At 39.8% G+C, this 230,686-nt stretch carries 195 protein-coding genes, 2 tRNA genes, 15 pseudogenes and 1 other annotated feature (1 of these 213 only partly in view); of the genes and pseudogenes, 120 read left to right on the top strand and 92 right to left on the bottom strand.

Translation table 11 applies throughout. The features are described 5' to 3' along the window. Window positions 1-301: 301 nt before the first annotated feature. A complete protein-coding gene (locus LZP46_RS09910; RefSeq protein WP_079283084.1) occupies window positions 302-535 on the bottom strand; it encodes a helix-turn-helix transcriptional regulator in 234 nt (77 codons plus the stop codon). Between the two features lie 97 nt (window positions 536-632). Next, the gene (locus LZP46_RS09905; protein WP_236093743.1) at window positions 633-1,640 is read right to left on the bottom strand and encodes a hypothetical protein; all 1,008 of its coding nucleotides are present in this window, start codon (window positions 1,638-1,640) and stop codon (window positions 633-635) included. Window positions 1,641-1,843: 203 nt separating this feature from the next. On the opposite strand from LZP46_RS09905, the pseudogene LZP46_RS09900 reads away from it, so the two are divergent. The 4 genes and pseudogenes from LZP46_RS09900 to LZP46_RS09885 all read left to right on the top strand — a co-directional run. Next, window positions 1,844-2,392, top strand: a pseudogene (locus tag LZP46_RS09900) (beta-ketoacyl synthase N-terminal-like domain-containing protein); the annotation flags it as partial. Between the two features lie 42 nt (window positions 2,393-2,434). Continuing rightward, window positions 2,435-2,749, top strand: a complete 315-nt coding sequence (locus LZP46_RS09895; protein ID WP_236095201.1) for a hypothetical protein — start codon at window positions 2,435-2,437, stop codon at window positions 2,747-2,749. Between the two features lie 181 nt (window positions 2,750-2,930). Beyond that, complete coding sequence (locus tag LZP46_RS09890) at window positions 2,931-4,640, top strand: ShlB/FhaC/HecB family hemolysin secretion/activation protein (protein WP_236093742.1); 1,710 nt, start codon at window positions 2,931-2,933, stop codon at window positions 4,638-4,640. Window positions 4,641-4,652: 12 nt separating this feature from the next. Next, window positions 4,653-13,625 (top strand): two-partner secretion domain-containing protein, encoded by an 8,973-nt coding sequence (locus LZP46_RS09885; RefSeq protein ID WP_236093741.1) that lies wholly within the window; start codon window positions 4,653-4,655, stop codon window positions 13,623-13,625. 81 nt (window positions 13,626-13,706) lie between these two features. Here the strand turns inward: LZP46_RS09885 and LZP46_RS09880 are convergent. Further along, window positions 13,707-13,858, bottom strand: a pseudogene (locus LZP46_RS09880) (transcriptional regulator); the annotation flags it as partial. Window positions 13,859-14,073: 215 nt separating this feature from the next. After that, entirely contained in the window at window positions 14,074-15,345 is a 1,272-nt protein-coding gene (locus LZP46_RS09875) for a tyrosine-type recombinase/integrase (protein WP_236093740.1), read from the bottom strand. A gap of 330 nt (window positions 15,346-15,675) precedes the next feature. On the opposite strand from LZP46_RS09875, the gene LZP46_RS09870 reads away from it, so the two are divergent. Continuing rightward, window positions 15,676-16,887 carry a tyrosine-type recombinase/integrase gene (locus LZP46_RS09870; RefSeq protein WP_178319648.1) on the top strand — a complete coding sequence of 404 codons (1,212 nt, stop codon included), beginning with the start codon at window positions 15,676-15,678 and terminating at the stop codon, window positions 16,885-16,887. A 131-nt stretch (window positions 16,888-17,018) separates the two neighbouring features. On the opposite strand, the gene istB (LZP46_RS09865) is transcribed toward LZP46_RS09870, so the two are convergent. Both istB (LZP46_RS09865) and istA (LZP46_RS09860) read right to left on the bottom strand, forming a co-directional pair. After that, window positions 17,019-17,792, bottom strand: coding sequence for an IS21-like element ISAba8 family helper ATPase IstB (istB, locus tag LZP46_RS09865; protein ID WP_236093739.1), 774 nt, complete (start codon window positions 17,790-17,792; stop codon window positions 17,019-17,021). Next, window positions 17,792-18,809 (bottom strand): annotated as a pseudogene (istA, locus tag LZP46_RS09860) (IS21-like element ISAba8 family transposase). Before istA (LZP46_RS09860) ends, istB (LZP46_RS09865) begins: the two are co-directional and overlap by 1 nt. A gap of 51 nt (window positions 18,810-18,860) precedes the next feature. On the opposite strand from istA (LZP46_RS09860), the gene LZP46_RS09855 reads away from it, so the two are divergent. The 12 genes and pseudogenes from LZP46_RS09855 (at window position 18,861) to LZP46_RS09800 (ending at window position 30,512) form a co-directional block, all read left to right on the top strand. After that, window positions 18,861-19,730 (top strand): diadenylate cyclase, encoded by an 870-nt coding sequence (locus LZP46_RS09855; RefSeq protein WP_236093738.1) that lies wholly within the window; start codon window positions 18,861-18,863, stop codon window positions 19,728-19,730. A 23-nt stretch (window positions 19,731-19,753) separates the two neighbouring features. Beyond that, window positions 19,754-20,353, top strand: a complete 600-nt coding sequence (locus LZP46_RS09850; protein WP_178319665.1) for a Cap15 family CBASS effector — start codon at window positions 19,754-19,756, stop codon at window positions 20,351-20,353. A gap of 124 nt (window positions 20,354-20,477) precedes the next feature. Continuing rightward, a pseudogene (locus LZP46_RS09845) lies at window positions 20,478-21,220 on the top strand (IS3 family transposase); the annotation flags it as partial. Beyond that, window positions 20,753-20,869: a sequence feature (AL1L pseudoknot), on the top strand. (Overlaps the previous pseudogene by 117 nt.) 504 nt (window positions 21,221-21,724) lie before the next feature. After that, on the top strand, window positions 21,725-22,966 hold the full coding sequence (gene ltrA / locus LZP46_RS09840; RefSeq protein ID WP_004826931.1) for a group II intron reverse transcriptase/maturase: 1,242 nt from the start codon (window positions 21,725-21,727) through the stop codon (window positions 22,964-22,966). A gap of 79 nt (window positions 22,967-23,045) precedes the next feature. Continuing rightward, window positions 23,046-23,531 (top strand): annotated as a pseudogene (locus LZP46_RS09835) (IS3 family transposase); the annotation flags it as partial. A 293-nt stretch (window positions 23,532-23,824) separates the two neighbouring features. Further along, the gene (locus LZP46_RS09830) at window positions 23,825-24,928 is read left to right on the top strand and encodes an HNH/ENDO VII family nuclease (protein WP_236093737.1); all 1,104 of its coding nucleotides are present in this window, start codon (window positions 23,825-23,827) and stop codon (window positions 24,926-24,928) included. An 8-nt stretch (window positions 24,929-24,936) separates the two neighbouring features. After that, the gene (locus tag LZP46_RS09825) at window positions 24,937-25,356 is read left to right on the top strand and encodes an SMI1/KNR4 family protein (protein ID WP_178319040.1); all 420 of its coding nucleotides are present in this window, start codon (window positions 24,937-24,939) and stop codon (window positions 25,354-25,356) included. A gap of 102 nt (window positions 25,357-25,458) precedes the next feature. Further along, window positions 25,459-26,618 (top strand): IS3 family transposase gene (locus LZP46_RS09820; RefSeq protein WP_236093736.1). Its coding sequence is split into 2 segments (ribosomal slippage): window positions 25,459-25,693 and window positions 25,693-26,618, totalling 1,161 coding nucleotides; the frame shifts between segments, so codons are not numbered across the junction. A gap of 319 nt (window positions 26,619-26,937) precedes the next feature. Beyond that, the gene (locus tag LZP46_RS09815; RefSeq protein WP_236093735.1) at window positions 26,938-28,029 is read left to right on the top strand and encodes a VENN motif pre-toxin domain-containing protein; all 1,092 of its coding nucleotides are present in this window, start codon (window positions 26,938-26,940) and stop codon (window positions 28,027-28,029) included. A gap of 96 nt (window positions 28,030-28,125) precedes the next feature. Continuing rightward, entirely contained in the window at window positions 28,126-28,752 is a 627-nt protein-coding gene (locus tag LZP46_RS09810; RefSeq protein WP_236093734.1) for a hypothetical protein, read from the top strand. Between the two features lie 10 nt (window positions 28,753-28,762). Next, a complete protein-coding gene (locus LZP46_RS09805) occupies window positions 28,763-29,725 on the top strand; it encodes an Imm49 family immunity protein (protein WP_178319500.1) in 963 nt (320 codons plus the stop codon). 211 nt (window positions 29,726-29,936) lie between these two features. Then, entirely contained in the window at window positions 29,937-30,512 is a 576-nt protein-coding gene (locus LZP46_RS09800) for a hypothetical protein (RefSeq protein WP_178319501.1), read from the top strand. A 341-nt stretch (window positions 30,513-30,853) separates the two neighbouring features. Here LZP46_RS09800 and LZP46_RS09795 read toward each other — a convergent pair. Then, a pseudogene (locus tag LZP46_RS09795) lies at window positions 30,854-31,624 on the bottom strand (M15 family metallopeptidase); the annotation flags it as partial. On the opposite strand from LZP46_RS09795, the pseudogene LZP46_RS09790 reads away from it, so the two are divergent. After that, window positions 31,625-31,825, top strand: a pseudogene (locus tag LZP46_RS09790) (OmpA family protein); the annotation flags it as partial. It abuts the pseudogene before it with no gap. A 331-nt stretch (window positions 31,826-32,156) separates the two neighbouring features. Beyond that, window positions 32,157-35,993, top strand: coding sequence for a phosphoribosylformylglycinamidine synthase (gene purL, locus LZP46_RS09785; RefSeq protein ID WP_236093732.1), 3,837 nt, complete (start codon window positions 32,157-32,159; stop codon window positions 35,991-35,993). Between the two features lie 26 nt (window positions 35,994-36,019). Here purL and LZP46_RS16320 read toward each other — a convergent pair whose 3' ends face one another. Next, a complete protein-coding gene (locus tag LZP46_RS16320) occupies window positions 36,020-36,145 on the bottom strand; it encodes a hypothetical protein (RefSeq protein WP_004972740.1) in 126 nt (41 codons plus the stop codon). A 57-nt stretch (window positions 36,146-36,202) separates the two neighbouring features. On the opposite strand from LZP46_RS16320, the gene LZP46_RS09780 reads away from it, so the two are divergent. Together LZP46_RS09780 and epmA are read left to right on the top strand one after the other, a co-directional pair. Then, a complete protein-coding gene (locus tag LZP46_RS09780) occupies window positions 36,203-37,270 on the top strand; it encodes a 4-phosphoerythronate dehydrogenase (protein ID WP_236093731.1) in 1,068 nt (355 codons plus the stop codon). Beyond that, window positions 37,267-38,247: an EF-P lysine aminoacylase EpmA gene (epmA, locus tag LZP46_RS09775; RefSeq protein WP_236093730.1), complete on the top strand. Its 981-nt coding sequence runs from the start codon at window positions 37,267-37,269 to the stop codon at window positions 38,245-38,247. The genes LZP46_RS09780 and epmA overlap by 4 nt, the downstream gene beginning before the upstream one ends. 170 nt (window positions 38,248-38,417) lie before the next feature. Here the strand turns inward: epmA and LZP46_RS09770 are convergent, their stop codons facing one another. From LZP46_RS09770 to ahcY, 6 genes are all read right to left on the bottom strand, one after another. After that, window positions 38,418-39,653 carry a multifunctional CCA addition/repair protein gene (locus tag LZP46_RS09770; protein ID WP_236093729.1) on the bottom strand — a complete coding sequence of 412 codons (1,236 nt, stop codon included), beginning with the start codon at window positions 39,651-39,653 and terminating at the stop codon, window positions 38,418-38,420. Between the two features lie 90 nt (window positions 39,654-39,743). Beyond that, on the bottom strand, window positions 39,744-42,023 hold the full coding sequence (locus LZP46_RS09765) for an NADP-dependent malic enzyme (protein WP_236093728.1): 2,280 nt from the start codon (window positions 42,021-42,023) through the stop codon (window positions 39,744-39,746). A gap of 144 nt (window positions 42,024-42,167) precedes the next feature. Then, entirely contained in the window at window positions 42,168-45,038 is a 2,871-nt protein-coding gene (locus LZP46_RS09760; RefSeq protein ID WP_236093727.1) for a putative bifunctional diguanylate cyclase/phosphodiesterase, read from the bottom strand. A gap of 158 nt (window positions 45,039-45,196) precedes the next feature. Beyond that, window positions 45,197-45,940, bottom strand: coding sequence for a 16S rRNA (uracil(1498)-N(3))-methyltransferase (locus tag LZP46_RS09755; protein ID WP_236093726.1), 744 nt, complete (start codon window positions 45,938-45,940; stop codon window positions 45,197-45,199). A gap of 42 nt (window positions 45,941-45,982) precedes the next feature. After that, the gene (gene metF / locus LZP46_RS09750) at window positions 45,983-46,819 is read right to left on the bottom strand and encodes a methylenetetrahydrofolate reductase [NAD(P)H] (RefSeq protein WP_236093725.1); all 837 of its coding nucleotides are present in this window, start codon (window positions 46,817-46,819) and stop codon (window positions 45,983-45,985) included. A gap of 183 nt (window positions 46,820-47,002) precedes the next feature. Further along, window positions 47,003-48,385 carry an adenosylhomocysteinase gene (ahcY, locus tag LZP46_RS09745; RefSeq protein WP_004972762.1) on the bottom strand — a complete coding sequence of 461 codons (1,383 nt, stop codon included), beginning with the start codon at window positions 48,383-48,385 and terminating at the stop codon, window positions 47,003-47,005. Between the two features lie 220 nt (window positions 48,386-48,605). Here ahcY and LZP46_RS09740 point away from each other — a divergent pair, with 220 nt between their 5' ends. Then, entirely contained in the window at window positions 48,606-49,112 is a 507-nt protein-coding gene (locus LZP46_RS09740) for a cysteine peptidase family C39 domain-containing protein (protein ID WP_131261592.1), read from the top strand. Window positions 49,113-49,201: 89 nt separating this feature from the next. Here the strand turns inward: LZP46_RS09740 and LZP46_RS09735 are convergent, their stop codons facing one another. Next, on the bottom strand, window positions 49,202-49,714 hold the full coding sequence (locus LZP46_RS09735; protein ID WP_236093724.1) for a tetratricopeptide repeat protein: 513 nt from the start codon (window positions 49,712-49,714) through the stop codon (window positions 49,202-49,204). A gap of 206 nt (window positions 49,715-49,920) precedes the next feature. Here LZP46_RS09735 and LZP46_RS09730 point away from each other — a divergent pair, with 206 nt between their 5' ends. Continuing rightward, window positions 49,921-50,181, top strand: a complete 261-nt coding sequence (locus tag LZP46_RS09730; RefSeq protein WP_004972768.1) for a hypothetical protein — start codon at window positions 49,921-49,923, stop codon at window positions 50,179-50,181. A 77-nt stretch (window positions 50,182-50,258) separates the two neighbouring features. On the opposite strand, the pseudogene LZP46_RS09725 reads toward LZP46_RS09730, so the two are convergent. Both LZP46_RS09725 and lipA read right to left on the bottom strand, forming a co-directional pair. Beyond that, window positions 50,259-50,644, bottom strand: a pseudogene (locus LZP46_RS09725) (carboxymuconolactone decarboxylase family protein). A 211-nt stretch (window positions 50,645-50,855) separates the two neighbouring features. After that, window positions 50,856-51,869: a lipoyl synthase gene (gene lipA, locus LZP46_RS09720; RefSeq protein ID WP_236093723.1), complete on the bottom strand. Its 1,014-nt coding sequence runs from the start codon at window positions 51,867-51,869 to the stop codon at window positions 50,856-50,858. Between the two features lie 286 nt (window positions 51,870-52,155). On the opposite strand from lipA, the gene sthA reads away from it, so the two are divergent. Then, window positions 52,156-53,571 (top strand): Si-specific NAD(P)(+) transhydrogenase, encoded by a 1,416-nt coding sequence (gene sthA / locus LZP46_RS09715; protein WP_236093722.1) that lies wholly within the window; start codon window positions 52,156-52,158, stop codon window positions 53,569-53,571. A 69-nt stretch (window positions 53,572-53,640) separates the two neighbouring features. On the opposite strand, the gene LZP46_RS09710 is transcribed toward sthA, so the two are convergent. The 5 genes from LZP46_RS09710 to map all read right to left on the bottom strand — a co-directional run bounded on the left by LZP46_RS09710 (window position 53,641) and on the right by map (window position 57,951). Further along, a complete protein-coding gene (locus tag LZP46_RS09710; RefSeq protein ID WP_236093721.1) occupies window positions 53,641-54,129 on the bottom strand; it encodes a VOC family protein in 489 nt (162 codons plus the stop codon). A gap of 67 nt (window positions 54,130-54,196) precedes the next feature. Continuing rightward, window positions 54,197-54,331, bottom strand: coding sequence for a hypothetical protein (locus LZP46_RS16315; RefSeq protein WP_016659204.1), 135 nt, complete (start codon window positions 54,329-54,331; stop codon window positions 54,197-54,199). Further along, window positions 54,324-55,535: an MFS transporter gene (locus tag LZP46_RS09705; protein ID WP_236093720.1), complete on the bottom strand. Its 1,212-nt coding sequence runs from the start codon at window positions 55,533-55,535 to the stop codon at window positions 54,324-54,326. The genes LZP46_RS16315 and LZP46_RS09705 overlap by 8 nt, the downstream gene beginning before the upstream one ends. 194 nt (window positions 55,536-55,729) lie before the next feature. Then, window positions 55,730-56,782 (bottom strand): OmpW/AlkL family protein, encoded by a 1,053-nt coding sequence (locus LZP46_RS09700; protein WP_236093719.1) that lies wholly within the window; start codon window positions 56,780-56,782, stop codon window positions 55,730-55,732. A gap of 341 nt (window positions 56,783-57,123) precedes the next feature. Continuing rightward, entirely contained in the window at window positions 57,124-57,951 is an 828-nt protein-coding gene (gene map, locus LZP46_RS09695; RefSeq protein WP_236093718.1) for a type I methionyl aminopeptidase, read from the bottom strand. A 207-nt stretch (window positions 57,952-58,158) separates the two neighbouring features. Between map and rpsB the strand changes: the two genes are divergently transcribed. From rpsB to LZP46_RS09680, 3 genes are all read left to right on the top strand, one after another. Then, a complete protein-coding gene (rpsB, locus tag LZP46_RS09690) occupies window positions 58,159-58,905 on the top strand; it encodes a 30S ribosomal protein S2 (protein WP_019836567.1) in 747 nt (248 codons plus the stop codon). A gap of 142 nt (window positions 58,906-59,047) precedes the next feature. After that, window positions 59,048-59,923 carry a translation elongation factor Ts gene (tsf, locus tag LZP46_RS09685; RefSeq protein WP_168461185.1) on the top strand — a complete coding sequence of 292 codons (876 nt, stop codon included), beginning with the start codon at window positions 59,048-59,050 and terminating at the stop codon, window positions 59,921-59,923. A gap of 192 nt (window positions 59,924-60,115) precedes the next feature. Next, window positions 60,116-60,637 (top strand): DUF3465 domain-containing protein, encoded by a 522-nt coding sequence (locus tag LZP46_RS09680; protein ID WP_236093717.1) that lies wholly within the window; start codon window positions 60,116-60,118, stop codon window positions 60,635-60,637. A gap of 34 nt (window positions 60,638-60,671) precedes the next feature. Here the strand turns inward: LZP46_RS09680 and LZP46_RS09675 are convergent, their stop codons facing one another. From LZP46_RS09675 to LZP46_RS09645, 7 genes are all read right to left on the bottom strand, one after another. Further along, on the bottom strand, window positions 60,672-61,127 hold the full coding sequence (locus tag LZP46_RS09675; RefSeq protein ID WP_236093716.1) for an Mpo1 family 2-hydroxy fatty acid dioxygenase: 456 nt from the start codon (window positions 61,125-61,127) through the stop codon (window positions 60,672-60,674). Between the two features lie 231 nt (window positions 61,128-61,358). Beyond that, window positions 61,359-61,967, bottom strand: coding sequence for a septal ring lytic transglycosylase RlpA family protein (locus LZP46_RS09670; RefSeq protein ID WP_236093715.1), 609 nt, complete (start codon window positions 61,965-61,967; stop codon window positions 61,359-61,361). Window positions 61,968-62,262: 295 nt separating this feature from the next. Then, a complete protein-coding gene (gene mltB, locus LZP46_RS09665; protein WP_236093714.1) occupies window positions 62,263-63,264 on the bottom strand; it encodes a lytic murein transglycosylase B in 1,002 nt (333 codons plus the stop codon). A gap of 369 nt (window positions 63,265-63,633) precedes the next feature. After that, window positions 63,634-64,284, bottom strand: coding sequence for a hypothetical protein (locus LZP46_RS09660; protein WP_236093713.1), 651 nt, complete (start codon window positions 64,282-64,284; stop codon window positions 63,634-63,636). Between the two features lie 18 nt (window positions 64,285-64,302). Further along, window positions 64,303-65,118 (bottom strand): NADPH-dependent 7-cyano-7-deazaguanine reductase QueF, encoded by an 816-nt coding sequence (gene queF / locus LZP46_RS09655; protein WP_236093712.1) that lies wholly within the window; start codon window positions 65,116-65,118, stop codon window positions 64,303-64,305. After that, window positions 65,118-65,891 carry an ABC transporter permease gene (locus LZP46_RS09650; protein WP_096902393.1) on the bottom strand — a complete coding sequence of 258 codons (774 nt, stop codon included), beginning with the start codon at window positions 65,889-65,891 and terminating at the stop codon, window positions 65,118-65,120. The genes queF and LZP46_RS09650 overlap by 1 nt, the downstream gene beginning before the upstream one ends. Then, a complete protein-coding gene (locus LZP46_RS09645) occupies window positions 65,888-66,823 on the bottom strand; it encodes an ABC transporter ATP-binding protein (RefSeq protein WP_236093711.1) in 936 nt (311 codons plus the stop codon). The genes LZP46_RS09650 and LZP46_RS09645 overlap by 4 nt, the downstream gene beginning before the upstream one ends. A 179-nt stretch (window positions 66,824-67,002) precedes the next feature. Between LZP46_RS09645 and LZP46_RS09640 the strand changes: the two genes are divergently transcribed. From LZP46_RS09640 to LZP46_RS09630, 3 genes and pseudogenes are all read left to right on the top strand, one after another. Next, a tRNA-Arg gene (locus tag LZP46_RS09640) sits at window positions 67,003-67,078 on the top strand. Between the two features lie 162 nt (window positions 67,079-67,240). After that, window positions 67,241-68,458 carry a tyrosine-type recombinase/integrase gene (locus LZP46_RS09635; RefSeq protein WP_236093710.1) on the top strand — a complete coding sequence of 406 codons (1,218 nt, stop codon included), beginning with the start codon at window positions 67,241-67,243 and terminating at the stop codon, window positions 68,456-68,458. Between the two features lie 153 nt (window positions 68,459-68,611). Then, a pseudogene (locus tag LZP46_RS09630) lies at window positions 68,612-68,816 on the top strand (tyrosine-type recombinase/integrase); the annotation flags it as partial. 72 nt (window positions 68,817-68,888) lie between these two features. Here the strand turns inward: LZP46_RS09630 and istB (LZP46_RS09625) are convergent. Continuing rightward, on the bottom strand, window positions 68,889-69,662 hold the full coding sequence (gene istB / locus LZP46_RS09625) for an IS21-like element ISAba8 family helper ATPase IstB (RefSeq protein ID WP_096902795.1): 774 nt from the start codon (window positions 69,660-69,662) through the stop codon (window positions 68,889-68,891). Then, complete coding sequence (gene istA / locus LZP46_RS09620) at window positions 69,662-70,681, bottom strand: IS21-like element ISAba8 family transposase (protein ID WP_019383901.1); 1,020 nt, start codon at window positions 70,679-70,681, stop codon at window positions 69,662-69,664. Before istA (LZP46_RS09620) ends, istB (LZP46_RS09625) begins: the two co-directional genes overlap by 1 nt. A 589-nt stretch (window positions 70,682-71,270) precedes the next feature. Here istA (LZP46_RS09620) and LZP46_RS09615 point away from each other — a divergent pair. The 4 genes and pseudogenes from LZP46_RS09615 to LZP46_RS09600 all read left to right on the top strand — a co-directional run. Next, window positions 71,271-73,682, top strand: a complete 2,412-nt coding sequence (locus LZP46_RS09615; RefSeq protein WP_236093709.1) for a hypothetical protein — start codon at window positions 71,271-71,273, stop codon at window positions 73,680-73,682. Between the two features lie 349 nt (window positions 73,683-74,031). After that, window positions 74,032-74,886 (top strand): YagK/YfjJ domain-containing protein, encoded by an 855-nt coding sequence (locus LZP46_RS09610; protein WP_236093708.1) that lies wholly within the window; start codon window positions 74,032-74,034, stop codon window positions 74,884-74,886. A 123-nt stretch (window positions 74,887-75,009) separates the two neighbouring features. Further along, window positions 75,010-75,288: a hypothetical protein gene (locus LZP46_RS09605; protein WP_236093707.1), complete on the top strand. Its 279-nt coding sequence runs from the start codon at window positions 75,010-75,012 to the stop codon at window positions 75,286-75,288. Between the two features lie 22 nt (window positions 75,289-75,310). Then, window positions 75,311-75,832, top strand: a pseudogene (locus LZP46_RS09600) (DUF932 domain-containing protein); the annotation flags it as partial. 31 nt (window positions 75,833-75,863) lie between these two features. On the opposite strand, the gene tnpC (LZP46_RS09595) reads toward LZP46_RS09600, so the two are convergent. The 3 genes from tnpC (LZP46_RS09595) to LZP46_RS09585 all read right to left on the bottom strand — a co-directional run bounded on the left by tnpC (LZP46_RS09595) (window position 75,864) and on the right by LZP46_RS09585 (window position 78,279). Continuing rightward, window positions 75,864-77,489 (bottom strand): IS66 family transposase, encoded by a 1,626-nt coding sequence (gene tnpC / locus LZP46_RS09595; RefSeq protein WP_236093706.1) that lies wholly within the window; start codon window positions 77,487-77,489, stop codon window positions 75,864-75,866. A gap of 74 nt (window positions 77,490-77,563) precedes the next feature. Continuing rightward, window positions 77,564-77,899, bottom strand: coding sequence for an IS66 family insertion sequence element accessory protein TnpB (gene tnpB, locus LZP46_RS09590; RefSeq protein ID WP_165382150.1), 336 nt, complete (start codon window positions 77,897-77,899; stop codon window positions 77,564-77,566). Then, window positions 77,896-78,279, bottom strand: coding sequence for a transposase (locus LZP46_RS09585; RefSeq protein WP_230245512.1), 384 nt, complete (start codon window positions 78,277-78,279; stop codon window positions 77,896-77,898). The genes tnpB (LZP46_RS09590) and LZP46_RS09585 overlap by 4 nt, the downstream gene beginning before the upstream one ends. Before the next feature lie 102 nt (window positions 78,280-78,381). On the opposite strand from LZP46_RS09585, the pseudogene LZP46_RS09580 reads away from it, so the two are divergent. The 11 genes and pseudogenes from LZP46_RS09580 to LZP46_RS09530 form a co-directional block, all read left to right on the top strand. Then, window positions 78,382-78,885 (top strand): annotated as a pseudogene (locus LZP46_RS09580) (DUF932 domain-containing protein); the annotation flags it as partial. 208 nt (window positions 78,886-79,093) lie between these two features. Beyond that, the gene (tnpA, locus tag LZP46_RS09575; RefSeq protein ID WP_004691518.1) at window positions 79,094-79,477 is read left to right on the top strand and encodes an IS66-like element accessory protein TnpA; all 384 of its coding nucleotides are present in this window, start codon (window positions 79,094-79,096) and stop codon (window positions 79,475-79,477) included. Next, window positions 79,474-79,809, top strand: a complete 336-nt coding sequence (gene tnpB / locus LZP46_RS09570; RefSeq protein WP_000618087.1) for an IS66 family insertion sequence element accessory protein TnpB — start codon at window positions 79,474-79,476, stop codon at window positions 79,807-79,809. Before tnpA (LZP46_RS09575) ends, tnpB (LZP46_RS09570) begins: the two co-directional genes overlap by 4 nt. Before the next feature lie 74 nt (window positions 79,810-79,883). Further along, on the top strand, window positions 79,884-81,467 hold the full coding sequence (gene tnpC / locus LZP46_RS09565) for an IS66 family transposase (RefSeq protein ID WP_236093705.1): 1,584 nt from the start codon (window positions 79,884-79,886) through the stop codon (window positions 81,465-81,467). 49 nt (window positions 81,468-81,516) lie between these two features. Then, window positions 81,517-82,590: a YqaJ viral recombinase family nuclease gene (locus tag LZP46_RS09560; protein WP_236093704.1), complete on the top strand. Its 1,074-nt coding sequence runs from the start codon at window positions 81,517-81,519 to the stop codon at window positions 82,588-82,590. A gap of 206 nt (window positions 82,591-82,796) precedes the next feature. Continuing rightward, window positions 82,797-83,681, top strand: a complete 885-nt coding sequence (locus LZP46_RS09555; RefSeq protein WP_180160554.1) for a recombination directionality factor — start codon at window positions 82,797-82,799, stop codon at window positions 83,679-83,681. A 76-nt stretch (window positions 83,682-83,757) separates the two neighbouring features. Beyond that, on the top strand, window positions 83,758-83,988 hold the full coding sequence (locus LZP46_RS09550) for a helix-turn-helix transcriptional regulator (RefSeq protein ID WP_180026577.1): 231 nt from the start codon (window positions 83,758-83,760) through the stop codon (window positions 83,986-83,988). A 73-nt stretch (window positions 83,989-84,061) separates the two neighbouring features. Beyond that, the gene (locus LZP46_RS09545) at window positions 84,062-84,646 is read left to right on the top strand and encodes a class I SAM-dependent methyltransferase (protein WP_236093703.1); all 585 of its coding nucleotides are present in this window, start codon (window positions 84,062-84,064) and stop codon (window positions 84,644-84,646) included. Next, on the top strand, window positions 84,639-85,643 hold the full coding sequence (locus LZP46_RS09540; protein ID WP_236093702.1) for an HNH endonuclease domain-containing protein: 1,005 nt from the start codon (window positions 84,639-84,641) through the stop codon (window positions 85,641-85,643). The genes LZP46_RS09545 and LZP46_RS09540 overlap by 8 nt, the downstream gene beginning before the upstream one ends. Before the next feature lie 117 nt (window positions 85,644-85,760). Next, the gene (locus tag LZP46_RS09535) at window positions 85,761-86,660 is read left to right on the top strand and encodes a phosphatidylinositol 4-kinase (RefSeq protein ID WP_236093701.1); all 900 of its coding nucleotides are present in this window, start codon (window positions 85,761-85,763) and stop codon (window positions 86,658-86,660) included. Then, complete coding sequence (locus LZP46_RS09530) at window positions 86,657-87,505, top strand: DUF3037 domain-containing protein (RefSeq protein WP_236093700.1); 849 nt, start codon at window positions 86,657-86,659, stop codon at window positions 87,503-87,505. The genes LZP46_RS09535 and LZP46_RS09530 overlap by 4 nt, the downstream gene beginning before the upstream one ends. A gap of 33 nt (window positions 87,506-87,538) precedes the next feature. On the opposite strand, the gene LZP46_RS09525 is transcribed toward LZP46_RS09530, so the two are convergent. The 4 genes from LZP46_RS09525 to LZP46_RS09510 are packed head-to-tail and all read right to left on the bottom strand — an operon-like array spanning window position 87,539 to window position 95,245. Continuing rightward, window positions 87,539-89,023: a type I restriction-modification system subunit M gene (locus LZP46_RS09525; RefSeq protein ID WP_236093699.1), complete on the bottom strand. Its 1,485-nt coding sequence runs from the start codon at window positions 89,021-89,023 to the stop codon at window positions 87,539-87,541. Further along, window positions 89,020-90,903, bottom strand: coding sequence for a GmrSD restriction endonuclease domain-containing protein (locus LZP46_RS09520; RefSeq protein ID WP_236093698.1), 1,884 nt, complete (start codon window positions 90,901-90,903; stop codon window positions 89,020-89,022). The genes LZP46_RS09525 and LZP46_RS09520 overlap by 4 nt, the downstream gene beginning before the upstream one ends. After that, entirely contained in the window at window positions 90,900-92,474 is a 1,575-nt protein-coding gene (locus LZP46_RS09515; RefSeq protein WP_236095200.1) for a restriction endonuclease subunit S, read from the bottom strand. The genes LZP46_RS09520 and LZP46_RS09515 overlap by 4 nt, the downstream gene beginning before the upstream one ends. After that, entirely contained in the window at window positions 92,474-95,245 is a 2,772-nt protein-coding gene (locus tag LZP46_RS09510) for a type I restriction endonuclease subunit R (RefSeq protein ID WP_236093697.1), read from the bottom strand. Before LZP46_RS09510 ends, LZP46_RS09515 begins: the two co-directional genes overlap by 1 nt. 687 nt (window positions 95,246-95,932) lie before the next feature. On the opposite strand from LZP46_RS09510, the gene LZP46_RS09505 reads away from it, so the two are divergent. The 4 genes from LZP46_RS09505 to LZP46_RS09490 all read left to right on the top strand — a co-directional run bounded on the left by LZP46_RS09505 (window position 95,933) and on the right by LZP46_RS09490 (window position 99,929). After that, entirely contained in the window at window positions 95,933-96,853 is a 921-nt protein-coding gene (locus LZP46_RS09505; RefSeq protein WP_236093696.1) for a helix-turn-helix transcriptional regulator, read from the top strand. A gap of 115 nt (window positions 96,854-96,968) precedes the next feature. Then, window positions 96,969-97,580, top strand: a complete 612-nt coding sequence (locus LZP46_RS09500; RefSeq protein ID WP_180160563.1) for a hypothetical protein — start codon at window positions 96,969-96,971, stop codon at window positions 97,578-97,580. A gap of 14 nt (window positions 97,581-97,594) precedes the next feature. Then, window positions 97,595-99,592: a GYF domain-containing protein gene (locus LZP46_RS09495; protein WP_180160564.1), complete on the top strand. Its 1,998-nt coding sequence runs from the start codon at window positions 97,595-97,597 to the stop codon at window positions 99,590-99,592. Next, the gene (locus LZP46_RS09490; RefSeq protein WP_236093695.1) at window positions 99,579-99,929 is read left to right on the top strand and encodes a hypothetical protein; all 351 of its coding nucleotides are present in this window, start codon (window positions 99,579-99,581) and stop codon (window positions 99,927-99,929) included. The genes LZP46_RS09495 and LZP46_RS09490 overlap by 14 nt, the downstream gene beginning before the upstream one ends. Here the strand turns inward: LZP46_RS09490 and LZP46_RS09485 are convergent. Further along, window positions 99,891-100,981 (bottom strand): IS4-like element ISAba1 family transposase gene (locus tag LZP46_RS09485; protein ID WP_085947913.1). Its coding sequence is split into 2 segments (ribosomal slippage): window positions 99,891-100,441 and window positions 100,441-100,981, totalling 1,092 coding nucleotides; the frame shifts between segments, so codons are not numbered across the junction. The genes LZP46_RS09490 and LZP46_RS09485 overlap by 39 nt on opposite strands. Before the next feature lie 41 nt (window positions 100,982-101,022). On the opposite strand from LZP46_RS09485, the gene LZP46_RS09480 reads away from it, so the two are divergent. The 8 genes and pseudogenes from LZP46_RS09480 to LZP46_RS09445 all read left to right on the top strand — a co-directional run. After that, window positions 101,023-102,513, top strand: coding sequence for a LeoA/HP0731 family dynamin-like GTPase (locus LZP46_RS09480; RefSeq protein ID WP_236093694.1), 1,491 nt, complete (start codon window positions 101,023-101,025; stop codon window positions 102,511-102,513). 9 nt (window positions 102,514-102,522) lie between these two features. After that, window positions 102,523-102,816: pseudogene (locus LZP46_RS09475) on the top strand (DUF805 domain-containing protein); the annotation flags it as partial. Window positions 102,817-102,987: 171 nt separating this feature from the next. Further along, on the top strand, window positions 102,988-103,671 hold the full coding sequence (locus LZP46_RS16420) for an FKBP-type peptidyl-prolyl cis-trans isomerase (RefSeq protein ID WP_425267155.1): 684 nt from the start codon (window positions 102,988-102,990) through the stop codon (window positions 103,669-103,671). Between the two features lie 152 nt (window positions 103,672-103,823). Continuing rightward, window positions 103,824-104,138 carry a hypothetical protein gene (locus LZP46_RS09465; protein ID WP_106986408.1) on the top strand — a complete coding sequence of 105 codons (315 nt, stop codon included), beginning with the start codon at window positions 103,824-103,826 and terminating at the stop codon, window positions 104,136-104,138. Between the two features lie 27 nt (window positions 104,139-104,165). Next, on the top strand, window positions 104,166-106,166 hold the full coding sequence (locus LZP46_RS09460) for a hypothetical protein (RefSeq protein ID WP_106986407.1): 2,001 nt from the start codon (window positions 104,166-104,168) through the stop codon (window positions 106,164-106,166). Window positions 106,167-106,182: 16 nt separating this feature from the next. Further along, the gene (locus LZP46_RS09455) at window positions 106,183-106,851 is read left to right on the top strand and encodes an OmpA/MotB family protein (RefSeq protein ID WP_106986406.1); all 669 of its coding nucleotides are present in this window, start codon (window positions 106,183-106,185) and stop codon (window positions 106,849-106,851) included. Window positions 106,852-106,859: 8 nt separating this feature from the next. Further along, a complete protein-coding gene (locus LZP46_RS09450) occupies window positions 106,860-108,374 on the top strand; it encodes a hypothetical protein (RefSeq protein ID WP_106986405.1) in 1,515 nt (504 codons plus the stop codon). 220 nt (window positions 108,375-108,594) lie between these two features. Next, window positions 108,595-108,993, top strand: a pseudogene (locus tag LZP46_RS09445) (IS66 family transposase); the annotation flags it as partial. 64 nt (window positions 108,994-109,057) lie between these two features. On the opposite strand, the gene LZP46_RS09440 reads toward LZP46_RS09445, so the two are convergent. Both LZP46_RS09440 and LZP46_RS09435 read right to left on the bottom strand, forming a co-directional pair. Then, window positions 109,058-109,444: a hypothetical protein gene (locus LZP46_RS09440; protein WP_179994498.1), complete on the bottom strand. Its 387-nt coding sequence runs from the start codon at window positions 109,442-109,444 to the stop codon at window positions 109,058-109,060. 92 nt (window positions 109,445-109,536) lie between these two features. Next, window positions 109,537-110,268 (bottom strand): Fic family protein, encoded by a 732-nt coding sequence (locus tag LZP46_RS09435; protein ID WP_236093693.1) that lies wholly within the window; start codon window positions 110,266-110,268, stop codon window positions 109,537-109,539. A gap of 493 nt (window positions 110,269-110,761) precedes the next feature. Here LZP46_RS09435 and LZP46_RS09430 point away from each other — a divergent pair, with 493 nt between their 5' ends. Next, window positions 110,762-110,959, top strand: coding sequence for a hypothetical protein (locus LZP46_RS09430; protein ID WP_236093692.1), 198 nt, complete (start codon window positions 110,762-110,764; stop codon window positions 110,957-110,959). Between the two features lie 532 nt (window positions 110,960-111,491). Further along, the gene (locus LZP46_RS09425) at window positions 111,492-111,710 is read left to right on the top strand and encodes a hypothetical protein (protein WP_236093691.1); all 219 of its coding nucleotides are present in this window, start codon (window positions 111,492-111,494) and stop codon (window positions 111,708-111,710) included. 114 nt (window positions 111,711-111,824) lie between these two features. On the opposite strand, the pseudogene LZP46_RS09420 reads toward LZP46_RS09425, so the two are convergent. From LZP46_RS09420 to LZP46_RS09410, 3 genes and pseudogenes are all read right to left on the bottom strand, one after another. Then, window positions 111,825-112,145, bottom strand: a pseudogene (locus LZP46_RS09420) (hypothetical protein). A 276-nt stretch (window positions 112,146-112,421) separates the two neighbouring features. After that, the gene (locus LZP46_RS09415) at window positions 112,422-113,138 is read right to left on the bottom strand and encodes a hypothetical protein (RefSeq protein WP_236093690.1); all 717 of its coding nucleotides are present in this window, start codon (window positions 113,136-113,138) and stop codon (window positions 112,422-112,424) included. Window positions 113,139-113,247: 109 nt separating this feature from the next. Beyond that, window positions 113,248-113,946 (bottom strand): exonuclease domain-containing protein, encoded by a 699-nt coding sequence (locus LZP46_RS09410; RefSeq protein WP_179994499.1) that lies wholly within the window; start codon window positions 113,944-113,946, stop codon window positions 113,248-113,250. 251 nt (window positions 113,947-114,197) lie between these two features. On the opposite strand from LZP46_RS09410, the gene LZP46_RS09405 reads away from it, so the two are divergent. The 7 genes from LZP46_RS09405 to ahpF all read left to right on the top strand — a co-directional run bounded on the left by LZP46_RS09405 (window position 114,198) and on the right by ahpF (window position 122,386). Continuing rightward, window positions 114,198-115,460: an alpha/beta hydrolase gene (locus LZP46_RS09405; RefSeq protein ID WP_236093689.1), complete on the top strand. Its 1,263-nt coding sequence runs from the start codon at window positions 114,198-114,200 to the stop codon at window positions 115,458-115,460. Between the two features lie 177 nt (window positions 115,461-115,637). Further along, entirely contained in the window at window positions 115,638-116,891 is a 1,254-nt protein-coding gene (gene glyA, locus LZP46_RS09400; RefSeq protein ID WP_236093688.1) for a serine hydroxymethyltransferase, read from the top strand. Between the two features lie 164 nt (window positions 116,892-117,055). After that, window positions 117,056-117,460, top strand: a complete 405-nt coding sequence (gene rnk, locus LZP46_RS09395; RefSeq protein ID WP_236093687.1) for a nucleoside diphosphate kinase regulator — start codon at window positions 117,056-117,058, stop codon at window positions 117,458-117,460. A 219-nt stretch (window positions 117,461-117,679) separates the two neighbouring features. After that, window positions 117,680-118,471: a tellurium resistance protein gene (locus LZP46_RS09390; RefSeq protein WP_236093686.1), complete on the top strand. Its 792-nt coding sequence runs from the start codon at window positions 117,680-117,682 to the stop codon at window positions 118,469-118,471. A 30-nt stretch (window positions 118,472-118,501) separates the two neighbouring features. Next, a complete protein-coding gene (locus LZP46_RS09385; RefSeq protein ID WP_236093685.1) occupies window positions 118,502-119,629 on the top strand; it encodes a toxic anion resistance protein in 1,128 nt (375 codons plus the stop codon). Window positions 119,630-119,685: 56 nt separating this feature from the next. Beyond that, the gene (locus LZP46_RS09380) at window positions 119,686-120,603 is read left to right on the top strand and encodes a hypothetical protein (protein WP_236093684.1); all 918 of its coding nucleotides are present in this window, start codon (window positions 119,686-119,688) and stop codon (window positions 120,601-120,603) included. Window positions 120,604-120,820: 217 nt separating this feature from the next. Continuing rightward, window positions 120,821-122,386: an alkyl hydroperoxide reductase subunit F gene (ahpF, locus tag LZP46_RS09375; protein WP_236093683.1), complete on the top strand. Its 1,566-nt coding sequence runs from the start codon at window positions 120,821-120,823 to the stop codon at window positions 122,384-122,386. 237 nt (window positions 122,387-122,623) lie between these two features. Here the strand turns inward: ahpF and LZP46_RS09370 are convergent, their stop codons facing one another. The 3 genes from LZP46_RS09370 to arsC all read right to left on the bottom strand — a co-directional run bounded on the left by LZP46_RS09370 (window position 122,624) and on the right by arsC (window position 124,957). Beyond that, a complete protein-coding gene (locus LZP46_RS09370; protein WP_236093682.1) occupies window positions 122,624-122,893 on the bottom strand; it encodes a YfhL family 4Fe-4S dicluster ferredoxin in 270 nt (89 codons plus the stop codon). A 27-nt stretch (window positions 122,894-122,920) separates the two neighbouring features. After that, window positions 122,921-124,303 carry a prephenate-dependent tRNA uridine(34) hydroxylase TrhP gene (gene trhP, locus LZP46_RS09365; RefSeq protein WP_236093681.1) on the bottom strand — a complete coding sequence of 461 codons (1,383 nt, stop codon included), beginning with the start codon at window positions 124,301-124,303 and terminating at the stop codon, window positions 122,921-122,923. Window positions 124,304-124,528: 225 nt separating this feature from the next. Further along, on the bottom strand, window positions 124,529-124,957 hold the full coding sequence (arsC, locus tag LZP46_RS09360; protein WP_236093680.1) for an arsenate reductase (glutaredoxin): 429 nt from the start codon (window positions 124,955-124,957) through the stop codon (window positions 124,529-124,531). Between the two features lie 97 nt (window positions 124,958-125,054). On the opposite strand from arsC, the gene LZP46_RS09355 reads away from it, so the two are divergent. The 3 genes from LZP46_RS09355 to arsH all read left to right on the top strand — a co-directional run bounded on the left by LZP46_RS09355 (window position 125,055) and on the right by arsH (window position 127,212). After that, complete coding sequence (locus LZP46_RS09355) at window positions 125,055-125,372, top strand: metalloregulator ArsR/SmtB family transcription factor (RefSeq protein WP_236093679.1); 318 nt, start codon at window positions 125,055-125,057, stop codon at window positions 125,370-125,372. A 4-nt stretch (window positions 125,373-125,376) separates the two neighbouring features. Then, window positions 125,377-126,435 carry an ACR3 family arsenite efflux transporter gene (arsB, locus tag LZP46_RS09350; protein WP_004972938.1) on the top strand — a complete coding sequence of 353 codons (1,059 nt, stop codon included), beginning with the start codon at window positions 125,377-125,379 and terminating at the stop codon, window positions 126,433-126,435. Window positions 126,436-126,507: 72 nt separating this feature from the next. Then, window positions 126,508-127,212 (top strand): arsenical resistance protein ArsH, encoded by a 705-nt coding sequence (gene arsH, locus LZP46_RS09345; protein WP_236093678.1) that lies wholly within the window; start codon window positions 126,508-126,510, stop codon window positions 127,210-127,212. A gap of 49 nt (window positions 127,213-127,261) precedes the next feature. On the opposite strand, the gene cadR is transcribed toward arsH, so the two are convergent. Next, the gene (gene cadR, locus LZP46_RS09340; RefSeq protein WP_236093677.1) at window positions 127,262-127,663 is read right to left on the bottom strand and encodes a Cd(II)/Pb(II)-responsive transcriptional regulator; all 402 of its coding nucleotides are present in this window, start codon (window positions 127,661-127,663) and stop codon (window positions 127,262-127,264) included. A gap of 75 nt (window positions 127,664-127,738) precedes the next feature. Here cadR and LZP46_RS09335 point away from each other — a divergent pair, with 75 nt between their 5' ends. The 3 genes from LZP46_RS09335 to LZP46_RS09325 all read left to right on the top strand — a co-directional run bounded on the left by LZP46_RS09335 (window position 127,739) and on the right by LZP46_RS09325 (window position 129,047). Further along, a complete protein-coding gene (locus tag LZP46_RS09335) occupies window positions 127,739-128,359 on the top strand; it encodes a cation transporter (protein ID WP_236093676.1) in 621 nt (206 codons plus the stop codon). A 227-nt stretch (window positions 128,360-128,586) separates the two neighbouring features. After that, window positions 128,587-128,841 carry a hypothetical protein gene (locus LZP46_RS09330; protein WP_019836661.1) on the top strand — a complete coding sequence of 85 codons (255 nt, stop codon included), beginning with the start codon at window positions 128,587-128,589 and terminating at the stop codon, window positions 128,839-128,841. Window positions 128,842-128,861: 20 nt separating this feature from the next. Further along, entirely contained in the window at window positions 128,862-129,047 is a 186-nt protein-coding gene (locus LZP46_RS09325; protein WP_004972947.1) for a hypothetical protein, read from the top strand. A 59-nt stretch (window positions 129,048-129,106) separates the two neighbouring features. On the opposite strand, the gene LZP46_RS09320 is transcribed toward LZP46_RS09325, so the two are convergent. Continuing rightward, on the bottom strand, window positions 129,107-129,886 hold the full coding sequence (locus tag LZP46_RS09320; RefSeq protein WP_236093675.1) for a ferredoxin--NADP reductase: 780 nt from the start codon (window positions 129,884-129,886) through the stop codon (window positions 129,107-129,109). A 102-nt stretch (window positions 129,887-129,988) separates the two neighbouring features. Here LZP46_RS09320 and tsaA point away from each other — a divergent pair, with 102 nt between their 5' ends. Further along, a complete protein-coding gene (gene tsaA, locus LZP46_RS09315; protein WP_236093674.1) occupies window positions 129,989-130,744 on the top strand; it encodes a tRNA (N6-threonylcarbamoyladenosine(37)-N6)-methyltransferase TrmO in 756 nt (251 codons plus the stop codon). Here tsaA and LZP46_RS09310 read toward each other — a convergent pair. Continuing rightward, complete coding sequence (locus LZP46_RS09310; protein ID WP_236093673.1) at window positions 130,741-132,000, bottom strand: MgtC/SapB family protein; 1,260 nt, start codon at window positions 131,998-132,000, stop codon at window positions 130,741-130,743. The genes tsaA and LZP46_RS09310 overlap by 4 nt on opposite strands. A 116-nt stretch (window positions 132,001-132,116) precedes the next feature. Continuing rightward, window positions 132,117-133,097: a hypothetical protein gene (locus LZP46_RS09305; RefSeq protein ID WP_236093672.1), complete on the bottom strand. Its 981-nt coding sequence runs from the start codon at window positions 133,095-133,097 to the stop codon at window positions 132,117-132,119. Between the two features lie 201 nt (window positions 133,098-133,298). Here LZP46_RS09305 and LZP46_RS09300 point away from each other — a divergent pair, with 201 nt between their 5' ends. From LZP46_RS09300 to LZP46_RS09285, 4 genes are all read left to right on the top strand, one after another. Further along, window positions 133,299-135,056 carry a GspE/PulE family protein gene (locus LZP46_RS09300; protein ID WP_236093671.1) on the top strand — a complete coding sequence of 586 codons (1,758 nt, stop codon included), beginning with the start codon at window positions 133,299-133,301 and terminating at the stop codon, window positions 135,054-135,056. Window positions 135,057-135,169: 113 nt separating this feature from the next. Then, complete coding sequence (locus LZP46_RS09295) at window positions 135,170-135,526, top strand: NirD/YgiW/YdeI family stress tolerance protein (protein ID WP_236093670.1); 357 nt, start codon at window positions 135,170-135,172, stop codon at window positions 135,524-135,526. A 143-nt stretch (window positions 135,527-135,669) separates the two neighbouring features. Continuing rightward, window positions 135,670-136,332, top strand: a complete 663-nt coding sequence (locus tag LZP46_RS09290) for a response regulator transcription factor (protein ID WP_236093669.1) — start codon at window positions 135,670-135,672, stop codon at window positions 136,330-136,332. Between the two features lie 19 nt (window positions 136,333-136,351). After that, window positions 136,352-137,701, top strand: a complete 1,350-nt coding sequence (locus tag LZP46_RS09285) for a sensor histidine kinase (protein WP_236093668.1) — start codon at window positions 136,352-136,354, stop codon at window positions 137,699-137,701. Window positions 137,702-137,812: 111 nt separating this feature from the next. Here LZP46_RS09285 and hemP read toward each other — a convergent pair whose 3' ends face one another. Beyond that, window positions 137,813-137,983 carry a hemin uptake protein HemP gene (gene hemP, locus LZP46_RS09280; RefSeq protein WP_004972965.1) on the bottom strand — a complete coding sequence of 57 codons (171 nt, stop codon included), beginning with the start codon at window positions 137,981-137,983 and terminating at the stop codon, window positions 137,813-137,815. A gap of 137 nt (window positions 137,984-138,120) precedes the next feature. Between hemP and LZP46_RS09275 the strand changes: the two genes are divergently transcribed. Beyond that, window positions 138,121-139,020, top strand: a complete 900-nt coding sequence (locus LZP46_RS09275; protein WP_236093667.1) for an NUDIX domain-containing protein — start codon at window positions 138,121-138,123, stop codon at window positions 139,018-139,020. 74 nt (window positions 139,021-139,094) lie between these two features. Here LZP46_RS09275 and LZP46_RS09270 read toward each other — a convergent pair whose 3' ends face one another. The 3 genes from LZP46_RS09270 to LZP46_RS09260 all read right to left on the bottom strand — a co-directional run bounded on the left by LZP46_RS09270 (window position 139,095) and on the right by LZP46_RS09260 (window position 142,713). Beyond that, window positions 139,095-139,613: a tetratricopeptide repeat protein gene (locus tag LZP46_RS09270; RefSeq protein ID WP_442863546.1), complete on the bottom strand. Its 519-nt coding sequence runs from the start codon at window positions 139,611-139,613 to the stop codon at window positions 139,095-139,097. A gap of 72 nt (window positions 139,614-139,685) precedes the next feature. Then, entirely contained in the window at window positions 139,686-142,079 is a 2,394-nt protein-coding gene (gene mrcB / locus LZP46_RS09265; RefSeq protein ID WP_236093665.1) for a penicillin-binding protein 1B, read from the bottom strand. Between the two features lie 103 nt (window positions 142,080-142,182). Beyond that, window positions 142,183-142,713: a hypothetical protein gene (locus LZP46_RS09260; protein ID WP_167846107.1), complete on the bottom strand. Its 531-nt coding sequence runs from the start codon at window positions 142,711-142,713 to the stop codon at window positions 142,183-142,185. Window positions 142,714-143,011: 298 nt separating this feature from the next. Here LZP46_RS09260 and LZP46_RS09255 point away from each other — a divergent pair, with 298 nt between their 5' ends. Together LZP46_RS09255 and LZP46_RS09250 are read left to right on the top strand one after the other, a co-directional pair. Continuing rightward, entirely contained in the window at window positions 143,012-143,920 is a 909-nt protein-coding gene (locus tag LZP46_RS09255) for an NAD(+) kinase (RefSeq protein WP_104852192.1), read from the top strand. Continuing rightward, the gene (locus LZP46_RS09250; protein ID WP_026438048.1) at window positions 143,920-144,189 is read left to right on the top strand and encodes a YeaC family protein; all 270 of its coding nucleotides are present in this window, start codon (window positions 143,920-143,922) and stop codon (window positions 144,187-144,189) included. The genes LZP46_RS09255 and LZP46_RS09250 overlap by 1 nt, the downstream gene beginning before the upstream one ends. An 87-nt stretch (window positions 144,190-144,276) precedes the next feature. Here the strand turns inward: LZP46_RS09250 and LZP46_RS09245 are convergent, their stop codons facing one another. Then, entirely contained in the window at window positions 144,277-145,287 is a 1,011-nt protein-coding gene (locus tag LZP46_RS09245; RefSeq protein ID WP_236093664.1) for a glycosyl transferase family protein, read from the bottom strand. Between the two features lie 240 nt (window positions 145,288-145,527). Between LZP46_RS09245 and LZP46_RS09240 the strand changes: the two genes are divergently transcribed. The 5 genes from LZP46_RS09240 (at window position 145,528) to LZP46_RS09220 (ending at window position 152,065) form a co-directional block, all read left to right on the top strand. Beyond that, window positions 145,528-146,670, top strand: coding sequence for an acyl-CoA dehydrogenase family protein (locus LZP46_RS09240; RefSeq protein WP_236093663.1), 1,143 nt, complete (start codon window positions 145,528-145,530; stop codon window positions 146,668-146,670). Between the two features lie 369 nt (window positions 146,671-147,039). After that, on the top strand, window positions 147,040-148,149 hold the full coding sequence (pheA, locus tag LZP46_RS09235; protein WP_019836678.1) for a prephenate dehydratase: 1,110 nt from the start codon (window positions 147,040-147,042) through the stop codon (window positions 148,147-148,149). A 73-nt stretch (window positions 148,150-148,222) separates the two neighbouring features. Continuing rightward, the gene (hisC, locus tag LZP46_RS09230; protein WP_236093662.1) at window positions 148,223-149,314 is read left to right on the top strand and encodes a histidinol-phosphate transaminase; all 1,092 of its coding nucleotides are present in this window, start codon (window positions 148,223-148,225) and stop codon (window positions 149,312-149,314) included. A 3-nt stretch (window positions 149,315-149,317) separates the two neighbouring features. Next, window positions 149,318-151,564 (top strand): bifunctional prephenate dehydrogenase/3-phosphoshikimate 1-carboxyvinyltransferase, encoded by a 2,247-nt coding sequence (locus LZP46_RS09225; RefSeq protein ID WP_236093661.1) that lies wholly within the window; start codon window positions 149,318-149,320, stop codon window positions 151,562-151,564. A 135-nt stretch (window positions 151,565-151,699) separates the two neighbouring features. Further along, entirely contained in the window at window positions 151,700-152,065 is a 366-nt protein-coding gene (locus LZP46_RS09220; RefSeq protein WP_004972981.1) for a hypothetical protein, read from the top strand. A 74-nt stretch (window positions 152,066-152,139) separates the two neighbouring features. Here the strand turns inward: LZP46_RS09220 and LZP46_RS09215 are convergent. Beyond that, window positions 152,140-152,885 (bottom strand): annotated as a pseudogene (locus tag LZP46_RS09215) (IS5 family transposase). A gap of 449 nt (window positions 152,886-153,334) precedes the next feature. Between LZP46_RS09215 and yaaA the strand changes: the two are divergent. Further along, on the top strand, window positions 153,335-154,114 hold the full coding sequence (gene yaaA, locus LZP46_RS09210; protein WP_236093660.1) for a peroxide stress protein YaaA: 780 nt from the start codon (window positions 153,335-153,337) through the stop codon (window positions 154,112-154,114). An 82-nt stretch (window positions 154,115-154,196) separates the two neighbouring features. Here the strand turns inward: yaaA and LZP46_RS09205 are convergent, their stop codons facing one another. From LZP46_RS09205 to LZP46_RS09195, 3 genes are all read right to left on the bottom strand, one after another. Continuing rightward, the gene (locus LZP46_RS09205; RefSeq protein ID WP_236093659.1) at window positions 154,197-155,639 is read right to left on the bottom strand and encodes a cryptochrome/photolyase family protein; all 1,443 of its coding nucleotides are present in this window, start codon (window positions 155,637-155,639) and stop codon (window positions 154,197-154,199) included. Between the two features lie 253 nt (window positions 155,640-155,892). Beyond that, a complete protein-coding gene (slyD, locus tag LZP46_RS09200) occupies window positions 155,893-156,375 on the bottom strand; it encodes a peptidylprolyl isomerase (protein WP_004972992.1) in 483 nt (160 codons plus the stop codon). A 283-nt stretch (window positions 156,376-156,658) separates the two neighbouring features. Beyond that, the gene (locus LZP46_RS09195) at window positions 156,659-157,969 is read right to left on the bottom strand and encodes a D-alanyl-D-alanine carboxypeptidase family protein (protein WP_236093658.1); all 1,311 of its coding nucleotides are present in this window, start codon (window positions 157,967-157,969) and stop codon (window positions 156,659-156,661) included. A 204-nt stretch (window positions 157,970-158,173) separates the two neighbouring features. On the opposite strand from LZP46_RS09195, the gene LZP46_RS09190 reads away from it, so the two are divergent. Together LZP46_RS09190 and LZP46_RS09185 are read left to right on the top strand one after the other, a co-directional pair. Then, window positions 158,174-159,877 carry a M61 family metallopeptidase gene (locus tag LZP46_RS09190; RefSeq protein WP_236093657.1) on the top strand — a complete coding sequence of 568 codons (1,704 nt, stop codon included), beginning with the start codon at window positions 158,174-158,176 and terminating at the stop codon, window positions 159,875-159,877. Between the two features lie 113 nt (window positions 159,878-159,990). Continuing rightward, a complete protein-coding gene (locus LZP46_RS09185) occupies window positions 159,991-161,217 on the top strand; it encodes a PDDEXK-like family protein (RefSeq protein WP_236093656.1) in 1,227 nt (408 codons plus the stop codon). Between the two features lie 47 nt (window positions 161,218-161,264). Here LZP46_RS09185 and LZP46_RS09180 read toward each other — a convergent pair whose 3' ends face one another. The 3 genes from LZP46_RS09180 to LZP46_RS09170 form a co-directional block, all read right to left on the bottom strand. Further along, a complete protein-coding gene (locus LZP46_RS09180) occupies window positions 161,265-162,050 on the bottom strand; it encodes an rRNA large subunit pseudouridine synthase E (protein ID WP_180043807.1) in 786 nt (261 codons plus the stop codon). Window positions 162,051-162,308: 258 nt separating this feature from the next. After that, complete coding sequence (locus LZP46_RS09175) at window positions 162,309-162,575, bottom strand: type II toxin-antitoxin system RelE family toxin (RefSeq protein WP_178318942.1); 267 nt, start codon at window positions 162,573-162,575, stop codon at window positions 162,309-162,311. Further along, the gene (locus LZP46_RS09170) at window positions 162,529-162,813 is read right to left on the bottom strand and encodes a type II toxin-antitoxin system Phd/YefM family antitoxin (RefSeq protein ID WP_154320647.1); all 285 of its coding nucleotides are present in this window, start codon (window positions 162,811-162,813) and stop codon (window positions 162,529-162,531) included. Before LZP46_RS09170 ends, LZP46_RS09175 begins: the two co-directional genes overlap by 47 nt. A gap of 380 nt (window positions 162,814-163,193) precedes the next feature. Here LZP46_RS09170 and LZP46_RS09165 point away from each other — a divergent pair, with 380 nt between their 5' ends. Both LZP46_RS09165 and LZP46_RS09160 read left to right on the top strand, forming a co-directional pair. Then, a complete protein-coding gene (locus LZP46_RS09165) occupies window positions 163,194-164,015 on the top strand; it encodes a PhzF family phenazine biosynthesis protein (RefSeq protein ID WP_236093655.1) in 822 nt (273 codons plus the stop codon). Between the two features lie 207 nt (window positions 164,016-164,222). After that, window positions 164,223-167,015, top strand: coding sequence for a M16 family metallopeptidase (locus tag LZP46_RS09160; protein WP_236093654.1), 2,793 nt, complete (start codon window positions 164,223-164,225; stop codon window positions 167,013-167,015). A gap of 96 nt (window positions 167,016-167,111) precedes the next feature. Here LZP46_RS09160 and LZP46_RS09155 read toward each other — a convergent pair whose 3' ends face one another. Together LZP46_RS09155 and LZP46_RS09150 are read right to left on the bottom strand one after the other, a co-directional pair. Beyond that, complete coding sequence (locus LZP46_RS09155; protein WP_236093653.1) at window positions 167,112-168,176, bottom strand: amidohydrolase family protein; 1,065 nt, start codon at window positions 168,174-168,176, stop codon at window positions 167,112-167,114. A gap of 141 nt (window positions 168,177-168,317) precedes the next feature. Further along, entirely contained in the window at window positions 168,318-168,719 is a 402-nt protein-coding gene (locus LZP46_RS09150; RefSeq protein ID WP_004973007.1) for a DUF3144 domain-containing protein, read from the bottom strand. A 108-nt stretch (window positions 168,720-168,827) separates the two neighbouring features. Here LZP46_RS09150 and LZP46_RS09145 point away from each other — a divergent pair, with 108 nt between their 5' ends. Next, entirely contained in the window at window positions 168,828-169,460 is a 633-nt protein-coding gene (locus tag LZP46_RS09145; RefSeq protein ID WP_178318945.1) for a hypothetical protein, read from the top strand. 121 nt (window positions 169,461-169,581) lie between these two features. Here LZP46_RS09145 and LZP46_RS09140 read toward each other — a convergent pair whose 3' ends face one another. Beyond that, entirely contained in the window at window positions 169,582-171,048 is a 1,467-nt protein-coding gene (locus LZP46_RS09140) for a CYTH and CHAD domain-containing protein (RefSeq protein ID WP_236093652.1), read from the bottom strand. Window positions 171,049-171,252: 204 nt separating this feature from the next. Beyond that, window positions 171,253-172,719 carry a CYTH domain-containing protein gene (locus LZP46_RS09135; protein WP_236093651.1) on the bottom strand — a complete coding sequence of 489 codons (1,467 nt, stop codon included), beginning with the start codon at window positions 172,717-172,719 and terminating at the stop codon, window positions 171,253-171,255. Between the two features lie 241 nt (window positions 172,720-172,960). On the opposite strand from LZP46_RS09135, the gene LZP46_RS09130 reads away from it, so the two are divergent. The 6 genes from LZP46_RS09130 (at window position 172,961) to LZP46_RS09105 (ending at window position 181,294) form a co-directional block, all read left to right on the top strand. Further along, a complete protein-coding gene (locus tag LZP46_RS09130) occupies window positions 172,961-173,344 on the top strand; it encodes a DUF962 domain-containing protein (protein ID WP_236093650.1) in 384 nt (127 codons plus the stop codon). 643 nt (window positions 173,345-173,987) lie between these two features. Then, window positions 173,988-174,608: a thiamine phosphate synthase gene (thiE, locus tag LZP46_RS09125; RefSeq protein WP_236093649.1), complete on the top strand. Its 621-nt coding sequence runs from the start codon at window positions 173,988-173,990 to the stop codon at window positions 174,606-174,608. Between the two features lie 44 nt (window positions 174,609-174,652). Further along, a complete protein-coding gene (gene hemL, locus LZP46_RS09120) occupies window positions 174,653-175,954 on the top strand; it encodes a glutamate-1-semialdehyde 2,1-aminomutase (RefSeq protein ID WP_236093648.1) in 1,302 nt (433 codons plus the stop codon). Between the two features lie 489 nt (window positions 175,955-176,443). Next, complete coding sequence (locus LZP46_RS09115; RefSeq protein ID WP_442863498.1) at window positions 176,444-177,088, top strand: RluA family pseudouridine synthase; 645 nt, start codon at window positions 176,444-176,446, stop codon at window positions 177,086-177,088. Window positions 177,089-177,234: 146 nt separating this feature from the next. Further along, on the top strand, window positions 177,235-180,072 hold the full coding sequence (gene rapA, locus LZP46_RS09110; protein ID WP_236093647.1) for an RNA polymerase-associated protein RapA: 2,838 nt from the start codon (window positions 177,235-177,237) through the stop codon (window positions 180,070-180,072). A 412-nt stretch (window positions 180,073-180,484) separates the two neighbouring features. After that, window positions 180,485-181,294, top strand: coding sequence for an alpha/beta fold hydrolase (locus LZP46_RS09105; protein WP_236093646.1), 810 nt, complete (start codon window positions 180,485-180,487; stop codon window positions 181,292-181,294). A gap of 77 nt (window positions 181,295-181,371) precedes the next feature. Here LZP46_RS09105 and fabR read toward each other — a convergent pair whose 3' ends face one another. Next, window positions 181,372-182,052 (bottom strand): HTH-type transcriptional repressor FabR, encoded by a 681-nt coding sequence (fabR, locus tag LZP46_RS09100; RefSeq protein WP_236093645.1) that lies wholly within the window; start codon window positions 182,050-182,052, stop codon window positions 181,372-181,374. Between the two features lie 154 nt (window positions 182,053-182,206). Between fabR and LZP46_RS09095 the strand changes: the two genes are divergently transcribed. Together LZP46_RS09095 and LZP46_RS09090 are read left to right on the top strand one after the other, a co-directional pair. Next, window positions 182,207-183,277: a ferredoxin reductase gene (locus tag LZP46_RS09095; protein ID WP_236093644.1), complete on the top strand. Its 1,071-nt coding sequence runs from the start codon at window positions 182,207-182,209 to the stop codon at window positions 183,275-183,277. Between the two features lie 13 nt (window positions 183,278-183,290). Then, entirely contained in the window at window positions 183,291-184,385 is a 1,095-nt protein-coding gene (locus LZP46_RS09090; RefSeq protein ID WP_236093643.1) for a fatty acid desaturase family protein, read from the top strand. A gap of 292 nt (window positions 184,386-184,677) precedes the next feature. On the opposite strand, the gene LZP46_RS09085 is transcribed toward LZP46_RS09090, so the two are convergent. Beyond that, complete coding sequence (locus LZP46_RS09085; RefSeq protein WP_236093642.1) at window positions 184,678-185,325, bottom strand: HAD-IB family phosphatase; 648 nt, start codon at window positions 185,323-185,325, stop codon at window positions 184,678-184,680. Then, on the bottom strand, window positions 185,292-186,497 hold the full coding sequence (locus LZP46_RS09080; RefSeq protein ID WP_236093641.1) for a DUF1615 family protein: 1,206 nt from the start codon (window positions 186,495-186,497) through the stop codon (window positions 185,292-185,294). The genes LZP46_RS09085 and LZP46_RS09080 overlap by 34 nt, the downstream gene beginning before the upstream one ends. Window positions 186,498-186,580: 83 nt before the next feature. Between LZP46_RS09080 and dusB the strand changes: the two genes are divergently transcribed. Next, window positions 186,581-187,606, top strand: a complete 1,026-nt coding sequence (gene dusB, locus LZP46_RS09075; RefSeq protein WP_236093640.1) for a tRNA dihydrouridine synthase DusB — start codon at window positions 186,581-186,583, stop codon at window positions 187,604-187,606. Between the two features lie 84 nt (window positions 187,607-187,690). Here the strand turns inward: dusB and LZP46_RS09070 are convergent, their stop codons facing one another. Further along, window positions 187,691-188,737, bottom strand: a complete 1,047-nt coding sequence (locus LZP46_RS09070) for an NAD(P)H-dependent flavin oxidoreductase (protein ID WP_236093639.1) — start codon at window positions 188,735-188,737, stop codon at window positions 187,691-187,693. Window positions 188,738-188,896: 159 nt separating this feature from the next. Here LZP46_RS09070 and LZP46_RS09065 point away from each other — a divergent pair, with 159 nt between their 5' ends. Further along, window positions 188,897-189,412 carry a hypothetical protein gene (locus tag LZP46_RS09065; protein WP_236093638.1) on the top strand — a complete coding sequence of 172 codons (516 nt, stop codon included), beginning with the start codon at window positions 188,897-188,899 and terminating at the stop codon, window positions 189,410-189,412. 88 nt (window positions 189,413-189,500) lie between these two features. Here the strand turns inward: LZP46_RS09065 and LZP46_RS09060 are convergent, their stop codons facing one another. Continuing rightward, on the bottom strand, window positions 189,501-189,845 hold the full coding sequence (locus LZP46_RS09060; RefSeq protein ID WP_236093637.1) for a hypothetical protein: 345 nt from the start codon (window positions 189,843-189,845) through the stop codon (window positions 189,501-189,503). 251 nt (window positions 189,846-190,096) lie between these two features. On the opposite strand from LZP46_RS09060, the gene LZP46_RS09055 reads away from it, so the two are divergent. Beyond that, the gene (locus LZP46_RS09055) at window positions 190,097-190,315 is read left to right on the top strand and encodes a DUF1653 domain-containing protein (RefSeq protein WP_180064588.1); all 219 of its coding nucleotides are present in this window, start codon (window positions 190,097-190,099) and stop codon (window positions 190,313-190,315) included. An 89-nt stretch (window positions 190,316-190,404) separates the two neighbouring features. On the opposite strand, the gene LZP46_RS09050 is transcribed toward LZP46_RS09055, so the two are convergent. The 3 genes from LZP46_RS09050 to ahpC all read right to left on the bottom strand — a co-directional run bounded on the left by LZP46_RS09050 (window position 190,405) and on the right by ahpC (window position 192,087). Beyond that, window positions 190,405-190,611, bottom strand: a complete 207-nt coding sequence (locus LZP46_RS09050) for a hypothetical protein (RefSeq protein ID WP_004973053.1) — start codon at window positions 190,609-190,611, stop codon at window positions 190,405-190,407. 249 nt (window positions 190,612-190,860) lie between these two features. Beyond that, entirely contained in the window at window positions 190,861-191,337 is a 477-nt protein-coding gene (locus LZP46_RS09045; protein WP_004973055.1) for a hypothetical protein, read from the bottom strand. A 186-nt stretch (window positions 191,338-191,523) separates the two neighbouring features. After that, window positions 191,524-192,087: an alkyl hydroperoxide reductase subunit C gene (gene ahpC / locus LZP46_RS09040; RefSeq protein ID WP_070152104.1), complete on the bottom strand. Its 564-nt coding sequence runs from the start codon at window positions 192,085-192,087 to the stop codon at window positions 191,524-191,526. A 375-nt stretch (window positions 192,088-192,462) separates the two neighbouring features. Here ahpC and LZP46_RS09035 point away from each other — a divergent pair, with 375 nt between their 5' ends. From LZP46_RS09035 to LZP46_RS08980, 12 genes are all read left to right on the top strand, one after another. Then, entirely contained in the window at window positions 192,463-196,422 is a 3,960-nt protein-coding gene (locus LZP46_RS09035) for a DUF3418 domain-containing protein (protein WP_236093636.1), read from the top strand. Window positions 196,423-196,452: 30 nt separating this feature from the next. Then, window positions 196,453-197,565 (top strand): beta-ketoacyl-ACP synthase III, encoded by a 1,113-nt coding sequence (locus LZP46_RS09030; RefSeq protein ID WP_236093635.1) that lies wholly within the window; start codon window positions 196,453-196,455, stop codon window positions 197,563-197,565. Window positions 197,566-197,764: 199 nt separating this feature from the next. Continuing rightward, complete coding sequence (gene cysS / locus LZP46_RS09025) at window positions 197,765-199,186, top strand: cysteine--tRNA ligase (protein WP_236093634.1); 1,422 nt, start codon at window positions 197,765-197,767, stop codon at window positions 199,184-199,186. Between the two features lie 65 nt (window positions 199,187-199,251). Then, window positions 199,252-199,327 (top strand) — tRNA-Gly (locus tag LZP46_RS09020). Between the two features lie 403 nt (window positions 199,328-199,730). After that, on the top strand, window positions 199,731-200,708 hold the full coding sequence (locus LZP46_RS09015) for a KpsF/GutQ family sugar-phosphate isomerase (RefSeq protein WP_004973067.1): 978 nt from the start codon (window positions 199,731-199,733) through the stop codon (window positions 200,706-200,708). A 3-nt stretch (window positions 200,709-200,711) separates the two neighbouring features. After that, the gene (locus LZP46_RS09010; RefSeq protein ID WP_236093633.1) at window positions 200,712-201,251 is read left to right on the top strand and encodes a KdsC family phosphatase; all 540 of its coding nucleotides are present in this window, start codon (window positions 200,712-200,714) and stop codon (window positions 201,249-201,251) included. Between the two features lie 40 nt (window positions 201,252-201,291). Next, window positions 201,292-201,834 carry an LPS export ABC transporter periplasmic protein LptC gene (gene lptC, locus LZP46_RS09005; protein ID WP_236093632.1) on the top strand — a complete coding sequence of 181 codons (543 nt, stop codon included), beginning with the start codon at window positions 201,292-201,294 and terminating at the stop codon, window positions 201,832-201,834. Then, complete coding sequence (gene lptA / locus LZP46_RS09000) at window positions 201,824-202,390, top strand: lipopolysaccharide transport periplasmic protein LptA (protein WP_236093631.1); 567 nt, start codon at window positions 201,824-201,826, stop codon at window positions 202,388-202,390. The genes lptC and lptA overlap by 11 nt, the downstream gene beginning before the upstream one ends. 8 nt (window positions 202,391-202,398) lie before the next feature. Continuing rightward, a complete protein-coding gene (gene lptB / locus LZP46_RS08995; RefSeq protein ID WP_236095198.1) occupies window positions 202,399-203,157 on the top strand; it encodes an LPS export ABC transporter ATP-binding protein in 759 nt (252 codons plus the stop codon). A gap of 222 nt (window positions 203,158-203,379) precedes the next feature. Beyond that, the gene (locus LZP46_RS08990) at window positions 203,380-203,979 is read left to right on the top strand and encodes an IMPACT family protein (protein ID WP_236093630.1); all 600 of its coding nucleotides are present in this window, start codon (window positions 203,380-203,382) and stop codon (window positions 203,977-203,979) included. After that, on the top strand, window positions 203,972-204,598 hold the full coding sequence (locus LZP46_RS08985; protein ID WP_236093629.1) for an acyltransferase: 627 nt from the start codon (window positions 203,972-203,974) through the stop codon (window positions 204,596-204,598). Before LZP46_RS08990 ends, LZP46_RS08985 begins: the two co-directional genes overlap by 8 nt. A gap of 126 nt (window positions 204,599-204,724) precedes the next feature. Beyond that, complete coding sequence (locus LZP46_RS08980) at window positions 204,725-205,567, top strand: universal stress protein (protein WP_236093628.1); 843 nt, start codon at window positions 204,725-204,727, stop codon at window positions 205,565-205,567. 180 nt (window positions 205,568-205,747) lie between these two features. On the opposite strand, the gene LZP46_RS08975 is transcribed toward LZP46_RS08980, so the two are convergent. The 8 genes from LZP46_RS08975 to LZP46_RS08940 form a co-directional block, all read right to left on the bottom strand. After that, window positions 205,748-206,413, bottom strand: coding sequence for an O-methyltransferase (locus tag LZP46_RS08975; protein WP_236093627.1), 666 nt, complete (start codon window positions 206,411-206,413; stop codon window positions 205,748-205,750). Window positions 206,414-206,564: 151 nt separating this feature from the next. Beyond that, window positions 206,565-207,284 (bottom strand): D-Ala-D-Ala carboxypeptidase family metallohydrolase, encoded by a 720-nt coding sequence (locus LZP46_RS08970; RefSeq protein ID WP_236093626.1) that lies wholly within the window; start codon window positions 207,282-207,284, stop codon window positions 206,565-206,567. A 142-nt stretch (window positions 207,285-207,426) separates the two neighbouring features. Continuing rightward, window positions 207,427-207,750: a ferredoxin FdxA gene (fdxA, locus tag LZP46_RS08965; RefSeq protein ID WP_070152070.1), complete on the bottom strand. Its 324-nt coding sequence runs from the start codon at window positions 207,748-207,750 to the stop codon at window positions 207,427-207,429. Window positions 207,751-207,964: 214 nt separating this feature from the next. Next, window positions 207,965-210,604 carry a DNA mismatch repair protein MutS gene (mutS, locus tag LZP46_RS08960; RefSeq protein WP_236093625.1) on the bottom strand — a complete coding sequence of 880 codons (2,640 nt, stop codon included), beginning with the start codon at window positions 210,602-210,604 and terminating at the stop codon, window positions 207,965-207,967. Between the two features lie 550 nt (window positions 210,605-211,154). After that, complete coding sequence (locus LZP46_RS08955) at window positions 211,155-212,414, bottom strand: OmpP1/FadL family transporter (RefSeq protein WP_178319162.1); 1,260 nt, start codon at window positions 212,412-212,414, stop codon at window positions 211,155-211,157. A 235-nt stretch (window positions 212,415-212,649) separates the two neighbouring features. Further along, window positions 212,650-212,907 carry a helix-turn-helix domain-containing protein gene (locus LZP46_RS08950; RefSeq protein ID WP_004973099.1) on the bottom strand — a complete coding sequence of 86 codons (258 nt, stop codon included), beginning with the start codon at window positions 212,905-212,907 and terminating at the stop codon, window positions 212,650-212,652. Between the two features lie 145 nt (window positions 212,908-213,052). Next, the gene (locus tag LZP46_RS08945) at window positions 213,053-213,487 is read right to left on the bottom strand and encodes a DUF2946 family protein (protein WP_096900944.1); all 435 of its coding nucleotides are present in this window, start codon (window positions 213,485-213,487) and stop codon (window positions 213,053-213,055) included. Between the two features lie 149 nt (window positions 213,488-213,636). Further along, window positions 213,637-214,044, bottom strand: coding sequence for a rhodanese-like domain-containing protein (locus LZP46_RS08940; protein ID WP_096900921.1), 408 nt, complete (start codon window positions 214,042-214,044; stop codon window positions 213,637-213,639). Between the two features lie 243 nt (window positions 214,045-214,287). Here LZP46_RS08940 and LZP46_RS08935 point away from each other — a divergent pair, with 243 nt between their 5' ends. The 6 genes from LZP46_RS08935 (at window position 214,288) to LZP46_RS08910 (ending at window position 218,320) form a co-directional block, all read left to right on the top strand. Continuing rightward, window positions 214,288-214,467 (top strand): hypothetical protein, encoded by a 180-nt coding sequence (locus LZP46_RS08935; protein WP_019838006.1) that lies wholly within the window; start codon window positions 214,288-214,290, stop codon window positions 214,465-214,467. A gap of 235 nt (window positions 214,468-214,702) precedes the next feature. Continuing rightward, window positions 214,703-215,548: a maleylacetate reductase gene (locus tag LZP46_RS08930; RefSeq protein ID WP_236093623.1), complete on the top strand. Its 846-nt coding sequence runs from the start codon at window positions 214,703-214,705 to the stop codon at window positions 215,546-215,548. 71 nt (window positions 215,549-215,619) lie between these two features. Continuing rightward, complete coding sequence (gene tnpA / locus LZP46_RS08925; RefSeq protein ID WP_005083376.1) at window positions 215,620-216,003, top strand: IS66-like element accessory protein TnpA; 384 nt, start codon at window positions 215,620-215,622, stop codon at window positions 216,001-216,003. Beyond that, entirely contained in the window at window positions 216,000-216,344 is a 345-nt protein-coding gene (gene tnpB, locus LZP46_RS08920) for an IS66 family insertion sequence element accessory protein TnpB (RefSeq protein WP_005080771.1), read from the top strand. The genes tnpA (LZP46_RS08925) and tnpB (LZP46_RS08920) overlap by 4 nt, the downstream gene beginning before the upstream one ends. 74 nt (window positions 216,345-216,418) lie before the next feature. Next, entirely contained in the window at window positions 216,419-218,044 is a 1,626-nt protein-coding gene (gene tnpC, locus LZP46_RS08915) for an IS66 family transposase (protein ID WP_005088614.1), read from the top strand. A gap of 33 nt (window positions 218,045-218,077) precedes the next feature. Further along, window positions 218,078-218,320, top strand: coding sequence for a hypothetical protein (locus LZP46_RS08910; RefSeq protein WP_236093622.1), 243 nt, complete (start codon window positions 218,078-218,080; stop codon window positions 218,318-218,320). A gap of 74 nt (window positions 218,321-218,394) precedes the next feature. Here the strand turns inward: LZP46_RS08910 and LZP46_RS08905 are convergent, their stop codons facing one another. The 9 genes from LZP46_RS08905 to purD form a co-directional block, all read right to left on the bottom strand. Then, window positions 218,395-220,389, bottom strand: coding sequence for an esterase/lipase family protein (locus tag LZP46_RS08905; protein ID WP_236093621.1), 1,995 nt, complete (start codon window positions 220,387-220,389; stop codon window positions 218,395-218,397). A gap of 128 nt (window positions 220,390-220,517) precedes the next feature. Further along, window positions 220,518-221,420 (bottom strand): ABUW_2363 family tetratricopeptide repeat lipoprotein, encoded by a 903-nt coding sequence (locus tag LZP46_RS08900; RefSeq protein WP_236093620.1) that lies wholly within the window; start codon window positions 221,418-221,420, stop codon window positions 220,518-220,520. A 174-nt stretch (window positions 221,421-221,594) separates the two neighbouring features. Beyond that, window positions 221,595-222,392 (bottom strand): serine O-acetyltransferase, encoded by a 798-nt coding sequence (gene cysE / locus LZP46_RS08895; protein WP_236093619.1) that lies wholly within the window; start codon window positions 222,390-222,392, stop codon window positions 221,595-221,597. After that, window positions 222,385-223,233 carry an RNA methyltransferase gene (locus LZP46_RS08890; RefSeq protein WP_019838000.1) on the bottom strand — a complete coding sequence of 283 codons (849 nt, stop codon included), beginning with the start codon at window positions 223,231-223,233 and terminating at the stop codon, window positions 222,385-222,387. Before LZP46_RS08890 ends, cysE begins: the two co-directional genes overlap by 8 nt. A 28-nt stretch (window positions 223,234-223,261) precedes the next feature. After that, window positions 223,262-226,825, bottom strand: a complete 3,564-nt coding sequence (gene dnaE, locus LZP46_RS08885; RefSeq protein WP_236093618.1) for a DNA polymerase III subunit alpha — start codon at window positions 226,823-226,825, stop codon at window positions 223,262-223,264. Between the two features lie 244 nt (window positions 226,826-227,069). Next, window positions 227,070-227,765: a methionine ABC transporter permease gene (locus LZP46_RS08880; protein ID WP_236093617.1), complete on the bottom strand. Its 696-nt coding sequence runs from the start codon at window positions 227,763-227,765 to the stop codon at window positions 227,070-227,072. Then, a complete protein-coding gene (locus tag LZP46_RS08875) occupies window positions 227,762-228,787 on the bottom strand; it encodes a methionine ABC transporter ATP-binding protein (RefSeq protein ID WP_236093616.1) in 1,026 nt (341 codons plus the stop codon). The genes LZP46_RS08880 and LZP46_RS08875 overlap by 4 nt, the downstream gene beginning before the upstream one ends. Window positions 228,788-228,861: 74 nt before the next feature. After that, a complete protein-coding gene (locus tag LZP46_RS08870) occupies window positions 228,862-229,734 on the bottom strand; it encodes a MetQ/NlpA family ABC transporter substrate-binding protein (RefSeq protein WP_236093615.1) in 873 nt (290 codons plus the stop codon). Window positions 229,735-230,518: 784 nt separating this feature from the next. Then, window positions 230,519-230,686, bottom strand: the 3' portion of a protein-coding gene (purD, locus tag LZP46_RS08865) for a phosphoribosylamine--glycine ligase (protein ID WP_236093614.1). It continues 1,116 nt past the right edge of the window; only the last 168 of its 1,284 coding nucleotides appear in the window; its start codon lies off the right edge, out of view — the gene reads right to left on this strand; the stop codon is at window positions 230,519-230,521.

Below are 230,686 nucleotides of genomic sequence, written 5' to 3'. Positions count from 1 at the left end.
CTCAGCCTTGAATTAAATGGAATTGACTTAAAAACACAACGATTAAGTAAAGCTTTCCCTTGGACACTGTGCTAAGGCAGTGTCCATGCGGGAATATCATTCGGTTAAGTGATAGATGTTTTCAGTACTTGTATTTATATGAACATTGATCCAATCATTCAAATTGTATTAAATACATTTAAATAATTGAATAGTATATAAATGATATAAATACCGTAATCCAAACCTATAGCGAATCCGAAGAGCTAAACTCAAAAGTTGCGCGAATCGTGCATGTTTTTGAGAAACTGCTTGTACAGAATTAGCTCACCGAAGCAGCTCGATTTCGGCTGGACATTTTGTTTCTAATCCATTCCTCAACTTCGCTGAGTAACCAACGTGAAGCTCTATTTAGCTTAATTGGTTTTGGAAAATCAGGGTCGTAACGTTTCGAGCGCGGGTTTAGCCGGTCATAAATGGATGACCGAGATAAACCAATCAGTTTGATAAGCTCATGAAGTCTAAGCATTTGGATAGTAGCGATTGATGTGTTCATTTTTACTCCTTGTAGATTAGTTTTGGACTAATCAAGGAAAAAATAAAACATTAGAGATCACTAAAAGTTCGTCAACGGGGGAAATGATAAAGATATGCTAGGATTTTTTATTAACTATGCATTTTTCCTTGAGTTTTTCTTTCAGGTCGGGCCTTTCATTTAGGTAAGCCTTGCTTCTTTCAAAAGGGGCATCTGGATTATTAAAAGTTTCTAGTTCATGTTTTAAAGTTTTAATTCTACTTTCAATATTCTCTTTCCTCTCATTAAATGATTCAAACTGTGCTTGAAAATCAGTAAGATTCTGCGATGAATAGAATGACGTAGATGAAATAGGTTTGCCTTGCTTAAGTAACGATATTTGTTCAGCAACAGATAAAGGTATAATAGCTTTGCGAGGATCAAAGATTAAACATGACTCATGCCTGTCTATCATAAATTTTAGAAAATTTTCTAGCCAGTTAATTTCATTTTGAATTGATTGAAGAATTACCTTTGGCACTCTTCGATCTAAGTCTTTGTATACTTGCTTTAAATTACTAAATTTTCGACCTCTATAATTCTGAATATAGTTTTCCACAAAGTTGTAAAAGGGTTGTTTGCGTATGCGCTGAAAATTATAGGTGTTGAAGGACTTGGAAATCCCTTGTTCTAAAAAGTGCCTTAAAATTTGGGGGAGGTTTTTCTGATTCATGCAATCTGCATGTGATGAATAAGCAGTTCGAATGGCTTTGAGTTCAGTTTGAATATTTTCTAAAGCATTAGCTTTAAGTGAGAATCTAAATTGACGAATAGCTTGAAGTACTTCGTGATAATGTTTGGGGCGATATTCGAAATCAAGCTTTGCAACTTGATCATTCCCATCTTGATCTGGAAAAAATACCTTAACAGGTTTGTTACAAAGTCTTTTTATTTTATCTTCTTCCGACTCTTTGAAATGACCTTCGTCAATTAAGGTATATATTGCCTTCCTTAAATCTTCTTCATTAGATGCCATGAGGATAGATTTATGGAAACTCAAAAATGGAGACGAGCGGATTTTGTCAAAAATAAATTTTTCTAGTGCATTCACTATCAGTATTTGTTCTTGTAGTTGAGAACTTGGCATAAATACTCCTTAAATAACCCCTTAACTTCTGTACAGACTTAGCCATTTTTATGTACAGACTTAATAATTAATATATTTCTTATCAGCATCTTACAAGATGATTCATGAAATATTAGATTTGTGCAAAATGAATTTAATTAGATGAATTCGATGAACTTGGGACATTCATCTTTAGAATCACGGGGTTTAACAGCACACGAACGTTGGCCACACGGCTCAACTACCACCTACTGCCGTATCAAGTACCAGCCACTACAGTCAACCGTTTATGTGGTTCATCATTGGATGCAGTCGCTATGGCGGCACGTGCTATTAAGGCAGATGAAGCTGATTTGATCATCGCTGGCGGTGTAGAAGGCATGTCGCGTGCACCTTATGTGATGGGTAAAACAGACACAGCTTTTGGACGTAGCCAAAAAATTGAAGATACTACTATGGGTTGGCGCTTTATCAATCCTAAACTCAAAGCACTGTGTGTTGTAGAAAGCATGCCACAGACAGCAGAAAATGTGGCGGAACAATTCAATATTAACCATGCCGATCAGGATAACTTTGCTTTAGAAAGTCAAAAAAGAACAGTATCTGCACAAATCAAAGGCTTTTTTTTCGCATGAAATCGTGCCTGTATTAATTCCACAGCGCAAAGGCGATGATGTCTTGATTGAGAATGATGAACATCCGCGTTCATCCACTACCTTAGAGGGGAGGGGCTGAGCAAACTAAAGCCAGTTGTCAAAGCGAACGGCACTGTTACTGGGGGGAATGCTTCCGGCATTAATGATGGGGCTGCTGCAGTGCTTATTGCTTCTGATCAGGCGGTAGAGAAATATGGATTAACACCACGAGCAAAAATTATCGGTGCAGCTGTTGTAGGTCTTGAACCGCGTATTATGGGTTTTGGTCCTGCTCCAGCTATTCAAAAGCTTTTAAAGCAAACAGGTCTAACTTTAGATCAAATGGACGTGATCGAGTTAAATGAAGCTTTTGCGGCGCAGGCTCTGGCTTGTACTCGGGATTTGGGGCTAAAAGATCTCGATCCAAGGGTGAATCCTAATGGTGGGGCGATTGCTTTGGGGCATCCGCTGGCGCATCAGGTGCCCGATTGGTGACTACGGCTTTGAATCAATTAGAGAATATGCCTACCCTTTTGTTAGCTAATCGGGTTTTCTTGAAATATACCCATTTGCAGTGATATAAAGATAAAGCATTTACAGTTAATGTCTTCTCCATAATTTGATGGAAAAATTCAGATCATGAATGAAGCCATCATTGTTTAAATTGGGGACAGCAATGAATTTTTATTCACAACCATTACTTCTTAGTGCCCTTATTCTTGGGATTATGCAAGGGGCTTACGCAGCCACACCTGAAATAGAGCTTGCTAATAAAGAAAATGAACGGATCCAACAGAATCAGCAAGACCGCTTGCGTTATGAGCAGGAACAGCTGCTTCAATCTGCCAAACCGCCTTCACGTATTGAAATTGCACCGCCCGAGTCTAAAAACATAGAAAAAGGGCCATGTTTAAATATTACCGCAATTCATGTAGAGGGAGCTGCCGTAATTGCGCAGCGTGAAATCCGCAAAGTCACACAGCCCTATGAAAATAGCTGCATAGATGCCCAACGCATTGAAGAAATTATGGGGAAATTGACCGCGCTATATTTAAGCAAAGGTTATGCAGCTGCACGTTTTTATCTGCCTGAACAGGACCTGAAAACAGGGACACTTAAGCTGCGTGTTGAGGAAGGAAAATTAAGCCAGTTACAGCTGACTGAACGCGCTAAAGGTACCATGTCATTAAAAACAGCCATTATTGGGGCTGAAGGCAAGCCGCTAAATTTAAGAGATTTAGAACAGGCACTGGATCAAATTAACAAGCTTCAATCCAACAATGCCACCATGAATATTTATCCGGGTGAGAAAACCGGTGAAAGTATTGTGGTATTTGACAATGAACCTTCAAAACGCTGGAACGGCTATTTTAGTTATGACAACAAAGGGCAGGATTCAACCGGACGCAATCAGGCGGCTTTGGGCTTAGGCATAGACAATATTTTTGGCTTGAATGATTTACTGAATCTTTCTTATAACCGTTCTTTGCCATTTAATAACAATCGTCAGGATTCATTTTCCAGCAGTGTTTTTTATGCCGTGCCATTAGGTTATCAAACCTTAAGTCTGAATGCATCGCGTTCGGAATATGACTCAACATTACAGACTCAGTTTAACCAGCTGCATTCAAGCGGTGAGACCAATACCTATACAGTACGTTTAGATAGTTTGCTTTATAGGGGATTCAACAACCAGCTGCGAGCAAATATTGGTCTGACCCATAAAGATACGGCTGCATTTTTAGAAGACATTAAGTTGGATGTCAGTAGCCGAAAACTGTCGGTACTGGATATCGGTTTAAGTTACAGCGACATGCTTTTGACTGGTGTAGTCAATGCCAATGCCGGCTACAGCCGCGGTTTAAAACTGTTTAATGCACTAGAAGATGCAGCAGATTTTCCTGCTGAAATGCCAAAAGCGCAATTTGAAAAATTGACTTACGGTTTGAGTTATTTCAAGCCATTTCAGGCTTTAGGGCAAAATTTCAGTTTTTCTTCTAATTTTTCCGGCCAATATGCATTGGATACGCTATATGGCTCAGAGCAATATTCCATTGGCAGCCTGTACAGTGTCCGCGGCTTTAACCAAAGCTCACTCAGCGGTGACAGCGGCTACTCATTTAAAAACGATCTGAATTTGAACAAGGTCTATAGCTTAAGCAATGGTCCGCTGATTGCGCGCCATTATGTCGGTTTCGATTACGGAAAAGTGGAAAACAAAGAAAATTCCAGCCAAGTTGGGGAACTGGCGGGTGTAAGTGCAGGTACTGCGTTTAATTTCAAAAATGTTGCGCTTGAGCTGATTGTTACGCAGCCAGTCTTGAAGCCAAACTTTATGAAAAAACCAGATACGGACTTCTTCTTTTCAACCACATTCACATTTTAAGGAGATGTGGAAATGAACCATATTTATAAAACAATTTGGAATAAAACAAAAAATGCGTTTGATGTTGTAGCTGAAAATGTAAGTTCAAAAGGCAAAAAAACGGCAGGCAGCAAATCGGGTGCTGAAAATGGGACTGAACGAACAACACATTTTCTTGCGGTACTAACACCGCTGGCTGCCATGCTGTTTGTACAGTCAAGCTTGGCAGAAGTGATTGTAGGTGATACCAATACGCAAGTTCGCAATGCCAATAACGGTGTGCAAATTATTGATATCGCGACAGCCAATGCGGCCGGAATTTCGCATAACCGCTACCTAAACTATAACGTAGATAAAACTGGTCAGGTCTTAAATAACGCTGCGCAATCAGCAACCCAGCTGTCAGTCATGACTGAACTGGCTGGCAAAATCATGACCAATGCCAATTTAAATACCAGCGCCAAAGTGATTTTGAACGAAGTCACAGGCGCAAACCGTTCTGCATTAAATGGTTATATAGAAGTTGCTGGCGCCAAAGCGGATGTGATCTTGGCGAACCCATACGGGATAACCTGTTCTGGCTGCGGTTTTATTAATACAGACAGAGCGACATTAACTACAGGCACCCCAAAGTTTAGCCCTGACGGAAACATTACCGGTTTTAACATTACACAAGGCAATATTTCTATTGCAGATAATGGTTTGAATGCCAACAGCACTGGCCTACTTCGTTTGCTGTCCAGAAACCTAAGTATTGATGGACAAGTCAATGCACAGCAGCTGGAAGCGGTGACAGGCGCCAATGCATATGACTACACAACAGGGAAAGCCACAGCGATTGCAGGTACAGATGCTGCTGGGCAATATGCTATTGATTCAACCCTGTTGGGAGGTCTTTATGCAAATCGCATTAGCCTGATTTCTACTGAACAGGGTGTTGGCGTGCGTATGGCGGGTGATGCGGCTGCCAGCGCTGCAGACTTCACCTTGAGTGCCGCCGGTGATATTCAGCTGAATAATAAAATTAATGCCAAACAGGCAATTGATATACAGAACAGCTCTGCACAGCAGCAAAAATTAAATATTCAAGGCGGATTAACAGCAAACAGCATTGCAATTGGTGATGTGAATGCGCAAAAGTTCAATGTGGATGTTGCAGGTGGTACGCTATATGCTGGCAGCACGCTTGATCTTCAAAGTCAGGCATTTAACGCTAATAGTGCCAAAATTCAGGCCAAAGATGCGTTGAAATTAAATGCCAATGCAGATATTGCCTTGCAAAATACAGCTATTGATGCAGCTGACTTGCAAATGAAATCCAATGCATTCACCGCGCAGGATTCACAGCTGAAGTCGGCTCAAAATTTAAATATTCAAACTGCGCAAGACTTAAAATTTAAAAATACAGATGCAGAAGTCCAAAATAATATCGTTTTAAATACTGCCAATGGCAATATGGAACTGGCTGGTGGTAAACTGAAAGCCGGTAATGCTTTAGATCTGAAAGCTAATCAGTTGTCCTTTAGTGCACAAACCTCGGCTGCAAATACCGATATTCAGGTTCAGCAGTTCACGCTAGATGAAAATGGTCTGATCGTCAGTCAAAACAATACAGCTATTACAGCATCTAATGCTGACCTTTTGGGCCAGCTATATAGTTCAGCAGCCAATTTAAATATTAGCGGGACCTTGAACAGCGGTAATAATACCCTTATTTCTGTTCAGAATTTAAATACGGTAAATGCCAAAGACCTAAACTTAAAAGGTTTATGGGAAGCGGGCAATTTAACCCTAACCGCTTTAAATTCCCTGCAGCAGGCTGGTGCTGTCTATGCACAAAATAATTTGCTGCTGAATGCAAATGCTATAAATTTAACTGGCGCAGTTCAGGCTGGAGCTAAACTGAATGCAAATGCAGTGCAGCAGCTGACTGTAGATAGCCAGGCACAGCTGTTTGGTTCAGACAGCATTGAGCTTTCAGCAGATGCAATTCAGCTGGATGGTTATGCCGGAGCAGAAAATTCAATGACTGCAATTACAGCCAACAATCTGGCGACAGGCAGCACTGCACGGTTGGAAACCAACGGCTTACTTACATTGCAGTCTAAAAATGCAGATGTTGACTTGCAAGGCAAAACCTATGCGCAAACACAGTCTATTTCAGCCCGGAAAAACATTAATATCGCTGCCGGTGCTGCGGTCACCACCGTAGGCAATTTAAACATTACGGCGGATACTTTAAACAATACAGGGGCGGTAAATACACAGCAGCTCACCAAAGCCCAGCTGAAAAAATTAAATAACCAAGGCAGTCTGATTTCAGACAAATTTGAACTGAGTACGCTGGATAGCGTAAACAATAGCGGCAAACTCATTTCCAATCAGGATTTAGAGCTAAACACAGCAGCCTTGACCAACGCTCAGAATTCAATTCTTGCCGGCAACAAAAACCTGAACCTGCATATAAACGGTACAGATTTTAATAACCAGGGTACTGTTACTGCGATGGGCAGTCTGTTATTAGACGCTGCGCAAATAAATACAGTGAATAATGGTTCGCTTTCGGCTGGAAACCAGCTGACGATTGATACACAGTCACTAGGCAATGCCGGCAAATTAAATGCTTCTGCTGTTAACATCAGCGCATCTGAGGTGAATAACAGTGCAAGCATTATTGGCAGTACTTTACAAATTAATGCAGCTAAAAAAGCAGACAGTAATATCATCAATAGCGGAGAAATCTATGCAGCGAATCAAGCAGATTTAACCGTATCAGATAAGATTGACAACACGGGCTATATTTACACGGTAAATAATCAAAATGCTGGCGCCCTGAATTTAACCGCACAGCAGCTGTTAAATGGCAATAAAGGAATTATCAGTACCAATAATCTGCTGTTAAAGACAGATGAAATTGTCAATGCTGGACAAATTTCTGCAGATTCGGCAGTGATTGAAGGCAAGACTTCTTTGCAAACAACATTGACCAATACCGGGAAAGCATTATCTAATACTGGTATATATCTTTATAACTCGTTAAATGCAAAAAACTTGAGTAGTTTGAATAACTCAGGTGATGTTTATGTGAATTTAAACGCTTCAGACAGTCTGTCTGAAATTTCGGTAGCAGACCTGATAAACAATTCAGGTGCATATTTATATTTGGGCAATAACGCAAGTTTTAACCAGACAGGTTTAGTTTCAAAAAATGCCGGTGAAATTTATGTTCAAGGAAATGGCTCGGTACCACTAAAAACCTCAATCAACTTTACAAAATTAGATAATAGTGGTGGTACGCTCAATGTTGATGCTGCGACACTGAATTTTTCGAATAATTATCAGCATACCGGTAAGCTGAATGCGATGAACAGTGCAGCTGTCAATGCCAAAGCAGAGTTTACCAACAGCAGTACTGGAGACGTGAACCTGTATGATTCTGATCTGAATGCAAATAGCTTAACCAATAACAATCAGATCAAAACCTCGGGTGTGTCTAAAATTGCAGCCGAAACCAAGCTGGTAAATAACAAGCTGATTCATTCTGCCGGTTCCTTGTTTATTGATACGGCAGCTTTAACCAATGCTGCAAAGTCAGGCATTATTTCTTTAAATAATTTGTTGATCAATACTCAACGCAGTGATGTAAATACCATCACCAACTTTGGTGATGTTTATGCTGCTGCATATCTGGTGCTGGGTAATGAAAACAGCAAGAAAACCAATGTTTATAATAAAATGAACAGTAATCAGTCTCAGGTTTCTGGTGGCAATTTGCAGGCTGGAAATGGGATAGAAGTTTACGGACATGATTTTGAAAATAATTATAATGTTTTAGTCAATAATGGCGATATTAATTTAGCGCTGAGCGGAAAGTTCTTGAATGAACGGACCTATTATGGCGATAAAATTAATATTACTGAAACGTGGAACACACCGAAGATGTACCTAACCAGTGATAATGACTGGGGCCATGAATCTTTTGATGATAGTGCGAGCAATACAGTTATTTATACCACTCAAGTTGCAATTAAAGGCGGCGGTGATGATGGTGTGCAAGCCAGTGTAGTGACGGAGACCTGGAAAAAGAGCACAGATGTGAAGGCCGGTACTGAAACTAACTATGACACAATCAAAAACTACCTAAATGGAGATATAGGCCAAGCCAAAATCGGTGCAAATAACGGTAATATTACTATTAACTATGTAGATGATTCGAAAAACATAGGCGGTAAAATTTATGCCGCGGGTAATGGCGCTGGAATGGTTAATATAGATGGACCTAATAATTTTACCAATCAATCCATTGATTTATACCGTGACAAATTGTTTGAGTTAAAATATTTATTGTTAACTGATCATAGCAACAGGGCTGGAGCAGTTGTTTCATTAGATTCAAAAAATCCAGGCACAATTCAATTAAGCAATATTGATGATGATGGTGATTTCAATCGCTCAAATAATTATATTGATGCAATAAAGAATCTATCAGGGATTTATTATTCTTATCGTGATACCAATATGGATAAGTACGCGACTGTGAAGGATAGATCAGGGGATACGTATACGGTTACTTATAATGTCAAAAATGTAATTGATGCGATTCGGAATAAGGTCAAATCTGATGGCTATAAAGCATTGGTTCCTCAAAATGTGCAAAGTAATACAGCGCAGTCTAAGGCAACAGTTACGGGTAACACGGTTCTTATAAAAGCAAAAGACCTGACCAATGAATCTGAAAGCAATCTTAATCATTTGGCTTTAAATAATGATAAGAAATTATGTGAAAATCTCGGTTTGACATGTCAAATAGACAAGCCGGCGGAAGATAAAAAAGAAAATGCTGATGCGCCGCAAGACGGAACGGATGTTGAAACGCCTAAAAAACAAGTGGACACTACAAAGTATACAGAAGATGTACGTATACAGGCTGTGAATCCTATTTCTCAATCACCTGCTGTCAATTTATCATTGCCAGTTTCCGACTATGGTCAGTACATCATCACCAAAAATCCAAATTCAAAATATTTAGTCGAATCGAACCCGTTATATGGGGAAAATTCAAATGTCATCGGTTCAGATTATCTTCAGGAAAAATTGGGCATTAATCCAGACAAGCTGATGAAACGCCTGGGCGATAATGGCTATGAAATGAATCTGGTGCAGCAGCAGCTGATTTCATCATTAGGTACAGCCGTACTTTATGCCAACAGCTCTATGGCCGACCAAATGCAAAAACTATTTGATCAGGCATCTGACCAGAAATCTACTTTAGGTTTGAAATATGGTACAGCTTTAACGCCAGAGCAAATCGGCAACTTGAAACAAGACATCGTTTGGATGGTAGCAACTGAAGTCGCTGGTCAAAAAGTATTGGTACCGCAGGTTTATCTCAGCAAGGCGACTGTGGACAGTATCAGTACTTCAGGTGCAGTGATTGAAGGTAAAACTCTGACCTATTTAGATGTTGAATCTTTAGACAATAAAAATGCGGCCATTCGCGGCGGCACTGTGGTTGTGGATGCCAAAAAGGATATCAACAATATTGGTGCGCAGATTAAAGGTGGCAATGTATTCCTAACTTCTAAAGAAGGTTCAATCAACAATATTACCGAAGTGCAAACTTCTGGTAGTGATTCAGACCGTAAAACGTCAATTGGTGCAGTATCCGGTATTGTCAGTGATGGTGCACTGGTTATGGACGCAGCAAAAGATATCAATAATATTGGTGCCAAGCTGAAGGCTGGTGAAACACTGGCGCTGAAGGCTGGCGAAAATATTAATATCCTCTCTATTCAAAATGCTGAAGCTTCTTCAAAAAGTATTAAAAATGGCCGCAGTTCGACCAGTTCAGTCACCAACATGGGCTCGGTGTTAGAAGCGGGCGGCAATGTGGTTATGGAAAGCGGTAAAGATACGACCATTAAAGGCAGTGATGTTACGGCTGGTGGTTTAATGTATGTGAAAACCGGCGGTGACTTTAAATTGCTGGCAGATCAGGATACGACTGAAACCAAGACGTCTACATCACGATCAGGCTTTGGTGTCGGCGGCGGGATTTGGGGTAAAGAAACTGTCGAAACAACAGATTTCAAAGGCACCAATAAAGCCAGTAACCTAAGTGTGGGCAGTTTAATTGTTGACTCGGAAGGCAAGGCGGTTATTGAAGGCTCAAATATTGGCATACGTGACAAAGACAGTACCAGCTTGATTCGGGGTAAAGCCGGTGTAGATATTCTGGATGGCAAGGATGAAGAGCGTCATGAAAAGGTAACAACGACGTCAACTTATCTGAAGTCAACTAAAGGCAGCGCAAGCAATGATAATCCTATTTACGGTACTGCAGCCGATGGCATCCAGAAAGACAAAAAAGGGAAATTCAATGGCAATGCAACGCAAAATATGTATGGTGCTTCAACTGAAGATGAGCCAGATGTTAAAGTCAATGCCAGCGCCAAAGCAGAAAAAACAAAATTGTCGATGACAGCGCAAGCCGGAGCTTCGGCTTCTGCCAAAGGTGAAGCTGCACTGAAAATTTCAGAGACAACCAAAACTGTAGAAAAAAGCGGTTCTAGCACCAGTGTCGCATCTAATATTGTATCGGCAGGTAATTTGGCCATCATGTCTGACAACACCGTGAATGTTAGAGGCTCAAATGTTGATGTAGACGGTAAATTGGCTATTGCTGCCAAGAATTTGCTGGTCGAAGCTGGAAAAAATACCAGCTATGCTTCGCGTGATGTAAAGCGTACCTCTGTCGGTATTTTTGCAGAAGGTGATGCTAGCGCTCAAGCAGGAGCACAAGCTGGCGGCAAGGTGGGTGTCAATGGTGCATCCTTGGGCGTTAATGCAGGTGCAAGCGCGGAAGCCAATGGCACAGTAACATTTGGTGCGAAGACAGAGCATCAAAATGAAACTATGAACAGCTTGACGCATACCAATTCAAGCCTGAAATCTGGTTCAGATATGCTCATCAAAGTGACAGATACAGCAACTTTCCACGGTGCTGATGTGCAGGCAGGTCAATGGGATAAAGATGGTAAACCTGTTGGGGCTCCGGCAGCTTTAAGAATTGAAGCAAAAAACATTAAAAACCTGGCTGTACAGGATACACATAGTGAAACCAGTACCAGTTCAAGCAAATTGGCAGGGGTTTATCTCAGTGGAAGTGTCTCTGCTCAAGCCAGCGCACAAGCCGGTGCTTCAGCAGATGCAACCAACATCAATCCGCTCAGCGCAGGTGCATCTGCATCGGCAGGTGTATCTGCAGAAGTAGGTGCGGGTTTAAGAACAGCCATTGAAAACAATGAGCAATCTTATGACACAGTGACCAATAAAGGAAATAACTTTAAAGCAACAGGCAGTTTTGTCCGGATTGCTGAAAATGAAATTTTGGACCAGGCGACTCAAGTCAATGCCAGTAGCATTTATCAAAGTGCAGCAATAATTAAAGATGAAGCTGTACATGACAGCCAGACGTTCCATAGTAACAGCCAGTCCCATGAGGCTCGACTAGGCTTGTATGCAGAAGCTGGCGCTAGTGCCAATGTATCTGCACAAGCAAGTTTAGGTGCTACAGCGTCTACTAGCACGGGCACGCAATCCAGCGGTGCAAGAGAGTCAAGTTCATCTGGCGCCAAGAGTACTAAAGTGGCAGCAGGTGTTTCTGCGCAATACAGTATGGAGTCTTCCAAAGTTGACAGCAAAGATACGCAGGCAAGAAGTTCCTCATTTACATCAAGTGGAAATATCACCTCAATTTCCAGCGGTGAAACACAGCTGAACGGCACGCAGTTTAATTCGACTGGCGGTGACATCAATTTAGAGGCATCTAAACTGACTTATAACGCTGTGCATGACACGCATGAATCCAGTTCTACGAGCCGTAATGTCGATGTCAATGTGAAAGTGGGTGTGGATTTAAAAGGTGTGCCAGATATAGAGCTGGGCGCTGAATATGGTCAAAATAAAACTAATGCCAAATCATCTACGGCAGTTGTAGGGGGGTTAAATGCAGCTGGAAATATTAAGGTTAGAGCAAACGAAGCCAATTTTGAAGGCACGGCATTAACGGGTAACAATGTCTCTATTCAGGCGAACAGCACGACATTTACCTCTGCCGAGAGCACCAGCACCAGCAATTCAACCGGTTTTGGTGTTGGGGTAGGTTTTGAAAATGCGCAAAAGAGTACGAAAGCTAGGGAAAATGTAAAACGGGAAGTGACGAAAGCTGATGGCAATACAGTAACTGATACCACCCATAAATCAGGCGGTGTTTCTGCCAGTTTCGGTATAGCTAAAAATAATTCGACCAAGTACACTGGTTCTGAAATTACGGCTAAATCTTTTGAAGTGACGGCACCAGCACCTGCTGCTGCACCGCTGACATTAAATGAGGCAGGAGCAAGCCCAGTGAGTCTGGCGTCTGCTTCACAGTTAGTTTCTGCACCGGAACTGGCCAGAAATGCAGATGGTAAAGCCATTATCCATAATGGCGCACCAGTGATTATTGCCAAGCAAACTGAAGTGAATATACCGGCTATAGAATCTTCGAATGACAATGCGCTTCTAGGTGCCCCTGTCACGGTCCAGCCAGCGGCTTCTGGGGATGCAGCTTCATCTAAGCCGACATTAAGCATGGAAAATGTCAAATTTAAGTCTGTGGGCAGTGATGGTAAAGCGGTTGAAGATAATTCGATTAATAAAACGAACACTTCTGCGGTTCAGGTGACATCGACGACCAAGAAAGACAGCAAATCTGGCTTTGAATTAGGCGGAGAAGGTAGTGCCGACTCGAGTGACCTGCGTCAGATTAAAGACAACAGGAATGCATATTCAGGGACAAGAACGCCAGGGACTGTTCGTCAAGCGACTGAAACATTAACTCAGAATGATCAAAGGGGCACAGAGAATACAAATCAAAGTTCTACACATAGAAACGTTGCAGATGCGGTAATTAATAAAGCTGGGCAGCTCAGAGATTTGTTAAGACCTACGACTACACCTTAAAGCTTTGTATTAAATGGTGCAGATTTTCTGCACCATTTTTTATATCGGTTATAAGAATAGATATTATGAATGTCACCGATTTTATTCATCATATTCTGTAAATATTTCTTCAATTTCATTCCATTGGGGCAAGTTAAACTTTTTTTATTCACTTCGAATTTTAAACCTACGCCATCAAGCACACGTTCAAATATGTCAAATGAACCTGTAAAACGCCCATTCTCCATCTCAGTATTGGGGCAGTTGGTATGTATTATGAAACAGACCTTAAATGCTGAAACTTATTATATTATTAAATAAATATAGTCCCCATCAAATGACGGGACTAAACACCTAAATTAGTTCTGTTGAAATTTGATACCTATCCCTAAATTTATTATCTATACTAAACAAAAGGGATCTGTTAAATCTTCTGCTATTTAAGGCAGAAGCATGGATTTTATTCTATTTATTTTTGTGCATTACAAAACTCAGCCCAGTCCGCCATCAAACCTTTCCTTTTCTCAAGGTAAGCTCCACGTAAATAAGCAGCTTCAACTTCATCAGGTAGCTTATGTGCTAATACATGCTCACAGACTTCACGAGGATAATCGGTTTTGTCCGCTGACCAGTCACGGAATGTGGAACGAAAACCATGTGTTGTAATCACTCTGTTTTGTTTAAGATCAATATAGCCTAAACCATCTTCTTTAACTTTTTGTTCATGCATTCGTTTGATCAGAGTCGTCAATGACATGTCAGAGAGCATACCACCACGAGGAGCAGGGAAGATGAAATCTTGTGGCTGAGTATATTCTTGAATTAATTCGAGTAAAGCTATTGCCTCTTGAGACAATGGAACACGGTGTTCTTTGTCTGCTTTCATACGCTCTTTAGGAATGATCCAGACCTTATTCTTAAAATCAATTTCTTGCCATGTTGCACCAAAAATCTCACCAGAACGACAGGCGGTTAAAATCGTAAATTCCAGAGCTTTGGGTGAAATCCCTTTTTTCTGTCTCAGATGATGGATGAACTCAGCAACCTGTTCATAAGGCAGGGATGGATGTGGACGTGATTCCTGCTTTAAGTTGCCTAAGATTGGCTCAAGATTACCTTTCCATTCGGCAGGGTTATCACCGACAAAATATCCCATAGCCTTGGCATAATCAAAAATTGTTTCTATACGACCACGAATACGTTTAGCTGTTTCGTTCTTTTCAGTCCAGATAGGTCTAAGAACTTCGGCAATATCGACTTTAGTAATTGTACTAATACTAATATCACCTAGAGTTGGGTAGATATAGGTTTCTAATGTAGATGTCCACTGTCCAATATGCTTTTCATTTTTAAGTTCACGGGTTTTATTTGCTATAACAACTTTTGCACACTCAATGAATGTTTTGTCACGTAGTTTCTGGATATGTAGTTTTGTAAGTTGTTCCTGTTTATGTGCAATTGGATCAACGCCATTTCGAATTTGTATTCTTAATTCTGTTGCTTTAGCACGGGCTTCAGCTAAAGAAACTTCAGGGTAGGGACCAATACCAATATCACGGCGATGGGGTTTTAACTTTCCATTTTTATCCAGACGTTTACCTACTACCGCACGCAAAATCCAGACACGAGAATTGCCTTCTATATTCAAGCAAAGACCATCAACACCCCCTACAGAATGTCGCCCAGTCTTCTTAATTTTTGCTACACTGAGAGCAGATAGCTCTTTAGATTTCCTTGGCATGTTCTAACTTACCCCACAACCTACCCCTCATAAAATACTGGAAATGGTAGGATTGGGCAAGACGGCTTAGGATGATTAAAATGTTAAAACATTGAAATATATATGTTTATAATATTTATTTGGATTGCTTAGGACTATTGTTAGACGGACACCGCTTCCGCCAAATTCAAGTTTCTGACACTGTTTAACACTGTATAAATTTTTGATTTATAAGGTTAAATTTGGAAATTTACAATATGACAAGCCGTGACGCACTATACCAATCGGCAGTTATAAAGTAGTAAAAAATGCAGTAAGATTATTCTTTACTGCATTTTTTATGTCTGAATTATGGCGACTCGTGGAATTAACAAGCTTAGTGCTTTACAGGTTAAAAAAGCTAAACCCGATCCTGACAAGATGTATAAGCTGTCAGATGGGGGAAATCTGTATCTGCGTATTGATCAGAGCGGTAGCAAGTACTGGATCTTCAATTACACACGTCCATTCTTAGGCAAGCGTAATGATTTATCTTTGGGGACTTACCCTGAAGTTTCGTTAGATGATGCTCGTACTATTCGTGATGAATATAAGAAACTTATCAAGCAGGGTATTGATCCAGCAATGGAGCGGATTGAAACCAAGTCTCAGAAACAGAAAGAAGCAGAAAACACCTTTCGTATCGTTGCTGAAGCATGGCTGTATAAACGTGAGCTAGAGCAAAAACAAGATGAAGAGACGATCCGTCGTTTAAAGCATGATGTCTATCCCTACGTTGGTGATTTAACCTTTCCACAGCTTACCCTAGAAATCCTTGAGATTAAGGTCTTTAAGCGCATCATTGAGCGTGGTGCTCTGTCTGTTGCCAAACGCCTTAAATCAGACCTGAACCAAATCTTTAAATCAGCACGTAAGAAAAAGCTGATCCAATATAATCCAATTGAAGATATTGAATTACCAAAACCACAAGGTGGAAACTTTGCAGCCGTGACAGAAGAGCAAGACCTAGCTCCAATGCTAAATAAGATTTGGAACTACTCTAAGCTTTATACACGCTGTTTACTGACCACGCAGGTGGCGTTAAAAATCTCTGTGCTGACCTTTCAGCGACCTGGGGAGATTCGCAAGCTGAAAAAGGAATATTTCTATCATGAAGAGCGTTGCTTTAAATTTACAGCCAGTAAAACCAAGCAACTTCATATTGTGCCATTGTCAGATCAAGCCTTTGACTTGATTGAGTCAATTATTGATCTGCATCCATACAGCGAATACATCTTTGTGGGGCGGGATGGTAAAACCTTTATTTCTGACAATACCATCAACTCCGCTTTAAAACGCTTGGGCTATGGTGGTGAACAGACAGCACATGGCTTTAGGGCAACTGCACGTACCATGCTGGATGAAATTCTGGAGCAGCGTGTGGACTTCATTGAACATCAACTGGCGCATAAGGTAAAAGACAACAATGGTACAGCTTACAACCGAACCAAGTTTCTGAATAAACGCCAAGAGATGATGCAGGAATGGGCTGATTATTTGGAGTCCCTGCTTGAGCCTATATGATAATCAGCAAGAAGAAAGCCTGTCATGTGAGACAGGCTATTTCAATTTATGCAGCTTTGTCAACGGCATTCTAAAATTGACCCCTTTCACCTTACAAATGGCAAAGTAAAATTGACCCCTTTGATCTCGTATTAAATTTCAACCTGGGGCTGAATCCCAATTCTTTTTTTATCCTTCAAACGATAACTCTCACCCGATATTTGTACCACATGACAGTGATGCAGCAACCGATCTAACATCGCAGCGGTCAACGTGACATCATCCGCAAATGACTTAGACCATTGGCTAAAGGGTAAGTTACTCGTCAATATCGTACTGCCTTTTTCATAACGCTTGGCAATCACGTTAAAGAACAGATTCGCTTCTTCACGTCCAAACGGTAAATAACCAATTTCATCGATAATCAGTAACTTTGGTCCCATTACCGCACGTTGCATATAGGTTTTCAGTTTACCTTGCTGATAGGCTGTACTCAGTTGCAGCATGAGATCGGCGGCGGTAATGAACTTGATCTTAATGTTGTTCATGATGGCCTTATAGCCTAATGCCATAGATAAGTGCGTTTTTCCTACTCCGCTAGCCCCCAGAAACACCACATTTTCTGCTCTAGCAATAAAGCTCAGATTGAACAGTTCAATCACCTGTGATTTGGGAGCACCCAGTGCATAATTAAAATCGTAACCTTCCAGCGTTTTCACTTGAGGCAGGCCTGAGAGTTTCATCAGTACCTGCTGACTGCGCTGTTGCCTGGCAGCATATTCATGCGTCAAGATCGCTTCAACAAAGTCGGCATAACTTCCATCTTGACCTAATGTTTGTTGTGCATGATGTGACCATTGTGATGCGATGGCAGGCAGATTGAGCTTTTGGCAAAGCTGCTCTATACGGTCGTATTGCAGATTCATCAGGAAACTCCCAGCAACTGGTCATATACCGATAAGGGATGCTGCAAACTCTCGTAGGGCATGACATGCTGTGCTGCTGCAACAGGTACAGTGCTAGAACCTGTATCTGATTGCGGTAATGGCGTAAATTTTTGCTGCTCCTGTTGCAGTCGAACAGCCGGTTTTTCTTGCGTGGTGGCATGAATCCGCTGATTGGCGGTTTCATGCAGCCACCGGCCAATGTGGGCATTGGCGACATCAACATCTAACAGTAAACCCGAAGTCTTCAGGCTTGCTTTCAATGGCACAATAAAGCTTGATTTGAGGTATCCATTAAAGCGTTCAACTTTGCCTTTGGTCTGTGCACGGTAGGGCTTACATACGCGAGGACGAAAGCTGTATTTCTTGGCGCAGTCGAGCAGTTTGGGATTCCATTTATGCTGCCCCTCCTGATAGGCATCCCGTTCAATCATGATCGTTTTAGCGTTATCAAACAGGATTTCCTGAGGTACTCCTGCAAAGAACTGAAATGCATTTTCTAGACCATCGATCCATGCATCCGTACGTTCATGATCATAAAATTTCACGAAAGTCGCTCTGGAATACCCTAGTTGCGACAAAGGCTTTTAAAGTCGTGTTGTTGCGTCGAATCGTGGTGAAATCCACCTGCATTTGTTGGCCAGGTTGGGTTTCAAAACGAATGATCGGTTCCGGTTGAGCAACTGGTTTTAATGTTGCAAGATATTCCCTCAAGATCCTGATCTTTCCTGGATATCCCAACCCTAAAATTTCTTGGTAGAGTACAACAGCAGGAATCCATTCAGGATGAGCTGCGTTTACGCGTTGGAGTAAATAAGGTTTATATGAGTCAAGAATACTTATTCTAGGCTGTATACGCTGATACTGAGGTGTGGTGTTTTGCCGTAAATATTTACGTACGGTATTTCTGGACACCCCCAGTTCACGACTAATGGCTTTAATAGATTTACCTTGTTGATGAAGTATTTGGATTGTCACTGCTTGCTCCAAAGTTAACATGTTGAGCAGTCCAAAATGACCGCTATATTAACCAAGGGGGTCAGTTTTTAAATGCCATTAGGGGGTCATTTTTACACTGCCGCTAACAATGGATTAGGAGATTTGAAAACAACTCATGATCCAAGTGAACAAGATGCTTTTACTATTAATTTTCTTGACCATTACTATTGGGAGTTATGTTGTGGCGAACAAGTGCTTCTTCGCAGTAAATATGGAGTGCCTAAACTTCCGCAAGAGTATTTTGATCAACAATCTTTTATAGCGAATTATATTCGCTTATTTCCTCTATCTTCAGTTGAGGATAGTTTGCATTTGTGGAATCTATTACAAGTCCAGATAAAACAAGAATATGGTAGCATGATTGTTGTCACAGAAGATGCAGCTATTGAAGCGAAAAGGCTAAGTAAACAGGGTACTTCAATTGTGGCAACTCGTTTAACAGAAACATTGCTTGAAACTATTAGTAGTATTGATGGCACAATTTTGCTTGATCCTTATGGTGTTTGCCATGCGTTTGGGGTTATTTTGGATGGTGAAGTTAATGACAAATGTACACCCTCTAGGGGGGCAAGATATAATTCAGGAGTTCGTTATGTATACTCTGAAGGTAGATGTGCTCTTGCAATAGTTGCATCAGATGATAAAACTATTGATATTATTCCTGAAATTCGTCGTTTAGTAAGTCGTTCTTTACTTGAGCGATATGTCAAAACATTTATTGCATCAACCATTGAAAATTTTCATGATTCTAGGAATTGGCTTGATAAGCATAGGTTCTATATTAATGCTGAACAATGTGAGCAGCTTAATTCTACGATTGATCGTTTAGATAATAGTCCGCAAGAAGTAGGTCGCATATATTTTGGAACAGATAAATTTGAGGTGCATACTGATTTTAATGAAAGTTATCTAATTGATTAAACTTTTAATATTTGGAGAACTTTATGCATGATTATGCGGTATTTGGGCATGATAGAGCATCAATTGGAAGATGGCTTGGGTTTGCTGCGATAGTTGTAGCTGGTGGAGTTGCTCAAATTTTAGCTATGGCAAGTAATTTGACTGGTCTAGACGCTTTTACAAAAGCGACTATTACGACTGGTTTAGTGTATTTAGCACTTCATTGGTTGTTTAATAAATGGATATGGAAAGTTCCATTTTTTGAAATTCCTGATATTAGTGGAGAATGGAAAATAATGGGCCAAACTTTAAATGATGATGGTTCTACTAAATATGATTGGAATGGGGTAATTGGAATTGAACAAACATGGAAATGTATTTTAATTCATTTGAGGACACCAAAAAGCCAAAGTATGAGTTATACAGCAACTCTTTCTCGTAGATATGGGCCAACAGGCGGATGGTTACTAAGTTATAGTTATAAAAATGAACCTGAGTTAGAAAAAGCACATGAGTTAAACTCCCACAAGGGCTATTGCGAAATTGAGTTTGATAAAGAGTTAAAGTATGGGAAAGCTTCTTATTTCAATAGTTCAGGTAGAAAGACTTTTGGGATCATAAGTTTAGAAAAAATAAGCGAATGATTCAGTTGTGATGAATTGGTGTCTGAGCTGCCTAGTCAAAGACATGTAAGAAGTATTTTGCGGCAAGTGAGAATTGAACCGTACCGGGTTTGTCGGAGACCAAGCTTTCTGAGAGAATGTCCCGATGAAAAAAGTAAAATATACCCCTGAAATCAGAGAAAGAGCGGTTCAATTATTGATTGAATCTGAAAAAGATTATCCATCGAATTGGGCTGCGATCACCGCTATTGCTCTCAAGATAGGTTGTACTCCTGAAACTCTACGTGTTTGGTATCAAAAATATTTAGATAAACAAAACCCAATTAAAGTACAGCAACTTTCAGATCAAGAACGTATTAAACAACTCGAACGTGAAAATAAAGAACTGCAACGTGCTAACGAAATTCTACGTAAAGCAGCCGCTTTTTTCGCCCAGGCGGAGCTCGACCGCCCACACAAATAATGGTAGATTTCATCCATAACAATAAGGCGTTATATGGTGTTGAGGCGATTTGCAGGATTTTACCGATCACGGCTTCTACCTATTATCGAACACTAGATTTCGTTGAAAACCCAGAACATCGAGCAAAGCGAGATCTACATGATGAGCATCATGCTGAACAAATTAAACGAATTTGGAAGGAAAGTTCAGGTCGATATGGTGTGCGTAAAGTTTGGCAAAAATTGAAACGTGAAGGCTATGTTATTGCTCGCTGTACAGTTGCTCGATTGATGCAAAAACTAGGTATACAAGGTGTTTGGCGTGGTAAGAATAAACAAACTACCCGTAGCCGAGAGGATCAAAAACGAGCAGATGACTTGGTGAAACGTAATTTTAGTGCTGATCATCCTGACCAGCTATGGGTCGCTGACTTCAGTGTGCCGCAGCAAGCGGCGTAAGAGATGAGGGTATGGCCCCTCGCTATCGGCTTGCAGGAGCAGGTAGCAAACCACCATAAGCGGCTTGGATCAAAAGTCCCGGTCGTGAGCGTTATGGAAAAGGCATCGTAGAGATGTCAGGTAAGAATTAGGAAGGCGAACAACAGTGAACTGCCGTTCAAGTGTCGAAAGTACTCAAATGACATCAAAACCGGGGATGGAAGTTACCCCGCGATTAGTTTGGCCGTTACCTGCTTACGGGCCATTCGGTGTCCGGCGTAGAGGCAGCGCGATCCTAATTCAGGCTCTTACGTTGAACTGCGGGAACCTTCGGTGGCGATGTCAAGCGAAAGGCACAAGCTCAAAAGGCAAGGCTGATAATAGCAATGCGTCACCAAGGGGCGGAGCAACTCATAGTAGTGTTGAAGTTACTGTAATGGTAATGGAGCGAAGGGGTTGCATTATCCAGGTCTACGGATTTGTCAACTGTGCAAGCAGGAGGAGCAAAACTTTATGACCAAACCATTTAATATTCCTAAAGCGTTAATCTGGGAGGCATTTAAAAAAGTCAAAGAGAATGGTGGCGCTCCAGGCGTTGATCATGAATCTATTGAGCAATTCGAAAAGCATTTAAAGAACAACCTATACAAACTATGGAATCGACTTTGTTCTGGCAGTTATTTTCCACCGCCAGTTAAGGCTGTTCCGATTCCAAAGAAGTCAGGTGGCGTGCGTATACTAGGTATTCCAACAGTTGCAGATCGAGTCGCGCAAACAGCAGTTAAGCTCTTATTAGAGCCGAAAATTGATCCATTATTTCATCCAAACTCATATGGATATCGTCCAGGGCGTTCTGCCCATGATGCAATTGCGATAGTGAGGAGACGAAGTTGGGATTATGACTGGGTTGTGGAATTTGATATCAAAGGTCTCTTTGATAACATCGACCATGATTTACTAATGCGTGCACTCAAGAAACACTGTGAAATTCCATGGATTCTTTTATATGTGCAACGTTGGTTAAAAGCACCAATGCAACACATAAATGGCCATCTTTTAGAAAGGAATCGCGGCACACCACAAGGTGGTGTTGTGAGTCCTTTATTGGCGAATTTATTTATGCATTATGCTTTTGATATGTGGATTACGAAACATCTTCAAAGTGTACGGTTCTGCCGTTATGCAGATGATGGCGTAATTCATTGTCGGAGTTTATCTCAAGCCAAACTTGTTTTACAAAAGATCGATGCACGATTTCGTGAATGTGGTCTCGAATTGCATCCAGACAAGACAAAGATTGTTTATTGCCAAGATATTAATCGTCGTAAAGCATATCCCGATGTTCAATTTACTTTTCTCGGGTACACGTTTAGGCCCCGTAAGGCTGTGGACAAGTATAAAAGAGTTTATGTAAATTTCTCTCCTGCAGTCAGTCGTGATGCACTTAAAGCAATGCGACAGACTATTCGGAAATGGCATCTACATCTGATGTGTAATCGCGAATTAAGTGATTTATCTGCAATATTCAATCCAATTCTTCAAGGTTGGCAGCAATACTATGGTCGATTCCATGGTTCAGCAATGTCAGCGATCTGGCAACACATGAATGCTTATCTTATACGCTGGATGAGGCGTAAGTATAAAAACTTGGCCCGTCATAAAAGACGGGCTAGATATGCCTTAGGGCGACTTGCGCGTGATTTTCCAAATGCCTTTGTGCACTGGAAAATGGGATGTTTACCATCGGTTGGATAATGGGAGCCGGATGAGCTGAGAGGTTCATGTCCGGTTCTGCGAGGGGCTAAGGGTGAAATTCCCTTGGTCTACTCACCCGTATATTCAAACAAATTCAGGCTGGGTTTATACTGCATTTATTATTGATGTCTTCTCACGAGCAATTGTTGGATGGAAAGTATCGACACGGATGAATACAGATATGGTGCTCGATGCACTTGAGCAAGCGTTACATGCTCGAGACATGCCAAAGAATGTGATTCACCATAGTGACAGAGGGGTTCAATATCTTTCCATTCGCTATACCAATCGTTTAGAAGCAGCAAATTTACGAGCATCAGTCGGTACGACCGGTGATTCATACGATAATGCTTTGGCTGAAACAGTGAATGGCTTATACAAAACAGAGGTGATTGAATATTTAAAAGCAGATTGGCAAGGTTTAGCGGATGTACAACTTGCGACATTAAATTGGGTAGATTGGTTCAATAAAGAGCGTGTACATAGTGCACTAGGTTATGTGCCACCTTTTGATTTTGAAGCAATGTACTATGATAAAATTAATCCGTTAGGTCAGGTGGCCTAACTTAAATAAAAAGTCTCCGACAAACCCGGTACGGTTCAACGATTGTTGCGGCAACACGTACTTATAGCCAAAACAAACAAGCTGAAGCAGAAGCACAAAAGCAAGCAGCAGAAGCTCAAGCACTTGAAAAGCTAAAAGCAGAAGGTGGAGAAAAGTGGGCTGAATATAACAGCACAGATGATTATGTAACGAAACAAAATCTTCTGAAAAATGCTTTACCAGCATACAAAGACGCAGCAGACCAAGCCCAAACATGGGGCATGGGTGGTAATAGCAGTCGAGCATTGAATGCCGTGACTACAGCGATTACAGCAGCGTTGGGTGGACAAACTGACTTACAAGTCGTGACGAATACCCTAGCACCGTATGCAGCTCAGGTGATTGGGCAAGAATTTGGTCATGGAGCGGATAAAAACACGGCAGCACAGTTGGTATCTCATGCAATCTTGGGTGCAACACTTGCCTACATTAACGGTAGCGACCCAACTGCAGGCGGAAGTGCCGCGGTTGCCAGTGAGGCGGCAGCAAACTACTTAACCAACCAACTCGCAGAAAGATACAAAGATGATCCTAAGTACTTTGTAAATGGCGAGTTCCAAGCGAATTTACTGTCAGAAGCTGAGAAAGCACAAATCCGTGATTTAACTGCAGGGATTGGCGCTGTCATTGGTGGAGCGGTAGGAGATTCAACTTATAACGCTCAGTTAGCAGGAGTGATTGGGCAGAATGCGGTGGAGAATAATCAAGCAGGTGCTCATAAATTTGCGAAGAAACAAGTAGACCAATATAACAATCTTTGTGCACAAAGTGGGATTTCTAGTGGGCAATGTAGTTCATGGACTGGGCAAAGAATAATAAATAATTCGAAAGAATTAGCCATGATTATTGTACCAACGGAAATTTACGAAGTTGTTCCTGTTGGTAAAGCATATGGAATTCTTGCAAAAGGCTCAAAGAAAATTATTGCGACAGTACAGGATTCTAAGCAAGCGCAAAAAATTCTAAAAAATATTGAGGAAACAAAAGTTGTTACAGATTATTTTAAACAGGATAGAAAATATTGGACTTCTGAACCTATACAGTTTAATGGAAATAAAGTATATCAACGAAATGACATATTCGACCCAAATTATCTTGATAAAAAATCAGGAAAGACAAATCTTCAGCTAATGGAAATGGGTAGAGCACCGATAGGTAAAGATGGGAAATCTGTAAATCTTCACCATATGTTGCAAAAGCAAGATGGTCCTATAGCTGAGGTTACACAAAGTTTTCATAAAGATAATCATGCTACTATCCATATTAATGATAATAGTATTCCATCAGGTATTAATCGTGCTGATTTTAATAAATGGCGATCTAATTATTGGAAAAATAGAGCGTTAGGGCTTAAGTGAGAAAAGATATGCAAAATAAAATTGATGATGTCATTCAGGAATTAAAGGAAGTATCTGGTAACGATCGTCTAAATGTAAAGTTACCAGACGATATCTTGATATCTAGCTATGAAACTGAAATCGGATTTTCTTTTCCAGAAGACTATAAGAAAGTTTTGAAAGAGGTTGGTAATATTTTTTATGGAACAATTGAATTAGCATCTATCACAAATGATAAAAAAGACTATAGAGAGCTTTCTCAAATACTAAGTGATGCTAGAGAACAAGGCCTTCCTGAAAATTGGTTACCTATTTGTGAGGATAATGGTAGTTATTATTGCCTAATTCCTGGTAATGAAATTCGATATTGGACAACGGATGGTTATAGTGATGATAGGTGGGCAAGTTTAGCAGATTGGATTAAACAAGTTTGGATTGAAGGTAATTGAGGATCCATACAAGATTTAGTTCAGTTTCATGATCCTAGACAAAATAATGGACAGCACGTCCCTCTAAAGATAACGTAACTTTAATCTTTGGAGATTCAAGAAATGGCTAAACGTTTTAGTCCCGAATTTAAACAGCAAGCGATTGATTATGCACTTTCAAACTCACACGAGTCTATAGCTGCAATCGCCCAGAAATTAGGTGTGGGTTATTCAACATTAGACAAATGGATTCGTGAAACCAATCCGGCAGGTTCAAGCAAACGTCAACTTTCACCAGAACAACAGCGGATCGTGGAATTAGAGAAAGAAGTCAAACAGCTCAAGGAAGCCAATGACATCTTAAAAAAAGCGCATGTGTACTTTCTAACAGATCATGCCAAGAAAAGTACACGGTAATTCAAGATCTAGATATGAATGAAGTCACCGTATCTTCTGCCTGTAAATACCTAGGTGTCAGCACTTCAGGCTATTATGCCTGGCGAAAACGTCAAGCCAATACGGCACAGAAATATAATGACTTAAAAGCCGTATATTGGCAGCATCATGCACGATTGGGTGCACCTTCATTAGTACATGACATGCATGATTTAGGTTACAACATGAGCGAACGTACTATTGGAAGGATGCTAAAAAAGCTTGGTTTACGTAGCAGGATTGCACGTAAATACAAGCATACGACTGATTCAACCCATCGTTTGCCTACAGCACCCAACTTGTTGGATCGCCAATTTACAGTTACTCAGCCTAATAAAGTCTGGACAACAGACATTACCTATATCCGCACTAAAGAAGGTTGGTTGTATTTATGTGTGATGCTAGATTTATTTAGCCGTCGTATCGTGGGGTGGCAAACCAGCCATCGAATAGACCGCCAGTTGGTGTGTGATACGTTTAACTATGCAATGGCTCGTCAGGGTTATCCAACTGGTGTTATGGTGCATTCGGACCAAGGCTCACAGTACTGTAGTCGTGATTTTAGAGCGCTGTTACTGAAAAATGATTGTACTCAGAGTATGTCTAGACGTGGAAACTGTTGGGATAATGCAGTGACTGAAAGCTTCTTTCATACATTAAAAGGTCATGTGGTACATGGCAGTGTGTTTTCGACTCGAAAAGAAGCGAATGCTGTCTTGTTTGACTATATTGAAATTTATTACAATCGAGTCAGAAGACATTCTGCAAACGGCTGGTTAAGTCCAGAAGCCTTTGAACAGAAATATTTCAAGAATTTAGAGGGATCGATTGTCCACGATACTGTCTAGGATCATCAACAGCTTTGTTGCACAAAGCAGTTTTTAAAGGCTTCTTCTGCAATATATTTTCTAAATGAAGAAGCCTGCTTAATAATGATTTGCAGGAGATGGCGGTTACCATGTAAAAGCAGGCCATGTAGACCTAAAAGGTGGAGCAATTGCATCTACTGCATCAAAAGAAAACAATGACCTCACAGCCAACAGCTTAACATTTAGCAACATCGAAAATGAAAGCAGCCATAAAGCGACAACCGTTGCACTTTCAGGTGGAACACGCTTTGGTGAAGAAAAAGGCACTGATAGTTCAGGTGAGACATATACCAACAACGTGAATTGGCGAGACAGCACAAGCTTTAGTCCAACTTTACCACAGCAAGATAAAGACAGTGACAGCAGTACGACCTATGCCACGATCAGCGAAGGCAATATCAATATTGGCGGTAAAGATACCACTGTTCAAGAACTGGGTATCCATAGCGATATCAATACCGCGAACCAACAAGTAGCTAATGTTCCTGACTTGCAAGCCATCTTAGACAAACAAAAGATTGTATCGGATGCCACAAGTACCATTGTTGCAGCAACACGCACTTATAGCCAAAACAAACAAGCCGAAGCAGAAGCACAAAAACAAGCAGCAGAAGCCCAAGCACTTGAAAAGCTAAAAGCAGAAGGTGGAGAAAAGTGGGCTGAATATAACAGTACAGAGGATTATGTAACGAAACAAAATCTTCTGAAAAATGCTTTACCAGCATACAAGGACGCATCAGACCAAGCCCAAACATGGGGCATGGGCGGCAATAGCAGTCGAGCATTGAATGCAGTAACCACAGCAATTACCGCAGCATTGGGTGGACAAACTGACTTACAAGTGGTGACCAATACCCTAGCACCGTATGCAGCTCAGGTGATTGGGCAAGAATTTGGTCATGGAGCGGATAAAAACACCGCAGCACAGTTAGTGTCTCATGCGATCTTGGGTGCAACCCTCGCCTACATTAATGGTGGCGACCCAACGGCAGGCGGAAGTGCGGCGGTGGCTAGTGAAGCAGCAGCGATATATCTGACCAATCAATATAAAGACAAAAAAGAATACCAAGATGCAAATGGAGAATTTCAGCCGAACTTACTTCCTGAAAATGTTAAAGCACAGATACGTGATTTAACGGCAGGTATTGGTGCTGTCATTGGTGGAGCTGTAGGGAATTCAACGTATAACGCACAATTGGCTGGTGTGATTGGGCAGAATGCGGTTGAGAATAATAATACTCTTGCTGATATGGTAAACGCAAAACTTCAAGGTAAGACACATGCACAAGTTGCAGAAGATTTGGTTCAAGAGGCAGATGAACTGTATCGGAAAAATAATTGTGCAGGATTAAGTACCACGGCTTGTAATACTAAAATGTATGCCGAGTGAAAAGAAGTACTTTGGCTAGCTACCGGTTTTCTTCCTGTAATTGGTGATATTCAAACACTAGCACAAGCAAAATCTGCTGGTGATGTGCTTTGGGCGATGGCAGAGATTGTTCCCGGGCTTGGCGAAGCTCGTCAGGCTTATAAAGTTGCTGAAAAAGCAGGTGACTTAGCTGGGATGAAAAAAGCCCTAGAACAAGGTGCAGCAATAGCAACTGAAAAAGGTTATGTGAATAAAACAAAAGTCACAGTAAATCAAACGGCACTAAAAATTACATCTAAAGCAGATCAAGATTTAGTTAATAGAATTGCTAAAGGTGAAGATAAGGGGGGAGAGCTGACTGAGCAATTATTTAATTCATTAGCAAAACAAAACGGATTTACTGTCATTAAAGGCGGAAAATATGGTTCAAATAATGGATTTGACCATGTTTGGGTTGCGAAAGATGGTAGCGTGACGATACTTTCAGATAGTAAACAAATTACCAATGGCACTGTAAAGTTAGATCCAAAGGCCGCAGGTGGAAATACACAATTATCTAAAGCATGGATTGATGCTGTTATAGATAATCTAGCTCCAAATGATCCAACTAGGCAAATTTTAATTAATGCGGATAAAGCAGGAAAGCTTAAAACAGCAGTGACAGGAGTAGATCGAGCTACAGGGCAAGCTGTAATTATTCCTGTTAATGTACCTGCTAAATCTAAATCAACTGTTAAAAAATAAGGGGGGATTTATGAAAATGAATATGATGTGTGCACGGCGTGAATTTAAAAATGCACAAGAACGTTTTGATCATATGACAATGGTGATCGGAAGTCATTACAAAAATAAAGAGCAGTTATCTTTATCTGCGGAGGACTTAAGTTATTTAAATGAACGAAAAGCTAATCCATTTGCAGTAATGTATTATTTTTCAAGAGAGATTGATGCGCATATGGCAGGTGCGTGGTTATTTGATCAAGATATTAAAAAATTTAAAAAATTAGCTTATGTTTATTCTAAGTTAAGCGTATTGAATAGTGTGACTCGTGATGATCCTATGCCGTTCTTTTTTCGTTCGGGTTATACGAATGTCAAAGAACCGATGTTTCATATGCTGATGAGTGATAGTACTGAAATCAGAAATTTTTTAATTCGAAACATTGAAGAAGTTGCGAATGATACAGAAGATTTAGAAGATGAGTACGACTTAAACCGTCAAATGATTTACAACACTTTACTGATGTTGGAAGGCAAACAATTAGAACGCTTAAAACAACGCAGTCAGAAAGTGCTTGATGCCCCAACGCCTAAAATTAAGCAATTTGCTAAAGAACTTGAACTGAGAAAATATGATTTTCAATTTTACATTGCATTTACAGAACAGGATGTAGAAGGAATGAAAAAAGCATTAGAGCCATTTTTTATTAAGAAAATAGCTCAAGATGCAGCGAAAAATACACTTGCCTATTATGATTTTTATTTACAGCCACAAATTGTCATATACGCAAAATTAGCTTCGATGCATGGTTTTGATTTAGGCATAAATCATGAAATTGCCCCTAAAGAATTAATTCAGTACGAGCCGCTTCCTCAAGAAGAATATCAAGATATTGTCGACTTTATGAAGCCATACAAACTCTCGTATCCGTATTCTTATTTGCAGAATTGGATTGATTACTATGTAAGAAAAACTGATCAACTCTTTCCTTCATAATTCAAGGCGCAACTAGGGTATGAGGTTTGCTTAATTAATTGAATTTTTATGCACGTGCTTGAATTTCATTAACCTAACTTTGAAACCTATTGCACTCAATTTTATTCCCAATGAATTAGTGAAATGTATTTTAGTTTTTATTTCTGATTATTTTTTTTATTTACCTTAAATTTTGGGTATTTTATTATATAAACATGTTGAGTCTACCTCTATGAAGTTCAATCAATACTTAATTCTAACTGTAATGGCTGTAATCACCTTTACGGCAAATGCAAAACCTACACAATTTTATAAACCTTATAAGAATACGAATACTGTTGAGAATATACAGCCTAAAAAATATCTTATAGAATCTGTAAGTGTAAATTTATCTAACAAGGTTAACGCTCCATCATTTTTAACCCAAGATCAAATAGAAGAGCGGTATTTGCAGAATCTGAAAAATGAATTAAAGTCAAAAGGCTTATTGGCCGATGAACTAACAACACAGCCTATCTCCTTGTCATTTGAAATAAAACAGAAAAGAGTTTTTGCTGGAGAAGATTTAAAATTTTTAGGTTCCAAAGCTGTTGGAAAGTATGCACATAGCACTTTGCAATATACATCTACGATGACGTATGACAATAAAGAGTTAGCAAATTATGTATCAGCTGAAAAAATTTCTTTAGGAAAAAGTGGAAGCCTTGGAAAAATTGTTAGAGATTTATCTGGAAGTGGAAAACCAGAAAATGAGTTAGAAGATATCGATAGTTTTGTACAGTTTATAATTGAACAATTACCTCAATAAAGATGAGTGAAATATGAGATTTTTAGATGAGTGAATAGACAGGGTGTTTAATAGAAATACGATTGGTTGAAGAAAATTTAAACAAATAGTTGGTTGAATTTTTTGTAGTAAAAATAGCAGTAAAAAATTAAATTTTAAATATTTTATTATTTAATATCAATTAATTGTTTTCTTAATTTGACTGTCACCGCTTCCGCCAAATTTTTAAAAGACCCTTGATTTTCAAGGGTCTTTTTTATGTCTTGTTATTTCACTTATGACCTATATCTGAAAAAGTTAAATATGATTAACTTGGTATAGAGGCTGAAAATTGAGTTGCTTTTGTTTTTACAACCCCTCAACTATCGCAATTGACCCTCTGCAATTAACTGTTCAGCCATTTCTTTGGTCTTTTTTAAACCAGGCATACGGTATTCAGTATGACCATAATCTTGGATTGATTTCCAGCGACCACCCCAAGTCAAACCTACCGATTCAGCCACCTCACCATACAGTTGATAGCCACGCATTGCCCAAGGATCACGTTCCGAAATAACAATTTTACCATTACGTTTAAAAGCAATATCGGCAGCTAAACCAAACTGATGATAACTCTGATAGCCTTTGGCGCGTGTAGTATTTGGATTAGTCGACAACATATTCTGACGACTTGGACTACGATAACCTTCAAGTAAGACCAGTTCATAACCGTGTTGTTCTCGCATAATTTTAAATACCATCAGCAGACGTTGCTTATAGCGTGGGTTGATTTTGTCCCATTTACGATCCAGTAAAGCAGAATCTAAATGTGCATGGCTATGAAAAACGGGCGTTTCAATACGAGCAGCATCCACGCTGCCCTCGGCGGAATGTTGTGCTTGATAGCTTTGTTCAAGCTGAGTCGTTTCTATGATTGCATCTTGAATCAAAATAGCATCTTCTTCTGGGGGAGGACTGAGCATTTCTCCCTGAAGTAAGGCATAAATTTGTGGGTCAGTTTCTTTTAAATATTCAGCTTCAATTCGTGTGGAATGAATGGGTTGGGTAAAAGCAAAAGTCAGAACACTGGTCAATAAAATTAGCCCCACAATTAAAATCCACCATTGCTGCACATACCAATGTGATTGTAGTTTACAGACAGTTCGGGCGATGCGCATAAAAATATAGTGTTAAGCCAATCACGTGCAGGCGCGGTAAAAAATTATTTGATCGATAAAGGTATTGCGATAACGCATTTAAGCACCGAAGGTCAAGGTTCTAATCAGCCTGTCGCAGACAATACAACGCCACAAGGACGTAAGAAAAATCGACGTATTGAATTTGAGGTGCTTTGATTAGTTGATATCGAGCAAGGCGGAAGTTGAGCGTCATGTCCTGATCTTTAGAGCATCTGTGTGTAAACAGATGGCATAGAAAATAAAAACAGCATCAATCATTAAGTAATTTCCACAGTGAGAGTGCTTTGTGCAATTTAAAGCACGAATCTTGAATACATTGATCTGAAATAGAGGCTTTAAATCAACATTCGGAAGTTTTACTGCCGAAACGCGCCAAGAAAACCATTTTCCATCTAGCTGATTATGGCATTTCACAGTAGAATATGCGCTCTCTTCAAGTCACATTGTGGCATGGTCCAAAAGATCAGCCCGTGGAGCCAAAATCAGCATGTTTATCGTTGCCGGTGCACCTGCACATTCATCTTTTAAGAAAACTCAACTCTTAAACCGTTTAGCGTCAATGAGTTCTGTTCAATCTTTCGATAGCCAATGGGTTTATTTATTTGACCAAGCGCTCGACGAGCAACAACAGCAATCTGCTTTACAGCTTTTAAACGATGGTGCATCTTTTGAATTACGCCAAGCTGCAAGTGAAGAAGTTCAAATTTTAGTGACACCACGTGTGGGCACAATTTCTCCTTGGTCATCAAAAGCAACCGATATTTTTGCCAACTGTAATACGCCTGTACACCGCTTAGAACGCGGTGTTTTGTTTACCTTAAAGGGTATTGCAGACGTTTCAAACGAAGTAAAACAAGTATTGCATGACCGCATGACTGAAAGTGTGTTTAATCACATTGATGATGCTGCAGCGTTATTTGTTGAAACTGAACCAAAACCTTTAAATAGCATTGATATTTTGGGTGAAGGTAAAGCAGCATTGGTAAAAGCCAACAGCGAGTTTGGTTTTGCCTTGTCTGACGAAGAAATTGATTATTTAACCGAAGCATTTATCAACTTAGGCCGTAATCCGCATGACATCGAATTGATGATGTTTGCGCAAGCCAATTCTGAACACTGCCGTCACAAAATCTTTGGTTCAGAATGGACAATTGATGGCGAAGTACAGCCATTGTCACTGTTCCAAATGATCAAAAACACTTATAAAGAATCACCAACAGATGTATTGTCGGCTTATAAAGACAACGCTTCGGTGATTGTTGGTTTTGACACGCAGCGCTTCTATCCGAAAAAAGATGCTGCAACAGGTCACTACGTTTATAAATATAAGAGCCAAGCTGCCCACATTCTAATGAAAGTGGAAACACACAACCACCCAACTGCAATTGCACCATTTGCAGGTGCTGCGACAGGTTCGGGTGGTGAAATCCGTGATGAAGGCGCGACAGGTCGTGGTGGTAAACCAAAAGCAGGTTTAACAGGCTTTACAGTATCGAATTTAAATATTCCTGGTTTTGAACAGCCTTGGGAAGAAAACTATGGCAAGCCTTCACGTATGGCATCGCCATTACAAATTATGATTGAAGGCCCATTGGGCGGTGCTGCGTTTAACAACGAATTTGGTCGTCCTGCGCTAAATGGTTACTTCCGTACTTTCGAGCAAAACGTGAATGGTGAAGTAAAAGGCTTCCATAAACCAATCATGATTGCAGGGGGTTACGGCAACATTCGTCCAGACCATGTTGAAAAAGATCCAATTCAGCCAGGCGATTTATTAATCGTTTTAGGCGGTCCTGCCATGTTGATTGGTTTGGGCGGTGGTGCTGCATCTTCTGTAGATAGCGGAACCATGGGTGAAAACCTTGACTTTGCTTCAGTACAACGTGAAAACCCAGAAATGGAACGTCGTTGCCAAGAAGTAATTGATACGTGCTGGCGTTTGGAAGATGCTAACCCAATCGTATCGGTGCATGACGTCGGTGCAGGCGGTATTTCTAACGCAATGCCTGAGTTGGTGAACGATCACGAATTAGGTGCCGTACTTGATTTGCGTAAGATTCCATCTTTAGAACCAGGCATGTCGCCAATGGAAATTTGGTCAAATGAAGCGCAAGAGCGTTATGTGTTGGCTATTCGTCCAAGTTCTTTAGAATTATTTGAATCGATTTGTGCGCGTGAGCGTTGCCCGTTTGCGGTATTGGGTGAGGCGACTGAAGCACGTCATTTAACGGTTGAAGATCCACTGTTCAATAATAACGCTGTAGATATACCAATGCAGGTCTTGTTAGGTGGTACGCCACGCATGAGCCGTTCTTATGAAAGCATTGAGCGTCAAGGCGATGATTTTGATGCCGCTCAAGTTACTGATCTGAAAGATGCGATTTACCGTGTTATCAAGAATCCAACCGTTGCTTCTAAATCATTCCTAATCACCATTGGTGACCGTTCAATTACAGGTATGGTTGCACGTGATCAGATGGTTGGCCCATGGCAAGTGCCTGTTGCAGATGCAGCAGTGACCACCACCAGCTTACAAGGCTTTACAGGTGAAGCAATGGCGATGGGTGAGCGTCCACCTGTAGCCTTATTGAATCCTGCAGCATCTGCGCGTTTGGCAGTGGCGGAATCTATTTCCAATATCATGTCAGCCAAAATTGACCAGATTAGCGACATTAAATTGTCTGCAAACTGGATGGCAGCAGCAGGTCAAAAAGGCGAAGACCAAGCCTTGTTTGAAGGTGTAAAAGCCATTGGTATGGAAATGTGTCCTGCGCTAGGAATTGCAATTCCAGTAGGTAAAGACTCATTGTCTATGCGCACGACGTGGAATGAAGAAGGCGTTGATAAATCTGTAACTTCACCAATGTCAGGTGTAATTACTGCATTTGCACCAGTGACCGATGTGCGCAAAACTCTGACCCCTGAACTAAAAAATACCGATTCAGTATTGGTGCGTATCGACTTGTCTAAAGGTCAGTTCCGTTTAGGCGGTTCGATTTTGGCGCAAGTGTATAAAGCCATTGGTTCAGTGACACCAGATGTCGATAACTTTGACGAATTCAAAGCATTCTTTGCTTTGATACAAGACTGGAATAACCGCGGCTTGATTCAAGCCTATCACGACATTGGCGATGGTGGTTTATTAGCAACTGTAGCTGAAATGATGTTCGCTTCACGCTTAGGTGTGGCGTTAGAAGATCAATCTGTTGCGGCATTGTTTGCGGAAGAAATTGGTGCAGTACTACAAATTTCTAAAGCAGATTGGGCTGACTTAGCTACTGAAGTTGCTGCATCTACTCTGAAAGATGCAATTTCGGTAGTCGGTACAGTCAATAACACAGACCAACTTGCTGTAAATGGCTTGGTGCTTGAACGTGCCGATTTGCAAACGGCTTGGAGTGAAGTATCACACCAAATCCAGCGTTTACGTGACAACTCAGAAACAGCTGATCAAGAATTTGCCTTGATTACAGATAAGAACCACAAAGGTTTGATTGCTCAACCGACATTTGACTTAAACGAGCCAGTTGAAGCGCCGTACATCAACACACGTCGTCCTAATATGGTGATTTTACGTGAACAAGGTGTAAACGGTCATGTAGAAATGGCGGCAGCATTTGATAAAGTCGGCTTTAACACCGTTGACGTACATATGAGCGACTTGCTTGCAGGACGTGTCGATTTAGACGACTTTGAAGGCTTAGTGGCGTGTGGTGGTTTCTCTTACGGTGACGTCTTGGGTGCGGGCGGTGGCTGGGCAAAGTCAGTCTTGTTTAACTCGAAATTACGTGACCAGTTTGAGAAATTCTTTAACCGTCAAGAAACATTCTCACTGGGCATCTGTAACGGTTGTCAAATGTTGTCACAATTAGCACCACTCATTCCAGGTGCAGAAGCGTGGCCACGTTTCCATCGTAATACCTCAGAAGTGTTTGAAGCGCGTAGCGTTAATGTACGCGTTGAAAAATCGAATTCTGTATTATTGCAAGATATGGAAGGCTCGATTTTACCAATCGCAGTGGCGCATGGCGAAGGTCGTGTCGTTGCACCTGAAGCTAATTTGGCAGCCTTAAACGCAGGTAACCAAGTGATTTTACGTTATGTCGATAGCCACAGAAATGCGACCCAGCATTATCCAATAAACCCGAATGGTTCGCCAGAGGGTATTTCAGGTGTGACTTCAAAAGATGGTCGTGCAACAATTATGATGCCGCACCCTGAACGTAATTTCCGTGCGCTTCAACATTCTTGGAAACCTGAAGAATGGACTGAAGATGGTGCATGGTTACGCATGTTCCGCAATGCGCGTAGATTTATTGGTTAAGCTTCCACTTGCTTAATCTTTAGCAGTCAGCCACCTTCGGGTGGCTGATTTTTTTGCTGTGAATATGCAACTTTTATATAGACGTGCATGTTTCCACCTAAATGAATCGTCGGCTTGCTGTTCAACAATTCTGCATTAATCTCAACAATCATAGTCATCCTAGACAACACAAGCTATCATAAACAGGCAAATACACATGGGATGGCGTTATGAAAATCATTGCGGATGAAAATCTAGCATATACTGATTATTTCTTTGCAGATTTGGCTGAAATAGAGCACAAGGCAGGACGCCGTCTAACGCATCAAGATGTGCAAGATGCTGATGCGCTGTTAGTTCGTTCGGTCACCCAAGTGAATGCAGCACTGATTCAACAGACAGCGCTTCAATTTATTGGCAGCGCGACCATTGGTACAGACCATCTTGATATTTCAGTCATCGAGCAGCAGGGCATTACCTGGTCAAATGCTGCGGGTTGTAATGCGCAGGCGGTGAGTGAGTATGTCATTACCGCATTGCTACATCTTAAGCCTGAATTACTACATGCCAATCAAAACTTTAAACTTGGTATTATTGGACTGGGCAATGTCGGCTCACGCTTGGTCAAAATGGCACAATTATTAGGTTGGGATGTCATCGCATACGATCCATTTGTGCAGTTGCCCAATGTGCAGCAATGCGACTTAGATGCACTATTACAACAGGCAGATGCGATTTCTATTCATGTGCCATTAACTGAAACTGGCGAGCATCCTACTCATCATTTAATCAATGCAGCGCGTTTGGCATGTCTGAAACCTCAAGCCATTCTGATTAATTCAGCGCGTGGGCCAGTGGTAGAAGAAGCGGCTTTAATGCAGGATATTCAACATACTCAGCGTTTAGTGGTATTAGATGTTTTTGAATATGAACCTGAAATCTCTGCAGAATTATTAGATTTGCTTGCTTTGGCAACCCCGCATATTGCAGGGTATAGCCTAGAAGGCAAGGCACGCGGCACACAAATGATTTATCAGGCTTTTTGTGAAAATTTTGGTTTAGATGCCACAAAACAATTTGAAACTCAATTGCCAAGCTGCGCGCAATATTTCAAAACCCAAGATTTGAAAAATAGTCTGCATGCACATTTAAACCAAATTTATGATATTGCACAGGATGATGCCAATTTACGTGCCTGTGTCCAAGCGGGCAAAGTCGAGCAACAGGCTTTTGATCATTTAAGAAAAACCTATCCTTTGCGTCGAGAATGGGCAGCGCATGGAGGCCCGCAAGCATGAGTTTAAATCTCCAATATCAACCCACTTGCGACTTAAAAAGCATGCGCGCACGTGCACAATTGTATGCACAGATACGCCAGTTTTTTGCGGAACGTGAAGTACTTGAAGTTGAAACGCCAATCTTGTCACAGGCAGGGGTGACTGATGTGCATTTAGCTTCAGTGCAAGCGCAGCGCCATGTGCAGGGCAAATTGAATACGCACTATTTACAGACCTCACCTGAATTTGCTATGAAGCGTTTACTGGCCAGTGGCAGTGGTGCTATTTATCAAATTTGCAAAGTCTTTCGAGATGATGAACATGGGCGTAAACACAACAGCGAATTTACCATGTTGGAATGGTATCGTCCCCAATTTAGCCTGAAAGATCTCATGTTTGAGGTGACAGATTTACTCAATCTGACTTTAAAACAACGCTTTGGCGAAGTACGTCCAACAGTGTTGAGCTATAAACATGCATTTATGGATCGTTTGGATTTAAATCCATTACAAGCAAGTCTGCAACAATTGAAAGACTGCTGTCATCGTGTGGGTCTGTATCTGGACTTGGGGGATGACCGTCTAGGCTATATCGACCTATTGTTTTCACATTTTGTAGAACCAAGTTTGGGCTTTGATGCTCCTGTATTCTTAACTGATTTTCCACCTGAATTGGCATCTCTGGCTAAAACCAGAACAGATGATGATGGGGAATTGGTCGCAGCGCGTTTTGAGCTATATATCGAAGGTTTAGAGCTTGCCAATGCCTATGATGAACTGGTTGATGCTGCGGTGCTGCGTTCCCGTTTTGAAGCCGATAATGCAGAACGCGTACGACTTGGTTTACATGTAATGCCTATTGATGAATATTTATTGGCTGCATTACCGAACATGCCTGAATGTTCAGGAATCGCCATAGGAATAGATCGCTTATTGATGGTTGCAACTGAGCAGATGCGTTTAGAACAGGTGATTAGCTTTCCTGCACAGCTTGCCTAAAAGCAAAAGACAGTTTCTTATTTCAAGAAGGATTTATTTGAGCTAAAAAGCCGTAGCTTCTATATTTTAGAAGATTACGGCTTTTCGATCAGAAATTTAGGCTGACTTAAATAGGTTAAGAATGATAGATCAAAGAACACATGTAATCACGTTCTATAGACTAAAATAGCCTAAACAGTAGCAGCCAGGTGGCGTGCCTTCAATTGTTCAATCGCTTTAATACGTCGTTCAATCAGCATTTCACCAATATCGGGTCCTTGGACATCGGCAGGTAAGTCTTGCGCTTTAATGCTTCGTACCACTTGAATTGCTTCCAATATATAGCTCGCTTGTGGATAGTCACGATCTTCCAAACCTAAACGCCCACGTGAGTCACATTCACAGGCCTGTACGAAGGCTTCTACGCGTTCAGGACGACGCAAGACATCCAATCGTTGTAATAAACGCCATAACGTGCCAGGTTTTAAGCTCAAAGCTTGGTGGCATTTTAAATGCTCTTTACATACAGCCAGTGCCAGTTGTTTGGTAGTGTTCGGTACGCGCAGACGATCGCATAATTCCGTTACAGGTCTAATCCCACGTTCTTCATGCATAATGTGTCTTGGCAATTCATCGGCAGGGGTTAAAGCCTTGCCCAAATCATGCAATAACACTGCAAAGCGTACATCGAGTGAGTAATTGGCACGACAGGCTTGTTGAAGTGACATCATGGTGTGCACACCACAGTCAATTTCAGGGTGATATTCAGGGCGCTGTGGAATACCGAATAAAGCATCTAATTCTGGAAACAAAACTTTTAAAGCACCACAGACACGTAATGTTTCAAAATACACATCGGCATGCGCCTCCATTAGGGCACGCGAAGTTTCTTTCCATACGCGCTCAGGCGTCAGCGCATCTAATTCGCCAGACTCTACCAATTCTTGCATTAATAACAAGGTTTCAGGGGCAATCACAAAGCCTGAAGCGTGATAACGTGCGGCAAAACGGGCAATACGCAGCACCCGTAACGGGTCTTCTACAAATGCATTGGATACATGGCGCAGCACTTTATTGCACAAATCTTGCTGCCCACCGTAAGGGTCGTAGAGATTACCATCACTATCCATCGCCATGGCATTTATGGTTAGATCACGACGTATTAAATCTTGTTCCAAGGTTACGCTTGGGTCGGTATGAAATTCAAAACCGTGATAACCGTGTCCAGATTTGCGCTCTGTACGGGCAAGTGCATATTCATCTTTGGTTTCAGGATGAAGAAAAACAGGGAAATCTTTGCCCACAGGTTGAAAACCTTGAGCTAAAAGTTGTTCGGGCGTTGCGCCAACCACAACATAATCTTTTTCGTGATAGGGGTGACCGAGCAAGTGATCTCGAACTGCACCGCCTACTAAATAAACTTGCATGAAAAAACCTCTATTCTTCAAGCAATCATGCTACAGAATAGAGGTTTTCTCAAGTCCATAATTCTGAGTCAGTCACTCAGAAATATAGGTTTATGCTTTAACTTGTGCTGTTTGTTGAATTTCAGCAACGGTTAGGGCAGTCATATTCACTACACGACGTGTCGTAGCAGTTGGCGTCAAGATGTGTACAGGTTTCGCTGCACCCAACAAGATTGGGCCAATTGTGACATTGTTACCAGAAGTAGATTTCAACAAGTTAAATGAAATATTTGCAGAATCTAAGTTAGGCATAATCAACAAGTTTGCAGAACCTTTGAAGCGTGAGTTCGGGAAAGCAAATTGACGGATATTTTCGTCTAATGCTGCATCACCGTGCATTTCACCTTCAACTTCAAGCTCAGGTGCAATTTCGCTCAAAATTTCAAACACTTTACGCATTTTTTGTGCGCTTGGGTCTTGTTGGTCAGAACCAAAGCTAGAGTGTGAAAGTAGAGCAACACGTGGTGTCATACCAAAACGACGTACTTCTTCAGCAGCCAAAAGTGTCATTTCAGCCAACTGCTCAGCAGTTGGGTTGGTGTTGACATAGGTGTCTGCAATAAACAGGTTACGGTCTTCAAGCATCAATGCATTTAGCGTGAAGAAATTGGTGCGGCCTTCTTTTAAACCAATTACATTTTTTACGAAATCAAGGTGAATGTCATAGCTAGAATAAGTACCACACAACATGCCGTCTGCTAAACCGTGTTTCACCAACATTGATGCAATAAGGGTAGAGCGACGACGTGCTTCACGTTGTGCGTATTCAGGTGTAACCCCTTTACGCTGCATGATGGTGTAATAATCTTCTGCGAATTTTTCGTAATTTGGGTTGTTTTCCTGATCAACGATTTCAATATTCACGCCATGTTCAAGACGCAAACCTAGCTTTTTAATGTTCGCTTCAATCACTGAGGTACGACCTACAAGGATTGGTTTTGCCAAGCCTTCATCTACTGCAATTTGTACAGCGCGAAGTACGCGTAGGTCTTCGCCTTCTGCATAAGCAATACGCTTAGGATCAGTTTTTGCTTGAGCAAAAATAGGCTTCATCATCAATGCCGAGTTATATACAAACTCAGACAAACGTTGACGATATGCAGAGAAGTCTTGAATTGGACGACTTGCAACACCTGAATCCATAGCAGCTTGAGCAACTGCAGGTGCAATTTCAAGAATTAAGCGCTGATCAAGTGGTCGTGGAATTAAATAATCACGGCCGAATGATGCAGATTTTTCACCATAAGTTGCAGCATCTGCTTCAATGTGTGCCATACGTGCAATTGCGTGTACGCAAGCAATTTTCATTTCTTCGTTGATAGTTGTTGCGCCAACGTCTAATGCACCACGGAAAATATATGGGAAGCAAAGTGCGTTGTTGACTTGGTTCGGGTAGTCTGAACGACCTGTCGCCATAATCACGTCTGGACGTACTTCGTGCGCATGTTCAGGTAAGATTTCTGGGTCGGGGTTAGCTAAAGCAAAGATAATTGGATTTTCAGCCATTTCTTTAACCATAGCTTTAGTCAAGATACCCGCTGCAGAAAGACCGAGGAACATATCTGCACCGCCAATTACATCGGCAAGTTGTGTTGCTTCAATATCTTGCATATAGCGTTTTTTAGAGTCATCCAAACCTTCACGCTTGGTGGTGATTAGACCACGTGAGTCCGCTACAATGATATTTTCTTTTTTCGCGCCCAACGCACATAATAGGTCTAAACAAGATAGTGCGGCGGCACCTGCACCTGAAGCTACAATTTTGATTTCTTCAATTTTCTTGCCATTGAGCAACAAAGCATTGAGTAGGGCTGAACCGACAATGATTGACGTACCGTGTTGGTCATCGTGGAACACCGGAATGTTCATACGTTCACGAAGTTTTTGCTCAATGTAGAAACACTCTGGTGCCTTGATGTCTTCAAGGTTAATACCACCAAAAGTTGGTTCTAATGCTGCCACAATATCAACAATTTTATCTGGATCATTTTCAGCAATTTCGATATCAAAAACATCGACACCAGCAAACTTTTTAAAGAGTACGCCTTTACCTTCCATCACAGGTTTAGACGCCAAAGGACCGATATTACCTAAACCCAATACTGCTGTACCGTTACTCACGACAGCAACCAAGTTACCGCGAGCGGTATAAAGTGCAGCTTTTGAAGGGTCACGTTCAATCTCTAAACATGGTGCTGCGACACCTGGTGAGTAAGCGAGCGCTAAGTCACGTTGATTGACCAGCTGCTTACTTGGAGTAACGCTGATTTTTCCTGGTGTTGGAAATTCGTGATAGTAAAGTGCCTGCTGTTTTAATGATTGATCGTCCATCTGAATCTCTTATGTGACAAGTTGGCCAGCGATGCTGGTGTTTTTTTATGAATCTTATGGAAATATACCATTACTTGCCCTCTTAGCACAGTCGTCACTGTTTATTTTTAGAACAAACTTGGAGCTTTTAGGTCTAGTTTCAGATTAAGGAGCGATAAGCGCGGATACTAAATTTGCTTTTAGAAATTGAGTCGCTTCACTTTCAGGCAAAGGCCTAGAGAATAAATAACCCTGTGCAATATCACACTTTAAATTCTGCAAATATTGGAGTTGTTGTTCAGTTTCAATTCCTTCAGCCACTACAGTCATGCCCATGGCTTTGCCCATAGCAATCATGGCACTAACAATGGCTTCTTGTTTGGTATTTCCAATTTTAGAAATAAAACTACGGTCAATTTTTAAAATGTCAATTGGGAAGTCAGTTAAGTAAGAAAGTGAAGAATAGCCTGTACCAAAATCATCTAAGGCGATATGAATATCACGTTGTTTAATTTCATCTAATAAGGACTTCACGGTTGTGGAATTTTCCACCAAAAAGGATTCTGTAATTTCTAATACTAAGCTTGCACCTGAAATTTGATAGGTGTTAATCGCATCATCTAAATCTTGAAGTAATTGACCACGTTGCAGTTGTTGTGCAACCACATTGACTGATACTCGAATGTGACCAAAACCTAACAGGTTCCATTCACGAATTTGTTTGGCTGTTTGTTGAATCACAACTCGACCAATATCGGAAATTAAACTGGTTTGTTCTGCAATAGGAATAAATAGGTTGGGTGGAATAATGCCTTTGCTCGGATGCTGCCAACGTACCAATGCCTCAAACCCAACCACTTGATAGTTATGGAAATCAATTTTAGGTTGATAATATACAATTAATTCATCATTTTTAATGGCTTGGCGTAAGTCGCGCTCTAAATGTACATCTTGCTCTAGCAGTTTGGTGTTGTCTAAAGTGTAATATTTAATGGTATTGCCACCTAAACGTTTAGCCTCAGACAAGGCTTGTTCAGCACAATTATTTAGATAATCCAACTGGCGTCCATGTTCAGGATAGAGGGAAACCCCCATCGACAGGGTAATAATATGTTCTTGTCCCTGTACATTAAACGGCAAATTAAAGGCTTTGGTGATACGTTCACAGTGCTCTTCGATTGAAGGGCGAATGTGAGAAATTTCATAAACAATTGCAAAATCATCGCCATTTAAGTGTGCAACAAACAGCGCTTCGGCATTGGTGATACGTAAACGCTGCGCCACTTGGCGGAGTAATTCATCGCCACCATTATTGCTTAAATATTCGTTTAAAGGTCTGAAACGGTCAATATTGAGTCGAATGACCGCCAATTGCTGCAATGAATCTTGCTGTGAAATAAGATATTGATGTAGTTGATAATTATAATAAAAACGATTGGGGAGATCGGTCAGCGCATCATAATTTTCTAAATAGGATAAACGCTGTTCTTGTAGTTTCTGTTCGGTTAAATCAGACACAATTCCAATATAATTAATAATACGGTTTTGCTCATCTTTGACTGCATTGATATGCAAACGAACTTCTAATTCTTTTCCTGAGCGGAATTTTATACTCTTTTCAGTATGATATTCACCCTTGCTGAGTAATTGTTGAACAATTTCGTCTTGTGTCATGCGTGGATTTGCTTTGTTGGATTTGACTAAATCAAACAGATATTTACCTATAATATGGTCACGTTGAAATCCACTCATTTGTGCATAGAATGGATTGCTTTCAATATAGCGCAGGTTTTCATCTAAAATAAAAATACCTTCAGCAGCTTGTTCAAGTACGCTGGCAGTAAGTTTTAAGCGTTCTTGTGCAATCCGTTCTTGATGAATGTCACGGCGAACCCCAACCATGCGTAAAGGTTTATTGGTGACAGGATCACGCTCAATTACTCGCCCAATATCATGCACCCAATACCATTGACCTGAATTATGTTGTATGCGATAAGTGGTTTGATAGCGTTCTGTCTGACCACGTAAATGCTCTTTCATGGTTTGACGAAGGTGTGCAATATCATCACGGTGAATTAATTGCTGTAATTTATTCCGATGCTTTTTGGAATTTTTTAAACGAGTTTGTTGTGCGCCAGTCCCAAAGACAATGCTTCTTTCTCTGATATTCCAGTCCCACGCTTTAATACCTGCGGCTTCATGTGCCAAAATTAAACTATGTTGTTGATTGATTAAGTCTAGATGGGTTTGTTCTAAGTCAAAGGTACGTTCTCTAATTTTTTGTTCCAGCATTTGATTGTTAAATTGCAGTTGTAATTCAATATCTTTAGATTTGTTCATTTCCACTTGCAATTGTTGGCGGAGTTGATCTGTCCAGTCAACTTGTTGCTCTGCGGCTTTTTTTAATTGGTCGTTTTTAAAATTGACGCTCGATAACCGACGATGCATATGCATTGAAGTATTGGCACAAATGAGTAAGGTGATTAATGCAAAATTTGTTGCCAGAAAAAAGAAAGCAGAAGTTTCTGAGCGAATTAAAAACTGCGCGGCAATATAGGGCGTAATGACTGGAATGAATACCCAACAAAAATAACTCAAGCGTTGCGTTAAAAAGGTGAGTGCAAAGATTTGACTCACAATAATTAATAAGGCGGCTAAAATAATGGCTTCATGGATGTTCAGTTCAGGGTTTTGATGGGGTAAAAAGTAATACAGCAAAGTTACCCCAACTGCGATTGCAGTTCCGATTAAGAAACATACCAATTTTAACCAGCGATCTGCATGTTGGAGTTGATATTGTCCTGCTTTAAAGTGAATTGCAGTGAGCAGTAAACACGAACCAATGGTCAGTTCAGTGAGAATAAACCAGATATTGAGGTAGGGTGATGACTGTGAGAATGAAATTTGATAAATAAAAAACACATACAGACAAACAATCAGGACGCTGACCAAAAAGAATCGAATAAGCCGAATGGTATTGGTGATTTGCGCAGCATATAAGTATTGCTGCAACAATTCATCTTGAGCGTCTGACATACTTCCCCAAAATCTAGTTAAATGATTCCATCATTTATATTTTAAATAACATTACGCTGATGCATAAACTATTGCGGTTTTAAGTTTAAATTTTATGCAAAATCTTTAAGATCTTCTTCGAGATTAATCCTGTGCTTTATAAATTGCAATGTTATTGGCTATCGATTTCTGTAAAAACGGATAAATTGCTCAGCTAAACGATAATTTAAGATTGCTAAAGCAACCACGGGTGCGGTTTCAGTGCGTAATACCCGAGAACCAATACACCAGTTTTGAAAGCCAACAGCATTTGCAGCGCTAATTTCAGTTTCGCTTAAACCACCTTCAGGCCCAATTAATAAAGCCAAATCTTTGCTGGCGTTGTTTAACACATCGACTTGATCTTTATTCGGTGCTAACACTAATTTGGTAGCAGGAAGGTCGCTATTGAGCCAGTCCTCTAACCGTAGTGGGGCTAAAATTTTCGGCACGATATTCATGCCACATTGTTCGCAAGCTGCTATGGCAATGCCTTGCCAATGATCTAATTTTTTTTGATCGCGGTCATATTTTAAGCGCATTTCACAGCGTTCAGAGGTGAGCAACTGAATGTTAGTCACGCCAAGCTCTACCGCTTTTTGAATCGCATAATCCATACGATCGCCTTTGCTCATTACTTGTCCTAATAAGGCGCTAAAGCTTGGGGTACGATTATCTGGATTAAAACTTTTAATCTGCACTTGCGCTGTTTTTTTGGCAACTTCAACCAGTTCCGCTTCGTATTCACCACCTTGTCCATTGAACAAGGTGGCAGTTTCACCGACTTGCGCGCGTAGTACTTTCACCCAGTGATGAAATACTGTTTCAGTCAGTTCAACTTGCGTATCTACTGCTAATTCAGCCTCAATATAAAAACGGGGCATAGGGAGTACTCATTCAAGTCAATAAAATATGAAAAATATAGCTTAAGCCAAACCAAGATCTGTGACTAACTGACGAGTCGGTTCGGTGTTGTTCATGGTGTAAAAATGCAAACTTGGCGCACCACCTGCAATCAGGCGTTCACATAGCTTGATAATCACTTCATGGCCAAAGGCTTTAATTGACGCAGTATCATCGCCATAAGTTGCCAACTGTTTACGAATCCAACGGGGAATTTCCGCACCTGTGCCATCTGCAAAGCGGATTAAATTGCTGGCATTGGTAATAGGCATAATGCCTGGCGCAACAGGAATGTTTACCCCTTGCTTTTGAATACGTTCTATAAAATAGAAGTAAGCATCTGGATTGAAAAAGAACTGCGTGATGGCAGCATTAGCACCTGCATTTACTTTGGTGACAAAGTTTTTAATGTCTTGATCAAAGTGATCGGCTTGTGGATGCATTTCAGGATAAGCCGCAACTTCAATGTGAAAATGATCACCTGAATGTTCACGAATAAAACGCACTAAGTCAGAGGCATACGGCAACTCACCCAAACCTACTTGACCTGAAGGTAAATCACCACGTAAAGCCACAATGCGGTCAATACCTTGTGCCTTGTAAATATCAAGCAATTCAGCGATTCGCGTTTTGTCATCACCAATACAAGACAGGTGCGGCGCTACAGGCGTGCCTTTGCCATTGAAGTCGCTAATGGTAGATAAAGTACGTTCACGTGTAGACCCACCTGCACCATAAGTAATAGAAAAAAACTCTGGATTTAAAAGTTGTAATTCTTGATGCACAACTTTGAGTTTTTCTGCACCAACATCGGTTTTAGATGGGAAAAATTCAAATGAAATAGGAACTTGTTTGGTCATGATTAAATCCTTGTTATAAATACTTATTTATATTTTTTCACCTCTCCTAAATCCTCTCTTGCGCTGGGTTTAAAAGCAGTGCTTTAAACTTGCTCAGGAGAGGACTTACCCTCTAACTCATTCATTAAACAATGAATCATTCCCTCTCCCTATGAGAGAGGGTTAGGCAGAGGGATTAAAAACTTAGTATTTATAAGCATCCGATTTAAACGGACCTTCAACAGCTACACCTAAGTAGTCCGCTTGTACTTGAGTCAATTGTGTTAATACACCACCAAAACCAGCAACCATTGCAGCAGCAACTTCTTCGTCTAGTTTTTTCGGTAAGATTTCAACACGAATTGCCGCTTGTTTTTGATCGGCAGGAAGATCGGCAAATTTCTCTGCAAATAAGTGCATTTGTGCCAATACTTGGTTAGCAAATGAACCATCCATAATACGTGATGGGTGACCTGTTGCGTTACCCAAGTTCACTAAACGACCTTCAGAAAGCAAGATTAAATAATCGTTTTCGTTTTCTGAACGATACACTTGGTGTACTTGTGGCTTCACTTCAACCCACTTATAACCACGTAAGTAGTTGGTGTCGATTTCAGTATCGAAGTGACCAATGTTACATACAACAGCGCCTGCTTTAAGTGTATCTAGCATTGCTGCGTCGCACACGTGATAGTTACCTGTTGTAGTCACAATCAAGTCAGTATTTTCTAAAAGCTCTAGGTTCACGTCTGCTTTATTGCCTGTTTGTACGCCATTTTTGTATGGAGACACAACTTCGTAACCATCCATACATGCTTGCATTGCACAAATTGGGTCAATTTCAGAAACACGAACAATCATGCCTTCTTGGCGTAAAGATTGTGCAGAACCTTTACCTACATCACCATAACCAATAACCAACGCACGACGACCAGACAATAACATGTCTGTACCACGTTTAATCGCATCGTTGAGTGAGTGACGGCAACCGTATTTATTGTCGTTTTTAGATTTAGTCACAGAGTCGTTGACGTTAATTGCAGGCACTTTTAAAGAACCATCTTTCCACATTTCAATTAGACGTTGTACGCCCGTAGTGGTTTCTTCAGTAATGCCGTGAATGCGCTCTAATAATGCAGGATATTTCTCGTGAACAAGTGCAGTTAAGTCACCGCCATCGTCCAAAATCATGTTGGCATCCCATGGTGTGCCATTTACATTAATTTGTTGTTCAAGACACCATACATATTCTTCTTCAGTTTCGCCTTTCCAAGCAAAAACAGGCACACCTGAAGCAGCAATTGCTGCAGCAGCGTGGTCTTGAGTAGAGAAAATGTTACAAGAAGTCCAACGAACTTCTGCGCCCAATTCAACTAGCGTTTCAATTAAAACAGCAGTTTGAATGGTCATGTGGATACAGCCGAGAATTTTCGCGCCTGCAAGAGGTTTTGCAGCTGAGTAGCGCTTACGCAAACCCATAAGGGCTGGCATTTCTGCTTCTGCAAGTTTGATTTCTTTACGACCAAAATCAGCTAGTGTGATATCGGCAACTTTATAATCTGTAAATGAAGCATTAACCGCGTTCATCACGATCTCCTTATAAAAAACAATTGATCATTCAGTTCGCGGATGCCGTTTCTTGCATAGCAAACGCGTTGCTATGCTGGTCGAGCCTGGCGATTTTACATTTCGTGCCTGTAAAACGTCGCAGCATCCCTCGACTAGCGCGATATTGTACTTGGAAATTGATTCAGTTCCAATCATGTTTTGTTTATTATCACTACAAACATATTTTTGAGATTGAATGATGGCTTTAGAGCTTCCTCAAGAGTTGGCAAATTTAGAAGCCAACGGCGGGATTTACGCAGTGTGGATGTTGCTACGACACTTAGGAATTGATGCCGAGATTCAACAATTGATTGAAGTGTGTGGTTATACGCCAGAGCAGGGCACAACCACAATTGGCTTGGCTGTTGGACTGAAAAAGTTTGGCTTTAATGTGCAGTTTTATACTGACCCTGACCCAGATTTACAAGATGCAGAAAAGTTAAGTTATGCCGAAGCTGAACAGCTTAAATTGCCTGTATTGGCGGCAATCGGCTATCAGCAAATTCAGCACGCATTTGATGAAAATAAATTTGTAATTGTCTACTACGACACTTTAGAAGGCGTGGGCAATCACTCATTGCTATATTCTATTGATGATGCTGAAATTTGTTTCTTTGACAGTTTTGAGCCGATGCCTGCGGCTGTGTTTGAACAACAGCGTCAGCAAGAGGGCATTTGCAGACAAGTAATTGTGGTCGAAGTCTAAGTGTTATTCAAAGTCTAAGCTTTATTCAATGACGATTCGAGTCATGCAAAAATTGTCTAGCCCATCAATTGATTGGCTAGACAAATAAATTACTCCGCTGCATCGGCTTTTTGTGTCCAATATTCAGCTTTGTTTTCATCAGCATCTACACCCAAAGCATTTGCATAAATAAAAGCAAGGTCACGCATGGCCTGTACTTCGCCTAGTTCAGCAGCTTGCTGAACCAATGCCACAGAGCGAGTGACATCTTGTTCAACAACATCACCACGACGGTAATAGCCTGCCAACTCTAAAATAGCTGCAGGGTGTTGTGCATCACTGGCTTTTTTGAGCCAGACAAAAGCATCTTCAAAATATTGTTTCGCATCTTCAGGGTCATCTTCTAGAACATCTTTGGCATATACGGTATAGCCTTCACCAAGCCAATACATGGCTTCGATATGTCCATTTGCGGCTGCTTTGAGTGCCCATTGTTCAGCAAGTTCAATATCTTCATTAAAATCGCTTTGCATATACAGCACCGCGACTTCAAATTGGGCATCGGCTTGTCCTGCAATAGCACGGTTCATTAGCGCAGGAGAGATAGAAACAGATTCTGACATAATGTCATCCAGCAAAATTACAACATAAGAATGTGCGATAGCCTAAAAGGTCTGCAGGGAAAAAGCCATCTTCGATGTGATTTTTTTTAAAAAATTAGGGTTTATTGATTATGCGTTTATGCAGACAATAACAAAAAATCACTTGAGCGATATCGTCAAGTTTCAATATGCTGAATCTTAAACATGGTCATAATGAGAACAATAAGATGGCAAATTTTTTAACTGCTGAACAAGCAAAAGTTTATTCAGATCATGCCAAGCTAGATATTGAATTATATAAGCAGCGTTTGGCGTCTTTAATCGAAGAGAATGCCAAGCAGGGCAATACCGCAGTTTTTACTGTGCTGCCAAAACATTTACCTTTAGAAGATATTCGAAATTTATCGGCACAGCTGACTGATTTGGGTTATCAGGTGCGCTTTGAGTTAAATGAGTTCTTTTATAGCTTTAATGTGTATTGGATTTAAAACTCAACTCTACCGACATTTCACCAAATAGTTTTAGTGAAATGTCGAGCGTTTATATTTTTTGATTTAGATTGCGTTTAAGTATTTGCAGTATGTTCTGCCAAAACTTCCAACGCTGCGCGAAAATCTTCCTGAGTTGCAGGTGCGCCACAATAAGGCAAGCTGTGTAACAAGACTTCCTGAATTTCTTCGACACTTGCCCCGTTATTTAGCGCACCACGAATATGTCCTTTAAGCTCTGTCGGGCTTTTTAAAGCAGTTAAAAAGGCGATAGTAATTAAGGAACGATATTTGCGTGGTAACACACCTTCACGTTGCCAAGTTGAACCCCATGCATGTTCATTAATCCAGTCCGCAAAGGTTGGGTAAATGGTACAGTGTTGTCCTGTGCGCGTTTTACAAAGCTTTCGCCCATGACTTCAGTGCGAACTTTTAAGCCATTGTCATAGTCTTGTTGTGACATTTTACTATCCCTGTTTTATTGTTTGAGCTCGGTGTATAGATTAAGTGCATAGATTAACAATTTATGGCGATGACACCATGCGCACTTGGTCGTAGACCATCAAAAAATATTCACATCTATCTATTTTTAATATATCCACAAGGTATAAAAAACCCCGAACATAAAGTCGGGGCTGTTTTAGCTTTATCGCAAATTTTGAAATAAGCGAGTGTTAAGCTTCAATGGTTTGCACGCTAATTTTTTTAGCAGGGTCGGCTTTACGACGTACTGTTGGTACAGGTTCACCATAATATTGACGGTCTGCAAAATAACTTGAACGCACCATTGGCGCAGCCCAAATATTTTTAAAACCTAACTTTTGACCATGCGCTGTATAACGCTCAAATTCTTCAGGTGTTACAAAGCGGTCAATCGGTGCATGTTCTTTAGATGGCTGTAAATATTGACCAATGGTCACATAATCTACATCGTGCGCTTTAAGGTCATCTAACAGTGCAATGACTTCTGCTTCAGTTTCGCCAATACCCACCATTAAACCGCATTTGGTTGGAATATCTGGGCAATATTCTTTAAACATTTTCAGCAAGTTCAAAGAGTGCTGATAGTCTGAACCTGGACGCATGGCTTTATATAAACGCGGTACAGTTTCAATATTGTGGTTAAAAACATCTGGCGGGCATTCGGTCATAACGCGTAGTGCAATATCCATACGACCACGGAAGTCTGGCACCAAAATTTCCAACAACGTATTTGGGCTTAAAGAACGGGTTTCTTTAATACAATCGACAAAATGTTGTGCGCCACCATCTAATAAGTCATCACGGTCTACAGAGGTGATCACGGCATATTTTAAGCCTAAGTTGGCAATGGTTTCTGCCATGTGGCGTGGTTCTTCAGGATCTAATGCATTTGGACGACCATGCGCAACATCACAAAACGGGCAGCGACGCGTACAAATATCACCCATGATCATAAAGGTTGCTGTACCGCCGCCAAAACATTCTGGCAGGTTAGGACAAGCAGCTTCCTCACAAACGGTGTGCAATTTTTGCTGACGCAAAGTGGTTTTAATGCGTTGAACTTCTTCTGGGGCCGTCATTTTGACCCGAATCCAGTCAGGCTTACGAGGCGTTTCAACCGTAGGAATAACTTTTACAGGAATACGTGCGACTTTTTCAGCACCACGAAGTTTGACACCCTGTTCTGGTTTACGGTTTGCAGACATATTCAACTTTTCCACTGTTTTTGAAAGGGGAGAGATTTAGTGTGGCTAGATTTTACGTGAAATAGAATCTGTTTAAACCGAATCTAAGTGCCAAAGTAAAATGTCACCTTAACTTCATCATAAGATGATTATTATAACGAAATTGTGCTTAAATTGGGTAAAAACGATATTCATATAAAAAATGTGGTTATCACGTAATATATGCACAGTAAATACAGAAAATTCAAAAGATTTACGTCATAATACACCCCATTGAAAAGACAGATTTAAAGAAAAGGAGCGTTGAATGCCACGTAAAAAAGAGGTCGTTAGTGGAACTTTCGTGAAGTATGACGCGGTTGTTCTCGGTTCAGGCCCAGCGGGTGAAGGCGCGGCAATGAAACTTGCCAAATCAGGTAAGCGGGTTGCGATTGTAGATGTTCGTGAGCAGCTTGGCGGTAACTGTACTCATGTGGGCACCATTCCAAGTAAAGCATTGCGTCAGACAGTGTCGAATATTATCCGTTATCGTCGTGACCCGATGTTTAAAAAAATGGGTGATTGGCGTCAGTTCACCATGAAACAAGTGTTGCAAAGTGCACATAAAGTTATTCAGCAGCAAGTTGAAACGCACTCTCGCTTTTATGACCGTAACGAAATTGCGATTTATCATGGTCGTGCTTATATCCAAGATAAAAACACGGTCTTGGTATTTGGTGCCGATGGCATTAAAGAAACCATGAGGTGTCAGCAAATTGTAATTGCGACAGGTAGCCGTCCATATCGTCCAGAAATGTTAGATTTCAATCATCCGCGTGTATTTGATTCAGACAAAATTTTGGATTTAGATTTCTCGATTCAAAAAATCATTATTTATGGTGCGGGTGTGATTGGTTGCGAATATGCATCCATCTTCATTGGTTTAGATCATAAGGTTGATTTGATTAATACTCAGCATAAATTGCTCAGCTATTTGGATGATGAAATTTCAGATGCCTTGTCATATCACTTACGTGCGCAAGGGGTGTTGATTCGCCACAACGAGCAAATTGATCATTTAGAAACTTTTGATGATCACGTGGTTTTATATTTGCAAAGTGGTAAGAAAATCAAAGCCGATGCGATTTTGTGGTGTAACGGACGCTCAGGGAATACCGATGGTTTAGGTTTAGAAAATGTAGAGCTTATACCAAACAGCCGTGGTCAATTAACAGTGAATGATCAATATCAAACCGAAGTAGAGAATATTTATGCTGCGGGTGATGTGATTGGCTGGCCTTCGTTGGCATCTGCTGCCTATGACCAAGGTCGTTGTGCGGGTGCAAATATGAGTGGCGAAGAAAATGTTGCACCTGTGACCGATATTCCAACAGGTATTTATACCATTCCTGAAATTTCTTCGATTGGTAAAACTGAGCAGGAATTGACGGAAGAAAAAATTCCTTATGAAGTTGGTCAGGCATCTTTCCGTCATTTGGCACGTGCGCAAATTACGGGTGATACTGTGGGCGAATTGAAGATTTTATTCCACCGTGACACTTTAGAAGTCTTGGGCGTGCATTGCTTTGGTAATAATGCGGCAGAGATTATCCACATTGGTCAGGCGGTGATGAACAGCCCGAACAATACCATTAAGTATTTTGTGGAAACTACATTCAACTATCCAACCATGGCGGAAGCGTATCGTGTCGCGACCTTAAATGGGATGAATCGTTTGTTTTAAGTGATTCTGCTGACTGCAAAATAGAAAATTTAAAACACCCTATAAGATCATTCTTGTGGGGTGTTTTTTTTATTGCCTTGCTGTAAGAAGCGTTATGCGCAGAGGAAAGCGTTGATCTGTGGAACTTAGCGCGTTAAATATCAATAACAACTGATGCCGCACTGCGTTGCGCTTCGCCATGAAAGACAGCTTCAATATTGTTGCCATCAGGATCAAGCACATAAGCTGAATAATACCATGATGATAAGCACGTTCATCAGGTTTGCCATTGCACTTGCCACCATGCGCCAATGCTGCAAGATAGAAAGCATTGACCATTTGACGATTTTTAGCTTGAAAGGCGAGATGATGACGCCCAGTGAGTATGCCTTGTGCGGCAGGGCTTTCTACTGACGAGATAAAGAGTTCATCTGCCCAAAAGTGATCATTGGCTGTTCCCATAACTGGAATATCTAGCACCGCTAATATGGCAGTATAAAATGCCCGACTTGCTTCAAGGTCATTCACCACAAGATGAATATGGTCAATCAATCTTCCACGATACAATTGAATCTGCATAAGACGCTCCATGTCTAAAGCGGAGTTTTGAGTAGCAAAATCGACTTAATATTTTAGAAATCGCGTTTTAATGCGCACAAAACGCCTGATTAAAATATTCAAACAGTTGTGGCGTTTGCATCCATAAAAAAATCGATAAGCCAAAAAGGGCAGTGATTGCGAGTGTGAGCAATACTTTAAAATTAAATAAAGAATTAATCATGAATGACATGCTCCTCATCTACCCAAAAATGTACCAAGACCGCAAACGCACTTAAAGCAATAGAAACAATCCAGATTGCATTATAGTTACCTGTCAGATCGTGGTTTAGACCGCCAAGCCATCCACCAAAAAAAGAGCCAACTTGGTGTGTGAAAAATACAACGCCACTGAGCATGGTCAGGTATTTAATTCCAAACATATTTGCCACAATACCATTGGTTAAAGGCACTGTAGATAACCACAATAAGCCCATAATGATCCCGAATGCATAAATTGTCCAGATGCTTAAAGGTAGAATTAAAAAGGTGATAATGGCAATACCGCGTAGTCCGTAAAGCCACATCAGCAAGTGTGGTTTCGAATAGCGACCACCTAACCAACCTGCGGTATAGGTGCCTACAATATTAAATAAACCCACCAGTGCCAGAAAAACTGTGCCTGTGGTTGCATTAAAGCCATGATCAATTAAGTAGCTAGGTAAGTGAATCCCGATAAAGACTACTTGAAAACCACAGACAAAAAAGCCCAAAGCTAAAAACCAAAAGGGTTTATGGTTTTTGGCGATCACCAAAACTTGCTTAAAGCCTAAAGCGGGTTGGCTGACTGAACTTGCATTGGGGTTTTGATACATGGGTGCTTTGAGCATCCATGCCAAAGGAATAATCAATGCAATTAAAATCGCACTGACAATTAAAGCGCCCGACCAGCCCACACTTTGTAATAACAATAAGGTCGATGGCAACATAATAAATTGCCCAAACGAGCCTGCAGCACTGGCAATACCCATTGCAAGGCTACGCTTTTCTGGAGGAGCAGCACGACCCACTGCAGAAAGTAGTACAGGGAATGAGGTCGCAGAAAGCGCCAATCCTAAAATTAAACCCACACTTAAATTTAGCAATAAGCCTGTTGAGCTGACGGCCATAAGTAATAAGCCGAGTGTATATAGTGCGCCACCGACTGCAACTACAATTTTACTGCCGTATTTGTCTGCAAAAGCACCTGTGATGGGTTGGACTGCACCCCAAATCAGGTTTTGCATGGCAATGGCTAAACTAAAGACATTATGTCCCCAACCAAATTCATGGCTCATAGGCACCAAATACAAACCAAATGCATGCCGAACCCCAAGCGATAATGCCAAAATAATGGCACTTCCAATTAACATATAAATTAGAGGTTTGGAAAATTGAGCATCCGACATAAGACATCCACGTATGGCTAACAGCTTGTTATGGTAGTCGATTCAGCTCAAGATCGCGATAAAATAAAATTCATCAAATGATAAAATTGAGTTATCAAGATAGAAGCGATTGCTTTAATTAAATAGTGTAAGAAAAAATAAGACGACCGTAGCCGTCTTAAATTTGGTTGAAAGTGGAAAAGTAAAATTAGAGCTTAAAAGCGCATCCCAAAACCTGCGTATGCAATAATCGGATTCACATCAATATCGGCTTTGGAGTGAATAAGTTCGCCGTGTTTAGCATCGGTCACGGTAATGGTGGTTTCGTTTTTAAGATGTGCATAGGATACAGAACCAACTGCAAACCATTTTTCATTAAAGTCATAGGTAAAACCTACGGTTGCAACGGGCGCAAAGGCATCGGTCGCATCTAACTCAACTTTTGGGTTGGCTGAACTTGGTTTGCCTTCTAAAGATGCGCCTGATTTTCCTTCTTTAATATTGGCAATCATGTGACCTGAAGCAATTAAGTCCTGCTCAGTACGTGGATTAATTTCTAACTCATTGAAATAGGCATACATTAAACCGACGCCGACATAAGGGCGGAATTTATTCACACCGGTTTTGCCAAAGTGATACTGAAACTCAAATGCCGGTGTCCATGCTCGGGCAGAAGCAGCAGGGCCATGTGCTGCTAAATCGGTAATGAAAATATCGTTTTGTAATTCTAGCTCACCCAACGCACCGCCTAATGGACGTGCAATTGCGGAGAAAGGTGCATAAATTTTCCCTTTGCCTTGCAAATCAACTTTAGGTGGAATGCCGCCTTTGACTTCAAAGGAAATATTATCAGTAAAGAAATAGTTACTGATGATACCCAGTGTAGTGACATCATCTGCTTCTAAACCTGTACCGGGATTATCCCATTGTTCCAAACCTGAAATTGTGGCTTGTCCACTCATGTTGGCAGGCACGGTAGGCAGCAAATTTAATGCTCCGCTTAATAATATGGGTGGCTCAAAACCGTCACGTAAATTATCTCTTACAGTTTGCGATTGAACCTCACCGACATCCGCTGTGTAGCCATTGTGGATGGCTGTATTGACCCGAAAAGGTTGTGCTTTACCTTGTGGCATAACGTGCAGCGCACCTACCGAAACAGAAAAGCGTTTAAAACCATCACCATCTTTTAAACTAAAATAAGGTGAGTTGGCATAACTGATGACTGGCAAACTACTCAGTGCCAAACAGCATAGTGTTTTTTTCATTGTGGAACTCCATGTCCAATTTTGCTTGTTGTTATTTACGGCATTGTTATGCAAGGCATTATGAAATGGACTGGAAAAATAAAACTGTTGTTTTTACAAGATATTTTTTTAAACTTTTGTGAATAACTGGAAAAGTGTGCAGGTGTTTTGTTAAATCCAAAACTGTTGAATACGTGAAAATGCTTGTTTTATTGGATGGCTTTAAAGTTCTATTGGTTTGAAATAAAAAGATTTTATAGAAATTGTATGCGTTGAAATTAATAAAAAAGACCAGTCGAAACTGATCTTTTTGAAATACGGGTTAAATTTTTAGCCAATGACAGATTTTGGCTGCAAACACGTTATGCAGTAAAGCGTGATAAATCTTCATCAGGGCGGGCAGTCAGCACTTCCAAGCCATCTTTGGTGACCAAAATGGTGTGTTCAAACTGTGCCGATAATTTGTGGTCTTTGGTCACCACTGTCCATTTATCGCCAAGTAATTTGGTTTGCCATACGCCTGCATTGACCATTGGTTCAATGGTAAAAGTCATACCTTCTTCTAAAATCATGCCTGTGTTGGCTTGACCATAGTGCAATACTTGTGGCTCATCGTGGAAGGTCGTCCCAATACCATGACCGCAATATTCACGCACGACACTAAAGCGTTCAGATTCAACATATTTTTGAATCGCATGACCAATATCACCAATGGTTGAACCGGGTTTAACGGTTGCCATACCGCGATACATCGCTTCTTGGGCAACTTTGCATAAACGATTGGCTAAAATGGAAGTTTCACCACCCACGATATACATCATATTGGTATCGCCGTGGAAACCATCTTTAATGACTGTGACATCAATATTTAAAATATCGCCTTTCTTCAGCACTTTACTTTCTGACGGAATACCGTGACAAACCACATGGTTAACCGATGTGCAAATGGTGTGTTGGAATGCTGGACGACCCGGAGCAGCACCATAACCTAAGCAGGCAGGAATAGCTTGTTGCTGATTGACAATATAGTCATGGCAAATCGTATCCAGTTCGAGCGTAGTAACGCCTGGTTTAACGTGTGCTTTGATCATATCCAAAACTTCCGCTGCCAGTCGTCCCGCTACCCGCATTTTCTCAATATCTTCTGCGGTTTTAATTAATCGACGAGGCGCTTGATAAGTACTGTTCATGATCTCTAAAAACTTTTGGAAATTTATATGTGATTATGGTATAAATAGCCGCCCATTTTATCAAATGCTTTTTATGAATATGTTTCAAAGAGCGTGGTAAAAGGGAAATTAAAAATCCGCACATATATCGTCACATTACTCTGGGTGCCCTTTGGGGTGGAGAATGCGGATATATGGAGGCCTAACCCAAACTTTAAGGTAAAGAAAATGGCAGATTACAACGTAAGCATGCGCGACCTTCTTCAAGCTGGCGCACACTTTGGTCACCAAACACGTTTCTGGAACCCAAAGATGCGTCAATACATCTTTGGTGCGCGTAACAAAATTCACATCATCAACCTTGAGCACACTGTTCCTGCGTTAAATGATGCTTTGAACTTCGCAAACCAATTGGCTAGCAAAAAGAACAAAGTTTTGTTCGTTGGTACAAAACGTGCTGCTTCTGCAATCATCCGTGAACAAGCTCAACGTGCTGGTCAACCGTATGTAGATCACCGTTGGTTAGGTGGTATGTTGACGAACTGGAAAACACTTCGCCAATCTATCAGCCGTTTAAAAGATCTTCAAGTTCAGTCTACTGACGGTACTTTTGCTAAGCTTACTAAACGTGAAGCTTTAGAGCGTACCCGTGAAATGGAAAAACTTGAGCGTGCTTTAGGCGGTGTGAAAAACATGGGTGGTTTACCTGACGCATTATTCGTAATTGACGTTGATCACGAAGCGATTGCAATTAAAGAAGCTAAAAACTTAGGTATTCCTGTAATTGGTATCGTTGATACAAACTCTAACCCAGACAACGTAGACTACGTTATTCCGGGTAACGACGATGCGATCCGTGCAGTAACACTTTACGCTTCTTCAATGGCTGATGCGATCATTGCTGGTAAAGAATACGCTCAAACTCAAGCCAATGCTCAAGCAAAAGGCGAAGAAGCTCCTGCTTCTGAGGCTTAATGCGTTTTGACGTAAGCTTGTCATTTTTGCGACATGTGATAGTGGCAAAGTAAGCGTCATGTATGCAGACGGCCCAAGAGACACCCTCTGGGCCGTTTCTGTTAAAAAAGAATTCATTTTCTACCGATTTTAGGAGATAAACATGACTGCAGTTACAGCAAGCATGGTTAAAGAATTGCGTGATCGTACTGGTCTAGCAATGATGGAATGTAAAAAAGCATTGACAGAAGCAGGCGGTGACATCGAATTAGCGATTGACAACCTTCGTAAATCTGGTCAAGCAAAAGCTGCTAAAAAAGCAGGCAACATTGCTGCTGACGGTGCAATAACTATCGTTCAAGAAGGCAACAAAGCAATTCTTTTAGAAGTAAACTGCCAAACTGACTTCGTTGCTAAAGACGAAAACTTTGCTGGTTTCTCTGCAAAAGTTGCTGCTGCTGCTCTTGCTGCAAACGAAACTGATGCTGCTAAAATTGCTGAGCTTAAACTTGAAGATGGCGCAACTGTTGAAGAAACACGTATTGCCCTTGTTCAAAAAATTGGTGAAAACATCCAAGTACGTCGTGCACAAATCGTTGAAGGTGAAAACCTTGCTGTATACAAGCACGGTCTAAAAATTGGTGTTGTTGTTTCTTATACAGGTGATGCTGCGACTGGTAAAGGCATTGCAATGCACGTTGCTGCATTCAACCCAGTTGCTGTTACTGCTGAGCAAGTTCCTGCTGATCTTATCGCAAAAGAGAAAGAAATTGCAGAAGCGAAAGCAATCGAATCTGGTAAGCCTGCAAACATCGTAGAGAAGATGGTAACTGGTTCAGTAGAAAAATACTTGAACGAAGTTGCGCTTGATCGTCAAATGTACGTAATTGACAACGAGAAGAAAGTTGCTGAAGTATTAAAAGCAACAGGTACTACAGTTGCTCAATTCGTTCGTTTTGAAGTGGGTGAAGGTATTGAGAAGAAAGCAGAAATGAGCTTTGCTGAAGAAGTTGCTGCTGCTCAAGCTGCTGCAAAATAATTTTTACTGAACGTAAAATATTTTGTAAGAAAAGCCCCAATTTATTTTGGGGCTTTTTTGTGAATATAGCTTTTGGCAATCTGCAATCGTGGCATAAATATTGAGATGAAGATTAAAGATATTAATTTTAAATCAGTATGTTACGAATAATTGACTTAATCGTATAGGGTGGAATCAGAACAAGAAGGTTATATGGCAAATAAAAAGAATTTAAGTATTGGCGCAATTATTGTGGTGTTAATTACTGCATTTTTTGGCATAGATTTACCACAGTTTCAGTCTGAAATATCAAACACGCCATCTACAAGCACTGCTCGCACATCACAAGATGAAAAAGAACAGTCAAACCTACAGCGAGATAAGCTGCAAGATGATGCTCAGGGTGTGCAGCTGATTGAGCGTGCGTTTGAGCGTAAGCAGAGCGATTTACAAGTCCGTGCGAGTGGGCAGGTCATTGCAGTGTTGGCAGATGACAACGAAGGCTCACGGCATCAAAAATTTATTTTAAAACTGAATAATGGGCAAACTGTGTTGGTTGCACATAATATTGATCTTGCACCACGAATTACCAATATTGCCAAAGGCGATACTGTTGAGTTTTTTGGTGAATATGAATACTCAGATAAGGGTGGGGTCATTCACTGGACACATCATGATCCAGCAAATAAACACGTGGGTGGATGGTTGAAACATCAAGGAAGAACCTATCAATAACGGTTCTTCCGATAATGAAAATAGGATATAGCGTTTAAACGCTCATAATGCTGTTTTTACGACGTGTTTTCCAAGAGGGTAGGATTTTACCTAAATAGGCATCCATGCACCAAATTGGGCCAATGAGAAGGAATTGGAGATCTTTGAAGAATGAAGGCTTTTTCCCTTCAATTTTGTGACCATAAAACTGTCCAATCCACGCCAAAACAAAAATTGCGATATAAAAACCCATTCCCACAGGTAAAACATAAATCAGCCATGCCATTACCAGCATTAACGCTGCCATTGCAACTGCAAGAATCAAATCTAAACGTGCATAAAAAATAAAACTGAGCACCAGAAGTAAAGTCGTCAGTAAAGCACTGAAATGCGCCAAAATGCCGACAATCGAAAAAAAGATCGTAGGTACGCAAACCCAGTGAATTAATTTATTGGTTTTATTTTGATGGCTGTCGCTGTATTCATCGAGCCATTCACTTACTGTCTTCATGTGCTACTCCTGTAGACTGATCATCCGTTGTTATTGTTTAACTGTCTAAAATATAACTGAGAACAAAGAGGTGGTCAAAACAGTATTCATATTTTCAAAATGAAGTGGCAACAAAATTTGTGTGGATCTTCTTGGTGCAGACATGCATGGGATGACTGTAAATTTTACAGGCATTAAAAAAGCCACATTGCTGTGGCTTTTAAGTCAAATGCGAAATCGTGTAAGTGAATATTAAGAGTTTGGACCTTCAACACGCTCAATACTCACTTTGGCAGTACCTGCATTGGTAATACCCAATTGCTTCGCAGCGCCGTAAGAAAGATCAAGTACACGGTTGCCATGGAACGGACCACGGTCATTTACTTTTACAACAACGCTTTTGCCGTTGTTTTTATTGGTCACGCGAATATAACAGTTGAGCGGTAGGCTACGGTGTGCTGCGGTCATTGCATTCATATCGAATGTTTCACCGCTTGCAGTTTTACGACCGTGGAATTGGCGACCGTACCAAGATGCCATACCTGTTTGGCTAAATTTACGTACAGTGTTCGATGCCACTGCGTTTAACTTTTCAATCACTGAAGGCTCTTCAGCAGGAATTTCAATTTTCGCTGCAATCGTTTGACGACGGATTTGGTCACCTGAACGTTCGGTGATTGAAAGGCTATTTAAATTTGAGAAATGTGAATTAAAGCTTTGTGTTTCTTTGTTAAGTACACGCGCAGCTAGGCTAGATGACTCATTATCATTGTTGAATGATGATTGCACCATTTCAGCTTGCGACTGACTTAGGGCAACAGCTGCAGAAAGTGCAAGTAAGTATTTAAGTGGACTGGGCATGGTTTGAACTCCTGAAGACAGAATTATTAACTTAATTTCGCTCTTAACTGATTGAAATAGTGGTAATCCTGTCTGTAATTTCACTTTTTCGACTAGATTTGACGAAATGGATAATATTCATCCCTTACTAAAGGTGTCTAGTCTTTATACGAAAATAATGACAAAAAGTACCAAAAACCAACTCTAATCGATTAAAAAATAATCAATATTGTAACATTATATGTAAAAAGTTGGTTTTATGATCAAATTGTCAAAAATATTTCTTGACTTTTTGGTTTTATATTTAAATTTGTACTTAGCGACTCGCAATTTCAGTGCCCAATAACCACAGTGCAGTCGCATACATACGGCTACGGTTATAAGTCGTAATCACCTGAAAATTTGGATAGGTTATATAGTAGATATGACCATAATTTTCTTGTAATTGAATGACATTGACCAAGTCAAGGTCATCTATTTGCACAATGGGATTCATTGGCATCACCCCTTGCGATTTTAAAACCCCATAAGGCGTTGGCAGGGTTAAATCTTTGGCAATGACGCTGTCAGGATTGTTGCCTGTATATCGAGCAGCAAATGCAATGGGTTGATTACGCTGCCACCCATGTTGCGCCAAATAATTCGCAATGGAGCCAATGGCATCGACTGCCGAGTTACGTAGGTCAATATGTCCGTTGCCGTCATAATCGACTCCAAATTTTGGAATATTGCTAGGCATAAACTGCGGATAACCAACAGCGCCTGCATAAGAACCAACAATTGAAGAAGTTGGAACACCATCTTTATATGACCATGCGATTAGTGCCGCGAGTTCATCTTTAAAGTATTCTGCACGACGTTCATAACCAAAGCCTAAGGTGGCAAGGGCATCACGGGTTACAAAAGAGCCTTTATTGCTTCCAAAGCCTGTTTCTACACCTAAAATGCCTAAAATAATGGATTGCGGTACACCAAATTGCTGTTCAGCACGATTGAGGGTGTCTGCATATTGTTGTTTAAAGCGCACACCACGTTGAATAGTGCTTTCTGCAAGAAAATTGGTTTTATAGTCGTACCATGGCTTACTTTCGCCTGGGCGGTTCATGATATTGATGATATTCGGTAAGTTTTTAGAGCCTTCCATCGCCCAATCAACTTGTGCTGCACTTAAGCCATAGGTCTGCATGGTTTTTTGTTTAAAACTGGCATAAGACGGATGATTTTGGAAATCATTGGCCTGACAAAAACTGGTAATAGAAAATGTACCAATGAGTAAAGAAAGACGTTTTAATTTGTTATAAAAATCAAGTTTGAACATATTGGGGAAAATTCCAAATTGATGATTTACACAACTTATTTATATGCAGTAAATAAGTTGCTACTTATATATGAAGAATAAGCCACTATTGGGGCCATACTGCGAAAGCGAAGCAAGCGACTAAGATAGCATTCATGCGTGACTGGCTTGCAAAAACTTATACAAAAATAGACAAAGAATGTGTAAAAAGCGCGCAGGATTTGTAACAAAATTCAATTTAGGTGCAAAAAGTTATTCTTTATTGTGTAAAAGTTGCAGCCATATCCTGATATTGCATTGCATATAAAAATGCCTGATCAAAATCAGGCATTTTGCACTTAACATGCAACAAAAGGGCTTAAAACGCATTATGAGTTAAACCCACTGATATTAATGATGGAATAATGTGTCGTGATATTCCGCTAAAACCAAAAGTTCCTCTTTGGTTAAATTTGGGATGATTTTATCCACCGCAATATGAACAGCTTTAATTACCGCTGCTGCGCCAATATCTGCTGCTTTACGCTTAATCATGCCCAAATCGAGGGTTTTGTTAAAATCGCTCATAAAGTGGCGTACCGTCGCTTCTGCAAACTGTTTATATAGTTCGGTTAAAGCGGCTTTGTTCACTTCATTGCCTGCTTGGATTTCGGCATAGTTGTGTTTCAGGTTGGTCACTAAACTTGCGTCGAGTGTTTCACCTACACGTGCATTGCCTTCTGCATCTTTAAAGCTACTGCGTTCAGAAAATTCAATCGATTGTTTCACGACATCATTTGGCGCTTTGCTTAATAATTGTTTTAGCAGTACTGCAACGGTAGATTTGACATAGCCTGCAAGTTTTTCAGCTGTGTCGCGTTTATCGCTGGCAGGAAAACGACGTACCAACTCGGTTAAAATGGCATCAATGATTTCTTCATTAATCATTAATGCAGTTTTGTCACGCAGTGGGTACAGCGGTTCACTTGAATTTTTTTTCTGTTGTGCAGTTTCAATTGTATTTAATAATTCTGCAGATGGAATGAATCCAAAAAATGGCATTGTTCAACCTCAATGTTGTTATTGTCGCGCTAAACGAATAGGGCGAGGCATCCATGTTAAATCCGATACACGGCAAGGGTTAATATCTAATCCACCACGGCGTGTATAGGTTGCATATACCATCAGTTTTTCTGGTGCAAATTTTTGCCAGATGTCTGCAAACATCTGTTCCACACATTGTTCATGGAAACCATTATGCTGACGATATGAAATAATATAAGCCAAAATACTGCGATAACAAGGTTTTTTGCCTTGATAACGGATAAAAACCGTGCCCCAGTCAGGTTGTCCAGTGACTGGGCAATTACTGCGCAATAAATGAGAGAAAAGTTGTACCTCTACATCTTCTGCCTGTTCTAAATCAAACTGTAATAAGCTTGGATCAGGATGTTGCTCTAAACGCTCAGGCGTGAGCTGATCAATACAAATACCTTCAGGTTGGCTAATTGCCAAATCATCAACCTGAAATAAAGTTAGCGTAACAGGTGCTTGCGCCGCAGCCGTTAAATCATGCTCAACCGTTTCGATAAAATTGGCTTCAGACTGAAAACGGGTAAAGTTCATACTATTAAAGTAGAGCTTTAATGATTTTGATTCGATCAGGTTGGGTGATGAGGCAGGTAGCGTAATTCGACCAATCGCCACTTGCGGAACTCCTGTGGCATTTAACCACGAAATTTCAAAAACGTGCCACCAGTCTTGCCCCAGTTGGATTCCCTCAACATCTGCATATTTTTCACGTGCAGCAGCACGTGAAATAGGGAACAAAATATCGGGTTGATATTCTGTAGGATAATTGGTGTCTTTACCAAGGAGAGATTGTTTAACACTCATTATTCACGCATTCCTGAACCACGAGAAAGTAAATGATAGGCAATACCGTAAAGTACGGCGCAGCATAGTGTAATCACAGATAATGAAATCGTCACGTTGACATCACTATGCCCTAAAATACCGTAACGGAAAGCATTGACCATATACACCACAGGGTTAATTAAAGAAAGATTTTGCCAAAAAGGGCTTAATGCACTAATGGCATAGAATACACCACCTAAATAAGTCAGTGGAGTCAGTACAAAAGTCGGAATAATGGAAATATCATCAAACGATTTTGCATAAACAGCATTAATAAAGCCACCTAATGAGAATAAAAAGGACGTAATTAATACTGTGTAAATGGTGACAAACCAATTGGTAATATAAAGGTCAGTAAAGAATAAACTCATGGTGGTGACAATAATGCCGACCAATACACCACGACTAACACCACCCAAAACATAACCCCATAAAATGGCATGCAAAGGTACAGGGCTCATAATCAGTTCTTCAATGCTTTTCTGGAATTTTGCACTAAAAAAACTTGAAGATACGTTAGCATAACTGTTAGTGATGACCGCCATCATAATTAAGCCAGGCACAATAAATTGCATATAGCTAAAGCCGCCCATTTCACCAATACGCGAACCGACTAAATTACCAAAAATCACAAAGTACAAACTCATAGTGATGGCTGGCGGAAGCAAGGTTTGGGGCCATATACGCATAAAACGACGAACTTCTTTATGCACTAAGGTATAAAGTGCAATCCGTAGTTGGGTAAAATTCATTGCGCAGCTCCATCTAAATTCTTTTCGACCATTTTGACAAATAACTCTTCTAGACGGTTGGACTTATTACGCATACTGCGCACGCGAATGCCTTGTGCTTCTAAAAGTTGGAATAAATCATTTAAGGTGTGAGCTTTATCCATAGTGACTTCTAGGGTCACTGCATCAATTAAGTTGAAACGTACACCAATAATATCTAAATGAATGGGCTGAATAGGTTCAGCTAAATCGAAAATAAAAGATTCCTCACTTAACTGGTTTAAGAAGTTTTTCATGGAAGTGTCTTCTTTAATCACTCCACGATCAATAATCGCGATACGACGACACAACATTTCGGCTTCTTCTAAATAGTGGGTAGTGAGAATGATTGAGGTGCCTTTATCATTCATCTCTGTTAAAAAATCCCACATTGAACGACGCAGCTCAATATCTACACCTGCAGTGGGTTCATCCAAAATAAGCAGTTTCGGTTCGTGCATCATGGCACGTGCAATCATTAAACGACGTTTCATACCGCCAGACAGCATTCGCGCTTGAGTGGCACGCTTATCCCACAAGCCTAGTTTTTCTAAATATTCTTCGGCACGTTGTTCGGCAATTTTTTTAGAAATACCGTAATAGCCTGCTTGTGTAACTAAAATGTCAAAGGTCTTTTCAAATTGACCAAAGTTAAATTCTTGCGGCACAACCCCTAAGCATTGCTTGGCTTGGGATGGTTGGGTATCTAGATTATGCCCAAAAATTTCGACAGTACCTGCCGTTTTTTTGGTGAGAGAACTGATGATGCTAATGGTTGTAGATTTACCTGCACCATTAGGTCCAAGTAGGGCATAAAACTCACCTTCAGGAACGGTCAAATTAATTCCTTTGAGTGCTTGGAAACCATTTCGATAGGTCTTTGACAGGTCCCTTAACGTCAATGCATCAGTCATGAAATTCTCACTTGAGGAATAGAGCCATTATTGTGAGCGATCCGCGTCAATAAACCAAGTAAGTTACATGGAATTCTTTGTTCCAAGTTTGGAACATTGTTTAAAGCATAAGCATAAAAATACGTAACTTATATATACTTGCTTTACCTTCAGCGATTTTTTGTTATGATGTGCAGCGCGCGCTCATAGCTCAACTGGATAGAGTACAGGTCTCCGAAGCCTGTGGCGTGGGTTCGAGTCCCGCTGAGCGCACCATTTCCTTGTTTTATCCCTTCCGATATTGTCTTAAAATCATTTAAAATAAATAACTTACGTAACTGGGTTGTCCGATACTATCCAAAGGCGTTTTAGGATACTGTAATCTTTTACGGTATTTTTTACGGTACATTCCATTTCTGACAAAAATATACCGTAAAAATGCCTAAATTAGTTATCAGTCTGACTGACTCAAAAATTAAGTCTGCAATATCAATGCAAAAGAAATCATTTGAAAAGAATATTAAGCTTTCAGATGGTGGTGGCCTTTATCTATTGTTAGATAGAAAAGGTGGGGCATATTGGCGTTTTGATTATATTCGCCCAATCTCTAAGAAAAGAGCCACTATAGCTATCGGTATTTATCCAAGTTGTACATTGGCCAGAGCTCGCGCAAAACGAAGTGAGTTTAGAGAACTGCTTGCGCAGAATATTGACCCAGCAATTCAAAAGCAAGATAAACAGTCCCAATGTCGAAATAATAGTTTTAGATCAGTAGCAGATGAATTCCGTAAGACTGAAGAGCTGGAACCAAGTACACAACGTCGGAATCAGTTTATCTGGGATAAGCTTTATGTTGCTATTGGTGAGTTCCCCATTGATTCGATAACAGCCACTCAAATTTTGGAAGTATGCCGTCTTTATGAAAGACAAGGTAAGACTGACTCAGCAAAGCGAATGAGAAGTAAAGCATCTCAGGTGTTTCGGTATGCGATTGCTTTGGGTTTATGTCAATTTAACGTTGCTGACCAAATTAGCGGTATTTTGAAGGTGGGTAAAACTAAGCATCGAGCGGCTATTACTGATGAGCAAAAGCTAGGACAACTATTAAAGAATATTAATACACATGCAGGTCGTGGGGATATTGCTATTGATTATGCAGTCAAAATCTTCCCCCATGTATTTGTGCGTCCTGGAGAATTACGTGCAGCAAAATGGGCAGACATAGATTTTAAAAATAGAACATGGTGCTATACACCGCCTAAGACCAAAAATCAGACAGCCCTACAACATATTGTTCCTTTGTCTGATCAAGTCTTAAAACTGTTGAAAGAGCTTCATCAACTGACAGGACATACAGAGTACTGTTTTGTGTCTATGCGAGATAAAAGTAAAACCATCAGTGAATCAACTATTAATAAACGTTTAAAGCAATATGGTTTTGAAAATGGTGAGACAACAGGGCATGGCTTTAGAGCTACGGCAAGAACTTTATTAGATGAAGTTCTAAAATTTCCGATCGAACGAATTGAGCAGCAGTTAGCTCATCAGGTTCGTGACATGCATGGACGGGCTTATAACCGTACAAAGTACTTAGAAGAACGAACAGCGATGATGCAGGCATGGTCTAATTATTTAGATCAACTTGAAAGTGGGTGATATCTATATTGCTACGAATAGGGAGCCGATTAACATAAAAGCCTTAAGAAATTAATTTTTTTAAGGCTTTTTTCTTTTCTAAATCCTGAAATGGATTCAGTACTTATAGTGTCCTCAAGGGAGAGGATGTTCAAAGAGTGACGAGTATCAATATTGATTCACAACCAAGAACTCCTTTTTTTTGTATCATCTAAATAATAAAGAACCAATGAGCAGTGAATCAATTCTGGTTGTGATTAAGCGGTCAGGCTCTGCAGGTCGAATGACAACCCATGGTTTTAGGTCACTTTTCAGTACCATACTCAATGAGTCAAATCTATTTAACCCTGATACTATTGAGTGCCAGCTTGCTCATGTGTCAACGGCATTCTAAAATTGACCCCTTTCACCTTACAAATGGCAAAGTAAAATTGACCCCTTTGATCTCGTATTAAATTTCAACCTGGGGCTGAATCCCAATTCTTTTTTTATCCTTCAAACGATAACTCTCACCCGATATTTGTACCACATGACAGTGATGCAATAACCGATCTAACATCGCAGCGGTCAACGTGACATCATCTGCAAAGGATTTGGACCACTGGCTAAAGGGTAAGTTACTCGTCAATATCGTACTGCCTTTTTCATAACGCTTGGCAATCACGTTAAAGAACAGATTCGCTTCTTCACGTCCAAACGGTAAATAACCAATTTCATCGATAATCAGTAACTTTGGTCCCAGTACCGCACGTTGCATATAGGTTTTCAATTTACCTTGCTGATAGGCTGTACTCAGTTGCAGCATGAGATCGGCGGCGGTAATAAACTTGGTTTTGACATTGTTCATGATGGCCTTATAGCCTAATGCCATGGATAAATGCGTTTTCCCTACACCGCTAGCCCCGAGAAACACCACATTTTCTGCTCTAGCAATAAAGCTCAGGTTGAACAACTCGACCACCTGTGATTTGGGAGCACCCAGTGCATAATTAAAATCGTAACCTTCCAGCGTTTTCACTTGAGGCAGGCCTGAGAGTTTCATCAGGACCTGCTGGCTGCGCTGTTGCCTGGCAGCATATTCATGCGTCAAGATCGCTTCAACAAAGTCGGCATAACTTCCATCCTGACCTAATGTTTGTTGTGCATGATGTGACCATTGTGATGCGATGGCAGGCAGATTGAGCTTTTGGCAAAGTTGCTCTATACGGTCGTATTGCAGATTCATCAGGAAACTCCCAGCAACTGGTCATATACCGATAAGGGATGCTGCAAACTCTCGTAGGGCATGACATGCTGTGCTGCTGCAACAGGTACAGTGCTAGAACCTGTATCTGATTGCGGTAATGGCGTAAATTTTTGCTGCTCCTGTTGCAGTCGAACAGCCGGTTTTTCTTGCGTGGTGGCATGAATCCGCTGATTGGCGGTTTCATGCAGCCACCGGCCAATGTGGGCATTGGCGACATCAACATCTAACAGTAAACCCGAAGTCTTCAGGCTTGCTTTCAATGGCACAATAAAGCTTGATTTGAGGTATCCATTAAAGCGTTCAACTTTGCCTTTGGTCTGTGCACGGTAGGGCTTACATACGCGAGGACGAAAGCTGTATTTCTTGGCGCAGTCGAGCAGTTTGGGATTCCATTTATGCTGCCCCTCCTGATAGGCATCCCGTTCAATCATGATCGTTTTAGCGTTATCAAACAGGATTTCTTGAGGTACTCCTGCAAAAAACTGAAATGCATTTTCTAGACCATCGATCCATGCATCGGTACGTTCATGATCATAAAATTTCACGAAAGTCGCTCTGGAATACCCTAATGTTGCGACAAAGGCTTTTAAAGTCGTGCTGTTACGTCGAATCGTGGTGAAATCCACTTGCATTTGTTGGCCAGGTTGGGTTTCAAAACGAATGATCGGTTCCGGTTGAGCAACTGGTTTTAATGTTGCAAGATATTCCCTCAAGATCCTGATCTTTCCTGGATATCCCAACCCTAAAATTTCCTGGTAGAGCACAACAGCAGGAATCCATTCAGGATGAGCTGCGTTTACACGTTGGAGTAAATAGGGTTTATATGGGTCAAGGATACTTATTCTAGGCTGTATACGCTGATACTGAGGTGTGGTGTTTTGCCGTAAATATTTACGTACGGTATTTCTGGACACCCCCAGTTCACGACTAATGGCTTTAATAGATTTACCTTGTTGATGAAGTATTTGGATTGTCACTGCTTGCTCCAAAGTTAACATGTTGAGCAGTCCAAAATGACCGCTATATTAACCAAGGGGGTCAGTTTTTAAATGCCATTAGGGGGTCATTTTTACACTGCCGCTAACACTCATGCTCCTCAGAACAGAATTGGATCCGATTATAACCGAGTGAAGTACTGGGATGAGTGGGCAAAAGTTATGGAGTGGCCTTGGGAATAGGTAAGAAATTGGGGGTGTTAAGTAGGGGTATTTTCATTTTATTTTCTCACTTAATTATAGTTTGAATTGATTTCAGAGACGTGCCTAGTACGTCTTTTTTTATGCCTGAAATTTATTCAGGTTCAGATGATCATCTATTGATGTATACAAATTAACTAGTCAAAAAATAAGTTTGACTCTAGTTTTTCATAATTAAAATGAATGATATAGACCTACATATATAAAATATATGACATAATTATCTATGGTATAGATAATATTATTAATGGGATAGAAATTAAAATAAATTTATTTAATCTTTGTTTTAAAGGATTTTAGTAGCAATTTTTATAGAATATTTAAATAATAAAGTGCTAAAGATTTTTTTGTCAGACCTACACGAAGACTTTAGAGGGGGAGTTTGAATTTAATGTTAAGAATATTATTGAAGGATGAAGAGTTTTGTGAGGGGCTTTTTGCTTATCTCAAGGAAAAGTTTAGGCTCAGATTAAGTGGTCTAAGCAGCATGCAAAAATTTAATGATCTGTATATTTATCATGAGACAATTCTTGCTCTTGAAAGCTTACATGGAACGTTGCTAAAAATAGAAAGTCACTCTGCGCCAACGAGGAATGACTATGAGAAGGCAAAGATGGCAAATGATTTAGAGGCGCAGAGTAGAATTATTGAGTTTTATAAAAAATTGGTATTGGTCGATGAGGCACAGCATGAGGCCTTTTTAAAATTCCACGAAAACTATATTTTTGATTCATTGATTTCTAGTTACTCATCTTATTATTTTGATCAGAGAGAAAAACTGAGCACTAAACTTGTAAATTGGACGGTCGAGACGTTTCAAGCGGAGAAAGTATTTCAATACGTTGAAGAATTTGAAAGGCAAGTTAAAGAAGGGAGATTGGGACACTCTCGGCTAATACAGGATGAAGAAAATCAGCAGAATTCTGTTCATAAACAGCTTATGGATGACTATGATTATTTAGTGCAAAAAAATATACAAATTGGTTCAAGTGTTATTGAAATTGAATTACCTTCCAAACTGCTTATGGTAGATGGAGCTGAAGGCTCTTGGTCGGGAGCTTTATTGGCGAAGGTCATTCAGAGGCTGCAAGGTTATTTGGGAAATGATCATGCGATATTAATGTATATAAATCATAGTCACATTGTTAGTTATGGAACGATCAATTTATCATATCTGATTATCTACAAAACAACGGTCTATAATAATCATAAGCTGCTTTACCAAAAAATTTACGAGCAAGTTTTTTCAATAGTTGGTGAGATACATAGTTCTGAAGTTTCTATAATCAATTATGCAGCTATGCTTGAAAAAATATATCCCAAGGAAAAATTTGTGGGTGGGCTATCGTCAAAAAAAGATAGAAAAGTATTCGGTGATAAATTTTTAAAGTATTTTTTATGCAGTACATTTTTGATCAATCTAGATAAAAATGATGAGTTGAAGATTCAAGAGGATCTGAAGGGACTCATTTTAAATAAAGGTATGTGTTTTAAGGATAAAGTTGAAAATCTCAATAAATCAAAAGAAAGAGCGGATTTACTGTGTAAGCCATTAAAGCCTAGTCCACTTTATTTGGATGAGCTAGTAAAAAAAATTGACTCATCTGAAATGAATAGCTTCTTCACTACAAAAGAGTTGCCAATTGAAGATGCTAAGTGGTTACAGGTGATTCATCTTTTGTATCGGCAACAAGCTATAGTCGAATTAGATGTGTATGTACGAGAAATGATGTATATAGAATCATTCTTAATTAGACTGGATAGAACAATAATTTATGAATTTAGTGAAGGAAATAATTCAGATAGTTTTTTGAGATCACCATCACTTAACAAGCTTACTTTAATTTTTAGGCAGTTCATTCTATGTTCTTTATTTTATTGCTGTAAAAATTCTGACAATATTTCAAAGAAATTAAGTACAGAGCATTCTTATCGCTTTCTTAGTCATTTTGTTGATAGTTTTCAATTAAAAGGTTATTTCTGTAATGATATTAGAAGCCTTAAAAGAGATTTAAGAGAAGAACAGTTTAGACTTAAAGAAAGCATAAATAGAGAAAGAAAGCGATTTATCAAAGCGGATGAAAAAGTAGATGCGATTAAAAGTTATCTTAAACATGTGCTTAATGGTAAAGATGTTGTAGTTTGCCGATTTATTTTTAAGTGTGAGGTTAACAATAAAGAAGGTGCGGAGCATTTTGATGCAATGTTTAGAGATTATATTGAGAATCTTAAACGTAGACGTACAGCTACAATGTATTTGGATGGTCATGTGGCAGCATATATTCCTAATTCTCAAGAGCACTACATTGATGCAACGTTGATTTTTAGGATTGATGATAAATTAAGCGAAGTTTCTTCTAGTCTTTTGGGTGAGGTTAAAGAATATTGGGCTAATTATGTGCAGTATAAGCATGATCAAATTTTAACATATAATAAAAAACATCCTGAAAAAACCATGCAAGGTGTAACTAATCCATTTAAATTTTTTAGTGATTCTTATTTAATTGCTGAGCCTGTATCAGTGGTTTTAGAGGAACGAGAATTGAACTTTTCTTCAGTTATTCTCTATAGTGGACAAAGGAAAAAGCAAAGCTTGTTTGTTCATTATGCATCTACATACTATGCTCACTGTCAAATGATCCTAGTTACTCCATCTGAATATACAATGTTGAGTAGAAAAAAGTGTTTAATTTTAGGGCGCCCGAAACGGAAATCTATTGATAAGTCATCCAAAGCTACTAATGTAAGTGACTCTGATCAATTAATATCAAGTAATCCAACAGTAAGTGGCAACATTAAATAGGTGACTAATTTAACTTTTAATTCTTGACTGATTTTGGATGATAAATATTGACCTAACTTCCGCTTCCACTTTATCCATACAAATAGGGTGAAATCGTCAGATTTTCCATATTTGCTATAGAAGTAGAGATTGTGAATTCTTGTGCGATAGATTGGGGTATCTTCCAAGTATAGATCGCTAGGATATATATTTAATATATATTCTATTTATTAAATACTTAAACATTCTTAATCAACCTTCATCACTCCAAATGATGAAGGTTTTTTATTGAGTTTAATATTTCAGTCCATGTGTAAAAAATACTGAGCAGTAATTCCTATGTCTTTAACCAAGCATAGGAAATACATTCGTGAACGAAGCACAAATATTACTTGATATTGAAAAATTCATGCTTAAGGTATCTAGAAGAAAATACCGCTGGAATGATTTCCAGTCTGACTTTGATGCACTTAAAAGCAAGGCAAGAGCTGTCCATAACTCAGACTGTGAATACAGTCCCTTAGTACAAGCTTATTTTGATCTGCTGCCTGAACATATTTCTTGTGAGGATCAGGAGATCTTTGAAAGTAAGAGCGTATTTCAATGCTTTCAGCGGGAGTTGGCTGAAAAGCAGGAAAGCTTCTTGGATGGATTCATTGATCAGATTCGAGATAACCAAGGAAGTTTAAAAAATTATTTTAATGAGCTGTTGCAGCGTCATCGTAAGCTGCTATTGGTACGAGTTGATCTGTCATACAGAGCTTTGGCTCAACCGAGTATAAGTCAGTTCAATCGTGATATTAAGAAGTTGGTCAGCCGCATTCAGGATAAGGATACTATTTTTAAGGATCAGGTCGGGTATGTCTATCGTCTAGAGCAGGGTGGAAAAAGCAGAGGGTATCATTGTCATCTGTTGCTGATATATAACGGTTCTTTGCGTAATCGAGATTCTTACTTAGGACAGTGCATTGGTGAATTGTGGAAAGATAAAATTACAGGAGGGTGTGGACAGTTTTATAACTGCAATCAAGCTGAGCATAAAAAGTATTATTGGGGTTTGAATCAGTTAGGTATTGGAATGATTGAAAGGCGTAACTCTAAAGAGGTAGGGAACGCGTTAAAAGCAATAGGTTATTTAGCTGATCCTGATAAAGATGATCAATACTTAAGAGCTCCTTTGAAGGGCATGCGGAAGTTTAGTAAAGGTGGCTCAGGGCGCAGATAACGGGATTCCAAAAAATCATAGATATACATCATTAACATGAACGAAGAATGTTTATTTCCCCCTGACATTCAAAAACAGAGGCTTGCCATGCGGTAAGCCTTTTTCATTTTTGAGGTATATCTTATGAGTTTAACTTGTCCTTACTGCCTATCCGATCAAGTCATCCAAGTGGTGAACCAACAAGTGAATGGAACTGAATCCTCAGGTCTAAGAGCATCTGCTTCATTAGCGACCATTGGTGCATCCATATCAAAGAGCTTACCTTTGCCTGTATCACCGTTACTCGGTGGACTAGCAGGCGCAGTCATTGGTGGTTTATTCAGTAGTGTGTTTGATGAGCCGAAAAAGCCGATCACTATGACTTACTACCACTGTAATCATTGTCAGCAGAACTTTCGCTGAGCCAGCATAGGAGATCGAATCAATGGCCCATCAAATTGAACAAATCGCCTATGTAGGTGAAACGCCTTGGCATGGCTTAGGTAATCAGCTGAGTCCCAATCAACCTCTGGAAGTTTGGGCGCGGCAGGCAGGAATGGATTGGCGTATTGAAACATCTGATGTCAGTTATATGGCTCAGAATGAACGTGGTCAAAGCATTATCATGCCATTTGAAGAACAGCGTGTGCTGTATCGCTCAGATACCCATGCACCGTTATCTGTGGTTAGTCAGCGTTATCAGGAAGTTCAACCAAAAGAGATTTTGGAGTTCTATCGTGATCTAACAGAACAATCAGGCTTCGAGCTTGAAACAGCAGGTGTCTTGAAGGGCGGTAAGAAGTTCTGGGCATTGGCGCGTACAGGTCAAAGTACAGCGTTGAAAGGCAAGGATGTCAGTAATGGCTATATCTTGCTTGCGTCGGCCTGCGATGGAACTTTGGCAACAACAGCGCAATTTACCAGTATCCGTGTCGTGTGCAATAACACGCTTGCGATTGCTTTGAAAGTAAGCGTCCGCTGAACCCCATGCCTATTTTTTAATTCGGTTCAGGTTTCCAGCGGTGTGGTAGCAATTCTTCAATCTGAGTCACTTTATGTGTCGGCAACCTTTTCAGCACATCACTTAAATAGGCATACGGATCCAGCCCATTCAGCTTTGCTGACTGGATTAATGTCATAATATTGGCTGCTCGCTGACCGCTGCGCAGCGAACCTGCAAATAACCAGTTCTTACGTCCCAACGCCCAGGGGCGCATCTGGTTTTCCACCCAGTTATTGCAAATCGGTAGATTGCCATCATCCAGATAGCGGCTTAAAGCTGGCCAACGCTTCAGAGTGTAATTGATCGCCTTGGCGGTTGGAGAACTCGATGGCACAGTCAGTTGATGTTGGTTGAGCCATTCATACAGTTGTTGCATCACCGGTTGACTATGCTGTTGTCGGTATTCGCGGCGCTGTTCTGCTGTACCATCGGTCTTTTTCCTGAGTTCTGCTTCTATGGCATACAGTTTCTGAATCAGCACTAATGCCTGTTCAGCGACCTGACTTTTTTTGGTCGCATGCAGTTCATGGAATTTACGACGTGCATGGGCCATGCAGCCCACCTCTATGACCTGACCTGATTTAAAGCGTGCTTTATAACCGCTGTAATCATCACAGACCAGATGGCCCTGCCAGTCTTTCAGGAACGCTTCAGCATGCTGACCTGAACGACTATCCTGAAAGTCATAGATCACGGCTTGAACTGGATTGTACTGTGTAGTGGCATAGGCCCAGACATAACCTTTCTTCGGTTTTTTCTCATTCTCACCCATCCGCATAATGGTGACCGGCGTTTCATCGGCATGGATCACCCGCTGTTGCAGCACCACCTGTTTTAAGGCATTGGCCAGAGGTTCCAGTTCCACACCGCAGCGACCAATCCAGTCAGATAAAGTGGATCTGGACAGATCAATGCCAGCCCGCTGATAGATCAGACGTTGACGGTACAGCGGCAAATGATCGGCATATTTCGATACCAAAACATGGCTGAGCAGTTCAGGTGAAGCAATGCCTTTATCAATCACATAGGCGGGCATCGCTTGCTGAGTCAGGGTGTCACACTGATCACAGACCCATTTACCACGCACATGCTGTTCCTTATAGAACTGTGCCGGTCTGAAATGCAGTTTTTCACTGACATCTTCGCCGATACGCCGGAGTTGGCATCCACAAGCACATTGGGTTGATGCAGGTTCATGCTCAATACGGATGGTGTGTAGATGATCTGGCAGTGGTCGACGTTTAGGTTTATTGGTTTTGGCTTTCTGTGTCGCTGCATTAGTTTTATCTGCATTTAGCCGTTCCAGTTCTAGATCAACCGCGGCAATATCTTCTTCAACCGCTTCATCCCACAGATGGATTTGTTTTGCCGTTAAGTGTTCATTCTTTTGGGCGAATTTGTGCTTTTTAAACAGCGCCAGTTCATGCTCGTATTTTTGATTGAGAATAGAAAGATGTTGAACTTTAGAATCTAATTGCTGATTGGTGACTTCAAGATGTTGAACTCTGGCATCTAATTGCTGGTTTGATTGTGCTAGAGACTGATGCTGCATCGCCAACTGCCGGGTAAATTCCAGCAGTTGTTCATGGGTCAGTTGGCTTAAGTCAGGCAGCGTATTCATGACCGCAGTATGCCTGAGGTCATGAAGAGAATGAAATAGAACGTTTGGAGAATAGCAGAATAGCCGAGCTTGGTTTAGAGCATTGTTACCACTTGCTGTCGTCCAATGCGCTGCCAGGGCAAACCCTGGATTAATGCCTGTAACTGTTCCGGGTTGAGGACCACGGTTTCACCTTGGTGAACTTGAGCCCAGTGGAATTTTCCCTGTTCCAGCCGCCTGGCACACAGCCAGATGCCCAGTCCATCATGTACCAGCACTTTCATACGATGGCCACGTTTATTACAGAACAGGTAGGCGCAATGCGGTTTGATGTAGCCAAAGGCTCTCACCACCTGAGCCATGGTCGTATCCATACCTGCACGCATGTCCATGGGCTGAGTAGACAACCAGATTTCATCAATGCGGATCATGTTGCAAGTGCCTTGAGTAATTCTGCCAAGACAGGTATTTCTGATGTCTGCCATTTTAGCTGAATATCATTATTCGTATGAGGCACGGTGATACACAACGTGATCCTCTCATCAATAGGTTGGCTGATTGCAGCAGTGTAAGGCAAAGCAATAAATGCTGGATTCACATGAGTAGGATCCTGCACGGCACCATCATGATGGCTGAAGATCCTGATCCAACGACTGACAAGGTTGGCATTAATACTATGTTGCAGTGCGACCGAAGCGATCGAGGTATTAGGATTTTTGCAGGCATTGACAATACTGAGTTTGAATTCTTTGCTGTATTTTCGGCGTTTTTTAGCAACAGGAGGTGTTGCTGAATATATATCCATGTTCATGGATTAAGTCCCCACTTGTTTCTAAGTGGGGACTAAATTAAGGCTTATAGGATGAATTCAGAAGGTGTGTTCAGCGGACGCTTACCTTTGAAAGGCGCAACTGCAAGTTCAGGTGTGGTCAAAGTGCCGCACAGCACCAAGTTCGATGCAGAGAAAGTGAAACAGCAATTGGGTGTTTCAGTGCGTGCATGGGATGAACACATGTACGAAATGAAACAATTAAGCCAGCGTAAAGTGAGTCAGCAGGAAGCCAAAGCTTACTTTGATGCAGTCTTCAATAACAGCACCATGTCTATTGCAGATCCTGAGGAGAACATTATTCAGTTCTACCGTCAGGTGGCAAGCAACCCACCACAGCAAAACAAAACTGAACCAAATGGAAGAGCGATGACTAAAGCACTCGACATGTTTAATGGTCAGGGACGTGGCGCAATGCTGTCTTCAGCAAAGGACACGGCTTATGGTTTGCTATGCTCGATCACAGAGTTTGCAGATCATGAAAGACGTGCCATGAGTACAGATCACCGTTTAGATTCTGCGTGGTTCGGTGCAGGTGCAGGTCTGAAACAAAGAGGCTTAGAGCAAGCTTTGGCATTGCTTGCCTGAGATACATTTAGCCTAAGCTATATCTAACCCAATATTTGCCATCTCATATTCACCATACCCAGCATGAAGCTGGGTATGGTTTTTTTATGCCGTTCAATATTTACAGAAATCTATATTTATAAGTAAGCGTCCGCTGAACACACCTTATGAATTCATCCTATAAGCCTTAATTTAGTCCCCACTTAAAAACAAGTGGGGACTAAAATTTATGACTACAAATCACCAGACATCCATCGCATCTCTTGCGAAAAAACGAAGAACATACAGTGCTGAATTTAAACAGCAGATCGTTCAGGCTTGTAAAGCACCGGACGTTTCAATTGCTTCGGTCGCTTTGCAACATGGATTGAATACAAATCTTGTATCCAAATGGATTCGCTTAATTGATGCTAAGCCTGGGAATGATCGCTCACCACTACCGAATAAACCTGCATTTATTGCCTTATCCTGCTCTGCACCACTAGATCCTACTCCTACTGACATGTTAACGGTTCAAATTACTTTACCCCACTCAAAAGCAGAAATTGGCTTGAAATGGCAAGTATCAGAAATATCTGCTTTAGCAGAATTACTCAAGGCACTTGCAACATGATCCGCATTGATGAAATCTGGCTTTCTACCCAACCTCTGGATATGCGAGCAGGGATGGATACTGTCATGGCTCAGGTGGTGAGAGCCTTTGGCTACATTAAACCGCATTGTGCTTACCTGTTCTGTAATAAACGTGGCCATCGTATGAAAGTGTTGGTACATGATGGACTGGGCATCTGGCTGTGTGCCAGGCGTTTGGAACAGGGAAAATTCCACTGGGCTCAAGTTCACCAAGGTGAAACCGTGGCCCTCAGCCCGGAACAGTTACAGGCATTAATCCAGGGTTTGCCCTGGCAGCGCATTGGACGACAGCAAGTGGTCACAATGCTCTAAACTAGCTTGATCCATTCTGCTATTCTCCAAACGTTCTATTTCATTCTCTTCATGACCTCAGGCATACTGGGGTCATGAATACGCTGCCTGACTTAAGCCAACTGACCCATGAACAACTGCTGGAATTCACCAGGCAGTTGGCGATGCAGCATCAGTCTTTGGCACAATCAAACCAGCAATTAGATGCCAAAGTTCAACATCTTTCTATTCTCAACCAAAAATACGAGCATGAACTGGCGCTGTTTAAACAGCACAAATTCGGCAGTAAAAACGAACATCTCACTGCAAAACAAATCCATCTATGGGACGAAGCGGTCGAAGAAGATATCGCAGCCGTTGATCTGGAATTAGAACGATTAAATGCAGATAAAACCGATGCAGGGACACAGAAAGCCACAGTCAACAAACCTAAACGTCGACCACTGCCAGATCATCTACACACCATCCGTATTGAGCATGAACCTGCATCAACCCAATGCAGTTGTGGCTGCCAGTTACGTCGTATCGGCGAAGATGTCAGTGAAAAACTGCATTTCAGACCGGCACAGTTCTATAAGGAACAGCATGTGCGTGGTAAATGGGTCTGTGATCAGTGTGACACCCTGACTCAGCAAGCGATGCCCGCCTATGTGATTGATAAAGGCATTGCTTCACCTGAACTGCTCAGCCATGTGTTGGTATCGAAATATGCCGATCATTTGCCGCTGTACCGTCAGCGCCTGATCTATCAGCGGGCGGGCATTGATCTGTCCAGATCTACTTTATCTGACTGGATTGGTCGCTGCGGTGTGGAACTGGAACCTCTGGCCAATGCCTTAAAACAGGTGGTGCTGCAACAGCGGGTGATCCATGCCGATGAAACGCCGGTCACCATCATGCGGATGGGTGATGATGAGAAAAAACCGAAGAAAGGTTATGTCTGGGCCTATGCCACTACACAGTACAATCCAGTTCAGGCGGTGATCTATGACTTTCAGGATAGTCGTTCAGGCCAGCATGCTGCAGAGTTCTTGAAAGGCTGGCAGGGTTATCTAGTCTGTGATGATTACAGTGGTTATAAAGCACGCTTTAAATCAGGCCAGGTCATAGAGGTGGGCTGCATGGCGCATGCACGTCGTAAATTCCATGAACTGCATGTAACTGGGAAAAGTCAGGTCGCTGAACAGGCATTAGTGCTGATTCAGAAACTGTATGCGATAGAAGCAGAGCTCAGGAAAAAGACCGATGGTACAGCGGAAGACCGCCGCGAATACCGACAACAGCATAGTCAACCAGTGATGCAACAACTATATGAATGGCTCAACCAACATTATCTGACAGTGCCATCGAGTTCTCCCACCGCCAAGGCCATCAATTACACTCTGAAGCGTTGGCCAGCTTTAAGCCGCTATCTGGATGATGGCAATCTACCGATTTGCAATAATTGGATTGAAAATCAGATGCGTCCCTGGGCCTTGGGGCGCAAGAACTGGCTGTTTGCAGGTTCGCTGCGCAGTGGTCAGCGAGCGGCAAACATCATGACGTTAATCCAGTCAGCAAAGCTGAATGGCTTGGATCCGTATGCCTATTTAAGTGATGTGCTGAAAAGGCTGCCGACACACAAAGTGACCCAAATTGAAGAGTTACTGCCACACCGCTGGAAACCTAAATCGAATTAAAAAATAGGCATGGGGTTCAGCGGACGCTTACATTTATAAGGATGTCGCAATGAATCAAATGATCCCAATGACACACCAGAACGCTCCACAACCAACAATAAATCCCTTAAACACAGCTAAGCGTTCCAATACAGCCAAACGTTTGGTTAGTACCAAAGATATGGCCTATCAGGATTGGCTTGAAGTCCGCAAACAAGGTATTGGCAGCAGTGATGCTGCAACAGCATGCGGTTTAAACCCCTACATGTCGATGCTCGAACTGTGGCTGATCAAAACAGGCCGTCAGACGCAGTCGATTGAAGATGAAAGCTCGGGTCTTGCACCACTGTATTGGGGCAAGCAACTGGAACCCTTAGTCGCAGAGTATTACAGCATGCACACCAATTCCAAGGTCCGCCGTGTGAATGCTGTTCTACAACATCCTGATCCTGACAAGCACTTTATGTTGGCAAACTTGGATTACTCCGTTGTTGGCAATGAGGAAGTACAAATTCTTGAATGTAAAACTGCAGGGGAGCATGGAGCCAAATTATGGCGAGATGGTGTACCGCTATATGTATTGTGTCAGGTGCAGCATCAATTGGCTGTGACAGGAAAGCATGCAGCGCATGTCTGTGTATTGCTCTGTGGACACGAAACCAAAATCTTTAAGGTCACACGATCTGAATCAGTGATTGAGCACATCATCAATGCTGAACGCTATTTCTGGGAATGTGTGGAAAAGGATACACCGCCATCGGTCGATGCAAGTGCATCGGCAGCGGAAGCAATCCAAAGGCTATATCCAAGTCATGTCCCACTGACAGTTGAAGATCTATCACAGAATGAAACCGCCAATCTCATGTTTGATAAGTTGATCAAACTGAAAGAAGAGATTCAGCATAAGCAGGAGCGATTTGATGAACTTAAGCATCAGATTCAGATGATGATGAAGGATGCTGAGCGTGCAGTATTCAGCCGTGGTTCAGTGGTGTGGAAGAAAGCCAAAGATAGTGTTGGTTTGAATACACAAGCTGTCTTGAAGCATCAACCCGATTTGATTGAGCTTTACCCATTGTATAGAGCTGGAAGCAGGCGCTTCAACATTTATTTAGATTCGTCGCTTTCAGACAGGCCAGCATAAAAAATCGGCAAAGCAGCCCCTTCGCCCCATTCTCAAAAAGAACAGGGCATTGGACAGCTTTGCCAGATCAAAAGACCGATGCACAACATATTCCCCCGTGGCCATTGGTGTGTCTTGTTTTTATTAATTTTAAATTAATCGGCTAAAGGGCGGGTGCTCTATAGATTTGGCCGTTTTGTATAAAAATGCAGAAAGAGGAAAACAGCATGATTAAAGGTTTAGCAATCACGCCGCCAATGCTTGGACGAATCAGCATTGGGCGGGTAGTGGAAAAGAACGGAAAACGTCTGCCTGAAAAAGACGACCAATTCACCATAACCTCCCAAATTCAGAACAAAGAAGGATGGATTAAGCATCCGCTAGATGAGCAGCTGCGGGTCAATGTGCCAAATCAAAAGCTGCGGACGATTCCTGTCCGTATGATCTTCAATGATCCTGATCTGAACTTAAGAGCAGAGTACACCATGTTTGACCGGCAAACGGGTCGACCTGTGTGTATGGGAAATGGTGAAACCTGTCAAAGGCGAACACAGCAAGGGATAGAGAAACTGCCATGTCCCTCGCCAGATATATGTCCATTGGCTCAGGGCGGCAACTGCAAACCTTATGGACGATTGCATGTGAACTTAGATGAGTCTGATGAATTTGGCACCTTCATTTTCAGGACAGCGGGCTTCAATAGTATCCGCACCTTGGCTGCTCGGCTGAGTTATTACCATGCGGCTTCGAATGGCTTACTTTCATGTCTGCCATTGCAGTTGACGCTAAGAGGTAAAAGTACAACTCAGAGTTATCGACAGCCGGTGTATTACGTGGATTTAACTTTGAAGGATGGTATTAGCTTGAATGAAGCGATTGTCATGGCAAAGCAAATTGATGAGCAAAGTAAACAGGCGGGGTTCTATCAGGAGGCTTTGGACCATATCGCCAGACAAGGCTTTGCCAATGCGCAATTTGAGATGGATGGAGAGGAGGGATTGGAGGTGGTTGAAGAGTTTTATTCGGATGATCAACAGCAGCCGAAAAGTAATGAAACCAATGCTTTTGATATACAGCAAGAGTTAAAGGGAGCAGTGACTGCATTGAATTAAGTTAGCAGGTAAAAACACACAGATGTGCCGTATCTCATGAGCGAGGAGCTCGTCAACATGAGATGAGGAAATAAACATGAATGCATTTACAGGTCAGACATTTCAGATGCAGCAGCTGATTAGCATCAAGCAGGTTGTAGAATTCGTTGGTGTGGGCCGTTCTACTATCTATGAAATGATGGATGAAAACTCCCCCTATTATGATCCAACTTTTCCAAAGAAAGTAAAGATTACCCAAAACCGAATCGGTTGGTCAGCTTTAGAGATCCATCAGTGGATTGAAAATAAGTTGGCAAGCCGTGAATAATTGGGGAGCTGATGCTCCCTTATTTTTTTGTTTTCGAGTAGACTGAATATGTCTTATAGCCTAATAGTTATTAATGAAAACAATAGATTACTACAATAAATTTGCAGATGATTTTGCTGAGGCAACTTTACACGTTGATATGGCTAGTTTATACCAACCATTTTTAATTGAGTTACCTAAACAAGCTTACATTCTTGATGTTGGCTGTGGGTCAGGTCGTGACACTTTAGCTTTTAAAAATAAAGGCTATAAAGTCGATGCAATAGATTACTCAGAAGCGCTTGTGGAAAGAGCAACTTTACTTACTGGTCTGCAAGTGAGGTTACAGAGCTTTTATGAGATTGATGAACATGAAGTTTATGATGGAGTTTGGGCATGTGCATCATTACTGCATTGTGAGCGTACTCGCTTAGCGGAGGTTGTAGGAAAGCTGATACATGCATTGAAACCAGATGGTGTGCTGTATATGTCATTTAAGTATGGCGATAGTGATCGAGAAAAGGATGGTAGGACTTTTACGGATTTGGATGTGGCTCAGGCAAAAGCATTACTTCAGCTCTTTGAAGATGTTGAACAAATCCAGCAATGGATTACAGTAGATCAGCGACCTGATCGTGATGAAAAATGGCTGAATGTACTTTGGAAAAAACATGCCTGACTTTATTCCTACTGCACAAGAACAACTTAAATTTCTAAAAAATATTCAGCTGATTTTACAGTCGGGTAGTTTTAGTAGCACCTATAAATTTGCATTGCTGATTAGCCTTAGTCGATTAGCTATTGAAAAAGGTGAAGATTCAGGTGAGAGCTTAGCCCTCGAATATACGGATATCGCTGAGAAGTTTATCGAGCTGTATTGGAAGCAAGCGGTACCCTATGTGTTTAATGATGAAGGGCAGCTGATCCTAAATCAGAACAATGGCAAGCAAGCAGCCATATTGAATTGCATTATTGCATTAAGGCAGAGCTACTCATCTCTTGGATTATTAAGACGAGATTCATTGGTGTGGTTGAAGCTAGTTAAAGATGTCGCTCGCACTGTAAAAGACATGCCAGTCCGCTACTTGCAAAATATCAATGGTCAAAATTTTGAGTTTTTATATCAGCTTGATCGGTGTGGAAAGCAGCTCATCCTTTTGCCTCAAGTCATGTTTTGCTTACGACAGTTCAGTGAAATCATCGAAGAGCTTTGCCAGAAACGTTGGATTGACTATATCCGTAAGAACAGCACTAATGCACCTATTTTGAATCAGTTGCCGAATCTTGAACAATTCATGTTTGAGCCGAGTCGGAACCAATTAAATGCTGTGGCTAATGTGTTGGTCGAGCTACAGGACTGTAAATGCTTCTACTGCAATAAACCGATGCGCAATGGCAATTACGCCGTTGATCATTTCATTCCATGGTCTATGTATCCCTCAGATACAGGTCATAACTTCGTGTTGGCAGATTCAAGCTGTAATTCTAAGAAAAGTAATCTACTCGCATCTGATGAGTTTTTGCATAAATGGCAAGATCGAAATGAAGAGCACGATTTGATTATTGTGGATCGAATTTCTGTGTTGGGGTTTCTAACGGATAAAGAACGTTCGCATAAGGTGGCGGAATGGGCTTATGCTCAGGCAAGAGAAAATAGTTATACTTTTTGGCATTAAGTATTTATTTAATAAGATATTTTTAACATTTGTCTTGGGCTTTTTATGTTCATATAGAGTTGATCTATTCTTTTTGATAAAGTGTGTGAATATATATATGACTTATGATTTATAAATATGACTATAGAAATTATTGAAGAAGAGGGGTACTTAGAAACACTTAAGCTTGTGAGTAATACGAGCGGAGGATGTTCGGCAAGTACAAGACTAGCGACGGTTCGCTGGCCTGATGGGGAGGAGGCTGATACTTTCATTAAAATTTTTCCAATTTCAAGTCGGAATCGTGAAATCATAAACGAAAGTTTTGGGTACTTGATGGCTAATAAGGCCTCTTTGAAGCAATCTCCAAGAGTTGCCCTTATAAAAATATCTGTGGATGATATTCCTGCAGACCCGGCAGATAAATTTGCTCATCAATATGGATTTTATTATGCTTGGGCCTGTAGAAGTATCGGCAGTAGTAATATGAAAAAGCTTTACTTCTCACCGCCTTTTACTAATGGAACACCTGATGAATTTGCGAAGTATTTTGATGCTTTAACAGAGTGGGATGATTTTGAAAAATTAATTGCATTTGATGACTGCATTGGCAATTGTGATAGAAATCCAGGAAACATCATCTTTTTGAATAAAAATAATTTAGCTATTATCGATCATGGGTTAATCTTTGGTGGAGTTGATTGGGTAAATTGTGGTTTAGTAAATGCTCATAATTTTAATAATTGGTTAGAAGAATTTTTTATAAATCAGTATGCTGGAAGTCCATCTATAATTGCATGGAAACCTATTATTGATGCATCAAATAATAATCTAAGAGCATTTGATGAGCCATGTTTTGATGAGATATCGAGTGATATTGAAGAGGTCTTTAATAGTTTAATTCCAAACGTACCAACTACAAAAGTGGTTATTGCTATTTTAGTGCAATACTTTAAAGATCGACTGCAAGGAAGTGTTGCAAGGTTTAATGGGTTATCCTCTTATTTCAATAGTAGTTTGGGAGCTGTAGCACCATGAGTAAACTACATTTAGTTAAAACACAAAATTCTAAAATCGTACGTGGTGAATGGTCTTTAATTCAGTGGAATCCTGATCTTGCTACTGAAGAACTTTTAAATATTGGTGTGGCACTTAATATTGATGGGACTATAAACTTTAAAATGTTGGATCAGTTCGAGAGATTATCATGCCTTTTTGATAACTCTGTTATTCAGCATGTTCAGGACATTATTGAGCTTTCATTACCAGCTTTGGAAAATAACTGTAGGAATTTTTCCGAACAAATTAAATGGATTGATAAGGGAATAGCAAAAGGTAATTCGGAAGAAGAAATACTAGATAGACTTTATAAGCGCGTTATTACCCTTGCTAGAGAATGTAGTAAAAAAGCTGTAAGGTCAGAGTTTAAGACAGTGCAAAGCGATGCGCTTATCAATCGAATTACTAGGAAATTTAAAGATAAAGTGAAGGGAGATCCTTTGTTATCAGGAGTCATTCCTAATCAAAAATATATTGCTTTCAATAATGATAGTCTTCTAGTTCCATTGCAAGGATCAAAAGGTTACGGAGGAATTGTTTCAGCAGTAACACCCAATTTGGATAGAATAAGTAGTAATTATTTAATGAATGTTAATGACTTGAAAACGGCTGCAATCTTGAATAATAGAGAACCGACGTTCTTTATTTTAAGTCCAACAGATGATGAGTTAGATAAGCTAGGTAGTGATAAAGCAGAGAAAATAGATAGCCTAATCGAGAGCCTAAATCGAAAGCAAGAGCAACAAGGCATCAAAATAGAATGTGAAACATCTGAGTTAATATTGTTAGATAAAATTAAGCATTGGGCTTCAAAAGCAGCATGATAAAAAGAGCTCCCATCTAGGGAGCTTTTTTTATTAGTTTTCTAGTTTCGTTAGAACGCTACGGAAATTTTCTAGAGCTGACTCGATATTTTCGATAATTTCATTAGCCAAAATGTCTGGATCAGGAAGATTATCTAAATCTGTCAGGCTCTTGTCTTTAAGCCAGAAGACGTCAAGACTCGTTTTATCTCGTTTGACTAATTCAGCATAGTTAAACTTTTTCCAACGACCCTCGGGATTGTTCTCAGCATGCCAAGTTTCAGAACGCTCAAAACGATTTAAAGGGTTATAGCATTTGATGAAGTCTTGTAGATCTTCAAAACGCATTGGTTTTTTCTTTAAAGTGTGGTGTACATTCGTTCTGTAATCGTAGTACCAAACTTCTTTAGTCCATGGATCTTTGCTAGCAGGTTTATTATCAAAGAAAAGCACATTTGCTTTTACACCATTGGCATAAAAAATACCTGTAGGTAAACGAAGAATAGTATGTAATTCAGTTTTGGACATTAACTCTTTACGGATCGTTTCACCAGCTCCACCTTCAAACAAAACATTATCTGGAACAACAACAGCAGCCTGTCCAGTTGTTTTTAACATTGAACAAATATGCTGTAGGAAGTTAAGTTGTTTGTTTGATGTGGTTGCCCAAAAGTCCTGACGGTTATACGTCAAATCTTCTTTTTCCTGTTCGCCATCTTCATTGGTAAAACTCATTGAGCTTTTCTTACCAAATGGAGGGTTTGCCAATACATAATCCACAGTAATTGGACTAGGTGCAATCAACGCATCATTTGGTGAAATAAGACTATCTTTGTCAATTTCACCAATGTTGTGCAAGAACATGTTCATCAGGCACATGCGACGAGTATTTGCGACAATCTCATTACCATGGAACGTACTATTCTTTAAAAATGCTTTTGCATCTTTATCTAAAGGAGCATCAGGGTTTTTTGTTAAAAACTCATACGCTGAGAGGAAGAATCCACCAGTACCACAAGCTGGATCAGCAATTGTTTTATTAGACTCTGGGCGGACACATTCAACAATCGTTTTAATTAAAGAACGTGGAGTGAAGTACTGACCTGCACCAGATTTAGTATCTTCGGCATTTTTTTCTAAAAGACCTTCGTAAATATCACCTTTCACATCTGTATTCAGAGTAACCCATTGAGTATCGTTGATCATCTCAATAAGACGTGATAATTTTGCAGGGTCTTGGATTTTATTTTGGGCCTTTGTAAAGATTTGACCCAACATGCCTTTTTCCTTGGCAAGATCTCGTAAAAGGCTAATGTAATGAAGCTCTAGCTCGGCACCTTTTGTATTTAAAAGCGTATCCCATTTATATTTTTCAGGAATGCCAACATTACGACGATAAGGTGGTTTGGAATACTCATCAGCCATTTTTAAGAAGATGAGATACGTAATCTGTTCGAGGTAATCTCCATAACCAACACCATCATCACGAAGGGTGGTACAAAAGCTCCATACTTTTGAAACTATAGATGATGCATTCATGAAGTTGCCTCTGCATTAGCTTGTGTGTATTGGTTAATAAATTGGTTAGATCTTAAGGTTTTACCCATAGTTTGATATATGAGACTAATAAGGTTATCAGCTCGTAATCTCATAAATGATTCAAAATCATCTTTACGGATCTCATCGGTTGGTATGAGATGACCTTCTAGAATTGAATCCATTTGCTCATCAGAGTATTGAGTCGTATTAAAATTCTGTAATCGACTTAAATAAATAGATGGTGCTTTACCTCCAATCGCTCTATTTGTGGAGGCTGATAGAGGGGTTTTGTTAATAATCGAATCATATACTGCTGGTTTTATGCCTTTTTCCTTACACCATTGTTGAGGGAAAATATGGTGGATATCCAATGGCTTACCATCTAAATCAAGCTGCTGAATAGTTTCGTTCCAAAAGAAGTCTTTTGCACCTTCACGGAGTACCAATGTGTTGATACCTTTATATGCTGCACTTTGACGAGATCTTAAAGTTTCAAGGCGCTCAGGTTGGAATGAAGCATCAAAAATAGTTCTGATAATGGTTTCATCATTCTCGACCCAAGCGATGAAATCTTCTAGGTCATTGGCTGTTCTCGTTTCAGCAGCACCACCATAGAGTTCACCTAAGACGCCACACCAGAACCATTGTTCTAACTTTTGTAGAATTTTAGGTTCACGCCAATTCATTTTCCTTTCAGCTAATTTTGTCATAATTGCTGCGAGAGGAATAAGTTGACCACGGTATGGCAATTCACGCTCCGAGAAAAAGCATTGTTTCGTGAGGAAGCTTGCGACTTCAGTAAAGCCAGTTTCAACAGCATTCGCCCATTGCTTATAATCTTTTAAGGTCAACGTCAGTACAGCTTGTCGCTTAGCTGAAACAGCAGAAAGTAATTTACCTGTTTTGCCTTCCTTTCTGTCAATTTGACGCTTGTCATAAGTGGTTAATAAACTAATGACTTGTAAGAAATCGGTTGGTTCAAGTTTTGAGAGAATTTTTCGATTTTCAACAATACGTTGATAACGTCCCTCGATACCCTGTTTTTGATCACCGTACCAATCTTCTCGTAGATTATTGTCTTTATCATTTTCTGCAGCAAATGATGCGGTGACCAATTCAAAGACAGATAGGGGAACACCACCAGTATTTACCTTTTCAAATACAAGGCATACAGCATCTTTAGATGTATTTTTGTTGAGCTGAATAACTGGAATTTTATAGGATTTGAATTCCTGTAAAACTTTATCTTTAAAGTCAGCAAAACGAATATATTTTTCTTGATTGTATTTGAGTAATCCCATCTCCCAAGCATGACTATTAAATATCAAGCTACAAGGGAAAAACATTGCTTCATACTCTTTCTCAGTCGTTGAAAAATCTAAAGTAATAAGCTGACCAGCACCATTTTCGATTTGTTTAAAATCACGATCGAAATTGGTTTTAACAGTCTTATCTTTACCTACCGAAATAAAAGCGTCATCGAATTGTCCATTTAAGGCAGCTTCAATATCAATATAGTAATAGCGCTCAATTTCTTGACCTTTTTCAGTAAAGGTTTTAACAGGCTTATTTAAAGCTAAGACTTGTGTTAAAGAAGTCAGTCGCTGTTGACCATCCAAAATCAAATATTTCGGAGAAGGTGTTTCACCTGAAAATTCTACATTTTCGACAGCACGTACTTTAAAGTTGACAGGTCCGCCAGTCTCTAAAAGCATGACGGCACCCACAGGGAAGGAGCGTGCAATACTGACTAACAGTGAGCGAATATGTTCATCATCCCATACCCAACCACGTTGGAAGTCGGGTAGTTGAAGTTCACCAGTTTTAATTTGATGAATTAAGGTTTCTAATTCAGGTTGTTTAGTTTCAAAAGTGCTCATATCAGTTCCTGTTGAGCAGGCTCATCTTCTTTTATAGTTTTGGTTTTACGCTTAGTTGACTTTTTAGGAATTTTATTGGCTTTTGCTTTCGTCAATTCTTCCTCTTTTTCAGCCTTAATGCGTTCAAGTAAAACTGAGGCAGGTTCATCGTTAGGATCTTGAGGGACAAGTTCACCAGAGAAAGCTTTCTGTAAAATAGATTGTTTTAATAGATGTGCTCGTTTTAGCTCTGAATCCAAATATTGACGAGTAACTTTTTCTTTATCCAAAAAGTTAGAGATAATTTTCACTATTTCCAGCTGTTCTTCTAAAGAGCAAAATGGGAATGGGTAATTCTGTAATTTTTCACCATTAATATTGGATTGATTTACACCATCTGTTTTAACTGAGTTGCCATAGGTTTTAGCAATGTGTGAGTTAAGATAATAATTTAAAAAATTTGAATCAATGAAATTTGAATAGTGATTAACACGAATCAAATAACCAGCAAAAATTGCAAGTTGTTCACCTTTATAAATTGCTGTTTTCCCAACTAATTCTGGGCTATTTGTTCGGTTAAAAAGAACATCTCCTGCTTTTAATTCATACTGTTTAATTTCTTGCTCATCTGACGTATACACTAAATCATCCCAATCAATAACGCCTTGTTGAATATTACCCATACGTATCACTGGGACAGAGCCAGATTCTTGAGATTTTGCTGAGGTCCCGTATTCCACACCTGATGTAATATTCCCAAGTGTGTCCCAATACCATTCCGAAGGTATAGCGGGTAAAGTTGATAAAGTATCTTTCGTTAATTTTTGAACATCTTTGGGAGCTCTAGGTTTGGTAGGTTTGTGCCCTTCCAGCTGCTTTAATTCCCATTCTTTAACAGATGCTTTCCATTTTTCGATTTCGTTTTCATATCTAAGTTTTCTTTCATCAGAAAATTTAGATTTTAATATTTCACCTGTAGATATCAAATTTTGATAATTTTTACGCCATTCTTCTGTCAATTTTCCTTCAAAGGCTTGAATAAGGATAGCTTCACAATAAAAATCTAACTGTTTTTTTGCAGTTTCTAAAGATTGAATACCATCATCAATTTCAGAAAATAACTCTTCGATTTTATTAACAATACGAGCTTGTTCAACTAGTGGGGCAATTGGAAAAGAGTAGTTCCAAAGTAAATCTGGATCTACGTGAGGGGTACCACTACCTTTTGCTCTAGTATTTATTTCTTGATATTTTGATAAAAGAAAATAATAAGCATAACGATTATTGATTTTAGGAAAATTAATTCGGACTAGTGTACTACCTAAAGCACCGAACATTCCTTTGCCAATATAACCTGATCTTGATCCATCCCAAACCATAAGAAAATCATCTTCGAAACAAAGACGACAATTTTTTCCGTCTGTCCAAGATTTCAAAATATTTTTTTCAAAAGCTTCTATATCGATATAGGGAATACATAAAAAATCTTCAGGTGTTGAGACTTCATTTGATGGTTTTTTACCTTTTTCACTTAAAGCAAAATCACCTAAACGAACTTGTTGCCATGAATCAGGTACATGAGAGGATTGCATCACGCGACTAACTCCAAATTCATTTCTTCAATAATAGCGTCCATTTCTTCCCCAAATAATTGATACATACGACCTAAGCCACCTTCACTATCAAAAGGTGCCATTTCAAGATCATCATGCTCAATATGGAAAGAGTTTGCAATGTGATCACGCATCATTCGTAACCAGTCAAGCTGTACATCAGAGAACTTAGAACCTTCAGTATTATTAGATTTAAAAATCCAACGTTTAAAGTTTTGACGCACTGTCGCATCATAAGGAACTAACGCTTCATCTAGACCACAAACACGGCGTAACAAAGACATTAGAGCAGTAAGGTCATTGATTGGACGAGAAGCGGTTGTGTCGTAACTTTCTAAATATGCAAACGCATCCCATACACGTAATGGCGCAAGTTTTGGTCGTTCATGTTGTAACTTAACCAATAACTCTTTAATCATGGCATAAGTGACTTGAGCACGTTGGTGTGGAATATTGAAGTAAATATTCAGTGCAGAAATTTCATCAATATTTTCATGAAGGTACTCAATGAAATCTTTTCTCAAGGCTTCACTATTGGTTTGAATATCACCAGCCCATTCTGCAGTTACAACTTCATCGATTTCATCTTCTAGATAAACTTGCTCAGTTTGCTTACGGATAGTGTCAAGTAAGTCGATCATATTGCCATTAAGAATTTTAACTGCTTCTTTGACACGCGCTTTAAGAATCGGTTTAACATGCTCGTCTGTAACTTCTTCATCAGATGTTAAACCATGCTGTTCCATTGCGATTTGATTCACCTTATCAGAATCAACGGCATCAAATAGATTTTTGACAAAAGAGCGTAAGCTTAAACCTTTTGATTCCTTCTCAAAAAGTTCAAGTTGATAGTCATCTAATTGACGTTCCATTCGAGAAAGGCGGTTGGCAAAAGAGACAACAGTATCTGGGTCATGAGCCCCTAAAGTTAAACCTCGTGCAAGATCCTTTAGCGGGACAGTTGGCTTAGAGTCTAATGGTTGGCTAGCTGTTTTTAAAGACTCAGTTACACCTATTGCATCCACAATTACATAACGGCTCTTAGCACCTTTAGCAGAAGGGGTTACTTTTTTCAGATTTTCTTCATCTAGGGTGCGTGTACCACGACCTTTCATTTGTTCAAAATAGTTCTTACTTTTCACATCACGCATGAAGAGGAGACATTCAAGTGGTCGAATATCTGTGCCTGTGGCAATCATATCGACCGTAACAGCAATACGTGGATAAAAATTATTACGGAATTGCGCTAAGACTGTTTTAGGATCTTCATCAATTTTATAAGTAATCTTCTTACAGAACTCATTTCCTTCACCAAACTCATCTCGAACGATTTGAATGATGTCATCCGCGTGACTGTCCGTTTTAGCAAAGATAAGTGTTTTAGGTACTTCAGCTCGCCCAGGGAAAATATTTGGCAAATTATTTTTGTAGGTTTGTACTACTTTACGGATCTGATCAGGTAAGACAATTTCTTTATCTAATTGCTTTTTCGAATATTCAGTATCTTCATCGGTTGTTTGCCATTTGGTTTTACGTGTTTTTCTTTCACGCAATTGGATCAAACGTTCAGCCTCAACTTTGACACCTTCTTGTGTTTTCTTAGTGCGAATAATAAAGGTATCGTTACCAACGTTTACACCATCTGCAACAGCCTTCTCATGATCATATTCACTGACTACATTGGCATTAAAAAAACCATAAGTACGGTTATCAGGCGTTGCAGTTAAACCCACTAAATAGGCATCAAAGTAGTCGAGCACTTGACGCCATAAATTATAAATAGAGCGGTGACATTCATCGATGATAATGACGTCAAAAAACTCAGGTGGAATTTTTTTATTATAGACAACAGGCAATGGTTCTTTAGGTTGTGTCATCTGTTCAGCAAGACTTTCTTCTTCCACAGACTCATCCAATGGTTCATCTTTAAGAATAGAATACATGCGCTGAATCGTACTGATATAAACCTCAGCATCAGTTGGCACAAAACTGCTTCTTAATCGGCTTACAGTATATAGTTCTGTGAATTTTCTATGATCATCTTGAGGGATATAGGTCATGAACTCTTGTTCAGCCTGTTCACCTAAATTTTTAGTATCAACAAGAAATAGAATTCTTTTAGGTTTGGCATGTTTTAATAGACGATAAGAAGACGTGATTGCAGTAAATGTTTTTCCAGAGCCAGTAGCCATTTGAACTAATGCACGTGGTTTATCTAGCTTAAAAGAAGCCTCTAGATTGGTAACAGCGGTAATCTGACAATCACGAAGACCTGTATGGTCTAACTCTGGCAAGTCGTGCAAACGTCCACGAAATGATTTAGATTCTTGTGAGAGCTTTAAGATAGTTTCTGGTTGGTAAAAACTAAAGATACGACGAGATTTCGGTTTTGGATCTTTAAAATCTGTAAAACGAGTGATAACCCCAGTACTTTCAAAGACAAATCTTAAGGGGTAGTCATTATTAATATATTTAAGTGTTGAATTGGCATATCGAGAAGATTGTTCTTCTACAGTGGTGATTTTATCTCCCCATTCTTCAGGCTTTGCCTCAATTACGCCAACAGGTTCATTATCAACAAAGAGAGCATAGTCAACTGGTCCAGTAAAAGTTGGATATTCTCTGATCGCAATGCCTAGTCCTGAAGAAAAATTCATTGTATCTAAATTTTGTATTTCCCAACCAGCTTCTTTAAGTTGAGCATCAATGTTGTCCCGAGCAAGTTGTTCTGGGGTTTGGTTCAAAGTCATTGATGTCTATCCCTCTAAAATTATTAAAAATTATGAGAAATAATTTATCATGTTTTTGTCCGAAGAAGTCCGAAGCCATCCAAAAAGATAGTTAGAATTAGGCTAAAGAGGTATGAGGGATTAACGGATTTGAATATTTTAGGAAAAAAGTATGTGGGTAATTGTTGGGTAAAAATATGACTGAAGTTAGAGGATAAGATAAAGTTTTATCTGTATTTTTAGTGTGGGTTCAATTGCCACCACCTCTGACACTTAAAGAAAAAAAGAAAGGTTTAAACAATAATTTTTTATCCATGGTGACATCTCCTGTCATTTTTATGTCCTATCTTCACTTTATTCGATTGATTAGTCATTTTGATCAAAAGTTTAAATTTAAAAGGAACGTTGAAAGGACACTAGCATGGTGATACACCCTGATCCATTTACCAATAAGCATAAGAAGAATGCTTTATCGCGGATTTTTAAAGCATTAATTCTTGGGAAAATAAAATGGGTTGAACTAAAGAAATTCTATTTAGCAATGCTACACTTCGAACGTTATTTAGAAAGACTAAATTCTATTTAAATTGAAATTACATTAATTTTTTTGTGATTTAGTGTAATTTTTTGTTTATCTAATGTGTTATATTTCAAACATATCTAAGCTTTAAAAGTTTGGTATATGTTTTAAATAATTAGAGAAAATTTATGCAGCGTGATGATTCTACTCATGAGCGTTTAGCTGACCGATTGGCAAATATTTTAACAAAATTAAATATGGGGTATCAGTTAAGTATAAAAGAGCTTGCATCAGAGTTTGGGGTAAGTACCCGTACTATTTTGCGAGATTTTGATCGTCTGAATACTTATTTGCCATTGCTTCAAGATGAAGAAACTAAAAAATATTACTTAGAATCGAATTATCTAGGGAAAATTGCACCAAAAGATATCCGTAATTTTGCTCAACTTTCGGGAATTAGTCATTTATATCCGTCATTGGATATGACTTTTTTACGCGAAATTTTAGATAGTAGAGCACATCATATCTATAGTGTTAAAGGTTACTCTTTCGAAGATGCAAGTCAGTTTAAAGAATTATTTAAAGCACTTGGAAAAGCAATTCAAGAATATAGTCAAATTAGTTTTGTATATAAAGGCGAGCCTAGACTGGTTCAACCTTATCGTTTAATTCATCATCACGGTAGTTGGTATTTGGCTGCAGTGAGAAAAAATCAATTGCGTACATATCGGTTTTCACATATTCAGCTTACACACTCTCCACATGAGTATTTAAAATTTGTTCCAGATCCGAATATTGTAAAACTTGTAGAAAATGATGAAAGCATCTGGTTTGGACAGGATAAACAGGAAATTATTTTAACTATTGATAGTCAGGTTGCTTTTTATTTTAAACAGAGATCAATACTACCTGAACAGCAAATTGTAAGAGAGTTGGGGGATGGTAGTTTACTCGTATCTTCTACGATTAATCATGATATGCAGTTGTTGCCTTTGATTCGATTCTGGATTCCTCATTTGAAGATTGTCAGCCCTGAAAGGTTGCAACACGAGATGGAAGTGGAATTGAAAGAGTATTTAAATCTATATATTATTAGATCTCTCGCATAAATTAAAATTTGAGAAAATAAATTTTAATTTATAAGGTATTACATAAAACCCAAATGTCTAAATAACTACTTGTGCAAGAAGTCTACTCACGTAATAAATTTAACTGGAGTTAATAATGTCAAATGAAAAATTAGCCTTTCAAGGCTTATATAGTGAAGCTAAGAATAATGTTCAACAAGCATTAACCGATATTAGTTCAATTGAACTGGCAGATGAACAGGGTATGGAACATTTAAAAAATATCAAAGCTAGATTGCAGGATATTAGTGAAAAGTTTGGGGAAGATATTAAATTTTTGGAAAATAATTCTGAATGGGATAAATTTACCATTGCTTTCTTTGGTGAAACAGGGGCAGGGAAAAGCACCATTCTTGAAGCGTTAAGAATTGTTTTTAATGAAAAAGAACGACAAGAACAAATAAAAAATGGTAAAGCAATCGCAGAAGATTTGGAAAAATCATTTGCGGAGAACTCTAATTCTCTTATAAAAGCATTAGGAGAGTCTGCCAAAAAGTTTGAACATGAAACTAGAGATCTGAAAGGACAAATTCAGGGTTTTACCGAAACAGTGATGGACTATAATAAAGAAAAAAATAATTTTATTGAAGCCCAGAAAGTATGTAATCAGACCATTGAAAATTATAAAAAAGTATATTTTTTCTATATTGCTATTGCCTTAATTAGTGCCATTTCGGGTGCTATTTTAATGAAATTCTTAGGTAATTAATAAGGAAAATAATAATGAACCAAGAACAAAAATGGTTTTATTTGGATCAACAGCATCAGCAGCATATTGTTTCTAGTAGCAAGGAATTATTAGATTTATACAATGGCCAAGTTATTAAACCGCAGAGTTATGTATGGCGTAACGGTTTAGAAGACTGGGAAAGATTCCAAAAGTTATTACCTGAACTGCAAGCAGGTACTTTACAGATTTCAGGAAATTTAAATAGTAATGAATATCAGACTGAAGATTATTTTCAGGATTCTGTTGATTTCGATGAAGTTGAGTCTACTCAGGCAAATGCCGTAGAAAATTTTAAGAAAAAATATAGTGAACCTTATGCGATTTCCTGGGCTTCTCAACCACATCGTGAAAATAATATTGATTTAATGCAGGATTTGATTCATGTATTAAATGAGCAAAAAAAACTAGAAGGGCTTCGTATTTACCCTAATCGTGTAGATGGACAGATTATTGGTACAGGTGAAGCAGACTTTACTAAAGACAATGTGAGCTATGAGTTTACATATAAGGATAAGACTTTCCAACTGATCGATGTGCCAGGTATTGAGGGTGATGAGAGTAAATATGAGCATTTAGTTCATAAGGCAGTTGCAAAGGCTCATTTGGTGTTTTATGTCAATGGAGCTGGGAAAAAGCCAGAAAAGAAGACGGCACAAAAGATAAAAAGCTATCTTAATGATTATGCAAAAGTTTATCCTATTCTAAATTTGCGAGGTCCAGCGACATCGTACTATGCAGATGAAGATAGTGATGAACCGTATGAAACTTTAGAGCAGGCACATAGTGGTGCAAGTAAACTGTTTGATGAAACACTTGATGTATTAAAGGAAAGCATTGGTGAAGACCTGATCCAGGGTGGTCAATATATGCAAGGTTTGATGGCATTTTCTGCCCTTGCCTATAACCCAGAGAAAAAGGAAACAACTATATTTTTTGGTCGAAATCATGATTTAGGTCGAGATCAAAAGAAATTTTTACAACTGTTTAAAGATACAGAAAAAATGGCTGATTTTAGTAAGATTGGTCAGTTGCAGGAATATATTGTTTCTAAATTTGATACTTTTAAACAAGATATTGTGGAAAGTAACAAACATAAAATTTCTCGGCGTGTGGAAGAAACGATTGAGATTCTACAAACAGAACTAGAAAAACACCAAATTTTACAATCTAAAGTAAAAAAAGAGTTGGATTTTGGTTTAGCGACTATTAATGAACTAACTAATGAGTTCGAGTATAGTTTGAAAATGGAGTTTGAGAATATATCAAGAGAGTTCTTTTCTAAAATCGCTGAGGAATCAGATAAACTAATTACCCAGAATGATTACAGAATATTTGGAAAAACTGAAAATGAAAAGATTAATAGAGGTGTAGGAGTTTTTATTAGAAACAATGGTAATGATTTTAAAAGAAAGCTAACTAATACTGCTGATAATGAGTTAAATAAGTATAAGGATAATCTCAAGCGAGAGCTTTCCATGATGAGTAAAAATGTTGGAAAAGTTATTCATTCTATGAGGATTGCTAATAAAGCTTCTAATACTAATTTAAATGTATCTTTTGATTCCTCTTTTGATGTAAAAGGGATGATGGGAACATTAGCTAATATTGGTGGAATGGTAGCCTTGGGTGCTACTTTGGGTAGTTTTATTCCTGTGGTTGGTAATATCGTAGGTGGAATTGCTGGTGCAGTTATTGGTGCAGTAGTAGAAGCCATTAACTCTATAAGTGGTAAAGAGAAAAGAATTGCTAAGAGACAAAGTAATTATAGAGATATGTTGAGATCAAAGCAAAGCAGTGTTATTTATGATTTAAATACAGAAGTAGCATCAATGAAGTTGGGTTTACAGACAGAAATTAGAAAAACAATAAGCCCAGTAATAGAGGCAGAATATCAAAAGATGCGGGATATTGAACGTATTTTAAGCTCTGAAATCCAGACTATCTCTAGTCTCAAACAACGTATTAAGGAAAAAGAATATGGAGCAGTTTAATCAATTTACAGTACATAAAAGTGATGTCATTAAACAGCTGGATTGGTTAAAAGGTATTGTTTCCAAACTTAATGACGTTGGTATTGACTCAGTAGATGTATTACAGAAAATTGAAAATGCGATTGTCAATGTAAATGATGATACGCTAAGAATCGCATTATTAGGTGCATTTTCTGATGGTAAGACCAGTGTAATTGCAGGTTGGTTAGGTCAAGTCATGAATAATATGATTATTGACAGTAATGAATCTTCTAATGAGTTGGCAATTTATAAACCTGACCTCTGTACACGACAAATTTCACAGAACCCTTATCCTATCAGGATTCTGCCTTCTTAAAATTGCCAAAATTTCCTTAAACTCTTCTTTTTTCCCAAAACCAATTAAACGCTGAATCGCCATTTGAACATAGTCTAAACCATAGCGAAATAAACTCATTGAGAGTCGTCCATGCTTCTTTATTTTTATCGCTTTTTTTTGATCATGTTGCCATTCACCCGTTAAGTAACACCAACAGAAGCTTATAGCTAACACCGCAATCAATTTTTTCACTCGTCTAGGGTCTGTCAAGCGCGTATTTTCAAGATTAAACCCGCGTCCTTTGAGACAACTGAATAAGGTTTCAATTTCCCAGCGTAATGCATAATCCTGAATAGCATTGGCATTAAACTGAGGAGAAACGACGAGTAAAAGCTCTCCATTTTCTAACTGTAGTGCACTTATATATAGTTTCACCCGACCAACCAAAATCCGTCGTTTACGACATTCAATTTGACCAACTTTAAGATGGCGAAATAAATCACTAATTTTATGATTCTTTCCTAAATGATTGGTGACAATGAAGTTTTTTTAACACGAATGCAGAAGTTGATGTCTTGTTCAATTAACCATGTAAACCACTGCTCACCGATAAACTCTCTGTCTGCGAACACATTCACAATACGGTCTTTACCAAAAATGGCTATAAAGCGTTGAATCAAAGCAATGCGCTCTTTCGTATCTGAATTTCCACGTTTATTAAGCAATGTCCAAAGGATAGGTATCGCTATTCCACGATAAACGATTGCGAGCATCAGGATATTAATATTTCGTTTTCCCCATTTCCAATTGGTTCTATCTAAAGTCAGTTGCACTTGGTCGAATGAAAACATATTGAAAATCAACTGAGAAATTTGACGATAATCAAAATACTGACCTGCAAAGAAGCGCTGCATACGTCGATAAAATGATTGTGGTAAGCACTTGATGGGCAAGGCTTTAGATGCAGAAGAAAGATTACATGTTTGCTTTAAAATAATCACAAGCATGATGAGCGCAAAGCACTTTAAATGTGACTTGTTCCATTTTAGAGATTTGTTTAAGATAAGATATAACTCATTGAGATGTGTCATAGTATTCGTCGTTAGAAAACAATTATTATGACATTATTTCAATGAGTTATCTATTTTTGTCGTGTACAGAGAAACCTGACAATCTACCCGAGAAATGTGAGATTGTAGATACGCCAGGATTATTTGGTGATAAAGAAAGGTTAGATGATCGGGGTAATACTATCCAATATAGTGATATTACCCGTAAATATATCTCAGAAGCTCATTTAATATTTTACGTGGTTGATGCAGTTAATCCCTTAAAAGAAAGCCATAAAGATACTGTGCAATGGGTATTGCGAGATTTGAATAAGTTATCTTCAACGATCTTTATTATTAATAAGATGGACGAGGTTGCTGACTTACGGGATGAAGATGAATTTGAAGAACGCTCGAAGATCAAAAAAGATAACTTGCTTGGAAAATTAGACCGCTTTATCCAGCTAACAGATCAGGAAAAGAAAGCTCTGAATATCGTTTGTATTGCCTCAAACCCGAATGGTAGAGGACTGGATTTTTGGCTTGAGAAAAAAGAACTTTATGGAGAGCGTTCCAGAATTAATAAGCTGAAAGCAGTAACGAATCAAATTCTAAGCTCAACTGCTAGAGATAGTCTAATTAGAAAGACTGGCTTGGATGTAGTGAGAGATGTAATTTTAGAAAACTTAACGTTGGCTGAACAACAGTATAACGGTATAGACCTATATATCAAAGATACTGCTGATAATATACAGACCATCACTTATGATTTAGAGCAAGTGGGGCGAAAGTTTAGTGCAACAAAACAGAATTTGTTGAGTGAGTTACAAGCTGCTGAAAATGATGTATTAGGATATTTGAATACATTAAGTGTAGAAACCTTGGGTTCTTTTATTGAATCACAAATAGGTGGTTCTGGTAATGATACAGGTTCTAAATTAAAACAACAGATTGAAAATATCTGTTTAAGACATTTAAGTTATACAACAGGTATTATGAAAAATGTTGGTTCAAAAATTGAACATCAATTAAGTATTTCTGAAGACTATGCAAATTCTCTTGAGAAAATGACACTTAAATTTTCCACATTAGCATTGAATAGAGTTGCTAAATTACCCACAGGTACAATTAAGGTGGGGGTGATTGCTGCAAGAGATGCGATTTCAGGTTTAACAGGTGCATCTCTAAAGTTTAAGCCTTGGGGGGCAACGAATTTAGCAGGTGGTATTGCCAAATGGGCTGGAGTAGCTGGAGTAGCCTTGAGCCTATATAGCATGTGGAATGAACACGCTCAACGACAAAAAGCAGAGCAAGAGTTTCCTGTTATTAGAGGACAACTCAAAGATTTAATTCAAGGGCATTTTAGTGCTGTCTATGAACTTCTGTCTGATGATCAAACAGCACTCGTTAATTTTGCACCAGAATATATTCAATATCGAGATATTTTGGAAATACAAAAACAAGAACTGGAAAATCTCAAGAAAAATAAACAAATCCTTGAGCAAGTGAGTAGAGACTTTAAATCTGTACAGCAGCAAGGTTTGATTCTTGACACGACTTATAGAGAGGTTTAGGAGTAAATTATGTTGTCCACAAAATTATTTCAGCAGCAGGTTATTCCTTTATTTTTCTCGCCTAAAGGTCGAATTTCAAGAGGATTGTTTTGGAAAGCTAATTTATTGTTATTGCTTGTGTATTTTTCTCTATTTCTTATTTTTGTTATAGCTGAACAGGCTTTGGTTATAACTAGTGAGCAACTAGGATTTGGTGGATTAATCATAATGGTTTTTTATTGGTATGTAGTATTTGTACTTACAGTAAAACGATTACATGATATTAACTGGTCTGGTTGGTTGGCAATTCCTTGTATGTTAACTGGTATTCTTTGGTTGATTGTTGGGCTTATAGTAGGTAAATCGGGTGAGAATAAACATGGAGCTAATTCAGTTGAATATGAAAGAGACAGATTATTTATCAATCAAGGAAAAAATATTCCACCGCCACCGCCACCATTAGATAACTCAGTGAGTAAAGTTATTTTATATTTAATGATGATTTTACCTGTACCTAGTCTGGTTGTGGCAGGAATGCTTACACCTGAAAATCAGAAATCTGCTGTAGAGCGAAAGGAAATAGCCTCAAGTGAAAAAAATTCTGAAGATGAATCTAAAGAAGAAGAAGTTTTACCTTTCGAATTAAGGAAAGGGGATAAATATGAAAGGATTGAAGCAGATCACGGAATAGATACTTATTACGTCGTGACACGAGCTGATGGTACGATTGAACATTATGCTTTAGATGGCGTATTACAATGGTCGAATGCGGAGCATACAGATTATGATGAGATACAGCTCTCTTCTCCAAATGAGTCTAGTATACAAGCTCAAATCGGATCTGATTTAAAAACGACAGCATCTGGTTTACAGTACAAGATCACTAAAGAAGGTACAGGTAAACAACCTGCTGCGGACTCTATTGTGAAAGTACATTACAGAGGTCAATTGGTTGACGGTAAAGTCTTTGATAGCTCAATTGACCGTGGTGAACCAATTGAGTTCCCATTGAATCAAGTTATTCCGGGCTGGACTGAAGGTCTGCAATTGATGAAAGAAGGTGGCAAGGCCGTACTGTATATACCACCTTATTTAGCATATGGGGAACAAGGAGTTCCAGAACTTATACCATCTAATAGTACATTAATATTTGAAGTTGAGCTGATTGAAGTTAAATAATACTTCAAGTTTATGTTGGAGTTAATTGAAACTAATATACTTTGATTTAGTAAAAATGTTAGGGGATATTATATAGCATTATAATATTCCCTTTAATTTTATAATCCTAGAGCTACTATATATGGTTTAATTTTAGGAGGTATTACTGGCGTATGAATAAAGATGAAGTGGTAGCTATGATGCAACAAATACACTTTTTTAATGATCAGTTTCATGATAGCGAGAATCAACTGCATTTAAAAGATTTTCATGCATTAATGCGGATGAGTAAAAATCGTTGTCAGTTGATGCTGTTAAAGTTTGCCTCCTCTGAACTTGTTTGGATTCGACCAGATTTAAATCAGCTGCACCAAGAATGGTCCTTGGGATTGCATGGTTTTCCTGATGAATATGCACGTCATATTCCATTGTATATTTTGCAGCAGGGTTTATCAGAAGAGCTATTAGAAGCTTGGGATATTAAATAATTTTAAATTTTAATTTTTGAGGGTTTTATGGATTTTTTATCCTTTTTTTTTATTTCCTTTATTAGTAAGGTTCCTGTAATTGGAGTCATTATTCTTGGTTTGATTGCAATATCTTTCATTGCTTGGTTCATTTCTTTAAAGCAAAAAAAACTGACTATTTTTTCTCAGTATGCTCCTACAATTCTAACTACTGCAGGACTTTTAGGGACGTTTGTAGGATTAACAATGGGTCTACAGGGGATTGAATTTAATGATGGAAATATAGATGTTCAGTCATTTGCAGGCTTAATGGATAAACTTAAAGCTGTCTTTGTATATGCTCTGAGTGGTGTAGCCTCCTCCCTGTTGTTTATGCTTCTAAATACATTTGTTTTAAAAGCACAAAATCAAAAACATTTATTAGAACGTCAGGATTTACAAGCTAAAGCAAAACTTCATAACCAAGATTTATTAGAAATTCAAAGAAGTCAGGAAAATGCTTTATTACAACTTGCTTCTTTACAAAAAAAGCAGCTCGATAATCAAAAGCTCATGCAGCAAGATATCGCAAAATTACAATTTGATAATGACAATACCCAACTTGCACAGCTGATTAGTCAAGGTGTAGTTCAGGGTTTAACGCCTTTATTGGTTGAAATTAAGACTGCAGTTGCTGATCAAGGTACTGAAGCAATAAAAAAGGTATTAGAAGATTTAAAAACTGAAATTTTACTGCCAATGAACGGGGCATTAAATCAAACCAATATAGCTTTGGAAAACACCACTCAAGCGGTCAAAGATACTATTAAAGCAATTGAAACTTCTCAACAGCATAATGAGAAGCTAATTACTGTTGTGGGTGAAGCAGCATTAAATATGCAAGCTGCAAGTCAAGATATGAATGGTCTAGTCACTAAAATTGGTGAAACTGTTCAGCATATGGATGATATTCAGAATGAACAAAAACAATCTTTGGATGCATTTAACAAAGAACTTAAAACAAATTTATCAAGTATTGAGCCTGCTATTCAAAATGGTCTAAATCATGCGAAAGAAGCATTAGAAACAGCAATTGGCGGTGCTTCGGTCTTAATGAACACTAGCATTAATAGTGCTTCAGAAAAAATGCAAGAAAATATTCAATCTGCTTCAAATGAAATGGTCACGAATATTAGATCAGTATTAAATGATGCGGGAACAGAGCTAAAAGGAGCAGTTTCACAAGCGACGACGGAACTTAACACTTCCATCAAATCTATTATTCAAGAACAAAATAAATCGATTCAGGATGTTTTTACACAATTTGATCATGCACAAACAAAATTTAATGAAATTCTGACTACATTCTCAGTAGATATGAATGGGTATTTGGATCGTATGGCCACAGAATTAGCAGCTGTTGGTGATAATGCGGAAAATATGATTAATTTTGCATCTGAAAATCTCAAAAATACATTAGGCGATATTGATCAAAAGTTATTAAATACTTCAAGTGAGTTAGAAAAGTCGCTTGAAAAATTCCGTATTCAGTATCAAGAATCTTTAACAATTTATTTAAATGAGCAAACTGAAAATCTCAATGGTTTCTTAGATCGTCAAAATGAACAGTTAGAGCAGACAATTGGTGAACAACGTGAAGGTTTGGTTGAAGTAACGAATAGCTTAACTGAACAATTTAAGTTTATGGATGAAAAACAACGTAAAGTGAATGAAGAAACTAAAGGACTAATTTCACGTATTGATGGAGTACAAAGCACCATTCTGCCGAAAGTACAAAGTATTGCGCAGGAATTGAATGCGGGTGAGGCGAAATTAAGTCAAAAGTTAGATCAATCAGCAAAATATTTAACAGATGTTACTAATGCTTTAGGGCAATTAGGACAAGATTTACCTGAAGAATTTGCAAATGCCTTTAAGCAGCTTGATAACCAATATCAACGCGCTTTCACAGATTTGGATCATGGTTTAAAAGATGCGGTAAATCGTTTAGGGAGCACTGTTGCTGCTTTAGCAGCTGCAATTCCATTGCATGATGCAATGACTCAATAAGCAAAAGGAAAATCCAATGATTGATGAAAATGAATTTTCCGACCACGAAAGTCAATCTGCAACATGGATCGCACTTGCGGATTTGATGACGGGCTTAATGGCGATCTTTCTGGTGCTTTGTATATTGATGTTGACCAATCAGGATCGTACACGTGTAATGATTATTCAATCTATACAAGAATCCATGAAGGCAGAAGGAATTAAAGTCGAGATTGATCCCAATACAGGCGATATCAGTATTGCTGAGAATATATTATTTCCTTACGGTTCTGCACAACTTTCGGCACAGGGTAAAGTTTTTTTAAATGAATTTATTCCTGTATATAGTCATGTACTGTTTAATCGCCTTAGTAAAGAACAGCAAAAGCAAGTTGCAAGAATTATCGTAGAGGGGCACGGCAGCCGAGATAACAATACGAGTTTTGACTATTCGAAAAATATGACTTTAAGTTTAAGTCGTTCAAACGCAGTTGTGCAACATGTAAATAACATGTCTGCATTTGGAGGGAAGCTACCTTTTTTATATAAGCTTACACCTGTGGGGCGTGGCAATATTGACTCTAAACCTTATGATGATGCGAGTGATCGGAAAGTTGTATTTAAGTTTCAGTTCGCTTCGGAATTATTTGGTGATATTTCAAAAAATAAAATTATAGAAAAAACAAAGCAGCTGAGTGAGAAGTGATGCGAAGAATGAATTTTTTGAATCATGATCTTTTTGCTTTTACAGAAAAAGCTAAATTACAAAGTAAATTCAGCGGAATGAAAAGTATTGCAGATTTTATCAATTTTCCATTTGATGAATCTCTGATACTGCAGCTTGATCCTGAAAAATTATTCGCGGAATTGATACGTTCACCAATTGATCTGCAATTAATTCAAGTCTTTGCATTAATGGGCTGGGATGGTAATCAATGGAAAAGTGCTCAAGGTCGACAAGCCATGAAGCATTGGTGGTTATCCGTATTGGAAAAAGATCGGGAAGGCGAGCCATTATTACGATTGGTTATGGTACTACGTACTGTACTTGCGGATTTAGAGCGCTATCCTGCGCCTATAGATGTGGTGAAGGTGATGAGAGATGTCTTGGAGGATTTGATTCGAACAGATGAATGGGGGGAGCAAACTGATGTTGATATCTTACTGGCATTAATCTCTGGGGATGCAAAAACCTTAGCAAAAATCGCTATGCGAGAGTATAAGAACGTAGTGCAACTGGTGCTGGAAGCTAATTTTCCTAAAAAACTTCTCATTATTCATGATGCAAATATTGAATGGTTAAGCTTATGGATTCAATCGAGTAAAAAGCAACGTCAGATATTTCGTCAGCCATTAAATGCACTGTTAAATAAGAGTCTGCCGTTGGAGCAGCAATGTAAATTGGCTTCGAGTATCTTAAATCACAATTTTTTCTCTTTAAAAAATGAGTCATTAGAACAAAAAGTGAAAGATTATCCTGAGCTCGTCGCTTGGTTGTCAGCATGTGCAAGAAATACTGAATTTAAATTGCAACTGACAAGCGAGGAAAGACAAAGGTTGGGCTGTTGGATTGGGTTTGGTAACTATGAATCATTGCGTCAAATTTTAGTAGAAATTGCGCAAAATAAGGCTGATGAAGGAGATTTGTCTAAAACAACCAATCGTTATATTTTTTGGAAAAATTATCAAGCTTTGTTTCAGGAAGCATGGTTATTATTACCTCATGAATTTTTCGTTAAAAATAAAACTGATTTATCCAATGTGAAAGAACTGCAAGGTGCAGATTATCCAGTGGTGGTTTTAAAAATACAGAATTATTTTGTATTTCAATATTTTTTAGGCACGGCAGCTAATAATGATTTATTGATGACAGATGATATACATCAAGTTGAACAAATTCTAAATCAAAGGTTGGTTTTAGATAATCAGTTAAAGCAGATGAATCTTGTATTAATTCATGATCATTTATTTAAATGGCAAAGTGATTTAGCCTACACGTTAGATCAGCATTTTAAAATTCAAGCAAAAGACCAAAGAGTTTACTTTGCAGAAGGGCAAAATAATTATAGTTATTATTTAACAGAAGTACAGAAGTCTGAATTTAAAGATGTGCGCAAACAATGGAAGAATTTACCTCAATGGGTAAAACATAATTTAAAAAATAAATATCCTTCACATATTTATCAAAAAGCAGCTTTAACAGCACAGCGTTATGATCTTTTGAGCTAAAAAAGAACATACTGAGGTTTGACTGCTCGCCCATGGTTTTTCAAAAGAGGAACCTTTACTGAGGTTCCTCTATACTACTCCGTATTGAGCATGAACCTGTATCAATCCAATACGCTTGTGGATGCTAACTCCGTTGTATCAGTGAAGATATTAGTGAAAAACTGAATTTCAGACCGGCACAGGTTCTATAAGAAACAGCATGTACGTGGCAAATGGGCCAGCGCAACAACGCTACGAATACCGACAACAACATAGTCAACCGGTGATACAACGGCTATATGAGTGGCTCAACCAATATCAACTGACGGTGCCATCGAGTTCTCCAACCGCTCAGGCGATCAACTACAGTCTAAAACGTTGGCAGGCACTTTGTCGTTATCTGGATGATGGTAATCTACCGATTGACAATAACAGGATCGAAAACCAGATGCGTCCTTGGGCTTTGGGGCGAAAGAACTGGCTGTTTGCTGGCTCAACTGCCAATATTATGACTTTAATCCAGTCAGCAAAACTGAATGGCTTGGATTCATATGTCTATTTAAGTGATGTGTTGAAAAGGCTGCCGACACATAAAGTGACTCAGATTGAAGAATTATTGCCACACTGCTGGAAACCCTAATCCCATTAAAACATAGCGATGGGGTTCAGCAGATGCTTACCAATTAAGTAGAATATAAATAGTACTATTGATATTTTAACTCGTTAAAGTTTAATTTTGGGTCTGCAAACCACATAATAATTTCATTAGGCTTATCAATAAGCTGAATGCCTGCACGTACTTTACCATCATGCTCATATAAGATAACTTCACCTACAAAATATACTTTTCTGTTGTGTACATTAACATCTAAAATCATATATTGAGGAATAGATGATTTTTTTAAGTTTATATGATTACATATAGTTTTTTGTTTCCCAGCTTCTTTTTTATAGACTCTAATTGTTGTTAAGGTTATATAGTCTTGCGATTCTGTATGTTTATATCGGCCAGTAAATGTAATTGGATATTCTTCACTTGTAGACCCTAACTCCATAAGTTGCGTTCTAATATAATTTTTTTCAAATTTCATATGTATTGTGCGTGTTTTGTAAGAAGTACTATTCGTAATTATATAATGTACAAGCCCTCTTTTTCTCATCTAAAATATTGAGTGTGGGAAATTCAAATTCCTAAAATGACCTGATACGGTTTAAATCCTTCTAGTACAGCATCTGCGACCAATTGAATAAAAAGTTCAGTTTTTCCATAAGCCATCCATTGATCCAAAGCCTCATAGTAGGCCAATCGGTTTTCAACTGTTATTACACAAGGGGGATAACCAGCTTTAAGCAATTCTAAATTCATCAATAGACGTGATGTACGGCCATTGCCATCAATGAATGGATGAATACCTACAAAATCAGCATGTACTTTGGCTGCACGTTCGATAGGATGAAGTTTATGTGCCTCTAAGTTGTACCAATCGATAAGCTGAGCCATTTTGTCATTTAGTAATGTAGAGTCGGGTGGGGTAGTCGTTGCACCTGAAATTAATACATTTTGCTGGCGATAGCGTCCTGCATTGTCATCATCTATATTCTTTAGAATAAGCTGATGGATATTTCGAATTTGCCATTCAGAAAAAGGTTCTTCTTTTCGAATAATATCTTCAACATAGTAGATAGCATTTCTATGGTTAATTGCCTCGAAATGTTCTCGTAAAGCTTTTCCACCGACAGTAATGCCTTCCAAAACTACTTTTGTTTCTAGCAATGTAAGCGTATTGCCTTCAATTGCATTTGAGTGATATGTCCAACGTAGAATAAGATCTTCTTGAAGGTTTTTTACAATAGCAGGAGAAAGAGGACGATGCTCATCTAATTTTTTCTTTAAAGCATCAATATTTTCAAACATAACCTACCCCCTGAAGTTGTACTCTTGAATGATACATGAAAAAAAGCGATTACAAAAAAGTGATGTTATATCATGACGTTTTTATGGGATTGTAAGGACGTGAGAACCTATATACCATTTCAAAAGTTCATTGCGGATTTGAATGATATCTCCAACTGATTCAATAGACTGAATTTGATGTAGGTCCAAATTACGTTACTAAATTTCAAATTATCAATTTGAAAAAATGAATAGTATTTATACGGTATTTTTTACGGTATATGCTGTCGAAGGTTAATTTTTTATTGTTATAAATCAAAATGATAAAACCTTATTCTTGTGCGCGCTGAGCGCACCAAATTAGTATATAAGCATTGAACTGTAATATAAAAAATAGTTGAAAAGTATATAAAAAATTAAGATAAACATTCGATCTTATTTGCCATAGCCTGATCACGTTTTTCAGCATATAAAACTCACATATTTTAAAACTGAAAAATCTGAGGGCAGCTTCGTGGGCTATATCGTTAAACTCATTCCAGAAAACTTATATTTTGTTCCGCATGATAATGAAATTGGCACCACGGAATTTCGTTGTAAAGCCGTGGCAGAAGGTTTGTTTTATGATTTTGCTGAAGCTACAGCAATGGTAAAGCTATACAATAAAGATATGCTGCAAGATGTTAATTATGAAATTGAATTAATTGAGTAATCGTCGACTTCTTATTATTTGAAAGTATCGCCAAGTTATGCAGAAGCTAATCGTAAAGCTGGAGCTTTTAGCCGCATAAAATTATGCCGCAACTGAAAATTAAATCAATTGAAATTTTGCCGTGCGAATGTGTTGAAATGTAGTGGGCTATTGGAGTAAAAAATAAGTTTCGCTATATTGAAATTACAGTAGGTCATTCAATGTAATTGACGCTACGATGCAGTTGGACGGATCAATGACAGCTCGTTGAATTTGCAACTTTTGTTCAAACAATAAAATCAGCACTAGCCTTCCAACATAAAAAAACTCGCAGCAATGCGAGTTTTTTCTGTGCTAGAATAAAAAACAAGCAACTATACTGTGATTTTGTAAGTTGTAAATAAAATTTTAAAAAACATGTGGTTGAATTTATTAAATAATTAAAATTTAGTTTAAAAAAATACTACATTGTTAAACAATCTAACAACTCACTTTTTTAAAAAATTTATAAGCTATGCTATAAAAAAATTCCGTCGAGAAAAAGGGAACAACAATGACGCAAATCATCGATATTAAAGTTAAAGACCAGTTTAGCCATATTTACGAAGCAAAAGCATTGCTACGTAATATCCCAGAAACTTCATTGGCAGCGGGTTTGGCACTATTTCACAAAATTGAACACATTATTGTGAAAGGTGAAGTAATTTTACCAAGCATCGAACTTTTGTTTGAAAGCCGAGAGTCTGATAGTATTTTCCGTGTGTTGGAGTAATTATTTGTGAGACCACTTTATTTTTAGAAAAGCTCATTTCGATGAGCTTTTTTGTGCTCAGAATTTTTAAAGCACACGTAAATAAAGTGCTCATTAAGTGCAAAACATATCGCTTTAAACCATATGATCTTCAACAAGTTGGATATTTACATCGTATTTATCAAACTCTTGAATAATTTTTTGAATGACTGCTTGCTCAATGTGATCATCGGATTGAAAACTCGACTCTTGATTGTTTTGACTATCAAAACATTCAATCTACAAGATTTGCCAGAGCAGAGCATCTGTACTTTGTTGAATCACTATACGTCGTGGTTGTAAATGTGCCGAAATTTGACGTGGTAATAGATTGGTAATCGCCAACTGTATTTGGCTTTACTGGTCTGTTAGGCTTAAAAAGGTAATCACCCAATTACCACCTTTACCGAGTTGCATTGGATTGTCATAAGCATCAAACGCTAAAAAAATGCATGATTAAGCATGCCCCTGTGCATCAATAATTCTGGAAAATACTTTATCGTTGATTTTCATGAGGCGGCGCTATGCCGCTAAAGTATTAGCTTTTATAGGGATAATGAATCTAAGGTTTAGATGTGGATTTATATGTGTTTTTAAGGTGTTGAAAAGTAATAAAAATAAATTAATCCATATGTCCCTGAGCATGGTTTTAATTGTTAAAAAGACTTAAAACTAAGTAAAAAAATCTAAGCTTTAAGTCGGATTGAGCTTTTGCAGAGAGTGGTTGATTTGCTGCAAAATCTGATTGAGTGCTTTCGGTGGCAAACGTGTTTCTTGCAAAGAGGTAATCCATTGCATTTGGCAAAGTTTTAAGCTGCGAATATCCTGCGCTTGTAAAATTCGCTGAATCAGTTGTTTTGCCATTAATCCACAATGACGCTGTAAAGTATCCATCATGAGAAATTTTACATCTTGAAAACTCAAAGCTGTAATTTCAGGCTGTATTTCTGCTTGTGGTTCAAGTTGTTCAGCGGCCTGTTCTGTATTGATAGCAGCTGCAACACGTGCTTCTAAATATGCAGGAGCTGAATTTAATTGAAGATGTTGGGTGTGGATTGGTTCTGCCAAACTTTCTGCATGTGCTTGCGGGGTGCTGCTTGCAAGTTGGCTATGAATTTCTGTGTGCAAAGTGGTAGATGATAGCTCTTGCTCTTGTTGCAGCAGAATGTTAGCCGTTTGCTCTTGTTGTTGCAATGTGTATTGCTCAAGCGCAGCAGGGGCAATTAGTTGCATATCTAATAGCTGTTCAATCAATTCAGGTGGTGCAAGACGTTGCTTGAATTGATCTCCCAGTAAATCAAAATCTTCAGTACCAATCAGTACCAATAAACGACGTTGACGTGCATTTAAATCACGTGTGCGTTGTTGTAATGCATCTAGACCGAGTTGAGTTTTTTGATAATTAAACATGAGCCTTAATTTATTTCCCCAATAAATTAAGGCAAAGCATAGACTTTGAAAATTACAATAATATGAATAATTTATGACAGGTAAATGCAATAAGATTCACTTGAAACATTTATAAAGTCAAAATACTGGTATTTTCGAGCGCCTTGCGTAAGTAAGGATCTAAATCTTCTTGTCTTAATAACCATTGCACATAATCGGCAGGAAGGTCGGCAATTGCCGTACCACGATGTTTACCAAAATTGATAATTTGTGGAATACGTGCTTCTTCTGAGGCGATATAGAGTTCTTCAATACTTTGAATTTGTAGTTGATGAACTTCATGCATCAAAATATTGGCTGTTAAAATAATATCCATATCGGCACGATGCGCTTTTTTAATCATGTCACGCGCTTTTTCGCTGCCTTTGGTAATCATATAAATTAAAGCTGAAATATTGTGTGCTTCGGCGTTTGGCCATACGCGACGTGCAAGTGCCAAAGTGCAAATGGCTTTAATTTTAGAAGTATCCACACCACATTTTTCTAAAGCGCGAATATCGTAATCAATATTATGCCCAATGATATAGGTGGTTTCGGCAGGTAATTCAAAACTGCTGTAATGCGGTTGATCAATTAAATCCGATTCTAAAATATGATGCACCGCCATCGCTGCGAATGAAATCGGCTCATCGACTTGATATAACTGATCGAAAATTTGACTTTTATCTAGACTGATTTTGCCATCTTGAATTTGAATGGGGGCGTAGGCAATCTCAATGGGTTGTCCATTTAAAGTATGGGTTTCAGTGTCGAGAATAATTGCCTGCATGTCCTGATTCGCTTGCGTCATTCAATAAAAATGCAATCTAACATTAGCCGCTGCGTATGACAAATTGAATTGAAATTTAATAGGCACTTGTATATGTGATCAATTTACTGATTTTTACCGTAAGTGTTTAATTTTAAATAAAATACACTTGCATATTAATTGTTGAAATCTTGCCTGATACGATAAAAAAGCGTACAAATAAAGATTGCGAAGGATGCAATTAATAAGAATATGAAGACAAGGGTAAGCAAATGAAAAAAATATGGTTAAGCGTGGCTTTGGCCAGCAGCAGTTTGTTTTTAACCGCCTGTAATGATGATCATGACGATACGAGTGTTGTGGTTGTTGAGGATGGTATTCCGAAATATAATTTTAGTGCCCCAGTCGTGAAAACAGAGCTTTATCGGGATCAGGGTGAAAATGCGAATAATGTTTTAGATACAGTAAGTGCCTCTAAAACATTGATGACATATAAAATGTTAGGTGTAAATGGACAGGAAACTCAGGCAACTGCACTTGTTTTTACCCCTCAAACAGTTAAACCTGCGGGCGGATGGCCACTTGTAGTTTGGGCACATGGCACAACAGGCGTGGCAGATGCGTGTGCACCGAGCCGTCAAGGTTTAAATGGAAATGAGTACTTCATTGCTAAACTATTGGCAGCAGGTTATGCCGTTGTTGCACCCGACTACGAAGGTTTAGGCGAACCGAGCGGTAAAGAATTACACCCATTCTTAAATTTAAAAAGTGCAGCTTATTCGATTACAGATGCTGTTGTCGCTGCAAGCAAGCTTTTGGGTAATACTGCAGAAACGCGCTGGAGTGTAGTTGGACATTCACAGGGTGGACATGCGGCTTTAGGTGCAGCGCAGTATGCATCGCGTGCGCAGTTAAATTATAAGGGTGCCATAGCTATCGCACCTGCATCAAATTTAGCGTTGGTATTGGCGGGTGGTGAACAAAAAGCAGCTCAGGAGCCAGATGTAATAAAGAAAGTACAGGCACTTGTACCATTAGATACGTTTACTGCTCTAATTGCTGCGGGGCTAAGAAATACTGCTCCAACCTTGAAATATTCTGAAATATTTGTGTCACCAACAGATCAACTTGCTGCTCAGGCAGAGTCAATCTGTTATGAGGCATTAGGTGGGAGTATGCTTCAGCCAATGCGAGAGCACGCACAGACTTATGGAAAATTGGATGGTTATCCACGTACTCAACCGAATTTCATGACGACCATCCCTGAAGTTAAAGATTTCTTAACCAATGGTTCACAGCCATTAAAAGTGAAAATCAGTACGCCTATATTTATTTATCAAGGAACGGCTGACCCAACTGTACCGAAACAAGTCACGGATTACTTGGTTCAGTCAGCTCAAGGGATGGGAACTAAAATTCATTACGTCACTGATCAGGATTTACCTGTAGAGCAAAAATGGGATCATGGTTCGGTGTATGTGGATAATATGGATGAGATTGTCAAAGATGTTCAATCTTTAATGCCTATTCAATAAGTTGTTGAATTAAGATAAAGATTGATTTGACCTGAAATAGCTCGTGTTTTATCTGAAGCATGAGCTATTTTTATGTAAAACTGAGAAAAGTTCATTCTCTCAGTTCACAAACTTTATGCTACAATACGCGCCAATCTTAGCACGGCTTAAAAGCCCTAAATTAATAGGACCTCGCTAATGTTTGCCAATATTTCTATTGCCGAATTTGATCCAGAATTAGCTCAAGCGATCACCAATGAAGATGCGCGCCAAGAAGCTCATATTGAGTTAATTGCTTCTGAAAACTACTGTTCACCTGCAGTAATGGAAGCTCAAGGTTCAAAACTTACCAATAAATATGCAGAAGGCTACCCAGGCAAACGCTACTACGGCGGTTGCGAATACGTAGATATTATTGAACAACTGGCGATTGACCGTGCTAAAGAACTCTTTGGTGCAGATTATGCTAACGTTCAACCACACGCTGGTTCGCAAGCAAACTCTGCAGTTTACTTAGCTTTACTTAACCCAGGCGATACTGTGTTAGGTATGAGCTTGGCACATGGCGGTCACTTGACTCACGGTGCAAAAGTAAGTTTCTCTGGTAAAACATATAACGCGATCCAATATGGTTTAAACCCAGAAACTGGCGAAATTGATTACGAAGAAGTTGAGCGTTTAGCGCTTGAACACAAACCACGCATGATCGTTGCGGGTTTCTCTGCGTATAGCCAAATTGTAGATTGGCAGCGTTTCCGTGACATCGCAGACAAAGTAGGTGCTTATTTATTTGTAGATATGGCACACGTTGCGGGTCTAGTGGCTGCAGGTGTATATCCGAACCCTGTGCAAATTGCTGACGTAACGACTACTACTACACACAAAACATTGCGTGGTCCACGTTCTGGTCTAATTCTTGCGAAAGCAAACGAAGAGATTGAGAAAAAATTACAATCTGCTGTGTTCCCTGGTAACCAAGGTGGTCCATTAGTGCACGCAATTGCAGCAAAAGCGATTTGCTTTAAAGAAGCAATGGCGCCTGAATACAAAGCGTATCAACAACAAGTTGTGAAAAATGCGCAAGCCATGGCTGAAGTTCTTATTGAACGTGGTTATGATGTTGTATCTGGTGGTACGAAAAACCACTTGTTCTTGCTTTCTTTGATCAAGCAAGATATTACTGGTAAAGATGCAGATGCATGGTTAGGTGCTGCGCACATTACTGTAAACAAAAACTCTGTACCAAACGATCCACGTTCACCATTTGTAACTTCTGGTATCCGTATTGGTACTCCAGCAGTCACTACACGTGGTTTTGGTGAAGCAGAAGTACGTGATCTTGCAAGTTGGATAGCAGACATTCTTGACAGCAAAGGTGACGAAGCAGTAATTAATACTGTAAAAGCAAAAGTTGAAGCTGTTTGCGCGAAATTCCCTGTTTACGCAAAATAAGCACAGCCTTGAGTAAAGCCCCCTCAAGGGGGCTTTTTTTATGGATGTAAAAAATTGATTTTTCGTTCAATAAGCTGAATTTCTGTTATAACTTAAGCGTATTGAATATGATTGTAGGCAAGTTGATGATGACAGTATTGTCAGAATGACAGGAATAAAAGTAAATGATTAGACCAAAGATTATTATTTCAGAACAAGATTTGCACCGTTTGGAAACGATGCTTGAGCATCAACCTAAATTAACGCCAACGATGCAACATCTAGAAGATGAATTAGCACGTGCTGAAGTGGTTGCGCCACAAGAGGTACCGAACAACGTAGTGAGCATGAATACCCGCGCATTAATTACCATTGCACCTGCAAAAGAACCGACTGAAATTACCTTGGTTTATCCACATGACTTTAAAGGTGAGAAAGGGCAGGTGAATGTGGTAGCACCTGTGGGGACTGCCATTTTAGGATTAGCTGAAGGTGAGGAAATTGAATGGCCACAGCCCGATGGTCACATGATGAAAGTCAAAATTGAGAAAATTTTGTATCAGCCAGAGCGTGAAGGCGATTATTTATAATCTGTTTATCAGTTTATCATCCTACGTTTGGAACATTGAAAGCCATGTTGATCATGGCTTTTTTATGCGCTGGTGTTTTGAATCAGGCATCTTATGACTGATGTTATTTGAATCTATAAAAAACATTTAAGCAGATCGAAATAAAAAATTGCAAAATATTACATGACCTTAGCCGAAAAACACGTACTATAAAATCATGAAAGAGGGTTGTGATGGTCTATGGCTCAGTTTGAAGTGTTACTGCCTTTGCAAGAGATTACGGTGGATCGTGCAGAGCTTTTGGCTATTCAACGCAATGATTTAGTGCCGTTGTTGAATGATCAATATCGTCTCAATCATTATGCAGATCAGGTGATTCAAGCTCAGTCAGTTTTATTGGATGGAGTGGATCCTCACTTAACCCAACAATTGAGTGTGACCATTGAGCAGTTGATTCAGGCGCTGGGCAAATCTAAAAAAGTGTTAAAGCAACGTAAGTTTAATGCACTACAAAAGTGGCTAGGCATAGATTTGGAATATGGCGCGGGGCAAGTGCAATATTATAAAAACCTAGACCATTTGTTAGGACAAGCAGATCGTTTGAGTCAAAAACTGCAGATTGAAATTCAGAAATCACAATCACGTTTTCAGCAGCTCATTGGTTTGCGTGAGCAAATGGCGAAATACATTCAAGCTGCCGATGAGTTTTTATTGGAATATCCAAGATTTGTACGTAATCAGCATCCCTTGGATAATTTTAGTGAACGGCTAGCGAAGAAAATTTATAGTTTAAAAACTTTGCAAAGTAGCAATGATATTGCGATTACCCAAATGCAACTTTCACAACAACTCTCTTTTAGTTTGTTAGATCGATTTAAAGAAGCGCAGCAGGTACTCATTCCTGCATGGCAATATCATGTCAAACATAGTCAGCAAAGTGGCTCACGCAGTCAGCTAGAAAAGCTGGATCAAAGTCGTGAGCATTTAATTAAGACGTTAAAAAAATCCTTAGAAAAACCCGCACAATCATAAGGCATGGTTTTGATGAGATAGAGGCGAAATATGACAACTTCTGAACAACACAACATCGCTGTGCAAGTGAGTGATGAACAGACACAACAACAATTTCGGCAACTCAATTTGCAGGAAATTGGCTTACAGGCTGATGACTTTCAGGAGGTACTGGCTGCGCGTAAAGAATTGAGCGATCTTAGCCATCATTCGGTTGCAGAATATGGCAAAAATATCGCCACTAAAACGTCAAGTTATACCGATGAGCTTTTAGGTTTGGTGCAAAATAAGGATCTGGATGTCACAGGGCAAAAGCTGAATCAGGTGGTGCAGGTTGCACAGCAGTTAAATACCAACAGTATTTTAAATCCAAACAAAAGCAGTGGCTTTTTGGGTGGTTTATTCAATAAGTTGAAAGGCGCTAAACAAAGTTTTGATCAAAACTTTAACAGCACCAAAGCGCAAATTGACAGTCTAGTCACAGAAATTGAAAGTTCACAAAATGGTTTAAAAACCCGTGTAGATACGCTAGATAAAATGTTTCATGGTGTGCAGGATGAATATAAACAATTGGGGATTTATATTGCAGCAGGCAAGTTAAAACAGCAGGAAATTCAGCAGCAAATTTCTGAATTTGCCGTGCAGCCACAGGATCAGACTACGACTCAAAAAATTTATGATCTCAATCATCTTGCTAATAATTTAGAAAAGCGAGTGAGTGATTTGCAGGTATTACAACAATCTGCCATGCAAACTTTACCGATGATTCGGATTATCCAGTCCAATAATTTAATGTTGGTCGATAAATTTTATGCGATTAAAAACATTACCTTACCTGCATGGAAAAATCAGATCAGTTTAGCGATTTCTTTAAATGAGCAGAAAAACAGTGTGCAACTGGCCAACAGTATTGATGATGCCACCAATGAATTACTGCGCCGTAATGCAGATTTATTGCATCAAAACTCGGTGGATACTGCCAAAGCCAATCAGCGTTCGGTGATTGATATTGAAACCCTTGAACACGTACAAAATACCCTCATTAAAACTGTGAACGATGTGATTCAGGTACAAAAAGAAGGAATGCAAAAACGTGCAGAAGCGACTACGCGTTTACGGGCTTTACAAGAGAATCTAAATCAATTGGTGATTGGATCAAGTCAACAGTCTGGTGAATAAACGCATTTTGACAATGACTTCATTTAATCTGCAATTTGCCTGATAAGGAGTCGGATTTGCCCGCACTTGATGAATATGCTATTCAGCCGCAGCAACTAAAAACGGGTGTTGTGGGATTACAACAGCGCCAAAAAAAGCTCAGTTTTTTGGCTGTGCTGTCTATGACGATGGTGCTTATATCGGCAATTGGCTTTTTTATTCAGCAAGATGTGATTTATAGCTTCTTTGGTTTAAGTACTGAAGTTCAGCAATTACACATGCCTGCAAGTGTCGATGCGACTTTGGCAAATTTAGGGCAGCAACCTGATTATTTTTTCAGCTTATTGAGCTGGTTTGGTTGGTTGATTTTAAAACTGTCTGTGTCGTTTATGGGTGCATTCGTTTTAGTTCATCTACTTAGGAAAATTCGTTTTTTCTATATTCGCTTTCAATCCTTTGTCTTGAAGTTTGTAGCTTGGTTGCTGAGTTTTATCTTACTCTGGTCGGCATTGAGTTATGTGCAGCATGACCGACAAGATGATACGCAGCAGGTATATGCTAAAATTGTGCATTATGAAAAGCACATTCAAGAAAGTGAATTGGCGCGTTATTTACAAGATGCAGACATGGCAGCGCCTGTTAAAGCTTACTTGTTGGCGCAAACAGCATTGATGCACCATCCTGCAGATAAAGATGCAGCCATTCCACAAGTATTAACTTTGGTCAAAGCCGAGCAGCAAGATCCGGAATTTTTACAATATGGCTTTAAACCTGAACAATTGTGGACGATCCAACAGCAAGTTTATGGCAAAGCTTTAACACCTATGGCGCAAAGCGTACAGAAACAAGTGCAGCAAGCACAGCAATTAAATACGCTTGTTTATTATATGAATCTTGCAGTTATGGCGCTTATGTTGATACTGTCTGCGGTACTGTGGTTTTTATCACGCCATCTACAGCAACGTATTCAGCGGATTCAACAACAACTTGAATAAAAACTTGATTAGGCTCAATTGCTTAAGGTAGAGATTAAATTTTTATGTTAATGTCTAAATTGAATAGCTTTAGGTATTTTAAATGAAATAGTAAACTTGAAACTCACTATCATTCAAAAAAACGATCATAAATATAAAAATAAACCGTTTCCCCTATGTGTCTATTTTTCGTAAGATAACCTCAACAAATAAATTTACTCCCTTGGAGACGTTAGCTATGTTAGACCAAAATACTTCTGCACAACTTAAAACTTTATTAGAACGTCTTGAAAGCCCAATCGAACTTGTGGCGACTTTAGATGGTTCTGATAAATCAGCCAAAATTAAAGAATTGGTCGAAGAAATTGCGGCACTTTCACAACAAGTTACAGCACGTTTTGACGGTAACAATGCACGTGTACCAAGTTTTGGGATTGCAAAAGTAGGTGAGCAACCGCGCGTATTCTTCGCAGGTTTACCAATGGGGCATGAGTTCACTTCATTAATTTTGGCATTATTGCAAACTTCTGGCTATGCACCAAAAGTATCGGATGAAGTATTAACGCAAATCAAAGCATTGAATCTTTCATCTCACTTTGATGTATTCGTATCGTTGAGCTGCCACAACTGTCCAGACGTTGTACAAGCTTTGAACCTCATTGCGATTTACAATCCTGGCACAACAGCAACCATGATTGATGGTGCATTCTTCCAAGAAGAAGTTGAGCAGCGCAAAATTATGGCTGTGCCGATGGTATTCCAAGATGGCAACCACATTGGTCAAGGTCGTATGACTTTGGAAGAGATTGTTGCGAAATTAGATACAGATGCTGCAAGCAAAGATGCTGCAAAATTGAATGCCAAAGAAGCGTTTGATGTATTGGTAATTGGTGGCGGCCCTGCTGGGAATACATCTGCAATCTATGCAGCGCGTAAAGGTATTCGTACTGGTATTGTGGCTGAGCGCATGGGCGGTCAGGTCATGGACACCATGGATATTGAAAACTTCACTTCTATCCAAAAAACACAAGGTCCAAAGTTTGCGGCAGAAATGGAAGCGCATGTGCGTGAATACGATGTAGATATTATGAATCTACAAAAAGTATCTGCCATTAGAGGTGCTGATGAAACTGCCAATGGTTTGGTCGAAGTGACTTTGGAAAATGGTGCAACACTTGAATCGAAAACGGTGATCTTATCTACAGGTGCACGTTGGAGAGAAATGAATGTACCAGGTGAAGCAGAATACCGTACCCGTGGCGTGGCATACTGCCCACACTGTGATGGCCCATTATTTAAAGGCAAACGTGTTGCAGTGATTGGTGGTGGTAACTCAGGTGTAGAAGCAGCGATTGACCTTGCAGGGATTGTAGAGCATGTGACTTTGGTCGAGTTTGATACTAAATTACGTGCAGACCAAGTCTTGCAAAACAAATTGAACAGCTTGCCAAATACTACTGTAATTACCAATGCATTATCGACTGAAGTGATTGGTGATGGTGCGCAAGTGACTGCATTGAAATATAAAGACCGCGCGACAGATGTTGAGCATACTGTTGAGCTTGCAGGAATTTTCGTACAAATTGGTTTATTACCAAATACGGATTTCTTAAAAGCGTCAAAAGTAGAGTTGACGAATCGTGGTGAGATTGTGATTAATGAGCGCAACGAAACTAATGTAAAAGGTGTATTTGCCGCAGGTGACTGTACAACTGTACCGTACAAGCAAATCATCATTGCAACAGGTGAAGGCGCGAAAGCATCACTTTCAGCATTTGATTACATCATTCGTTCAGGTCAATAAGTCTGAACGAATACATCTGAATACGCGGATGAACTATCCTTAAATTGTATTCGCTAAAAAGATAGCGCCTGAGTTCCCCAATACTCAGGCGCTATGTTCAGTAAATTGCGTTATCGCACAGTATTAAAAGTCTATTTATTCTATGTTTGGTTTTAAGGACTGAGTCGGCTAACAATTCAGTTCTTTTTTTATTTTTTAACATCCAGTTTGATTTACTGTAGTTGGATTCATCTCAGTCTAATTAATCTTATTATTTTGTCCAAATAAATTTAGCTGATTAAACTTTTCCTGTAGTTGCTCTTTGGTTTCGACATGCTGAGGATGCGGAATAATACATTCAATTGGGCAGACTGAAACGCAGGTTTGATAGTCATAAAACCCCACACATTCTGTACAACGCGCCACATCAATTTCATACACCTTCTCGCCCTCATAAATCGCTTCATTCGGGCATTCGGGTAAGCACATATCGCAATTGATGCATTGGTCGGTAATCAGGAGTGCCATCGCAAAACTCGTTTAGTTTATTGCCACTTAGTTGGCTTGATAAGCCAAGGATGAGGCGGAAATATCTGCAGTCGAATTTGGTAAGTTGCGAATCAGCAGGGCATAATGCATATCGACATCTGCAGGTACAGGGATTTCTACAATATGCCCTGAACCTTTGGCATCTTCAATCAAATTGCCTTTTTTATCTTTAATTTCACTTAAAGTAAAATAGATATTGCCTTGTGGCGTCATCAATTCTAAAGAGTCACCCACCACAAAACGATTTTTTACATCAATTTTAATGTAGTCACCATTGCGTTCTAAGACTTCACCACAGAATTGTTGATGCTCAAAATTTGATGAACCTGTTGCGTAGTTTTGATATTCGCTGTGCACATGACGACGTAAGAAACCTTCGGTATAACCACGGTTGGCTAAGCCTTCTAATTGAGTCATTAATGCAGGGTCAAATGGTTTGCCTGCAAGCGCATCATCAATCGCTTTACGGTAAATTTGTGCAGTTCGTGCGCAGTAGAAATAAGATTTGGTGCGACCTTCAATTTTTAATGAATGGATGCCCATTTTGGTTAAACGGTCGACGTGCTGCACAGCACGTAAATCTTTAGAATTCATAAAGTAAGTGCCGTGCTCATCTTCTTCAGCAGCAAACATATCTTCATCATTACGTTGTAATAACACAGGCTCGTTAAATTGATGCTGTGCCTGCATGTGTTGTTCATCTGCATCGGCAGTTTCAGAAAGATTTTTGACAGGAATTACATCGCCTGTTTCATCTTCTTTTGCATCGTGAATTTTATATTCCCAACGGCAGGCATTGGTACATGCGCCTTGGTTGGCATCACGTTTATTCATATAGCCTGAAAGCATGCAACGACCTGAATAGGCCATGCACAGCGCACCATGCACAAATACTTCAATTTCCATGCCAGGAACTTTATTTTTAATTTCTTCAATTTCATCAATCGACAATTCACGAGAAAGAATGACACGGGTTAAACCCATGTTTTGCCAGAATTTCACCGTTGCCCAGTTCACCGCATTGGCTTGTACCGATAAATGTACAGGCATGTCGGGGAAATTTTCACGCACCATCATAATCAGACCCGGGTCAGACATGATCAGTGCATCGGGTTGCATAGCAACAACAGGTTCTAGGTCACGAATAAAGTTTTTGAGTTTGCTGTTATGCGGCTGGATATTCACCACCACATAAAACTTTTTGCCTAATTCGTGTGCTTCTTGAATACCAATTGCCAAATTGTCATGATCAAATTCGTTATTCCGCACGCGCAAACTGTAACGCGGCTGGCCCGCATAGACTGCATCTGCACCATAAGCAAAGGCATAGCGCATGTTTTTTAAAGAACCAGCAGGAGAAAGAAGTTCGGTGACGTGGGAAATGGCCATGATCAAAAAGCAATAGCAGAAATATGGCTTTATTGTATGAATCTAAATTTAGGATTCAACCTAGTAAATAGCTCGGGATTCAGAAGAAAACTCGTGCTGAAACGCTGGGGGCTAATCTTGATATAGAAAGTTCCTCATCCTGTGCCATACAAAACGCAAGAGTAGGGACTTTCAATACCAATTTGACAGATTGCTTATAATCAATTTCTGATGGATGAAAGCGTTTTAACGCACTCGTTGCCCATGTTCATCAATCACCACTTCACCATCTTCTTTGCTGAAGCTTTTTAGTTGTGGTTGACTGAGTAAATCTAAGACCAGTTCAGAAGGGCGGCACAGTTTTACACCCAACTCGGTCACAACAAATGGGCGATTAATTAAAATCGGATGCTCGACCATCAATGCAATTAATTCTGCATCGCTGTGTGAGCTGCCTTCAAGTTGTAACTGTTCGTATGGTTCTACATTTTTACGGATCGCATCGCGCACACTTAAACCTGCTTGTTGAATCATGCTAGCAAGTTCAGCCTGTGTAGGTGGTGTTTTTAAATATTCGATAATTTCAGGTTCTTGTCCTGTATTTCGAATTAATTCTAGAGTGTTGCGTGACGTCCCACAGGCAGGGTTATGAAAAATTTTGATGCTGTTACTCATGCGTAGTGACTCGTTTTAGGTCGATAAAATTCAATATTGCATTTATATATGGATATGCGTATATTCGCAATAGTTAATATTGAAGTGCAGAAAAAAAATGAATCAAACTGATTTTTTTAAATGTTTGTCAGACCCAACACGACTGGACATTCTGAAATTGGTGATGGCTCAACACAATATTTGTGTGTGCGAATTGACAGAACAATTGCAGTTAAATCAACCGAAAATATCACGTCATTTGGCGTTGTTACGCAACTCATCTATTTTGCTCGATCAACGTCAAGGGCAGTGGGTGTATTACCGTTTGAACCCTGATTTACCCGAATGGGCGCTTGCTGTTTTAAATATTATCTCGCAGCAAGATGTCAGCCCGATGACGCACATCAACCCTACAATTGCAACACATTGCGAGTAAGCACATGGCACAGTCCAAACTTTCTTTTTTAGATCGTAATTTGACCTTATGGATTTTTATTGCCATGGGGCTAGGTGTTGCGATTGGCGTGGTATTTCCTGCAGTATCAGCAAGCTTAGATCAAATGAGCGTGGGCACAGTCAATCTTCCTATTGCGATTGGTTTGATTTTGATGATGTATCCACCATTGGCAAAAGTCGATTACGCAGCTTTGCCAGAAGTGTTTAAAGACCGTCGAACTTTGTTGCTGTCTTTAGTACAGAACTGGTTGATTGCTCCGTGTTTGATGTTCGCTTTGGCAATTATTTTCTTGCAAAATTATCCTGAATATATGACAGGTTTGATTTTAATTGGTTTGGCACGCTGTATCGCGATGGTCTTGGTCTGGAACAACTTGGCTTGTGGTGATAACCAATACGTGGCTGCATTAGTTGCGTTTAACAGTATTTTTCAGATTGTATTCTTTAGTACTTATGCATGGCTGTTTCTGAGTTTCTTGCCGCCGTATTTTGGCGTGGCAGGACAAGTGATTGATGTTGGTTTTTGGACAATCACCCAAGCTGTTTTAATCTATTTGGGTATTCCTTTTTTGATGGGCTTTTTAACACGCTTGATTTTAGTGAAAAGCAAAGGCTTAGATTGGTATCAAACGTCTTTTTTACCCAAAATTAGCCCATTTAGTCTGTTGGCATTGCTATTTACCATTGTGGCGATGTTCGCACTAAAAGGCGCAGAAGTACTGAGCTTGCCGATGGATGTTTTACGCATTTCCATTCCATTGATTATTTACTTCGTTGCCATGTTCTTTATTAGCTTCTTTATGAGCAAATGGATGGGCAATGATTATCCACGCACGACAGCCATTTCCTTTACCGCAGCAGGGAATAATTTTGAGTTAGCACTTGCCGTTGCCATTGCGACTTTTGGCTTGGCTTCTCCCGTTGCATTTACCACGATTATTGGTCCTTTGGTTGAAGTGCCCGTGTTAATTGCTTTGGTGAGTGTGTCCTTATGGCTGCGTAAAAAGTTTTATCAAAATGAGTCGATTGTCAGTTCAAAGTAATTTTATTCATTTTGAGGTTTAAGATAAAAACCTGGGCATGCGTTGCCCATTTTAGTTGTAAGAGTATGCAGCATGTTATTACCCAATATTGATCTAGATTTATTGCCTACACCAAGTTTTGAACAGGTGCAGGCAAAGCCGTTGAACCATCCGCCACGAATTTTATTGATGTACGGTTCAAACCGTGAGCGTTCTTATAGTCGTTTGGCGGTACAAGAAGCAGGCAGAATTTTGGAGCACTTTGGTGCTGAGGTCAAAATTTTCCATCCTAAAGGTTTGCCTTTACCTGAAGATGGTGATGCTTCACACCCCAAAGTTCAAGAGCTGCATGAATTGTTGGCGTGGGCAGAAGGCATGGTTTGGTGTAGCCCAGAACGTCATGGTTCAATGAGCTCAATTTTTAAAGCACAAATTGACTGGATTCCACTTGCTGCGGGTGCAATTCGTGCCACACAAGGTAAAACACTTGCATTAATGCAAGTGTGTGGCGGGTCGCAGTCATTTAACAGCGTCAATCAATTGCGTATTTTAGGACGTTGGATGCGGATGATCACCATCCCCAATCAGTCTTCTATTCCTAAAGCCTTTTTAGAGTTTGAGGAAGATGGTCGCATGAAAGCGTCTAGCTATTACGACCGCATTGTCGATGTCATGGAAGAGTTATATAAATTTACTTTGCTGACTCGCGGGCAAGCTGCATATTTGGTAGATCGTTATTCTGAACGTGTGGAAACTGCCGAGCAGTTGTCGAAGCGTGTTAATCAGAAGTGTTTATAATTCAATTTTAAATACGCAAATACTGCATTACAAAAGGCTTAGAGAGCGATTATTCAGCTTCAAGTCGTTTTAAAATCTGACAATCATCAATGGTCGTTTGGGTGGTGCAGGCTTGTCTAAGTTGCTGAAGTTGTAGATGAAAATGCTGCAACTCGGCAATTTTATCTTCTACATGCCTTAAATGTTCATCAATCAATTCATTCACGGCACAGCAGTTTTGTTTCGGCTGTTTTTCTAATTCAATTAAGGCTTCAATTTCTTTTAAGTTCATATCTAAAGCACGGCAACGCTTAATAAAAATCAAACGCTTGAGAGCATCATCATTGTAATAGCGATAATTATTTTCGGCACGAAAGCTTGGGGTGAGTAAGTGTTTCTTTTCGTAAAAGCGAATTGTATCTGTGCTGACACCAACTTTTTTAGCCAGTTCATGAATTAAATATTGTGCCATGCTTGACCTTGGACTAAGTCTATAGTTTTAAATGAGCATAATCGAAACAGTTTCATTTTGAAAGAAGGTGTGTCTATGGCATGTACGTGTAGTCATGAGCCTGCGCCAATCAAACCGAATAGTAAATTTAGAACCGCGTTATGGATCGCATTGGTGATCAATCTCAGCATGTTTTTTGTCGAGTTGATTGGTGGTGCCTATGCCCATTCATCATCCCTGTGGGCAGATTCACTGGATTTCTTTGGTGATGCAGTCAATTACGGGATTTCACTTGCGGTGTTAAGTGCAAGTTTATATTGGCGCGCTACTGTGGCTTTGCTCAAAGGCATCACTATGGCATTGTTTGGTGTGGTCGTGATGGGCAAGGTCATCTATGCCTATATACAAGGTATTCCACCTGAAGCCATCACCATGGGTATTATTGGGATTATTGCCTTATTAGCCAATGGGGTTACTGCATTGATTTTATATGCATTTCGTGATGGCGACTCGAATATGAAATCGGTGTGGTTATGTAGCCGTAATGATGCGATTGGTAATTTCGCAGTTATTTTGGCGGCAGTGGGTGTATTTGGTACGGGCAGTTTGATTCCAGACCTTGTTGTAGCCGTGATTATGGCAAGCTTGGGCTTAACAGCGGGGTATCATGTGATTCAGCAAGCGTTGGTTGAACGAAGAATGAATGTACCTGAGTAAAGAATAAACGTAAAAAGCACTCCATCTGATCTGAGTAATATAGATGGAGTGCTTTTAATTTTTTGTAGTCGCAACAATTTTAAAATTTGAAGTGAAAATAACGATAAGTTATTTCAAATTGTTATTTACAAAAAAATAATATATAACTAAAATTAAAAATAAATTGATGTGTTTAAAAAGAATTTTCACGACGAATAATATTTAATTTTTTTTAAATTGAGGGTTAAATGAAACTAATTAACTTATTTTCTATAGCAAGCTTAATTGCTTTGGCTGGCTGTAGTTCTAAAGTAGTGACTTATGATACTGCAGGGCAAGTGATTGGTTCATGTGTTGCTACACAGGGTTTTATTTTGGGGGCGAAAGCTGTGTGTTATGGTGGTGCCAACATACAAGGCATTAACTATTCTAAAGTAGATGAGCGCACGGGTTTCTTGCCGACCATACCAAATAATTCGCAGATTTCACTGCAACAAGACTAATTTTTTAGAGGGGTAATACAATGAAAATTTCTAGTTTAATCGCATTAACGGCGGCTATTTTGATGACAGGTTGTGCTTCAAAAGTGACAACGTATGATTCGAGTGGTCGTATGATTGGTTCATGTCAGGCAGAGCGTGGGTTTGTAATTGGCGGCGGTGCACACTGTGAAGGACGTGCTAACCAAGAAGGTCGTAGCGTACGTTAATTGATGCCAATGACAAAAAAACCGAGCTATTTAGCTCGGTTTTTTAGATTCAACAGCTCTTATTTTTCAACGAAAGCACGTTCAATCACGTAATCGCCCAATTCACCCATACGTGGTGATTCTTTTAAGCCATGTTGGTCAAGTAATGCTGCAACATCTTTTAAGAATGCAGGGCTACCACATAACATGGCACGGTCAGTTTCAGGGTTAAAACGTGGTAAACCAATTTTTTCAAAGAGTTCACCCGAATCAATAGCCGTGGTCACTCGTCCTTGGTTTGGATATTCTTCACGTGTAACGGTTGGGTAATACACCAGTTTTTCACGAATACCAAGTTCTTGGAAAAACTCGTGGTTTGGCAATTCATTTTGAATTAAATCTTGATAAGCTAATTCAGAAATGAAACGTGTACCGTGAACCACAATTACTTTTTCAAAGCGTTCATAAGTTTCAGGATCGCGGATGGTCGCCAAAAATGGAGCTAGACCTGTACCTGAAGAAAGCAAGTATAGGTTTTTACCAGGATTTAAATCATCCAGCACCAAAGTGCCTGTTGGTTTTTTAGAAACCAGTAATTCATCACCCACTTTTACTTTTTGTAAAATAGACGTTAAAGGGCCATCAGGTACTTTAATTGAGAAGAACTCAAGTTCTTCTTCATAGTTAGCACTGGCAATCGAGTAAGCACGCATTAAAGGCTTGCCATTGACTTCTAGACCAATCATCACAAATTGACCGTTTTTAAAACGTAGTGCAGTATCACGAGTCGTTTTAAAACTGAATAAAGTGTCATTCCAGTGGTGTACGTGAGTAATCTTTTCGACGTTGAAAGCAGCCATTAAAGGTCTCAATAAATTATCAAATTAGAACAGCTTGCTATTCTAATCTAAAATCATTCTCTATAAACTGAATATATTTAATTGAGCTTATCAGAAAAAGTGATGAAGACTGATCTAAAAATGCCAATAATCGGATTTATGCACTCTCCCTACCGAGAAAAATTTGGTATTCCTCGTCAACCCAATCTGGTACAGGTCGAATCGTATATTGAAATGCAAGCACCATATAACGATGTGTTGGCATTCGAAGGGATCGAAGCGTTTAGTCATTTATGGTTAATATGGCAATTTCACGACAATAAAAACCAAACCGATACGCATCAAACATTACAGAAACAGCAAAACCCCTGTTTTCGTGCGCAAGTACGTCCGCCACGTTTGGGTGGCAATCAAAAATTAGGTGTATTTGCGACGCGCAGCATGTATCGTCCTGCACCGATTGGTTTGTCTGTAGTGCAATTTAAACAGGTCAAAAAAGTGGGTAAGTCATTGCGAGTTTATGTAACTGGGGCAGATTTACTGCATGGCACGCCTATTTTGGATATTAAGCCTTATATTCAATATTCAGATGCCGTGCCTGATGCACAAAGTGGCTATGCGCAAGACGAACCCATAAGAAAAACGGTGCTATGGATGGACACAGCCGAAGCGCAAAAAAATCAGTTACTCAGCGCAGGCGTATTGCAACCACAAATTGCGCAGGAATTGGAACAGGTCTTGTCTTTAGATCCACGACCTGCATATCAGGATGATGCTGAACGAATTTACACCATGAATTTTGCAGACTTTGATGTCAGTTTCCGTGTCGATCAGGACGCGGTACACATCCTTAATATTGTTTTAATCACTGTCGATTAAACCTGCATATATAAAATCGCCACCAACGCCAGAATGTGCAAAATTTGGGTAGGGGCGAAATACAGCGCAAAGCGCAAGCCACCAATGAGTGCGGCATTGACGCATTTAGCAATTGCATGTGCCACCACACCTAAAATTAAGGCATACAAAAGTACTTGCTGACTTGGTGGACCTTGCATCACCACGGTTGCAATTGCAGCGTGAACCTCAAATAAAGAGGCGAGCAGAGTACCAATAATTAAACCTGTATCCCCGAGGGTTTGATCCAAGCCGTAAACCATGGCTTGAATTGCTGTTAAGGTTGCCACAATAATTGCTGCTTCTTTAAGGCTAAACATACGGGTATCGGTTTCTGGCTTTGCCACTGCCGTACTTTTATGCTGTTTAAGCAACCACACACCCGCGACAACCAAAATCGTGATTCCGACCAAACTTGGAATAATTAATAATTTAAACCAAATCAGATTGACACCTGCCACAATAATCAACATTTGCGCTAAAGTCGCCACGCAAGACATTAGTGCTGCACCTGCATTGACACGTGCTTCACCACGACCTGCGCGTACTTCCATGCCTAAACTAGCGATGGTCGCGGTGCTTGATACAAAACCTGAAGCAATCGCAGATAACATGAGGGCATTGCTGCTTGAAAGTAAGCGTTTGGCGATATGTGCCAAAGCTTGCACACTTAAAATTAAAATCAATAATTTTAAAATCACATAAGGATTAAGCACATTGCCCCATAGTGCGGTATTTGGCGTCAGTGGTAAAGCAATTAACACCAAAGCCAATAAGAACAAGCCATCACGTAGTTCTGCTTCGGTAATCCATTGACTGACAATGCCGTGCATAGTGTGTTTGGTCATCAGTAAACCTGTCAAAATGACAGATAAACCCGCAGCCAATGGAATGTTCCATAAACACAATCCACCTATAAAATAGGTCATGACGAAGGCAAGTTCGGTGGTTGCACCTGGGTCATCTTCGGTTTGGTTTTTAAGGGAATATAAGCCTATTCCGCCAACAATAAGTGCACCCACAATGGCAATGCTCATGCCCAATAAGAAGCAAATTGCACCGAGTAATGCGCAAATACCAAAGGTACGCACGCCTGCAAAATGGTGATGTTGTCCATTTTTTTTACTGCGTTCGCGTTCTAACCCAATGAGTAAGCCACAACCGAGTGCTGCTGCAAACATGGTGAGCAGTTCGGGGAATGTTGCATTGAGTAGGATAGGGTGGAGATTTTGGATCATATTCTTCTGGAAATTTTTATATATTCTTATTTTATAAGAGTTATCGTATATTCAAAATGTAAATCAATAAAATATAAAAAAAGGTGGCTATTTTCATAACCACCTCTGTAAAAAAATTATTTTATTTTTTGTGTAATATCAATTGCTTGGCTTGCAGTTCTATTGAAGAAAGTACATTCCTTTTCAAGAGATTTTATATAGTTTTCTTGGAACCTAATTTGGTAAGCATCAGGAGTTGGCTCACTTTGTAATTCTTTTAAAATCTCACGCTCATTTTGAATGTCAGAAGTAAGTGAGTATGTTACACCTTGACGATGATAGTCACCACTTAAATATTCATTCTCTATATTTAATAAAGCACTTGTCCCATAATTTGGGTCAGTTTCTTTGCTCAAATAGAGAGGATAATTACCTAACTTAGAAGTATTGTAATTACCACTACCAAAATATAACTCAGGAGAGTCTACAGTATCAAAATTGTAGCTTTCGAAATATGGGGTGTTGGTAGAACTAGATGTAGCACGTAAACAATATGAACCTTTAGGGAAGGTTTGTCCTTTTAATACATCGTTGTATAACTTTTCAAAGGTACCACCTGCATCATTTAAACCGCTAAAGTGTGAATATGTATCAATATATTCACTCATTGGCTTTGAGGTTAGATCGACTAATTCAAAGTTTTCTGTGAGTTGTAGATCTTTAGAGTTTGTTAGAGAATATGGAGTTATAACCCATTTTGAATTGCTTTGACTTATAAGTGTGCCTAATTTGTAGCCAATTTGAGTTTTTAGCGTTGAAATTTCATAGAAGCTATTTGCTGTGACATAATATGATGCTACTTGTGAAATATCAAATACATCGGTTGCATTAGCAAGATATTCTGGCTTGATATACAGTTCGTTATTTTGGATTGTGAATTTTATTTTAGTAAATAAATTCTCTGCATCTGCCTGATAGTTGCTAGCGTAACTCGCCCATTCTGTTTCATTTAACTGAACATCTTTGCCTTGGTAAGAACTATCGCCATCACTTCCACCACCACAAGCTGTCAAGGTAAATGCTGCAAAAATTGCACATGATAAAGTTTTTAATTTCATGATTATCCCTCTGAAATTTAATTTTTAGTGTGTTGAATTATTAAGCAAGAGCATCATAATAAATATTTATTTTAATTGGAATAGTAAAAAAACAAATAAAATGAATAGTTAAGTTTTACTTTAAATTAAAACTTATAAAATAATTATTATTAAACAATGCTTATTTTGCTATAGTAAACCTAGAATTTGGGGCATATAACAATGAATTTTAATTTTGAAATAGACAGTACTTGGTGCTTAGAACAATTAGTCAAAGATGGCAAAATTACCGAACGTGATCAGGCTTTGGTCCAAACCACGCATCGTCAACGTGATCAATTAAAATGGCATCCACTACAATGGATTGCCAACTTTAATTTGGTAGATCAAAGTCATCCCCAAACCACTTTAACTTTAAACCGTTTATGCCAATGGCTGGCTGATAAATCAGGCTTACCATTTTATATTATTGATCCATTAAAAGCCGATGTTGCCGCTTTAACTGCTGTGATGTCGCAGGAATTTGCGCTGCGTAACCGTATTTTAGCAGTAGAAGTGACTGCAGATGCGGTATTAATTGCGACAGATCAACCTTATAAAAAAGAATGGGTTGCTAACTTAGAACATAGTTTATTGCCCAAAAAAATTCAGCGGGTTTTACTCAGCCCAGATCAATTACAGCGCTATTTGATTGAATATTACCAAGTGAGTCGTGCAGTACATTCATCGCAAAAATCTTCTGCACATGATCGCGAAAATAAAGGGGTCGAGGCTTTATTGCAATTGGGCGATACCCAAAACCCAGATGCCAATGATCAACATATTGTGAAGTTGGTGGATTGGGTGCTGCAATTTGCCTTTGAACAAGGTGCAAGTGATATCCACCTCGAACCACGCAAAGACACAGGCAAAGTACGTTTTCGTATTGATGGCGTGTTGCATACGATCTATAACATGCCAGCGAATACACTTACCGCAGTCATCTCACGGATTAAAATTTTAGGACGTATGAATGTAGCCGAAAAACGTAAACCGCAAGATGGACGTTTAAAAACCCGCACTCCAAAAGGGCAAGAAACTGAACTGCGTTTATCGACCTTGCCAACGGCGTTTGGTGAAAAACTGGTGATGCGTATTTTTGACCCCGAAGTATTGGTACGCAGTTTTCAACAATTGGGTTTTGATAGTCGTTTATTGAATGAATGGCATGCACTGACCGCACATAGTCACGGCATTATTTTGGTTACAGGCCCTACAGGTTCGGGTAAAACCACCACGTTGTATTCATCCCTAAAGCAATTGGCCACCGACGAAGTCAATGTCTGCACTATTGAAGATCCGATTGAAATGTTAGAACCAAGTTTTAACCAAATGCAGGTCAATACTGCAATTGATTTAGGTTTTGCTGAGGGTGTGCGTGCCTTAATGCGTCAAGACCCTGACATTATTATGGTCGGGGAAATTCGAGATCAGGATACCGCAAATATGGCGATTCAAGCGGCACTGACGGGACATTTGGTTTTATCGACACTGCATACCAATGATGCGCCTTCAAGTTTGACTCGTTTGCATGATTTAGGCGTGCAGCCATTTTTGACTGCTGCCACAATTTTAGGTGTCTTGGCACAGCGCTTGGTGCGTAAGCTGTGTCCACATTGTAAGCAGGAAGGCTCAATAAATGAAAAAGATTGGGAACATTTAACCTTTGACTACATTATGGAAATGCCAGCACAAGTGTTTAAACCTGTTGGATGCGATGAATGTCGTCAAACAGGTTATAAAGGTCGGGTCGGAATTTATGAATTTATGCCTTTAAGTTTAAACACCAAACAGCTCATCAGCGCCAATGCCAATTTAAATGAATTGCGTCAGCAAGCTAAAAAAGAGGGCATTGAACCGTTACGTATTGCGGGCGCGCGTAAAGTTTTAGATGGTGTGACCACTTTAGAGGAAGTGTTGCGCGTAGTGCCATTAAATTAGCAGATTCAAACTTTTTAAAAATGAATTTTAAAAAAAATGGAATCTTAAGATTCAACTCATCTTGCTTTGTTTTAATTACCATAACGAAATGAGCAACACAAAAAGGTGAAGCAATGAAATTTACAATGAAAGCAGTGTGGATGGCAGGTTTAATGGCAACGGCTTCAATCACTATGGCAAACGACAGCATTAACACCCAAGCACTACATCAAAATGTAACGGTAAAACAAGCATTAAGCCTGAAAGATGACAGCAAAGTGCAGTTAAAAGGTTATGTGGTGAAATCTATTGGTGATGAAAAATATCAGTTCCGTGATAACACAGGCACCATTACAGTCGATATTGATGATGATTTATGGAATGGCAAAGCAATTTCAGCCAAAACGCCTGTTACCTTAATCGGTGAAGTAGATATTGATCATAAACCTGCAAAACGTATTGAAATAGATGTGGATCAAGTTCGTTTCTAAATCTACGCTGTGTAAAACAGCATTATTTCTTACACAAATCTGATTTCACTCAAAAGCCACATACGCTTTAAGGTGTATGTGGTTTTATCATGTAAAGTATTTTCAAATCATAAAATTTTGAAGCATAAATAACAGAGAATGATATGCGCATACTCTTGGCTGAAGACGATGTATCGCAAGCAGAAAGCATAAAAACTTGGCTGGAAATGGATGGCTATAATGTTGATTGGGTTGAGCGTGGCGATCATGCCATTTTAGCCATTCAGCAGCATCATTATGATTGTGTGTTGTTAGACCGAGGTTTGCCTAAAAATAGTGGTGATGAAATTCTGCACGCTTTACGACAGCAGCAACAGGATACACCTGTTATTTTTATTACTGCACGCGATAGTATTCAAGATCGGGTACAGGGACTTGATTTAGGCGCCAATGATTATTTGATCAAACCGTTCAGTCTTGAAGAACTATCGGCGAGGGTACGCAGTCAATTACGCAATGCGCAAAGTCATCCGACACAGCAGCTTGAATTTGCCAATTTGGTTTTAGACACACAAAGTAAACAAGTGAAAGCGGATGATCAACAGGTCAATTTAACAGCTAAGGAATTCCAGATTTTACATAAACTGATGCAAAACCCACAGCATGTGGTGACTCGTGAACAGCTCGAAGAGTCTTTATATGCATGGGGCGATGAAATTGAAAGTAATGCGATTGAAGTATTTATTTATCAATTACGCAAAAAAATTGGCAGTAGCCGCATTAAAACCATACGAGGTTTAGGCTATCGTATGCAGCAAAATAACTAATTCAGTTTGATCTCAGCACATGTCTAAACAGGTCATTTCTTTACAGTCCAAACTGGTTAAAAGCTCCGTTTTAAGCTCGATCTTAGCGGGTGGATTAGCCCTGATTTTATTATTGGTGGTTGCCAGTTATCAGACCATGAGTGTGCATGACGACATTATGGATGAAATAGCCGATATGTTGCTGCGAGCAGACTTACGTGACCATGCAGGCAATCAGGTCGATGAGTTGAGCGAGCAATTTCATATTGCCTATCAATTGGGTTTAGATGATCTGATTCTGACCACCTCTGAAGATGAACATGACATTTCTCAGCTTCACTTGCCTCAGCTTGCCGTGTTATCTGAGCATGGTTTTTCATTTCACTGGCAAGACGGGCAAATTTGGCGCAGCTATGTGGCAGAGGAAGATGGCTTGCATGTGATTGTCGCGCAGCCGCTTAAATATCGTTTCAAGGAAACTGCTGCAACCAGTTTAGGTTATGCCGCTATTTTATTGCTGTTGTGGTTACTGCAATGGGCCATTGTGCATTTTATGATTGGTCGTCAATTTAATCGGATTCAGCAACTCTCCAAACAAATTGCAGAAAAAAATCAACATGATTTGACGCCAATTATCCCCACGCAACCTGAATTGAAAGAACTGCAACCCATGCTACAGCAATTGAATAAATTGTTGGGGCGGGTAGAGCAATCTTTAATTGCAGAACAGCGATTTACTGCAGATGCTTCGCATGAATTACGTTCTCCTTTATCTGCCATTCAATTGCGTTTACAGGTGTTAAAACGTAAATACCAACAACAACCTGAGTTGGCACAAGATTTAGAGCAAATTCAGCGTGATGTCAGTCGTGGTACACAGGTATTGGAAAATTTGCTGTTATTGGCACGTTTAGACCCGACAGATGCAGCATCGTTAAATAAAAGTGCGGTGTCTATAGCAGACTTGGTACAGGAAGTTTTACAAAGCCTGACACCATTTATTCAGGAAAAAGCCATTCAGATTCAGTCAGATATTCAACCGATACAAGTGCAGGGAAATCCTGAATTGCTATTTAGCTGCCTGCGTAACTTAATTGACAATGCAGTGCGTTATGCAGCACCTCAAGGACGTATTTGGATTGAAGTAAAACCGCATGAATTGATGCAGGAAATTTGCATCGCCGACAATGGTCAAGCGGTGACTGATGAAGTGTTGGCACGTTTGGGCGAACGTTTTTACCGTGCTTTGGGCAGCAAAACTCAAGGTTCTGGTTTAGGATTGTCAATTTGTAAGAAAATTATAGAGTTGCATGCAGGAAAAATTGAATTTTCACGTGCTGAACAAGGTGGATTAAAAGTGAGGATTTTGTTGCCTAAAGCACAACTGTAACTATGCTTAGTTTTGGGAAGCAAGTTAAAATTGAACAAGTCAGAACTTAAAAGCAGTATGCGCTGATTCATACTGCTGTTTCCACGTTTATTATTGTGTTGATTATTTTAATTATTTTGTGAGAATAAGACGATTGTTACGGGTTAAGCGTAAACGATATTCTTCACCTGCATGCAAAATACGAATTTCGCGTCCTAGCGCAAACAAGTTATTTGAATGTAACATAGGTAGGGCATGCTGAGTGTCTGAATGACGTGAAAATAGGTTAAATGGGGCGTTCATTTTTGTTACTCCGTGGTGTGTAAGAATTGTTTTAAATGATAATCATTATCATATAATCCTGTCAACGTATTATTGTTGAATTTATAAAAGTCTACAATTTGCAGTAAAACGTACATTGCAAAAAAGGAATCGGGTTCATGTCTAAGCCAAATATTCATGTGGCAATTGCGTTGTTATTTCATCAAAACAAAGTGTTAGTGGGGTGGCGCGAAGCCAAACAACATCAGGGCAATAAGCACGAATTTCCAGGTGGAAAAGTAGAAGCAGGTGAAACCCCTGTAGATGCCTGCCGCCGTGAAGTGTTCGAAGAAGTGGGTATTGGCATTCAGCACTGGCATGCCTTTGATATTATTTGCCATGAATATGATGATGTGATTGTCAATCTGCATATTTTTCAGGCCGCTGTACCCGCGGCGTTATTAAAAGATATTCAAGTGCCTTGGATGTGGTTTAGCCGCCCGCAACTTTTAGAGCTGAATTTTCCACAAGCCAATCGTGCAATTGTGCAACGACTAGCGTGGCAACAGGCAATTAAAGTCAGTGATGATTTAAAACATTTAGCAAATTTGCCTAAGCAAAAGCTACTGTATTGGCGGGTTGAACCCAATGCTGCATGCAAGGTCGAATTGTCAGAGTATGGCATTGAGCAACTCGGGCAAGTGATTGTCAATTTGGAATTGTGGAAGCAATTAAATACGATTCAGCATCATGCTATTGCAGCAATTCATTTGAAACAATCGCAACTGATGCAATTACAAAAGGGCGATTTAAAAGTCGGGCAGCGATATATTGCAGCGTGTCATGATATTGTTTCGGCACAACATGCACAGCAAATTGGTTGTGAAGCAATTTTACTCAGTCCTGTTTTAGCAACCACCACGCATGATGATGCCACACCTCTAGGATGGGAAAAATTCCAGCAGATTGCGGAATTTGTCGATATTCCTGTGTTTGCTTTAGGTGGCTTAACTCAGGATGATTTTGCTACGGCAGAGCAGCATCATGCATATGGCATTGCAGGCGTACGTTTTATTTGAATTTCTAGTTTGACTAATAAAAAATCGCTGATGTGCTCACACTCAGCGATTTTTATTTTATTAAATTATTGTACTTACAAATCTTTCAAAGCCTGTTGAGCTTGCGCAAGGCTTTTAGCATTATTTTGTTGCTGTGCTGCTTTTTGAATCACTAACCACAATTGACGTTTCATGGCATCGCTTTGCGCATAGCTTAAACCACGACGTGCCAAAGCTTCGGCATTGGCAGGTTGCTTTTTTTGGTTGGCAATTAAAGCCAAATATAAATAGGTCTCAGCCGCTTGCGGGGCAAGTCGCTGCGCTTGCAAAGCTGCTGTTTCAGCCTGATTGAATTGACCTTGTTTATAAGCGGTCTGAGTTTGCTGCATCAACTTTTGAAAAGCAGGCAGACTACGACCATCTTCTAATTTTTGTTGTACGCTTTGTTTTGGCACCACCACTTGCAACGATTGACGCTTAATTTCTTCACGTTCATAAGGACGAATGACCACACCTTCTGGTGTAGTCACAGTTTGAGGTTTGTCAGGCGCAGGCTGAGGTGCGGGCGTTTCAGGTAAACTCTGGCAAGCTACAATTGTTGCCATCGCACCCATAGCAAACGTGGTGAAAAAAACTTGCCTTAAAAGAGATAATTTCATAAGCCTAACTGACCGATATCTTCAAGTTTAATTGATATAACTGCCGCTTGAGATGACACGACCATCGGTATTGTCATCCGTTACAGGTTCTGTTTCACGGATATAATTCTCGATACTATCACTGGTCTCAGGAGCTGCTTGCTGAGTTTCGGTATCGGGTTGGTAAACGGGTTCAACTTGATAATGTGAAAAACCACATGCGGTTGCCTGACGCGGTACATTATTACGATTTACTGGAATGTACATCGCGCCTTCACAGCCTTGCGCAGATAAATGCCCAGTATTGCGGTCAATCCAATGCCATTGAATTTGTTCAGTCTGACGTAAGTTGACAGGTTTTTGGCGCAATTGCTGCATTACATTGCTCCACACGGGCAAAGCACCAGACGAGCCTGTTAAGCCTGTGACTTTGTTATCATCTAAACCGAGCCATACAACGGTTAAATAATTGCCTGAATAGCCTGCAAACCATGAATCACGGGTATCATTGGTGGTACCTGATTTGCCCGCCAATTTCAAATCTGTCGATAAGCTATTATATGCCGCACGACCTGTACCAGAACTCATGACTTGCTGTAAACCATAATTCAAAATATAGGCGGCAGAAGGATCAATGGTTTGTTGTACAGTTAAACCATAACGGTCAAGTAAACGTCCATTGGCATCGACCACCGTACGAATCGCTTTGGTCGGATATTTAAAACCACCAGTGGCAAAGTTGCCATAAATATCCATCACCTGCATAGGCGATAAATCTACTGCACCCAAGAAAATAGACGGATAGTGCGGAATTGCATCACTCGGGACACCAAATTTAATGAGGTGATTACGGAAGGTCGATAGTCCAAATTCCTGTCCTAAACGAACTGCAGATAAGTTATAGGACTGAGATAAGGCTTGTGACATAGGCACAATCCCGTGATCGCTGCCACTGTAATTACGTGGTGTCCATGATTTACCATCAATCGGGATGCTAATCTGACTGTCTTCTACAGGGCTTGCCCAATTATAACGACCAGACTCAATTGCACTTAAATAAATAATCGGTTTGAGCAGCGAGCCAACTTGACGCTTGGCATCCAAGGCACGGTTAAATCCTGTAAAATCTTGCGTAGAACCCACCGCTGCCACTAACTCACCATTTTCAGGATGAGAAATTAGCACCGCACCCTGTAAGTCTTTTAAGCGTTTTGGATTGGCTTTGCTTAAACGCTCAACTGATGCTTTAAAAGCATTTTGTACGTTGGTTTGCGCAATAGGATCAAGCGTGGTGAAGATACGCAAACCCTGATTGGTCAAATCTCCTTCTTGATATTCAGTACGCAATTGACGGCGGACTATATCTAAAAAGTCGGGGAAGCGGGCAGGGCCAACAGTCGGTTTTGTAATAACATTTAAAGGGCGTGCAGTTTCTTTTTCATATTGTTCTTGATTTAAATACCCCATCACCAACATATTGTTTAGCACAATATCACGGCGCTTTTTGGCAGCTTCTGGGTTGCGCCAAGGATTATATAATGATGGGCCTTGTACCAAACCCACTAAAAAAGCTTGCTGTGCAATGTTGAGTTCACGCAAAGGCATACCAAAATAAAACTGTGAAGCCAAACCATAACCATTAATAGAGTAGTTACCGTTTTGTCCTAAATTTACTTCATTTAAATAAGCTTCTAAAATTTCATCTTTGTTGTAATGTAGCTCAATCAGCATCGCCATGAGAGCTTCATTGGCTTTACGCTTTAAAGTGCGCTCAGGACTTAAATAAAAGTTTTTTACCAATTGCTGGGTAAGAGTGGAACCACCCTGACGTTTGCCACCAGCGACGTTGCTGACAATTGCACGTGCAGTTCCACGAATTGAAACGCCGTAGTGTTGATAGAAATTACGATCTTCAGTGGCAATAAGAGCTTCAATCAATGGTTTAGGTACTTTATTCAGTTTAATCAGTACTCGATCTTCATTGTGCTGCGGATAAATCCCGCCAATTAACATGGGTTCTAAACGTGCGATACCCGTATTAGAAGGTTTTGTGGCACTCACTTCACTAATTTGATTGTTAGCAAAACTGACTTTTAAAACCTGTTCAGGTTCGACACTGTCGCCAAAGTCAAAACCACGAGTATGTACAAATAAAGTATTGCCATCGCTAACATAACTGCCTGATTTGGCATAATTATCTGTATTTTTGTAGCCAAGCAGTTTCAGTTCCTGAGTAAAGTCGGTCTGGCTGACAGGTGCGTTGCTATACACTTCTAATGGGCGTGCAAAAACCTTGGCTGGAATATCCCAACGCTGTCCTTCAAACTTGTCTCTAACAATATTATCTAGACGAATCAAGTAGATACTAAATGCAATAAACCCGCCAATAACGATGATGCAAAATAGTAAAGCAATTATGCCTATGCCACGCTCAGACTTCATAAATCGCGATAAGATCCTGATAAATTTTGCTAATCATGCGAAGCTTTTGCTGAATTTGCAATAATTAATCTGTGACTGAAGCGAAAAATTATGCTCAATTTAATTAAATAGTATTAGCTTGTTGTAAACCTTCGCAGTGATTAAGGTTGGTGCTTAAGTCCAAGATACGATTCATGTGTAGGTCAAAAAATTTATAAGTAAAACTAAAACCTGCATTTAAATAGGGTTGCAAATATTCATCATTACAATTGGTTTCAGTAATCAAGCGAATATATTCTGCGGTAAAATCAGATTTTGTTAGCGGGGTAATAATGGTATAGGCAACATCTTTATCTATGAGAATTACATCTATAAAGGTTGATTTATCTTCATTTTGCAAAGGGAAGGACAGTTTTGTATCTTCTATATCTACTTTAAGTTGTTCCAAAAGATTTTTGTCTGACTGATTTGGTAGGGTGTTTTGAGAAAGACTAACCTTGTTTTCAATAGGCTGAACAAAACTTACGGGTTTATTAGTGTTAAATTCTTGCGCTTTTTCTTGATAGAAATTTAAGTAATCATGTTTAGCCAAAAACATAAGTCCAGCAAAAAATATTCCTGCTCCGTAAATGGCTAAATATTTATTAAGATTCATAAAAATGACCGATATATTCTTTAGAATTTAAGAGTAAAAAAAGATGTGGTTAGAAGTGTGTAGCATACAGATTTTTTATTGTTTTAGCTTGTTAGAAATTTTAAATATATTTGATTTTTCTCGTTTTATAGTTATCTTATTTTGCGAAAAATTTGTGTATGAAAAAGTTTGATAATATAACGATAAATGATGAGAAATAGTGTACTAAAAAATTAGAATTTTGAATCACTAAAGTTTTTTTAAATCAACCAGGTTAGTGCTATGATAAGCGTCGAATCGTAGCGGAGCGATATCGCAGATGCAAATTTCACATAAGAACTTTCGGAACATTGGACTGATTGGGCGTCCGGACAAATATTCTGTCGTAGAAACATTATGTCTGATTCACGACCATATTTTAGGATTGGGTTTGCATCCCGTTTTTGATTCTGACACTGCTCAACTTGTACCTTATAACAATACTCAAACGGTTAGCCGTGCTTTGTTAGGTGAAGTGGTCGATTTGGTGATTGTAGTGGGTGGTGATGGTTCCTTGCTGCATGCAGCGCGTGCTTTGGTTAAATACAATACCCCTGTAATTGGTGTGAACCGTGGACGTCTAGGCTTTTTAACCGATATTAAACCGACAGAAGTAATCTTTAAACTTGATCAGGTTTTGCAAGGACATTTCCAGTCAGACCGTCGTTTTTTACTGGAAATGGAAGTGCGCTCTAAAGGCGAAATCATTTATGAAGCGATTGCTTTAAATGATGTGGTGCTGCATTCGGGCAAGTCTGTGCACATGATTGACTTTGAGCTGAACATTGATGGGCAATATGTCTATCGTCAGCACAGTGATGGTTTAATCGTTTCGACCCCAACAGGTTCCACAGCTTATGCCTTGTCGGGTGGTGGCCCAATTGTGCATCCGAGCATGGATGCAATTGCATTGGTGCCTATGCATCCACATACCTTGTCTTCACGCCCAATTGTGGTGGGGGGGCACAGCGAAATTAAAATCAATATTCGTGAAAACCGTGTATTGCCAATGGTCAGTGCCGATGGTCAACATAGTGTTTCATTAAATGTTGGAGATAGTTTGCATATCCGCAAACATCCTTATAAATTAAATTTATTACATCCACCAGGTTATGACTTCTATATGGCATGTCGTACCAAGTTAGGGTGGAATCAAGATTTTGAATCAATGCAACAGCAGGATGAATGATGAATATTGAACAAATGCTTGCCGTACTCGATCCTGAAATTGTTGGACGTTTAAAAACGGCAATTGAAATTGGCAAGTGGCCTAACGGTGTCGCGCTGACCCAAGAGCAACGTCAAATTTGTATGCAGGCAGTATATGCGTGGGAAATGAAAAACCTGCCTGAAACTGAACGCAGTGGTTACATTGACCGTGGTACTAAAGAAGAAGGCGAGCAGTGTGATGACGATCATCACAAGCATGATGAATTTAAACCAATTCGCTTTGTTTAAATGATGCAAAACTGCTTTCATGAAAATTGAAAGATGAAAAAGACACCTGAGATTGGTGTCTTTTTTTTTTGTATCTTCAATGACGTTTTAGTTGTGACGATTTTGCCAAAGCTGCTGGGCATTTTGCATCGCTGCTGCATAATCATCACATACGCCCATTGTATATAAAGCAATGCCCATAGTTTCGGTAATGGCAACTTCACCATATTCATGCGTGTGCTGACCTAACCAGACGGCTTTAAACACGGCCAAATCCAGTTCTTCTTCGACAGGGCTACGGTTATCGGTCAGTTTAGGTAGTTCATGTTCATATAAAGCGCCATTTTTGATGCCACAAATTAATGTCTTGGCATCTGGATTGCGTTCAAATTCACCACCTTCACCTTTAATGACCGCACTGTTTTGATAACCTAACTGAAATGCGGCTTGTTGATGCGAACTGCGATAGGCAGGGTGAAAAATCGCCTGCATAGTGGCTTTGGCATTAAAAGGATTGATTAAACGAGCAAGGGTATGAATGGGAGAGCGTAAACCCATCACATTGCGTAAATTAATCAGCTCACTCAAAATCGGTGAAATAACATCTAATGGTAAATAAGCAAAATTACACTGTGCTAATTGCTGCTCAACCTCTAGGTCATTTTGGCAAATGGGATAATCTAAATATTGCAGCGCTTGTTCGGTATATAAACGGTTGATCGTATGACCAGAAGCACCATGCATCACCACTTTATAACCATGTTTTGCTAAAGTCAGCGCTGCCAATAAAAACCACGGGTAATGTCTGCGTTTACCTGCATAAGATGACCAGTCTAAATCTACCTGAAGCGGTTTAAATTGCAGTTGATCACGGGTGGCTTGCACAAAACCTGCTAATTCCTCTACAGATTCTTCCTTCACACGTAGCAGCATTAAAAAAGCACCCAATTGCACATCCAACACTTCATTGCGCAAAATCATAGAAAAAGCTTGATAGGCCTCGTCATAGGTCAGTGAACGTGCGCCTGTTTTGCCTTTGCCAATAATACGGATAAATTGTGCAAATGGATGCTCTGCATCTTTATAAATATTTCTTTTATTGGGGTTTGTATTTGGCATAAGCGAGTTCACACACATCTTTAATTAGTATACTAGTGTATAAACTTCGGCAACAGTTTGCAGCACTATTCACAGCTTCAGTTTATACAAGCTGCCACAAGTTTCATTGCACATGTGAAACGACGACTAAAGTTTGACTGTAAAGTAAGACAATCTGTAGGGATAACACATGACAGCCTGAATAAAAATGCATAGCATGGATACTGTTGAAAACAACAATTGAAAAATAAAGGATTGGATATGCTGGCTTATGATGCTGATTTAGAATTATTTAGAGATAACTTTAGACGTTTTATGCAGGAGCATATTGCACCGCATTATGCTACGTGGGAACGTGAGGGCATCATGCCGCGTAGTGTGTGGAATCTGTTAGGGGAAAATGGCTTTTTATGTATTGATGTGCCTGAAGAATATGGTGGTTACGGTGTCCCAACGCATTATTCTTTAATGTTGGTCGAAGAATCGGCACGTGCGGGTTATAGCGCACTTTCTACAGGTATTTCCTGCCACTCTGAAATTGCTGCGCCCTATATTTTGCATATCGGCACAGAAGAACAAAAACAATACTGGCTGCCTAAAATGGTGTCGGGTGAAGTGGTCGGTGCAATTGGCATGACCGAGCCAGGCGCGGGTTCAGACTTGCAAGCCATGCGGACCAATGCCATTTTGCAAGATGATCATTATGTACTGAATGGCTCTAAAACCTTTATTTCTAATGGTCAGCATGCAGATTTAGTGGTTTTGGCAGTAAAAACAGATCCGCAAGCACGTGCCAAAGGTGTGTCGCTCATGTTGGTCGATACTCATTTGGAAGGCTTTAAAAAAGGCACCAATTTGGAAAAAATTGGTTTGCATTCACAAGATACCTCAGAGCTATTCTTTGACAATGTCAAAGTACCGAAAAATCAATTGTTAGGACAGGCAGGGCATGGTTTTGCCTATTTAATGCAGGAATTGCCGCGTGAACGTACTGCCATTGCTGCCACGGCATTGGGTGCTATTCGTGGTTCAATTGATGTGACTACGCAATATGTGCAAGAGCGTCAGGCGTTTGGACAAGCGATTGGTCAGTTCCAGAATACCCGTTTTGTTTTGGCACAGGCGAAAATTGATGAATTGGCAACTGCTGCTTTTTATAATCAAAACGTCGAATTGTATATGCAGGGCAAACTGGACGTAGAAACTGCGGCCGCTCTAAAAAGCTTTGCAACCGATATGCAAATGAAAGTTGCCGATCAATTGCTACAACTGTTTGGCGGTTATGGCTATATGACGGAATATCCAATTTCTCGTTTCTTTGTCGATGCACGAATCCAGCGGATTTACGGCGGAACAAATGAAATTATGAAAGAAATTGTCGCGCGTGGTTTATTGGGGCGTTAAATCAATGCCTTAAAACCCGAATGAATAAAGATCAACGATCATCATCAGAGTCAGCCTAGTGCTGGCTCTTTTTTATGAGTTAAACGAGAAAATCATGATTTTGATCAGACTTAAAAGCAATGAGCTGATTGATAATTACACTTAAAAATAAAATTACTCCGCTTAGAATTAAAGATGTAAAAGGGAAAAGCGTAGTTACCCAGTTTTAGCAGTACGTTGTGCAAAGTTACAGCTTAAATGTATAGATTGGTGATGCTTTGCTCAACTGTATGTTTTTGCATCTGAAACACTGAAAGTTGTATTGCGCAACATTTGAAAGCTAACTATTGTTATACTATTTGCAAAATGTTTTTGAAGGGCGACATAACAATGATCCAAGACGATCAGAACACAACGACTTCTCTTGATCTCGCTAAAATCCGCGAAGATATTGACTCTGTAGATCAACAGATTCAGCAGCTGATTAACCGTCGAGCACAACTTGCTGAAGCGGTGGCGAAAGCAAAATTTGCAGCAGAAGAGAGCCCGTTGTTTTACCGTCCTGAACGTGAAGCGCAAGTTTTACGTAATGTTATGGAACGCAACGAAGGACCGTTGTCCGATGTGACCATGGCGCGTTTATTTCGTGAAATTATGTCGGCATGTTTGGCACTTGAAGCGCCACAAAGTATTGCTTTTTTAGGGCCAATTGGTACTTATACACATTCTGCAGTGCTTAAACATTTTGGTCATGATGCGATTGTACGTCCTTTGCCTACTATTGATGAAGTTTTCCGTGAAGTGGAAGCAGGCAGCGCTCACTATGGTTTAGTGCCTGTCGAAAACTCGTCTGAAGGTGTGGTGAACCATACTTTAGATTGTTTTAAATCATCGTCATTAAATGTGATTGGTGAAGTGGAGTTGCGTATTCATCACCAATTTCTTGTGTCTGAAAACACCCGTAAAGACAGCATTAAACAAATTTATGCGCATCAGCAAACTTTGGCACAATGCCGTAAATGGTTAGATGTGCATTATCCGGGTGTAGAACGTGTAGCACTCAGCTCCAATGCAGAAGCAGCACGCCGTATTCGTAATGAATGGCATTCTGCTGCAATTGCCTCTGAAATAGCGGCCAATATTTACGAACTCGAAATTTTACATAGCAATATTGAAGATAACCCAGAAAACACTACACGTTTCTTGGTGATTGGTCGTGAGAAGGTTCCACCAAGTGGCAACGACAAAACTTCATTGTTGGTATCTGCACATGACCGTGCAGGGGCGCTGCTCGAAATTCTTGCACCATTTGCGAAGCATAATATTAGCTTGACCAGTATTGAAACGCGTCCTGCCTTGCCAGAAAAATGGGCCTATGTATTCTTCATTGACCTTGAAGGGCATGTCGAGCAAGACAATGTCCGTGCAGCGATTGAAGAAATCCGTCCATTAGTGAAAGAAGTTCGTGTCTTGGGCTCTTATCCTGCTGCCGTGTTATAACCGTATTTAATTTAGTGGTGCGCATGTTTATCATGCGCACCACCTTCACCACCTAGTCAACTGGAAGTGTAAAATGTCGTTTGTCCCAGCCAATGAAGGCATCTCGAAGTTAAAGCCTTATCAACCAGGTAAACCAATCAGTGAGCTTGAGCGTGAGTTGGGCATTACAGATATCGTCAAACTTGCTTCAAATGAAAACCCATTGGGCTGTTCAGACAAAGTCAAAGAAGCTGTTGCAGCAGAAATTGCTGAAATTGGTCGTTATCCAGATGGCGGTGGTTTTATTCTAAAAGACCAAATTCACAAACAATTTGGCTTCGCGCATGATCGCATTACTTTAGGCAATGGTTCAAATGATTTGCTAGAAATGTTTGCTCGCGCATTCGTTTCAGACCAAGATTCGGTGTTGTATAGCCAGCATGCCTTTGCAGTATATGCTTTGCTAACACAAGCCATTAATGCACAAGCCATTGAAGTGCCTGCCAAAGGTTTTTCACATGACTTGGATGCTATGGCGGCAGCAATTCAAGACAACACCAAGTTAATTTTTATTGCTAACCCAAATAACCCAACAGGTACATGGTTTGAAGAGGCTGAATTTGAAGCCTTTATGCAAAAAGTTCCTGCACGGGTGATTGTGGTATTAGATGAAGCTTATGTGGAGTATTTTCCAGAAAACTTCAACAGCCTCAAATTCCTTGAGCAATATCCGAACCTTATCGTGAGCCGTACTTTATCTAAGTGTTATGGTTTGGCGGCATTGCGCGTTGGTTTGGCTTTGGCTTCAGCAGAAGTGACTGGTTATTTAAACCGTATTCGTCAACCCTTTAACGTCAATCACTTGGCAATGGTGGCCGCAGTTGCGGCATTAAAAGATGAAGATTTTATCGAAAAATCACGTATTAGCAACAAAGCAGGCATGGCTCAATTGGAAGCTGGCTTTAAAGCCTTGGGCTTAAATTATGTGCCTTCACGTGCTAACTTTATTTTGGTAGATGTGGAAGCCGATCCGGGTCAAACTTTTAATGCTTTATTGAAAGAAGGTGTGATTGTACGTCCTGTGGGCATTACGACCCATTTACGTATTTCAATTGGTACAGAAGCAGAAAATGCGAAGTTCCTGCGTGCATTAGCCAAAGTATTGGGCAAGGAAGCAAAGGCATAAAACATGGCGCAACCATTGTTTGAAAAAGTTGCATTTATCGGACTCGGGCTCATTGGTTCGAGTTTGGCACGTGTAATGCTGGCAGAAAATTTAAGTCGGCATATTGTGGCATCGACCCGTTCTGAAAAAACCTTACAAGATGCTTTGGAATTAGGATTAATTGAACAAGGCTTTAACAATCCTGTAGAGGCCGTACAGGGTGCAGATTTGGTGGTGTTGGCATTGCCTGTACAAGCGACAGAAAAAGTCTTACGACAGATTCAGCCTTATTTGGCAGATCACGTGATTCTGACCGATGTAGGCAGTACCAAAGCTAATGTCGTGGCTGCAGCCAAAGCGGTATTTGGTGATAACTTACCTGAAGGTTTTGTCCCTGGTCATCCAATAGCTGGGGCAGAACATACGGGCGTGCATGCTGGCAAGGTTGATTTATTTGCCAACCACAAAGTCATTTTGACACCATTGCCAAGCAGTGCGCCGTGGGCAGTCAGCAAACTCATTCAAATGTGGGAAAGTGCCAAAGCCGAAGTAATTTGCATGGAGGTGGAAAAACATGATGAGGTATTGGCATATACCAGTCATCTTCCACATTTAATGGCCTTTAATTTGGTCGAACAATTGGCAAATCGTGAAGATAATTTAGACATTTTCCGCTATGCTGCGGGGGGCTTTCGTGACTTCTCGCGTATTGCAGCAAGCGATCCACAAATGTGGCATGACATTTTCTTTTCCAATAAAACTGCATTGTTAAAAGCGGTGGATGGCTTTGAAAGTCAACTCGCGATTATTCGCCAACTGATTGAACAAGAAGACTCGCATGCTTTAATGGGCTTGCTTGGACATGCGCAAGCGGCACGACAGCACTTTAATCATATGCTCGCCAATAAACCTTTTATGGAGAACAATCACGTGACACAACAATTTACGATTTTGCCGGGTGCTAAGACTTTCCAAGGTAAATTTACCGTACCAGGTGACAAATCTGTGTCACATCGTTCCATTATGTTTGGTGCAATTGCTGAAGGCACTACGCATGTGACAGGTTTCCTTGAAGGTGAGGATGCATTGGCGACTTTGCAAGCATTCCGTGATATGGGGGTGAGCATTGAAGGCCCTAAAAATGGTGAAGTCACCATTCATGGCGTAGGCATGCAAGGTTTAAAAGCACCTGCAGGCCCAATTTATATGGGTAACTCAGGCACCTCAATGCGTTTGTTGGCAGGCATGTTGTCTGCACAGCAGTTTGATTCTGTTATGACAGGTGATGCGTCACTGACCAAGCGTCCAATGGAGCGTATTGCTAAACCATTGCGTGAAATGGGGGCACAAATTCAAACAACGGGTGAACGTGGCACACCGCCGGTATCTATTACAGGTGCGCAAGCGTTAAAAGGCATTCACTATGATTTGCCAATGGCATCTGCACAAGTGAAATCGGGTATTTTATTGGCAGGACTTTGGGCAGAAGGTGAAACCTCAGTGACTGAGCCTGAACCAACGCGTGACCATACCGAACGTATGTTACGTGCATTTGGTTATGAAGTGAAAACTGAAGGCAACCGTATTTCATTGCAAGGTGGCGGTAAATTGGTGGGCACTAATATTCAAGTACCTTCTGATATTTCATCTGCGGCGTTCTTTATGGTGGGTGCAGCCATTACAGAAAATTCAGATGTAACCTTAGAAGCGGTGGGCATTAACCCAACTCGTACAGGTGTAATTGAAATTCTGAAACAAATGGGTGCAGACCTGAGCGTTGAAAATGAACGTATTGCAGGCGGTGAACCAATTGCAGATATTCGTATTCGTGGTTCACGTACGTTAAAAGGGATTCATGTTCCTGAAGATCAAGTGCCATTGGCGATTGATGAATTTCCTGCATTGTTCATAGCTGCAGCTTGTGCTGAAGGTCAAACTGTACTCACAGGTGCTGCAGAATTACGCGTGAAAGAATCAGACCGTATTCAAGTGATGGCAGATGGTTTAAAAACCATGGGTATTGACTGCACACCCACTGACGATGGCATCATCATTCAGGGTAAAGGCAAAGCAGGTGACTGGTCACCAGTATTCACTGGCGGTGAAATTGAATCACATCACGATCACCGTATTGCCATGAGTTTTTCAATGGCAGGCTTGCGTACTTCTGGTGAAATTAAAATTGTCGGTACAGAAACAGTTGCGACAAGTTTCCCAACCTTTACTGAACTTGCAGGTGTGGCAGGTCTGAATATTCAAGTGACAGAATAAGCCAAAACGATAGGGGCTGCGATGAAGAGTCGCAAAGCCTAGACTTTATGCTGAAACAGCCAAGCTTTTACTTGGCTGTTTGCGTTTTATTGCTTATGCTAAACCCATACAAGAAAAAAGCCTTTGGGTTCGAGCATGCGCAAATTAAAATTTATGGCGAATTGTGAAAATAAACAAGAGTTACAAGATTGCACTTTGGCACAGAATTATGTGGCGAATTTACTTTCACAAAACTTATCTCACTATGGCTTTCAAACATTACCGCAGAGTGGTGCACAAGTCGCTGTAAGTGTAGATCAACATGCGCTGCCTTTGGCGGTAAACTGTCAAAGCCGTGGTGAGGATGGACATCTTGTTTGCGAAATTACTTCATACCCCAATGAGGAACAAGACTGGCTAGAGCGGATTACAGAGCAAAGTTTATTAAATCAATTGGCGCAAGCGGTAGAAAATACTCTGAAAGAAGACCAATCTTTTAGTGAATTTGAGTGGAAAGGTTAAACCAAGCTGCAAAGACGTTGGATGTTTAAAATTTATACTTGATTTTTAAATTAAAAATAGGGTCTGTTGACATTTCATAAAGGCAGCCACAGATAAATACAAGCTAAGGCAACTGCGCTTCGAAAGTTTCGCTTTAGTTTATCAAACCGTGTAGCAATTCCTCGGAATTGCTTCAAACGGCAAAAAGCATTCTCAACTAAGTGTCTGATTTTATATAAATACCAGTCCATATGATCCTTACTTGATTTCGTGTTTGATTTCTTCGGTATATTCGCTTTAGCACTTTAATTTTTAATCTGCTCTCTTAATATTTCAGAATCATAGCCTTTATCCATACAGACTATTTCAGTGTCAGTTAAATCTAATTGTTCGACTAAAATAGGGGCAACTTTGACATCATGGGTGGTTCCATCTGAAATAATAAATTCGATCGGGTTACCGTGAGAGTCAACAGCTAAGTGAATTTTAGAACTATTACCCCCAACACTTTTTGAAATATCCTGATTAGGGATTCCTGCTGAATGTTGGTGTGCTCTAACATGAGTAGCATCAATAAATATCCATTCACGATCAGCGTTCTCTGAGAATATTTTAAATATTTTCATTATCTTATCTTTATTAGACCAGCGATTGTACTTTTTAAAAATTGAGTTTGGATTACCAAAAACCTCGGGTAAATCTCTCGAAGGGCATCCTGTTCTAATACGATATAGGATTGCCTCAAAAAAATTTCTCAAATTTGAGTTGAGATAAATATTAAAATTGCGAGAATAGCTTTTAACTTAGACCAGTGTTGATCATTCAACATTTTACGAGGTATAGCGAGTAGTGAATTTGGTTTGGCGATTGAATTTTACTATCTCGCTATTTTTTTATACAGCAAATGTCAACAGATCCTATTCATTTTTTAATTGAAATGTCATCTAAATGACACATCGCAACCGTATATTAAGCAGCAAGAACAATACAACAAAATAATTTTTATTTAACCCGCTTAATTTGGGAGAGTTAAGTGGGTTTTTTATTGCCTAGAGAAAAGTTGTAAGTACTATAAAAAATAAGCTCAAATGATCAGAGTGAACCAATGTTTTTTTAAAGCAGACACTGAAATAAAAGTACCTCAGCCTCCACGTTGGATTGATCTAAGAGATCATCTTCTAGCAATACAACGCAACGTGTTTTTCCGATAGGGTTAAACAAAAACACGCATTGGAGTTTGTTGAAAGCTGCTGCTATAGTGAGCGCAGTATTTTTTTATTTAGGTGGTTTATGCTCGCTTTAATTTCTCCAGCCAAGACTTTAGATTATGAAACTGCATTACCAAGCGATGAATATACTCAACCTAGATTACTTGAACATTCACAAGAGTTAATTGATGTAGCACGTAAACTTTCTGCTACAGAAATTGCCAGTTTAATGAGTGTCAGTGAAAAAATTGCCACTTTGAATGTCGAGCGTTTTCGTGACTGGCAAGCAGAGTTTGATCTTGCTAATGCACGTCAGGCCATGTTTGCCTTTAAAGGTGATGTGTACACAGGCTTAGATGCTTATAGTTTATCTGCTGCAGAGATTGGGTTTGCTCAACAACACTTGCGCATGCTATCTGGCTTATATGGCTTATTGCGTCCATTGGATTTAATGATGCCGTATCGTTTGGAAATGGGCACTAAATTGCATAATCCGCGCGGTGAAAATTTGTATCGTTTTTGGGGCGATATCATCACCAATTTAATTAACCAAGATTTAAAACACAATCAGTCAGCATTATTGGTGAATCTAGCTTCGGATGAATATTATAAGTCGGTGCAGGAAGCAAAAATTCAGGCTGAAATTATTAAACCTGTATTTTTAAATCAGAAAAATGGCAAATATAAAGTCATCAGTTTTTATGCCAAAAAAGCCCGTGGTTTGATGGCGCGTTTTATCATCGAAAATAAATTAGAATGCGCAGAGGATTTAAAAGCCTTCAATAGTGAAGGTTATTACTTCGATGCAGACAGTTCTTTAAAAGGGGAATTGGTCTTTAAACGTGACGAGCAAGCAGCCTAACTGTCGGTTTTATCGTTAAATCTCCCATCATGCTAACCTATGGCAGATGGGGGCGAGACTGACCAATCTCCTGTTTGTACTCTTAAAGCTGTTTAAAGGCTTCAACGGCACGTAAACGACTGAGTTTTAAATCAACAATTGGATGAGGATAATCCAGTTTTAGATTTGGATTTTTCGCATACGGTTCATGAATGTTTTTGGCATCGAAATGTGCCAGTTCAGGTAGCCATGTGCGAATATAATCACCATTGGGGTCAAACTTTTGTGATTGGCTCACTGGGTTGAAAATTCGAAAATAGGGCACTGCATCTGTACCAGTCGAGGCACACCATTGCCAGCCACCGTTATTGGCAGCCAAATCACCATCAATTAAATGTTGCATAAACCACTGTTCGCCCAAGCGCCAGTCAATCAATAAGTTTTTACACAGAAACATCGCGCAAATCATTCTGACTCGATTATGCATCCAGCCCGTTTGCAAAAGTTGCTGCATACCTGCATCCACAATGGGGATGCCTGTTTTTCCTTGCTGCCATGCTGCTAAACCTGCAGGATCATTGCGCCACGCCATATGTGCGGTCTGATCTTTAAAAGGACGGTGCTTGGAAACTTTGGGATAATCAAACAAAATATGTTGATAAAACTCACGCCAAAGTAATTCATCTAACCAAGTTTGTTGCCCTATGTTTTCGAGATGAAAATGCCCTTGTGAATGGACAAAAACCGCAGCCAGACATTGCCGAATGGAGAGAATGCCACAGTTTAAATACGCAGATAATTGGCTGGTACCAGACAATGCAGGAAAATCACGCTGTTGCTGATAATCCTGCATTTGTTCACGTGTAAAATCATCCAACAAGTGCTGTGCATGTTGTTCCGTGACTGCCCACAAATTTTGTTGTGCCGTTGGAAGCGGGTTAAAACCTAAGTGCTTTAAACTTGGCACTGTAGAGAGATATTGCTCAGGAAGTTGGATAGACGTTTGTGGTTGCGGCTGAGGAAAGCAACGCGGAATACTGATACTCAACTGTTGATAGGCATATTTTTTAAATGCGCTGAATACCTGATACGGTTTCATGCTCTGATTGCGCACCGTACCCACAGGAAAAAGCGTGCGGTCATGGTACAACATTAAGTCCTGACCGTGTTGGTTCAAGGTGTGTTGAACTTCAAGATCACGTTTTAGCTCATTCACTCCCAATTCAATATTGGCATAAATATTTTGAATAGGATGAGAGTCCTTTAATGTTTGGCATAGTTGGAGCAACTTTTGTGCAATGTCAGCCCAAGATGGTGTAATTTGAACAATCAGTGGGATATTGAGTTGTGCGAGTTCTTCTTTTAGCGCATTTAATTGACGCAAGTAAAAGTCAATTTTAATCGGCGCATCGTGATGTAAACGGTATTGCTGAGGCGAAAGAATCACTACGCCAATACAAGCTCCTGCTTGGCTAGCATGCCAAAGCGCGGTGTGATCTGAAATTCTTAAATCTTGTCGGAACCAAACTAAATTATAGTTTTGCATGGGAAGAATGCTTGCGTTGAGCGCTAGAAAGGTGACTTCATTATAAGCATGACTGGGTAGCTTGTCTTAAATGCGAGGGGGTTATTTGATCAAGAAAACGACAATGCACTGTGTTGATTTTTTCTGTAATGATCTTACCGCAATAGTCTGCCTGTAAAGATCTTTCAGTCATGTGCTTAGCCTAAATTTTAGAATGACAAACAAAAAAGGCAAAGTAAAAATACTTTGCCTTTTGCTTCGATCAGTACTGATCTTAGTGGTGATGACCACCCGCACCGTGTACGTGACCGTGATCTAATTCTTCTTGAGAAGCTTCACGGATTTCAACGATTTCTACTTCAAACGTTAAATCTTGACCAGCAAGTGGGAAGTTTGCATCAACAATTACGTTATCGCCTTCAACTGCTTTTACAGTTACGATTTGAACGCCATCATCAGTTTGCGCTTGGAACTGCATGCCCGCTTGGATGTTGTCTACACCTTGGAACATTTGTGCAGGAACTTCTTGTACTAAGTCTGGGTTGTATTCGCCATAACCTTCAGCTGCAGGTACGTTTACAGTAAATTTTTCACCTACTGTTTTACCTTCTAACGCTTTTTCTAAACCAGGGATGATGTTACCTGCACCATGCAAATAGGCAAGTGGTTCACCTTGAGATTTGTCGAGAGTTTCACCCTCTGCGTTAGTCAATGTGTAGTGGAAAGAAACCACGAGGTCATTTGCAATAGCAGTCATGTTATTGATCCATTCAATTTTTTAAGGGTACATCATAAAGTGAAACGTGGAATTTGTTATAGACATTTCTGCAAATTCTTCACTTTTCCGAGTTTTTTATGACATTTTTTAGTTAATCGGGGCAATTTTTATAATTTCAATGCAAATTTGTGCGTCATACCTATAAATTTGCAGATTTTATTGCAGGCTCATTTTAAGCCCTTTGTATGATGTGTCGATGACAATAAAAAAGATGGGACATTGCCCATCTTGGTGATATTTAATTCTTGAGGATCATCGACTTCTAACCGAGTGAAGTTTTCTCATCTTCTATAGGTTGATGGCTAAAGAAATTAAACAAACTACCAAACCACATCATGATTCTTTCAAAAATATTGGCTTCAACAATGTTGACCTGTTCTTCAATCGCAAAGCTGTTAATCAATTGATTATTTTGATAAACGTGTACGGTTGCAAGTTTCATGACCTGTGCCAATGGCGCAGTCAGCAATTTTTCAGACAATTCAATATTGACTTGCGTTTGTGTACGCTGTGCAGGTTCAATCGTTTCTAATCCGCCTTGTGCATTCACAAGTTGTAGACGTTGAGTGCTTTGATCAAACTGCGCCAAGTTAATTGCATATGGCTGTTCATACAGTGATGTCGTCACAAACTTTGGCTGGCTGCTTTCAATCTTGAACATGCGTAAGGTCGATTTCACCACAGGCAATTCTGCAATCATTTGTTTGGGTTTAATCGCGACTTCGTTACGGGTATAGCTATAGGCTAAATTTAATAATTGATGTGCCACTTCAGCGCGTTTTTGCGCACTCTTGGTTCCCATCACCACCACCACTAAACGACGCTCAGGTGCAGCACTGTCCAATGTTGGGCGGTTTGCAGTTAAGGCAAGGTTGTAGCCTGCAGCTTTGGTGTAGCCTGTTTTTAACCCATCTACACTTGGGTCTTGTATTAATAAAATATTGGTCGCACGGTGAAAGTGCTGATTGTAGGTAAAACTAGTTTGTTTTGAATAAGCCAAATAATCGGGTGTTTCAGTCACAATTGCTTGAGCCAAACGTGCCATATCTGCCGCAGAAGAATAATGATTAGGCATAGTCACACCAGATGGATTCTGAAAATGTGTATCTTGCATGCCCAAAGCTTGCGCTTCCTGATTCATTCGGGCGATAAACTGCGGCACACCACCTGCAACACGTTCACCTAAAGTGAGTGCAGCATCGTTAGCAGACATAATAATTAAGCCTGCCAATAGCTGATCTATCGAAATCTGTTCACCTGCTTTTAGATACATTTGTGATTCATCCCACATCACTTGCTGTACCACAGGTGTTGCGGTCAAGATTTCATCTCGGTCTAATTTACCTGCCTGAATATCTTTGAGCACAATATAGGCCACCATCATTTTAGTGAGTGAAGCAGGTGCACGTTGTACGTGACTATTGTGCTCTGCAATCACTTGCCCAGATTGTGGGTCTAAAATTGCCCATGCTTCGGCTTCTACACTTTCAGCTTGAATATTCAATAATGCGGCATGCGTGATTGCGCTGGATAGCCAACAGAGCGCCGCAATCAGATAGATAACACGTTTCAAAGAGGTTCCTTATTTACACCAATCCATTGGTGTCACAATGGTTTTAAGCAGCAAAAACAATAACAATAGACTAGCGCATGCTATGCCTTTTTTGCTCAGTTGGCTAGCCATAAATGCAGACAAATCTCGTCTTGACGCATCAATTGCTAAAAAAATGTTAAGCTTGTGGTCAAGTTCTTATTTATACATTTTGTATTGCCCATTATGTTGCATTATCAAATCGAATTTGACGATTATCGTCAGCATCTTATGCATGTCACCGTGCGTTTTGTGGCTAATCCTACTCAGGTTTTATCACTACCTACTTGGATTCCAGGCAGCTATTTAATCCGTGAATTCTCCAAACATCTTGAATCGGTCCGTGCTTATGATGAAGCAGGGCGTATCCTCAAAATTCAGAAATTTGAAAAGAATAAATGGCGCTTATTTAATACCGATCATGAATTGATTACGGTGGAATATGATGTCTACGCTTATGATTTGTCAGTGCGTGGCGCTTATGTCGATCAGACGCGTTTATATGTCAATCCTGCCTGTGCTTGTTTGGGCTTAGATGGACAAGAAGACAAAGCCATTGAAGTTGAAATATTTTTACCAGATGAGCTGAAGCATTTTCAGCTTGCAACAGGTTTGACTGCAAAAAGTTTGGTAAAAGGGCGTTATACCTTAAAAGCCAAAAACTATGCCGAATTAATTGATGCACCGTTTGAATTGGCAGAACAAACTCGCTTTAGTTTTACCGCAGCAGATATTCCACATGAATTTGTGGTTTCGGGTAAACATGCAATGAATGCTGCACGTATGCAGCAAGATATTGAAAAAATCTGTGCCACACAAAATGCTATGTTTGGTTCTGCGCCATTTGCAAACTATACCTTTATAACCATGGCAACAGGCAATAGCTATGGTGGCTTAGAACATCCAAACAGTACTAGTTTAATTACACCGCGTGATGATTTGCCGAAAGCCAACGAGCCTGAACAACCCTCTAAAGATTATCAGCGCTTTTTAGGTCTGTGCAGCCATGAGTATTTTCACAGTTGGTTGGTGAAATTCATTCGTCCTGAAAATTTTGTGAATTATGACCTGAATCAGGAAGGTTATACGTCACTGTTATGGATTTTTGAAGGCTTTACGTCTTATTACGATGATCTGTTATTGCTACGCAGCGGTGTGATTGATCAGGCGTCTTATTTGGAGCTGCTCAAAGCACAGATTGATCGTTATTTGCAAAACCCGGGTCGTGCGATTCAAACGGTGGCAGAATCCAGTTTTGATGCTTGGGTTAAGTTCTATCGTCAAGATGAAAACTCGAACAATGCAGGAACCAGCTACTATAATAAAGGCTGTTTGGTGGCTTTATGTTTAGATTTGGGCTTGCGCTTACGTGGTTCAAGCTTAGATGCCTTAATGCAGAAATTGTATGCCAATGCGCAACAGGGCATTCAAGTGCATGAGCGCACTATCTTTGAATTATGTAAAGAATTGACAGGAGATGATTGGTCGGAGCAAATCCATCATTTAATTAACACGACTGATGAATTGCCGATCGATCAGTTATTGCCTGAATTTGGCGTTGATTATCAGCTAAAACACGATAAGTCTTTGCCGTTTGGTTTAAAATTGGCAGATAAACCTGAAGGGGTGTTGGTACAAGCTGCCCATCGTGAAGGTTCAGCGGCAAAAGCAGGACTTTCTGCGCTTGATGTGATTGTTGCGATTGATGGCTTAAAAGCTACGGTAAAATCACTTGAGCAATATGCCAAACAGGATGCAGCTTATACTGTTCATGCATTCCGCCGTGATGAGTTGATGACTTTTGAGCTAAATGCTGCGCAGATTGAATTGCCAGAAGTGGCATTAAGTGTTACAGATCAGGCAAAAGTAGAACAGTGGTTAAAAGGCTGATCATAAAAATGTAAACCGATGCTTTTGCATCGGTTTACTTTTAATAAAAATATTAAGAAAGTAACTAAGTGTAATGCTTAAGAGGGACCAAGGCTTAAATTATGAGAAATGAGGTGGAATATCAGTTAAAAGAGCTGATATTAGATGATGACTTCAATAGTTTGCAGAATTTAGTAAATGAAGAAGTCAATCTTATGGAAATTTTAAGAGTTTCACACAGAGAATTACAGCATTCAAATTTTTTAGCATGGCTGTTTGATCCTGCAGAAACTCATAAATTAGGAGATTTTGTATTAAAAGAGTTTATAAAATTATATTTTAAAGAAAATGAATTTCAAAATTTAGGTAATGAGTCAGGTTTATCTGTTTTTGATTTTGTTCACTTAGATTTTGATGACCTCGTAATTCATAGGGAAATGCAAAATATAGATTTATTGTTTTTATCTAAAAAGAATGAATTTTGTATGATGATTGAAAATAAAATATACTCTGGAGAAGGAAAAGGTCAGCTTAGAAAATATAGAAATATTATTGAAACAAGTTATCCTGATTATAAACATAAGATTTATATTTATTTGTCTTTGGAAGATCAAAATATTAATGATCAGGATTCAAAACATTATGTTCAGTTAAATTATGGTCATATTAGTAAGCTGATTGAACAAAAAATCCTAAAACAATCAGCTAATTTGGCTGAAAAAACCAAATTTGTTCTTGAGCAATATTTACAGACGTTAAAATCTATGTTGAATGAAAATAAAGAAATTGAAGATATCGCAAAAAAACTCTATAAGAGATATAAGTCTGCTTTCGATTTAGTTTTTAAATATAGTACGCCAAATGATACAAGTGAAATTGGAAATATTTTACGTGAACTTATCGAGCAAGAGAAGTTATTGTTACCTTATAACAGTAATAAAACTTATGTCCGCTTTCAACCAATATTTTTGCATAAAAATATTGAGAAATTAAAGGATAAAGGTCTATTTCCAAAGCATGGAAATTTAGAAAATAATACTATTTATTTGTATGAGTTCAATATAAGAAATCATGTTGTTAATTTTGATTTAAAAATTGGAGCAGGTGAACAAGAAGTTCGTGAAAGGCTTTTTGAAATATACCGCAAACATAAAAGTTTTTTTAATCGTGTTGACAAGAATTTACAGCCTAAATGGCATCAGTCATTTCAGAAATTAATTTTGTCTGAAAATGATATTGGTGATTTTATAGAAAGTGGGGATACAGAAAAATTGAGAAAAATTCTGACTGAAAAGTTTCGTGAACTTATAGAGCAGGATTTACCAAAGTATATTCAAATACTAGAGTCTGAACTCCTTTAAAATAATGGAATAAGCCCACCATAATGAGTGAGCTTATTCCTTTTTATTTAACGTGCCCGACGTCCACGGCTTTTGGTATTAGGGCGTGTAGTACCATTGGTCTTACGACGAGGTTTCTCACTTTCTTCCATTTGCCAAATACGTGGCGTACCTGATTTTTTCTTGGTAGTGCCATCTTTATTTTTCTTTTGATGGATTGGCTTGCCACCCGTACCACCAGGTTTTTTCACATAAGAACGCGAGCGATACGGTTCAGCAGCAGGCACATCTTTAAAATCAGGATACAACAACGGTTCGATTTCTTTAGTTTCACCGGGTTGTAAACCCAATTGTACCAAGTCAATCGAACCAATTTTGGTGCGGATTAAACGCAAAGTTGGAAAACCAACCGCAGCCGTCATACGACGCACTTGGCGGTTGCGACCTTCACAAATTGAAATTTCAATCCACGAAGTAGGTACAGAAGCACGGAAACGTACAGGAGGATCACGCTCCCACAACCATTCAGGCTCATCAACTTTATACGCTTGCGCAGGCAAAGTTATTCCATCTTTCAGTTCCACGCCTTTACGCAATTGTGCCAAGGCATCTTCAGTGACATCACCATCGACTTGAACCAAATAGGTTTTGTATTTTTTATTGGCTGGATTGGTAATAAACTGATTCAAGCCGCCATGATCAGTCAAGAATACCAAGCCTTCCGAATCCATATCTAAACGCCCAGCTAAACGTAAGTCTGGATCATCAACAAAAGCCGACATGGTGAGATGTTTTTCATCTTCACGGAATTGAGAGAGAACGTCATATGGCTTGTTCAGGATGACGATTTTCATAAGAAATGCTTCTTTAAATTCAACAAATTGGGGAAATTGAGAGGATTTAAAAGGAAAAACGGGCGATTTCCAATTAAATCGCAAATACAGTGCGTTTGAGATGGGTCTATTATGCGATAAGAATAGGGGAAAGTATTGCTTATTGATAAATATTTTTTTGGTGTGCTTGCCAAAATGAGCAGCAGTATCACAACGATTAAAAACTAGAAAGCTAAGCGCTAAAAAGCCCTACAATCTGAAATTGAGGGCTAATCTAGCTTACATATTTTTATAGACAGTATCTCGCCGATCAACATCTAGGACTAATACAAGAACCTTATCGTCAATAACTTGGTACACCAATCTATATCCTACAGATTTAAGCTTTAATTTATAAAGATCAGAAGATCCACGTAACTTATTTTTAGGTATCTTGGGAAAATCTAAGATTGCTTCCAATTTTTTAATAAATTGTTCAGCAATTTGTGGATTTAGTTTATCAAACTTCTTCAGAGCTGCGTCTGCGAACTCTAGCTCGTAGGTCATTAATAGATACCTTTACTGTTTCTGTAGTATCAACTTGTTCAGCCAGTTTTATAAGCTCTCGATCTTCAATTAAGTCCATCATTTCTTCATATAACTCAGCAGGAACACAGTAAAAAGCAGGGGTATTTCTATTTAGAATAGCGACAGCTTCACCAAATCCTTCATTGACGACTTTCATTGGGTTTTCTTTAAGCTTTGAAACACTAGCCACAAATCGACTGTGAATAATGTTATTCATTAGCATCACTCCACAATATGTACAGACAATATAATCAATTTAAAGACCTGATACAAGTCCTGTTAATAGGTCTATAAAGATGCTATTACGAAATGAAAGCTAATGAATACAAATGACCGTCTTTCCTCGATTAAGCCGTATTAAACGCTGGACAAGCAATCTTCTACTTAATCAAATATTGGAATAAAGAAGACAGCTTTTACAAACTTGGCATCACAGCCAATAACATACTTCCCTGATACTACTGCTCGCTTTATGCCGAATTAGTCCAAAATCAACCCGCTTGGCAGATTGAAAGTACAGAAATTGGCTAGGCACTTATAGTGAAAAGAACTTAAGATGAAATAAGTGTATATATTTTTAGGATCATGAGTTCATTAATGAAAATTTACCAAGTTGATGCTTTCAGCCATGAATTGTTTAAAGGCAATCCCGCCGCCGTGCTTGTGAGTAAAACATGGTTAGCAGATGATTTAATGCAAAATATCGCATTGGAAAATAATCTGTCCGAAACCGCTTTTGTCAAAATGATAGATGCAGAAAACTTTGAAATCCGCTGGTTTACCCCCACAACAGAAGTCGATTTTTGCGGACATGCCACACTTGCCAGCAGCTTTGTTTTATTTAAGGATTATACAGAGGCAAAGACAATTCAATTTCATGTGAAAAATTTGGGGATTTTTACAGTTCAGCAACAGCAAGATGGCAAAATTTGCATGAATTTCCCGATACGTGCTGCCCAACAAGTTGAAGATTATCCCGATATTTTACGCCAAGCTTTGACTAAACCATTTAAAAATGTCTATATCAATGCGCAAGCTTATATTGTGGAATATGAATCGGTACAAGATGTGCTAGATGAACAGCCGAATCTTGAATTATTAAAACAATTGGGACAATTGCGTACAGCTATCACAGCACAGTCGAGTGTTGATGTAGCGATTACTGCTTCTGCAAATGCACAGTATGACTGCGTATCACGATATTTCGCACCTGCTATGGGCATTGCAGAAGACCCTGTTACAGGCTCAATTCATACTGCAATTGCACCACTTTGGGCAGAAAAATTGCAGCAAACTGAACTTGTGGCTTATCAGGCTTCAGCCCGAGGTGGCGTACTGTATTGCAAAATTTTACCTAATGATCGCATCGAAATTTCAGGTTATGCACAGCTATATTTGCAGGGCGAAATCATGATTTAAACATGCACAGCATTAGACCTTGTATCTTGGAGATGAAGCTGAGATGAGAGAAGTCTGCTAGATTTTTTTCTTGGTTTTAACTTACATCATTTGCAAATTTTTACTGTGGGTTTAATCGCAGCTTGGTATGCTGTTTGCGCTCAAGTTGAAAATTGCCATATTTCATGGCAAATCAAAAATAGAATGAAATTAATCGGGAAAAAGAAGTTGCTACGTTTTAAAACCCTCACTTTATCTTTATGTGTACTGGCATTCAATGGCGTGGTTTTCGCCCAGCCAGTTTTAGTAAAATCTCAGCAAGAAATACAAGAATATCAACTTGATAATGGCTTAAAAGTCATTTTGGCACCTAATCTTAAAGAAAATAAAGTCTTTATGAATATGGTGTATTTAACGGGTTCATTGAATGATCCACAAGGCAAAGGTGGTTTGGCACACTTGTTGGAACATTTGGCATTTAAAGGTACAGAAAATGTACCTGCCGAGGAATTTCAGCGCCGTTTAGATCAATATAGTTTAATGCACAATGCCAGCACCGACTATTACTCGACCAAATACACCAACATCATTCGTCCTGAAACTCGCGCAGTCAATGAGATGATTTATCTTGAAGCGGAACGCATGGATAAATTAGTCATGCAGGAAAAATATGTGCCTGCCGAAATTGCGATTGTAAAGCGTGAACGTGAAGTGCGGATGGATCAACCGTTTTCAGTCTTATTAGATCAGGTGTGGAAATCAGCCTATGGTAATCAATATTTCGGACGCTTACCCATTGGCGATTTAAACGAACTGCAATCCATTAAAATGCAGGAGTTAAATCAATTTTACCGCACATGGTACGCGCCTAATAATGCCATTTTAGTGATGACAGGTAAGTTTGATCAGGCAGCGGTGTTAAAACAAATTGATCAACATTTTAGTCCAATTGCTGCACGACAAATTCCCAAACAGGTACAGGTGCCACGATTAGACAGTAATAAAATTCAGCAACGTAATTTTGTGGTGCAAAAGGGCAGTCAACTGGCCAAGTTTAATCTGTATTTAAATGGCAATGACGAAAAGATCAAAACCGCTTTGGCGCTGTCACCTTATTTACATACGTTGCAACCGAGTGGGCATTTGTATCAAACACTGGTAGAAACAGGCAAAAGTACGATGGTGCAGTCCAGCACTTGGTTAGATCAAGATTTTAATTTGGTGCTGATGGGGGCTTTGTATGCACCCAATCATGATGCCAAGCAAGTACAAATTGGCTTGAACCAAAGCATCGAACAGGCAAAGAACTTTAATGATGCCGAGTTACAACGTGTGAAAAACTTGATTCAAAATCAGGCAGACAGTGTGATGAATGATGCGGTGGCTTTGGGTGGTCGCTTGAGTGATTATGCTGTGGCGTATCAGGGTGATTGGACACAATATTGGCGTGATTTGAATAGTATTCAACAGTTAAATGCAGATGAACTGAATCAGCGTTTAAAACAGTTTTTCACTGCAGAACATCGCATAATAGGCGATATTCAACCCACACCTGAAGATCAAAAACAGGCACTCACAGCAAAAAATAATCCAAATGTAGCAAAAACTTTAGACCAGCAAGATGCACCTGTTGCACCTTTGAAAGATGTGCAAAGTTATCAGCAAGAAGTGACAGACTATGTGCAAAAATCTAAACAAGCTTTGATTCAAAATGAAAAAAAGATTCAGCGTGGCAGCTTAAAAAATGGTGCCAAATATGCATTATTTCCAACTGCAACACGGGATGATAAAACTTATGCCACCATTTCGGTGAATTTTGGTACGGCACAATCATTATTTAAGCAGGGCGAAATTTTAGATTTAACCGCGTATTTGCTGCTGCGTGCATCTCAAGAGCATAGCTTGCAAGACATTGCCGATCAGTCGATTGCTGCAGGTGGTTCAGCATTTGCCCAAGCCGATGCCAATGCGATTCATATTCAAATTGTGGCAAAAAAAGAAAAGTTTAATGCTTTTTTTAACTTTGTTTTAGATGTCATGCAAAACCCAAGTTTTGAGCAAAGTCAGTTTGATTTAATTCGATCTCAAAGTTTATCCAGTTTAGAACGACCTTATACCGAGCCTGAAACTGTAGCAGCTTTGACTATGGCGCGTTTAATTGAAATTTACCCGCAAGGCGATTTACGCTATCACTTCGAGCCTGAATTTGCGAAGCAACAATTACAAGCTGCAACTCAAGCGCAGGTGCAGCAGTTATATCGTCAATTTTTTGCTATGAATCATGCGCATATTGCCATTACAGGTGAGTTTGATCCGAAACAAATCAAAAAAACTTTAACCCAGCGTTTAGGACAATCACGCAATACGGAAGCATATCAACGCTTAGATTCAGCCTATACGGCATATCCTGCGAAAAAGTTGCATGTATTGGCAGAACAGCGCGAATTTGGCAGTTATCAAAGTTTATTGACCTTACCTTTGGGTGTGAATCATCCTGACACACCTGCCATGATGGTGCTGAGTTATATTTTGGGCGAATCGCAATTGTCTTCACGTTTGGCACAAGAACTACGTGAAAAAAATGCATTGGTTTATGGTTTTAGTAGTGGTTTGAGTTTAAGTGAATTTGAACAATCGGGTGCGCTCAGTATTTCTGCGCAATACAGTGCAGGCAAGTCGGCTCAAGTGTCACAGGCGGTGCATAAAGTGTTGCAGGATTTGCGCCGTGATGGTGTCAGCTTGCAAGAAGTTGAAGCTGCAAAAGCCGATATTTTGAAAAAACGTGTGACTGCCTTAGAAGATGAACGCAGTATCCACCGTATGTTGGTACCGCAATTAGAACAAGGTCGTGATTTACGTTACCGTGAGCGACGTGATCAAGCGTTAGCAAAACTCAGCAAAGCCGATGTAGATGCTGTGATTCAGAAATATTTACGCTTAGAACATTTGCTTGAAGTAGCCGCCGATCAATATGGTCAAGCCAATGTTGAGGTGCTGCCGTTAAAGCCGCAGTCTAAATAAAGATTCAATTTAATTTTGAGCAGATACAAAAAACGCATCCATGTTGATGCGTTTTTTGTCTTCAAGTTTGCTATCTATGCTCAATTGGCTAAAGCTTTATAAACGATAAAACTGTTTGGCATTATGATGAAACACTTGCTGCAAAGCATTTGGATGATAGGCCGCAACAATATCACTAGTCGCATCAATTAAATTGACCAAAGACGTGCTCACTCGATCTATTGGAAAATTGGAAGCAAACATCAACCGATATATTCCAAAGCTTTGTAAGGCATGCTGAATCAGTGGTGCAGTTAAATCTATAATTTCCTGTTTTGAGGCTTCACGTTTTTGCAAGTGAAATTGATGACCTAAAACAGGCATAAATAACCCTGAAATTTTGCTGTAAACATTTGGACAGTGTGCCAACTCGGCAATATCTTCTTGCCAACGAAACAGAATGTTTTCCCGTGCTGTTTTGGTCACGCCTGTATGTGTGCCAACTTGCCCGAACAGCCCTGCAGGTGTGCCCAAATGGTCAAGTACAATAGAGGTTTCTGGAAATTGTTTAGCCAGCGCCAAGACATCGCCCAATTGGGTCGAATACGTCCATGCATCAAAACTTAAATTATATTGCGCTAAAGCTTCAAAACCTTTTAGAAACTTTTTGTTCCGATATAAATGTGGTTCGTCTGCCCAAGAGAAAATCCCGCGATCTTCATGCACGGCTGCCATTTTACGAATTCCACGGAAATGCGGAGAGGCTTTGTGATGTAATTTTAGAATTTTCTTAAAATTAGAATCGCGCGGGTCTGCAGTGGCGACAATCGCGCCCAAAGCCAAACCATTATTTTTAAAATCCAGACTTTCTATAAATTCGGTTTCACCAACTACACCTTTGCCTTTATGGTTGTGCCAATTGGCTTCAATATGCACAACTTTTTCAGCCGTATAAAAACCTAAGTCGCGGGCATAATGCTCAGGTAAATAGGGCGATGTGACGTGCTCGGTGCGTCCCAAAGTTTCAGTGAGTGTTTTCGGTTTTATCAGGCGGATGGTTTTATCTAGTAAATTGGGATGCTTGCCCAAAAGCTTAACAGCAAGTCGTGCGCTGTGTGGCGTGTTATACGGATCCCACTGATGAATATGTGCATCAATGAGTGCAAATCCTAGATTCTGCATAATGATCCTGTTTTTATGACGCTATTATTTCACTATTCAAAGCCATCATGTTACAAAAGGGAAGGGTTATTTACCGAAATCTACAAGTTTGAAAATTAGCCGCAATAAAAAAGCCCCGTAGGGCTTTGTTTATATGCAAAATTAATGATCGTGCGAGTGGTCGTGATCATGTTTATGGGTATGAAATTCTTCGTTGTGACGGAAGCGCAAATAGTTTTCAAACTGTTCGCAATATTCATCATAGTTATCTTCAAGCATCATTTGAAATTGCTGCAAGATATATGACATAACTTGGTCTTTGGCATCGCGCATTTCATTGCCATCTTTAAAATTATTGGCTGCCACCCAAGTATTAAAACGTGCAGTAGCAAATAACATGGCAGCACTCACCTGACCACGAATTTCGGCAGGTTTTACTGTGGAGCCTTTTTCAAAATGACAGAAGCCATTGGCCTGTTTAATAAATTCATCGGCACGTTCAAAAAAAGCCGCATTTAATGCTTCTTCTTCGGTTACATCGGTTGCTTCAATCTTTTGAACCATGAATTTTTCCTAAGCTAAAAATCTGAATGTTTCATTATAGGCAAAGCCTTGCAGAAACAAAACCTTTGCCTTAAGCTAAAAATAGCCTAAGCAAAATTGGAGTGGTTGATGCAAGATGCGATTGCGGTACAAAGTTTAAAAAGCGACATTGCTTTATTACGTCAAAATATTTGGCCACCCGTGCAACTTGCCCATGTTGAAGGCTTGCCGATTTATTATGGAACACGCGCAGAAGTAGCAGAATACTATAAACAATGGACAGGGTTGATTGAACGTGCACAGGATTTATTTCAGCCTTTTATGCAAGATGCAGTCATTGATGCGGTGCATTTACCCAGTCATTTGAACTTGCCCTTATTTTATTTTCATGTCGATCGGATTCGAGTGAATAAAACCCGCGCCAAAGAATCGAAAACTTTTCGGGGGATTGCCAGCCTGATCGAAAAATGTGGGCAATTTGAACCGCAGGAAATTCAGCTCATGCAGCGTTGGTTAGACAGTGATGACAATGCAGCACTGGTGGCACATCGTGAGTTTATTGATTTGCGTACTTATGTGTTTCAGCATGGGCAAAGTGACTACACGCGCACCCGTTTTTATGTGAATGGTATTGTGTTAAGTGTTGAACCGCATTTTGAACTGGTCGATGCGCGCGATAAGCCACGTAAGCAGCGCAGTGACAGCTATCAAGACCCTTTAGCGGATAACCAAACATGGAAAGTGTTTGGTAAATATCGTTAAGCTTTTAGAAAGTTTGGAATTTGCAGATTAAATACTAATCTAAGATATAAAAAATAAGCTCAAAATGAAATGCATCTCTGTTGAGCTTAAAGGTGATCATTGATTGATGATCAAACTTTAACTACGACCAAAAAGGCTGACTTTCAGCAAACTGCTGTAAATCCTGTTCGATCTGTATGGAAATATGACGCTCTTCAGACGCAATCCATCCCAATACAAACCATGTTTTCGGTTCCGCTTGGGTATGGCTTTCGAATAAACCTTGTGCCACCATCAAATCATTAAAATGTCCTAAAGTTTCCTGTAATGGTTTTAGAGTTTTTAAATATGTTTTGACATCATCTTCTGCAAATAAACTGCTCACAAATTCTACGGTATAGCGTAAGCGTTTCACACGCTTACGCGTGCGGTGTTTAGAGTCCACATCTAAGGTTTGGAAATGACCTGCATCATCACAAATTTGTTGATGCATTTTCTGCAAGCGTTTACGTAACACTTTTTTCAATGGTTTTGATTCTGCATCTGTAACCGCTGCCGAATGTGCAAAACTCATGAGTTGTAACAGTAATAAGGTTGTGGTCGGTGAACGGAAAATCGCCTCAATCGCAATATTTTCAGATGCTGCAGGTGGTAGCTCGGTAATAGGTGAGCCTGCGTTTTCAAGTTGTGGAATCAGACTTTCACGCAAAGCATCTTGATCGCGGGTCGAACCTAACTGCTGAAAAAGGGTAGCCGATTGACTTTCCCAATTGTGATTTGCCAACGCATCATATTCAGCAAAGATTTTGAAGGCGCTGCGTAAACGTCGAATGGCAACACGCGCTTGATGCACATGCCCACTGGCATAATCTTGACTGGCAATCGCAGTTGCATTTGGCAGCAAGTGTGCCAAACAATTCTGGGTAATTTGCGCCAACAACTCATGCATATTTTCGGGGTGTTGCAATTGCAAGGTACTTTGCTGCTGTACAGGAATCATGGTTTCATTGTTATACAGCATATTGCCACGCTGCGATTTACTGCGTGTGTCGAGCCATAAATGATATTTTTTAATCCACGGCTGAATATAGGCAATTAAGTCTGCAATTTCACCTTGTTTCAGTTCAAACTCAACTTCGTAAATTTCAACCGAATTTTTGCTTTGGCGGATTTCACCTAAATCAAAAGCAACTTCAATTTGGCTGTTTTTATAATGTGCCAATTGGCTGTAACGTAAAACATCGGTTTCAAACTGCAGGGTTAAATCGACTTCTGAACCATCCAAGGCTTTTTTTAAAATCTTTCGAGCTTGTTTATGATTTTCATAATATGCCAAATCACATAATTCAGGTGCATCATGTCCTAACTCATGTTCAAGCTCAAAGCGTTCATAATGTTGTAGACTAGGGGCTTTTAATGTTTGTCGCCAAATATCCCCCTCTAAACGCTGACGCAGGGCAATGCGTTGCTTGGCTAAGTGCTGATCAGGACTATCATAATATTTAGCCCATAAACGTTGTTGTTGAACCAGTTTGTTCTTTTTAAATGCTATTTCGAATGCCGCACGATAATTATGCGGAATTTGAAATTTCAACTCTATTTCAGACATCGGGAATTCCCTCGATGAAAAAAGATACGTTCTCTTTACTATAGTGTAAATCTATAAATGAACAAGGGGAGAACTATCAACAAAAGCATGAAAAAGAAAATAATTTGTATTCAGTTTTTAACTCAAAGCAGCCGAATGAATATTCAAAAGGCTGCCGTTGTATTGCAGTATTTTTAGCGAGTGTTTTGAGGATATTAAGGATACTTATTTTAAGAATTTACGGCTCACCATAAATTGTTCAGTCGCTTCCAATAAACGCTGTGCATACACTTCCTGTTTTGCTGTTAGCCAACCCAAAACAAACCAGTCGCTCGCTTCCAATTCAGTTTGTTGAATATATGCTGCAGAGGATGCCAACACTTGATATTCTTGAGCTGCAATCTGAGCATCATTCAAAGCTTTACTATATTTCTGCAAATTTTTTACATCATAAATATTCGTCAAAATTGGGAAGCTGAATTTTAGCTCCTGAATACGCAAAGCCAGTTGATCTAAACTTTCAAAATCGTGAATATCACTGTGCTGTAATTGTTCATGTAACTGCTTATATTGCTGTTGCAATGTGTTTTGTGCGGCAGTTTTTAAGTCTAAACCCGAGTGATCGCTCGCGGCTAAACTAAACATCAATAATTCTAAATAGTGATGCACATTTTGCGTTGAACGGACTAAATTGACCAATTTTTCTTGGGCGTATAGGGTATCTTTTTTTAGATTTTCTGCAGTCGTCGGGTTTTGTAAAAACGCGCCGAGTGTGGCTTGCATGTGTTCTAAATGCTGCAAGTGATCAAAATGTTGTTTAAATGCTGCAATTTGCATGGCCCATTTGTCGCCTAATTGCTTCGACCAATCTTTAAATAAGCACAATGTTAGTTGTAAATGCTGCAAAGCGAACTGTGCCTGATCAAGATGACTTTGCTCGGCAACTTGTGCAGAAATTGCGGCAATATTGGGCAATAAATGCTGTAATTGTTGAGCAATTAACAGGCGTAAATTTTGGTCTGCATGATCTTTTTTACTGAATTGAAATTCTTTGCTCTGAGCCGCAGGGCTGACTTTTTGCTTCACCGAAAGCAAATGTCCAATTTCAGCTTTATTGCGTACATCTAACCATAAATGAAATTTTTTCACCCACTCAAAACTAAAAGCCAGTAATTGCTGAATTGAACCTTTTTTCAGTTCAAATTCAACCTCATGTACTTCAACTTCGGCATCTGCACAACGAATGTGGCCCACATCTAAACTGATTTCAATATCAGTATCTCCAACGCTCATCAGTCGTGAGGTACGTTGAATATCAGTTTCAAACTGTAGTTTTAACTGATCCCAATTTTGCCCCAAAGCTTGATTTAGCAATTGTTGTGCTTCGGGAATACTTTGATAAATTTGCAGATCAAGTTGTGGTGGGGTATCTGGAGTTTCAATTGGTGCAAGCGGATGGTTATGTTCAAAACTATGAAAATGACTTTGACCTGCCGCTTTTAAAGTTTGTACCCATAGCTCACCTTCTAAACGCAGTCTTAACGCCGTGCCATGATGTGCCAAGCTGTGTGTAGATGTATCAAAATAGCGTGCTTTTAAAGGAATTTGAGTTGATTTTTTCGGGTCTAAAGTTTTGAGTAGTGCAGTGCGACGTGCGACTGGAATTTGAAATTTTAATTCAACTTCGACCATGAAAAATATCCTGAACGTAAAGCATGTAGTGCCAAAGCAATGGCAAACAAATTGGTATTATAAATTTGTGAAAATTGCAGAACCAAGGTTTTGCAAAAGTGCGTTTGATTGTAACCAAAATATGTCAAGAAGTAAGACTTGACCTTGGCTTTTTAGTGTTTGGTTTTTATTTTGGCTTAGTTTAAAGTGTCATTGAGCGTAGCAAAAATAATTCAAATTTATAAACATCAGGATGATGAACATGAACGCAGCATTAAAGCCCGAATTTGAGCCAACTCCAGAGTCCAAGTTTGAATCGCCAATTCAGGATTATTCAACATTTTACCGTTTTTATTTAACTGAACACCGCAACATCATGAGTCGTCGTTTGCACGTTGTTGGCAGCAGTATTGGTTTATATTGTGTCAGCAAAGCCATAAGACAGAAAAAAGCCAAATATATACTGTATGGTTTGATGGCAGGCTATGCCTGTGCATGGGTTGGACATTTTATCTTTGAAAAAAATAAACCTGCCAGTTTTAAACAACCTGTGTATAGTTTTATTTCAGATTGGCGGATGTTTGCCGATGTTTTGCGTGGTCATTTAAGTTTACAAGATCGCGCTAAAGATAAAATTCCAAGTTGAATTGAGTGCTTAGTTATACCGTTTAGGCAAAAAGTAGACGATATGTGATTATTTTCATAAAAAATGTTTAAATAAAATTAATTTTTTGTTGAAATGATAGAGTGAATATTCTAATAATGTGTCATCAAATTTATTGATAAAAGTTTGTGACTTTCCAAGCCTAGAGTGACCTTTCTCTAGGCTTTTTTTATGCGAAAAATTATATTCAGAATGGTGTTAAATCAGAAATCATTCATCTTTAAGCAAGAATATAGAGTAAGTAGATTACTGAGAGAGAAGTATGAAAAAAATATAGACACATGATCATTTGTCGCACCCCCACATGTGCTCTGGCACAAATGATCATGTGTCTAAATGGGTAACATAAATATGTCGTTATTCGCTGTAGTCACCCATATGGATTTTAAGATCCATATCTTATTGAACTGGTTACAGTTCTTGTTTTGCGCAGTTCAATTAAAGCTAAATCTAGCTTTTAGCGCTATCACTGGAATTTGGTATTTTTAAGTTTTTGACTCAATAAAACCCAAACAAAATAGAAGCTTATTGAGCCCCTATAAAAAAACTTGCTAAGCCTGAGGTTCTGACGCATGTCGCTTGAATATGTAATAATGCAGACCTTGTATTATTTGTGGCTGAGATTATGCGCGGTTTATATCTGATTACCAATGATGATCCTATCGAACTGCTTTTGGCAAAACTAGAAGGGGCGATGGCAACTTATGAAGTCGCGGTGTTGCAATATCGCCGTAAAAATGTGCCTCAAGCTCAGCAGGCATACGAAATCGAATATATGAAATCGATGTGTGATCAATACAAAGTGCCATTTGTGATTAATGATGATCTTGAAACTGCAGTGAAATATGGTGTTGGTGTGCATTTGGGTCAAGAGGATGGCTCTATTGTTGAAGCAGTTGCACGCTTACCTCAAGATGTATTGATTGGTCGCAGTTGTAATAACTCGATTGAATTGGCAGAACAAGCCATTGCCGATGGTGCAAACTACGTGGCTTTTGGCGCAGTCTATGCAACTGAAACCAAACCAGAGGCAAGTACACTCACATTAGACACACTTACACAGGCGAAGCAACAACTCAATGTACCAATTTGCGCGATTGGTGGTTTAACTGTTGAAAACAGTCAGGCAGTCATTGATGCAGGTGCCGATTTATGTGCAGTGATAAGTGATATATTAGGACGTCCGATGCATACTGTTGCACAGCGTGTTTATGATTGGTCTGCACTTTTCAAAGCAGAAGCTTAAAGCAGACAGCTAATTTTTTTTATTTTTTTAAGTTGAGTGCCTCCATGAGCTTATCTCCAAAGCAAGAACAATTGTTTAAACAAGCCAATAAACATATACCTGGTGGGGTGAATTCACCTGTACGCGCATTTAACGGGGTAGGTGGTACCCCTGTATTTATTGAAAAAGCCAAAGGTGCTTATTTGTACGATGTCGATGGCAAACGCTATGTTGACTATGTAGGTTCTTGGGGGCCAATGATTTTAGGCCATGCCCATCCTGCCATTATTCAGGCGGTGCAAGCTGCAGCTGAAGATGGTTTGAGTTTTGGTGCGCCAACAGTGCATGAAACGACTTTGGCCGATATTATTTGTGAAATTATGCCTTCCATTGAATTGGTTCGTATGACTAACTCAGGTACAGAAGCAACCATGACTGCAATTCGTTTAGCGCGTGGTTATACAGGCCGTGACAAAATCGTTAAGTTTGAAGGTTGTTATCATGGACACTCAGATTCGCTGTTGGTCAAAGCAGGTTCTGGCCTTCTAACCAGCGGCGAAGGTGAAGCAACTTCTGCAGGTGTTCCTGCTGATTTTGCCAAACACACGCTGACTTTGCCCTATAACGATATCGCCACCTTAAAAGAATGTTTTGCAAAGTTTGGTGCTGAAATTGCAGGGGTGATTGTTGAACCTGTTGCGGGCAACATGAACTTGGTTAAACCGATTGATGGTTTCTTGCAAGCAATTCGTAATGTCTGTGATGAACACGGTTCAGTCTTTATTATTGATGAAGTGATGACTGGTTTCCGTGTTGGCTTGGGCGGTGCTCAGGCACATTATAATGTTAAACCAGACTTGACCACGCTTGGTAAAATTATTGGTGCAGGCTTACCAGTAGGTGCATTTGGTGGTAAACGCGAAATCATGGAATGTATTGCGCCATTAGGTAAAGTGTATCAAGCAGGTACTTTGTCGGGTAACCCATTGGCGATGCGTGCGGGAATTGAAATGTTTAAACATTTGCGCGCCGAAGGTTTTTATGAAAACTTAACTGCGAAACTGGAAAAATTGTTGGCAGGCTTACAAGCTGCGGCAGATGAAGCAGGTATCCCATTCAAGACGCAACAAGTCGGTGCGATGTTTGGTTTGTATTTTACTGACCAAGATGACATCACCAGTTTTGATTCTATGCTGAAATGCGATGTCGATGCTTTCCGTAAATTCTTCCACGGAATGTTGCAACGTGGTGTGAACTTGGCACCATCTGCTTTTGAGGCGGGCTTTATTTCATCTGCGCATAGTGATGAAGATATTGCCTATACCATTCAAGCTGCAAAAGAAACATTTGCGGAAATGAAGGCGTAATTTGACCTCTGCTTAACCCTCTCCTAAAAGGCATAGATATCACCACAATATCTATGCTTTAGGTTAAATTGAAGAGCATGCTCTTCAATTTAATATCAAAGGCTTAGATCAGGGTCTTGTTAAACACTAAAATAGCCAGATCAAACTAAATATGAATCCTCTTGCTTCACTTGCTCCCGCCATCAAAGATATAGCTTCAGAACAGCTTTGTTGTGCAACTACCTTGCACTATGATTTCATTGTATTTTTCTATCCAAATTTTCAAAAACCTTTAAAACGGTATCTTAAAAAATATTTATGCAACAAAACCTCCTCCATGCTATAAAACCCACATTTCTAAAAGCAGACTGATTTAAAATTCGGCAGATTGTCTGATTCAGCAAAGCAAATCGGGAAATTCATCTGGTATTGATGTATTTTGCATTGTAATTCTGTGTCAGGCTTTTTATTATTGCCGCCTTATTTTCACGATCAGGCCTGGAATTGAAATTGAGTAATTTTCTAAGCGAACACCTGATTCATCGTGACGATGAGTTTATGGTAATCCATAAACCCGCTGGTATACTCACCGTTCCAGGTAAAACAGCAGATTTGCAAGATTGTGTGATCAGTCGTCTGGTTAAAATTGAACCACGCATTTTGCTGATTCATCGTTTAGATCGTGATACTTCGGGTATTTTGGTATTTGCTTTAAGCAAATGGGCGCAAAAACAAATTTCGCGTCAGTTTCAAGAACGCCAAACCGATAAAACCTATCAGGCATTGGTAGCAGGGCAACTACAAGGTGAAGGCACTGTAGATGTGCCAGTGGTCTACGATCCTGCACATCCACCATTACACATTGCCGATGCAACCCATAACAAACCTGCGTTAACGCATTGGCGCGCATTGGAGCAATTTGAATTGCAAGGGCAAATCGTGACTCGTGTGCAACTGACGCCGATTACTGGTCGTTCGCATCAACTGCGAGTACACATGCAATATTTAGGTCATCCAATTATTGGTGATACTTTGTATGCCACGCCCGAACAGCAACAACTCATGCCTCGTTTGTGTTTACATGCAGCAGAATTAAGTTTTCTGCATCCACAAACTGAGCAACGTGTACAGTTTACTTGCCCAGTCCCATTTTAAGCGAAAAAGATTACGCAAAGCCTGTGCTTTAGGCTCTCTTTTTAGTGCTCTTTGTGTCAAAATATATTGCTATACGCCCTGAATTTTTGCTCAAATACTCAGCAGGTTTTGCGCAAAAATTTATACGTCCTAACTTCTAAATAAAGGTGGAAAAATTGCAGCAGTTTGCTATTGGTCAACGTTGGTTATCAGACACAGAAACGGAATTAGGACTTGGTGTTCTGATTGATGTAGATGAGCGATCGGTCAGCATTTTATTCCCTAAAAGTGATGAAACCCGTGTCTATGCACGCAATAACGCACCTTTATCGCGTATCATTTTTAATGTAAATGATGAAGTTCAAGACCAAGAAGGCAATGTGTGGACGGTTGAATCTGTCGAAGACCGCCATGGCGTATTGCGTTATAACGTAGTGCGCCATTTGCAAGACGGCAGTGAAGAAAAGAAGTCACTGAATGAAACTCGTATTGGCGCCAGTATCCAACTCTCAAAACCGTTAGACCGCTTGCTTGCCAGCCAAATTGATTATAAAGAATGGTACGACCTGCGTATTGAAGCCTTGTTGATGCAAGCCAATATGCAAAGCAGTCCGCTGCGTGGTTTGGTTGGTTCGCGCGTAGGTTTGATTCCACATCAACTTTATATTGCACATGAAGTCGGTAAGCGTTTTGCGCCACGTGTCTTATTGGCAGATGAAGTTGGTTTAGGTAAAACCATTGAAGCAGGTTTGATCATCCATCAGCAACTCAAAACAGGACGTGCGGAACGTATCCTGATTTTGGTACCTGATTCGCTGCAATATCAGTGGATGATTGAAATGCGTCGCCGTTTCAATCTGCAATTCTCTTTGTTTGATTTAACCCGTACGGCATCTATTAAAGAACACGATCCTGACCTGAATCCATTCTTGACCGAACAATGCATCATTGCTTCAGTCGATTTAATGATTGACCACGATGACTTACGCGAACAAGCCCTAGAAGCAGGTTTTGATTTGCTGGTGGTCGATGAAGCGCATCACTTAATGTGGAGCGAAGAAGAAGGTGGTAATGACCGTTATGATCTGGTCGAAGAATTAGCCGAACAAACCGCAGGGGTGTTATTGCTTACAGCAACGCCTGAGCAACTGGGTGTAGAAAGCCATTTTGCGCGTTTACGTTTACTCGACCCGCAACGTTTTAGTTCACTAGACCGTTTCTTGGATGAAGAAGCGCAATATCAACATACGGCAAAAATTGCCGAAGTCTTAATGTCCGATGCCGCATTGGAAGAAAGCCATTTGGCTGCACTAGAAGGCTTATTGGGACATCGCATTGAAGATCACCCTGAGCAGCGTTTCCGTGCCATTCACGAATTATTAGACCGTCATGGTACAGGGCGTATTTTGTTCCGTAACACGCGTGAAGCAATTCAGGGCTTCCCAGGTCGTGATTGTCAGCCTGCGCCATTACCTGCACCAGAAAACTGGTCTAAAGATGGCAAGTTGCGTGAACAAATGTGGCCAGAAGAAGCACAGCTCGATGGCAGTTGGATGGAAACTGACCCGCGTGTAATGTGGCTCATGGAGCGTTTACGTAGTGATTTAAAACACAAAAAAGTGCTTTTAATTGCGCGTAGCGGTCCTGTGGTAGAGGCTCTTGAAAATGCGCTCCGCCTACATGCAGGCATTCGTACCGCCATGTTCCATGAGGGCATGAGCTTGTTAGAACGTGATCAAGCGGCAGCATATTTCGCAGAAGATTCTTATGGTGCACAAATTTTATTGTGTTCGGAAATTGGTTCCGAAGGGCGTAACTTCCAGTTTGCATCAGACCTGATTTTGTTTGACTTACCTGCCAATCCCGACGTGTTAGAACAACGTATCGGTCGTTTAGACCGTATTGGTCAAGAAAACCGTATTCAAATTCATGTGCCGTATTTGGTGGGGACTGCGCAAGAGCGTATGTTCCGTTGGTATAACGAAGCACTCAATATTTTTAGCAATATTTCACCCACTGCACAAACCTTGCAGGAAAATTTTATTGTCGATTTAAAACACTGCTTACTTGCAGATTTGGGACAACAGTTTGAAGATTTGCTGGAAGCAGTCAGTGTGCAGCGTGAAGCTTTGGAAGCAGAACTTCAAGCGGGTCGAGATCGTTTGTTGGAATACAACTCTTGCCGTCCTGTGGTGGCGCAGGAAATTGTACAAGCTTTAGAAGATTACGACGACAATACCACGTTGCCTATGTTTATGAAGCGCTTTATGGCCTCGACCAATATTGACTTCGATGAACAAAGCAATGGCACGGTGATTATTAAACCAACTGATCAAATGCAAGTGCAAGGTTTGACCTTAGACGAAGAAGGCATGACCGCGACGTTCTATCGGGATCAGGCGCAAATTCGTGAAGATGCACAGTATTTGACCCTAGAGCATCCATTCACAGAAAGCGTGATGGAAATGATCAATACACAAGGTTTTGGTAGCACCAACGTTGCGGTATTAAAATCTGCCGCTTTGCCACAAGGTTCTGTGTTACTAGAAGTTTGGTTTAAGGTGGATGTCATTGCACCGAAAGCGCTGAACTTACCGTCCAGCTTGCCGCAGCAACTGATTCGTGTCTTGCTGAGCGAAAAAGGTCAAGATTTATCGCAAAAAATAGCACCTGAAATTTTAAAACCATATTTACATCATTTAGATGGTAACAGTTGCCGCCAAGTGGTGAAAGCACGTCGTGATGTGATTGAAACACGTTATAAACAGGCTTTGGAATCGGCTAAAACAGCATTGCCTGAATTTAAGCTACAAGCCAAAGATGTATATAGCAAAAAATGGCAATATGAGATTGACCGTTTAAGCTATTTGAAACAATTTAACCCAAGTATTCGTGAAGATGAAATTACACGTTTACAGAAATTGCAAAAAGAAGGTGTGGCATTATTAGATGGTTTGTCGGTCACGCCTGAAGCGATTCAGGTGATGGTGGTGGTAAAGCCATAAAGAGTGCATTCAATTACAGGTGTCTAGTCGGTGTATTTGTATTGAGTCAGTTTTAATCAATCACTTTTTTAAATATTTGGCATCTTCTAAATTGCATGGTTTAAGTTGGGTATTGTGCCTCATTTTTACGGAGCAATTTAGCGGGTGCTTTTTTAATATCGCAATAAAAATGTTGTGCGAGATTTTTTACATAACAGACTTAAACAAAGTAGCAATCAGTGCTTATGTGTCATTAAAATGACTCATAATTTATCTTTTTCAGCATTCTGGTCATTTGCAAAACTTAGTTGTATGCGTAGTTTAAGGGCTGTTGATCTTTTATCTATGATTGATGTGCCAAGTGTTGAATTTGTAAGCGCTTACGCATAGATCAAGTCACAGACCCGATATTCTTCTTTTAAGTGTATTTTAAATGACTAAAGCTGCAATTCATTTTACCCATGCTAATGGTATTCCTTCTGCCAGTTATCAAAAGTTTTTTCAATGTTTTGAAGCAGATTATCATTTAAAGGCAATTCCACTGATTGGTATGCAAGCAGAATTTCCTGTGACCTATAAGTGGACCTATTTGATTAATCAAGTGATTCAGGACATTGAGCAGCAGTTTCCAAAGCAACAAGTGATTGGTTTAGGGCATTCTTTTGGTTCATTATTAACCCTGATGTGTGCCTATCAGCGTCCAGATTTATTTTCTCAATTGATTATTATGGATCCACCTTTTGTGATTGGATCGAAGTCGGCATTATTTGAAATTTTACAAAAATTTAAACTGAAATATGTAGATCAACTCACACCTGCCGCCGTGACCATGAAGCGTCGAGATCATTGGGCTAGCCATGCAGAAGCCTATCAAGCTATGCGGCATAACCGTTTATTTAAAAAATTTGATGCACAATGTTTTGAAGATTATTTTGCCAGCGGCATACAAGTCGACGCACAAAGAGGTGGTGTGACTTTAACAATTCCAAAACGGGTAGAAGCTGAAATTTTTAGAACCGTACCTGCATGGTGGTGGCGCACACCACGCAAAGCCCCAGATGTACCTGTGCATTTAATTACAGCAAGGCATAGCCCATTTTATTTGCAAGGTTTACCGCAAGGCATGCAAAAAACTTATGGAATTGAGTTTAGTGTGGTCGAGGGAGGACACATGTTTCCTTTGGAGAATCCTGAAACCACAGCAACATATGTGCAGAAATTAATTCAAAAACAACACGGTTAATAGCAAAGTCTAGCAATTAAATGCTTAAACGCGCGTGACCTGATTCAGGAAAATCGTCCGATTTATCCTGTGTTATGTTAACGAATTTTGGCATCATCCAAATGACGTGCACCTTCTAAAATCATACGAATCATAATCATGGTTTGTTCGGCAGTTTCTTTACGTTCAGTCGCAGGCATGTCTATGACTTTCGCGCCCATATTAAATACGAGTTGTGTAATGGCTTTTGCGACAATGTCGGGATGTGCCAATTTACTGTTATTTAAACGTTCCAAACGAATTAAATCATCCTGCAATTCTTGCTGAAAATAATTCAACTGGCGCTCAACAGCAAGTTTATAAGAGGTTGAACCTGTATAACCTTCACGCAGTAACAGACTTAAATTGCCCTCATCGGTATCTAGTTGTTCAATAAATACCTCAACAGAACTGCGAATAATGCTGTTTTGTTTTGTTGCTTTTAAACGTGCTTCATGCAGAATTTGACGCAACACCACACCTGCACGATCAATCAGTTCAATCGCAAGTTCATCGATATCTTTAAAATGACGATAAAAACTGTTTGGTGCGATGCCTGCTTCACGTGCAACTTCACGCAAACTTAAAGATGCGATACTTTTTTGTGGGCCAATTAAATTTAATGCTGCCTGAAATAACTCTTGTTTTGTAATTGTGGCTTTACGCCCAACCGTACGCACGACAAGAGGCTCACGAACCGTTTCTGATTCTGGAAAAGTCACATCATGGTTTGTTTTCATGGCAGGCTGAGTCATATTTTCAATAATTTATAAGCTTAGAGGCATTATAGCGGTTGCGCCAGTACTTGTGAAACGATTAGAAACAATACAGATGTATATACAAATATATATACATGTGTATAATAATTAAAATTTCATCGTGTGGTGCTGAATCATGCAGCTAACTGAAAAAAGAAAATCACCCTTATCCAGTATTGCTTCGGCAGTCTTAGATCCTTATGCAGCAAACTTCTGGTTGCAAAAAATTAATCCATTATGGTCGGTGAATCAGTCACTCGGCAAAATTGTGAAAATAGATACTGCTGCACAAGGTGTGGTGAGCTTTACTTTGCAATTCAATAATAAATTCCAAGTTGGTGCAGCAGGGCAGCATCATCCTGTTTATGTGACCATTCAGGGCGTGCGCTATGAGCGAACCTATAGTTTGACTCAGCTTGATGCACAACACGTTCTGTTGACAGTGAAAAAAGTTGATCAGGGCAAAGTCAGCACTTGGTTGGTTGAGCAAGCCAAAGTTGGCGATACTTTGGAGTTTGGTACGCCTTATGGTGATATGCAATTGCCTGTACAAGTTCAGCCTTTAATTCTATTGGCAGCGGGTAGTGGTATCACACCGATGTATAGTTTGCTACAGGATATGGCGAAATCTGGTCGTCTTGGGAGCACTCCAGTAATTTTAATGTATTGGGTAAAAACCTTTACAGACGCAGCATTTAAAGCGCAATTTGAAGCTTGGGCACAGCAATATCCAAACTTTAAATTTCAAGTGTTTTATACCCAAGAGCCGAGTGTGGCACACAGCCGTTTAAATGCAGAACATTTACAAGACTTAGCACAAATTGAGCAAAGTGCAGTGTTTGCTTGTGGTCCATCGGGTTTTACCACCCAAGTTGAACAAATATTTACACAGGCGGCTTTACTTAAAACAGAAGCCTTTAGCATGACGCCTGTATTAAGTGACGATGTTGGTTTGGTACAAGTTACACTGACCCAATCGAAAAAGATTGTCACCATTCCAAAAGGTAAATCTATTTTAGAAAGTCTGGAACAGCAAAATATTAAACCTAAATACGGCTGCCGCATGGGTATTTGCCATAAATGCGTATGCAACAAGGCCGAAGGTGCAACTAAAAACTTGGTTGATGGGGTTCAAAATAGCGAACCGAATAACCAATTGAAAATATGCGTCAATTCAGCACAAACCGATTTAATTATTGATTTATAAATGAGTTACGATTATGAATATGCCAGTAAAAATAGAATATTTTCGCAATCCTAAAAACCGTGAACTTACACAATTTGAATTAGACGAGCTTGCCCGTGAATTAGACGCCATCAAACAAGAAGTTTTGGATGATATTGGTGAAAAAGATGCCAAATACATCCGCCGTGTTTATTCAACCATTCGTTATAGCTCAATCGCAGGTCGTACCTTATTGTTCGCAGGATGGTTTCCGCCAGCATGGGTTTTGGGTACAGGCTTGTTAGGCTTTGCCAAAATTATGGAAAACATGGAGTTAGGTCATAATGTCATGCACGGTCAATATGACTGGATGAATGACCCTAAATTCAATGGTGCAAGTTATGAATGGGATACGGTAGGTACTTCAGACAACTGGCGTCAAACCCATAACTTTAAACACCATACTTATACCAATATTAAAGGTATGGATGATGATATTGGCTATGGTTTGGTGCGTTTGTTCCCCGAACAGCGTTGGAGATCAGGCTATTTATTGCAACCTTTATACAGTATTCCATTCTGCTTATTGTTCCAATGGGGTGTCGCAATTCAGAATTTAGAAATCGGTAAAATTTTGAATGGTCGCAAAAGCAAAGCCCAAGCTAAAAAAGAATGGCAACCTATGCAGAAGAAAATCGGAAAACAATTGTTTAAAGATTATGTGTTCTTTCCATTGATTGCAGGCCCTGCGGCTTTACCAGTGTTTACAGGTAATTTGGTTGCGAATGGGATTCGCAATATTTGGACATTCAGTATAATTTTCTGCGGCCACTTTACTAAGGATGTAGAAGTATTTCCGAAGTCTGTGATGCAAAACGAAAGCCGTGGTCACTGGTATATGCGTCAAATTCGTGGTTCATCGAATCTTACAGGTTCTGAAGCATTCCACATTTTGACAGGGCATTTAAGCCACCAAATTGAACACCATTTGTACCCAGACATTCCAGCACGCCGCTACCGTAAAATGGCGCCAAAAGTACAAGCGGTGTGTGAAAAATATGGCTTGAACTACAACAATGCGAGCTTAGTCAAACAGTACGGTAGTGTGCTTAAACGTATTGTGAAATATGCTTTTCCGTTTAAGAAATAAGTGACTTACAAATGAGTTGTTTAGTACGAATAGATTAAGTGATTGATCTTGGTTTAAAACTATACTTCTATTTTGAATTAGAGGTGATGCTGTAAAGTGTCACCTTTTTTATTGCTTTAGGTGTTGTAGTCGTTATTTTTATGCTGAATCATCAGCTATTTTATTAAGATAAAACTCTATTTTTATTTTCTATTCTGGGTATAAAAAAGTAATCACCATAGGCGGCATCTGCTACATGTAACTTAAAAAACCCACAATTCAAATTGTGGTTTTATTATATCATTCATCAAAATCAGGCCCGTTTTTTATAAGCTACAATTTCAGGTAATGAATGATCACTACCCACCATATAAGAATAAGTCGCCAAACTCAGCATGGCTTCATCTTCATCACTATTGCCATAAGCATAAATAGCTGCATAATTTTCTAAATCGTATTGTTCTAAAATGCGTATTTTCTTTTGTTCCTGACTGCAATCAGGTGTTGAATATCGCCCTGTAAATTGTAGATTTTTAATTTCTGTTTCAGTACAAAGCAAATCGACATTTAACTGCTGACAAATATATTGCAAATAAATATCCACACTTGCAGAAACAACCACCACCTCATCTCCATTGAATTGATGCTGCTTTAATTGTTGTAATAGTTGTGGGTTAAGATCATGTATTAAATCTACTGCGTAGCGCTGTGCAAGTGCTAATATTTCAGCTGTATTTGCATCTTTAAACATAGCATTAAACAATTTAGGGCGCATGGAATGTGCAGGATAGACTTTTAAATAGTAAGCCTGAATCCAAGGCAAGGTTTTTAAACCTTGCTTAAAAATATGCCGCTTAGATAAAGCATAGAAAATAAACCCTGTAAAACTGTCTTTGCAGCACAGGGTTCCATCAAAATCAAATAGGGCTAGATTTTTATATTTTTGGCTTTTTGCATGCATGTTTTATAACGTCCATTGACTCGCGTAGCAAACCAATTGGTGTTGTAATCTCGACTCAGTTTAGGCCCTGAAATGACCACTTGCGGCATCATGGCATAAAATGGCTCTTTGCCCGTTTGCGCTTTATAGAGTTTTGTGACCGCCAAATAAGTTGCAGTGTCTTCAAATTTCTTTTCTTTTTCTTTTTTTAGGTCTGCACGAATTTGTCGTGGGGTGACTAAAATATTATGTTTGGAAAAAACGGCAATTAATTCACGTTCAGATTCACTCTTTGCATTACGCACGCTACCATCTTTAGTGTAAAGCAGCAAATCACCATCTAAATCTAATTCTGCTTCGGTTAAATCATTCAGCATACTTTGGAATGCTGCATTGCGGCTCGAATACATGCCAGAGTTATAATCAGCAAAGCGGTATAGCGGTTGATCGTAATCGGCAGGATACATCATTAAACGATGAATCCCGTAATATAATCCGCCATATTGAGTGTATAGATCGCTGCGTAACTCTGCGATGTTACCGCTTTGGCGTTTATGCTCTTTGGCATAGCTAATATGTACTTGCATCGAGCCTAAAGTAGTAATTGGATTAAGTTTTTCGCCAATATTTTGTCCAAACAGTTTGGCAGCACCTGTTAGCGCAGACACATGATAATGTTTGGCCATATAGTCAAAAATTTCACGATACAATTCATCTAATTCACGTTCGGTTTTTACCCGACGCATTTGGCTTAAATAGTTATCTTCAGGGCTTGGGTGGTTTTTTAGTACATCCTGAAAATAGCCTGCGACCGTACCGCCAATCGCTTCGCCCAATTTATCTTTAAACTTCTCATCCAAACGGTCTTGTACTTCTTTAACTGCTTTTTCGCCCAGACCATAGACTTGAGGGTCGGCTACAAAGTTTGATTCCTGATCCACCACGGCAATAATGGTACACATATTTTCTTTGGTTTGTGGAATGCCTAATTGCTCTGAAATATCGTAAATATCTTTTGCCCAAGAACTACGCTCACTGACCCGATTCGGAATAAGTTTGCGGATTTGTTCTGCTTCAAGGGTTGGCTCATTGTCCTTAGACCACCAAGCGCTATCTCCACATGCAGCCAAGCTGAGTGATAAAACCAGCACGCTGAAGGATTTCATCAAAGAATTGAATACAGTGTCTTTCATAGATAAGGAAAACTCGTTCCAAAAGGATGAGCCCAAAGGGCAGATGCAGTATACTATGCCAATCGTTAAAGTTAAGAATATATATGTATATTGGTCCCTATCAACTGTCAAATAATTTGATCGTTGCCCCGATGGCAGGCGTCACAGATAGACCGTTTCGTTCCCTGTGCAAGTACTTTGGTGCAGGGCATGCGGTCAGTGAAATGATGACTTCTGATAAAACTTTGCGCCTGAGTAAAAAGAGTCTCTATCGTGCCAATTTTGATGGGGAGCTTGCACCAATTTCCGCACAAATTGCTGGTTCAGACCCGCATGATTTAGCTGAAGCCGCACGTTATCAAGTCGCTAATGGAGCGCAAATTGTTGACATTAACATGGGATGTCCTGCTAAAAAAGTCTGCAATAAATTGGCAGGTTCAGCTTTATTGCAAGATGAAGATTTGGTGGCGCGCATTTTAGATACCGTTGTTGCTGCGGTAGATGTGCCTGTCACACTCAAAACCCGTTTAGGTTTTTTGAATGGGCAAGAAAATATTTTACGAGTTGCCAAACGCGCAGAACAAGCAGGCATTGCGGCCTTAGCATTACATGGCCGAACTCGCGAAGATATGTATTTAAACACAGCGCGCTATTCACTGATTAAAGAAGTGAAAAGTATGCTCAATATTCCTGTGATTGCCAATGGTGATATTGATAGTCCTGAAAAAGCCAAATACGTCTTAGACTTTACAGGGGCAGATGCAATTATGATTGGGCGTGCAGCACAGGGACGTCCGTGGATTTTTCGGGAAATCGCACATTATTTAGCAACGGGTGAGCTGTTAGCAGCACCGAGCATTGCAGAAGTTCAAAAAGTATTACTCGGACATTTAGCTGAGCTGTATGAGTTCTATGGCGAATATTCAGGTTGTCGTATTTCACGTAAACATATTGCGTGGTACACCAAAGGTTTACATTCCAGTAATGAATTCCGTCAAAATATGTATCGAGTGGAAACCACAGCAGAACAATATAAAGTAGTAGAAGATTACTTTAATCAGTTACTTGCGCATGGTGAAATTATGAGTGATGTGCAGGTTGAAACCTTGAACTTGTTAGACACAAAGTAATCGCATGCAAATATATGCTTTAGCTTGTTTGGAACTAAATAAAAACTCAACTGTGATACACAGTTGAGTTTGCTGTGCCTAAACTTAGCGTGCGTGAATCATTTCCAAAACCAACTGATTAATTAAATCTGCTGCTTCTAGTTCACGAATCTGACTCACATTACTACCAGCCCAAAACGGAGCATAACCTTGTTCACCTTGTGTAACGGCTGCTGCATGCAACTGTTTTGCAAGATCATAGGTATACGGATAGGCGGGCACAGTTAAACGATCTGGTGTATCTATCTGTGTATGCCAATGATTAATTAAACCACGGGCAGGGCGTCCAGAAATACTGTCGGTCATTTGAGTAATGTTTTGCTGAAATAAAGCTTGTCGATAAGCTGGATTGGCGTTCGAGCTTTTACATTGTACAAAAGCTGTACCCATTTGTACTGCAGAGGCGCCCAAGTTTAGCATTGACTGTGCTTGCTGACCATTCATAATGCCACCGGCTGCAACTACTGGCAGGGTACAATGTTCACGAATCAGTTGTACTAAATCGCTGGTTTTAATTGCACTATCAAAAGTTTGGTTAAAGATACCCCGATGTCCACCTGCTTCGATGCCTTGCGCAATAATAATATCAATTCCAGCTGCTTCAATCGCCTGGGCTTCGGCTAAGTTAGTTGCTGAAACCATGGTAATGATCCCTGCATCTTTTAAAGCCTGAATTTGATGTGCATGTGGAATCCCGAAGTGAAAACTGACCGCTTGCGGTTTTGTTTCTAGTACAAGATCTAAATATCCATCATGATCTTTAAAACTTGGATAAATACAATTCAGTTGCCTTGGTACGGTTGCGCCATAGCGTTCAAAGATTGGCTCAAAATATGCAATCCACGCTTGTGCAGCGACTTCATCTAATGGGCTTGTTTCATGGCAGAAGAAATTGGTTTGAAATGGAAAATCGGTCAACTCTTGAGTGCGTAAAATTTGCTCACGTGCAGCATCGACCGTATTTGCACCTAAACCAAGTGAGCCCAAACCACCTTGATTAGAAACCTCGGCTGCAAGTTCGGGAGTAGAAACACCAGCCATTGGAGCAAGAAAAATAGGATGCTTTATATTCAGTTGTTCTAATAAGGTCATATTATTTACTCCATGTTTTTATCTACTTTGCCCAACTCTAGATTAATTGGCAAATCATATACGTCATTTACTTATGAAATATTAAGATGAGCAATATCATAAAATTTGCAGAGGCTTTCAGGCATAATAAGCTTGATGTATGAATTGATGAGTAAATTAATGAAGCCTTTCGTTTATAGCAGTTTGCTTGTAGTGTGTGGATTAATTGCGTGTAGCAATCCACAGGAAACTCAAGTAAAAATTGATCCAAAGCAATATCAGGTTGAGGATGCGACTGCATTGCAGCAACGTATAGATGCTTTAAATGCCAAATTGGCGCAAGACTTCAAACAATTTAAGCAAGTGGAAAGCATCGCATTTGCACATCAATTCCCTTTAGATGTGAACAATTTACAAACTTTGAATCAGCATTTGGTCGCCAGTACAGCATTAAAGCCGACTAAAATTGCTTATTGCGATATGATGAATGGTTATTTTGCTGAGTTATATCGCTTAGGACATTACAATCTAGATTTACTTAAAGATGTAAAATTAGCGCGTGCAGAGCAGGAAAATTTGGTTGCAAATTTTGACAATGCCGAATCTTATTATGATTTTATTTTGAATCGTTATACCAGTTACCGCCAAGTCCAACAGACCATGGGTTATGGTTGTAATTTAAAAGCTGCATTGTAATTTCGGTAGGATTTGGGTGTATTGTTTAAATCGTGTTAAATAAAAACTCCTGAGACATCCTCAGGAGTTTTTGTTTTAAAGAATAAAATTATTGTTGTGCTTTTTCTTTCACGTTTGCAGCACCTTGTTCAACTGCACCTGCAGTCGCAGCAGTTGCATCTTTAGTGGCTTGTACAGTCGCATCAGCTGCATTTTCTGTCGCAGTTGCAACACTGTGTACGGCATTTTCAGTTGCTTGCGCTGCATTATCTACAGCTGTTGCTGTAGCAGCAGCAGCTTCATGAGTTGCATCTTCAGCATCATGTGCAGCTTGAGCTGCAGCGTTTTCTAAGTGTTCACCCGTAGTTGCACCTGTTTCTGGTGCTTTTTCTTTTGCACAACCTACAAGTGCTACAGTAGCAGCAAGACCTAAAGCAATAAGTAGTTTATTCATTATCATGTGTCCTTTATTTACATCCACTTAAGATGGGATATAGCGAATATAACCAAAAAAAAATCAAGTTGAAGCTAAAAATTGTTCAAATAATGTAATGGGTTTAGATATTTTTTTGTTGTGTAGATTAGAACGATAAATTAGAGAAAAATATGCCGATGCGATCCATTTTTTCTGATAAGGTGAAATCTTAAGAATGGTTACAGTTTTTATTGTACAGTAATGCCATTCTGTAAGATTGGGATTGTAAAATGCTTAAAAAAGGGATTTATCAACATTATAAAGGGCAGTTGTATCAAGTACTGCATGTGGCAACACACAGTGAAACTCAAGAGAAATTGGTGGTTTATCAATGCTTATATGGCGATTATTCTATTTGGGTCAGACCACTTGATATGTTCACGGAGAGTATTACTTTGGATGACGACCGTGAACAGGAACGCTTTAAATTGATTCAGGAAGTGCATTAATATTTGAAGTCATTTACCTATTTAAAATGATCCAATCTATTTTTAGATTGGATCGTTCAATGTGGATGCTCAAAGTTTAATAAGATCAATTATTGAATGGAAATACGGTTAAAGCTTAAATCGTATGCTAAATATTTACTCACAAAAGCTGCTTTATCACTGCGTCTTAATAAGTTGTCGTAAATAAATTGTGGTACAGGATGGAATAAATCCCCAGAGCCATTTTCGTAAAATATTTTTAAATAACGTGAAGATGCACTGTATGTCCAGGATGTCACGGCAAGTGTTTTACCCATAAGCAACTCCTTTATTTTTTATATTATTTTTCACAGAATAATTCTGCTTATTTTGAACATAAGTGAAGTGCTTACTAAAAAGTATTACAGAATTGTAACTTTTGAATATAAGTTTTTTGCGCAACCTAAACGTGCCAAAAACGACAAAACTATTATGAAGCGAAATAAAACACCACATTTAGGATGTGGTGTTTATGCTTTGCACGTGAATAGTCATTCATTTAAATAAAATGATTGAAAGACTAGATTTTATAGATGACGACATTGATCTTCTTTGTCACCAGAAACACGGTTTGTGCCGCCAGTCGGTTTTACGCGGTTATCTTCACATTCTAAATTGCCATTCACGCGGTTATTTTTTACAACGATTGAGCCTGAATTATCTTTAAGTTGAATATTGCCATTTACACGGTTTGACGTGAGTTGGATGTTACGCCCATCTTCGAGTTGGATATTGCCATCAATGCGGTTGGCATGTGCATTAACCTGACTAAAGTTTCCTTTAGATTCTAAATTGCCATCAATCGTACTATTTTTAATTGCCGTATGTGAGTTGGAATGCAACATTAGGTTGCCCTTAATAGTCACATGATCAAGAACACATTGTTTATGCACTTTGACATTATCATCAATAGTTCGATTTTTAATGCTGCCATTACAGTTGAAATCAGCTAAAGCTGGCACTGAAAATGCTATTAATGTTGAAAGTAAAAATAATTTTTTCATAGAACAGCCCTCAAAAATAAATCTCATAACTGTTACCGGTACAGATTCGATTGTAGTGTTGTAATGTTTTTACATTTTCTATTCTAGAGATGAAATATGAATAAATAAGGTAGAAAAGGGTGATGTTCTGATTAAAAAAAACCACGCAAAATATGCGTGGTTTTTTTTAGTGGTCTAATCTAAAACTTAGATTTTACCTACTAGGTCGATAGATGGTGCTAAAGTTGCATCACCTTCTTTCCATTTAGCTGGGCATACTTCACCTGGGTGAGTGTGAACGTACTGAGCTGCTTTAACTTTACGAAGAAGTTCTTGAGCATCACGGCCGATACCACCAGCATTAATTTCGATGATTTGGATTTTGCCTTCTGGATCGATAACGAAAGTACCACGATCAGCAAGACCATCAGCTTCGATTAATACTTCAAAGTTTTTAGAAAGCGTCCAAGTTGGGTCGCCAACCATTACGTATTGAATTTTTTTGATTTCTTCTGAAGAATCGTGCCAAGCTTTATGCGTGAAATGAGTGTCAGTAGAAACTGCATAGATTTCAACGCCTAATTTTTGGAATTCTGCGTAGTTGTCTGCAAGGTCACCAAGCTCAGTAGGGCAAACGAATGTAAAGTCAGCTGGATAGAAGAATACAACAGACCATTTGCCTTTAAGGTCAGCTTCAGTTACTTCAATGAATTGACCGTTGTGGTATGCATTTGCTTTAAATGGTTTAACTTCAGTATTAATTAAGCTCATCATTGTCTCCATGATTAAGGTTTGTATTTCGTTAGCAATAGAGTATCTAATTTTGTTTTATTGCTGAAATGGTATTTTTACATTACTAGCATCGGAAAAACAAATGACTATGTAAAAAGCGTACACTTTCATCACAGCATTATTGAGACTTTATTAGGCCTTAAAATGATGATGATTGAATGACAACCTATTTTTCAGGTTCAAATACAACCCATTTCAAGCAATTGGTGAACATACATCTATATGGGGATGCTATTTTGAAATTCAAGGGGGGATTTAAAACTTTTTAAATACGCATTCTAAATCACTGTTCTTTCGCTTAAAGGCATTACAGCGTAAAATACGCGTTTGTGTTTTGGTTAGGAAGCGTATTCTGTGCAGAGTCATTTAAATGTAGACCACCTCGTTTTGGCGCGTGATCGTCATCGTTTAAATCGACTACGAAAAGGCAAAGATGCCAATCCAAAGCAATATCAGGAATTATTTGAAAAATCTAATTTAAAAGTGTTGGAGCGTGCACAGCGCATTCCCAACATTAAGTTGAATCAAGATTTACCCGTGACTCAATCTGCCGAACAGTTGATTACTGCAATTCAGCAACATCAGGTCATTATTGTGGCGGGTGAAACAGGTTCAGGGAAAACTACACAGTTACCACAAATTGCAATGTTGGCAGGTCGTGGTTTAACGGGGTTAATTGGTCATACTCAGCCACGACGTCTTGCTGCGCGTAGTGTATCGCAGCGTATTGCCGAAGAAGTTGGCGAAAAGTTAGGTGAGTCCATCAGCTTTAAAGTTCGTTTTAATGAACAGGGTTCGCAAGATTCAATTGTCCGTTTAATGACCGATGGTATTTTGTTAGCAGAGCTTGCCAATGATCGTTATTTAAATAAATACGACACCATTATTATAGATGAAGCGCATGAGCGTTCTTTAAATATTGACTTCATTATGGGCTATTTAAAGCAACTTTTGCCGCGTCGCCCTGATCTAAAAGTCATCATCACCTCTGCAACTTTAGATGTGCAGCGTTTCAGTAATTACTTTAATGGCGCCCCTATTTTTGAGGTCGAAGGTCGCAGCTATCCTGTCGAAGTGCGTTATCGTCCAATTTCAGAATTAAGCATTGGCGGGAGTGATGATGATGAATTTGATGACTTTGAAGAAAACTTGCCACGCGCAGTGGTTCAAGCGGTAGAAGAATGCTTTGCCGATGCACATGAAAAAGGTCATCCCGAACATGCCGATATTCTTATTTTTGCTAGTACCGAACAGGAAATTCGGGAACTGCAAGAAACTTTACATAAACACGGGCCACGTCATACTGAAATTTTACCGTTATATGCACGTTTGGCTTTGGCGGAACAACAAAAAATCTTTAATCCTTCTGGTGGTGGACGTCGCATTATTATTGCCACCAACGTTGCTGAAACAGCACTTACTGTACCCAATATTCGCTATGTGATTGATAGCGGTTTTGCACGTATTTCACGTTATAACTACCGCTCACGGGTGCAGCGTTTACCGATTGAAGCAGTATCTCAGGCAGCAGCAAATCAGCGTAAAGGACGTTGTGGTCGTATTGCGCCTGGTGTCTGTATTCGCCTGTATTCTGAAGAAGATTTTTTAAGTCGCCCAGAGTTTACTGAACCTGAAATTAAACGCACCAACTTGGCATCGGTCATTTTACAAATGCAAAGTTTGGGCTTAGGCACGCTCGAAGATTTTGATTTTATTGAGCCGCCAGGTCATCGTTTAGTCAATGATGGGCGTAAACTGTTGATTGAACTCGGTGCGATGATTGAGAAGGGTAAAGCCCCTCTTCTAGATGGAGTGAGTAGCTCTGCTACACACGGGGATGACTCTAATCCCAATACTTCCGCTAAATCCAGCTCTAATAAAGGTGAGCTTCAAGGCAGCAGCTTAACCAAAATTGGTCAGCAAATGGCAAAAATGCCGATTGATCCACGATTGGCACGTATGATTTTAGGCGGTGCACATTTTGGGGTGTTAAATGAAGTCCTGATTATTGTGGCAGCATTGGCCGTACAAGACCCGCGTGAACGTCCTGCAGACAAACAAATGCAAGCCGATCAAAAACATGCACTGTTCCGTGAAGCAGATTCTGACTTTTTATTCTATTTAAAACTGTGGGAAACTTTGCACGAAAACCGTGATGGCATGAGTGAAAACAAACGTCGTACTTTTGCCCGTCAGCATTTTTTAAGTTGGTTGCGTTTACGTGAATGGAAGAAAACTCATGAACAATTGGTGGATTTGGCGCGTGGCTTAAAACTGTCGTTTAATGAGAAAAAAGCCAGTTATGAAAATCTGCATCGGGCGTTATTAACAGGGTTGCTTTCTTTTATTGCCAATAAAACCGATGAGCGCAATGTATTTATGGCGGTACGCCAACAAAAAGCACGAATTTTCCCTGCATCGACTTTGCATAAAACCAATACACCGTGGGTCATGGCATTTGAGATGGTAGAAACTTCGCAAGTGTATCTACGTACTTTGGCAAAAATTGAACCCGAATGGATTTTATTGGCCGCACGAGATTTGCTGAAGCATCACTATTTTGAACCACATTGGTCTAAAAAAGCAGGCGTGGTGAATGCCTATGATCAGATTTCGCTGTTTGGTCTAATTATCGAGCCGAAACGTCCTGTCAATTACGAAAAGGTCGATCAGGAAGCCGCCCATGAAATATTCTTACGTGATGCTTTAACCACAGGCAACTTGGGCATTACCCCACCATTTTTAAAACACAACCTGCTTAAACTGGAAGAAGTGGAACGGGTTGAAGATAAATTACGTCGTCGTGATTTAGTGGTTGATGAAGAAACTATTTATCAATTTTATGCCGCCAAAGTACCTGCAGAAGTTGCAAGCCGTCGTTCCTTTGAAGATTGGCGTGCCACAGTAGAGCCGCAAAATCCACGTTATTTATTTGTGGAAGATGATGCACTTTGGCTGAATGATCGTCCGACCACGCAGCAATTTCCTGACTATTTGCGTAATGGTGAGCTGCGCTTGGCGGCCAGTTACCGTTTTGACCCCAGCCATGATGAAGATGGCGCAACCGTTAAAATTCCAGTGCAAGCGTTGGCACAGGTCGATGAAAATATCTGGTCGTGGGGTGTTCTGGGTTGGCGTGAAAATTTAATTGAAGCCTTGCTCAAGACTTTGCCTAAAGATAAGCGTCGTCATTTGGTGCCTATTCCAGACACAGCTCGCAAACTGTTGCAACGCATTGATGCGGTAAATTTACGCGAGCACATTTTTAGCTTTTTGGCATTCCAGTTACGCGCAGAACAAATCACCGAAAAAGACTTTAGCTTTGAGCGAGTAGATGCGTATTTATTGCCGTTCATTAAAGTACTGGATGAAAAAGGGCGGGTGATTGAGCAAGGGCGTGATTTATCTGAATTAAAAGCGCGTTGCCGTACCGAAACTCACAGTCCAGTAAAACAGTTACACGGCGAATTCCAAACCTTCCCTGAACGATTTGTATTTGAAGCCTCGCAAAAAGTCACGGGCGTAGTGGTTAAGCAATATCAGGCGTTGGTACCAAGTAAAGCTTTTGCAGAACTTTCACAAAAAGATGAATCGGGTGTGGTGATTCAAACCTTTAATGATCAGCGCGAGGCGATTCATCAGCATCGTGAAGGGGTGATTCGTTTGCTGCATGTGCAATTAGGCGATTTATCACGGCAATTGAAAAAGCAAATTGCCAAACCATTGGCCTTGGCGTACTCACCTTTGGGTGATAAAGCACAACTTGAGCAAATGTTGATCTATGCGACCTTGCAAAGCATTATTTGTGACGTGCCAGTCAACTTGGAAGAGTTTCAAAACTTGCAGCTTGAGGTAAAAAAGACTTTTCTCAGTCATGGTCAAACCACGCTGCGTATCTTTAATGAAATTTATATTGCTTGGCAAGACATCCGCCGTCAGCTCCTTATGCTAGATGAAGCCGTGTTTGCCAAAAATATGGATGATATTGAAGATCAGCTGGACTTAATGCATCTGGCAGACTTTGTGTATAGCAAGCCTGTAGAGGTGTGGAGCGAATATCCGCGCTATTTGAAAGCGTTGTTATTACGTTTAGACCGCTTACCCAACAACTTGCAAAGAGACGATGCTGCCATCGCCCAAATTGACCCTTGGATGGACAAATTGTTTAAACACAAACAAGATGCCCGACTCAAGGAATTGTACTTTATGGTGGAAGAATTACGCATATCGCTGTTCTCTCAACCCATGAAAACCAAAATGCCAATTTCTGCAACTCGGCTGCAAAAAGTATGGGAAAAGCTTGGAATCAGTTAAGATATAAGTAATTTCTAGAAGGAGTTTTACATGGGCATTCGCATTACAGGTACTGGTCTTTATCATCCAGAAGATGTTATTACCAATGAAGAATTGGTCGAAAGTTTAAATGCTTATGTGGAACAGTATAATCAGCTCAATGCTGACAAAATTGCGGCAGGTGAGCTTGAAGAACGTCGTGGCTCTAGTGCTGATTTTATTGAAAAAGCCTCTGGGGTAAAACGTCGTTATGTAGCAGAAAAAACAGGTATTCTGGACATTAACCGTTTACGTCCAAATTTACGTGAACGTGGCGATGATGAAATTTCGCTACAAGCGGAATGGGGCGTAATTGCTGCAAAACAAGCCATGCAAAATGCAGGTGTCACCGCAGAAGATATTGATGTAGTGATTTTATCTTGCTCGAATTTGCAACGTGCTTATCCTGCGGTGGCGATTGAAATTCAAACTGCGCTCGGTATTCAGGGTTATGCCTATGACATGAACGTGGCGTGTTCTGCTGCGACTTTTGGCATTAAGCAAGCGCATGATGCGATTAAAGCAGGTGCGCGTCGCGTGTTGTTGGTGAATGTCGAAATTACCTCAGGTCATAACGATTTCCGATCACGCGACTGCCATTTTATTTTTGGTGATGTAGCAACTGCTTCAATTTTGGAAGAGACAGAAACCAAAGCAGGTTTTGAAATTTTGGACATGAACTTGTTCACTCAGTTTTCGAATAATATCCGCAATAACTTCGGTTTTTTAAACCTGAGTGAAAATGCAGATATTGACGACAAACGCTTCCATCAAGATGGTCGTAAAGTCTTTAAAGAGGTTTGCCCGTTAGTCGCTAAAATGATCACTGCGCAACTGGAAAAGAATCAAATTGCGCCAACCGAGGTGAAGCGTTTCTGGTTGCACCAAGCCAATGCCAGTATGAACGAACTGATTTTGAAATTGGTGGTCGGCAAAGAAGCAGCACAACCTGGTTTGGTGCCTATTATTTTAGATGAGTTCGCCAATACCTCATCGGCAGGGGTAATTATTGCCTTACACCGTACTGCACATGAAGTCGAGAATGGTGAATATGGTGTCTTGTGTTCATTTGGCGCAGGTTATTCAGTGGGCGCGATTTTGGTCCAAAAACGTGATGCTGAATAAGTTTTGCAAAATCGCATAAGATCAGCAAACACCTAAGTAAAGGTATTAAAAAGTTCCTTCTCCTTCGGGAGAAGGCTTGGATCATCTGCAATATTCTCTTCACACAGACTCATACAGAATAAAAACATCGAAAAACTTTATGAAAAATAATGCTTAGGTTAAGATGAAGCATCTTTTAATAGCCCTATTTTGAAAACCTATGCAACCATTTGTTCTATACAACTCAGAGCAACGAAAAAAAGTTGAATTTGTTCCGCGTAAAGAAGGACATATCGACATGTATGTCTGTGGTATGACGGTTTATGATTACTGTCATATAGGACATGCGCGGGTTATGGTTGCATTTGACTACATCATTCGCTTTTTGCGCAGTCAAGGTTGGAATGTGAAATATGTACGCAACATTACTGACATTGACGACAAAATTATTAAACGCGCCAATGAAAATGGCGAGAGTATTCAAGCTTTAACAGATCGTTTTATTCAAGCCATGAATGAAGATGCGGCAAGCTTAGGTTGCGTTGAACCTGATGCTGCGCCGCGTGCTACGGAATATATTGATCAAATGCAAAATATGATTGGTAATTTGGTCAATAAAGGGACGGCTTATCCTGCAAGTAATGGCGATGTTTATTTTCAGGTCGAAAAATTTGACAAATATGGCCGTCTTTCAGGCCGCAAGCTAGAAGACATGCAGGCAGGCGCGTCTGAGCGGGTTGATGTTGAAGTCGATAAAAACCATCCATTTGACTTTGTTTTGTGGAAACATGCCAAAGAAAATGAACCATCTTGGCCTTCACCGTGGGGCAATGGACGTCCAGGTTGGCACATTGAATGTTCTGCCATGTCTACTTGCTGCTTGGGCAATCATTTTGATATTCATGGTGGTGGTTCAGACTTGATGTTCCCACACCATGAAAATGAAATTGCTCAGTCTGAAGCATCAACAGGTGAACAATATGTAAATTATTGGATGCACGTTGGCTTTATTAATGTCGATGGCGAAAAAATGTCAAAGTCATTGGGTAACTTTTTCACCATTCGTGATGTGATGGAAAAGTTCCATCCTGAAGTGATTCGTTACTTTATTGTGTCATCGCATTATCGTAGCCCTGTAAACTTCTCAGATGTGGCCTTGAAAGAAGCTAAAACTGCTTTATCACGTTTCTATCACTCATTTAAGGCTTATCAACAAGCGTATGGTGCGAAAACGGTTGAGCAGTTAGATGAGGCATTGGTTGCGCGTTTTAATACTGCAATGCGTGATGACTTTAATACCGCCGAAGCAATTGCAGTGCTGTTTGATGTCAATAGAGAGCTAAACCGTGCGGTAAAAGAGCAGCAGGCAGATCAGGCAGCAGTGTATTACTCGACCTTGCGTCATTTGACCAATATTTTAGGTTTGGTACAGCATGATGTCGATGAATTCTTGAAGTCTGATATTGGTCAGGATGCTTTGGGTCTATCTGAACAAGCCATTGCAGACTTCATTCAGCAACGTCAGGATGCGAAAAAAGCCAAAGACTTCGCACGTGCCGATGAAATTCGTCAATCTTTGCTCGATCAAGGTGTAGTCTTGGAAGATACTCGTCAAGGTACGGTGTGGCGTCGTGCTGATTAATTGAGCACTTAGGAGCATAGAGAGTTGACAGTTGTATGAAATTCTCTATACTTCACTTCCATATTGCGGGAATAGCTCAGTTGGTAGAGCACAACCTTGCCAAGGTTGGGGTCGCGAGTTCGAGTCTCGTTTCCCGCTCCAAAATTTTAAAAAACGCTTATCAAAAGATAAGCGTTTTTTTATGCCTGTTAGTTATAGCTTGCTTGCAGCCAGCTTTTTAAATGGGTTTGATCCATAATTTTTAGAGCATTTTCGTTGAAATATGCTTCTGAGTTAGTTCTATCTTTAGCTTTATCTGCAACTTTGAATCAATAAAATAAATAGCCTAAGCTCAAATATGATTGTTTTTCATTTGAAACTCGAGTCAAAAAGCGAGTTAATTAAAACAGCATACAAAAATGCGTTAAAACAAAAAACACACGCAGAATCAAAGTGTAGAATTGCATAGATATGCTAAAATTGCGAAAATTAAATGTACTTCAATAAATCGCTTTTATTGAGGTATAGAAAACACTCAATTTAAGTTGGACGTTGAATGCCAAACATGTCAAATACCATTGATTTCCAATCTGTTGCCTTAGACACTTTAAGAATAGAAGAACAAGCATTACAAGTCTTGGCCACGCAAATTGATCAGCGTTTTAGCCGTGCCTGCGAAATTATGTTGCATTGTAAAGGGCGTGTTGTGGTCACAGGTATGGGAAAATCAGGTCATATTGGTCGTAAAATGGCTGCGACTTTTGCATCTACAGGTACGCCATCTTTCTTTATGCATCCGGGTGAAGCAGGGCATGGGGACTTGGGGATGTTGGTACGCGGTGATGTTTTAATTGCTATCTCCAATTCAGGCAAAAGTGATGAAATTATGATGTTGATGCCACTCATCAAACATCTAGAAGTTCCACTGATCACCATTAGCGGTGATGATCGTGGCCCAATGCCACAAAATGCCGATGTCGCTTTGACATTGGGCAATATTCAGGAAGCTTGTCCACTTGGCTTAGCACCCACCTCAAGTACGACTGCAACCTTAGCACTAGGCGATGCATTGGCTGTGGCGTTACTTGATGCACGCGGTTTTACTGCCGATGATTTTGCTCGCTCACATCCTGCGGGAGCTTTAGGTAAGCGGTTGTTATTGCATGTGAAACATTTAATGCATACAGGTACAGAATTACCTAAAGTTGCACCAGATACACCCATGAATAAAGTGTTATACGAAATTTCAAACAAGCGTCTAGGTTTAACCACAATTGTCGATGAAAATGATGTCTTGTTGGGCATTTTCACCGATGGTGACTTACGTCGTTTAATTGATAAGCAACAGGGCTTTGATGTGAATTTACAAGTTGGGCAAGTGATGACGCAACATCCTGCAACGATTTCACAAGAAGCACGTGCAGTTGAAGCCTTAGAACAATTACGAGACCGTAAAATCAATCAATTTGTAGTGGTGGATGATGCTAATAAAGTCATTGGTGTGATCAGTATGCATGACTTAATTCAAGCAGGGGTAAACTAAACAATGGCATCTTATATTTTATTAGAGCAAGCACGTCATATTGAAGCTTTGGTTTTAGATGTCGATGGAATTCTAAGTGATGGTTTTGTGACCTTAACCAACAGCGGGGATGAAATTAAATCATTCGATATTCGAGATGGTTTAGGCATGAAACTGGTACAACAAGCAGGCGTTAAAGTCATTATCATCACGGGTCGTAAAAGTCATATTGTAGAAAAACGCATGTCTGATTTAGGTGTAGATTTGGTCTACCAAGGACGTGAAGATAAAGGCACTGCATTGCAGGAAGCCTGCGACAAGTTGGGTTTATCACCAGCAGACTGTCTCTATATGGGTGATGACTGGCCTGATCTTTCTGCATTTTCGATTGCAGGTATGAAAGTCACAGTGCCAAATGGACATATTGAAGTGCGTCGTCGTGCCGATTTAGTCACTCAGGCCATGGGTGGGCGCGGTGCGGTACGTGAAATCTGCGATATGATTTTAACTGCCAAAGGTATGTACCAAAGCTTACTTGAAAAATATCTCAGCATCCCTCATTAATTAAGTCATACATTCAAAGGTTTGAGTTACAGCCCCACTTATGGATACTAAAGTTTTATACGTTACTGCGATTGCAATTGCAGCTGTAAGTGGTGGTTATTACTATTACAGCGGTAAAGGCAAAAAACTGGAAACTGACGCTGCCCGCTCTATGACTTATAGTGCAGAGCAAATTCATCTCACCCAAACAGATGAGCAGGGCAATTTATATGTGCGTGCACAAATTGACCGTTTAGAGCAAGACATGCAACAAAAAACCTCTAAGCTGGAAAATGTAAATGCATCAATGTATAAAGCGGGTGCGGTGGACGCCACTTTTTTCGCCAAACAGGCTCAAGGTTTTAATGACAATGAAAAGGTTGTGTTGTCAGATCAAGTGCTGGCAACCAAGTTACTCGCTCAAGGCAAACTGACGCTTGAAACAGTCGAGTTAAATGTGTTTCCTAAAACACGTGAAATCAGTACCGACAAACAAGTGACTGTACAATCTCCACAGGCTGATTTTATCAGTCAGGGTTTAAAAGCCAATTTAAATGACGGGCAATACGAATTTTTTAATATTCGAGGAAAGTATGAACCATAAATCTAAGCTTACAGCTCCTAAAGCGTTGATAAAACAAGCAGCACTTGTGGGCTTGGCCATGCTTTCATCGGCAGGTGCATGGGCAATTCCGTCAGACCGCAGTCAGCCTATTACTTTATTGGCAGACCGTGCGACCTTTAGTGAACGTACTGGCGTTACCACGTATACAGGCAATGTGGTGATTGAACAGGGCACCATGAAACTTCAGGCAGATTCGATTGTTGCTAATCTGAACAGTAAAAAAGAAATTAGTGTCATTACGGCAACGGGTAGACCTGCACAATTTCAGCAAAAAACCGATCCTGCTAAAGGTCTAGCAAAAGGCCAAGCACAAAAGATTGTTTACAATGCAGAAACAGGCATTATTACCTTATCGGGTGGTGCACTTTTAGAACAAGATGGTGCCAGTATTCGTGGTAATACATTGCGCTATAGCATGAACAAAGGTGATGTTGAAGCAATTGGTACACCAAATAAAACTGGTTCGGATGCGGGGCGTGTAAAAATTGTCATTCCACCCTCAAGCTCAAAATCATTTCCAGGAGCGCGTAATTAATGGATCAAATGAGCGCAACACAGGACAGCATACAGCACGGTCAGCAGACTTTGTGTATTAAGCATTTAGCCAAAAACTACAATAAACGCTGGGTGGTAAAAGACGTTTCGTTTCAAATGAAAAGTGGTGAAATTGTCGGATTACTTGGGCCCAATGGTGCGGGTAAAACCACCAGTTTTTACATGGTTGTAGGCTTGGTACGCATGGATAAAGGGGAAATCCATTTAGATCAATTGGATTTATCAGACCTTGCCATGCATGAGCGTGCGCGTAAGGGGATTGGCTATTTACCACAAGAAGCCTCTATTTTCAGAAAGTTGACCATCTCTGAAAATATCATGGCTATTTTAGAAACTCGCAAAGATTTAAATAAACAGCAACGTCAGCAGCGTTTATCAGAATTGCTAGCAGATTTTAAAATTACGCATATTAAAGATTCATTAGGGATGAGCGTGTCGGGTGGTGAACGCCGTCGCGCAGAAATTGCCCGTGCTTTAGCAGCTGACCCTAAATTTATGTTGTTAGATGAGCCTTTTGCAGGGGTTGATCCAATTTCTGTCGGTGATATTAAAGATATCATCCGCACCTTAAAAGATCGTAATATTGGCGTATTAATTACGGACCATAATGTCCGTGAAACTTTAGCTATTTGTGAACGTGCTTATATTGTCAGTGAAGGTTCAGTGATTGCCGAAGGTACACCGCAAGAAATTCTTGAAAATGAAATTGTACGTGAAGTTTATTTGGGAGAAGACTTTTTTGTTTAAAGCTTGAATGTTCTAACCGTTATTGGTTTTCGTATGCTTACTGCATAAGTTGCAGAACAGAAAGTCGTGTAAACATTATTTAACCTTCTATACCTTTGAGGATAGAAGGTTTTTTCATAGTGGTTATCAGTTGAAATACGCTATAACTCTAAATACGTTAGAGCGCTCAACACGTTATAATTATCAAGTTTTCATTGAACTGGTTGATTGATTTGGAGTGTTATGCCATTTACCATTGCTGCGCCCATCACTTTTGAAGAAGAAATTAAAAAAAGTCGATTTCAGGCAATTGCCGTGCCTGCAGATAATGAGCAAGCGGTAAAAACGTTTTTGGAACAACAGCGTGATCCATCTACCACACATCAATGTTGGGCATGGAAAATTGGGCATCAATTACGTTTTAATGACGATGGCGAACCGTCAGGTACGGCAGGGCGTCCCATTTTAGCCACGATTGAAGGCAATGAGTTGACCAATGTTTTGGTTTTGGTGAATCGCTGGTATGGTGGTATTAAATTGGGCACAGGCGGTTTGGTACGTGCCTATGGCGGTTGTGCAGGGCAATGTTTGGCTCTGGCAGAAAAAATAGAACTGATTGAGAAAAAGACCGTGCAATTTGCCTGCCATTTTAATGAGTGGGCAATTTTACAATACGAGCTGAATAGTCAGCAGATTGAGTACAGCGAAGACTACACCGCCGAAGGCGTGTTGGTAAAGGCATTAATACAAGTCCATCAAATAGAACCTTTAACACTAAAGCTACAAGATATTAGCCGAGGGCGTGAACAGCTCAAAATCCTTGAGGATGATCAAGATGACTGAAGCAAATTCACCTGACCCATTATCGAAATACCGTGAGCAGCATAAACACCGTTTAAATTACATGCCGTGGTTATATTGGTCATTAAAACCTAAACATCGTGCATGGGCAGAAGCTTGGCAGCAGGAATATCAAGCTTATTTAATGGCAATGGAAACGGTGGAGATTGGCAAAAACTGTTTTATTTCCCCTTTGGCACATATTTTTGCAGAGCCAGGACGTCAAATCAGGATTGGCGATAATACCTTTATTGCCGCCGATTGCACTTTGCATGGCCCTTTGGAAATTGGAAATGAAGTCGCGATTAATCATCATTGTATTTTAGATGGTGGCAGAGTCGGAATTAAGCTTCATGATCAGGTGCGTATCGCAGCTTATTGTCATTTATATGCGTTTGATCATGGCATGGCTTTAGATCAGCCGATTTATCAGCAAGCAGTGCGTTCACAAGGCATTGAAATTGGAAAGGATGTTTGGTTGGGTGCGCATGTTGGTGTTAAAGATGGGGTGAAGATTGCGGCACACGCAGTCGTTGGGATGAATAGCATGGTCACTAAAGATGTTCAGGAGCGGGAAATTGTGGCGGGAAATCCTGCCAAAATGATTCGTTATCGTGAATGAGTACGATGCAGCAAGGCTAAATCTTTAAACTTCATTACATTTTTTCATGTCACTGCAACACGAGTTGTGTTAAGTTAAAAATAACAACTAAAAAATAGCCTGCAAAAGGCAGTAAGAGAGGCAACAATGAAACGTGTAATTGCTTGTATTGATTCTTCGCCTTGTATTAATGCGCTTGCTGAAGCTGCTGCGTGGATTGCAACACAAACTCAACGTGAATTGGTGTTATTACAAGTTTTGGATTATTACCCCGCCAGTTATCATTTAGGGGAAATTAGTGGCGTAATTGGCTTTGAAAGTAATGCGATGTTACTCAAAGAATTAGCCGAGTTGGAACAAAAACAAAGTGAATTAGCACTCGACTATAGCAACAACTTATTGCAGCACATTTCCAATATGATTCAGGAAAAATTCGGCATTGTACCTACTCAAATTCAAGAAAAAGGCGACTTTTTAGAACAAAGCTTCAGTGTGTTGAATGAAGACGATATTGTGGTGATTGGACGCGTGGGCGAAAAATCTGCTGAACGGAACAAGGCTTTAGGGAGTAATGTTGAAAACTTTATTCGTGGTGCAAATTGTACCGTGATGACTGTGGGAGAGCATTTTAAAGCACCAACCCGCTTTATTTTTGCTTATGAATATTCCCCAACTTGCATCAAAATGATGAAGCGAATTGCACAAAGTGATTTGCTTAAATTACTGCAATGTCATTTGCTTTATGTGGGCGATCATCCTGAACTTTTAAATGAACCTGCAGATTTTTTAACAGCAGCGGGTTTAGATGTGGTGGTTGAATATCGTTATGGTGATGTAGCTGAAAATATTTTAGATTATCAACGTGAACATGGTATCCAATTGATTGTACTGGGGGCATTTAGCCACAGTAAAATCCATCAATTTTTCTTAGGCAGCATTACCACTAATATTTTCCGTAATTCAACTGTTCCTTTATTGGTGGCTAAGTAATAATCCTAAATGATTCAAAAAAGATCATTTCAAAAGATTGTTTAGTTGAACTGATGTAAATGCTTGCTGACTGTCCATTGTTATCCGCATAATTTGTGGATAACTGTATGGACAGTATATGTAAAATTATAATAAATAAAGTAAAATTGCATCAGGTTGTTTTTTAACCTTGTGTGGACTTTACTTTACAATCGCTAGAGCAAAGCCATCATGTCCTTTGCTGCCTACGGTTTGTAGTGCTGTACACGATAAAATTCGTGGATGATTTTGCATGGCTTTGAACATATCACGAATCCCTTGAATGCTTGGTTTGTGATTGTCTGGATTTAAAATTTCACCTGCACGAATGACATTGTCTAAAAAGATAATTGTGCCTGAGCGTGAAAGTTTAAGACTCAGCTCCAAATATTCAGGATAGCTTTGTTTGTCGGCATCAATAAAAATAAAATCAAAAGCTTCAGTATCTTCTGGTAGGGCTTTTAGAATATCTGCAGCACGACCAACTTTTAATTCAACCTTTTGTTTTAATTTAGCGCGGTCAATATTTTCCTGTCCCAAAGCGGCATGGGTATCACGTCCTTCAATCGTGAGTATATAACCATCTTCAGGCAGTGCGCGTGCCAGCCACATTGTGCTATAAGCTGCGAACGTACCCAATTCCAACACACGTTTGCATTGATTCATTTGAATGAGCATTTGCAGCAACATGCCCTGATTTGCCGCAACTGCAAGGTGATCTGGAAAACCTTTGGCATCGGTATTCTCTAAAGTTTGCGTCAAAATTGGGTCTTCGGGAATTAAATGTGATTCGATATAGTGATCGATATCCGTCCACATTTGTTGCATAGCGTGCTCACCTTTGTTGCGATGTGTGCATTGTAAACATTTCTGCTCAGAGTGCAATTTATTCACGGAATGGAGCAGGTGATAATTTATTTCGCAATAAAAAAAGAGGTCAATTTGACCTCTTTAAGAATTCATTTTAAACAACACTGAATTAGAAATTACACATAGATGAATGACGGCTTAAATCTGGTCCCCAAGTTCGATAACCCTGTGTATCAATATGAATTTGTCCTGAAGCGTATAAGCCTAAGCCCATGTTTAAACTTTGACCATGTTGGTGCCAAAACTGACATAATCTGTATTTGGTGCTTTCAATGTAGGCAAAGTCTCCGGCATTCGGGAATTCTGGCCCAATTCTAAAATCAATGGCTGAGTTAAATAAGTGACGTGAAGAATTTGCTCCACCTGCACATTGATTCAGTGGTAAATCTCGATAGACAGAAGTAACTTCAAAATCAGTTAAGACTTTAGAGGCGACTAAATATTTAAAAACACGCAAGGTAGGCACCTGATTTTGCCACAATTCACGACTTGGAATCATAAACTGCGAACGTCCACAGCGTTGCCAGTCACGTGCGGTACGCATTAATTCAAAACTTGGAATAATATTGCCAACACCATTATGTTCCAAGAAGCGTTCATATTCACGAACTTGGCGTAAATTGTCACTCACTGCCACCCATGCATTATACGAATAAGGCACAATTTTAGGTGCTGCCTGACGCTCGTAGGTGATTTTTTCTTGAGGAATGAAAATTCGTTTTCCATCGGGCGTGGTAATCGTTGTTGTTCTGTTTGGGGTTGAGCTACAAGCCACCAAGATAACGGGAACAATGCTGAACGAAGACAGCGCCTTGAAAAATTTCTTCATTAGGCAAATCAGATATTTATTTAAAGTGTCCGTATTCTAATCGAAAATGCGGGTAAAAATTTGAGAATATTGCAATCAAATGTGTGTTTTAGGTATAAAAAAAGATCAGCACAGAGCTGATCTTTTTCACAACAAGACGAATTTACTTTTCTAAGTATTGTAATTTGTCTGGTTTGCCATTCCATTCTTCGCGGTCAGCAGGTTGATCACCAATTTGTGTAATGTTTGGCCAAGTCTGTGAAAGTTCGGCATTTAGTTCGATAAATATTTCCTGACCTTCGGGTAACTCATCTTCAGAGAAAATAGCGTTGGCAGGACACTCGGGTTCACATAATGCACAGTCGATACATTCGTCTGGATTAATCACAAGGAAGTTCGGACCTTCGTAGAAGCAGTCTACAGGACAAACTTCAACGCAGTCTTGATATTTACATTTAATACAGTTTTCAGTGACAACAAATGTCATGGCGACAGCTACCTAACAATATGGTTCTAATTCAGAATAGTCTATTTTAGGCAAAAATCACCACAACTAACAATCGCTTTTACTGATATTTGATATAGACAGTGCTGCTAAATTTGATAAAAGGGGGATAAAACCATCAAAAAAACTTATAAATGAAAAAGACTCTCAATTAGAGAGTCTTTGTTTAGCTCAAATATTGTAGAAATAACAGCGGCTAAGCGTTCAATTGTTCCTTTAAAGCATACAATTGTTCTAGCGCTTGTCGTGGCGTTAAATTATCGACATCTATACTGCGTAATAACTCTAAAGCCGGTGATGGCTTTTCTACTTCGATTACACGTTCAATTACTTCAGGTTCAGATGAGCTTGTTGCTGGTGCAAATAGGTCATCTTGAACGGCTAAATTGACATTTTTGTGCTGCTGTTTTTCCAAAATTCTTAAGCGGTTTTGTGCTTCTTTAATGACGTTGGCTGGAATGCCTGCCAGTTTTGCCACTTGCAAACCATGACTTTGGCTGGCTGGGCCTTGTTGTACTTTGTGCAGGAGAATCAGGTTGCCATTCATTTCTTTGGCGGTCACGTGGTAGTTATCCACCCCTGATTCTTTGCTTAATTCGGTCAATTCAAAATAATGCGTTGCAAATAGGCATAAACATTTGATGCGTTTGCTTAAATCCAACACACATGCCCACGCCAAAGATAAGCCATCGTAGGTACTCGTTCCGCGTCCAACCTCATCCATCAGAACTAAAGACTGTGAGGTTGCATGGTGTAAAATTTGTGAAGTTTCAGTCATTTCTACCATAAAGGTCGATTTGCCTGTAGATAAATCATCGGCAGATCCAATACGGGTAAACACGCGATCAATAGGGCCTAATACGGCAGTTTGGGCAGGCACATAACTGCCACAATAGCCCAGTAGGGCAATCAGTGCAGTTTGACGCATATACGTGGATTTACCGCCCATGTTCGGTCCAGTAATAATTGCCAAACGATGATTGTAGTCGAGTAAAGTATCGTTTGGTGTAAATGCAGTTTTGCTTAAAGCTTCCACAACAGGATGACGTCCTGCTGTAATTTTAATTCCAATTTCAGGGCTGTATTCAGGACGTGCCCAATTGCGTAAACGTGCTTGATGGGCAAAGTTAGCCAACAAATCAATTTGTGCAATCGCGCTGCTCATCATTTGTAATTGAGCAATGTCTTGGCGTAATTCATCCAATAACATTTCAAACAGCATTTTTTCACGTGCTAAAGCACGGGACTCGCTAGACAAGACTTTATCTTCAAAACTTTTAAGCTCTGGAGTGATGTAGCGTTCTGCATTTTTTAAGGTTTGACGACGAATGTAGTGTTCAGGTGCTTGCTCAGCTTGGGCGCGAGTGAGTTCAATGTAGTAGCCACTGACACGGTTGTAGCCAATTTTTAAAGTTGGGATACCGCTTTCCTGGCGTTCTTTGATTTCTAAATCAATCAGGAATTGCCCTGCATGATCACGTATTTTGCGGAGTTCATCGAGTTCACTGTCAAAACCTTCTGCAATGACATTGCCATCACGCAATAGTACAGGTGGATTTTCTACAATTGCCTGCATTAGCCGTTGATGTAGCCCGTGAAAATCGCCCAGTTCTTCATTCAGGTTTTGAATAAGTGTGGATTGTTGTGCAGAAACAATGGGCTGTAAGGCATGACGTATATAGGGAATTTGCGCACAAGCTTGACGCAGTTGCACTAAATCACGTGGGCGTGCACTACCGAGCGCGACACGACTCAGCACGCGTTCAATATCACCAATTTCTTTCAATACCAAACGCACTGGAGATTCATGATAACCTTGTATTAAGGTTTGAATTGCATCTAGTCTTGCATCTAACAATACCGTATCACGCAAAGGTTGCATCAAGGTACGACTCAGTAAACGGCTGCCCATGGCAGTTTGGCAATCGTTGATGAGTTGGAATAAAGAAGTCCCGTGTTCAAATAATGGTTCGACTAATTCCAAATTACGTCGGGTTACAGGATCAAGCGAAATAAAATCGCTGCTTTGTTCTAATTGAATGCTGCGAATATGCGGCAAAGCCGTTTTTTGGGTTTCTTTGGCATAGTGAATTAACGCTGCCGCTGCGGCTTTGGCTAAGGGTAAATGATCAATTCCAAAACCTGAAAGTGTCGATACAGCAAATTGATCACAAAGCGTTTTTTGCGCATTGTTCAGGTTGAAATCGACATTCGGACGTTTGGTCACAGGGCAGTCAAGCTGCTTTTTAACCTGTTCGATGATATTTGGATCGACAATATCTTCATCGACCACAATTTCGCTCGGCATTAAACGCGAAAGTTCAATCGTGAGTTGTTCAGGCAGATACTCCATCTGCTGAACTTTAAAAATTCCTGCACTTAAATCTAGTAATGCGATACCAATTTGGTTTTGTTGTAAGCATAACGAAACCAAATTGGAAGATTGATGACTGTTGAGCAAGGCATCATCGGTGAGAGTACCAGGGGTGATAATACGCACCACTCCACGCTCGACAGGCCCTTTGCCTGTTACCTCGCCAATTTGCTCACAAACTACCACGGTTTCGCCTTTTTTAACCAAGCGAGCGAGATAGCCTTCGGCAGCATGATAGGGCACGCCTGCCATTGGAATAGGCTTGCCGCTGGTTTTACCTCGATGTGTGAGGGTTATGCCTAAAAGTTTGGCAGCTTTGTGAGCATCATCAAAAAACAATTCGTAGAAATCGCCCATGCGATAGAACATTAAAGAATGTGGATGCTCCATCTTCACTCTTAAATATTGCTGCATCATTGGAGTATGGGAAGATAGGTCAGCCATGATTTCTGTCATGTTCATGCAGTTGAAATCCTTTAGTTTGAGGCGTAATTTAAATGTAAGTCTGTGAATAGCTTATTTTACGGCATCTTGGTTAAATTAGTGAACCAGCATGTCAATGTTGCTCGCTCTCTAACGAGTCGAACATCGAGCGGTTTAAGCTTTTAAATGGATAATATTCAATTGATCGGGTGTGTTAGTGAGCACACAGCCATAAAAAATATCGCCCATAAAATCTAAACCCACAGGTTCAAAAATGATATCGCATAGCTCAAAGAGCTTAGCTGTTGAAAATGTATGATTTGCGAAGTTAAAAGTGAAAATTATTGTGTCATTTGGCTGAATTTTACTGAGTTTTTCGTGTAATTCATCGTTATAAAAAGCATCGAAATTTGATTGTTTTCTATGGATTCATTTAGAAAGTAGTGCATGTTGTAACATTATGCTTTGCATGGTCTTATTTCTAGCTAAAAGCCGTACTTTGGAAAAACTTCATCACAATCAAAGTAAAAAAAGCCATCATCTTTTCAGATCATGGCAAGCTATTATTCAAACTCAAGCTATGTAGAATTTAAAAATTCAAACTATATGACACGCCCAAAATATTTTGGCTCATGCTTAAATTGGCTTCGCCACCACCAAAATCAACGGGGATAGAGTTGTTACCTTGCACTGTTTCTTTGAGTGCGTGTGTATAAGCCACACTTACATTTTGTTGATCATCGAGTTGCCAAGTTGCACCAACACTTAAATGCTCTTGTACCACACCTGGTGCCAAAATATTTAGGAAGGTTTGATCATTTTTAACAGGCTGATCGTTATAGCTATAACCCGCACGTAAAGTCAGTTTTTCTGAGGCTTGATAAGTCGCTGAAATTTTATAGACATTGATGTCATCCCATCCAAAACCAGGACCTTGTGTTGTGCCAAATTTATTGTTTGCGAATAATTGATCCAGTTTATTGCCAACAGAATCTACATCTGAATAATTAATGCGTAAGTAATCTGTCGCGACTGATAAAGCAGGGGTAAGTTGATAATTTAAACCTACACCATAGCTTTCAGGTACGTCAAAATCACCTTGTTTGGCAAATAAACCTTCATATTTCTTAAAGCGGCTGGCATTAATTTTAGATGAATAGCTTGCACCAAGGGTCAGTTTATCATTTGGTTTTGCCGACCAGCCAATACGTGCACCTACGCCGTATGAATCGTCATTGCCACGATCGCTAATTGCCGCACCGTTTGACGAAGCACCACCAAAGACATCACCAGCAAAACCTTGTGCACTAAAACGTTGATATAAAATATTTGCAGCCAAGGCTATAGATTGATTTTCTGCATATTTCCAAGATAAAGCAGGTGAAATAAAGGCTTGGGTTAATGAAATACCTGCGCTTCCTGTATTATCATAAACTGCATAAGGATTATTTTTATAATTGGTATTCATGCCACCATTGCCATAAACCGCAATACCCGCAGTGACTTGTTCATTCACTGGGTGAACATAACCTACATCTGGAATTACAAAGTATTTACGGCTATTGCCATCATACTGACCATTTGCTCCATAACCATTTCCTGTAATTTCAGACTCACGATCTGGAGAGAAAATAGTTAAACCTGCATCAACACGCTTATCTAACCAGCTCAAACCCGCTGGGTTGCTTGCAATAGTCAGACTGTCCTGAAAATTGGCAATGGCTGTGCCTGCGTTTCCTTGAGATTTCACACTATATGCATGCATGAAATATCCTGTTGTTGCAAAAGCAGATGTTGAAAACAAAGGTGCGATAACAGCAATTGAGATAAAAGAAGATAGATATTTCATGAGAATATAGATCGAGTAAAAACAATATATGCGGCAGTATATTGAAAAGTTGTATTCTTGTATTTGAATATAAATTCATATCTTTATTCTATTTTTGAATATATAGCTATGAAACAGCAAGGGTATTCATTCTATATGTACATCAAAATGATGCTTCAACTCTTTTGACCAAAGAAGCTCCCTTGGGAGCTTCTTTATTGTTTTTCATTGCTTTAATTCATCATCATAAAGTGCTTTATGCCAAGTTTTCTAACACAAATTGTGGCGATTTAATAAATAATCGAATCAATGCTTGAGCAGAACTCGACGGTTGACGGACACCACGTTCCCAACTTTCTAAAGTTCGGGCAGAGATACACAATTTTGCCGCAAGTTCAGTTTGCGAAATATTCATTTTTTGTCGAACTTTAATGATCTGTTGTGCTAAATCCAAACAAGCCGTTTGCTCTACAGTATGATTCACATGATTATGACTGTGTTGAAGCAGATGCATAGTTATCTCCTCCTTAGGGTCGAATAAACAAGTCAATGAGTTATTAAAATAAGTATTGTCCTACAGCTGCATAAATTTGATACTGCAAAATTTACACTTTAGAGTGAAGCAAAGATGGCAACACTGTAAGAAATGATAAGAAAATTCAAGAGTCAAAACGAGGCGGAGCACGACCTTGTGGTAGAATAAAAAGCGGCTCAGTTTGAAATAGTGTTGGTGTAAACGATGTTTTAAAAGACAAAATCCGAATTTGCGTTCGGACTAAAATTGGTCTGAGTTTGTTTTCAAATAATGGTAGTGCAAAACTATAAACTAGACAGTATTCACATTCATGATCTGTATGCGCCGCATCTTCAGATGATGCATGTTCGTGTGAACTTTCAAGTTCCAATGCAACATGAGTCGCAGTTTCATGGTGTGTAGATGAATACGAAGAATGGGGTGCGGTGCGTTCTAAAAATAATGCTTGGGCAATAGTTTCACAGACAGAGGAAAAATGTTGTTTCTCTGGCAATAAAGGCTGTAGGAACACAGCGACTTGTAACAAGATTGCAAATAATCCTAGCAATCTGCCCAACATCATCAACACTGTATCAATCTTTTATTCAATTTATTCATGTAATACTATAACAAAAATGCCAATGATAAATATTGAAGTATTACACGAAGTTTTAATTAATATTTAACCTTAATATTGAGCGTTATTTAAGCATTCAACAGACCCTAGTATCATCTTGTAAAAGAAACTGTCGGAAAACCTGCTTCCAGCCAAGCTTGCATACCACCTTGCATTGAATAGACTTTCTCGAAACCCATTCTTTGTAAGGCTTGAGTGGCAAGTGCAGAACGCGCACCAGTACCACAAAGTAAGTAAATATCTCGTTCAGCCAGATTGGTAAGGGCACGTTCAACATCGCAATAGTGGTTTACTACAGGGTGTTGTGCAATTTTCATTTCTAACATGCCGCGTGGAAAATTCACTGCACGGTCTATTGCACAAGCCTGATGTTCTTCAGGTTCTCGTACATCAATCAAAATAATATCGGGATGTTGCAAATATTTTTCATGCAATTCTTGCACGCTAATTTCTGTAATTTCACTTTTGGCTTCAGTGATTAGTTGATCTGGTGTTTTCATTCATCCACACTCATTTATTTTGAGTCTATATAATATAATATTATATATTTAATAAGATTTTATTATTGTTAGGAAATGTGTCTGATCGAATATTGTTGTGATTTTCTATAAAAAACATTTTAAATCAGGTGTTTAAATCCTAATAAAATTTAAGCCATCAATTGATCAAAAAGTCATATCTTATTTAATTATAAAGTATATACTAGATTTATCACTTTTGTTCGATTGTTCAGAGGACGTAAAATGCCTGCAAGATTTTTTGGAATTTTTTTGGGTTTAATTGCAGCGGTATTAATCATTGGTGGAATATTTATCAATATGATCAGTGGTGAAGCTACTGTCGTTGAATACTGGATTTTATTATTGCTTCCATGTTTTGGTATACCAATTTTGTCTGCAGTGTGCCTAAAAGAAATCGACTAAGCACAACAGTATAAGTTTTCTTTACATTAAAATTGATAGCTGATTTATTCATCGCATTTGATTTTAATAATACAAAAACCCATGTGATCATGGGTTTTTGTATTTATAGCAAAATAGTTTATCTCGAGTCTTTATGTGAATATTTGCAAAGCAGCGTTGCAGAATTGGGCTGTTCAGTAGCCTAGTCATAGTTATATGCTATTAAAATGTAACGACAATATTTAAGCTCAATAACATGCAAGCATTCCATTATCAGGCATTGCCAATCGATGTTCACTTTGGCGTAGGTCATCTGCAAAAAATCCAAGAGATTTTACGTCCTTATGCCTATCAGCGTATTTTAATTATTACTACTGCAGGGCAACAAGCCGCAGGCGAGCGTTTATTGGCACAAATCCAAGACATGGCTGTAGCGGTCTATCCTCATGCGGTGATGCATGTGTCAAAAGAGGTTGCAGATCAGGCCATTCAAGATGTGCAGCGTTTAGGAGTAGATTGCTGTTTGGCATTAGGCGGTGGCTCTGCGATTGGTTTAGCCAAAGCGATTGCCTTAGAAACTCATTTGCCGATTATTGCAATTCCGACCACTTATGCAGGTAGTGAAATGACAGCGGTGTATGGCATCACCGAAAACCAGCTGAAAACCACAGGCAAAGCAGCTCAAGTTTTGCCTAAAGTAGTGATTTATGATCCTGAATTGACACTCAACTTACCCACTGAAATTTCGGCATGTTCGGGCATGAATGCGATGGCACATGCAGTTGAGGCATTATATGCACAGGATAAAAATCCCATTGTAAGTTTAATGGCGCTAGAGGCGATTACTCAACTGGCACAGGCTTTACCTGAAATTGTGCAAGCGCCTCATAATATGCAGGCACGTGAACACGCTTTATATGGTGCATGGTTGGCTGGTGTGTGTTTGGGTTCGGTGGGGATGGCAATTCATCATAAAATTTGCCATAGCTTAGGTGGACGTTATCAGTTGCCACATGCGCAAACCCACGCCATTGTGTTGGCGTATTCAGTGTATTACAACCGACATGCAGATATTGCTGCAATGAATGTAAGCGTCCGCTGAACACACCTTCTGAATTCATCCTATAAGCCTTAATTTAGTTCCCACCTAAAAACAAGTGGGGACTTAAATTTATGACTACAAATAATCAGACATCCATCGCATCTCTTGCGAAAAAACGAAGAACATACAGTGCTGAATTTAAACAGCAGATCGTTCAGGCTTGTAAAGCACCGGACGTTTCAATTGCTTCAGTCGCTTTGCAACATGGATTGAATACAAATCTTGTATCCAAATGGATTCGCTTAATTGATGCTAAGCCAGGGAGTGATCGCTCACCACTACCGAATAAACCTGCATTTATTGCCTTATCTTGCTCTGCACCATTAGATCCTACTCCTACTGACATGTTAAAAGTTCAAATTACTTTACCCCACTCAAAAGCAGAAATTGGCTTGAAATGGCAGACATCAGAAATACCTGCCTTGGCAGAATTACTCAAGGCACTGGCAACATGATCCGTATCAATGAAATTTGGCTCTCTACCCAGCCCATGGATATGCGAGCAGGAATGGATACTGTCATGGCTCAGGTGGTGAGAGCCTTTGGCTACATCAAACCGCATTGCGCCTACCTGTTCTGTAATAAACGTGGTCATCGTATGAAAGTGTTGGTACATGATGGACTGGGCATCTGGCTGTGTGCCCGGCGTTTGGAACAGGGTAAATTTCACTGGGCTCAAGTTCACCAAGTTCACCAAGGTGAAACCGTGGCCCTCAGCCCGGAACAGTTACAGGCATTAATCCAAGGTTTGCCCTGGCAGAGAATTGGATTGCAGCAAGTGGTGAATATGCTCTAAACCAAGCTCGACCATTCTGCCATCCTCCAAACGTTCTATTTCATTCTCTTCATGACCTCAGGCATACTGTGGTCATGAATACGCTGCCTGACTTAAGCCAACTGACCCATGAACAACTGCTGGAATTCACCAGACAGTTGGCGATGCAGCATCAGTCTCTAGCACAATCAAACCAGCAATTAGATGCCAGAGTTCAACATCTTGAAGTCACCAATCAGCAATTAGATTCTAAAGTTCAACATCTTTCTATTCTCAATCAAAAATACGAGCATGAACTGGCGCTGTTTAAAAAGCACAAATTCGCCCAAAAGAATGAACACTTAACGGCAAAACAAATCCATCTGTGGGATGAAGCGGTTGAAGAAGATATTGCCGCGGTTGATCTAGAACTGGAACGGCTAAATGCAGATAAAACCAATGCAGCGACACAGAAAGCCAAAACCAATAAACCTAAACGTCGACCACTGCCAGATCATCTACACACCATCCGTATTGAGCATGAACCTGCATCAACCCAATGTGCTTGTGGCTGCCAACTCCGTCGTATCGGCGAAGATGTCAGTGAAAAACTGCATTTCAGACCGGCACAGTTCTATAAGGAACAGCATGTGCGTGGTAAATGGGTCTGTGATCAGTGTGACACTCTGACTCAGCAAGCGATGCCCGCCTATGTGATTGATAAAGGCATTGCTTCACCTGAATTGCTCAGCCATGTGCTGGTATCGAAGTATGCCGATCATTTGCCGCTGTACCGTCAACGTCTGATCTATCAGCGGGCGGGAATCGAACTTTCTAGATCAACTTTATCTGACTGGATAGGTCGCTGCGGTGTAGAACTGGAACCTCTGGCCAATGCCTTAAAAGAGGTGGTGCTGCAACAGCGGGTGCTGCATGCAGATGAAACACCGGTCACCATCATGCGGATGGGTGAGAATAATAAAAAACCGAAGAAAGGTTATGTCTGGGCCTATGCCACCACACAGTACAATCCAGTTCAGGCGGTGATCTATGACTTTCAGGATAGTCGTTCAGGCCAGCATGCTGAAGAGTTCTTGAAAGGCTGGCAGGGCTATCTAGTCTGTGATGATTACAGTGGTTATAAAGCACGTTTTAAATCAGGCCAGGTGATTGAGGTGGGGTGCATGGCCCATGCACGTCGTAAATTCCATGAACTGCATGTAACTGGGAAAAGTCAGGTTGCTGAACAGGCCTTAGTGCTGATTCAGAAACTGTATGCGATAGAAGCAGAACTCAGGAAAAAGACCGATGGTACAGCGGAAGACCGCCGCGAATACCGACAACAGCATAGTCAACCAGTGATGCAACAACTATATGAATGGCTCAACCAACATCATCTGACAGTGCCATCGAGTTCTCCTACCGCCAAGGCTATCAATTACACTCTGAAGCGTTGGCCAGCCTTAAGCCGCTATCTGGATGATGGCAATCTACCGATTTGCAATAACTGGGTAGAGAATCAAATGCGACCTTGGGCCTTAGGGCGCAAGAACTGGTTATTTGCAGGTTCGCTGCGCAGCGGCCAGCGAGCGGCGAATATCATGACTTTAATCCAGTCAGCAAAGCTGAATGGCTTGGATCCGTATGCCTATTTAAGTGATGTGCTGAAAAGGCTGCCGACGCATAAAGCGACCCAAATAGAAGAATTACTGCCACATCGCTGGAAATCCAACTCAAATTAAAAAATAGGCATGGGGTTCAGCGGACGCTTACCAATGAATCAACTGGCAGCGGCTTTAAATGTGTCAGATCGGGAACAGTTGGGCTTGGCGATTTATCAGCTTAACCAAGGATTGAATATTCCAATGGCACTTAAAGATTTAGGATTACCCGAAACAGCACCTGCCCAAGTGGCACGTATTATCTGCGATAGTCCATATTATAATCCACGCGAATATGACTATGCCGAATTAGAGGCCTTATTGACCAAAGCTTATTGGGGACAAGCATCAATCTAATACTGCTGAGAAATAGCATGATAGATAAAAAACCGAAGCCACTTAGACTTCGGTTTTTTATTTGCCGTGACCAATTACGGTTTATACAAGCCTAAATCTTGTAAATGTAATCTAAGAATACGTCGCAACTCCAATACGGCTTCTGGTGTTTCCTGAATTGAATGTCCGCCTTTAATAATTTTTTCTGAAACAGCACCATCTAAGTGCGCACTGTTGTAATGCACCACATCGTCACTCATTAATTGATGCTCAGTGCTGTCAGTATTATTGCCAATAATACTGTGATATTTAAATCCTTTTACAGGCAAAATATCTTCAGTTAATTCCGTAAATTTGGAATTTTTACTTAAATCACTTGGCCCATTTTGAATGACGCTATGCCCAATTTCTTTAGTCAGATTTTTTAAATCGACCTCATGTTGCTGTAAGGTGTCAGCAAAGGCACTTAAAAATGCTGTCGGTAAGCGAATGATTTTACGTGCAGCTAGGGTAAACCAGCGGTCTGCAAACTCTGTACCACGGTGTGGAGCCGCTAAAAAAATTGCCCGATCAAAATTGGTGATGGGTTTAAGGCGCAAACGTGCTTGCAACAAAGGATCAGATTTAAAGCGTTCAAGACTTCGGTTTTTAAGCATTTGCATGGCAGGTTGGGTAAGGTCAGTATCACTCACCAGTAATCGAGCTAAAATACCACCCATACTGTGTCCAATCACCACAGCATCTTTTTTGGCTGCAGCAGAAGAGTTGACCTGTTTAAAACCTTGTTGCAATAAAGCATAAATTTGGAAACGACTTTCTAAAATAGGCATATTGGTTGAATAAAAAACTTGCCACACTTGAAAATTTTCCCGCAATACAGGATCACCCATAATATCGTTGGTTAAACGCACCCACGCTTCAGGGCTACTGGCAAGACCATGAATCAGTACAATCACTTTTTTGTTAGGGTTATAAGGTTCCAGCAAATACAGATGAGGCATACTTAGGCGTTCTTCACGATCAATCAGTGAAAGATAAGCCGATTTACCCAAGTTATTCTGTGCCAACCACAAGCCATAAGGCGCAGAAAAGTTTGCCGCCAATGGATAGTTCTTTTGAGCAATATTTGCAGCTTCGTATTTATAAGGATCGTAAGCTTTTAGCTTAAATTGTGAACTATATAAAATATCTTCAATTGAACGAGCGCTAAGTGGTTCTGCGGTGAGGGTTGCTGCTAAATATCGTGCTTGGTGAATGTTTGGATTTTTTCCAGATGGATAGTCGTGTTTCAGTGGGTCAATAATATATTTACTTTGGCTGATGTCATCGTTTGGATTTTCAGGTAGTACCACTAGAAATTCAGACCCAAAACCATCACGGCGGGTAATAGAGCGCAAACCCGAAAAGTTCAGGTTATAGGTTGACATTAATTGCTGAATTTTTTGTTGTTTCAGCTGCGGGTAGTAATCAAAATCAATATCGTAAATGCTGTTGCCAACACGAATTTGTTGTTGTAATTCATTGTGTTTATAGCGCAGCGCATAGCTGCTGACCAATTTGGCAATCGCTTGGTTATAAAAATCCCGAATTTGGACTTGTCTGTTATCAAAAATACGGTCTTGTGGCGCACGTTTAGTTTTAAACATGTAGGCGTAACTATAACGAATACTTTGATCGAGCATGTGTAATTGCTGATCTAAACATTGTTCATAATTGGCCTGATTAATTTTTTGTTGTTCTTCCGATCTTTTACTGTTCAGAATACTGATTTTACAGGACGATGAATTTTCAAGTCCAATCGCTTTCGCTAAATATAATTCACTTGCCGTAGAAAGTAATTGTTCATCTTGGATCTGTGGAATTTGCTTCAGTGCGCTGACACATTCTGCAGGTTGTTGGGCACAAATAGTGGCTTCACGTCCTGTCATCGATAGCACATTTAAACTGGCTTCACTGATTTTTTTGCGAGATAAAATACTATCGCGCTCATTGGCAATGCTGACTTTTAATGCCTGATTTTTAACACTGACCACCTGACAACCAGACAGCAATGTTGTACTGAGCAATGCAGCAATCACAATTTTATTCATGGAGAGTCTGGCTTAATTTTTAAGATTTTTTTCCATCATACGTTTTTTTAGGCGTAATTCAATTGCTTAGCCATAAAAATAGACCGTCGGAACGGTCTATTTTTAGGTTTTTTTGTATCGATCTTTAATCAAGTACGTGGCGCGATCACTTGCCAAACATTCCAACGACCTTGCTTTTCAATTTCAGCAATTAAACGGTCAGCCACTTCGGCTTCTTGCGGGTATTTGATTTTATAATTTTTCAAAGTTTGTACTGCATTTTTCTTTTGTTCCATGGCAATGTAGTTGTTTGCCGCAGACAAATAAGCTTCCTGCACACCTGCTTTCATGGCTTTGTCTAAATAAGGAATCGCTTCACGATGACCGCCCCCTTCAGACAAACCAAAACCAAACCAGAAGTTTGCTTCAGCATCGTCCTGATTAATTTTTAAAATACGCTGTGCATAGGTAAGTGAGCGTGTGGTGTAAACAGAGCCTAAGTCTAGGTTACGCGCCATAACACTGGCTTTAAATGCTCGCATCAAAATATCAAAAGAGGCATTTTCATTGGCTGCTAAAGTGTCTAGTTGTTGAGTCACTTCTTTGAGCTTCGCCTCAAAACCTCGACGTTCTTGACGTTCGCTAAAACGTGGCGGATAGTGACGAGCTTTGCCTTCGACCAGTTGTAAGAAGTCATCAATTTCAGTGATATCGATTTCGTTGTCACCAGCTAAAACCGCAAATTTCAAGCTACGGGAATTGTTATTGAGCGTAGGTACAATCAATTTGTTTTGATCTAAGGTAATACTTTTGCTTGGATTGTTCGGGTCAGTGACCACCATTTTAGTCACAGGCTGTGCTGCTGCTTTCTGTAGGTTAATTTCAAATGGTGGGGGGGCATCATAATTAAATGGATTTAAGGCATAGAATGGTGCGCTTAATTCTGGTTCGGTAAATACGATTGGTGGTTTTACTTCTTGTTTTGGTGGTGCAACACAGGCGCTAACGAGCGTTGCGGCTAAAATACTGAGTGCCAAAGGCTTAAGGGTCATGGTGTTCTTCCGTTCAATTTATTTTAAAAGTGAGAGGTGATTGTGTCGAATTAAAATATTGCATGTCGGTCAGTCTAAGAAATCTGTTCCGAACATGCAATACAATTGAGTGGGCTTGGTTACACAGTGATACGAACTTTTTTTAAGTATGTAGGATTGATCAAATAAACAGCCCTATTTACTTTGTGCTTCACATTCACGTCTAACATCTTCAATTATTTTTAATTCTTCAGCACTATAAGGTTGTTCATTTTGTTGTTGGTTTTTAAAGCTTGGGTCAAGTAAAGATAAACGCTGACACAACAAATTCATACGTTTCTCATTTTGTTCTAAACGATCTAGTAATACTCGCATGCCGTCCAATACTGGGTCAGATTGGTCCTGCGTTGCCGCATAAGGTTGGAAACCAATGCTGGCGGCATAATCACGACGACGTGCTTCCTGATCATCGGCAGGTTTATTTTTCATGATAAAGCGCGCAGGGTTGCCCACAGCAGTTGCACCTTCTGGAACTTCTTTGGTCACCACCGCATTAGAGCCAACTTTGGCATTTTTATGTACGGTAAATGGGCCTAGAATTTTCGCGCCTGCTCCGACCACTACGCCATCTTCCAAAGTCGGATGACGTTTGCCTTTATTCCACGTGGTACCGCCTAAAGTCACGCCATGATATAAGGTAACATCATCGCCAATTTCAGCAGTTTCACCAATCACTACGCCCATACCATGGTCAATAAAAAAGCGACGACCAATTTTTGCACCAGGATGAATTTCAATTCCTGTCGCAAAACGGCTAAATGACGAGAGTAGACGTGCCGATCCTTTACAGTCTTTGTTCCATAATTCATGCGCCACGCGATGCATCAGTAATGCGTGAATTCCTGGATAAGTCGTTAAGACTTCGAGTGTATTTCGAGCAGCAGGATCGCGCGCGAAGACAGCTTGAATGTCTTCTTTGAGCTGTTTAAGCATTAGTTTGATCCTCGTCGAGTGTTGATGTAGATTTTTTCCATGAACCGTTATTCATTGCTTGTACGCGGCTAAAAATACCGCGTAGTAAATGGTATTCCATACGATCTAATTGTATACGTCCGAAAAGCCGACGCAAGCGCAAAGGCAATAATCGGGGATTTTTTGGGTCCATAAATTCAATTTCTGCCAGCATTTTTTCTAAATGTGGGTAGAACTGTTGCATTTGTGCGTGGTTGACTAAGGGTTCATCCCATTGCATCGCTTCAGAATCTGTCACTTGCATAGTCGCTTCGGGATCGGCAACTTTTCCGACAATATCGATGGCAGCCATACGCATTTCATAGCAAATCACTTGAATGGCTTGAGCAACATTGAGCACACCATATTCTTCATTGACAGGAATCGTCACATGATAATTCGCCAACGCCAGTTCTTCATTGGTTAAGCCACGATCCTCACGTCCGAAAATAATTGCAATATTTTGCCCATGTTGTGCCACAGCATTTAACGACTTTTTTGCTGCAGGACGTGCATCTAGGAGTGGCCAAGGAATAGTGCGAGTACGCGCACTGGTGCCAAAGACCAAATGGCAGTCGGCAATGGCATCTTCGAGCTGCTCAACCACTTCAATCTGTTCAATTAAATCGGTCGCACCTGCTGCCAAAGCATCAATATCTGGGTGCGGATAGGTTTTTGGAGCAACCAAAACCAATTTGCATAGCCCCATGGTTTTCATAGCGCGTAAGGCACTGCCAATGTTGGCAGGTAGGGTGGTATTCACCATGACAATACGCACGTGGGAGAGGTGTGCGGCAACAGCTGCATTGTCGGTTTGACTCATAACAAATCCAGATGGGTTGAGTTTTTAATTAAGAGTATTGATCAACTTCGGTATGGTATAAATCCATAGCATCGTCCATGCTCATATCAGCAGGTGGTGGAGCAATCGATGCAGGTTTCGCCACATCGACAGCTTTCGCGGCTTTGGATTTCACTTGATATTCGATATGCAGGCTTTCTTTACCAAAATAGTCACGCAATTTGACCAAGGCTTCATCTAAGGGTGCGATTTTCCACTGAATGCCCAAATGTAATTCTGCAGTGGCATAAGCATAGTCAAGGTGCAATAAAACAGGAATATGCGTGCATAAATCCACATTACAATAAGGCAGCAACATATTTTGTAAGTCTTGACTCAAGGTCTTGCTTAAATGTTCTGCATGCAAGTGAATTTGAATACTATTGGCGCGTTTTTGACGAATTTCATTCAAGCTAAACGCTTTGGTTAAGCGTCCCATTGGGCGGTCAAAACCTTCACGTTCGTAAATTTCGCCTTCAATCACCACCACTTTTTCAGTTTGTACAATATCTTTAAAGCGTTGGAAGCGCTCATGGTTGGCAGATACTTCAATACGTGCCGTACCATCATCTAAAGTGACCACCATCCGATTTGGGAAGTTGGCGACATCCACCACCAAGCCTGCAAAGACGGTGGTCACGCCACGACGGGTTGGCGTCAGTTCATTAATTTTACTTGGAATAAAGGCTTTTAATTCATTGCGATAGACATCAATCGGGTGACCAGTGAGGTAAAGTCCAAGTGTGTCTTTTTCACCTTTAAGTCGGACTTCATCTGACCATGGTTTTACAGGTTTGGCAGGCTTACGTTGTACTTCTTCAACTTCACCAAATAAATCCATGATGCCTGTTTCACGGTTGGAACGTGCTTGTTCCGCCGCTTGTACCGCTTCTGGCAATTGTGCCATTAAACTTGAGCGTTCGATGCCTAAACAGTCTAATGCACCCGCACGAATTAAGGCTTCAAGGGTTCGTTTGTTGATTTTTTTCAAATCAATACGATGACAGAAGTCAAATAAATCGCGGTATGGACCTTCTTTTTGGCGAGAATCAATCACCGATTGCATGGCTTGTTCGCCCACGCCTTTAATTGCGCCAAGTCCGTAGACAATGGTGCGTTCATCGCTGGCGTGGAAATGATACAAAGACATATTTACCGAAGGTGGTAAAACTTCCAGACCATTGTGGCGACAGTCATCAATCAGGAACACCACGTTATCGGTGTTTTGCATTTCCGACGACATGACCGCTGCCAAGAATTCGGCAGAGTAATGTGCTTTCAGCCATGCCGTCTGATAGGCAACGAGGGCATAAGCAGCCGCGTGGGATTTGTTAAAACCATAGCCTGCAAACTTTTCCATATAGTCAAAAATATGGTTGGCTGTGGCGGCATCAATGTCTTTTTTTGCAGCACCTTCAATAAAGATTTGGCGCTGTTTGACCATTTCTTCAGGTTTTTTCTTACCCATAGCACGACGCAGTAAGTCCGCACCACCGAGGGTATAGCCTGCACAGTACTGTGCCGCCTGCATGACCTGTTCTTGATAAACCATAATGCCGTAGGTTGGTTCAAGTACACCTTCTAGCAATGGATGCAGATACTCAAACTCGCCGCCATGCATACGGTGAATAAAGTCTGGAATCAGATCCATTGGGCCGGGACGATACAACGAAACGAAGGCAATAATTTCTTCAAATTTGCTTGGGCGTGCTTCTTTGAGCATCTTTTTCATGCCCATGGATTCAAATTGGAATACTGCTGTGGTGTTGGCATTGGCAAAGACTAAATAGGCATCTTTATCGTCCAGTGGAATATGGGAAATATCTAGCGGTGTATCTGCTTGGATGCGTTTATTGATATTTTGTACTGCATCTTCAATAACCGTCAGGTTACGTAAACCTAAGAAGTCAAATTTGACCAAACCTGCCGATTCAACATCGTCTTTATCGTATTGTGCAACACGGGCGGTTCCATCGGCATCGCACATGACTGCAGAAAAGTCAGTGATTTTGGTGGGTGCAATCACCACACCACCTGCGTGTTTGCCTGTGTTGCGGGTAATGCCTTCAAGTTTTAAAGCCATTTCCCAAATTTCTGAAGCATCATCATAGTCAGGGTTAGATGGATTGGTCACCACATCTTTCAGCTGTGGTTCTGCTTCAATTGATTCTTCCAAACTAAGCCCTAAAGGTTTGGTTGGAATCAGTTTAGAAATACGGTCTGCCAAACCATAAGACTTGCCCAAGACCCGCGCGACATCTCGAATTGCACCTTTGGCGGCCATAGTACCAAAAGTGGCAATTTGCGATACTGCGTCACGTCCATAGGTACGTGCCACATAGTCAATCACTTTATCGCGTCCTGCAATACAGAAATCGACGTCAAAGTCGGGCATGGATACACGTTCTGGGTTTAGGAAACGTTCAAAGAGTAGTTCATAACGCAGTGGGTCTAAGTCGGTAATTTTTAAGCTATAAGCGACCAATGAACCCGCACCCGAACCACGACCTGGTCCAACAGGTACGCCATTATTTTTGGACCATTGAATAAAGTCCATGACGATAAGGAAGTAGCCCGGGAAGCCCATCGAGTTAATAATATTAATTTCGTATTCAATTCGCTCATCATAAGGTTTGCGAATTTCTGCCCAGTCTTCATCACGCTGCGCGACAGGGTAAAGCACATTTAGACGTTCTTCTAAACCTTGTCTAGATAGGTGCGCGAAGTAGGTATCAATGGTGTGTCCTTCTGGAATTGGATAATCTGGAAGGAAGTATTTGCCCAATTGCAGCGTGACGTTACAGCGTTTGGCAATGTGATAGCTGTTTTCAATGGCACTTGGAATGTCGGAAAATAATTCCGTCATTTCTACAGTAGTCTTAAAATATTGCTCAGGACTATAAGTTTTAGGACGACGGTTATCTCCTAAAACATAACCATCGGCAATGCAGACTCGCGCTTCATGCGCTTCATAATCTTCACGGCGGACAAAGTGCACATCATTATGTGCCACCACGCCAATATTATATTTTTTAGCTAATTTAACTGCTTCGGCAATAAAAGCATCTTCATCGGGACGATTTGTACGGGTCAGCGCCAAATAAACCCGATTGCCAAATTTTTCGATCCATTCTTCGAGTAATGGTTCGGCTTTTTGCGGATTGGACGTGATCAGCATTTTACCGACATCACTTTGAATACCGAGTAACAGAATCAGGTCATCGGCTTGTTCTAAAATCCATGCTTTATTGACGCAAGGGATATTCAGTTGTTGACCTTCAATATAGCCACGGGATACCAATTCAGTCAGATTACGCCAGCCGTGATTGTTCATCGACAATAAAGTCACACGATGATCGGCATCATTTAAACGCAGCACTGAACCTAAAATCGGTTTGATACCTTGACCCAAACATTTGCCATAAAACTTTACGGCAGCGTGTAGGTTAGAGAGATCGGTCAATGCCAAAGCAGGCATTTCTTCATTGACTGCAGCTTTAATCAAGTCAGGTATGCGTACAATCGACTCGGTAATCGAAAATTCTGTATGTATACCTAAATGAACAAAGCGCATGAATCAGTCCCTTAAAAAATCACGGGTTAGTTTAGCATGCTCTGCTCAAGACAAAACATGCTGCAAAGTTTTTCCTACGGTTTTCGATGATCTTGACCGTATATCAAAATTTCAGTTTTTTGGATGTTGATATGGCGTGAATCACGTATGCATGGAGAAGGAGTGTGGTTTTAACCCCTTACACACTCATACGAGTAGCAAGGAGTTAAATGGTGAATCTATTTCTGATGTGTAGATGAAAGATTTATCTGAGCTTAGATAACCAGTCACCTAAACTTTGCACCAATTGCACTAAAATTAATAAGACCACTACGGTTAGCATCACGACACTACTGTCAAAACGCTGATAACCATAAGAAATAGCCAGGTCACCAATCCCGCCTGCACCGACTGCACCTGCCATCGCAGTTGCGCCAATTAAGCTAATGGTGGCTGTAGTGAGGTTTAAAATGAGTGAGCTACGCGCTTCAGGTAAAATAAACTTGAAGACAATTTGTAAGGGTGTAGCACCCATTGCCTGTGCAGATTCGACAATGCCTTCATTGACTTCAAGCAGTGAAGTTTCTACTAAACGACCAATATACGGGCCAACATAAATAGTCAGCGGTACAATGGCTGCCCAAGTTCCGATTGATGTGCCTACTAACAATTTAGTCAGCGGAATCACCGCAATCAATAAAATAATGAAGGGTAGGGAGCGCAGTGCATTTACAATCGGGTTGAGCCCGTGATAAATCACACGATTTGGTAAAATACCTGTCGGACGAGTCACTACAAGGGTAATGCCCTGAATAAAGCCCCAGATACAACCAAACAACATGGCAAAGAACACCATGTGAAAAGTTTCTTGTAGGGCAGTAACAAACTGGTCAATAGATAAAGAGCTCTTCCAGAAAGGCGCGGTTACCGAGGTCAGCCACTGTACAATTAAATCTCTCATGCTTGTACTCCTGACTGTTCAACTTCAACGCCATTGGCTTTCAGAAACTCAAGCGCCTGTTGAATGACGATTGTATCACCGAGTAATTGAATGAACATTTGCCCAATCACAGCGCCATCAATTTCGGTCATATTGGCAAATAAAATATTCAGGCTAATATCAAACTGTTTAATGACCGCTTGAATCACGGTTTCCTGAGCCGATTTACCTAAAAATTTCAGACAATAAATACTGTGTTGATTCTGATTTTCCAGATTATTCAAAATATTGATAGGTAATTGTTGCTGCAACACAGTTTGAATAAAGCTTTTGGTGGTCGGATGTTGTGGTTGACTAAATATTTCTAGGGTTGAACCTGTTTCAATCACTTTGCCTTGTTCCATCACCGCGACATAATCACAAACCGATTCAATCACATCCATTTCATGTGTGACCATCACAATGGTAATGCCTTGTTCGCGGTTAATTTTTTTCAGTAATTCCAGTACAGACTTGGTGGTTTGCGGGTCAAGTGCCGAAGTCGCTTCATCGCAAAGTAAAATTTTAGGATGATTGGCGAGTGCACGGGCAATACCGACACGTTGTTTTTGTCCACCTGAAAGTTCATCAGGGTAAGCGTCTTTTTTATGCTTTAAATCTATAAACTCAAGTAATTCGTTTAAACGTTTTTCACGTTCGGTTTTGTTCCAACCTAACAGTTTCATCGGCATTTCAATATTGGCAGCCACAGTTTTGGTTTGCAATAAATTAAAGTGCTGAAAAATCATTCCAATATGGGCACGTTCTTGACGTAATTCACGAGCATTGAGTGCAGTAAAATCTTTTTGATGAATGATGACTTGCCCAGCATTTGGGCGCTCCAACAAATTGATCAAGCGGATTAAGGTACTTTTACCTGCACCACTATAGCCAATAATGCCAAAAATACTGCCTGTTGGAATTTGTAGGTTAATTTGATCCAACGCACGCAGAGTTTGACCTTTGAGCTGATAGTGCTTTGAAATGTTTTTAAATTCAATCATATCGTCAAGAAATGTCCATAAATGAAAAAACAGGCAAAGTTCGCTTTGCCTGTTTTGTTTAACGCATTATATTACTATTTTGCTGCTTCAGTGAAATAGCTGACAGGTTTATTTACCGCGACTTTTGTTCCGCCAAAGTGCTGATCAATATATTGCTTCACTGCTTCGGTATGATACAACGCACCTACTTTTTGCAAGATTGGGTCATTTTGACGATCTGCAGCAGTAGCGAGAATGTTGACATTCATTTTTGTGCTTTGGTCAATTGGCTCGTAATAAATTGAATCTTTAAGTACGTTTAAACCACCTTCCATTGCAAGAGTGTTGCCCAAAACAATTGCATGGACTTCATCTTTTACACGTACAGCCGTTGCCATTTGAATCGGTTTGATTTGAATTTGCTTGGCATTTTCTACGATGTCTGCAGGCGTACCTTGAACATTGTCAAATCCATCTTTCAGTTTAACCAAACCAGCGGATTGAAGTAATAACAACGCACGTGATTCATTGGCACCATCATTAGGAATAGCAATGGTTGCGCCCGTTTTGAACTCATCCAACTTTTTCACTTTGCTTGAGTAAATACCCATTGGCTCTAAGTAAGTTGTTGCGACCGGTGCAATTTGATCTTTATTGTTGGCATTAAACGCAACCATATAAGCATAAGATTGGAATGCGTTAAGATCAATTTCTTTATTTGCTACCGCTGTGTTCATTGACACGTAATCGGTGAAGTTTTTCACTTCAAGTTGAATACCAGCTGCTTTAGTTTCAGGTAAGTCGGCAATAAAACGCCAAATATCTGCATCTGAACCAGTCGATGCCATAGTGACAGTGTGTAGAGCAGAAGAATCTTTATGTGCCGCGTCAGTCGCAGGCGCTTCTTGTTTGCCACAGCCAGCCAAGCCAACTGAAAGACCAAGTACAAGACCAAGGAGCTTTTTCATGAATATATCCTGAGCAAGTTTAAGCCGTGCCTAAAGTTGCCAATGATTGAGAAGAATCAAATCAGCACGATGGATGGAATCACATGATGATGATTTTGCATGTTTCCCAAATACGTTGTAGGTATTGTTTGAGTATTGAAAAAGTCTGCCCATAGCTCAATCAATAATTTTAAGATGGATGGGCATTTCACTTTTTCAAAAGATGCACCATCATAACAATAAAAAATAATTCTATATAGTGCTGCGTATGTTATGCATATCACTGTTTTTACAACAGAAAGCGAATAAGTCAAAATAAGTTCTTATAAATAAATATATTCTGTAAATATTAAGGATTTGATCAAGTGTTTAAATATTTGGGTGCTTTAGAATTTATTTTGCAATCGATAGTAAAAAAAGAGATATGAAATTGTCGGTATGAAATCGGCTTAGTTACAAGAATCAGAACATGGCTGTAAATACATAAAAGAAGTTATGAATGATTTTTCCAACGATAATATATCGCCCATATATAAGGCAAACAGAGTAACAATGAACCTATCCCTATAAAAACATAAGCCAAATATATTAATCCTGCAAAAATAAAAAGTATTTGCAATGTAAACTCAACGAATATTGAAATTAAAAATTCTTTGAAGCTTTTTATTTTTTGCATGTTTATTGATCTAAAGTATTTTATAAACGTAGATCATCACAATGTACATGGGTTACAACCTGATAAACAAAAAGCTCGTACAGTGACGAGCTTTTTTATGGGCTTAAATTTTAGACTAAACTAAAAATATCAAGCATTTTCACGCGCAATGGCACGATAACCAATATCTTTACGATATTGAACGCCATCGAATGTTACTTTTTCACAAAGTTCAAGGGCTCTAGCTTGCGCTTCGCCAATAGTACTACCGAGTGCTGTTACACACAGTACACGACCACCATTGGTCACAATCTCACC

It is taken from the genome of Acinetobacter sp. SCLZS86 (assembly GCF_021560715.1).
Taxonomy (GTDB): Bacteria; Pseudomonadota; Gammaproteobacteria; order Pseudomonadales; family Moraxellaceae; genus Acinetobacter; species Acinetobacter towneri_A.
This window is presented reverse-complemented; position numbering and strand designations above follow the sequence as displayed.

Excerpts from the sequence above, each read along its gene's own strand:
- LZP46_RS08875 (WP_236093616.1), bottom strand. The coding sequence starts at position 228,787 with ATGATTGAATTTAAAAACATTTCAAAGCACTATCAGCTCAAAGGTCAA.
- thiE (WP_236093649.1), top strand. The coding sequence starts at position 173,988 with ATGCGCGGTTTATATCTGATTACCAATGATGATCCTATCGAACTGCTT.
- LZP46_RS09480 (WP_236093694.1), top strand. The coding sequence starts at position 101,023 with ATGAGTTATCTATTTTTGTCGTGTACAGAGAAACCTGACAATCTACCC.
- LZP46_RS09130 (WP_236093650.1), top strand. The coding sequence starts at position 172,961 with ATGAACGCAGCATTAAAGCCCGAATTTGAGCCAACTCCAGAGTCCAAG.
- tnpC (WP_005088614.1), top strand. The coding sequence starts at position 216,419 with ATGAATACGCTGCCTGACTTAAGCCAACTGACCCATGAACAACTGCTG.
- LZP46_RS09170 (WP_154320647.1), bottom strand. The coding sequence starts at position 162,813 with ATGAATAACATTATTCACAGTCGATTTGTGGCTAGTGTTTCAAAGCTT.
- LZP46_RS09465 (WP_106986408.1), top strand. The coding sequence starts at position 103,824 with ATGAATAAAGATGAAGTGGTAGCTATGATGCAACAAATACACTTTTTT.
- LZP46_RS09770 (WP_236093729.1), bottom strand. The coding sequence starts at position 39,653 with ATGCAAGTTTATTTAGTAGGCGGTGCAGTTCGAGATCACTTGCTCGGT.
- LZP46_RS09290 (WP_236093669.1), top strand. The coding sequence starts at position 135,670 with ATGCGCATACTCTTGGCTGAAGACGATGTATCGCAAGCAGAAAGCATA.
- LZP46_RS09145 (WP_178318945.1), top strand. The coding sequence starts at position 168,828 with ATGCAAGATGCGATTGCGGTACAAAGTTTAAAAAGCGACATTGCTTTA.
- LZP46_RS09680 (WP_236093717.1), top strand. The coding sequence starts at position 60,116 with ATGGCAAATAAAAAGAATTTAAGTATTGGCGCAATTATTGTGGTGTTA.
- LZP46_RS09800 (WP_178319501.1), top strand. The coding sequence starts at position 29,937 with ATGAAGTTCAATCAATACTTAATTCTAACTGTAATGGCTGTAATCACC.
- LZP46_RS09460 (WP_106986407.1), top strand. The coding sequence starts at position 104,166 with ATGGATTTTTTATCCTTTTTTTTTATTTCCTTTATTAGTAAGGTTCCT.
- LZP46_RS09535 (WP_236093701.1), top strand. The coding sequence starts at position 85,761 with ATGACTATAGAAATTATTGAAGAAGAGGGGTACTTAGAAACACTTAAG.
- LZP46_RS09585 (WP_230245512.1), bottom strand. The coding sequence starts at position 78,279 with ATGAACATGGATATATATTCAGCAACACCTCCTGTTGCTAAAAAACGC.
- LZP46_RS09065 (WP_236093638.1), top strand. The coding sequence starts at position 188,897 with ATGAAGCCTTTCGTTTATAGCAGTTTGCTTGTAGTGTGTGGATTAATT.
- LZP46_RS09105 (WP_236093646.1), top strand. The coding sequence starts at position 180,485 with ATGACTAAAGCTGCAATTCATTTTACCCATGCTAATGGTATTCCTTCT.
- LZP46_RS08945 (WP_096900944.1), bottom strand. The coding sequence starts at position 213,487 with ATGTTGGGCAGATTGCTAGGATTATTTGCAATCTTGTTACAAGTCGCT.
- LZP46_RS09245 (WP_236093664.1), bottom strand. The coding sequence starts at position 145,287 with ATGCCAAATACAAACCCCAATAAAAGAAATATTTATAAAGATGCAGAG.
- tnpB (WP_000618087.1), top strand. The coding sequence starts at position 79,474 with ATGATCCGCATTGATGAAATCTGGCTTTCTACCCAACCTCTGGATATG.
- tnpB (WP_005080771.1), top strand. The coding sequence starts at position 216,000 with ATGATCCGTATCAATGAAATTTGGCTCTCTACCCAGCCCATGGATATG.
- LZP46_RS08880 (WP_236093617.1), bottom strand. The coding sequence starts at position 227,765 with ATGAGAGATTTAATTGTACAGTGGCTGACCTCGGTAACCGCGCCTTTC.
- LZP46_RS09510 (WP_236093697.1), bottom strand. The coding sequence starts at position 95,245 with ATGACTTTGAACCAAACCCCAGAACAACTTGCTCGGGACAACATTGAT.
- LZP46_RS09165 (WP_236093655.1), top strand. The coding sequence starts at position 163,194 with ATGAAAATTTACCAAGTTGATGCTTTCAGCCATGAATTGTTTAAAGGC.
- LZP46_RS16315 (WP_016659204.1), bottom strand. The coding sequence starts at position 54,331 with ATGATTAATTCTTTATTTAATTTTAAAGTATTGCTCACACTCGCAATC.
- LZP46_RS09505 (WP_236093696.1), top strand. The coding sequence starts at position 95,933 with ATGCAGCGTGATGATTCTACTCATGAGCGTTTAGCTGACCGATTGGCA.
- hemP (WP_004972965.1), bottom strand. The coding sequence starts at position 137,983 with ATGAACGCCCCATTTAACCTATTTTCACGTCATTCAGACACTCAGCAT.
- LZP46_RS09710 (WP_236093721.1), bottom strand. The coding sequence starts at position 54,129 with ATGCAGATTCAATTGTATCGTGGAAGATTGATTGACCATATTCATCTT.
- fabR (WP_236093645.1), bottom strand. The coding sequence starts at position 182,052 with ATGAAAACAAACCATGATGTGACTTTTCCAGAATCAGAAACGGTTCGT.
- LZP46_RS09320 (WP_236093675.1), bottom strand. The coding sequence starts at position 129,886 with ATGGCTGCTTTCAACGTCGAAAAGATTACTCACGTACACCACTGGAAT.
- LZP46_RS09415 (WP_236093690.1), bottom strand. The coding sequence starts at position 113,138 with ATGTTTAATTATCAAAAAACTCAACTCGGTCTAGATGCATTACAACAA.
- LZP46_RS09410 (WP_179994499.1), bottom strand. The coding sequence starts at position 113,946 with ATGCAGGCAATTATTCTCGACACTGAAACCCATACTTTAAATGGACAA.
- tnpA (WP_005083376.1), top strand. The coding sequence starts at position 215,620 with ATGACTACAAATAATCAGACATCCATCGCATCTCTTGCGAAAAAACGA.
- LZP46_RS08980 (WP_236093628.1), top strand. The coding sequence starts at position 204,725 with ATGAAACGTGTAATTGCTTGTATTGATTCTTCGCCTTGTATTAATGCG.
- arsH (WP_236093678.1), top strand. The coding sequence starts at position 126,508 with ATGTTATTACCCAATATTGATCTAGATTTATTGCCTACACCAAGTTTT.
- LZP46_RS09140 (WP_236093652.1), bottom strand. The coding sequence starts at position 171,048 with ATGTCTGAAATAGAGTTGAAATTTCAAATTCCGCATAATTATCGTGCG.
- LZP46_RS09870 (WP_178319648.1), top strand. The coding sequence starts at position 15,676 with ATGGCGACTCGTGGAATTAACAAGCTTAGTGCTTTACAGGTTAAAAAA.
- LZP46_RS09330 (WP_019836661.1), top strand. The coding sequence starts at position 128,587 with ATGAAACTAATTAACTTATTTTCTATAGCAAGCTTAATTGCTTTGGCT.
- purL (WP_236093732.1), top strand. The coding sequence starts at position 32,157 with ATGTTTATCGTTGCCGGTGCACCTGCACATTCATCTTTTAAGAAAACT.
- LZP46_RS16320 (WP_004972740.1), bottom strand. The coding sequence starts at position 36,145 with ATGATTGTTGAGATTAATGCAGAATTGTTGAACAGCAAGCCGACGATT.
- LZP46_RS09205 (WP_236093659.1), bottom strand. The coding sequence starts at position 155,639 with ATGCAAAACTATAATTTAGTTTGGTTCCGACAAGATTTAAGAATTTCA.
- LZP46_RS09555 (WP_180160554.1), top strand. The coding sequence starts at position 82,797 with ATGATTAAAGGTTTAGCAATCACGCCGCCAATGCTTGGACGAATCAGC.
- LZP46_RS09500 (WP_180160563.1), top strand. The coding sequence starts at position 96,969 with ATGTCAAATGAAAAATTAGCCTTTCAAGGCTTATATAGTGAAGCTAAG.
- LZP46_RS09255 (WP_104852192.1), top strand. The coding sequence starts at position 143,012 with ATGCAAATTTCACATAAGAACTTTCGGAACATTGGACTGATTGGGCGT.
- mutS (WP_236093625.1), bottom strand. The coding sequence starts at position 210,604 with ATGAACATGACAGAAATCATGGCTGACCTATCTTCCCATACTCCAATG.
- istB (WP_096902795.1), bottom strand. The coding sequence starts at position 69,662 with ATGAATCTGCAATACGACCGTATAGAGCAACTTTGCCAAAAGCTCAAT.
- trhP (WP_236093681.1), bottom strand. The coding sequence starts at position 124,303 with ATGGCCATTTCCCACGTCACCGAACTTCTTTCTCCTGCTGGTTCTTTA.
- lptB (WP_236095198.1), top strand. The coding sequence starts at position 202,399 with ATGAGCGCAACACAGGACAGCATACAGCACGGTCAGCAGACTTTGTGT.
- mrcB (WP_236093665.1), bottom strand. The coding sequence starts at position 142,079 with ATGAAGTCTGAGCGTGGCATAGGCATAATTGCTTTACTATTTTGCATC.
- LZP46_RS08900 (WP_236093620.1), bottom strand. The coding sequence starts at position 221,420 with ATGACCCTTAAGCCTTTGGCACTCAGTATTTTAGCCGCAACGCTCGTT.
- cadR (WP_236093677.1), bottom strand. The coding sequence starts at position 127,663 with ATGGCACAATATTTAATTCATGAACTGGCTAAAAAAGTTGGTGTCAGC.
- LZP46_RS09805 (WP_178319500.1), top strand. The coding sequence starts at position 28,763 with ATGAAAATGAATATGATGTGTGCACGGCGTGAATTTAAAAATGCACAA.
- metF (WP_236093725.1), bottom strand. The coding sequence starts at position 46,819 with ATGACCAAACAAGTTCCTATTTCATTTGAATTTTTCCCATCTAAAACC.
- tnpC (WP_236093706.1), bottom strand. The coding sequence starts at position 77,489 with ATGAATACGCTGCCTGACTTAAGCCAACTGACCCATGAACAACTGCTG.
- lipA (WP_236093723.1), bottom strand. The coding sequence starts at position 51,869 with ATGTCTGCAAACCGTAAACCAGAACAGGGTGTCAAACTTCGTGGTGCT.
- dusB (WP_236093640.1), top strand. The coding sequence starts at position 186,581 with ATGTATATTGGTCCCTATCAACTGTCAAATAATTTGATCGTTGCCCCG.
- LZP46_RS09780 (WP_236093731.1), top strand. The coding sequence starts at position 36,203 with ATGAAAATCATTGCGGATGAAAATCTAGCATATACTGATTATTTCTTT.
- LZP46_RS09030 (WP_236093635.1), top strand. The coding sequence starts at position 196,453 with ATGGGCATTCGCATTACAGGTACTGGTCTTTATCATCCAGAAGATGTT.
- LZP46_RS09875 (WP_236093740.1), bottom strand. The coding sequence starts at position 15,345 with ATGCCAAGGAAATCTAAAGAGCTATCTGCTCTCAGTGTAGCAAAAATT.
- LZP46_RS09520 (WP_236093698.1), bottom strand. The coding sequence starts at position 90,903 with ATGAGCACTTTTGAAACTAAACAACCTGAATTAGAAACCTTAATTCAT.
- LZP46_RS09545 (WP_236093703.1), top strand. The coding sequence starts at position 84,062 with ATGAAAACAATAGATTACTACAATAAATTTGCAGATGATTTTGCTGAG.
- LZP46_RS09175 (WP_178318942.1), bottom strand. The coding sequence starts at position 162,575 with ATGACCTACGAGCTAGAGTTCGCAGACGCAGCTCTGAAGAAGTTTGAT.
- LZP46_RS09550 (WP_180026577.1), top strand. The coding sequence starts at position 83,758 with ATGAATGCATTTACAGGTCAGACATTTCAGATGCAGCAGCTGATTAGC.
- LZP46_RS09335 (WP_236093676.1), top strand. The coding sequence starts at position 127,739 with ATGGCATGTACGTGTAGTCATGAGCCTGCGCCAATCAAACCGAATAGT.
- cysS (WP_236093634.1), top strand. The coding sequence starts at position 197,765 with ATGCAACCATTTGTTCTATACAACTCAGAGCAACGAAAAAAAGTTGAA.
- LZP46_RS09050 (WP_004973053.1), bottom strand. The coding sequence starts at position 190,611 with ATGGGTAAAACACTTGCCGTGACATCCTGGACATACAGTGCATCTTCA.
- LZP46_RS09765 (WP_236093728.1), bottom strand. The coding sequence starts at position 42,023 with ATGGACGATCAATCATTAAAACAGCAGGCACTTTACTATCACGAATTT.
- LZP46_RS09810 (WP_236093734.1), top strand. The coding sequence starts at position 28,126 with ATGGCAGAGATTGTTCCCGGGCTTGGCGAAGCTCGTCAGGCTTATAAA.
- hisC (WP_236093662.1), top strand. The coding sequence starts at position 148,223 with ATGTCGTTTGTCCCAGCCAATGAAGGCATCTCGAAGTTAAAGCCTTAT.
- LZP46_RS08935 (WP_019838006.1), top strand. The coding sequence starts at position 214,288 with ATGCCTGCAAGATTTTTTGGAATTTTTTTGGGTTTAATTGCAGCGGTA.
- LZP46_RS09660 (WP_236093713.1), bottom strand. The coding sequence starts at position 64,284 with ATGCCATTTTTTGGATTCATTCCATCTGCAGAATTATTAAATACAATT.
- rpsB (WP_019836567.1), top strand. The coding sequence starts at position 58,159 with ATGGCAGATTACAACGTAAGCATGCGCGACCTTCTTCAAGCTGGCGCA.
- LZP46_RS09310 (WP_236093673.1), bottom strand. The coding sequence starts at position 132,000 with ATGATCCAAAATCTCCACCCTATCCTACTCAATGCAACATTCCCCGAA.
- slyD (WP_004972992.1), bottom strand. The coding sequence starts at position 156,375 with ATGACTGCTATTGCAAATGACCTCGTGGTTTCTTTCCACTACACATTG.
- LZP46_RS09540 (WP_236093702.1), top strand. The coding sequence starts at position 84,639 with ATGCCTGACTTTATTCCTACTGCACAAGAACAACTTAAATTTCTAAAA.
- ahpC (WP_070152104.1), bottom strand. The coding sequence starts at position 192,087 with ATGAGCTTAATTAATACTGAAGTTAAACCATTTAAAGCAAATGCATAC.
- LZP46_RS09090 (WP_236093643.1), top strand. The coding sequence starts at position 183,291 with ATGAATATGCCAGTAAAAATAGAATATTTTCGCAATCCTAAAAACCGT.
- LZP46_RS09080 (WP_236093641.1), bottom strand. The coding sequence starts at position 186,497 with ATGAAAGACACTGTATTCAATTCTTTGATGAAATCCTTCAGCGTGCTG.
- LZP46_RS09085 (WP_236093642.1), bottom strand. The coding sequence starts at position 185,325 with ATGCATGCAAAAAGCCAAAAATATAAAAATCTAGCCCTATTTGATTTT.
- LZP46_RS09755 (WP_236093726.1), bottom strand. The coding sequence starts at position 45,940 with ATGCCCCGTTTTTATATTGAGGCTGAATTAGCAGTAGATACGCAAGTT.
- LZP46_RS09390 (WP_236093686.1), top strand. The coding sequence starts at position 117,680 with ATGGCTCAGTTTGAAGTGTTACTGCCTTTGCAAGAGATTACGGTGGAT.
- LZP46_RS09825 (WP_178319040.1), top strand. The coding sequence starts at position 24,937 with ATGCAAAATAAAATTGATGATGTCATTCAGGAATTAAAGGAAGTATCT.
- LZP46_RS09635 (WP_236093710.1), top strand. The coding sequence starts at position 67,241 with ATGCCTAAATTAGTTATCAGTCTGACTGACTCAAAAATTAAGTCTGCA.
- LZP46_RS08870 (WP_236093615.1), bottom strand. The coding sequence starts at position 229,734 with ATGAAAAAGCTCCTTGGTCTTGTACTTGGTCTTTCAGTTGGCTTGGCT.
- yaaA (WP_236093660.1), top strand. The coding sequence starts at position 153,335 with ATGCTCGCTTTAATTTCTCCAGCCAAGACTTTAGATTATGAAACTGCA.
- epmA (WP_236093730.1), top strand. The coding sequence starts at position 37,267 with ATGAGTTTAAATCTCCAATATCAACCCACTTGCGACTTAAAAAGCATG.
- LZP46_RS09180 (WP_180043807.1), bottom strand. The coding sequence starts at position 162,050 with ATGAAAATCGTCATCCTGAACAAGCCATATGACGTTCTCTCTCAATTC.
- LZP46_RS08940 (WP_096900921.1), bottom strand. The coding sequence starts at position 214,044 with ATGAAAACACCAGATCAACTAATCACTGAAGCCAAAAGTGAAATTACA.
- LZP46_RS09650 (WP_096902393.1), bottom strand. The coding sequence starts at position 65,891 with ATGAATTTTACCCAACTACGGATTGCACTTTATACCTTAGTGCATAAA.
- LZP46_RS09740 (WP_131261592.1), top strand. The coding sequence starts at position 48,606 with ATGGCTTTAGAGCTTCCTCAAGAGTTGGCAAATTTAGAAGCCAACGGC.
- LZP46_RS09615 (WP_236093709.1), top strand. The coding sequence starts at position 71,271 with ATGTTAAGAATATTATTGAAGGATGAAGAGTTTTGTGAGGGGCTTTTT.
- LZP46_RS08910 (WP_236093622.1), top strand. The coding sequence starts at position 218,078 with ATGAATCAACTGGCAGCGGCTTTAAATGTGTCAGATCGGGAACAGTTG.
- LZP46_RS09015 (WP_004973067.1), top strand. The coding sequence starts at position 199,731 with ATGTCAAATACCATTGATTTCCAATCTGTTGCCTTAGACACTTTAAGA.
- LZP46_RS09385 (WP_236093685.1), top strand. The coding sequence starts at position 118,502 with ATGACAACTTCTGAACAACACAACATCGCTGTGCAAGTGAGTGATGAA.
- LZP46_RS09450 (WP_106986405.1), top strand. The coding sequence starts at position 106,860 with ATGAATTTTTTGAATCATGATCTTTTTGCTTTTACAGAAAAAGCTAAA.
- LZP46_RS09370 (WP_236093682.1), bottom strand. The coding sequence starts at position 122,893 with ATGGCACTCCTGATTACCGACCAATGCATCAATTGCGATATGTGCTTA.
- LZP46_RS09240 (WP_236093663.1), top strand. The coding sequence starts at position 145,528 with ATGCTGGCTTATGATGCTGATTTAGAATTATTTAGAGATAACTTTAGA.
- LZP46_RS09275 (WP_236093667.1), top strand. The coding sequence starts at position 138,121 with ATGTCTAAGCCAAATATTCATGTGGCAATTGCGTTGTTATTTCATCAA.
- LZP46_RS09440 (WP_179994498.1), bottom strand. The coding sequence starts at position 109,444 with ATGAAATTTGAAAAAAATTATATTAGAACGCAACTTATGGAGTTAGGG.
- LZP46_RS09250 (WP_026438048.1), top strand. The coding sequence starts at position 143,920 with ATGAATATTGAACAAATGCTTGCCGTACTCGATCCTGAAATTGTTGGA.
- LZP46_RS09760 (WP_236093727.1), bottom strand. The coding sequence starts at position 45,038 with ATGTCAGACGCTCAAGATGAATTGTTGCAGCAATACTTATATGCTGCG.
- tsaA (WP_236093674.1), top strand. The coding sequence starts at position 129,989 with ATGAAGACTGATCTAAAAATGCCAATAATCGGATTTATGCACTCTCCC.
- LZP46_RS09305 (WP_236093672.1), bottom strand. The coding sequence starts at position 133,097 with ATGAAATTAAAAACTTTATCATGTGCAATTTTTGCAGCATTTACCTTG.
- arsC (WP_236093680.1), bottom strand. The coding sequence starts at position 124,957 with ATGAGTAACAGCATCAAAATTTTTCATAACCCTGCCTGTGGGACGTCA.
- queF (WP_236093712.1), bottom strand. The coding sequence starts at position 65,118 with ATGAGTGTTAAACAATCTCTCCTTGGTAAAGACACCAATTATCCTACA.
- tsf (WP_168461185.1), top strand. The coding sequence starts at position 59,048 with ATGACTGCAGTTACAGCAAGCATGGTTAAAGAATTGCGTGATCGTACT.
- LZP46_RS09855 (WP_236093738.1), top strand. The coding sequence starts at position 18,861 with ATGCCATTAGGGGGTCATTTTTACACTGCCGCTAACAATGGATTAGGA.
- LZP46_RS09435 (WP_236093693.1), bottom strand. The coding sequence starts at position 110,268 with ATGTTTGAAAATATTGATGCTTTAAAGAAAAAATTAGATGAGCATCGT.
- LZP46_RS09225 (WP_236093661.1), top strand. The coding sequence starts at position 149,318 with ATGGCGCAACCATTGTTTGAAAAAGTTGCATTTATCGGACTCGGGCTC.
- LZP46_RS09605 (WP_236093707.1), top strand. The coding sequence starts at position 75,010 with ATGAGTTTAACTTGTCCTTACTGCCTATCCGATCAAGTCATCCAAGTG.
- LZP46_RS09525 (WP_236093699.1), bottom strand. The coding sequence starts at position 89,023 with ATGAATGCATCATCTATAGTTTCAAAAGTATGGAGCTTTTGTACCACC.
- LZP46_RS09135 (WP_236093651.1), bottom strand. The coding sequence starts at position 172,719 with ATGGTCGAAGTTGAATTAAAATTTCAAATTCCAGTCGCACGTCGCACT.
- LZP46_RS09095 (WP_236093644.1), top strand. The coding sequence starts at position 182,207 with ATGCAGCTAACTGAAAAAAGAAAATCACCCTTATCCAGTATTGCTTCG.
- LZP46_RS09885 (WP_236093741.1), top strand. The coding sequence starts at position 4,653 with ATGAACCATATTTATAAAACAATTTGGAATAAAACAAAAAATGCGTTT.
- LZP46_RS09355 (WP_236093679.1), top strand. The coding sequence starts at position 125,055 with ATGAATCAAACTGATTTTTTTAAATGTTTGTCAGACCCAACACGACTG.
- LZP46_RS09730 (WP_004972768.1), top strand. The coding sequence starts at position 49,921 with ATGGCAAATTTTTTAACTGCTGAACAAGCAAAAGTTTATTCAGATCAT.
- LZP46_RS09045 (WP_004973055.1), bottom strand. The coding sequence starts at position 191,337 with ATGAAAAAATTATTTTTACTTTCAACATTAATAGCATTTTCAGTGCCA.
- LZP46_RS09675 (WP_236093716.1), bottom strand. The coding sequence starts at position 61,127 with ATGAAGACAGTAAGTGAATGGCTCGATGAATACAGCGACAGCCATCAA.
- LZP46_RS09910 (WP_079283084.1), bottom strand. The coding sequence starts at position 535 with ATGAACACATCAATCGCTACTATCCAAATGCTTAGACTTCATGAGCTT.
- LZP46_RS09150 (WP_004973007.1), bottom strand. The coding sequence starts at position 168,719 with ATGGTTCAAAAGATTGAAGCAACCGATGTAACCGAAGAAGAAGCATTA.
- lptA (WP_236093631.1), top strand. The coding sequence starts at position 201,824 with ATGAACCATAAATCTAAGCTTACAGCTCCTAAAGCGTTGATAAAACAA.
- tnpB (WP_165382150.1), bottom strand. The coding sequence starts at position 77,899 with ATGATCCGCATTGATGAAATCTGGTTGTCTACTCAGCCCATGGACATG.
- LZP46_RS09850 (WP_178319665.1), top strand. The coding sequence starts at position 19,754 with ATGCATGATTATGCGGTATTTGGGCATGATAGAGCATCAATTGGAAGA.
- LZP46_RS08890 (WP_019838000.1), bottom strand. The coding sequence starts at position 223,233 with ATGAGTCAAACCGACAATGCAGCTGTTGCCGCACACCTCTCCCACGTG.
- tnpC (WP_236093705.1), top strand. The coding sequence starts at position 79,884 with ATGAATACGCTGCCTGACTTAAGCCAACTGACCCATGAACAACTGCTG.
- LZP46_RS09300 (WP_236093671.1), top strand. The coding sequence starts at position 133,299 with ATGAATTTTAATTTTGAAATAGACAGTACTTGGTGCTTAGAACAATTA.
- LZP46_RS09560 (WP_236093704.1), top strand. The coding sequence starts at position 81,517 with ATGAATCAAATGATCCCAATGACACACCAGAACGCTCCACAACCAACA.
- dnaE (WP_236093618.1), bottom strand. The coding sequence starts at position 226,825 with ATGCGCTTTGTTCATTTAGGTATACATACAGAATTTTCGATTACCGAG.
- LZP46_RS09890 (WP_236093742.1), top strand. The coding sequence starts at position 2,931 with ATGAATTTTTATTCACAACCATTACTTCTTAGTGCCCTTATTCTTGGG.
- LZP46_RS09220 (WP_004972981.1), top strand. The coding sequence starts at position 151,700 with ATGCGCAAATTAAAATTTATGGCGAATTGTGAAAATAAACAAGAGTTA.
- LZP46_RS09645 (WP_236093711.1), bottom strand. The coding sequence starts at position 66,823 with ATGACTGATGCATTGACGTTAAGGGACCTGTCAAAGACCTATCGAAAT.
- LZP46_RS08955 (WP_178319162.1), bottom strand. The coding sequence starts at position 212,414 with ATGAAATATCTATCTTCTTTTATCTCAATTGCTGTTATCGCACCTTTG.
- LZP46_RS09055 (WP_180064588.1), top strand. The coding sequence starts at position 190,097 with ATGCTTAAAAAAGGGATTTATCAACATTATAAAGGGCAGTTGTATCAA.
- LZP46_RS08990 (WP_236093630.1), top strand. The coding sequence starts at position 203,380 with ATGCCATTTACCATTGCTGCGCCCATCACTTTTGAAGAAGAAATTAAA.
- LZP46_RS09515 (WP_236095200.1), bottom strand. The coding sequence starts at position 92,474 with ATGCAATCCTCTCATGTACCTGATTCATGGCAACAAGTTCGTTTAGGT.
- LZP46_RS09670 (WP_236093715.1), bottom strand. The coding sequence starts at position 61,967 with ATGCCCAGTCCACTTAAATACTTACTTGCACTTTCTGCAGCTGTTGCC.
- LZP46_RS09060 (WP_236093637.1), bottom strand. The coding sequence starts at position 189,845 with ATGAATAAACTACTTATTGCTTTAGGTCTTGCTGCTACTGTAGCACTT.
- LZP46_RS08975 (WP_236093627.1), bottom strand. The coding sequence starts at position 206,413 with ATGCAACAAATGTGGACGGATATCGATCACTATATCGAATCACATTTA.
- LZP46_RS09490 (WP_236093695.1), top strand. The coding sequence starts at position 99,579 with ATGGAGCAGTTTAATCAATTTACAGTACATAAAAGTGATGTCATTAAA.
- hemL (WP_236093648.1), top strand. The coding sequence starts at position 174,653 with ATGAGCTTATCTCCAAAGCAAGAACAATTGTTTAAACAAGCCAATAAA.
- LZP46_RS09735 (WP_236093724.1), bottom strand. The coding sequence starts at position 49,714 with ATGTCAGAATCTGTTTCTATCTCTCCTGCGCTAATGAACCGTGCTATT.
- cysE (WP_236093619.1), bottom strand. The coding sequence starts at position 222,392 with ATGCTTAAACAGCTCAAAGAAGACATTCAAGCTGTCTTCGCGCGCGAT.
- LZP46_RS09155 (WP_236093653.1), bottom strand. The coding sequence starts at position 168,176 with ATGCAGAATCTAGGATTTGCACTCATTGATGCACATATTCATCAGTGG.
- LZP46_RS09270 (WP_442863546.1), bottom strand. The coding sequence starts at position 139,613 with ATGGGTGCGATGGCAACAATTGTAGCTTGCCAGAGTTTACCTGAAACG.
- pheA (WP_019836678.1), top strand. The coding sequence starts at position 147,040 with ATGATCCAAGACGATCAGAACACAACGACTTCTCTTGATCTCGCTAAA.
- mltB (WP_236093714.1), bottom strand. The coding sequence starts at position 63,264 with ATGTTCAAACTTGATTTTTATAACAAATTAAAACGTCTTTCTTTACTC.
- ltrA (WP_004826931.1), top strand. The coding sequence starts at position 21,725 with ATGACCAAACCATTTAATATTCCTAAAGCGTTAATCTGGGAGGCATTT.
- istB (WP_236093739.1), bottom strand. The coding sequence starts at position 17,792 with ATGAATCTGCAATACGACCGTATAGAGCAGCTTTGCCAAAAGCTCAAT.
- lptC (WP_236093632.1), top strand. The coding sequence starts at position 201,292 with ATGGATACTAAAGTTTTATACGTTACTGCGATTGCAATTGCAGCTGTA.
- LZP46_RS08970 (WP_236093626.1), bottom strand. The coding sequence starts at position 207,284 with ATGAAGAAATTTTTCAAGGCGCTGTCTTCGTTCAGCATTGTTCCCGTT.
- LZP46_RS09455 (WP_106986406.1), top strand. The coding sequence starts at position 106,183 with ATGATTGATGAAAATGAATTTTCCGACCACGAAAGTCAATCTGCAACA.
- ahcY (WP_004972762.1), bottom strand. The coding sequence starts at position 48,385 with ATGAACGCGGTTAATGCTTCATTTACAGATTATAAAGTTGCCGATATC.
- LZP46_RS09530 (WP_236093700.1), top strand. The coding sequence starts at position 86,657 with ATGAGTAAACTACATTTAGTTAAAACACAAAATTCTAAAATCGTACGT.
- LZP46_RS09295 (WP_236093670.1), top strand. The coding sequence starts at position 135,170 with ATGAAATTTACAATGAAAGCAGTGTGGATGGCAGGTTTAATGGCAACG.
- LZP46_RS09700 (WP_236093719.1), bottom strand. The coding sequence starts at position 56,782 with ATGAAAAAAACACTATGCTGTTTGGCACTGAGTAGTTTGCCAGTCATC.
- LZP46_RS09495 (WP_180160564.1), top strand. The coding sequence starts at position 97,595 with ATGAACCAAGAACAAAAATGGTTTTATTTGGATCAACAGCATCAGCAG.
- LZP46_RS08930 (WP_236093623.1), top strand. The coding sequence starts at position 214,703 with ATGCAAGCATTCCATTATCAGGCATTGCCAATCGATGTTCACTTTGGC.
- LZP46_RS08905 (WP_236093621.1), bottom strand. The coding sequence starts at position 220,389 with ATGAATAAAATTGTGATTGCTGCATTGCTCAGTACAACATTGCTGTCT.
- tnpA (WP_004691518.1), top strand. The coding sequence starts at position 79,094 with ATGACTACAAATCACCAGACATCCATCGCATCTCTTGCGAAAAAACGA.
- LZP46_RS09260 (WP_167846107.1), bottom strand. The coding sequence starts at position 142,713 with ATGAATCTTAATAAATATTTAGCCATTTACGGAGCAGGAATATTTTTT.
- LZP46_RS08950 (WP_004973099.1), bottom strand. The coding sequence starts at position 212,907 with ATGCATCTGCTTCAACACAGTCATAATCATGTGAATCATACTGTAGAG.
- sthA (WP_236093722.1), top strand. The coding sequence starts at position 52,156 with ATGCCACGTAAAAAAGAGGTCGTTAGTGGAACTTTCGTGAAGTATGAC.
- LZP46_RS09070 (WP_236093639.1), bottom strand. The coding sequence starts at position 188,737 with ATGACCTTATTAGAACAACTGAATATAAAGCATCCTATTTTTCTTGCT.
- fdxA (WP_070152070.1), bottom strand. The coding sequence starts at position 207,750 with ATGACATTTGTTGTCACTGAAAACTGTATTAAATGTAAATATCAAGAC.
- LZP46_RS16420 (WP_425267155.1), top strand. The coding sequence starts at position 102,988 with ATGATGATTTTACCTGTACCTAGTCTGGTTGTGGCAGGAATGCTTACA.
- map (WP_236093718.1), bottom strand. The coding sequence starts at position 57,951 with ATGAACAGTACTTATCAAGCGCCTCGTCGATTAATTAAAACCGCAGAA.
- glyA (WP_236093688.1), top strand. The coding sequence starts at position 115,638 with ATGTTTGCCAATATTTCTATTGCCGAATTTGATCCAGAATTAGCTCAA.
- LZP46_RS09285 (WP_236093668.1), top strand. The coding sequence starts at position 136,352 with ATGTCTAAACAGGTCATTTCTTTACAGTCCAAACTGGTTAAAAGCTCC.
- LZP46_RS09325 (WP_004972947.1), top strand. The coding sequence starts at position 128,862 with ATGAAAATTTCTAGTTTAATCGCATTAACGGCGGCTATTTTGATGACA.
- arsB (WP_004972938.1), top strand. The coding sequence starts at position 125,377 with ATGGCACAGTCCAAACTTTCTTTTTTAGATCGTAATTTGACCTTATGG.
- LZP46_RS09190 (WP_236093657.1), top strand. The coding sequence starts at position 158,174 with ATGTTGCATTATCAAATCGAATTTGACGATTATCGTCAGCATCTTATG.
- LZP46_RS08985 (WP_236093629.1), top strand. The coding sequence starts at position 203,972 with ATGACTGAAGCAAATTCACCTGACCCATTATCGAAATACCGTGAGCAG.
- LZP46_RS09405 (WP_236093689.1), top strand. The coding sequence starts at position 114,198 with ATGAAAAAAATATGGTTAAGCGTGGCTTTGGCCAGCAGCAGTTTGTTT.
- LZP46_RS09425 (WP_236093691.1), top strand. The coding sequence starts at position 111,492 with ATGACGCAAATCATCGATATTAAAGTTAAAGACCAGTTTAGCCATATT.
- LZP46_RS09010 (WP_236093633.1), top strand. The coding sequence starts at position 200,712 with ATGGCATCTTATATTTTATTAGAGCAAGCACGTCATATTGAAGCTTTG.
- ahpF (WP_236093683.1), top strand. The coding sequence starts at position 120,821 with ATGTTAGACCAAAATACTTCTGCACAACTTAAAACTTTATTAGAACGT.
- istA (WP_019383901.1), bottom strand. The coding sequence starts at position 70,681 with ATGTTAACTTTGGAGCAAGCAGTGACAATCCAAATACTTCATCAACAA.
- rnk (WP_236093687.1), top strand. The coding sequence starts at position 117,056 with ATGATTAGACCAAAGATTATTATTTCAGAACAAGATTTGCACCGTTTG.
- LZP46_RS09705 (WP_236093720.1), bottom strand. The coding sequence starts at position 55,535 with ATGTCGGATGCTCAATTTTCCAAACCTCTAATTTATATGTTAATTGGA.
- LZP46_RS09905 (WP_236093743.1), bottom strand. The coding sequence starts at position 1,640 with ATGCCAAGTTCTCAACTACAAGAACAAATACTGATAGTGAATGCACTA.